Origin of the sequence: Streptomyces sp. NPDC050145 (assembly GCF_044460245.1) — a bacterium.
In the GTDB taxonomy this organism is placed as follows: Bacteria; Actinomycetota; Actinomycetes; order Streptomycetales; family Streptomycetaceae; genus Streptomyces.
Map to the genome: position 1 here is coordinate 110327 of NZ_JBITJS010000008.1, position 227581 is coordinate 337907.

The 227581-nt window shown below is 73.1% G+C and carries 201 protein-coding genes, 2 tRNA genes and 2 riboswitches (2 of these 205 cut by a window edge); of the genes, 71 read left to right on the forward strand and 132 right to left on the reverse strand.

Features of this window, described 5'->3' with window-relative positions; genetic code table 11:
* From ACIBTU_RS17620 to ACIBTU_RS17635, 4 genes are all read right to left on the reverse strand, one after another.
* Window positions 1-339: the start of a sensor histidine kinase gene (locus ACIBTU_RS17620; protein ID WP_399127133.1), read on the reverse strand. It extends 858 nt beyond the left edge of the window; only the first 339 of its 1197 coding nucleotides appear in the window; the start codon lies at window positions 337-339; its stop codon lies off the left edge, out of view.
* Entirely contained in the window at window positions 336-2042 is a 1707-nt protein-coding gene (locus ACIBTU_RS17625; protein ID WP_399127134.1) for a cation acetate symporter, read from the reverse strand. The genes ACIBTU_RS17620 and ACIBTU_RS17625 overlap by 4 nt, the downstream gene beginning before the upstream one ends.
* A complete protein-coding gene (locus ACIBTU_RS17630; RefSeq protein ID WP_399127373.1) occupies window positions 2039-2383 on the reverse strand; it encodes a hypothetical protein in 345 nt (114 codons plus the stop codon). Before ACIBTU_RS17630 ends, ACIBTU_RS17625 begins: the two co-directional genes overlap by 4 nt.
* A gap of 68 nt (window positions 2384-2451) precedes the next feature.
* Entirely contained in the window at window positions 2452-3201 is a 750-nt protein-coding gene (locus ACIBTU_RS17635) for a LytR/AlgR family response regulator transcription factor (RefSeq protein WP_399127135.1), read from the reverse strand.
* 62 nt (window positions 3202-3263) lie between these two features.
* Here ACIBTU_RS17635 and ACIBTU_RS17640 point away from each other — a divergent pair, with 62 nt between their 5' ends.
* Entirely contained in the window at window positions 3264-3935 is a 672-nt protein-coding gene (locus ACIBTU_RS17640; RefSeq protein ID WP_399127136.1) for a hypothetical protein, read from the forward strand.
* A 6-nt stretch (window positions 3936-3941) separates the two neighbouring features.
* Here ACIBTU_RS17640 and ACIBTU_RS17645 read toward each other — a convergent pair whose 3' ends face one another.
* From ACIBTU_RS17645 to ACIBTU_RS17655, 3 genes are all read right to left on the reverse strand, one after another.
* Window positions 3942-4805 (reverse strand): Fpg/Nei family DNA glycosylase, encoded by an 864-nt coding sequence (locus tag ACIBTU_RS17645; protein WP_399127137.1) that lies wholly within the window; start codon window positions 4803-4805, stop codon window positions 3942-3944.
* A 77-nt stretch (window positions 4806-4882) separates the two neighbouring features.
* On the reverse strand, window positions 4883-6985 hold the full coding sequence (locus tag ACIBTU_RS17650; protein WP_399127138.1) for a SpoIIE family protein phosphatase: 2103 nt from the start codon (window positions 6983-6985) through the stop codon (window positions 4883-4885).
* A 117-nt stretch (window positions 6986-7102) separates the two neighbouring features.
* Window positions 7103-8227: a DUF6777 domain-containing protein gene (locus tag ACIBTU_RS17655; protein ID WP_399127139.1), complete on the reverse strand. Its 1125-nt coding sequence runs from the start codon at window positions 8225-8227 to the stop codon at window positions 7103-7105.
* A gap of 113 nt (window positions 8228-8340) precedes the next feature.
* Here ACIBTU_RS17655 and ACIBTU_RS17660 point away from each other — a divergent pair, with 113 nt between their 5' ends.
* Window positions 8341-9747 carry a lipase maturation factor family protein gene (locus tag ACIBTU_RS17660; protein ID WP_399127140.1) on the forward strand — a complete coding sequence of 469 codons (1407 nt, stop codon included), beginning with the start codon at window positions 8341-8343 and terminating at the stop codon, window positions 9745-9747.
* Here ACIBTU_RS17660 and ACIBTU_RS17665 read toward each other — a convergent pair.
* The 8 genes from ACIBTU_RS17665 to ACIBTU_RS17700 form a co-directional block, all read right to left on the reverse strand.
* Window positions 9708-10583 carry an amidohydrolase family protein gene (locus ACIBTU_RS17665; protein ID WP_399127141.1) on the reverse strand — a complete coding sequence of 292 codons (876 nt, stop codon included), beginning with the start codon at window positions 10581-10583 and terminating at the stop codon, window positions 9708-9710. The two genes, ACIBTU_RS17660 and ACIBTU_RS17665, sit on opposite strands and share 40 nt — an antisense overlap.
* Window positions 10580-10894, reverse strand: coding sequence for an L-rhamnose mutarotase (locus tag ACIBTU_RS17670; protein WP_399127142.1), 315 nt, complete (start codon window positions 10892-10894; stop codon window positions 10580-10582). The genes ACIBTU_RS17665 and ACIBTU_RS17670 overlap by 4 nt, the downstream gene beginning before the upstream one ends.
* Window positions 10891-11898, reverse strand: coding sequence for an aldo/keto reductase (locus ACIBTU_RS17675; RefSeq protein ID WP_399127143.1), 1008 nt, complete (start codon window positions 11896-11898; stop codon window positions 10891-10893). Before ACIBTU_RS17675 ends, ACIBTU_RS17670 begins: the two co-directional genes overlap by 4 nt.
* An 11-nt stretch (window positions 11899-11909) precedes the next feature.
* On the reverse strand, window positions 11910-12680 hold the full coding sequence (locus tag ACIBTU_RS17680; RefSeq protein WP_399127144.1) for an SDR family NAD(P)-dependent oxidoreductase: 771 nt from the start codon (window positions 12678-12680) through the stop codon (window positions 11910-11912).
* Window positions 12677-14035, reverse strand: a complete 1359-nt coding sequence (locus tag ACIBTU_RS17685; protein WP_399127146.1) for an L-fuconate dehydratase — start codon at window positions 14033-14035, stop codon at window positions 12677-12679. The genes ACIBTU_RS17680 and ACIBTU_RS17685 overlap by 4 nt, the downstream gene beginning before the upstream one ends.
* 27 nt (window positions 14036-14062) lie before the next feature.
* Complete coding sequence (locus tag ACIBTU_RS17690) at window positions 14063-15109, reverse strand: ABC transporter permease (RefSeq protein ID WP_399127147.1); 1047 nt, start codon at window positions 15107-15109, stop codon at window positions 14063-14065.
* A 182-nt stretch (window positions 15110-15291) separates the two neighbouring features.
* Window positions 15292-16800, reverse strand: coding sequence for a sugar ABC transporter ATP-binding protein (locus tag ACIBTU_RS17695; protein ID WP_399127374.1), 1509 nt, complete (start codon window positions 16798-16800; stop codon window positions 15292-15294).
* Window positions 16801-16808: 8 nt separating this feature from the next.
* Complete coding sequence (locus tag ACIBTU_RS17700) at window positions 16809-17909, reverse strand: sugar ABC transporter substrate-binding protein (protein WP_399127149.1); 1101 nt, start codon at window positions 17907-17909, stop codon at window positions 16809-16811.
* Between the two features lie 231 nt (window positions 17910-18140).
* Between ACIBTU_RS17700 and ACIBTU_RS17705 the strand changes: the two genes are divergently transcribed.
* Window positions 18141-18845 carry a FadR/GntR family transcriptional regulator gene (locus ACIBTU_RS17705; RefSeq protein ID WP_399127375.1) on the forward strand — a complete coding sequence of 235 codons (705 nt, stop codon included), beginning with the start codon at window positions 18141-18143 and terminating at the stop codon, window positions 18843-18845.
* Window positions 18846-19057: 212 nt separating this feature from the next.
* Here the strand turns inward: ACIBTU_RS17705 and ACIBTU_RS17710 are convergent, their stop codons facing one another.
* Window positions 19058-19750 (reverse strand): TetR/AcrR family transcriptional regulator, encoded by a 693-nt coding sequence (locus ACIBTU_RS17710; RefSeq protein ID WP_399127150.1) that lies wholly within the window; start codon window positions 19748-19750, stop codon window positions 19058-19060.
* 138 nt (window positions 19751-19888) lie between these two features.
* Between ACIBTU_RS17710 and ACIBTU_RS17715 the strand changes: the two genes are divergently transcribed.
* Window positions 19889-21412 carry an APC family permease gene (locus tag ACIBTU_RS17715; protein ID WP_399127151.1) on the forward strand — a complete coding sequence of 508 codons (1524 nt, stop codon included), beginning with the start codon at window positions 19889-19891 and terminating at the stop codon, window positions 21410-21412.
* A 29-nt stretch (window positions 21413-21441) separates the two neighbouring features.
* The gene (locus ACIBTU_RS17720; RefSeq protein ID WP_399127152.1) at window positions 21442-23088 is read left to right on the forward strand and encodes an amidohydrolase; all 1647 of its coding nucleotides are present in this window, start codon (window positions 21442-21444) and stop codon (window positions 23086-23088) included.
* A gap of 40 nt (window positions 23089-23128) precedes the next feature.
* On the opposite strand, the gene ACIBTU_RS17725 is transcribed toward ACIBTU_RS17720, so the two are convergent.
* From ACIBTU_RS17725 to ACIBTU_RS17755, 7 genes are all read right to left on the reverse strand, one after another.
* Entirely contained in the window at window positions 23129-24694 is a 1566-nt protein-coding gene (locus tag ACIBTU_RS17725) for an alpha-L-fucosidase (protein ID WP_399127153.1), read from the reverse strand.
* 36 nt (window positions 24695-24730) lie between these two features.
* On the reverse strand, window positions 24731-26623 hold the full coding sequence (locus ACIBTU_RS17730) for a family 20 glycosylhydrolase (RefSeq protein ID WP_399127154.1): 1893 nt from the start codon (window positions 26621-26623) through the stop codon (window positions 24731-24733).
* A 208-nt stretch (window positions 26624-26831) separates the two neighbouring features.
* Window positions 26832-27005, reverse strand: a complete 174-nt coding sequence (locus tag ACIBTU_RS17735; protein ID WP_188335693.1) for a hypothetical protein — start codon at window positions 27003-27005, stop codon at window positions 26832-26834.
* Window positions 27006-27362: 357 nt separating this feature from the next.
* Complete coding sequence (locus ACIBTU_RS17740; RefSeq protein WP_399127156.1) at window positions 27363-28145, reverse strand: DUF4142 domain-containing protein; 783 nt, start codon at window positions 28143-28145, stop codon at window positions 27363-27365.
* Window positions 28146-28188: 43 nt separating this feature from the next.
* On the reverse strand, window positions 28189-29088 hold the full coding sequence (locus ACIBTU_RS17745; RefSeq protein ID WP_399127158.1) for a cytochrome c biogenesis CcdA family protein: 900 nt from the start codon (window positions 29086-29088) through the stop codon (window positions 28189-28191).
* Window positions 29085-29828, reverse strand: coding sequence for a DsbA family protein (locus tag ACIBTU_RS17750; RefSeq protein ID WP_399127160.1), 744 nt, complete (start codon window positions 29826-29828; stop codon window positions 29085-29087). Before ACIBTU_RS17750 ends, ACIBTU_RS17745 begins: the two co-directional genes overlap by 4 nt.
* Window positions 29829-29904: 76 nt before the next feature.
* Window positions 29905-30282: a hypothetical protein gene (locus ACIBTU_RS17755; RefSeq protein ID WP_399127161.1), complete on the reverse strand. Its 378-nt coding sequence runs from the start codon at window positions 30280-30282 to the stop codon at window positions 29905-29907.
* A gap of 115 nt (window positions 30283-30397) precedes the next feature.
* On the opposite strand from ACIBTU_RS17755, the gene ACIBTU_RS17760 reads away from it, so the two are divergent.
* Window positions 30398-30904, forward strand: a complete 507-nt coding sequence (locus ACIBTU_RS17760; protein ID WP_399127163.1) for a metal-dependent phosphohydrolase — start codon at window positions 30398-30400, stop codon at window positions 30902-30904.
* A gap of 106 nt (window positions 30905-31010) precedes the next feature.
* A complete protein-coding gene (locus ACIBTU_RS17765) occupies window positions 31011-31847 on the forward strand; it encodes an SDR family oxidoreductase (protein WP_399127165.1) in 837 nt (278 codons plus the stop codon).
* Here the strand turns inward: ACIBTU_RS17765 and ACIBTU_RS17770 are convergent.
* The 4 genes from ACIBTU_RS17770 to glgA form a co-directional block, all read right to left on the reverse strand.
* Window positions 31826-33331, reverse strand: coding sequence for an SDR family NAD(P)-dependent oxidoreductase (locus ACIBTU_RS17770; RefSeq protein WP_399127167.1), 1506 nt, complete (start codon window positions 33329-33331; stop codon window positions 31826-31828). The two genes, ACIBTU_RS17765 and ACIBTU_RS17770, sit on opposite strands and share 22 nt — an antisense overlap.
* Window positions 33332-33478: 147 nt before the next feature.
* The gene (locus ACIBTU_RS17775; RefSeq protein ID WP_399127168.1) at window positions 33479-34876 is read right to left on the reverse strand and encodes a wax ester/triacylglycerol synthase family O-acyltransferase; all 1398 of its coding nucleotides are present in this window, start codon (window positions 34874-34876) and stop codon (window positions 33479-33481) included.
* Between the two features lie 365 nt (window positions 34877-35241).
* Window positions 35242-36459, reverse strand: a complete 1218-nt coding sequence (gene glgC, locus ACIBTU_RS17780) for a glucose-1-phosphate adenylyltransferase (RefSeq protein WP_399127169.1) — start codon at window positions 36457-36459, stop codon at window positions 35242-35244.
* 16 nt (window positions 36460-36475) lie between these two features.
* Window positions 36476-37639, reverse strand: coding sequence for a glycogen synthase (gene glgA / locus ACIBTU_RS17785; protein ID WP_399127376.1), 1164 nt, complete (start codon window positions 37637-37639; stop codon window positions 36476-36478).
* Between the two features lie 280 nt (window positions 37640-37919).
* Between glgA and ACIBTU_RS17790 the strand changes: the two genes are divergently transcribed.
* Window positions 37920-38993 carry a DMT family transporter gene (locus ACIBTU_RS17790; RefSeq protein ID WP_399127170.1) on the forward strand — a complete coding sequence of 358 codons (1074 nt, stop codon included), beginning with the start codon at window positions 37920-37922 and terminating at the stop codon, window positions 38991-38993.
* Here ACIBTU_RS17790 and ACIBTU_RS17795 read toward each other — a convergent pair.
* On the reverse strand, window positions 38983-40275 hold the full coding sequence (locus tag ACIBTU_RS17795; RefSeq protein ID WP_399127171.1) for a transglycosylase family protein: 1293 nt from the start codon (window positions 40273-40275) through the stop codon (window positions 38983-38985). The two genes, ACIBTU_RS17790 and ACIBTU_RS17795, sit on opposite strands and share 11 nt — an antisense overlap.
* Window positions 40276-40544: 269 nt before the next feature.
* On the opposite strand from ACIBTU_RS17795, the gene gndA reads away from it, so the two are divergent.
* A complete protein-coding gene (gndA, locus tag ACIBTU_RS17800) occupies window positions 40545-41987 on the forward strand; it encodes an NADP-dependent phosphogluconate dehydrogenase (RefSeq protein ID WP_399127172.1) in 1443 nt (480 codons plus the stop codon).
* A gap of 361 nt (window positions 41988-42348) precedes the next feature.
* Here gndA and ACIBTU_RS17805 read toward each other — a convergent pair whose 3' ends face one another.
* From ACIBTU_RS17805 to ACIBTU_RS17820, 4 genes are all read right to left on the reverse strand, one after another.
* Window positions 42349-42996 (reverse strand): aspartate/glutamate racemase family protein, encoded by a 648-nt coding sequence (locus tag ACIBTU_RS17805; RefSeq protein ID WP_399127377.1) that lies wholly within the window; start codon window positions 42994-42996, stop codon window positions 42349-42351.
* Between the two features lie 5 nt (window positions 42997-43001).
* Window positions 43002-43373, reverse strand: a complete 372-nt coding sequence (locus ACIBTU_RS17810) for a GNAT family N-acetyltransferase (protein ID WP_399127173.1) — start codon at window positions 43371-43373, stop codon at window positions 43002-43004.
* A 43-nt stretch (window positions 43374-43416) separates the two neighbouring features.
* The gene (gene panD / locus ACIBTU_RS17815; protein ID WP_399127174.1) at window positions 43417-43839 is read right to left on the reverse strand and encodes an aspartate 1-decarboxylase; all 423 of its coding nucleotides are present in this window, start codon (window positions 43837-43839) and stop codon (window positions 43417-43419) included.
* Between the two features lie 142 nt (window positions 43840-43981).
* Window positions 43982-44947: an SDR family oxidoreductase gene (locus ACIBTU_RS17820; protein WP_399127175.1), complete on the reverse strand. Its 966-nt coding sequence runs from the start codon at window positions 44945-44947 to the stop codon at window positions 43982-43984.
* A 51-nt stretch (window positions 44948-44998) separates the two neighbouring features.
* Here ACIBTU_RS17820 and ACIBTU_RS17825 point away from each other — a divergent pair, with 51 nt between their 5' ends.
* Window positions 44999-45367, forward strand: coding sequence for a MerR family transcriptional regulator (locus ACIBTU_RS17825; RefSeq protein WP_399127176.1), 369 nt, complete (start codon window positions 44999-45001; stop codon window positions 45365-45367).
* Window positions 45368-45419: 52 nt separating this feature from the next.
* Here ACIBTU_RS17825 and ACIBTU_RS17830 read toward each other — a convergent pair whose 3' ends face one another.
* The 3 genes from ACIBTU_RS17830 to ACIBTU_RS17840 all read right to left on the reverse strand — a co-directional run bounded on the left by ACIBTU_RS17830 (window position 45420) and on the right by ACIBTU_RS17840 (window position 48699).
* Entirely contained in the window at window positions 45420-46223 is an 804-nt protein-coding gene (locus ACIBTU_RS17830) for a phosphatidate cytidylyltransferase (RefSeq protein ID WP_399127177.1), read from the reverse strand.
* Window positions 46220-47983, reverse strand: coding sequence for an aminotransferase class I/II-fold pyridoxal phosphate-dependent enzyme (locus ACIBTU_RS17835; protein ID WP_399127178.1), 1764 nt, complete (start codon window positions 47981-47983; stop codon window positions 46220-46222). The genes ACIBTU_RS17830 and ACIBTU_RS17835 overlap by 4 nt, the downstream gene beginning before the upstream one ends.
* A 116-nt stretch (window positions 47984-48099) precedes the next feature.
* On the reverse strand, window positions 48100-48699 hold the full coding sequence (locus ACIBTU_RS17840) for a TetR/AcrR family transcriptional regulator (protein WP_399127179.1): 600 nt from the start codon (window positions 48697-48699) through the stop codon (window positions 48100-48102).
* 118 nt (window positions 48700-48817) lie between these two features.
* On the opposite strand from ACIBTU_RS17840, the gene ACIBTU_RS17845 reads away from it, so the two are divergent.
* Window positions 48818-49969, forward strand: coding sequence for an alpha/beta hydrolase (locus tag ACIBTU_RS17845; RefSeq protein ID WP_399127180.1), 1152 nt, complete (start codon window positions 48818-48820; stop codon window positions 49967-49969).
* Window positions 49970-50058: 89 nt separating this feature from the next.
* On the forward strand, window positions 50059-50352 hold the full coding sequence (locus tag ACIBTU_RS17850; RefSeq protein ID WP_399127181.1) for a hypothetical protein: 294 nt from the start codon (window positions 50059-50061) through the stop codon (window positions 50350-50352).
* 78 nt (window positions 50353-50430) lie between these two features.
* Here ACIBTU_RS17850 and ACIBTU_RS17855 read toward each other — a convergent pair whose 3' ends face one another.
* The 5 genes from ACIBTU_RS17855 to ACIBTU_RS17875 all read right to left on the reverse strand — a co-directional run bounded on the left by ACIBTU_RS17855 (window position 50431) and on the right by ACIBTU_RS17875 (window position 54918).
* Complete coding sequence (locus ACIBTU_RS17855; RefSeq protein ID WP_399127182.1) at window positions 50431-50847, reverse strand: YeeE/YedE thiosulfate transporter family protein; 417 nt, start codon at window positions 50845-50847, stop codon at window positions 50431-50433.
* A complete protein-coding gene (locus tag ACIBTU_RS17860) occupies window positions 50847-51488 on the reverse strand; it encodes a YeeE/YedE family protein (RefSeq protein ID WP_399127183.1) in 642 nt (213 codons plus the stop codon). Before ACIBTU_RS17860 ends, ACIBTU_RS17855 begins: the two co-directional genes overlap by 1 nt.
* A gap of 1174 nt (window positions 51489-52662) precedes the next feature.
* Window positions 52663-53484, reverse strand: coding sequence for a hypothetical protein (locus tag ACIBTU_RS17865; RefSeq protein WP_399127184.1), 822 nt, complete (start codon window positions 53482-53484; stop codon window positions 52663-52665).
* Window positions 53481-54014, reverse strand: a complete 534-nt coding sequence (locus ACIBTU_RS17870; protein ID WP_399127185.1) for an RNA polymerase sigma factor — start codon at window positions 54012-54014, stop codon at window positions 53481-53483. The genes ACIBTU_RS17865 and ACIBTU_RS17870 overlap by 4 nt, the downstream gene beginning before the upstream one ends.
* Before the next feature lie 124 nt (window positions 54015-54138).
* Window positions 54139-54918: a hypothetical protein gene (locus ACIBTU_RS17875; protein WP_399127186.1), complete on the reverse strand. Its 780-nt coding sequence runs from the start codon at window positions 54916-54918 to the stop codon at window positions 54139-54141.
* Between the two features lie 386 nt (window positions 54919-55304).
* On the opposite strand from ACIBTU_RS17875, the gene ACIBTU_RS17880 reads away from it, so the two are divergent.
* A complete protein-coding gene (locus tag ACIBTU_RS17880) occupies window positions 55305-56534 on the forward strand; it encodes a protein kinase (protein ID WP_399127187.1) in 1230 nt (409 codons plus the stop codon).
* 57 nt (window positions 56535-56591) lie between these two features.
* Here ACIBTU_RS17880 and ACIBTU_RS17885 read toward each other — a convergent pair whose 3' ends face one another.
* The 3 genes from ACIBTU_RS17885 to ACIBTU_RS17895 form a co-directional block, all read right to left on the reverse strand.
* Window positions 56592-58274 carry a PQQ-binding-like beta-propeller repeat protein gene (locus ACIBTU_RS17885; protein ID WP_399127188.1) on the reverse strand — a complete coding sequence of 561 codons (1683 nt, stop codon included), beginning with the start codon at window positions 58272-58274 and terminating at the stop codon, window positions 56592-56594.
* Between the two features lie 27 nt (window positions 58275-58301).
* Window positions 58302-59090 (reverse strand): hypothetical protein, encoded by a 789-nt coding sequence (locus ACIBTU_RS17890; RefSeq protein WP_399127189.1) that lies wholly within the window; start codon window positions 59088-59090, stop codon window positions 58302-58304.
* 259 nt (window positions 59091-59349) lie between these two features.
* A complete protein-coding gene (locus tag ACIBTU_RS17895) occupies window positions 59350-59895 on the reverse strand; it encodes a hypothetical protein (protein WP_399127190.1) in 546 nt (181 codons plus the stop codon).
* Window positions 59896-59996: 101 nt separating this feature from the next.
* Here ACIBTU_RS17895 and ACIBTU_RS17900 point away from each other — a divergent pair, with 101 nt between their 5' ends.
* Window positions 59997-60848 carry a class I SAM-dependent methyltransferase gene (locus ACIBTU_RS17900; protein WP_399127378.1) on the forward strand — a complete coding sequence of 284 codons (852 nt, stop codon included), beginning with the start codon at window positions 59997-59999 and terminating at the stop codon, window positions 60846-60848.
* A gap of 65 nt (window positions 60849-60913) precedes the next feature.
* A complete protein-coding gene (locus tag ACIBTU_RS17905; RefSeq protein ID WP_399127191.1) occupies window positions 60914-61729 on the forward strand; it encodes a hypothetical protein in 816 nt (271 codons plus the stop codon).
* A 3-nt stretch (window positions 61730-61732) separates the two neighbouring features.
* Here the strand turns inward: ACIBTU_RS17905 and ACIBTU_RS17910 are convergent, their stop codons facing one another.
* The 4 genes from ACIBTU_RS17910 to ACIBTU_RS17925 all read right to left on the reverse strand — a co-directional run bounded on the left by ACIBTU_RS17910 (window position 61733) and on the right by ACIBTU_RS17925 (window position 66627).
* Window positions 61733-62323, reverse strand: coding sequence for a TetR/AcrR family transcriptional regulator (locus tag ACIBTU_RS17910; RefSeq protein ID WP_399127379.1), 591 nt, complete (start codon window positions 62321-62323; stop codon window positions 61733-61735).
* 222 nt (window positions 62324-62545) lie between these two features.
* On the reverse strand, window positions 62546-63736 hold the full coding sequence (locus tag ACIBTU_RS17915; RefSeq protein WP_399127192.1) for an amino acid deaminase/aldolase: 1191 nt from the start codon (window positions 63734-63736) through the stop codon (window positions 62546-62548).
* A gap of 81 nt (window positions 63737-63817) precedes the next feature.
* Window positions 63818-65134: a D-arabinono-1,4-lactone oxidase gene (locus ACIBTU_RS17920; protein WP_399127193.1), complete on the reverse strand. Its 1317-nt coding sequence runs from the start codon at window positions 65132-65134 to the stop codon at window positions 63818-63820.
* Window positions 65135-65439: 305 nt separating this feature from the next.
* Window positions 65440-66627 carry a YncE family protein gene (locus ACIBTU_RS17925; RefSeq protein WP_399127380.1) on the reverse strand — a complete coding sequence of 396 codons (1188 nt, stop codon included), beginning with the start codon at window positions 66625-66627 and terminating at the stop codon, window positions 65440-65442.
* A 489-nt stretch (window positions 66628-67116) separates the two neighbouring features.
* On the opposite strand from ACIBTU_RS17925, the gene ACIBTU_RS17930 reads away from it, so the two are divergent.
* A complete protein-coding gene (locus ACIBTU_RS17930) occupies window positions 67117-67686 on the forward strand; it encodes a TetR/AcrR family transcriptional regulator (RefSeq protein ID WP_399127194.1) in 570 nt (189 codons plus the stop codon).
* A 32-nt stretch (window positions 67687-67718) separates the two neighbouring features.
* The gene (locus ACIBTU_RS17935; protein WP_399127195.1) at window positions 67719-68813 is read left to right on the forward strand and encodes a haloacid dehalogenase-like hydrolase; all 1095 of its coding nucleotides are present in this window, start codon (window positions 67719-67721) and stop codon (window positions 68811-68813) included.
* A 36-nt stretch (window positions 68814-68849) separates the two neighbouring features.
* Here the strand turns inward: ACIBTU_RS17935 and ACIBTU_RS17940 are convergent, their stop codons facing one another.
* Together ACIBTU_RS17940 and ACIBTU_RS17945 are read right to left on the reverse strand one after the other, a co-directional pair.
* The gene (locus tag ACIBTU_RS17940) at window positions 68850-69197 is read right to left on the reverse strand and encodes a VOC family protein (protein WP_399127196.1); all 348 of its coding nucleotides are present in this window, start codon (window positions 69195-69197) and stop codon (window positions 68850-68852) included.
* An 87-nt stretch (window positions 69198-69284) separates the two neighbouring features.
* Window positions 69285-70202, reverse strand: a complete 918-nt coding sequence (locus ACIBTU_RS17945; protein WP_399127197.1) for a zinc-binding dehydrogenase — start codon at window positions 70200-70202, stop codon at window positions 69285-69287.
* Window positions 70203-70370: 168 nt separating this feature from the next.
* On the opposite strand from ACIBTU_RS17945, the gene ACIBTU_RS17950 reads away from it, so the two are divergent.
* Window positions 70371-70823 (forward strand): winged helix-turn-helix transcriptional regulator, encoded by a 453-nt coding sequence (locus tag ACIBTU_RS17950; protein ID WP_399127198.1) that lies wholly within the window; start codon window positions 70371-70373, stop codon window positions 70821-70823.
* Between the two features lie 31 nt (window positions 70824-70854).
* On the opposite strand, the gene ACIBTU_RS17955 is transcribed toward ACIBTU_RS17950, so the two are convergent.
* From ACIBTU_RS17955 to ACIBTU_RS17965, 3 genes are all read right to left on the reverse strand, one after another.
* Entirely contained in the window at window positions 70855-71736 is an 882-nt protein-coding gene (locus tag ACIBTU_RS17955) for an alpha/beta fold hydrolase (RefSeq protein ID WP_399127199.1), read from the reverse strand.
* Between the two features lie 108 nt (window positions 71737-71844).
* Window positions 71845-72417 (reverse strand): hypothetical protein, encoded by a 573-nt coding sequence (locus tag ACIBTU_RS17960; protein ID WP_399127200.1) that lies wholly within the window; start codon window positions 72415-72417, stop codon window positions 71845-71847.
* Between the two features lie 244 nt (window positions 72418-72661).
* On the reverse strand, window positions 72662-74059 hold the full coding sequence (locus ACIBTU_RS17965) for an MFS transporter (RefSeq protein ID WP_399127201.1): 1398 nt from the start codon (window positions 74057-74059) through the stop codon (window positions 72662-72664).
* A 107-nt stretch (window positions 74060-74166) separates the two neighbouring features.
* Here ACIBTU_RS17965 and ACIBTU_RS17970 point away from each other — a divergent pair, with 107 nt between their 5' ends.
* Window positions 74167-74526 (forward strand): ArsR/SmtB family transcription factor, encoded by a 360-nt coding sequence (locus ACIBTU_RS17970; protein WP_399127202.1) that lies wholly within the window; start codon window positions 74167-74169, stop codon window positions 74524-74526.
* 27 nt (window positions 74527-74553) lie between these two features.
* Here ACIBTU_RS17970 and ACIBTU_RS17975 read toward each other — a convergent pair whose 3' ends face one another.
* The gene (locus ACIBTU_RS17975; RefSeq protein WP_399127203.1) at window positions 74554-74976 is read right to left on the reverse strand and encodes a MerR family transcriptional regulator; all 423 of its coding nucleotides are present in this window, start codon (window positions 74974-74976) and stop codon (window positions 74554-74556) included.
* Between the two features lie 57 nt (window positions 74977-75033).
* Between ACIBTU_RS17975 and ACIBTU_RS17980 the strand changes: the two genes are divergently transcribed.
* Genes ACIBTU_RS17980 through ACIBTU_RS17990 form a run of 3 tightly spaced genes read left to right on the forward strand, consistent with a single transcriptional unit; the run spans window position 75034 to window position 77621 of the window.
* Window positions 75034-76005 carry an SDR family NAD(P)-dependent oxidoreductase gene (locus tag ACIBTU_RS17980; protein ID WP_399127204.1) on the forward strand — a complete coding sequence of 324 codons (972 nt, stop codon included), beginning with the start codon at window positions 75034-75036 and terminating at the stop codon, window positions 76003-76005.
* A 42-nt stretch (window positions 76006-76047) separates the two neighbouring features.
* On the forward strand, window positions 76048-76713 hold the full coding sequence (locus tag ACIBTU_RS17985) for a class I SAM-dependent methyltransferase (RefSeq protein ID WP_399127205.1): 666 nt from the start codon (window positions 76048-76050) through the stop codon (window positions 76711-76713).
* 53 nt (window positions 76714-76766) lie between these two features.
* Entirely contained in the window at window positions 76767-77621 is an 855-nt protein-coding gene (locus tag ACIBTU_RS17990) for a universal stress protein (protein WP_399127206.1), read from the forward strand.
* Window positions 77622-77749: 128 nt separating this feature from the next.
* On the opposite strand, the gene ACIBTU_RS17995 is transcribed toward ACIBTU_RS17990, so the two are convergent.
* Both ACIBTU_RS17995 and ACIBTU_RS18000 read right to left on the reverse strand, forming a co-directional pair.
* A complete protein-coding gene (locus ACIBTU_RS17995) occupies window positions 77750-78796 on the reverse strand; it encodes a S66 peptidase family protein (RefSeq protein ID WP_399127207.1) in 1047 nt (348 codons plus the stop codon).
* 74 nt (window positions 78797-78870) lie between these two features.
* Window positions 78871-79989, reverse strand: coding sequence for a PP2C family protein-serine/threonine phosphatase (locus tag ACIBTU_RS18000; protein ID WP_399127208.1), 1119 nt, complete (start codon window positions 79987-79989; stop codon window positions 78871-78873).
* Window positions 79990-80148: 159 nt separating this feature from the next.
* Between ACIBTU_RS18000 and ACIBTU_RS18005 the strand changes: the two genes are divergently transcribed.
* The gene (locus ACIBTU_RS18005; protein ID WP_399127209.1) at window positions 80149-80958 is read left to right on the forward strand and encodes a VOC family protein; all 810 of its coding nucleotides are present in this window, start codon (window positions 80149-80151) and stop codon (window positions 80956-80958) included.
* A gap of 33 nt (window positions 80959-80991) precedes the next feature.
* Here the strand turns inward: ACIBTU_RS18005 and ACIBTU_RS18010 are convergent, their stop codons facing one another.
* Window positions 80992-81375 carry a recombinase family protein gene (locus ACIBTU_RS18010; protein WP_399127210.1) on the reverse strand — a complete coding sequence of 128 codons (384 nt, stop codon included), beginning with the start codon at window positions 81373-81375 and terminating at the stop codon, window positions 80992-80994.
* 112 nt (window positions 81376-81487) lie between these two features.
* Window positions 81488-81946: an ATP-binding protein gene (locus ACIBTU_RS18015; RefSeq protein WP_399127211.1), complete on the reverse strand. Its 459-nt coding sequence runs from the start codon at window positions 81944-81946 to the stop codon at window positions 81488-81490.
* A 316-nt stretch (window positions 81947-82262) separates the two neighbouring features.
* On the opposite strand from ACIBTU_RS18015, the gene ACIBTU_RS18020 reads away from it, so the two are divergent.
* From ACIBTU_RS18020 to ACIBTU_RS18035, 4 genes are all read left to right on the forward strand, one after another.
* Window positions 82263-83129: a helix-turn-helix domain-containing protein gene (locus tag ACIBTU_RS18020; RefSeq protein ID WP_399127212.1), complete on the forward strand. Its 867-nt coding sequence runs from the start codon at window positions 82263-82265 to the stop codon at window positions 83127-83129.
* A complete protein-coding gene (locus ACIBTU_RS18025) occupies window positions 83126-83377 on the forward strand; it encodes a DUF397 domain-containing protein (protein ID WP_188335745.1) in 252 nt (83 codons plus the stop codon). The genes ACIBTU_RS18020 and ACIBTU_RS18025 overlap by 4 nt, the downstream gene beginning before the upstream one ends.
* A 103-nt stretch (window positions 83378-83480) precedes the next feature.
* Window positions 83481-84296 carry an SAM-dependent methyltransferase gene (locus ACIBTU_RS18030; protein WP_399127213.1) on the forward strand — a complete coding sequence of 272 codons (816 nt, stop codon included), beginning with the start codon at window positions 83481-83483 and terminating at the stop codon, window positions 84294-84296.
* A gap of 29 nt (window positions 84297-84325) precedes the next feature.
* Window positions 84326-84703 carry a S1 RNA-binding domain-containing protein gene (locus ACIBTU_RS18035; protein ID WP_399127214.1) on the forward strand — a complete coding sequence of 126 codons (378 nt, stop codon included), beginning with the start codon at window positions 84326-84328 and terminating at the stop codon, window positions 84701-84703.
* Here the strand turns inward: ACIBTU_RS18035 and ACIBTU_RS18040 are convergent.
* Together ACIBTU_RS18040 and ACIBTU_RS18045 are read right to left on the reverse strand one after the other, a co-directional pair.
* Window positions 84688-85551 (reverse strand): hypothetical protein, encoded by an 864-nt coding sequence (locus tag ACIBTU_RS18040; RefSeq protein ID WP_399127215.1) that lies wholly within the window; start codon window positions 85549-85551, stop codon window positions 84688-84690. The genes ACIBTU_RS18035 and ACIBTU_RS18040 overlap by 16 nt on opposite strands.
* A gap of 24 nt (window positions 85552-85575) precedes the next feature.
* Entirely contained in the window at window positions 85576-86454 is an 879-nt protein-coding gene (locus ACIBTU_RS18045) for a LysR substrate-binding domain-containing protein (protein ID WP_399127216.1), read from the reverse strand.
* Window positions 86455-86663: 209 nt separating this feature from the next.
* On the opposite strand from ACIBTU_RS18045, the gene ACIBTU_RS18050 reads away from it, so the two are divergent.
* The 5 genes from ACIBTU_RS18050 to ACIBTU_RS18070 all read left to right on the forward strand — a co-directional run bounded on the left by ACIBTU_RS18050 (window position 86664) and on the right by ACIBTU_RS18070 (window position 94643).
* Window positions 86664-87845: a mandelate racemase/muconate lactonizing enzyme family protein gene (locus ACIBTU_RS18050; protein WP_399127217.1), complete on the forward strand. Its 1182-nt coding sequence runs from the start codon at window positions 86664-86666 to the stop codon at window positions 87843-87845.
* A 344-nt stretch (window positions 87846-88189) separates the two neighbouring features.
* Entirely contained in the window at window positions 88190-89116 is a 927-nt protein-coding gene (kdgD, locus tag ACIBTU_RS18055; protein WP_399127218.1) for a 5-dehydro-4-deoxyglucarate dehydratase, read from the forward strand.
* A 51-nt stretch (window positions 89117-89167) separates the two neighbouring features.
* The gene (locus ACIBTU_RS18060; protein ID WP_399127219.1) at window positions 89168-90799 is read left to right on the forward strand and encodes an aldehyde dehydrogenase (NADP(+)); all 1632 of its coding nucleotides are present in this window, start codon (window positions 89168-89170) and stop codon (window positions 90797-90799) included.
* Between the two features lie 24 nt (window positions 90800-90823).
* Window positions 90824-92821: an APC family permease gene (locus ACIBTU_RS18065; RefSeq protein ID WP_399127220.1), complete on the forward strand. Its 1998-nt coding sequence runs from the start codon at window positions 90824-90826 to the stop codon at window positions 92819-92821.
* Between the two features lie 88 nt (window positions 92822-92909).
* Window positions 92910-94643, forward strand: a complete 1734-nt coding sequence (locus ACIBTU_RS18070) for a serine/threonine-protein kinase (protein WP_399127221.1) — start codon at window positions 92910-92912, stop codon at window positions 94641-94643.
* Window positions 94644-94673: 30 nt separating this feature from the next.
* Here the strand turns inward: ACIBTU_RS18070 and ACIBTU_RS18075 are convergent, their stop codons facing one another.
* The 4 genes from ACIBTU_RS18075 to lpdA form a co-directional block, all read right to left on the reverse strand.
* Entirely contained in the window at window positions 94674-95789 is a 1116-nt protein-coding gene (locus tag ACIBTU_RS18075; protein WP_399127222.1) for an LCP family protein, read from the reverse strand.
* Between the two features lie 74 nt (window positions 95790-95863).
* On the reverse strand, window positions 95864-96376 hold the full coding sequence (locus tag ACIBTU_RS18080) for a transglycosylase SLT domain-containing protein (protein ID WP_399127223.1): 513 nt from the start codon (window positions 96374-96376) through the stop codon (window positions 95864-95866).
* A 351-nt stretch (window positions 96377-96727) separates the two neighbouring features.
* A complete protein-coding gene (locus ACIBTU_RS18085) occupies window positions 96728-98125 on the reverse strand; it encodes a purine-cytosine permease family protein (RefSeq protein WP_399127224.1) in 1398 nt (465 codons plus the stop codon).
* A riboswitch (TPP riboswitch) is annotated at window positions 98117-98218 on the reverse strand. It overlaps the preceding gene by 9 nt.
* A 96-nt stretch (window positions 98219-98314) precedes the next feature.
* Window positions 98315-99727 carry a dihydrolipoyl dehydrogenase gene (gene lpdA, locus ACIBTU_RS18090; RefSeq protein ID WP_399127381.1) on the reverse strand — a complete coding sequence of 471 codons (1413 nt, stop codon included), beginning with the start codon at window positions 99725-99727 and terminating at the stop codon, window positions 98315-98317.
* Window positions 99728-99894: 167 nt separating this feature from the next.
* Here lpdA and ACIBTU_RS18095 point away from each other — a divergent pair, with 167 nt between their 5' ends.
* A complete protein-coding gene (locus ACIBTU_RS18095) occupies window positions 99895-100752 on the forward strand; it encodes an endonuclease/exonuclease/phosphatase family protein (RefSeq protein WP_399127225.1) in 858 nt (285 codons plus the stop codon).
* An 8-nt stretch (window positions 100753-100760) separates the two neighbouring features.
* Here the strand turns inward: ACIBTU_RS18095 and ACIBTU_RS18100 are convergent, their stop codons facing one another.
* The 13 genes from ACIBTU_RS18100 to ACIBTU_RS18160 all read right to left on the reverse strand — a co-directional run bounded on the left by ACIBTU_RS18100 (window position 100761) and on the right by ACIBTU_RS18160 (window position 115250).
* Window positions 100761-101594 carry a MaoC/PaaZ C-terminal domain-containing protein gene (locus ACIBTU_RS18100; RefSeq protein ID WP_399127226.1) on the reverse strand — a complete coding sequence of 278 codons (834 nt, stop codon included), beginning with the start codon at window positions 101592-101594 and terminating at the stop codon, window positions 100761-100763.
* Complete coding sequence (locus ACIBTU_RS18105) at window positions 101591-102775, reverse strand: lipid-transfer protein (protein WP_399127227.1); 1185 nt, start codon at window positions 102773-102775, stop codon at window positions 101591-101593. The genes ACIBTU_RS18100 and ACIBTU_RS18105 overlap by 4 nt, the downstream gene beginning before the upstream one ends.
* Window positions 102772-103203 (reverse strand): MaoC family dehydratase, encoded by a 432-nt coding sequence (locus ACIBTU_RS18110; RefSeq protein WP_399127228.1) that lies wholly within the window; start codon window positions 103201-103203, stop codon window positions 102772-102774. The genes ACIBTU_RS18105 and ACIBTU_RS18110 overlap by 4 nt, the downstream gene beginning before the upstream one ends.
* Window positions 103200-104300, reverse strand: a complete 1101-nt coding sequence (locus tag ACIBTU_RS18115) for an acyl-CoA dehydrogenase family protein (RefSeq protein ID WP_399127229.1) — start codon at window positions 104298-104300, stop codon at window positions 103200-103202. Before ACIBTU_RS18115 ends, ACIBTU_RS18110 begins: the two co-directional genes overlap by 4 nt.
* A complete protein-coding gene (locus ACIBTU_RS18120) occupies window positions 104300-105259 on the reverse strand; it encodes a bifunctional MaoC family dehydratase N-terminal/OB-fold nucleic acid binding domain-containing protein (protein WP_399127230.1) in 960 nt (319 codons plus the stop codon). The genes ACIBTU_RS18115 and ACIBTU_RS18120 overlap by 1 nt, the downstream gene beginning before the upstream one ends.
* On the reverse strand, window positions 105256-106422 hold the full coding sequence (locus tag ACIBTU_RS18125) for an acyl-CoA dehydrogenase family protein (RefSeq protein ID WP_399127231.1): 1167 nt from the start codon (window positions 106420-106422) through the stop codon (window positions 105256-105258). Before ACIBTU_RS18125 ends, ACIBTU_RS18120 begins: the two co-directional genes overlap by 4 nt.
* A gap of 30 nt (window positions 106423-106452) precedes the next feature.
* The gene (locus tag ACIBTU_RS18130; protein WP_399127232.1) at window positions 106453-108117 is read right to left on the reverse strand and encodes an AMP-binding protein; all 1665 of its coding nucleotides are present in this window, start codon (window positions 108115-108117) and stop codon (window positions 106453-106455) included.
* 13 nt (window positions 108118-108130) lie between these two features.
* Entirely contained in the window at window positions 108131-109315 is a 1185-nt protein-coding gene (locus ACIBTU_RS18135; protein ID WP_399127233.1) for an acyl-CoA dehydrogenase family protein, read from the reverse strand.
* Window positions 109316-109387: 72 nt separating this feature from the next.
* Window positions 109388-110254, reverse strand: coding sequence for an alpha/beta fold hydrolase (locus ACIBTU_RS18140; protein ID WP_399127234.1), 867 nt, complete (start codon window positions 110252-110254; stop codon window positions 109388-109390).
* A 79-nt stretch (window positions 110255-110333) separates the two neighbouring features.
* The gene (locus tag ACIBTU_RS18145; protein ID WP_399127235.1) at window positions 110334-111158 is read right to left on the reverse strand and encodes an IclR family transcriptional regulator; all 825 of its coding nucleotides are present in this window, start codon (window positions 111156-111158) and stop codon (window positions 110334-110336) included.
* A gap of 156 nt (window positions 111159-111314) precedes the next feature.
* The gene (locus ACIBTU_RS18150; RefSeq protein WP_399127236.1) at window positions 111315-112019 is read right to left on the reverse strand and encodes a TetR/AcrR family transcriptional regulator C-terminal domain-containing protein; all 705 of its coding nucleotides are present in this window, start codon (window positions 112017-112019) and stop codon (window positions 111315-111317) included.
* A gap of 41 nt (window positions 112020-112060) precedes the next feature.
* The gene (locus ACIBTU_RS18155; RefSeq protein WP_399127237.1) at window positions 112061-113269 is read right to left on the reverse strand and encodes a serine hydrolase domain-containing protein; all 1209 of its coding nucleotides are present in this window, start codon (window positions 113267-113269) and stop codon (window positions 112061-112063) included.
* Window positions 113270-113300: 31 nt separating this feature from the next.
* The gene (locus tag ACIBTU_RS18160; RefSeq protein WP_399127382.1) at window positions 113301-115250 is read right to left on the reverse strand and encodes an ABC transporter ATP-binding protein; all 1950 of its coding nucleotides are present in this window, start codon (window positions 115248-115250) and stop codon (window positions 113301-113303) included.
* A gap of 357 nt (window positions 115251-115607) precedes the next feature.
* On the opposite strand from ACIBTU_RS18160, the gene ACIBTU_RS18165 reads away from it, so the two are divergent.
* Complete coding sequence (locus ACIBTU_RS18165; protein WP_399127383.1) at window positions 115608-117728, forward strand: glycoside hydrolase family 3 N-terminal domain-containing protein; 2121 nt, start codon at window positions 115608-115610, stop codon at window positions 117726-117728.
* A 41-nt stretch (window positions 117729-117769) separates the two neighbouring features.
* A complete protein-coding gene (locus tag ACIBTU_RS18170; RefSeq protein WP_399127238.1) occupies window positions 117770-118570 on the forward strand; it encodes a crotonase/enoyl-CoA hydratase family protein in 801 nt (266 codons plus the stop codon).
* A 209-nt stretch (window positions 118571-118779) separates the two neighbouring features.
* Here the strand turns inward: ACIBTU_RS18170 and ACIBTU_RS18175 are convergent, their stop codons facing one another.
* Window positions 118780-119640, reverse strand: a complete 861-nt coding sequence (locus ACIBTU_RS18175; RefSeq protein WP_399127239.1) for a GNAT family N-acetyltransferase — start codon at window positions 119638-119640, stop codon at window positions 118780-118782.
* Window positions 119641-119800: 160 nt separating this feature from the next.
* Here ACIBTU_RS18175 and ACIBTU_RS18180 point away from each other — a divergent pair, with 160 nt between their 5' ends.
* Window positions 119801-120610, forward strand: a complete 810-nt coding sequence (locus ACIBTU_RS18180; protein WP_399127240.1) for an SAM-dependent methyltransferase — start codon at window positions 119801-119803, stop codon at window positions 120608-120610.
* Between the two features lie 116 nt (window positions 120611-120726).
* Entirely contained in the window at window positions 120727-120903 is a 177-nt protein-coding gene (locus tag ACIBTU_RS18185) for a hypothetical protein (RefSeq protein WP_399127241.1), read from the forward strand.
* A 61-nt stretch (window positions 120904-120964) separates the two neighbouring features.
* Here ACIBTU_RS18185 and ACIBTU_RS18190 read toward each other — a convergent pair whose 3' ends face one another.
* Complete coding sequence (locus ACIBTU_RS18190) at window positions 120965-121042, reverse strand: 50S ribosomal protein bL37 (protein ID WP_373287922.1); 78 nt, start codon at window positions 121040-121042, stop codon at window positions 120965-120967.
* A 254-nt stretch (window positions 121043-121296) separates the two neighbouring features.
* Here ACIBTU_RS18190 and ACIBTU_RS18195 point away from each other — a divergent pair, with 254 nt between their 5' ends.
* Window positions 121297-122511 (forward strand): hypothetical protein, encoded by a 1215-nt coding sequence (locus ACIBTU_RS18195; protein WP_399127242.1) that lies wholly within the window; start codon window positions 121297-121299, stop codon window positions 122509-122511.
* Window positions 122508-123656, forward strand: a complete 1149-nt coding sequence (locus ACIBTU_RS18200) for a hypothetical protein (protein ID WP_399127243.1) — start codon at window positions 122508-122510, stop codon at window positions 123654-123656. The genes ACIBTU_RS18195 and ACIBTU_RS18200 overlap by 4 nt, the downstream gene beginning before the upstream one ends.
* A gap of 1 nt (window position 123657) precedes the next feature.
* On the opposite strand, the gene ACIBTU_RS18205 is transcribed toward ACIBTU_RS18200, so the two are convergent.
* Both ACIBTU_RS18205 and ACIBTU_RS18210 read right to left on the reverse strand, forming a co-directional pair.
* Entirely contained in the window at window positions 123658-125118 is a 1461-nt protein-coding gene (locus ACIBTU_RS18205; RefSeq protein ID WP_399127244.1) for an NAD-dependent succinate-semialdehyde dehydrogenase, read from the reverse strand.
* A 238-nt stretch (window positions 125119-125356) separates the two neighbouring features.
* Window positions 125357-126610, reverse strand: a complete 1254-nt coding sequence (locus ACIBTU_RS18210) for an aspartate aminotransferase family protein (RefSeq protein ID WP_399127245.1) — start codon at window positions 126608-126610, stop codon at window positions 125357-125359.
* 270 nt (window positions 126611-126880) lie between these two features.
* Here ACIBTU_RS18210 and ACIBTU_RS18215 point away from each other — a divergent pair, with 270 nt between their 5' ends.
* The gene (locus ACIBTU_RS18215) at window positions 126881-127963 is read left to right on the forward strand and encodes a mechanosensitive ion channel family protein (protein ID WP_399127246.1); all 1083 of its coding nucleotides are present in this window, start codon (window positions 126881-126883) and stop codon (window positions 127961-127963) included.
* A 7-nt stretch (window positions 127964-127970) separates the two neighbouring features.
* On the opposite strand, the gene ACIBTU_RS18220 is transcribed toward ACIBTU_RS18215, so the two are convergent.
* Window positions 127971-128864 (reverse strand): aminoglycoside phosphotransferase family protein, encoded by an 894-nt coding sequence (locus ACIBTU_RS18220; RefSeq protein WP_399127247.1) that lies wholly within the window; start codon window positions 128862-128864, stop codon window positions 127971-127973.
* Between the two features lie 196 nt (window positions 128865-129060).
* Here ACIBTU_RS18220 and ACIBTU_RS18225 point away from each other — a divergent pair, with 196 nt between their 5' ends.
* On the forward strand, window positions 129061-130659 hold the full coding sequence (locus ACIBTU_RS18225; protein WP_399127248.1) for a transcriptional regulator: 1599 nt from the start codon (window positions 129061-129063) through the stop codon (window positions 130657-130659).
* Window positions 130656-132083: a DUF1116 domain-containing protein gene (locus tag ACIBTU_RS18230; RefSeq protein ID WP_399127249.1), complete on the forward strand. Its 1428-nt coding sequence runs from the start codon at window positions 130656-130658 to the stop codon at window positions 132081-132083. The genes ACIBTU_RS18225 and ACIBTU_RS18230 overlap by 4 nt, the downstream gene beginning before the upstream one ends.
* 123 nt (window positions 132084-132206) lie before the next feature.
* Here ACIBTU_RS18230 and ACIBTU_RS18235 read toward each other — a convergent pair whose 3' ends face one another.
* From ACIBTU_RS18235 to ACIBTU_RS18250, 4 genes are read right to left on the reverse strand one after another with little or no spacing between them, the layout of a single operon-like run.
* Window positions 132207-132824, reverse strand: a complete 618-nt coding sequence (locus ACIBTU_RS18235; RefSeq protein WP_399127250.1) for a DUF1097 domain-containing protein — start codon at window positions 132822-132824, stop codon at window positions 132207-132209.
* Window positions 132825-132846: 22 nt separating this feature from the next.
* On the reverse strand, window positions 132847-134160 hold the full coding sequence (locus ACIBTU_RS18240) for an amidohydrolase family protein (protein WP_399127251.1): 1314 nt from the start codon (window positions 134158-134160) through the stop codon (window positions 132847-132849).
* Window positions 134157-135308: an acetamidase/formamidase family protein gene (locus ACIBTU_RS18245; RefSeq protein WP_399127252.1), complete on the reverse strand. Its 1152-nt coding sequence runs from the start codon at window positions 135306-135308 to the stop codon at window positions 134157-134159. The genes ACIBTU_RS18240 and ACIBTU_RS18245 overlap by 4 nt, the downstream gene beginning before the upstream one ends.
* Complete coding sequence (locus ACIBTU_RS18250) at window positions 135305-136402, reverse strand: carbamate kinase (protein ID WP_399127253.1); 1098 nt, start codon at window positions 136400-136402, stop codon at window positions 135305-135307. Before ACIBTU_RS18250 ends, ACIBTU_RS18245 begins: the two co-directional genes overlap by 4 nt.
* A 181-nt stretch (window positions 136403-136583) precedes the next feature.
* On the opposite strand from ACIBTU_RS18250, the gene ACIBTU_RS18255 reads away from it, so the two are divergent.
* Entirely contained in the window at window positions 136584-138197 is a 1614-nt protein-coding gene (locus tag ACIBTU_RS18255) for a PucR family transcriptional regulator (RefSeq protein WP_399127254.1), read from the forward strand.
* Between the two features lie 148 nt (window positions 138198-138345).
* Here ACIBTU_RS18255 and ACIBTU_RS18260 read toward each other — a convergent pair whose 3' ends face one another.
* Window positions 138346-138630: a hypothetical protein gene (locus ACIBTU_RS18260; RefSeq protein ID WP_399127255.1), complete on the reverse strand. Its 285-nt coding sequence runs from the start codon at window positions 138628-138630 to the stop codon at window positions 138346-138348.
* 232 nt (window positions 138631-138862) lie between these two features.
* On the opposite strand from ACIBTU_RS18260, the gene ACIBTU_RS18265 reads away from it, so the two are divergent.
* Both ACIBTU_RS18265 and ACIBTU_RS18270 read left to right on the forward strand, forming a co-directional pair.
* Window positions 138863-140083 (forward strand): PP2C family protein-serine/threonine phosphatase, encoded by a 1221-nt coding sequence (locus ACIBTU_RS18265; protein ID WP_399127256.1) that lies wholly within the window; start codon window positions 138863-138865, stop codon window positions 140081-140083.
* Between the two features lie 77 nt (window positions 140084-140160).
* Window positions 140161-142860, forward strand: coding sequence for a LuxR C-terminal-related transcriptional regulator (locus ACIBTU_RS18270; protein ID WP_399127257.1), 2700 nt, complete (start codon window positions 140161-140163; stop codon window positions 142858-142860).
* 26 nt (window positions 142861-142886) lie between these two features.
* On the opposite strand, the gene ACIBTU_RS18275 is transcribed toward ACIBTU_RS18270, so the two are convergent.
* Entirely contained in the window at window positions 142887-143294 is a 408-nt protein-coding gene (locus ACIBTU_RS18275; RefSeq protein ID WP_399127258.1) for a hypothetical protein, read from the reverse strand.
* Window positions 143295-143442: 148 nt separating this feature from the next.
* Here ACIBTU_RS18275 and ACIBTU_RS18280 point away from each other — a divergent pair, with 148 nt between their 5' ends.
* The 3 genes from ACIBTU_RS18280 to ACIBTU_RS18290 all read left to right on the forward strand — a co-directional run bounded on the left by ACIBTU_RS18280 (window position 143443) and on the right by ACIBTU_RS18290 (window position 145599).
* Window positions 143443-144714: a cation:proton antiporter gene (locus ACIBTU_RS18280; RefSeq protein ID WP_399127259.1), complete on the forward strand. Its 1272-nt coding sequence runs from the start codon at window positions 143443-143445 to the stop codon at window positions 144712-144714.
* Between the two features lie 94 nt (window positions 144715-144808).
* Window positions 144809-145195, forward strand: a complete 387-nt coding sequence (locus ACIBTU_RS18285) for a carboxymuconolactone decarboxylase family protein (RefSeq protein ID WP_399127260.1) — start codon at window positions 144809-144811, stop codon at window positions 145193-145195.
* Window positions 145192-145599, forward strand: a complete 408-nt coding sequence (locus ACIBTU_RS18290; RefSeq protein WP_399127261.1) for an SHOCT domain-containing protein — start codon at window positions 145192-145194, stop codon at window positions 145597-145599. Before ACIBTU_RS18285 ends, ACIBTU_RS18290 begins: the two co-directional genes overlap by 4 nt.
* Window positions 145600-145945: 346 nt before the next feature.
* Here the strand turns inward: ACIBTU_RS18290 and ACIBTU_RS18295 are convergent.
* Window positions 145946-146019, reverse strand: a tRNA-Pro gene (locus ACIBTU_RS18295).
* Window positions 146020-146138: 119 nt separating this feature from the next.
* Between ACIBTU_RS18295 and ACIBTU_RS18300 the strand changes: the two genes are divergently transcribed.
* Entirely contained in the window at window positions 146139-146633 is a 495-nt protein-coding gene (locus ACIBTU_RS18300; RefSeq protein ID WP_399127262.1) for a DUF309 domain-containing protein, read from the forward strand.
* A gap of 77 nt (window positions 146634-146710) precedes the next feature.
* Complete coding sequence (locus ACIBTU_RS18305; protein WP_399127263.1) at window positions 146711-148792, forward strand: MDR family MFS transporter; 2082 nt, start codon at window positions 146711-146713, stop codon at window positions 148790-148792.
* Between the two features lie 12 nt (window positions 148793-148804).
* Here ACIBTU_RS18305 and ACIBTU_RS18310 read toward each other — a convergent pair whose 3' ends face one another.
* The 8 genes from ACIBTU_RS18310 to ACIBTU_RS18345 all read right to left on the reverse strand — a co-directional run bounded on the left by ACIBTU_RS18310 (window position 148805) and on the right by ACIBTU_RS18345 (window position 158487).
* Entirely contained in the window at window positions 148805-149569 is a 765-nt protein-coding gene (locus ACIBTU_RS18310; protein WP_399127264.1) for a sulfite exporter TauE/SafE family protein, read from the reverse strand.
* 48 nt (window positions 149570-149617) lie between these two features.
* Complete coding sequence (locus ACIBTU_RS18315) at window positions 149618-151138, reverse strand: long-chain fatty acid--CoA ligase (protein WP_399127265.1); 1521 nt, start codon at window positions 151136-151138, stop codon at window positions 149618-149620.
* 77 nt (window positions 151139-151215) lie between these two features.
* The gene (locus ACIBTU_RS18320; RefSeq protein ID WP_399127266.1) at window positions 151216-152403 is read right to left on the reverse strand and encodes a thiolase family protein; all 1188 of its coding nucleotides are present in this window, start codon (window positions 152401-152403) and stop codon (window positions 151216-151218) included.
* 278 nt (window positions 152404-152681) lie between these two features.
* A complete protein-coding gene (locus tag ACIBTU_RS18325; protein WP_399127267.1) occupies window positions 152682-153326 on the reverse strand; it encodes a LuxR C-terminal-related transcriptional regulator in 645 nt (214 codons plus the stop codon).
* Entirely contained in the window at window positions 153317-155071 is a 1755-nt protein-coding gene (locus tag ACIBTU_RS18330; protein ID WP_399127268.1) for a sensor histidine kinase, read from the reverse strand. The genes ACIBTU_RS18325 and ACIBTU_RS18330 overlap by 10 nt, the downstream gene beginning before the upstream one ends.
* An 88-nt stretch (window positions 155072-155159) precedes the next feature.
* Window positions 155160-156611, reverse strand: coding sequence for a glyceraldehyde-3-phosphate dehydrogenase (locus ACIBTU_RS18335; RefSeq protein WP_399127269.1), 1452 nt, complete (start codon window positions 156609-156611; stop codon window positions 155160-155162).
* A gap of 87 nt (window positions 156612-156698) precedes the next feature.
* Complete coding sequence (locus tag ACIBTU_RS18340; protein ID WP_399127270.1) at window positions 156699-157877, reverse strand: SGNH/GDSL hydrolase family protein; 1179 nt, start codon at window positions 157875-157877, stop codon at window positions 156699-156701.
* Window positions 157878-157908: 31 nt separating this feature from the next.
* Window positions 157909-158487: a TetR/AcrR family transcriptional regulator gene (locus ACIBTU_RS18345; RefSeq protein WP_399127271.1), complete on the reverse strand. Its 579-nt coding sequence runs from the start codon at window positions 158485-158487 to the stop codon at window positions 157909-157911.
* A gap of 82 nt (window positions 158488-158569) precedes the next feature.
* Between ACIBTU_RS18345 and ACIBTU_RS18350 the strand changes: the two genes are divergently transcribed.
* Window positions 158570-159061: an FBP domain-containing protein gene (locus tag ACIBTU_RS18350; protein WP_399127272.1), complete on the forward strand. Its 492-nt coding sequence runs from the start codon at window positions 158570-158572 to the stop codon at window positions 159059-159061.
* A 60-nt stretch (window positions 159062-159121) separates the two neighbouring features.
* Here the strand turns inward: ACIBTU_RS18350 and ACIBTU_RS18355 are convergent, their stop codons facing one another.
* The 3 genes from ACIBTU_RS18355 to ACIBTU_RS18365 form a co-directional block, all read right to left on the reverse strand.
* Window positions 159122-159478: a DUF4333 domain-containing protein gene (locus tag ACIBTU_RS18355; protein WP_399127273.1), complete on the reverse strand. Its 357-nt coding sequence runs from the start codon at window positions 159476-159478 to the stop codon at window positions 159122-159124.
* Window positions 159479-159573: 95 nt separating this feature from the next.
* On the reverse strand, window positions 159574-162690 hold the full coding sequence (locus ACIBTU_RS18360; RefSeq protein ID WP_399127274.1) for an alpha-N-acetylglucosaminidase TIM-barrel domain-containing protein: 3117 nt from the start codon (window positions 162688-162690) through the stop codon (window positions 159574-159576).
* Window positions 162691-162828: 138 nt separating this feature from the next.
* Complete coding sequence (locus ACIBTU_RS18365) at window positions 162829-163491, reverse strand: DUF6226 family protein (protein ID WP_399127275.1); 663 nt, start codon at window positions 163489-163491, stop codon at window positions 162829-162831.
* Between the two features lie 116 nt (window positions 163492-163607).
* Here ACIBTU_RS18365 and ACIBTU_RS18370 point away from each other — a divergent pair, with 116 nt between their 5' ends.
* A complete protein-coding gene (locus ACIBTU_RS18370; RefSeq protein WP_399127276.1) occupies window positions 163608-165674 on the forward strand; it encodes a DUF4139 domain-containing protein in 2067 nt (688 codons plus the stop codon).
* A 3-nt stretch (window positions 165675-165677) separates the two neighbouring features.
* A complete protein-coding gene (locus tag ACIBTU_RS18375; protein ID WP_399127277.1) occupies window positions 165678-167240 on the forward strand; it encodes a mucoidy inhibitor MuiA family protein in 1563 nt (520 codons plus the stop codon).
* Window positions 167241-167252: 12 nt separating this feature from the next.
* Here ACIBTU_RS18375 and ACIBTU_RS18380 read toward each other — a convergent pair whose 3' ends face one another.
* A complete protein-coding gene (locus ACIBTU_RS18380) occupies window positions 167253-167819 on the reverse strand; it encodes a DedA family protein (RefSeq protein ID WP_399127278.1) in 567 nt (188 codons plus the stop codon).
* A 290-nt stretch (window positions 167820-168109) separates the two neighbouring features.
* Between ACIBTU_RS18380 and ACIBTU_RS18385 the strand changes: the two genes are divergently transcribed.
* Complete coding sequence (locus ACIBTU_RS18385; protein ID WP_399127279.1) at window positions 168110-168325, forward strand: DUF6243 family protein; 216 nt, start codon at window positions 168110-168112, stop codon at window positions 168323-168325.
* Window positions 168326-168493: 168 nt separating this feature from the next.
* Here the strand turns inward: ACIBTU_RS18385 and ACIBTU_RS18390 are convergent.
* From ACIBTU_RS18390 to ACIBTU_RS18400, 3 genes are all read right to left on the reverse strand, one after another.
* Window positions 168494-168567 (reverse strand) — tRNA-Pro (locus ACIBTU_RS18390).
* 102 nt (window positions 168568-168669) lie between these two features.
* Window positions 168670-169215 (reverse strand): TetR/AcrR family transcriptional regulator, encoded by a 546-nt coding sequence (locus ACIBTU_RS18395; RefSeq protein WP_399127280.1) that lies wholly within the window; start codon window positions 169213-169215, stop codon window positions 168670-168672.
* A gap of 15 nt (window positions 169216-169230) precedes the next feature.
* Complete coding sequence (locus ACIBTU_RS18400; protein WP_399127281.1) at window positions 169231-169836, reverse strand: sugar O-acetyltransferase; 606 nt, start codon at window positions 169834-169836, stop codon at window positions 169231-169233.
* A 78-nt stretch (window positions 169837-169914) separates the two neighbouring features.
* Here ACIBTU_RS18400 and ACIBTU_RS18405 point away from each other — a divergent pair, with 78 nt between their 5' ends.
* Both ACIBTU_RS18405 and ACIBTU_RS18410 read left to right on the forward strand, forming a co-directional pair.
* Complete coding sequence (locus tag ACIBTU_RS18405; RefSeq protein WP_399127282.1) at window positions 169915-170196, forward strand: hypothetical protein; 282 nt, start codon at window positions 169915-169917, stop codon at window positions 170194-170196.
* 12 nt (window positions 170197-170208) lie between these two features.
* On the forward strand, window positions 170209-170532 hold the full coding sequence (locus ACIBTU_RS18410; protein WP_399127283.1) for a hypothetical protein: 324 nt from the start codon (window positions 170209-170211) through the stop codon (window positions 170530-170532).
* Here ACIBTU_RS18410 and ACIBTU_RS18415 read toward each other — a convergent pair.
* The 3 genes from ACIBTU_RS18415 to ACIBTU_RS18425 all read right to left on the reverse strand — a co-directional run bounded on the left by ACIBTU_RS18415 (window position 170515) and on the right by ACIBTU_RS18425 (window position 173413).
* The gene (locus ACIBTU_RS18415; RefSeq protein WP_399127284.1) at window positions 170515-171894 is read right to left on the reverse strand and encodes an MFS transporter; all 1380 of its coding nucleotides are present in this window, start codon (window positions 171892-171894) and stop codon (window positions 170515-170517) included. The genes ACIBTU_RS18410 and ACIBTU_RS18415 overlap by 18 nt on opposite strands.
* Before the next feature lie 104 nt (window positions 171895-171998).
* A complete protein-coding gene (locus ACIBTU_RS18420; protein ID WP_399127384.1) occupies window positions 171999-172358 on the reverse strand; it encodes an MmcQ/YjbR family DNA-binding protein in 360 nt (119 codons plus the stop codon).
* A gap of 89 nt (window positions 172359-172447) precedes the next feature.
* Complete coding sequence (locus ACIBTU_RS18425) at window positions 172448-173413, reverse strand: alpha/beta fold hydrolase (protein WP_399127285.1); 966 nt, start codon at window positions 173411-173413, stop codon at window positions 172448-172450.
* A gap of 170 nt (window positions 173414-173583) precedes the next feature.
* Here ACIBTU_RS18425 and ACIBTU_RS18430 point away from each other — a divergent pair, with 170 nt between their 5' ends.
* Window positions 173584-174651 (forward strand): SUKH-4 family immunity protein, encoded by a 1068-nt coding sequence (locus ACIBTU_RS18430; protein ID WP_399127286.1) that lies wholly within the window; start codon window positions 173584-173586, stop codon window positions 174649-174651.
* 11 nt (window positions 174652-174662) lie between these two features.
* Here the strand turns inward: ACIBTU_RS18430 and ACIBTU_RS18435 are convergent, their stop codons facing one another.
* The 9 genes from ACIBTU_RS18435 to ACIBTU_RS18475 form a co-directional block, all read right to left on the reverse strand.
* Window positions 174663-175565, reverse strand: coding sequence for a LysR family transcriptional regulator (locus tag ACIBTU_RS18435; protein ID WP_399127287.1), 903 nt, complete (start codon window positions 175563-175565; stop codon window positions 174663-174665).
* A gap of 22 nt (window positions 175566-175587) precedes the next feature.
* Window positions 175588-176784: a glycine C-acetyltransferase gene (locus tag ACIBTU_RS18440; protein ID WP_399127288.1), complete on the reverse strand. Its 1197-nt coding sequence runs from the start codon at window positions 176782-176784 to the stop codon at window positions 175588-175590.
* Between the two features lie 41 nt (window positions 176785-176825).
* Window positions 176826-177854: an L-threonine 3-dehydrogenase gene (gene tdh, locus ACIBTU_RS18445; protein WP_399127289.1), complete on the reverse strand. Its 1029-nt coding sequence runs from the start codon at window positions 177852-177854 to the stop codon at window positions 176826-176828.
* Window positions 177855-178058: 204 nt separating this feature from the next.
* Window positions 178059-179255, reverse strand: a complete 1197-nt coding sequence (locus ACIBTU_RS18450; RefSeq protein ID WP_399127290.1) for a Gfo/Idh/MocA family protein — start codon at window positions 179253-179255, stop codon at window positions 178059-178061.
* Between the two features lie 116 nt (window positions 179256-179371).
* Entirely contained in the window at window positions 179372-181579 is a 2208-nt protein-coding gene (locus tag ACIBTU_RS18455; protein WP_399127291.1) for a right-handed parallel beta-helix repeat-containing protein, read from the reverse strand.
* Window positions 181580-181629: 50 nt separating this feature from the next.
* Window positions 181630-183093 (reverse strand): M1 family metallopeptidase, encoded by a 1464-nt coding sequence (locus ACIBTU_RS18460; RefSeq protein ID WP_399127292.1) that lies wholly within the window; start codon window positions 183091-183093, stop codon window positions 181630-181632.
* The gene (locus ACIBTU_RS18465; RefSeq protein ID WP_399127293.1) at window positions 183090-184763 is read right to left on the reverse strand and encodes a hypothetical protein; all 1674 of its coding nucleotides are present in this window, start codon (window positions 184761-184763) and stop codon (window positions 183090-183092) included. Before ACIBTU_RS18465 ends, ACIBTU_RS18460 begins: the two co-directional genes overlap by 4 nt.
* Window positions 184764-184833: 70 nt before the next feature.
* Window positions 184834-185694, reverse strand: a complete 861-nt coding sequence (locus tag ACIBTU_RS18470; RefSeq protein WP_399127385.1) for a carbohydrate ABC transporter permease — start codon at window positions 185692-185694, stop codon at window positions 184834-184836.
* A 106-nt stretch (window positions 185695-185800) separates the two neighbouring features.
* Window positions 185801-186790, reverse strand: coding sequence for an ABC transporter permease (locus tag ACIBTU_RS18475; protein ID WP_399127294.1), 990 nt, complete (start codon window positions 186788-186790; stop codon window positions 185801-185803).
* Window positions 186791-187060: 270 nt separating this feature from the next.
* Between ACIBTU_RS18475 and ACIBTU_RS18480 the strand changes: the two genes are divergently transcribed.
* From ACIBTU_RS18480 to ACIBTU_RS18505, 6 genes are all read left to right on the forward strand, one after another.
* Window positions 187061-188131: a hydroxyacid dehydrogenase gene (locus tag ACIBTU_RS18480; RefSeq protein ID WP_399127295.1), complete on the forward strand. Its 1071-nt coding sequence runs from the start codon at window positions 187061-187063 to the stop codon at window positions 188129-188131.
* A gap of 110 nt (window positions 188132-188241) precedes the next feature.
* Window positions 188242-189342, forward strand: coding sequence for a LacI family DNA-binding transcriptional regulator (locus ACIBTU_RS18485; protein WP_399127386.1), 1101 nt, complete (start codon window positions 188242-188244; stop codon window positions 189340-189342).
* Window positions 189343-189654: 312 nt separating this feature from the next.
* On the forward strand, window positions 189655-191145 hold the full coding sequence (locus tag ACIBTU_RS18490; RefSeq protein ID WP_399127296.1) for a M60 family metallopeptidase: 1491 nt from the start codon (window positions 189655-189657) through the stop codon (window positions 191143-191145).
* 61 nt (window positions 191146-191206) lie between these two features.
* Window positions 191207-192535: a M60 family metallopeptidase gene (locus ACIBTU_RS18495; protein WP_399127297.1), complete on the forward strand. Its 1329-nt coding sequence runs from the start codon at window positions 191207-191209 to the stop codon at window positions 192533-192535.
* Between the two features lie 18 nt (window positions 192536-192553).
* Window positions 192554-194950: a polysaccharide lyase 8 family protein gene (locus ACIBTU_RS18500; protein WP_399127298.1), complete on the forward strand. Its 2397-nt coding sequence runs from the start codon at window positions 192554-192556 to the stop codon at window positions 194948-194950.
* A gap of 83 nt (window positions 194951-195033) precedes the next feature.
* A complete protein-coding gene (locus ACIBTU_RS18505; RefSeq protein ID WP_399127299.1) occupies window positions 195034-196938 on the forward strand; it encodes a DUF2264 domain-containing protein in 1905 nt (634 codons plus the stop codon).
* Between the two features lie 7 nt (window positions 196939-196945).
* On the opposite strand, the gene ACIBTU_RS18510 is transcribed toward ACIBTU_RS18505, so the two are convergent.
* The 5 genes from ACIBTU_RS18510 to ACIBTU_RS18530 all read right to left on the reverse strand — a co-directional run bounded on the left by ACIBTU_RS18510 (window position 196946) and on the right by ACIBTU_RS18530 (window position 203421).
* Window positions 196946-197542 (reverse strand): GTP-binding protein, encoded by a 597-nt coding sequence (locus ACIBTU_RS18510; RefSeq protein ID WP_399127300.1) that lies wholly within the window; start codon window positions 197540-197542, stop codon window positions 196946-196948.
* Window positions 197520-197891: a DUF742 domain-containing protein gene (locus ACIBTU_RS18515; protein ID WP_399127301.1), complete on the reverse strand. Its 372-nt coding sequence runs from the start codon at window positions 197889-197891 to the stop codon at window positions 197520-197522. The genes ACIBTU_RS18510 and ACIBTU_RS18515 overlap by 23 nt, the downstream gene beginning before the upstream one ends.
* A 2-nt stretch (window positions 197892-197893) precedes the next feature.
* Window positions 197894-198328 (reverse strand): roadblock/LC7 domain-containing protein, encoded by a 435-nt coding sequence (locus ACIBTU_RS18520; protein WP_161300185.1) that lies wholly within the window; start codon window positions 198326-198328, stop codon window positions 197894-197896.
* Window positions 198329-198441: 113 nt separating this feature from the next.
* Entirely contained in the window at window positions 198442-200517 is a 2076-nt protein-coding gene (locus ACIBTU_RS18525) for an ATP-binding protein (RefSeq protein WP_399127302.1), read from the reverse strand.
* A 342-nt stretch (window positions 200518-200859) separates the two neighbouring features.
* The gene (locus ACIBTU_RS18530) at window positions 200860-203421 is read right to left on the reverse strand and encodes an alpha/beta fold hydrolase (RefSeq protein WP_399127303.1); all 2562 of its coding nucleotides are present in this window, start codon (window positions 203419-203421) and stop codon (window positions 200860-200862) included.
* A 98-nt stretch (window positions 203422-203519) separates the two neighbouring features.
* Between ACIBTU_RS18530 and ACIBTU_RS18535 the strand changes: the two genes are divergently transcribed.
* Window positions 203520-204542: an AraC family transcriptional regulator gene (locus ACIBTU_RS18535; protein WP_399127304.1), complete on the forward strand. Its 1023-nt coding sequence runs from the start codon at window positions 203520-203522 to the stop codon at window positions 204540-204542.
* Between the two features lie 380 nt (window positions 204543-204922).
* Here the strand turns inward: ACIBTU_RS18535 and ACIBTU_RS18540 are convergent, their stop codons facing one another.
* On the reverse strand, window positions 204923-206104 hold the full coding sequence (locus tag ACIBTU_RS18540) for an MBL fold metallo-hydrolase (protein ID WP_399127305.1): 1182 nt from the start codon (window positions 206102-206104) through the stop codon (window positions 204923-204925).
* A gap of 237 nt (window positions 206105-206341) precedes the next feature.
* Between ACIBTU_RS18540 and ACIBTU_RS18545 the strand changes: the two genes are divergently transcribed.
* Genes ACIBTU_RS18545 through ACIBTU_RS18560 form a run of 4 tightly spaced genes read left to right on the forward strand, consistent with a single transcriptional unit; the run spans window position 206342 to window position 212395 of the window.
* Window positions 206342-207499, forward strand: coding sequence for an acyl-CoA dehydrogenase family protein (locus ACIBTU_RS18545; protein ID WP_399127306.1), 1158 nt, complete (start codon window positions 206342-206344; stop codon window positions 207497-207499).
* Entirely contained in the window at window positions 207496-209112 is a 1617-nt protein-coding gene (locus ACIBTU_RS18550; RefSeq protein ID WP_399127307.1) for a 5-guanidino-2-oxopentanoate decarboxylase, read from the forward strand. Before ACIBTU_RS18545 ends, ACIBTU_RS18550 begins: the two co-directional genes overlap by 4 nt.
* The gene (locus ACIBTU_RS18555; protein WP_399127308.1) at window positions 209109-210296 is read left to right on the forward strand and encodes a Glu/Leu/Phe/Val dehydrogenase dimerization domain-containing protein; all 1188 of its coding nucleotides are present in this window, start codon (window positions 209109-209111) and stop codon (window positions 210294-210296) included. Before ACIBTU_RS18550 ends, ACIBTU_RS18555 begins: the two co-directional genes overlap by 4 nt.
* On the forward strand, window positions 210293-212395 hold the full coding sequence (locus ACIBTU_RS18560) for an acetate--CoA ligase family protein (protein WP_399127309.1): 2103 nt from the start codon (window positions 210293-210295) through the stop codon (window positions 212393-212395). The genes ACIBTU_RS18555 and ACIBTU_RS18560 overlap by 4 nt, the downstream gene beginning before the upstream one ends.
* A gap of 512 nt (window positions 212396-212907) precedes the next feature.
* On the opposite strand, the gene ACIBTU_RS18565 is transcribed toward ACIBTU_RS18560, so the two are convergent.
* Window positions 212908-214503 carry an APC family permease gene (locus ACIBTU_RS18565; protein ID WP_399127310.1) on the reverse strand — a complete coding sequence of 532 codons (1596 nt, stop codon included), beginning with the start codon at window positions 214501-214503 and terminating at the stop codon, window positions 212908-212910.
* Window positions 214504-214792: 289 nt separating this feature from the next.
* Between ACIBTU_RS18565 and ACIBTU_RS18570 the strand changes: the two genes are divergently transcribed.
* Both ACIBTU_RS18570 and ACIBTU_RS18575 read left to right on the forward strand, forming a co-directional pair.
* Entirely contained in the window at window positions 214793-215416 is a 624-nt protein-coding gene (locus ACIBTU_RS18570) for a TetR/AcrR family transcriptional regulator (RefSeq protein ID WP_399127311.1), read from the forward strand.
* A 78-nt stretch (window positions 215417-215494) separates the two neighbouring features.
* The gene (locus tag ACIBTU_RS18575; RefSeq protein ID WP_399127312.1) at window positions 215495-215791 is read left to right on the forward strand and encodes a hypothetical protein; all 297 of its coding nucleotides are present in this window, start codon (window positions 215495-215497) and stop codon (window positions 215789-215791) included.
* A gap of 32 nt (window positions 215792-215823) precedes the next feature.
* On the opposite strand, the gene ACIBTU_RS18580 is transcribed toward ACIBTU_RS18575, so the two are convergent.
* Together ACIBTU_RS18580 and ACIBTU_RS18585 are read right to left on the reverse strand one after the other, a co-directional pair.
* Complete coding sequence (locus tag ACIBTU_RS18580; RefSeq protein WP_399127313.1) at window positions 215824-216642, reverse strand: SGNH/GDSL hydrolase family protein; 819 nt, start codon at window positions 216640-216642, stop codon at window positions 215824-215826.
* 124 nt (window positions 216643-216766) lie between these two features.
* The gene (locus ACIBTU_RS18585) at window positions 216767-217504 is read right to left on the reverse strand and encodes a LysM peptidoglycan-binding domain-containing M23 family metallopeptidase (RefSeq protein ID WP_399127314.1); all 738 of its coding nucleotides are present in this window, start codon (window positions 217502-217504) and stop codon (window positions 216767-216769) included.
* A 5-nt stretch (window positions 217505-217509) separates the two neighbouring features.
* Window positions 217510-217690: riboswitch (cyclic di-AMP (ydaO/yuaA leader) on the reverse strand.
* 379 nt (window positions 217691-218069) lie between these two features.
* Between ACIBTU_RS18585 and ACIBTU_RS18590 the strand changes: the two genes are divergently transcribed.
* The gene (locus ACIBTU_RS18590; RefSeq protein WP_399127315.1) at window positions 218070-218867 is read left to right on the forward strand and encodes a tyrosine-protein phosphatase; all 798 of its coding nucleotides are present in this window, start codon (window positions 218070-218072) and stop codon (window positions 218865-218867) included.
* Between the two features lie 15 nt (window positions 218868-218882).
* On the opposite strand, the gene ACIBTU_RS18595 is transcribed toward ACIBTU_RS18590, so the two are convergent.
* The 8 genes from ACIBTU_RS18595 to shc all read right to left on the reverse strand — a co-directional run.
* Complete coding sequence (locus ACIBTU_RS18595; RefSeq protein WP_399127316.1) at window positions 218883-219047, reverse strand: DUF6126 family protein; 165 nt, start codon at window positions 219045-219047, stop codon at window positions 218883-218885.
* Window positions 219048-219057: 10 nt separating this feature from the next.
* Window positions 219058-219684, reverse strand: a complete 627-nt coding sequence (locus tag ACIBTU_RS18600) for a helix-turn-helix domain-containing protein (protein ID WP_399127317.1) — start codon at window positions 219682-219684, stop codon at window positions 219058-219060.
* Between the two features lie 118 nt (window positions 219685-219802).
* Window positions 219803-221188, reverse strand: coding sequence for an aspartate aminotransferase family protein (locus tag ACIBTU_RS18605; protein WP_399127318.1), 1386 nt, complete (start codon window positions 221186-221188; stop codon window positions 219803-219805).
* On the reverse strand, window positions 221185-223074 hold the full coding sequence (dxs, locus tag ACIBTU_RS18610) for a 1-deoxy-D-xylulose-5-phosphate synthase (RefSeq protein ID WP_399127319.1): 1890 nt from the start codon (window positions 223072-223074) through the stop codon (window positions 221185-221187). The genes ACIBTU_RS18605 and dxs overlap by 4 nt, the downstream gene beginning before the upstream one ends.
* A 33-nt stretch (window positions 223075-223107) precedes the next feature.
* Window positions 223108-224274 (reverse strand): flavodoxin-dependent (E)-4-hydroxy-3-methylbut-2-enyl-diphosphate synthase, encoded by a 1167-nt coding sequence (gene ispG, locus ACIBTU_RS18615; RefSeq protein WP_399127320.1) that lies wholly within the window; start codon window positions 224272-224274, stop codon window positions 223108-223110.
* Between the two features lie 7 nt (window positions 224275-224281).
* Window positions 224282-225304, reverse strand: a complete 1023-nt coding sequence (hpnH, locus tag ACIBTU_RS18620; RefSeq protein ID WP_399127321.1) for an adenosyl-hopene transferase HpnH — start codon at window positions 225302-225304, stop codon at window positions 224282-224284.
* 5 nt (window positions 225305-225309) lie between these two features.
* Window positions 225310-225969 carry a 1-hydroxy-2-methyl-2-butenyl 4-diphosphate reductase gene (locus tag ACIBTU_RS18625; protein WP_399127322.1) on the reverse strand — a complete coding sequence of 220 codons (660 nt, stop codon included), beginning with the start codon at window positions 225967-225969 and terminating at the stop codon, window positions 225310-225312.
* On the reverse strand, window positions 225969-227581 hold the 3' portion of the coding sequence (gene shc, locus ACIBTU_RS18630; protein WP_399127323.1) for a squalene--hopene cyclase. It continues 394 nt past the right edge of the window; 1613 of the gene's 2007 nt are visible here — the last part of the coding sequence; the start codon falls outside the window, past its right edge; the stop codon is at window positions 225969-225971. Before shc ends, ACIBTU_RS18625 begins: the two co-directional genes overlap by 1 nt.

Genomic DNA, 227581 nt, shown 5'->3' on the forward strand with positions numbered 1-227581 from the left:
GGCCGGGGTCAGTTCGGGCATGACGTGGGCGGCGTGGGCCTGTTCGGAGACGCCGTCCCAGGCGAGGACGGTGGAGCGGTTGGTGAGGGCGAGGGCGTCCGTGCCGAGGAGGGTCCTGAGGCGGCGGGCCGATTTACGGGCCGTCTCCTCCGTGAGGCCCGCGCGGAGGGGCGGGGCGGCCAGGGAGGCGGTGTGGAGGGTGTCGAAGGTGGCGCGCTCCACGGGTGTGCCGATGTCGCTGTGGCGGGCCTTGTTCGTCGCTCGGCGACCCAGGGCGTAGCCCAGGGTGAGGAGGACGGGGGTCAGCGCCACGAGGGCGGCGACGGCTCCGCCGGTCACCGGGGATCCTCCTGCCGGGGGGTGGCTTCCTTCGCCGTGGGACCGGCGGTCGGTGGGTGCGTTTCCCTTGTGCGTGGTTGCTCGCGCAGTTCCCCGCGCCCCTGAAGGCGCACTTCGTGCGCCCCAGGGGTCGACCGGTCGCGCCCCGCGACGGAGTCGCCAGTAGACACAGCCCCGCGCCCCTTGCGGGGCGCCCCCACTCCCGCCCCTCTCAACTCCTCCGGGAGGTGGAGGCGGGTCATCGTCGCTGTCGTGTGCGGGGGGACGGAGTCGGGGGTGGCCAGGCTGACCAGGATCATCGTCAGGAAGCCGATCGGGACCGACCAGACCGCGGGCCAGGCCAGGAGCGTGTGGAGCCAGCCGGTCGTCGCGGCGCCCGACACCGTCAGGGTCACCGCGAGGAGCGCCGAGCCGCCGCCCGCGAACAGACCCGCCACCGCGCCGGGCGGCGTCAGGCGACGCCACCAGATGCCGAGCAGGAGCAGCGGGCAGAAGGAGGACGCGGAGACGGCGAAGGCCATGCCCACCGCGTCGGCCACGGGGACGCCGTCGACGAGGAGCGCACCACCGAGCGGGAACACGACGGCCAGGACGACCGCGAGGCGGAAGTGGCGGACGCCGCGCGTGGGCAGCACATCCTGGTTGATCACTCCGGCGACGGCCATCGTCAGCCCCGAGGCCGTCGACAGGAACGCGGCGAACGCCCCGCCCGCCACCAGCGCCCCGAGCAGGTCCCCCACGACGCCGCCGATCATCCGGCCGGGCAACAGCAGGACCGTGGCGTCGGCGTCCTGGGCGGCGGTCAGTTCGGGGGCGTACAGGCGGCCGAGCCAGCCGTAGAGCGGCGGGAGCAGGTAGAAGAGGCCGATGAGGGCGAGGACGACGACGGTGGTGCGCCGGGCGGCGCGGCCGTTCGGGCTGGTGTAGAAGCGGACGACGACGTGCGGCAGGCCCATCGTGCCGAGGAACGTGGCGATGATCAGCCCGTACGTGGCGTACAGGGGATGGTCGGCGCGACTGGTGGCGAGGGGGCGGCCGGCTCCGGCGCCGGTGGGCGGGAGGTCCGTCGCGGGGAGGTCCGGTGCGGGGGTCGCGCCGTGCCAGGCGAGGAGGAGGAAGAACGCGGGGACGAGGAGTGCCGTCAGTTTCAGCCAGTACTGGAAGGCCTGGACGAAGGTGATGGAGCGCATGCCGCCGGCGGCGACGGCGAGCACGACGACGGCAGTGACGAGCGAGCCGCCGACCCAGCGGGGCGCGCCCGTGAGGACCTGGAGGGTGAGTCCGGCCCCCTGGAGCTGCGGCACGAGGTACATCCAGCCGGCGCCGACGACGAACACGCTGACCACGCGCCGCACCCGGCGCGACTCGAGCCGCCCCTCCGCGAAGTCCGGCAGCGTGTAGGCGCCGGAGCGGCGCAGGGGCGCGGCGACGAAGACGAGCAGGACGAGATAGCCCGCGGTGTAGCCGACCGGGTACCAGAGCATGTCGGGGCCGTGCACGAGGACGAGTCCGGCGACGCCGAGGAACGAGGCCGCGGACAGGTACTCGCCGCTGATCGCCGCCGCGTTGAGCCGGGGCCCGACGGTGCGCGAGGCCACGTAGAAGTCGGACGTGGTGCGGGAGATGCGCAGGCCGAAGCCGCCGATGAGGACCGTGGCGAGGACGACGACGGCCACCGCGGGTATCGCGTACGCCTCGTTCACGGTGCTCCGGTGTCGCGGCCGCGGACCAGGTCGGCGAAGTCGCGTTCGTTGCGTTCGGCGCGGCGCACGTACCACCAGGCGATGAGGACGAGGAACGGGTAGCAGCCGGCGCCGAGGACGAACCATGCGACGGCCGGGTTGCCGAGCGCGCCGAAGAAGAGCGGGAGGACGGCGACGGGCACGGCGAGGGCCATGAACGCGACGGTGCCGGTGCGGAGTTGGCCGCGCATGAGGGAGCGGACGTAGGCGGCGCCGAGCGTCGTCTGTTCGTCGATCTCGCCCTGGGTGCGCAGGGCGGGCGGACCGGTCGCGCCGTGCGCGGTGCGCGGCTCGCCGGTCACCACTTCGCGGCGTGGTTCGGACACGGGCGGAGTGTAGGCAGGTGCGGGCGGGTGACGGAAGGGGCTGGTCAGCCACCTGCGCGGCGCATCAGCAGCTCCCGTACGCGGCCGGCGTGGCGGCGGCTGACGGCGATCTCGGCGCTGCCGACCCGTACGGTCATGCCGCCGCCGTCGAGCCGGAGTTCGTCGATGCGGTGCAGGGCGACGAGGTGGCTGCGGTGGACGCGGACGAAGCCGAGCGGCTGCCAGCGCTCTTCGAGGGTGGTGAGCGGTATGCGGACGAGGTGGCCGGCGCCGTCGGCGGTGTGCAGGCGGGCGTAGTCGCCCTGGGCCTCGGCATAGGTGATGTCGGCGACGGCGACGAGGCGGGTGATGCCGCCGAGTTCGACGGGGATGCGGTCGGGGACGGTGGCCGGGGGCGCGGCGACGGCGGCGCGTTCGGCGACGCGGCCGACGGCCTCGGCGAGGCGTTCGCGGCGGACCGGTTTGAGGACGTAGTCGACGGCCTTGAGGTCGAAGGCCTGGACGGCGAAGTCCTCGTGTGCGGTGACGAAGACGACGAGCGGCGGGCGGGCGAACCCGGCGAGCAGCCGGGCCACGTCGAGTCCGGTGAGTCCCGCCATGTGGATGTCGAGGAAGAGCACGTCGACGGCGTCGTCGCCGCCGGGGCCCGCCTCCAGCGCGTGGCCGATGCGCCGCAGCGCCTCGGTGGCGTCGGTGGCGCCCTCGGCGCTGCGGATGCGGGGGTCGGAGCGCAGGAGGTAGAGGAGTTCGGCGAGGGCGGGTTCCTCGTCGTCGACGGCGAGTGCGCGCAGCATGCGGCGGAGTGTAATCGGCCGGTGTGTTGAGCGGGCCGGGCGGTTCCCGCGTATCCGTGGGCGTGGCGGAGAACGACTGGACGGGATCGCGGGAGCGGCATCGTGACGCGGGTGCGTACGTGCTGGGGGTGCTCGGGGCCGCGGACCGGTTCCGCTACGAGGATCATCTCGGGCGGTGCGCGGTGTGTGCGGGGTATGTGGCGGAACTGGGTTCCACGACACGGCTGTTGGAGCTGTACGCGCGGGCGACGCCGCCGTGCGTGGAGCTGTTCCCCCGGCTCGGGCCGCCGGACTCCGTCATGGAGCGGCTGGGCGTCGTCCGGGCCGGTGCCCGGCGCCGGGTGCGGTGGGCGGGGGCGGTCGCGGGTCTGGTGCTGCTCGCGGGCGGGTTCGGGGTGGTGCTGACCGGTGGCGGCGGGGCCGGGGATCCGGGCGCGGTGACGCTGCGCGGGCGGGACGCGCGGACGGGGGTCGCGGCGACGGTCACGGCGGACGCGCGGGCGTGGGGCACGGCCGTGGACCTGGAGGTGCGGGACGGGGGCGGGCCGCGGGTGTGCGCGCTGATCGCGGTGGGGCGGGACGGCAGCGAGGAGACGGTGGCGAGCTGGACGGTGCGCGGGGAGCGGGTGCGGGTGAGCGGCGGGGCGGCGCTGTCCCCGGGGCGGATCGCGCGGTTCGAGGTGCGGGCGGCGGACGGGGCGCGGCTGCTCACCGTGCCGGCCGGGGACCGGTGAGCGGGGCTACTTGAGCAGGCGGGACATACGGCGGTCGGCGAGCGGCCTGCCGCCGGTCTGGCAGGTGGGGCAGTACTGGAGCGAGGAGTCGCTGAAGCTGACCTCGAGGATCGTGTCGCCGCAGACGGGGCAGGTCTCGCCGGTGCGGCCGTGGACGTGCAGGCCGCTCTTCTTCTCGGCCTTCAGCCGGCCCGCGGCGACGCCGCGCGAGCGCTCGACGGCGTCGGTCAGGGTGTCGCGCAGCGCGGTGTAGAGGGTGTGGACGTCGTCCGGGGTGAGGGTGGCGGCGAGCTTGAACGGGGACATCTTGGCGGCCCAGAGGATCTCGTCGCTGTACGCGTTGCCGATTCCGGCGATGAGGGACTGGTCGCGCAGGGCGCCCTTGATCTGGCGCCGCTCCCCCGCGAGGAGCCCCGCGAACGCGGCCTCGTCGAAGGTGTCCGCGAGCGGGTCGGGGCCCAGGCGGGCGACGCCCGGTACGTCGCCGGGGTCCTGGACGACGTACACGGCGAGCTTCTTGGTGGTGCCGGCCTCGGTGAGGTCGAACCCGGCGCCGGTCTCCAGGGCGACGCGCAGGGCGAGCGGGCCGCGGCCGGGCTTGGGCGGGCCGTCGGGGAGGCGGTCCTTCCACTGGAGCCAGCCGGCGCGGGCGAGATGGGTGACGAGGTGCGGGCCGCCGTCCGTGGCGAGGTCGAGGAACTTGCCGTGCCGGGTGACTTCGGTGACGGTGCGGCCTTCGAGGGCGGTGGGCGGCGGGTCGTACGTCTTGAGGACGCTCACCGCGACGGGCAGGACCCGCATGATGTCGTGCCCCACCAGGTGCTCGGTGAGGAAGTCCTTGAGCGCTTCGACCTCGGGCAGTTCCGGCATGGAACCAGAGTGCCACCGTTCGCCCTGCGGGGCCCGGGAGGCACCTCGGGCGTGGGCGAGGTCAGACGTGGGCGGGGTCAGACGTGCTCGGGGGTCAGGAACTCGCACCAGACGCACTTGCCGCCGCCGCGCGCCTCCACGCCCCACACGTCGGCGAGCCGGTCGACGAGGAGGAGGCCGCGGCCCGAGACACCGTCGTCGCCCGCCTCGCGGCGGCGCGGCAGGGCGCTGGAGGTGTCCTCCACGTCGACGCGGAGTCTTCGGTCGGGGCCGGTCAGGACGCGCAGGGTGACCACGGCCGGGCCGTCGGTGTGCATCAGGGCGTTGGTGATGAGTTCGTCGGCGACGAGCTCGATCTCGTCGGCGCGGTCGCGGCCGCCCCAGGCGCGGACGGCGGCGCGGATCATGTGCCGGGCGGCGCTGAGCGCGGCGGGGTCACCGGGCGGGACGTGTTCGGTGAGCCGGCCGCGGCTCTGCGGGGCGCCGGCGCCCCGGCGGCGCAGCAGCAGGAGGGCGACGTCGTCCTCGCCGCCGCGTTCGTCGACGGAGGTGCACAGCCGGTCGGCGAGCTGGTCGATGTCGGCGGGGCCGGAGCGGACGAGGTCGGTGAGGGTGCGCATGCCGTCGTCGAGGTCGATGCCGGGTTCCTCGACGAGGCCGTCGGTGCACAGCAGCAGGGTCTGGCCGGGGTCGAGGTCGACGGTGGTGACGGGGTACTCGAGCCGGCCGAACATGGCGGACAGGCCGAGCGGGAGGCCGCCGTCGACGGGCAGCCGGCGGCAGGTGCCGTCGGTGAGCCGCAGCAGCGGGTCGAGGTGTCCGGCGCGGACGAACTGGACGACGCCCGTGGACAGGTCGGCCTCCGCGTACAGGCAGGTCGCGAAGCGTTCGGTGTCGAGTTCGTGGAGGAAGACGGAGGCGCGGGCCATGACGGTCGCGGGGGTGTGTCCCTCGGCGGCGTAGGCGCGCAGCACGATGCGGAGCTGGCCCATGACGGCGGCGGCGTGCGTGTCGTGGCCCTGGACGTCGCCGATGACGGCGCCGACGCGGCCGCCGGGCAGCGGGATGACGTCGTACCAGTCGCCGCCGATGTCGCGGCCGAGGGAGGCGGAGCGGTAGCGGACGGCGAGGTCGGCGCCGGGCACGTTCGGGATGGAGCGCGGCAGCATGGCCTGCTGGAGGCCCTGCGCGAGGTCCTTCTCCTGCTCGTAGAGCATGGCGCGCTGGAGGCTCTGGGCGATGCTGCTGCCCAGCGCGATGAGGACGTTGCGCTCGGTCTCGTCGAAGCCCTTGCGGTCGTGGTAGAGCAGGCCGACGACGCCGATCGGGCGGGCCTGGGCGATGAGCGGCAGGTAGGCCGCGGACTGGATGCCGAGGTGGGAGACGTGCGGCCACAACTGCGGGTAGGAGCGCGCGAAGTCCTCAGGTGAGTCGACGAAGCGGGGCTTGAGGCTGCGCACGACCTCGCTCATCGGGTACGGGTCGTCCAGGCGGGTGACCTGGGTACCGGGCACGAAGCTGCCGGAGGGGCCCTCGGCGACGAGATGGATGCGGCCGGCGCGGACGAGGCCCATGAGGAAGTTGGAGGCGCCGAGCCGTTCGATTCCGTGGGACTCGCGGAGCACCTCGATGACGTCGCGGACGGTGCGGGCGTGCGCGAGGGCGGCGGTGGTGCTCTGCACGACGCTGGTCTCGCGGCGCCGGGCCGCGGAGTAGGCCTCGCGCTCGTGCTGCACGGTGGCGTCGTTGAGCTCCTCGGTGGCGTCGCGCACGATGCCGACGATGCGCTGCGGGCGGCCGTCGGCGTCACGGCGGATGTAGCCGCGGGTGTGGGTCCAGCGCAGCAGCCCGTCCCGGGTACGGATGCGGAAGTAGGCCCCGTAGTTCTCGGAACCGTTCTTGAGGGCCTGGGAGACGACGGCGTCGAGGCGCTGGGCGTCGTGCGGCGGGACGCGGGAGGCGAGGGTCTCGGGGTGGTCGTCGTACTCGTCGGGGTGCAGGTCGAACACGTCGCGGGCCTGGGCGTCCATCTGCATGAGCCCCGACTCGAGGTCCCACTCGAAACTGCCCATCCGCAGCCCGCGCCCGTACGCCTCCAGGAATCCGCGCGCGTGATCGTCCTGGCTGTCCCCGGCAGGGGCGACCCCAGGATCCCGGCCGACCCCGTCACCCGCGTCCATACCCGACACGCTAGGCGCAGGATCTGGCCCGCGCACGCGGGACGAGAGCGGTCCGGAGGCCGTTGAGCAGGGCCGGTGCGCCGGGCAGGACCGCTGCCCGGCGCACCGGCGCCAGGGTCAGCTGTCCGTCGCCTCGTCCAGGGACGAGGCGTCCGGGATCAGGCCGGCGCCGTCGGGCTGGTCCGGGGATTCGGGGACCGTGTCGGGGGCCGGGGAGTCGGAGGAGGTGTCGGGGGACGGGGAGTCCGAGGTGAGGGTCGGGGTGGGGCAGCCGGAGGGCCAGGGGGACGGGCTGACGGGGGTGCTGGTCGCCGTGGGGGTCGGGCAGGTGCTGCTCGACGCGCTGTCGCTCGGGGACGCGGAGTCGGAGTCCGAGTCGGAGGGGCTCGGCGAGGTCTCGGAGTCGCTGGGGCTGGGGGACGGTGAGGTCGGGGTGGGGCTGGGAGGCGGGACCGGCTTGTCGTGGTGGCCGTCGTCGCCGATCGGGCGCTGGATCCAGGTGTTGTTGACGATGTTGATGATCGTGATGTTCTGGATGATCTTCGGCGCCGCGACGATGACGATGACCTCGGTGGGGCGGTAGCCCTCCCAGGCCTTGCCCTTCTGGCGCGGGGTGCCCTTCAGGGCGACGGGCGCGGCGATCGGGTTGCCGCAGGCGCAGCGGACCCGGGGCAGACCGTGCTGGTCGACGAGGACGGCGGTGCCGGCCTGGAGGACGGACTGGAAGCGGGTGGCGCTGCCGTCGCGGTAGCCGTGGTTGGTGACGCGGGTGTCCACGCGCAGCACGACGGGCGTGAGGCCGCGCAGGAAGCTCGCGATGTCGGCCCGGTCGATGCCGCTCGCCTTGGCGAAGGCGCCCGCCTTGCCCTGGTCGGAGGTGAGGAAGCGGACCTGCTTCTCGACGTCGCAGCTGCCGACGGAGCGGGTGCCGCCGTAGAGGCCCGGGGTGGAGCCGGAGTAGGACGTCAGGCCTTCGGGGTTGCCGGTGGCGCTGCCGCTCGGGGCCGGCTGCGGCGTTCGGGTGACGGGTGGCGGTGTCTCGTCCGACGTGGCGGTGGAGTCGGTGAAGGGGTCCGGGCCGTCGTCCGCGATCGGCTGAAGGTGCAGCGTGCCCTTGGCGCCGGCGGCGACACCCACGGTCTGGTCACCGGCCCCCTCGCCGGACGAGCACCCGGCGAGCAGCAGCGCCGCGGATATTCCGAGCGCGGTGACGTACGTCTTGGTCCTGATCCGTGCGCGCACGTGTTCTCCCAGCTGTACAGCGGCGTCCTGTGATCTCTCCGCTCCAGTCGGGCGCAGGCCGCGCGGGCCCGCAAGTCGTGCCGGGGCGGCCGGGCGGGGCTCACACTGGAGGGGTGGACTGGTTCGGCGCCTCGGACTACTGGCTCGCCCGGCTGGTGTTCCAGCGGGGTCTGGCGGCGGTGTACCTCGTCGCGTTCGCCGGGGCCGCCCTGCAGTTCCGGGCGCTGATCGGGGAGCGCGGGATGACGCCCGTACCGAGGTATCTGGAGCGGGTGCCGTGGCGGGCGGCGCCGACACTGTTCCGGCTGCGCTACTCGGACCGGTTCTTCGCGGGGTGCGCCTGGGCCGGGGCCGCGCTGTCGGCGGCGCTGCTCGCCGGCGTGGACCAGCTCGTGCCGCTGTGGGCGACGCTGCCGCTGTGGCTGGCGCCCTGGGCGCTGTATCTGTCGATCGTGAACGTGGGGCAGACCTGGTACGGCTTCGGCTGGGAGACGCTGCTCCTGGAGACCGGGTTCCTCGCGGTGTTCCTGGGCAACGACGAGGTGGCGCCGCCGGTCCTCGTGCTGTTCCTGCTGCGCTGGCTGCTGTTCCGCCTCGAGTTCGGCGCGGGTCTGATCAAGCTGCGCGGGGACGCCTGCTGGCGGAAGCTGACCTGTCTGTACTTCCATCAAGAGACGCAGCCGATGCCGGGCCCGCTGAGCTGGTTCTTCCATCATCTGCCGCGCCCGCTGCACCGCGTGGAGGTCGCGGCGAACCATGTCACGCAGCTGGCCGTCCCGTTCCTCCTCTTCACTCCGCAGCCGGTCGCGACGGTGGCCGCCTCCGTGATGATCGTGACGCAGCTGTGGCTGGTGCTGTCCGGGAACTTCGCCTGGCTGAACTGGATGGCGATCGTGCTCGCCGCGTCCGCCCTCGACCTCTCCCCGCTGCACACCCCGCCCGCGCTGCCCGCCGCGCCGCTCTGGTACGAGATCCTCGTCCTCGCGCTCACCGCGCTGGTCGCCGTCCTGAGCGTGCGCCCGGTCCGCAATCTGCTGTCCCGGCACCAGAGCATGAACCGCTCCTACGACGTGCTGCACCTGGTGAACACGTACGGCGCGTTCGGCAGCGTGGGCCGGGTCCGGCAGGAGATCGTCCTCGAGGGGACGGCGGACGCCGGGCCGCGCCCGGACGCCGAGTGGCGGGCCTACGAGTTCCACGGCAAGCCCGGCGATCCGCGCCGGCTCCCCCGCCAGTTCGCCCCGTACCATCTGCGGCTCGACTGGCTGATGTGGTTCGCCGCGCTGTCCCCCGCGTACGCCCGGCCGTGGTTCGGGCCGCTGGTGGAGCGGCTCCTGGACAACGACCGGGACACGCTGCGGCTGCTGCGCCACAACCCGTTCCCCGAGAGCCCGCCCGCGTACGTCCGGGCCCGTGTGTTCCGCTACCGGTACACGACGTGGCGGGAGCTGCGGGAGACGGGCGCCTGGTGGGAGCGGACCTACGTGCGCGAGTTCCTGCCCCCGACCCGGCTGAGGTAGACCCGGCGCGCCGTCCCGGCGAACACGTCCGCGTCCGGTCCGCCCACCAACTCCTGTGCCACTTCGACCACTTGGGCGTACGACGCGGCGAGCGTGCACACGGGCCAGTCGGAGCCGAACATCACGCGCTCGGGGCCGAAGGCGTCCAGCACGGTGTCCGCGTACGGGCGCAGGCCGGAGACACTCCAGTGCTTCCAGTCGGCTTCGGTGACGAGGCCGGAGAGTTTGCAGACCGTGTTCGGCAGGGCCGCGAGCGCGCGCACGTCGGAGGCCCACGGCTCCAACTCGCCCGTGGAAACCGGCGGTTTGCCCGCGTGGTCGAGGACGAACGTGAGCTCGGGGTGCCGGGCGGCGGCCCGGACACAGGCGGGCAACTGGTGCGGGAGCACGACGAGGTCGTACACGAGGCCGGCCGCGGTGAGCGCCTTCAGACCCCCGGCCACATCGTCCCGGAGCAGCCATTCCGGATCCGGCTCGCCCTGGACCTGGTGGCGGACGCCGACGAGGTGGCGTCCGCCGGGCAGCTCGCGCAGACGGTCCAGGGTGTCGGCCACGTCCGGGCGGGTCAGGTCCGCCCAGCCGACGACGGCGGCGACGAGCGGATCGCGCTCGGCGAGCGCGAGGAACTCGGGGGTCTCCTCGGCGACGGTCACGGTCTGCACGAGGACCGTGGCCTCGACACCGGCCGCGCGCGCCTGCGGAGCCAGGTCGGCCGTCGTGAAGTCCCGGCGGATCGGGGCGAGTTCGGGTCCGGTGATCCAGTCCTGGTCGCGGACGCCGAGATCCCAGACGTGGTGGTGGGCGTCGATGATCCCGAGGCCCTCGCCCGCGCTCACGGCAGCTCCCAGACGACGGGGAGTCCGGCGTCGGCGCCGTCGGCGGAGTAGTCGTGGACGACGTCGAGGAGTTCGGCCATGCGGGCCTGCCAGGCGATGTTCACGGGGAGCCGGTCCAGTTCGGCGAGCAGCCGCGCGTAGTCCTCGCACTCCAGGACGTGGAAGAGGTCGGTGCCGCTGCGCCAGATCGTCCACCGGGTGGCGCCGGCCGCGCGGATGGCGGCGGTGAGTTCGGCGGGGACCTCGCGGTGGGCCTGCTCGTACTCCTCTACGCGGTCGGCGCGGACCTTGGTGTGCAGGGCGACTCTCACGCGTGCTGCTCCTGTTCTGGGCTCGCTGCGGGGACGGGGATGCCCGCGCCGATCAGTCTCGCCTCCCGGGCCTCCTGCCAGAAGGCATCCGGCACCGGAGTCGCGAACTGCCGTGCCGCGTCCGTGACTTCGGCCGCCGACCGCGTGCCGACGAGGACGCCGGCGACGGCCGGGTGACCGAACGGGAAGGCGAGGGCGGCGGCGCGCAGAGTGGTGCCGTGCCGCTCGGCGAGCTCCTTCAGGCGCAGGGCGCGGTCGAGGGTGTCGGGCGGGGCGGCCGCGTAGTCGAAGGTGGCGCCCGGCTTCGGGTCGGCGAGCAGGCCCGAGTTGAAGACGCCGCCGACGACGACGGACACGCCGCGTTCTGTGGCGGCGGGCAGGAGGGCGGTGAGGGCGCGCTGGTCGAGGAGGCTGTAGCGGCCGGCGCACAGGACGACGTCGAGGTCGGTGTCGCGGACGAACCGGGCGAGCATCTCCGCCTGGTTCATTCCGGCGCCGATGGCCCCGACGACCCCTTCGGCGCGCAGCCGCTCCAGCTCCGGGTACGCCTCGGTGAAGGCCTGTTCGGCGTGGTCGTCGGGGTCGTGCAGGTACACGACGTCGACGCGGTCGAGGCCGAGCCGTTCGAGGCTGTCCTCCAGGGAGCGGCGGACCCCGGCGGCGCTGAAGTCCCAGACGCGGCGGTGCGTGGCGGGGACGGCGAAGCCGTGGTCGAGGTCGTCGCCGCCGCCTTCGTACGGGGTGAGCAGTCGGCCGACCTTGGTGGACAGGGTGTACGAGGAGCGGGGCCGGGTCCGCAGGGCGGCGCCGAGGCGGCGTTCGGACAGGCCGATGCCGTAGTGCGGGGCCGTGTCGTAGGCGCGGACGCCCGCGTCCCAGGCGGCGTCGACGGCGGCGCGGGCGGCGTCGTCGCCGACCGGGGTGTAGAGGTTGCCGATGCCGGCGGCGCCGAAGCCGAGTGCGGTGACGGGGACGCGGGAGCGGCCGAGGGTGCGGGTGCGCATCGCGGTCGCCGTCACTGTCCGGCGGGGCGCAGCCGCAGGCCCTGCATGCCGCCGTCGACGGCGAGGGAGGTGCCGGTGGTGGCGCCGGAGAGCGGGCTGGCCAGGTAGGCGACGGCGCCGGCGACCTCGTCGGCGGAGACGAGCCGGCCGGTGGGCTGGCGGGCTTCGAGGGCGGCGCGTTCGGCGGCCGGGTCGTCGGCCCTGTCGAGGAGGCGGCCGATCCAGGGGGTGTCGGCGGTGCCGGGGTTGACGCAGTTGACGCGGATGCCCTCGCGGACGTGGTCGGCGGCCATGGCGAGGGTGAGGGACTGCACGGCACCCTTGGACGCGGAGTAGAGGGCGCGCTGCGGAAGTCCTGCGGTGGCGGCGATGGAGCAGGTGTTGACGATCGCGGCGTTCCGCGAGGCGCGCAGGGCGGGGAGGGCGGCGCGGGTGACACGGACCATGCCGACGACGTTGACGTCGAGAACGCGGTGCCATTCGGCGTCGTCGTTGTCGGCGACGGTGCCCTGGGCGCCGATGCCCGCGTTGTTGACGAGGACGTCGAGTCCGCCGAGGGCCTCGACGGCGGCGGTCACGGCGGCGCGGACGGAGGCGTCGTCGGTGACGTCGGCGGTGTGGGCGCGCAGCGGTTTGTCGACGGTGGAGGTGTCGAGGTCGAGTACGGCCACGTCGGCGCCGCGCGCGGCGAGGAGTTCGGCGGTGGCGCGGCCGAGGCCGGAGGCGCCGCCGGTGACGAGGGCCTTGAGTCCGGCGAAGTCCTGGACGCTGCTGTCGCTCATGCTGCGGCTCCGTTCGGCTGGTGGGTGGCGGGCTGCCCGGCACGGTCCTTCACCCAGAACTCCCCGTCGGGGTAGGTGAATTCGGCGATGGACGCGGGGCGCATGGTGGCGGAGAAGCCGGGGGCGGTGGGGGCGGCGTAGTGGCCCCGGCGCATGACGACCGGGTCGAGGAAGTGGTCGTGGAGGTGGTCGACGTACTCGATGACGCGGTCCTCGGTCGTTCCCGACAGGGCGACGTAGTCGAACATCGAGAGGTGCTGGACGAGTTCGCACAATCCCACGCCGCCGGCGTGCGGGCAGACGGGGACGCCGAACTTGGCGGCGAGCAGCAGGATCGCGAGGTTCTCGTTGACCCCGCCGACGCGGGCGGCGTCGATCTGGAGGATGTCGATCGCGCCGGCCTGGAGGAGCTGCTTGAAGACGATGCGGTTCTGCACGTGTTCGCCGGTGGCGACCTTGACGGGGCCGACGGCGCGGCGGATCGCGGCGTGCCCGAGGACGTCGTCGGGGCTGGTGGGCTCCTCGACCCAGTAGGGGTCGAACTCGGCGAGGGCGCGGGTCCATTCGATCGCCTCGTCGACGTTCCACCGCTGGTTGGCGTCGACGGCCATGCGGATGTCGGGGCCGATGACGGCGCGGGCGGTGCGGCAGCGGCGGATGTCGTCGTCGAGGTCGGCGCCGACCTTCAGTTTGATCTGGGTGAATCCGTCGGCGACGGCCTGCCGGGCGAGCCGGGTGAGCTTCTCGTCGGAGTAGCCGAGCCAGCCGGGCGAGGTGGTGTAGCCGGGGTATCCGCGTTCGAGGAGCGTCTCGGTGCGCTCGGCGGAGCCCTCCCGTCCGCCCCGCAGCAGGTCGAGGGCCTCCTGCGGGGTGAGGGCGTCTGCGATGTAGCGGAAGTCGACCTGGGAGACGAGCCATTCGGGTTCGGCGTCGGCGAGCAGCCGCCACAGGGGTTTGGCGGCGCGCTTGGCGGCGAGGTCCCAGACGGCGTTGACGACGGCGCCGACCGCCATGTGCATCACGCCCTTCTCGGGTCCCAGCCAGCGCAGTTGGCTGTCGCCGATCAGGTCGCGGTTGAGGATGCCGGGGTCGGCGCACAGCTCGTCGAGCGGGCGGCCGATCACATGGTGGCGCAGGGCGCGGATCGCGGCGACCTGGACGTCGTTGCCGCGGCCGATGGTGAAGGTGAAGCCGTGTCCCTCGTGACCGTCGGCGGCGTCGGTGCGGAGCACGACGTAGGAGGCGGAGTAGTCGGGGTCGGGGTTCATCGCGTCGGAGCCGTCCAGTTCCCGTGAGGTGGGGAACCGGATGTCGTACGTGTCGACCGCGGTGACGCGCGGGGTGGTCGGGGTCACGGGCTGCCTTTCGGGCGGGGGCGGTGATCAGTCCTGGGCGCGGCCGGTGGTGACCCGGGCGATCATGAGGGCGAGCAGGATGATTCCGCCGTAGATGGCCTGGATCCAGAAGGACGGGACCTGGGCGAGGGTGAGCAGGTTCTGTACGACGCCGAGCAGGAGTACGCCGGTGAGCGCGCCGAACATGGTGCCCTTGCCGCCGTCGAGGCTGATGCCTCCGATGACCGCCGCGGCGAACACCGTGAAGATCATGTTGTTGCCCTGGTTGGCGCTGATGGCGCCGACGTAGCCGGTCTGCATGATGCCGCCGACGGAGGCGAGGACGCCGGCCACGACGAACACGCCGAGCATGACGCGTTCGACGCGGATGCCGGCGGCGCGGGCGGCGTCGGCGTTGCCGCCGATGGCGTACAGGGCGCGGCCTACGCGGTGGTACTTGAGGATCAGGCCGGCCACGCCGAAGGCGATCGCGGCGAGCCACACGGACATGGGGATGCGCAGGAACGTGGTCGTGGCGAGGGAGAAGAACGCGTCGGGCATCCCGAACAGCGTCTTTCCCTTGGTGGCGCCGACCAGCAGGCCGCGCAGGATGATCAGCATCGCGAGCGTCACGATGAACGCGTTGAGCTTCAGCTTGACGACGAGGATGCCGTTGAAGGCGCCGATGACCGCACCGACGACGAGGATCGAGAGCAGGGCGAGCGCGGCGGGGAACTCCGTTCCGAAGCCGGACTGGGCCACGGGGAGGACGAGGAGGGCGCCCACGGCCGGCGCGATGCCGACGACCGATTCGAGGGAGAGGTCGAACTTGCCGGTGATGAGGACGAGGGACTCGGCGAGGACGACCATCGCGAGGGCGGCGGAGGCGCCCAGGATCGAGATCAGGTTGCGTTCGGTGAGGAAGGAGTCGTTGAGGATCGCGCCCAGGACGAGGAGGAGGAGCAGGGCGGGTACGAGGGCGAGTTCCCGGGCGCGGCGGAGCAGCACGCTTTTTGCCGGGCCTGATCGGGGGTGGGCCTGGGATTTGGTGGGGGTTTGTTGGGTCGAGGCCGACGGGGCCTGTGTGTCAGCCATGGTGGGCTCCTGGGCGCGGATTCGCCGTAGGGGTGTGGGTTTGGTTGGCGGGTGCGGGTGCGTCGGGGCTGGTCGCGCAGTTCCCCGCGCCCCTGAAAGGCGCACTTCGTGCGCCGTCAGGGGCGTTGGTCGCGGCCCGCGACGGAGTCGCTGATCGATACGGCCCCACGCCCCTCGCGGGGCTACTCATGGTCGACGCCCTCGATCGAGGCGATCAGGGTCTGGTCGGTCCAGCCGGCTCGGTGTTCTGCTGTGACCTTGCCGTGGAAGAGGACCAGGACTCGGTCGCAGCGGCGGAGGTCGTCGAGTTCGTCGGAGACGACCAGGACGGCGGTGCCGTCGTCGCGGGCGTGGTCGACGCGGCGCAGCAGTGACTCCTTGGACTTCACGTCGACGCCGGCCGTGGGGTTGATGAGGACGAGGAGGTGCGGGTCGGAGGCGAGGGCGCGGGCCATCACGACTTTCTGGGCGTTGCCGCCGGAGAGGTCGGAGACGGGCTGCTCGGGGCCCTCGGCGTGGATGTCGAGGCGTTCGATGAGGTCACGGGCGACGGAGCGCTTGCGGTCCGTGCCCACGAACCCGTACCGGCCGAGCCGCCCGAGGACGGACATCGTGGCGTTGTCGCCGATGGACATCCCGGTGACGAGGCCCTGGTCGTGGCGGTCGCGGGGCACGCAGCCGACGCCGGCGGCGAGGGCGGCCGACACGTCCCCGAAGGGCAGCGGCGCGCCGTCGATCCGGGCCGTGCCGGAGGCCGGGGTGTGCAGTCCGGCCAGCGACTCGGCGAGCGCGATCTTGCCGCTGCCGCTGGACCCGGCGAGTCCGACGACCTCGCCGCGCCGCACGGTGAGGTCTACGTCCCGGTACGTGTCCGAGGTCAGGCCGCGCACGTCGAGGACGACCGGCGCGTCCACGCCGTCCTGCTCGACGACGGCCTCCGCCGCGGCGGCCGCCTGCTCGGCGATCGCCTCCCCCGCCATCGCCTCGACCAGTGCGGGGCGCGGCAGTTCGGCGACCGGCGCGGTGGTGATCCAGCGGGCGTCGCGCAGCACGGTGACGGTCTGGCAGACCTCGTAGACCTCCTGGAGGTGGTGCGAGATGAAGAGGAAGGTGACGCCGGAGTCCTGCAGGGCCCGCATGCGGGCGAAGAGGCGCTCGATCTCGCGGTTGTCGAGCTGGGCGGTCGGCTCGTCGAGGACGATGAAGCGGGCGCCACCGCTGAGGGCGCGGGCGATCTCGACCATCTGACGGTCCTCGACCTTGAGGTCCGCGGTGCGGGCGCCCGGGTCGACGTGGATGTCCCAGGTGTCGAGCAGCCGGGCGGCCTCGGCTTGCAGCTTCTTCCAGCTGAAGAAGCCGCGGCGGGCCCCGGGCTGCCGGTTGATGAACAGGTTCTCGGCGACGGTGAGTTCGGGGACGACGGTGGGCTTCTGGTAGACGCAGGCCACCTTGGCGCGCCAGGCCTCACGGTCGCCGAGGGGCGGCGCGGGTTCCCCGTCGAACAACACGGTTCCCGCGTCCGGCTCCTGAAGGCCCGTCAGGACGGTGACGAGGGTGGACTTGCCCGCGCCGTTGCGGCCGACGAGCGCGTGGGACTCGCCCGCGCGCACGGTGAGGCGGCCGTCGGCGAGGGCGACCGTGGGCCCGTACCGCTTGGCGATCCCCCGCGCCTCGACCAGCGGGGTGCTCACGTCGGCGCTCACTTGACCGTGTTTCCCCACAGCTTCGGGTCGTCGACGTTGTCCTTCGTGACGAGCGGCGCGGGCAGCTGGTCCTCGAGGATGCCGCTGGGCAGCTTGACGATCTCCGAGTCGTGGTCGGTCGGGCCGGGCTTGAACGTCTTCCCCTGCATCGCCGCCTTGATGTAGTACATGCCGTACTTGGCGTAGGCGTCGGCGGGCTGGGAGACGGTGGCGTCGATCTGGCCCTTGCGGATCGCGTCGAACTCCTGCGGGATGCCGTCGTTCGAGACGATCGCGATGTGGCCCTTCTCGCCGGCCTTCTTCAGCATGCCCTTGGACTTGAGGGTCTGGAGGGTGGGGGCGAGGTAGACGCCGCCCGCCTGCATGTAGATGCCCTTGATGTCGGGGTTGGCGTTGAGGAGGGTGTCGAGCTTCGAGGCCGCCGCGTCCGACTCCCACTTGGCGGGGATCTCCAGGACCTTCAGCTTCGGGAACTTCTGCTTCACGCAGGTGCGGAACGCCTCGGAGCGCTCGCGGCCGTTGACCGAGGCCAGGTCACCCATGATCTGCACGACCTTGCCGGACTTGACCTGGCCGCCGAGGTACTCGCAGGCCTTCTCGCCGTACGCGACGTTGTTCGCGCGCACGACCATGGCGACCTTGCCCTTCTCGGGCGCGACGTCCACGGCGACGACGGGGACGCCCTTGCGTTCGGCCTGGTCGAGGCCCGCGGCGATGGCGGCGCTGTCGAGCGGGGCGACGACGAGGCCCTTGACGCCCTGGTTGAGCTGGTTGTTGATGTCGGTGATCTGCTGCGAGGGGTCGCTGTTGGAGTTGACGGTCTTGAGCGCGTCGACGCCTTCGGACTTCGCCATCTTCGGCACGTAGTCGTTGTACGACTGCCAGAACGGCGAGGTCAGCAGGGGCAGGATGACGCCGACCTTGCCCTTGCCGTCGCCCGCACCCCCGCCCCCCGCGCCGGCCGCGTCGTCCTTGGTGCTGCCGCAGGCGCTGAGGGCGAGTGCGGCGGCACCGAGGAGGGCCGCCGCGCGCAGGGTCCGTCGCCGTGCGGCCGCCCCGCCCTTCGAACCGTACGTGCGCTTCATGGTGCCAGTCATCGGACCGCTCCTCGGCTCCGGAAGTCATGGGGTGCGACCGAGTCCTGCCCGTTCCGACTGTGGCCGCGCCGGAATATTTATCAGACCACTTGGTCCGACCAACACCCCGTGGAGCCAAGTTTTCTCGGGTTTTACGCCTCCGAGACCTCAGATAGGTCCGACCATCCCCGTAGTGGTCGGACCACCTTGGTGGTTAGACTGCGCCGCATCCAGCAGCGGGAGGACGTCATCGTGGAGCAGACCGCGCCCCGGAAGGGCACCGTCACGGAGCGCGCGATCGAGCAGCTCAAGGCGATGATCGGCAGCGGCAGCCTGGAACCGGGGCAACGACTGCCCACGGAACGGGACCTGGCCGCGCAGCTCGGCATCTCCCGCTCCTCGATGCGGGAGGCGATCCGGGCGCTGACCGTGCTCGGCGTCCTGGAGGCCCGGCACGGATCCGGTATCTACGTCACGCAGTTGGAGGCCGGCGACCTGCTGGAGACCTTCGGGGTCGTCGCCGATCTGTCGCGCGGGCCGCAGCTCGTGGAGCTCCTCGAGGTGCGCCGCATCCTGGAGTCGACGGCGACGGCGCTCGCCGCCGCGCGGATCAGCCGGGCGCAGCTCGCCGAGGTGGAGGAGCACCTGGCGGCGATGGACGCCACGGACGACCCGGAGGAGATCCTCTCCCACGACCTCGCCTTCCACCGGGCGATCGTGGCCGCCGCCGGGAACGAGACGATGGCGGCGATCCTGGAGGGGCTGTCGTCGCGGACGTTCCGGGCGCGGGTGTGGCGGGGGTACCAGGAGGAGGGCGCGTTCGAACGCACCCGGCGCGAGCACGCCCGCATCCACGCGGCGCTGGCCGCGCATGACCCTGAGGCGGCGCGGGCCGCTGCGGCGGCGCATGTGGGCGAGGTCGAGGCGTGGCTGCGCGCGCAGCTGCCGCGGGACTGATCGCCGTAACTCCGCCCGTTTCGTCTCGGAGCGCGCCCCGGTGGGGCTCCTCGCGCAGTTCCCCGCGCCCCTGAGATGCGCACTTCGTGCGCGATCTCATCGGGCGCTTGCGCGTCGGGGAAATGCGACCCGAAGGGTCTGCATTTCAGGGGCGCGGGGAACTGCGCGAGAAGCCCCACCGGCCGGCACCCGGCGACGAGACCGAAGGCCCGCTACCGCGCGGCAGCGCCCAGCGCTCCGATCAGCAGATCCAGCGCCCCCTCGAACGAGCTCCCCGCCATCTGCGACAGATGCGGCCGCACCGCAGCGATGTGCGGATGCTCCCCCTCGGGCAGCCCCGCGTAGACAACCCCCCAGGCAAGATCGTCCGCCCCCCGCCGCTCGTCCGGCAGCGCCATGTACGCCGCGTCGAGCGCCGCATGGCCCAGCACCGTGTCGACGAACACGGAGTACCACCGCACGGCGTCCGCGGGCGCGAACCCCGCCCGCAGCAGCAGCCCGATCCCCGTGTCGACGGCCCGGAACTCATGGGCCCGCCGGGTCACACGGAACGCGGCGAGCGCCGCGACCCGCGGATGCGCCCGGTACCCGCGGTGGATCCGCATCCCCATCTCGTGCAGCCCCGCGCGCCAGTCCATCGCGTCCGGCTCGAAGCCCTCCATCGCTCCGCCGATGATCCGGTCGGCGACGGCGAGCAGCAGGTCGTCGGTGTTGTGGAAGTACCGGTACAGGGCGCTCGGGTCGCAGCCGAGGGCCGCGCCGAGCCGGCGCACGCTGAGCGCGTCGGCGCCGTGCTGCCCGACGAGGCGCAGCGCGCAGTCCACGATCACGTCCTCCGACAGCAGCACCCCCGTCTTCGTGGGCCTGCGCCGCTTCCGCTCCTGCGGAACCCGTCCCTCCGTCACCGTGCACACCCCTTCAGTCACCGCCCGGCCACCCCCGGGCCCCCTTATGTCAACACCATTGACGCAATGCTGACAAGGCTGTTTGATCGCAGCCTCCCCCACAGCTCACACCCCCCTGGCCTCTTCAGGAGTGCGTCCATGAGAAGTGAACCACCAGGTCTGCGCCGTTCCCTCGGTGTGGTCGACGGCATCGCCGTCGCCGCCTCCAGCACCGCCGCGACCACCAGTATCGGCATCGGCATGGGCTCGCTCGCGATGACCGTGGGGCTCCAGGCCCCGGCGATCCTGCTCGTCGCGTTCGTCCCGATCCTCGGCATCGCGATGGCGTACGCCCGGCTGAACCGGCACGAGCAGAACATGGGCAGCGGCTACGTCTGGGTCGGCCGCTCGCTCGGCCCCTGGCTGGGCTTCCTGACCGGCTGGGTGACCCTGCTCGGCACCCTGATCTTCATGGCGTACACGACCGCGGTGACCGGCTCGGTGTTCCTCCAGTTCGCGAACAAGGCCGGCCTGCACACGCTGCTCGGCCTCCGTCTCGACCCGAACTCGACCGCCCTGGCGACCGTCGTCGGCCTGTTGATCCTGGTCGCCGTCACGGTCACCGCGATCACCGGCGTCCGCAAGGCGACCCGCCTGCAGACCTGGCTGCTCGTCTTCGAGTACGCGGTCCTCATCGGGTTCTGCGGCTGGTCCCTGGTGACCGGCACGCACGACTTCTCCTGGACGTGGCTGAACCCCTTCGCGATCCACAGCGGCACCGCGTTCGCGCAGGGCCTGGTGCTCGCCGTGTTCTTCTTCTGGGGCTGGGACGCCGCGTTCAGCGTCACCGAGGAGACCAAGGACGTGCGCGACGCGGGCCGCGGCGGCTTCATCGCGCTGTTCACGATGCTCGCCCTGTTCCTCTACGGGTCCGTGGCCTTCCAGCGCGAGATGTCGCTGTCCGAGCTGGTCGAGCAGGGCCCGCAGGCGCTCACGTACCTCGGGGCGAAGCTGGCCGACGAGCCGCTGGCGAGCCTGCCGCTGCTGGCACTGCTGTTCTCCGCGGTGGCCTCGCTCCAGTCCAGCGTGATCCCGACGGCGCGCGGCATGCTCGCGATGGGCCGGGACCGCACGATGGGCCGGGCCTGGACGAAGATCAGCCCGAAGTACGGCTCCCCCGCCCTCGGCACCGTCCTCGTCACGTCGATCGCGGCGGCCATCGCCCTGCTCGCCCTCGCGATCCCCAAGCTCAACGAGATGATCCTCGCGGCCGTGAACTCGATCGGCCTGGTCGTCGCCCTCTACTACGGCCTCACCGCGCTGGCCTGCGCCGTCCGCTTCCGCGGCCTGCTGCGCACCGACCGGGGCGAGGCGCTGCGCGCCGTGGTCGCGCCCGGTCTGAGCGGTGTCGCGCTGCTGGTCATCGGGATCTACCTGGGCCGGGACTACGCGACGATGAGCGACCACTTCGAACTCTCGCCGGACAACGGCTGGTTCATGCTGTCGGTCCCCGGCGCGATCATCGTCTCGGGCCTCGTGATGGCGGCCTTCGCCAAGTACCGCCGCCGCTCGCCCTACTTCGTCACCGGCCGCGGCACCGACGCCGACGCGGTCGAACTGTCCACACCTGAGGACACGCCCGAGCCCGCGCCCGAGAACACCTCCGAGAACGTCGTCCGCTGAACACCCCACCCCGTACAAGGAGTTGCCCCATGACCGGCACCGCACCCGCCGATCTCGTCTTCACCGGCGGTCCCGTCCACACCGGTTCCCCCGCCCGCTCGCGGGCCCGCAGTGTGGCCGTGCGCGGCGAGCGGATCGTCGCCGTAGGACATGACGAGGTGCGGGAGCTGATCGGCCCGCGCACCGAGGTCGTCGACCTGGGCGGGAAGCTGCTGATCCCCGGGTTCCAGGACGCGCACATCCATCCCGTGGGCGGCGGCATCGAGATGGGCCAGTGCGATCTGAGCCACGCGGAGACCCTGCCGGAGTACCGGGACCTGATCGCGGCGTACGCCTCCGCGCACCCGGACGAGGAGTGGATCACCGGCGGCGGCTGGTCCATGGAGGCCTTCCCCGGCGGCCTGCCGACGGCCGCCGAGCTGGACGCCCTGGTGCCCGACCGGCCCGCGTACCTCGTCAACCGCGACCACCACGGCGCCTGGGTCAACTCGGCGGCGCTGCGCCTGGCCGGCATCGACCGGCACACGCCCGACCCGGCCGACGGGCGGATCGAGCGGGACGCGGACGGCGAGCCGACCGGCATGCTCCAGGAGGGCGCGGCGAACCTGGTGGGCAAGCTGCTGCCCGCGGTAACCCGCGAGGAGCGGATCGCCGGGCTGCTGCGCGCGCAGGAGCTGCTGCACTCGCTCGGCGTCACGGCCTGGCAGGACGCGCTGCTCGGCTCGCACGCCAATCTCAACGACCCGACGGACGCCTATCTGGCCTGCGCGGACGACGGCCGCCTCACCGCCCGCGTGGTCGGCGCCCTGTGGTGGGACCGGGCGCGGGGCACCGAGCAGATCGAGGAGCTGATCGCACGCCGCGAGGCGGGCACCCGGGGCCGGCTGCGCTCCACGAGCGTGAAGATCATGCAGGACGGGGTCGCGGAGAACGGCACGGCCGCACTGCTCGGCCCGTACCTGGACAACTGCGGCTGCCAGAGCGACAACAGCGGCATCAGCTTCGTGCCGCCGGAGGACCTCAAGAAGTACGTGACCGAGCTGGACGCGCACGGGTTCCAGGTGCACTTCCACGCGCTCGGCGACCGTGCGGTGCGCGAGGCGCTCGACGCCGTGGAGGCCGCCCGCAAGGCCAACGGCTGGACGGACCACCGGCCGCACCTGGCGCATCTGCAAGTGGTGCACCCGGACGACATCGGCCGCTTCCGCGCGCTCGGCGCGACCGCGAACATGCAGCCGCTGTGGGCGGCGCACGAGCCGCAGATGGACGAGCTGACGATCCCGTTCCTCGGCGCGGAGCGGGCCGGGTGGCAGTACCCGTTCGGCGACCTGCTGCGGGCGGGCGCGACGCTCGCCGCGGGCAGCGACTGGCCGGTGAGCAGCCCGGACCCGCTGGAGGGCATCCACGTGGCGGTGAACCGGATGGTGCCGGAGGCTCCCGAGGGCACCCCGGTGTTCCTGCCGGAGCAGCGCCTCTCGCTGCAGGACGCGCTCACCGCGTACACGGCGGGCAGCGCGTACGTGAACGGGCTCGACGCCGAGACCGGCACGATCGCGCCCGGGTACCTGGCCGATCTGGTGGTCCTGGACCGGGACCCGTTCGCGGGCCCGGCCGAGGAGATCGCCACGACGCGGGTGGAGCGGACGTACGTCGGGGGTCGGCGCGTGTTCGGCTAAGAACGCCGGGGCGCGGGCCGGCCCCCGTGCGGTCGTGCGGTCAGATCCGCGACTTGTGCAGTTCGAACCGTGCGAGGTGGACGTCGGCCCGCGCCTGGGTGATCCGCAGCCGGAAGCGGCGGGCCGTGACCGGTGCGGTGAGCGCGAGGATGCGGGCGGCGCCGACGGTGCCCGCGCCGGTGACGGCGGTCCAGCCGCCGTCACCCTCGGCCTCGACGACGAAGCTCTCGATCTGCTGGCCGTGCCGGATGTCCTCCGCGAGCCGGATCCGGTCCACGGCGGTCGGGCGGCCGAGGTCGACGGTGCGGGTGCCCGCGTCGTCGACGGTGACCTTCGCGTCCCGCGCGAGGTCGCCCGGCAGCTCGCGGTCGGTGCGCTCGCGGAACTCCCTGAGCCGGGTGACGTCGGCGGCCGGGAGCAGGCCGTTCGTGTCCGGCGGCACGTTGAGCAGCAGCACGGCGCCGCGGCCCACCGAGCGGAACCAGATGTCGGTGAGCTGCGCGACCGACTTGGGCTGCTGGTCGGCGTGGTAGAACCAGCCGGGCCGGATCGACACGTCGCACTCGGCGGGCCACCACTGGAGACAGGCGGCCTTGGTGCGGGCCTCCAGGAGCGCGTCGCGGCTTCCGTCGTCCGGCGCGTCGTAGCGCAGCGCGTAGTCGTACTTGCCGTTGCCGGTGTCCTTGACCGGGATGACGCTCCACTCGTTCTCGCGGGCCAGTCCGCCCTCGTTGCCGACCCAGCGGACGTCGGGCCCGGACACGGCGATCGAGGCGTCCGGGGCGAGTGCGCGGATCAGCGCGTACCAGCTGTCCCAGTCGTACTTCTCGACCTTGTCCGGCGGGATCCGGCCCTGCGATCCGTCGAACCAGACCTCGTCGACGGGCCCGTACTCGGTGAGCACCTCGTAGAGCTGGTTGAGCATGTGGGCGCCGTAGTCGGTGGCGTCGAGCTCGTAGGTGGGCAGGTCGCGTCCGGCGCGGTCGTCGCCGTCGACGAGCGCGGGGATCGTGCGGGTGGAGCGGGCGCTGCCGTTGGCGTAGACGCCGTCGAGGTACTGGTTCTCGTCGGCGGGCGAGACGTAGACGCCGACCTTGATGCCGTGGCGGCGCATGGACGCGGCGAAGTCGCGCAGGACGTCGCCCTCGCCGCCGCGCCAGCTGCTGGAGCGGACGCTGTGGCCCGTGTACCGGGACGGGTAGAGGACGAAGCCGTCGTGGTGCTTGACGGTGAGGATGGCGAGCTTGAAGCCGCCGTCGGCGAGGGCGCGGGCCCACTGGTCGGTGTCGAGTCCGGTGGGCTGGAAGATCTCCGGGTCCTCGTCGCCGATGCCCCATTCGAGGCCGGTGAAGGTGTTGACGCCGAAGTGCAGGAACGCGGTCTTCTCCAGGCCCTGCCAGGCGATCTGGCGGGCTGTGGGCCGCACCTGGGACGCCTTGGCGACGAGTTCGTCGAGGGTGTCGTCGGGGCTCACGGGGATCCGGTAGTGGGGTTCGGCGGCGCCGCGCGGGGTCGCCGCGGAGGCGACGGACGCGGGCAGGCCGGTCGTGGCGACGGCGGCGGTGGCCGTCGCGGCGAACAGGAGGTGCCGTCTGCTGAGTGCCATGCGGGGTGGGTCCCTTTCGTTGCGGCCTGGATCCGCTCAGCCCTGGGTGAGGGTCCAGGTCGTGGGGGTCTCCTGGTCCGGCGGGTACTGCACGAGGCGGCCGTCGGGGCCGGCGTCGAGCGTCATGCGGGTGATGGCGTTGGTGAGCGTGAGGCCGCCCGGTGCGCGGGTGAGCTGCCAGCGCTGGAGGGTGTTCCGCGGGTCGCAGGTCTCCCAGGTGGCGGCGGAGCCCGGCTGCAGCGGCACGTTGAGCGTGAGCTTGCCGCTGCGGGTCTCCAGACAGGCCCCGGACGTGGTGTCGGTGAGGGTGGCGTAGCCGTCGGCGGTGCGGGTGACGCGGACCGTGCGGGCGGCGGTGCGTCCGCTGCGGTCGGCGAGCGTGTACGTGCCGTCGGCGACGGGGACGCGGGTCAGGTCGCGCACGCCGGGCGCGGCGCCGACCGCGGCGGCGCGGGCGGTGAAGGCGTCGTAGTCGGTGTCGGGGTGGGCGGCGCCCCAGGTGACCTGGGCGATGTGGGCGAGGGCCGGGGCCGCGGCCTTGGCGACCTCGTTCTCGGTCTCGCCGCGGCCGTTGTCGGGCCAGAGGCTGATCTTGGCTCCGGTGATCCCCTTGGCGGAGGTCAGCTTCTCGCCCTCGAAGCTGCGCGGGTCCCACTGCTCGTCGTAGAGCTTGCGGGTGTTGGTGTGGAAGCCGCCGCGCACGAGGTAGAGCGAGTAGGCGGCGTTCATCACCGGATACCCCTGGGCGATGAGGGTGCTGGGCTTGACCTTGACGTTCAGCCAGTGCTCGACGGTGGTGCCGGGCGTGACGGGCACGGTGTTGGCGCCGGTCAGGCCGTCGTTCCAGATGCGCAGGGCCTTGCCCTTGCTCCGCGCGTAGGCCTCGACGCGGTTGACGAAGTCGATGAACGCGTCCTGGGGCGTGGCGCCCGGGCCGTACTTCTCGCGCGCGTACTCCAGGACGTGCGGGTACTTGGCGAAGTCGGAGCCGAGCATGTACTCGTCGGCGCCCATGTGCCACCAGCGGGCGGGGAAGACGTCCGCGTACTCGTCGACGAGGCTCTTGTAGTAGGCGAAGGCCTCGGGCTTGGTGATGTCGAGGCGGGAGGGCTGGGCCTTACCGTCGGTGTCGACGAGCTGGAGGTCGGGGCGGTTCTCGATCCACGGGTCCATGTGCCCGGGTGAGTTGATCTCGGGGACGATCGTGACGTGGTACTTCTCGCCGAGCGCGACGAGCCGGCGGATCTCGTCCTTGGTGTAGTAGCCCCAGGTGTTCGCCTCGGGGTGCTTCTCGCTCTTGACCTTGATCTCGAGGAGCAGCTGGTTGAGCTTGCGGTACGCCATGTCGCGGACGAGGTTCTCCAGCCAGTCGGTGGAGATGTGCACGTAGCAGGCGCAGACGCCGACGCCGCGCTCCTCGTAACGGGGCAGGTCGACGGTCCGCCCGGCCGGGATCCTGTCGCCCCGGGCGAGGAGCTGGAGGAGGGTGCGGGTGCCGTAGAACGCGCCGGTCTCGGCGGCGCCGGTGATCTCCAGGCGCTGCCCGGCCCGCAGCTCGTAGCCCTCGGCGCCGAGCCGTTCCTGGCCGGGGGCCACGTCGACGACGATGTCACCGGCCCTCGCGGGGCCGTCGGTGACGGGCACGGTGCCGTGGCCGGACGCGCGCAGGTCGCCGGCGAGAGTGCGGGCCACGCGCCGGGACGCGGTGTCGTCGGCGACGAGCCTGGTCCGGTCGCCGAAGGTGTAGGTGCCCTGCTCGGCGGTCCAGTCGGAGAGGGCCGGGAGGGTCTGCGGGGCGGCTTCCTCGGCACGCGGTGCGGCGTGGGCGGCGGTGACGGGGAGCGCCGCGACGAGGAGGGCCAGGGCGGCGCCGACGATGCGCGGTCCCCGACGCCCCGCGGGCGGTTTCGTACGCGACTCGGTCAACATGAGATCCGAGGATTCCCGCACCCCGGATCATCGGTCCATGGACATCCCCGGTGAATACTTGGACATCCTGGCACGGCCGCCGGGGACACATCGGATGTTCGGCGCGTCTCGGCGCGCGAGTCGCACGGCCCCGGACACACGTCGGCCCGCGCCTCCGGTCAGGGAGGCGCGGACGGCGATTCACTTCTCTCGAGCCGTGGCGTCGGACTCAGTCGACGCTGGGCAGGATGTGCGGCTCGGCGAGATCCTCCTCGTAGCCCGCGAGTCGGATCGGGGCCGACCGGGCCCAGACCTCGAGGCTGCCGAGGCGTTCCGGCCGTCGGCCGGCCCGGTCCGCTCGATCCTTCGGGCGTTGCTCTCGCGTCGTCTTCTCTGGTGTCACCGCGCACTCCTTGTGTGTCGGGGTAACCCTTACCGGCATGACCGGCCCAGCTTCACGCGGGGCACTGGACACCCGATCGGGCTTGAGTGGAAGGCCAGTTCGGGCGCGGTGGCGCCGGTGTCGCTGGTGAAATCGGCCTGTGGTGATCGGCCTCTTCCTGGACGGTCTCCTGGGTCGGGTGGGACCCACTTGCGGTGACCGTCCGGCTACAGCCTAACCATATGAGCGCGGGTCCGCTCACCGGGGCTGAAGATTTTACGTACCTGAGAGGTTTACGTGAATTCATTCAGCCATGACCGACCGTTCAGGCGCGACTGCTTTTTCCTGTTCTTTCCGCCACAGCCCGACATGGGCGTTTCAGGAGGTGGGCGCGGGGCGGTCGGTGTCGATGGTGCGGCCCGGCTCGTCCGTCGGCTGGGCCGAGGGCCGCGAGGTCGCCTCCGGGGAACCGGTGGGTCCGGCGGCCGGAGCCGGTCCTTCCGGGGCCCTGCCGTCCGGCGGGGGCGGGCCGGTCGGGCTGGCCGTCGCGGTGCCCGCCGCCTCGTTCGCGAGGGCGTCGAAGTCCACGTCACCGGTGTTCTCCAGCATGGTGATGTGGTCGAGCACGGTCTGGTTGGCGTCCGTGGCGAGCTCCCGCACGAGCGTGTTGCGGGTCGTGTGGCGGACCTGGGCGATCAGCGCGAACACCTTGCCGTGGGAGTCGCGCAGCAGATTGGCGAACTTCCGCTCATAGTCCTTGCCGCTCGCCGCGCTCAGCTGAGCCAGCCAGCCCTGCTGCTGCGCGTTGGGCTGGCTCGGCAGCTCCACGCCGAGGCGTGCCGCGACCGACCGCACCCGCTGGTCGAGATCGGTGTGGCCGACGACGAGGTGGTCCCCCGCCTCGCGCACGGCCCGCGTCGGCGCCCGCTCCATGGCCTGCTGTCCCGCGGGGATCTCCCAGAGGCCCGCGAGCCGGACCTTCACGATGAAGTCCCGGTCCGTCGCGGACAGCGGGCCCCACCGGGTGGCCACGGTGCCGGCGTCCAGATTCGCCTGCCCCGTCCCCGACCGGTCGGCGTACGACCAGATCGGGAACGCCAGGGCCCCTACGGTGGCGAGGAGTGCGGCGATGATCAGTGCGGTGCCGTTGACGCGACGCAAGCGGGCCTCCCGGTGACCGGCGTCGGCCCGCCGGTGCGGCGAGCTACATGGTGGTACGGGAAGATACGGCCGCCGGGTCCGCCGTGTTCACGTCCTCGCGGGGTTCGTCCCCCTCGCTCACGGTGGGTGTCCGGCCGCGCCAGGCCCGGACCACGAGCACCACGCCCACCACGGCGACGGCCGCGACGAGCAGCGCCGCGTCCGGGACGTGCCCGCCGACCGTCCGGGCCCACTGCTCGACGGCGAACGAGTCGTCCACGTCCAGCAGTCCGGGCAGCGCCGTCGCCCCGTCGAACACCAGGAACAGGGTGCCGAGCACGAGGAAGAAGAGGCCCGAGACGAGCGAGGTCGAGTGGGTCTCGAAGCGGCCGATGCGTACGGCCCGCCCGCGCAGGAACCGGCGCCGGCCGAGGTCGAACCGCTCCCACAGCAGCGCGAGCAGGAACAGCGGCACGGCCATGCCGAGGGCGTAGACCGCGAGCAGGATCCCGCCGTACACGGGGTGCCCGCCGAGCGCGGCGACCGTCAGGACGCTGCCGAGGATCGGGCCCGCGCAGAAACCGGCGAGCCCGTAGACGGCGCCGAGCGCGTAGACGGACAGGGCGGTCGTGGGGCAGATGCTGCCGGTGAGCTCGGTGAGCCGCCGGGAGGTGAAGCCGCGCCCCGCGACCTGGAGCACCCCGAGCGCGATGACGGTCCAGCCCCCGATCGTGACGAGCAGGTCCCGGTGGCCGTAGAAGAAGCGTCCGGCGTACGAGCCGGCGGCGCCGAGCGGGACCAGGGTCGTGGCGAGGCCGAGGTAGAAGACGCCGGTGCGGGCGACGAGCCGGGTGGGGCTGTCGATCGAGTACGCGAAGAACGCGGGGAGCAGCAGCGCGCTGCACGGGCTGAGCAGGGCGAGCAGGCCGCCGAGGAACGCCGCGAGATAGCCGATGTCGCTCACTTGGCATCCCGCGCCTTCTTGTCCGCCTGCGCCTTGGCTGTCTCGATAGCCTGCTCGAAGACCGTGTCGGGCTGGGCGCCCGCGATCGGCTGACCGTTGATCAGGAAGGAGGGCGTCGAGGTGGCGCCCAGGCTGTAGGCCTCGTCCTGGTCCTTCTTGACGGCGGCGTGGGCCTGTTCGCCGGCGAGGTCGCGGCGGAACCGGTCGAGGTCCTTCACCCCGGCCTCCCGGGCGAGCGTGTCGAGTCGGCCCGCGCCGAAGCCCTTCTCCTTGGCGCCCTCGGCGTAGGCGGCCGCATGGAACTGCCAGAAGCGGTCCTGCTGTCCGGCGGCCCAGGCGGCGCGCGCCGCGGTCTCGGACTCGGCGCCGAAGATGGGGAAGTTGCGCCACTCGATGCGCAGGGTGCCGTCCTCGACGTACTTCTTCACGAGGCCGGGCTCGGTGTCGCGGGCGAACTTGCCGCAGTAGCCGCACCGGAAGTCGGCGTACTCGACGATGACGACGGGCGCGTCGGCGCGGCCCTGCGCCAGCGGGTCCTTCGTCTCGCGGCGGGCGAGCTTCACGAGCGCCCGGGTGGTCTCGTCGTCGGGCCCCTGCTCGACGGTCGCGGCGCTGCCGGTGCTTCCGGCGTCGCGCGGCTCGGGCTTGGTGGCGGTGTAGGAGACGAGGCCGAGCAGGGCGGCGGCCACGGCGACGCCGGCGCCGATCGCGAGGGGACGGGCGGTCTTCTTCTCGGGCATGCCGAAAGGTCCTTGCGTGGTGAGGAGGTGACGGTGCGACAGGTTCCGGGCAGGCCGAAGCGGCCCGGGGCGTCGGCTACACGCGCAGGACGGACAGTTCGACGGGTGACGGCGCGTCGGCCGGGGGCGGGGCGCGGCCGTCCGGTGTACGGGGTACGAGCGCGTCGAGCGGCGCGGCGGAGCCCCGGCCGTGCTCGTGCGCGAGCGGCGCGAGGAGTTCGTGCGCGGCGGTGCCGCGCTGCGGCAGGCCCTGCCGGTCGTCGGGGGCGTGCTGCCGTGCCGGGTCGCAGCCCGGGACTGTCGGCGACACCTGCTGGCTCACGCGGACCTCGGCGGCCCCGGGCGCGGCCGAGGCGAAGGACCGGGCGCAGTGCTGAGCACCGAGTACGGACAGGAGCAGCCCGACGAGCACGACGCCCCACAGCACACGGGTGCGGGGGACGGTGCGGGGCATGCGCGCCATTGTGCCCCACGCGGAGGACGGACCGTTAACGTCCCGTTGACCGGTCCGTCAGGTGTCCATGGTCCGCTGGGGGACGACCACCGGAAGACCTTCGGGAGGAGTCACCATGCCGTCCCCGCACCGCTTCGAACCGCGCACCGTCGAGGAGCTGATGGCGGCGCTGCGCGCCTGCGGCCCCGAGCACGCGCTGCGGACGGCGGCGCTGCTGCGCCGCGCGCACCCCAGCGACAAGGAGCTACAGCTCGCCGGCCTCGTGCACGGCCTGGTCGGCGACCCGGGGCGGGCGGCCCCGGACACCGAGGCCGTGCGCGGGCTGCTCGGTGACCGGGTGGCCCGTCTGGTGCGGCTGCGCGAAGCGGCGCGCCGCTATCTGGCGGCGGTCGAGCCCGGCGCCGCCCCGGCGGGATCCGGGTCGTGGGGCGGGGCGATGAGTCCGGGCGAGGCGGCCGCGTTCGAGGCCGATCCGCTGGCGCGGGACGCGGTGGCGCTGTGCCGGGCGACGGACGACGCGGGCCGGGCGGCGGGTCCGGACGCGGGGGTCGTGGAGGACTGGCGCGAGCTGCTGGAGCGGGCCGCGCAGGGCCTCCTCCGGGCGCCGGCCCACAGCCGCTGACCCGCCCCGCTCCCCCGGCACCCGCACCACCGCGTCACCAACTTCCCACGCAGCCAACACGATTGACGCATCGTCAGGACGGGCACGGTCGTGAGACCGTACGCGCATGACTTCAGGTCCTGTCGAGTCGCCCGGCGCCCTGACCGGCCGGGCGGCGGTCGTGACCGGGGGCACGCGGGGCATCGGCCTCGCGGTCGCCCGGGAACTGGCCCGCTGCGGCGCCCGGTTGTGCGTGACGGCGCGGGACCCGGCCGGGGTCCGCGAGGCGGTCGCCGGCCTGCGCGCGGAGGGCGCCGAGGCGATCGGCGTGGCCGGTTCGGTCGCCGATCCGGCGCATCTGTGGGAGGTCACCGAGGCGGCCATGACCGCGTACGGGCGGCTCGACGTCGTGGTGAACAACGCGGCGACGAACCAGCCGTACGGTCCGCTGATGGACGCCGACCCGGACGCCTGGCGCACGGCGTTCACGGTGAACGTGGAGGCGCCGCTGCGGCTCGTGCAGTGCGCGTGGCGGGCCTGGATGAGCGAGCACGGCGGCACCGTCGTCAACGTGTGCACGGAGGGCGCCGCCCACGTCGGCCCGAACGTGGGCGCGTACGGGACGAGCAAGGCGGCGCTGCTGCATCTGACGGCTCAGCTGGCGGGCGAGCTGGGACCCGGGGTCCGGGTGAACTCGGTGTCGCCGGGGCTGGTGCGCACCGAGATGGCGCGGTTCGTGTGGGAGCGCGCGGAGGAGAGCGTCGCTGCCGGGCTGCCGAGCGGGCGGATCGGCGAGCCCGGCGACGTGGCGCGGGCGGTGCGCTGGCTGGTGTCCGACGAGGCGTCGTGGATCACCGGGGCGGATCTGCTGGTGGACGGCGGCACGCGGGTGCGTGCCGCCTCACCGGGTGGCGATACCGGGGCGGTGCAGCGGGAGCTGCGTCACCACTTGCCGGGCTCGTAGTCCTTCAGGAAGACGCCGTACAGGTCGTCGCCGGCCTCGCCGCGCACGACCGGGTCGTAGACCCGGGCCGCGCCGTCGACCAGGTCGAGCGGGGCGTGGAAGCCCTCCTCGGCGAGCCGCAGCTTGTCGTAGTGCGGGCGCTCGTCGGTGATCCAGCCGGTGTCGACGGACGTCATGAGGATGCCGTCGGACTGGAACATCTCCTGGGCGCTGGTGCGCGTCACCATGTTCATCGCGGCCTTGGCCGCGTTCGTGTTCGGGTGGCCCGCGCCCTTGTAGCCGCGGCCGAAGACGCCCTCCATCGCCGACACGTTGACGACGTACGCGCGTCCGCTGGCGGCCTTCTTCGCGGCCTCGGCCATGGCCGGGCGGAGCTTGCTGATGAGGATGAACGGCGCCGTGTAGTTGCACAGCTGGGTCTCGAGGAGCTCCACCGGGGAGATCTGCTCGATGGTCTGCACCCAGGTGTTGGAGTCGACGACGTCCGGCACGAGGCCGCCCGCGTCGATGGCGGTGCCGGCCAGGTGCCGTTCCACGCTCGCGTTGCCCGCGACGAGCGCGAGGTCGGCGACCTGCTGGGCGTCGATGCCGCTGGTGCCGAGCGGCAGCGCGGCGATGCCGTCGACGGCCCCGGAGTTGAACGCGCCGATGACGTGGTGCGGGGGCAGCACGCCCGCGGGCAGCGGGGCGCTCTCGCCGTCGACGAGGGCCGCGTAGGCGGAGGGCAGGCGGCGCACGGTCTGCGTCGCGTTGTTGATCAGGATGTCGAGCGGGCCCGCGTCGGCGACCTGGTCGGCGAGGGCCACGGCCTGCGCGGGGTCGCGCAGGTCGATGCCGACGACCTCCAGGCGGTCGATCCAGTCCGCGGAGTCCTCCATCGCCTTGAAGCGGCGGATGGCGTCCTTGGGGAAGCGGGTCGTGATGGTGGTGTGCGCGCCGTCGCGCAGCAGCCGCAGCGCGATGTACATGCCGATCTTGGCGCGGCCGCCGGTGAGCAGGGCGCGCTTGCCGGTCAGGTCGGCGCGGACGTCGCGCTTGGCGCGGTTCACGCGGGCGCAGTCCGGACAGAGCTGGTGGTAGAAGTAGTCGACCTCGACGTAGCGGCTCTTGCAGGTGTAGCAGGAGCGTGGGCGCTGCAGTATCCCCGCGATCCGGCCCTCCTCGGTCTGCGAGCTCGGCAGCAGGCCCTCGGTCTCGTCGTCGATGCGCTCGGCGGAGCCGGTCGCGGTCGCCTCGGTGACGGCCTTGTCGTGGGCGGTCTTGGCGGCGCGGCGCTCCTGGCGGCGGCGCTGCTTCACGGTGCGGTAGATGCCCGCGGTGGCGCGCCGGACGGCGATGGCGTCGGGGTGGTCGACGTCCAGCTCGTCGAGCTCGTCCAGCACGCTCAGGCAGACGGCGAGCCGCTCGGGGTCGATGCCCGGGCCGTACGCGGTGTCCGTGGCCTCGGCCGCCGTCGGGGCCTGGTTGTCCTCTGTCACGGTCATCGCCGCTGCTGTTCCTCGTGTCGCTCGTGCCGCTGCGATGCCCAGGGGCCGCGCGGCTGCCAAAAGGCGGCACCTTACAGGTCGCTCAGCTGATCCCGCCAGCTCCGGAGGATACTGGGGCGACCGGGGTGGGCCAAATGACGGACGTCACGTCCGGGCGGCGTCACCGGGGCTCGCGGCGCGCTCGCACTCCTCGGTCAGCACCCTCAGCTCGGTGCGCAGAGCCGCCGCGAGCACGTCGAGGTCGGGCACGGCGACGCCGTCGGCGACGAGTCCGTAGTGCACCCGCCCCCGGTACGTGGAGACGGCGACGGCGAGGGACTGGCCCTGGGCGAGCGGGGCCAGCGGGAACACCTCGGTGAGCGGGCAGCCGCCGAGCTTCAGGCCGAGGCTGGGCAGCGGGACGCTGGTGACGAGCAGGTCGAACAGGAGCCGCGCGTTCTGCCCGACGAAGGAGCCGCCGAGGCGGTGGCCGAGCGGCGGGACGTGGTCGGCGAGCAGGGCGACCGCGCCGGCGCCGCGGCTCGGGCCGTGGTCCTTGCGGCGGTCCATGGTGGTCCGTACGACGCGCAGCCGCTCCAGGGGGTCGCGCTCGCCGACGGGGAGCCGGACGAGGTAGCCCGACAGGCGGTTGCCCTGCGGGGTCGCGGTGCGGGGGCGGCGGCGGGAGACGGGGACGAGGGCGCGGGGCTCGACGCCCTCGCTGCCGTCGCCGCGCTCGTCGAGCCAGCGCCGTACGGCTCCGGCGACGAGGGCGATGAGCACGTCGTTGACGGTGCCGCCGACGGTCTTGCGGATGCGGTGCACGTCGTCGAGGTCGAGCACGACGCCGGCGGTGCGCCGGGTGCCGCTGCCGGGCGAGGTGAGCGCGGGCGAGGTGCGCACGCCCAGGGTGGCGCGGGCGACGGAGGCGCCGATGGACAGGGCCTGCGCGGTGCTGTCGACGACGGAGCGGACGTGGTCGGGGTAGCGGCGCGGGTCGAGGTCGGCGAGGGTCAGCTCGCGCATTCCGGAGAAGGGCAGGCGCAGGCCGCGGCCCCGCTGCGGCTCGGGTTTCGGGGCGCGGGAGAACGGCAGGTCCGTCGGGTCCATGACGGCGGCGGCGAGGGTGAGGGCGCGCAGGCCGTCGGCGAGCGCGTGGTGGAACTTGAACAGGACGGCGAAGCCGGAGCCGTCCGCCGCGGGCAGCACATGGGCCTCCCACGGGGGCCTGCGCCGGTCGAGCGGCCGCTCCATGAGGGCGCCGGCCGCGGCGTGGAAGTTCTCGACGGGGACGCCGAGGCGGACGTGCTCGCGCGGGTCGAAGTCGCGGACGGGCACCCGGGCGGCGCCGCCGACGGGGAACAGGACCCCGGCCAGGCGCATGCGCAGCCCGGGGACGGCGGCGGCGCGGGAGGCGAGCAGCTCGTACGCGTGCCGGGCGGCGCCCTTCCCGTCCCCGTCGAAGACGCCGAGCGCGCCCAGGTGCATGGGGTGCTCGGCGGTCTCGATGTTCCAGAACGCCAGGTCGAGGGGGGCGAGCAGGTCCGAACTCTGCACAGTCATGGAGTGCTCTCGCGTCGAGGACAAGGGAGTCGCAGTCAACCCCGATCGGTCGATTACGGTCAAGTACGATCCGCGCACACACAGTTAACAGTTGATTAAGACGCGTCCGAATGGTGCGCGGTGTGACTCGTGTGGCAGAAGTGCTCCGCCGACCCAGGCGGCGCGTGCCCCGACCAGGCCCGGGTGTCCCGCCGCCGGCAGGGTGAACGCCAGAAGCGGGAGCCGCAGGTAGCCCATGCGGGCGTCGGACCGGGCGCGGAGCACCGAGCCGGCGCAAGCGGTGAGGCGCGGGACGAAGCCGTGGACGCCGATCTGCGGGCCGGCGAGCCCGAAGCCGTGTGCCGGGCCGGGTCCGGGTCCCTGGCTCAGCGCACCGCCTGCCCCTTCCCGAGCGCGATCACGCCGGTCTTCGACACCGTGTACAGCTCGGCGTCGCGTCCCGGATTGACGCCGATCGTGGCACCGGCCGGGACCTCGACGTTCTTGTCCAGGACGGCGCCGCGCACCACCGCTCCCCTGCCGATCCGCACGTTGTCGTGCAGGACCGAGCCCTGGACGACGGCGCCGTCGCCGATCTCCACGCCCGGTGACAGCACGGAGCGGGTGACCTGGCCGCGGATGACGCAGCCGGGGCTGACGATCGAGCCGCTCGCGATGCCGCCCGCGCAGAACCGGGCGGGCGGCAGTTGCCCGGGGTGGGTGTAGATGGGCCAGCGCCGGTTGTCCAGGGCGAAGACGGGCTGGTCCGAGACGAGGTCCATGTGGGCCTCGTAGTAGGCGTCGAGGGTGCCGACGTCGCGCCAGTAGCCGTGGTCGCGCTCGGTCTCGCCGGGCACGTGGTTGCCGTCGAAGTCGTAGACCTGGGCGACGCCGCGCTCGGTGAGCAGGGGAAGGATGGAACCGCCCATGTCGTGCGCCGAGGTGCCGTCCTCGGCGTCCTGCTGGAGGGCGTCGACGAGGGTCTTGGTGGTGAACAGGTAGTTGCCCATCGAGGCGAACACCTGGCCCGGGCTGCCGGGCAGCGGCGGCGGGTCGGCCGGCTTCTCCAGGAAGGAGTCGACGCGGGTGCCGTCGCGCGCCGGGGTGATGACGCCGAACTGGGAGGCCTCGGTACGGGGCACGCGGATGCCGGCGACGGTGACGCCCGCGCCGTTCTCGATGTGCTGGGCGAGCATCTGGCGCGGGTCCATGCGGTACACGTGGTCGGCGCCGAACACGGCGATGTAGTCGGGCTGTTCGTCGTGGACGAGGTTGAGGGACTGCAGGATCGCGTCGGCGCTGCCGGAGAACCAGCGCGGCCCGAGCCGCTGCTGGGCGGGCACCGGGGTGACGTAGTTGCCGAGCAGGCTCGACATGCGCCAGGTCGTCGTCACGTGCCGGTCGAGCGAGTGGGACTTGTACTGGGTGAGCACGCAGATCCGCAGGATGTCGCCGTTCACCAGGTTCGACAGGACGAAGTCGACGAGCCGGTAGGTGCCGCCGAAGGTGACCGCGGGTTTGGCCCGGTCCGCGGTGAGCGGTAACAGCCGCTTGCCCTCTCCTCCCGCCAGTACGATCCCGAGCACCGAAGGTCCACCGCGCATGCCAACCTCCTGTCGTTCAGGCGCCGTCGAGGATCTCCTCGTACACCTCGGCCGTGCGCCGGGCGATCGCGTCCCAGCCGAACTCGGCCGCCGCCCGCTCCCGTCCGGCCTCACCCATGCGGCGGGCCGCGTCCGGGTCGCCGACCGTCTCGTCGATCGCCCGCGCGAGGCCCGCCTCGAAGGCGTCCGGGTCCTGCTCCGCGTACGGGACGAGCAGGCCGCTCTCCCCGTGCGCGACGACCTCCGGGATGCCGCCGACCCGGGAGGCGACGACGGGGGTGCCGCAGGCCATCGCCTCCAGATTGACGATGCCGAGCGGCTCGTAGACGGACGGGCACACGAACACCGAGGCATGCGTGAGGAGTTGGACGATCTCGGTGCGCGGCAGCATGGACGGGATCCAGCACACACCGTCCCTGGTCCGCTGCAGCTCCTCGACCAGCTCGCGGAACTCCCGGCCGATCTCCGGCGTGTCCGGCGCGCCCGCGCACAGCACGATCTGGACGCCCTTCGCGATCTGCCGGGCGGCGCGCAGCAGGTGCGGGACGCCCTTCTGCCGGGTGATGCGGCCGACGAACAGGACGTACGGGCGCTCCGGGTCGATGCCGAAGCGGCGCAGGACGTCGGTGCCGGGGTCGGCGCGGTACAGGGAGACGTCGATGCCGTTGTGCACGACCCGGACCTTCTTGGGCTCCAGGGCGGGATAGCAGGAGAGGATGTCGTCGCGCATGGCGCGGGAGACGGCGATGACCCCGTCCGCGGCCTCGATCGCGGTGCGCTCGGCCCAGGCGGACAGGGCGTAGCCGCCGCCGAGCTGTTCCGCCTTCCAGGGGCGCAGCGGCTCCAGGGAGTGCGCGGTCATGACGTGCGGGACGCCGAGGTGCAGGGCGGCGAGGTGGCCCGCGAGCGCCGTGTACCAGGTGTGCGAGTGGACGAGCTCGCGGCCTTCGAGCGCGGCGGCCATCGCGAGGTCGACGGAGAGGGTGCGCAGCGCGTCGTTGGCACCGTCGAGGGCGGGCCAGGCGCGGTGCCGGCGGACCCCGGCCGAGGAGCCCTCGCCCCAGGTGTGCACCTCGAGGTCGACGAGCGGGCGCAGCTCGCGCGCCAGGAACTCGACGTGGACCCCGGCGCCGCCGTAGACGTCCGGCGGGTACTCCCTCGTGAGCAGTCCCACTCGCACGCGCGCCCCCGTGTCGGTCGTCCACCACTCGCTCGGATCGTCGTGCCCGGATCGCTCCCTCATGGTCACCCATAGGGGGCGCGGGCGGAAGACCGCCGACAGGAGGAGGCCACCCCTACGCCGCGCGACACCCGTCCTGGGGATGACCCCGAGTCCGGCGTACTCCATCGGCAGTACGACCCGATGCCGTCTGTGGTCGGACGACAGATCGGCCCGGAGGAGAGATCGTGGAGGGTATGAGAACCGATCGCGCTCCGCGCCGCACCACCAGGGACGCCATATGAGTGCCCTGGCGCTGTCCGTGCTGCTGTCGCTCGTCTCCGCCGTCGCGTACGCGGGCGGGGCGATCGTGCAGGAGCGCGTCGCGGAGACCTCTCCGGAAGCGGTGTACGCGCCGCTGCGCAGGCCGGCCTGGTGGGGCGCGGGCTGTCTGAACGGGATGGGAGCGCTCCTGCACGTCATCGCGCTCGCGTACGGGCCGCTCAGCGTCGTGCAGCCGCTCGGGGCGCTCACGATCGTGCTCGCCCTGCCCATGTCGGCACTGCTGGTGCGGCGCCGCGCCGGGGCGACCGCCTGGCGCGGGGCGATCATGGCGACGGCGGGCCTCGCGGGGCTCCTCGCGCTGACGGGCACCCCGTCCGAGCAGTCCCTGGACGGTACGGAGCGTCTCGTGGTCGGTCTGATCACGGCCGGGGGCGTCCTGGTCCTGATGACGTCGGCGCGGGCCGCGCACCGGCACCCGGTGGTGCGGTCGGTGCTGCTCGCCATAGGGGCGGGCGGCGCGTTCGGCATGGCGTCGGTCTTCACGAAGTCCGTCGCCGAGAACTGGACGGGCAGCGTCCCGGAGCAGCTCACGACGCTGCTGGCGATCGCGGCCCTCGCGACGACGGGCATGCTGCTCTCCCAGGCGTCCTACCGGGGCGCGGGCCTGGCCGCCCCGCTGGCGACGGCGACGGTCGTGAACCCGGTGGTGGCGTCCGCCGTCGGCCTCACCCTGTTCGGCGAGTCCTTCCGGCACGGCACGGCGGGCACCGTCCTGGCGCTCGGCTGCGGTGTCGTGGCGGCGGGCGGCCTGATCCTGCTCACCACGGAGCGCATCGGCCGGGACCGGCGCGCGGCCGAGGCGCGGGACGGGGCGTCATCGGGCGCCGCGCCCGCTTCTCCGACGCCGGACAGCCCGGTGGTGCCGGGCAACCCGGTCGTGCCTGACAGCCCGGTGGTGCCGGACAGCCCGGTCGTGCCGGACAGTCCCGCCGCGCTGGACGACATCCCGAAGCATCCGCACCGCCCCGGCCGCCCGAGCCGCCCGCGGCGGCCCCGGGACGACCGGAGGATCCAGGACGTCAGATCCTGACGCCGCGGGCCCGCAGATAGCCGAGCGGGTCGATGTCGCTGCCGAAGCCGGGCCCGGTCCGCACCTCGAAGTGCAGATGCGGGCCCGTGCTGTTGCCCGTGGAGCCGGAGCGGGCGATGCGCTGCCCGGCGACGACCCGCTGCCCGCTCTTCACACTGAGCGCGGACAGGTGCCCGTACTGGCTGTAGCGGCCGTCGGCGTGCTTGATCACGACCTCGTAGCCGTACGAGCCGCCCCAGCCCGCGGACACGACCTGACCTGCGGCGACGGCCTTGACGGAGGTGCCGGTGGGCACCGCGAAGTCGACGCCGGTGTGGTAGCCCTTCGACCAGGAGGAGCCGGCCGCGTGGTACGGGGTGCCGATGGAGGCGCTGACCGGGGCGACGACGCCGCTCGTGCGGTGCGTCGCGGGCTTCTCGGCCTGGGGCTTCTTCTTCGGGGCGGTCCGGTGCGGCGCCGCCTTCTCGTGTTCGGCCTTCTTCGGCTCGGTCTGCTTCGGGGCGGCCTTCTTCGGGTCGGCCTTCTTGTGCTCGGGCGTCCGGTGCCCGGGCTGCTTCGGCTTCGCCTTGTGCGGCGGGGTCTGCGCCGGCACGGTCGGCCGCGCCGCGGGCTTCCGCGTGCGGTCCGGGCCGACGGGCGCCGCCTTCCCGCCGGGTACCGCGAGTCGCTGGCCGGGCAGGATGAGGTCCGGGTCGGCGCCGATGGTCGAGCGGTTCGCCTCGTAGAGCCGGGACCAGCCGCCGGGCACCTTGCGGGTCTGTGCGATGCCGGAGAGGGTGTCGCCGCCGAGCACCGTGTACATCTCGGTGCGGCCGGCCCGGGACTGCGGCGTGACCTCGGGTTTCACGTCCTTGACGGCGCGGACCGGGGGCCGCTCGGGAGCGCGGGGCGGGGCGGCTTCGGGAGTGCCGGCCAGGCCCGCCCGCTGCGAGCAGACCGGCCAGGCGCCGGGGCCCTGCCCGTCGAGGACCTTCTCGGCCACGGCGATCTGCTGGTCGCGGGTGGCGAGGTCGGCGCGCGGCGCGTAGGCCGTGCCGCCGTACGCGGCCCAGGTGGAGCCGGTGAACTGGAGGCCGCCGTAGTAGCCGTTCCCCGTGTTGATGCTCCAGTTGCCGGAGGACTCGCAGGCGGCGACCTTGTTCCAGGTCGCGGCGTCGGCGGCCTCGGCGGCGCCCGCGCCTATCAGGGGGATCGCGATGCCCGCGCCGCCCACCGTCACGGTGAGCGACGCCCGGTTGACCCGGCTCGGCTGATACCGGCGGTGCCGGCCGCGTAACGCCATGAAAGCCCCCTCTGGTACCGCTCTCGGGCACACGTAGGAGCGGCAAATTAGCCGCTCCCGCACAGTCGTGACAAGAGACTCCCAAGCCACTATGGCGACTTTTGGACCCTGAGTGACCCTGTGCACCGGGCGAGAGCCCCAGGAACCTCCGCCTCCGCACGGGATGCCCGCGCCGGTCCGCGTACGTACCGTCGAAGGGGTCGGCCGCGGCGTCCGGCGGGCCGGCCACCTTCCGATCCGGCCACCTTCCCGATCCAGGAGCGACAGGCATGAGCAGCAGCACAGCGCAGATCGGTGTCTCGGGGCTCGCCGTCATGGGCCGCAACCTCGCGCGGAACTTCGCCCGCAACGGCTACACCGTGGCCCTCCACAACCGCACGGCGGCGCGCACCCACGACCTCGTCGCGGAGTTCGGCGAGGAGGGCATCTTCGTGCCGACCGAGACGGCCGAGGAGTTCGTGGCCGCGCTGGAGCGTCCCCGGCGCCTCGTGATCATGGTGAAGGCGGGTGCGGCGACGGACGCGGTGATCGGCGAGTTCGCCCCGCTGCTCGAACCCGGCGACATGATCGTCGACGGCGGCAACGCGCACTTCGCGGACACCCGCCGGCGCGAGAAGGAGCTGCGCGAACAGGGCATCCACTTCGTCGGCACGGGCGTCTCCGGCGGCGAGGAGGGCGCCCTGCACGGGCCGAGCATCATGCCGGGCGGCAGCGTGGAGTCGTACGCCGCGCTCGGGCCGATGCTGGAGAGGATCTCCGCGAAGGCGAAGGACGGCGCCCCGTGCGTGACGCACGTCGGCCCCGACGGGGCGGGCCACTTCGTGAAGATGGTGCACAACGGCATCGAGTACGCGGACATGCAGCTCATCGGCGAGGCGTACCAGCTGCTGCGGGACGTGGGCGGCTACACCCCGGCGCAGATCGCGGACGTCTTCCGCACGTGGAACACGGGCCGGCTCGACTCGTACCTGATCGAGATCACGGCCGAGGTGCTGTCCCATGTGGACGCGGCGACCGGCCGGCCGTTCGTCGACATCGTGCAGGACCGGGCCGAGCAGAAGGGCACCGGCCGCTGGACCGTGCAGATCGCGCTGGATCTCGGGGTGCCGGTGTCAGGCATCGCGGAGGCGGTGTTCGCCCGCTCCCTGTCGGGCCACGCCGACCTGCGGGCCGCGTCCGGCGAACTGGCAGGTCCGCGCCCCGAGCCGATCGCGGACACGGAGCGCGCCGACTTCGCCGACCACGTGGAGCAGGCCCTGTACGCCTCGAAGATCGTGTCGTACACGCAGGGCTTCCACGAGATCGCGGCGGGCAGCGCGGAGTACGACTGGGGCATCGACCTGGGGGCGGTGGCCCGGATCTGGCGCGGCGGCTGCATCATCCGGGCGGCCTTCCTGGACCGCATCACCGCGGCCTACGAGGCCGATCCCGGTCTGGTGTCGCTGCTGTCCGACAAGGGTTTCGCCGAGGAGATCGCGGCGGCGCAGCACGACTGGCGGTCGGTCGTCGGCACCGCGGCCGCCCAGGGCGTGCCGACCCCGGGCTTCTCCGCGGCGCTCGCCTACTACGACGCGCTGCGCGCGGAGCGGCTGCCGGCCGCGCTGACGCAGGGCCAGCGCGACTTCTTCGGCGCGCACACCTACCGGCGCGTCGACCGCGAGGGCTCGTTCCACACCCTCTGGGGCGGCGACCGCACCGAGGTCGAGGCCTGACGCGGCCTAAGCCGGCGAAGGCTCGGGCTCCGGCGGTTTCGGGTCGGGGTCCGGGGACGGGGGCACCGGGGACGGCGACGGCCCGGGGACCGGACGCGGCACCGGTGTCGGGAACGGGTCCGGCAGCGGGCCAGGGTCCGGCCGGTCGGGGCCGGGACCGGGACCCGGAGTGGGTCCGGGCGGGACGGGGTCGGGGAACGGGTGGGTCATGGTCGTTCCTCCAGAGCTCTACAGGGGTCCTTCCACTGTCACCCCCGTCGCGTGCCCACGCCCGCCGGATCCACGCGTCGGGGTGACGCCCCGTGGCTGTCCGGAGGCCGTCCGTGCCGGTCGGACGCGGCAGCGGACGAACCTGCTCCGGTTACTCCGCGGGTGCCGCCGCGGATGCGGCGGCGGCGAGTCCGGGGCGCGGGCTGGACAGCACGGGCACGGTCGTACGGGCCTGGTCGGCGGCGTCGGCGATCGACGCCTGGGCGAGCACGACGACATCGGCGTCCGCGGGCCCGATCGCGTCGAGGGCCTCAGCGACAAGGCCGAGGTACCCCACCCGATCCCCCGCGAGGAACAGCTCCCACGCCCCGTCCACCAGCACCGTCCGCACGTCGACGGGCCGGCCGGCGCGGGCCGCCTCCTCCTCGACGAGCGCGACGGTGGGGCCCAGGGTGCTGTGGGTGGTGGCGAGGACGGTCACGCGTGGGCCGAGGGCGACGGCACGGGCGGCCATGGGCCGGTCGAGCCGCAGCACGGGCAGGCCCGCGTCCTCGGCGAGCGCTTCGGCGACGCCGCCGATCGAGGAGCAGGTGCACAGCACGGCACCGGCACCGTCGGCCGCGGCGGAGGCCAGGAGTTCCCCGAGGTCCTCGGTGACGGACGCGGGCCCGGCGACGCGGGCCCGCTCCAGGAGTTCCTCGCGCACGACGTGCCGCAGGGCGAGCCCCGGATGGTGCGCGTCGCGCAGCGCCTCGAAGACGGGCACGTGCACGGGCGAGGTGTGCAGCAGGACGAGCACGGTGGTCACCACTTTCCCGGGTCGGCGGCGAGCGCCTGCTCGGCGGCGCGGCGCAGCTGGTCGGACACGGTGGGCGCCTCACCGGGGTGCCGCGCGGCCCACCGCACGGCGAACGAGCACAGCGGGACGACGTGCACGGCCTCGCGGGCGGCGATCGCGTACAGCTCGCGGGTGAGCGAGCCGGCGATGCCCCGGCCCTCGTACTCCCGCTCCACGATCGTGTGCACCGCCACGAGGGCCCGCTCCGGCTCCTCCAGCACGAAGTACTGGATGTGCCCGACGACTTGCCCGTCGGGGCCGCCGGCCCGGGCGCTCAGCAGGCCCCGCTCCCGGTCGTCCCGGATGTCGATCTCGCCCGGCGTGCTCGTGGGACTCATGCGGCTCTCCTCGGGTTCAGGCTCTCCCGCGCCGAGCCGTCGCTCAGCCCGCGGGCACCGCCTGGGGGCTGCGCCGGTCGGCGCCGCCGGGGACGGGCTCGGAGGGGTCCGCACCCAGCGCGACGATCCTGTTCTCCCGGTCCACGTGCACGACCTGGGGCCGCAGCGCACGCGCCTCGGCGTCGTCGACCTGAGCGTAACTGATGATGATCACGAGGTCGCCCGGGTGCACGAGGTGGGCGGCCGCCCCGTTGATCCCGATGACGCCGGACCCCCGCTCCCCCTCGATGACGTACGTCTCGAGCCGGGCCCCGTTGTCGATGTCGACGATGTGCACGAGCTCGCCGGGCAGCAGATCGGCGGCGTCGAGCAGATCGGCATCGATGGTCACGGATCCGACGTAGTGCAGGTCGGCCTGGGTGACGGTGGCACGGTGGATCTTGGACTTGAACATGGTGCGCAGCATGGAGCTACTCCCGAAACTAGGCTCCCTGCCTGCGTTTTTGCAGGTCAAGGGCTGTTTCCATACTTTACATCGCGCCGCGGGACTGGGCGGCTCCTGTCAGGTTTTCCTCGACTGATGCTGACCACTTGCTGACGCCCGTAGCCTACTCAGCGCCCTCCGTTCGGTGACCGTGATGACCGTCACTCCCCCGGCCCGAGGCCGGCGCGTCCGGTAGGCGCTGGTGCGAGGACTCGAACTCGGCCGCGTGGTCCGCGGCCCAGTTCGCGAAGGTACGGGCCGGGTGGCCGGTGAGGCGCTCGATGTGGTCGGTGACGCGTCCTGACGGGGGTCGGCGTTCGGAGGCCGTGATCAGGGCCTCCACCAGTGGCTCGGGGCGGCCGTCGGCCAGCATCCGTGACCGCGCGAGGTCGGCGGGAAGGGACTGGAAGCGCAGATCGCGTCGGAGGGCGGCACCGAGGTGGGCGATCTGGTCGGCGCGGCTGAGCACCTCGGGTCCCGTCAGTACGTGCGGGCCGTGGTCCGGTCGATCGTGCGGCGCGAGCAGCACGGCTGCGGCCGCGTCGGCGACATCGCGTTCGTCGACGACGGCGGTACGGGCCGCGTCGGGGCCCGCGACGACGTCGCGCGTCCGCAACTGGCCCGCCCAGCCACGGGTGTTGGAGGCCAACGTGTCGCTGCGGAGCACGACGGGGCGGAGACCGGCTTCGTGGAGCAGGGTTTCCATGTCCGCGTGGACTTGGACGACGGGATCGCTCTGACGGGCGGCTTCGTCGTCCACGGCGCTGGAGGACAGGTAGACGACACGCGGTGCTGCCGCGGTGAGTTCGGAGATCAGGCCGTGGGCGGCGGACGTGTCGAGCCGGGGCCAGATGAGGAACACCGCGTCGACGCCCGCGAGTGCCTCGCGCACGGCGACGGGATCGGTGAGGTCGCCGACCACCCGGTCGACTCCGCGTCGCGGGGCGGCCTGCCCGCGCGCCAGGCCCCGTACGCGCGCGCCGTGGGCCGCGAGGCGGTCGACGATCTCTCGGCCGAGGTTTCCGGTCGCGCCGGTGACGAGGATCGACGGGGAGTTCGGGGAGCTCGTGGGGTTGCTGGTGTCAGGCATGATCGTGACGCTAGGGGTTCAGGTCGACATGAAGGCAAGGCGCTCGTGGGGATGACGATCGGCCAGGCGGCCGCGGAGCTCGGCGTCGAGGCTCACGTGCTGCGGCACTGGGAAGACGTCGGCGCACTCGTGGTGCAGCGGGACGGCAACGGCTACCGCGTCTACGACGACCGAGCGCTGGAGCGGGCACGGACGGTGCTCAGACTGCGCCGCGTCGGACTCTCGTTGTCCGAGGTCACCGCTGCCATGGCGCCGTCGAAGTCGGCGGCGCAGGACGTGGTGCGGGCGAAGATCGCGGCGCTCGAGGCCGAGGTCGTCCACCGGCAGCGGGCTATTACGTTCCTGCGGCACGCTGTCGAGTGCCGGCACCGGTACCTCGACGACTGCCCCGACTGTGTGACCTTCGTCCGCGGGACGTGAGCGGGGCCGCGTGCGGAGACCGCGCCGCGCTGGTCCCCCCAAACCACGCGGATCACCCCAGTACCAACAGCACCGCCAGCGCGACGAGGAGGGAGTCGATCCGGTCGAGGATGCCGCCGGAGCCGGGCAGCCACCGGCCGGCGTCCTTGGCGCGGGCGCCCCGCTTGACCATCGACTCCAGCAGGTCCCCGAGCGGGCCGCCGACCGCCACGGACACCGCCGTCTGCCATGTCAGGGAGGACAGGACGGCAAGTGTGAGGAGACCGGCCGCGGCCCCGGCCAGCGTGCCGCTCCACCGCTTGGCGGGTGACAGCGGGGAGAGGCGCGGGCCGCCGAGACGGCGACCCGTCGCGTACGCGACGATGTCGGCGATCGACACGGCCACGAACAGGACGAGGCCGAGGGCGCCGGACGACACGAGGCCAGCCAGGACGCCCAGCCACACGAGCCCGAGCAGGCCGGCCCCCAGGCGGCGCAGCCCGTGTTCCGCGTCGCCCGAGAGCAGCGGCACCCCGGCGATCGCCAGCGCCCCGGCCGCCGCCGCCCGGAGCACCTCCCCGGGGGCCAGCCAGGCGGTGACGACGAGTGCGACGACCGCCGCACCCAGCACCGCCCGGTCCGTCGGAGCGAGTCGGAGCAGCCCGCCGAACTCCGCCACCGCGACCACGCCGACCACGGACGCGAGCACCGCGATCCCCGGCGGGCCGAGCCAGAACGCGGCGGTGACCAGGGGCACTCCGAGCGCCCACACGCACCAGCGGACCATCAGTTCACGGCGCCGGGTCGCCGCGACCGCGACGCCTCCGGCCGCGAGTGCCCCGCCGAGGTACGGGACGAGACCGGCGACCGTCGTCACAGGGAGACCGGTTCCGGAGCGCCGGACATGACACGAGCCGGTGTGCGCAGCGCGTCCAGTGCGCTCCGGCACGCCGCCACGATCCGGGCGTTCTCCGCCGTATCGCGGACGGCGATCCGCACGGTCCGCCCCTCGTAGGCCGGGGACATGGGCGACAGGTCGCGCAGGAACACGTCGTGGCGGCGGCACTCGCGCACCAGGCGCGCCGCGCTCGGTCCGTCCGGCGGCAGGGTCACCGTGAGGTAGTTCGCCACCCCCTCGTCGACCGACGAGAATCCGTCCAACTCGCCGAGTGCGCGGGCCAGTTGGCGGCGCAGAACGTGGGTGCGGGCCCACTGTTCCGCGTAGTACTCGGGGTCGCGCAGCGCCGTCACGGCGGCCAGCTGGGCGGGGAGGCTCACGGGCCACGGCGGCGTCCAGCGCCGCAGTTCCCCTGCCGTCCGCGGATCGGCCACGAGGTAGGCGGCCCGCATGCCCGACAGCGCGTACATCTTCGACAGCGAGGTGCAGACCACGACCCGGGGGTCGACCGAGGCGAGCCCGGCGAGCGAGTCCGCCGGATCGACGTAGCCCAGGTACGCCTCGTCGATCCACCACCGGGTCTCGGCGGGCGAGGCCTCGATGACGGCGCGCAGCGCGTCGGCCGGGGTGTGGCGACCGGTCGGGTTGTTCGGGTTGACCACGACCACGAGGTCGTACCGTCCGTCGCCGGTCGCGGCGGCGAGCCGGGCCGGATCCACCGACCAGCCGTCCTCCCTGCGGAGTTGGAGCCGGTCGACCTGACAGCCGATCACCCGCTCGGTGACATGGGCGTACTCGCCGTAGCCCGGATCGAGCAGGAGTACCCGGCTCCCCGGCGTCAGCCACCGGCCGAACGCGCGGAAGATCAGGTCGGACGAGCCCGCCCCGACGGTCAGCGACTCCACCGGCAGCCCGCGGACCCGGGCGATCTCCGCGAGCAGTCCGTCGGCGCCCGTGGGCGGCGAGGTCCGGGCGGCCCACCCCGGATCCTCCGACAGGGCCGCGCGGACCGCGGGGGACGGCGGGAACCAGGCGTCCAGCACGTCCGCCGCGACCACCTCGTGGCGGCGGGTCAGGGTCCGGAAGTCGGTGCCGATCGCCGAGAAGAACGCCCCGCCGTGCTCACAGCCGTCCGCGCGCGGCGCGAAGGGCACGTCGAGCTGCCAGTCGAGGTCCGCCCGCAGCCGCTCCAGGACCCGGCCGTGGCGCTGTGCGACCGTTGCCGTCAGCTCGGCCACGGACCCGCTGAGGACCTCGAACGAGACCGCGCCCGAGTGGACGGTGCGTCCCATCGGCCGCAACCCGGCGGCGAGGTACATGTCGAGCAGCTCCGTACGCCCCATCGCCACCACCCGGCGGCCGCCCCGGGCCGCGACCCAGCGCAGCGCCGCGTACATGAGCAGGGGCGCCGCCGCGGTGGAGCGCCACTGCTGCTCGACGGTCAGGACGCGGATCTCGAACGGCGCCTCCTCGGACAGGACCGGGAGTTCCTCGCGGGTCAGGTACTTGTCGAGGGAGTAGCGGCCGGCCCACGGCGGGGTGAGGCTGACGAAGCCGATCCGTGTGTCGCCGCGCGCGGCCACGAGATACACGTTGTCGCCGTCGAGTCCGTCGCTCAGTCTTCCTGACGGATCCACCGGATGCTGGCCGAGCTCCTCCGCGTACACGCGGTGGCGCAGTTCGTGGATCCAGTCGCGATCCCGAGGCGTGGCCGCGCGCAACTGCAGGGCGTGCTCCATATGTATGTCCCCCCTGAGACGGTCTTGCTTTCGCGCCTCAGCATGGAGGAGTCCGGCGGACGGCACCTGAGTACGCGTACTCAGGTGCCCCGCACGGGAGTTGGAAGCGGTCCAGGTCAGGGCGACACTTCCTGGGCCCGGCCCGTCGGCACCGGCTCCCCGTAGACCGTGTCGAGGAGTCCGGCGACGAATGCGTCCAGGTCGTCGAGCCCTGCCGCCGCCCGCGCTGCCGGGGAGTCGGCGGCCAGGAGCGGGAGCGCGGCGTGCAGCGCCATGATGACGAGGGCGGCGCGCCGCGGGGTCACCGGCAGGCCCGCGCCGCGCTGGGCGCGCTCGAAGTAGGCGAAGTCGGCGGTGGCGAAGGCGTCGAGGGGCTGGGCCAGCCACGGGGTCCGCGTCGCTTCGCGCTGCAGTTCCAGAAGGGCGCGCACCCGCACCCGGCCCGGCCCCACGACATGCTCCAGGAGGGTACGCAGCAGTGCGGCGAGCCCCGCCCGGTCGTCCGGCGTGGGCCGCGGGATCGCCTCGTACAGCTCGATGATGCGGTCCGCGCTCGCCCGCAACAGCGCGTCCCGCGTGGGGAAGTAGTTCTTGGTGGTGCCCAGGGGCACCTGCGCGGCGGCGTCCACGGCCCGGTGTGTCAGGCCCCGGCTGCCGGACTCCGCCAGTACGCCGATGGCCGCGTCGCCGAGGCGACCCCGTCTTTCCTGATTCACGTATCCAAAAGTACCCCATCCGTGGTACCACATTCGAGGTACCACAATTGTGGTGGTCGGGATCGGAATCGCGGAGCCGAACGGCGAACTGCGAAAGCGACGAACGGGGATGGTGCGCGTGCCTGTCGGATACCTGGTGACCGTGGTCCTGGCCACGCTGATCGCGGTGTGCTGCCTGGTGCGCGTCCGCGGGCCGCGACCGCTCCTCTGGTTCAGCTACCGGCTCGGTCTGGTCTTCAACGAGCTCCCGTTTCTCGCCCTGTACGGCCTGACGGCGGCGACGGTGCTCGCCTTCGCGGAGGGTGACATCGACTCGGCCGCCGCCCGGGTGCTCGCCGGCCTGGCGCTCCTGCCGGCCGCGGGGTTCGTCGTCGTCGCCCGGCGGGGGATGCGGGCGGCGCCCGTGGTCGCGGCCGCGCTGGACGAGGCGCTCGGCCCCGGCTCGGCCACGCGCCGCAGGCCGCCGCTCGCACGCATCCTGCTCCGGCCCGTCCTGCGCCGCCGCGCCGACGTGCGGCGGGTGGGGGATCTCGCCTACGGGGACGCGGGCCGCCGCAATCTCCTCGACGTCTACCATCACCGCGCCCGCCCCGAGGGCGGCTCCGTGCTGATCCACTTCCACGGGGGCCACTACGACCAGGGCCGCAAGGACACCCAGTCCCTGCCCCTGCTGTACCGCCTCGCGAGCCAGGGCTGGGTCTGCGTCAGCGCCAACTACCGGCTGCGGCCCGCCTCCTCGCACCCCGACCACCTGATCGACGCCAAGAAGGTCATCGCGTGGGCCCGGGCCCACGCCCACGAGTACGGCGCGGCCCCGGAGGCGCCCGTGTTCGTGGCGGGCAGCTCCGCGGGCGCACACATGGCGGCGCTCGCCGCACTCACCCCGAACGACCCCGCCTACCAGCCCGGATTCGAGGAGGCGGACACCACCGTGACCGCCGCCATCGCCCTCAACGGCTGGCTCGGCCCGTACTTCGACGACGACCCGGCCACCTCCCCGGCGCATCTCGCCCGCCCGGACGCGCCACCGTTCCTCATCGCCCACGGGGACCTGGACGAACTGGTGGACACCACGAACCCCAGGGCCCTCGTCACCGCCCTGCGCTCCGCGTCCGCGGCCCCGGTCGTCTACGCCGAACTGCCCGGCGGCCACCACGCCTTCGACCTCTTCCACTCCTTCCGCTTCGAAGCGGTCATCGACGGCATCGAGGACTTCGCCGCGTGGGTGCAGGCGGAGGGACGGGCGGGGCGGGGACAGACGGGCCGGTGACAGGGGCACCCGCCCGTGGACGCCCGTTCGGAGCGGGTGGCATGATCGCGTCGCGCTCGGCACGGTCCGGGCAGGCGGGGAGGGGTTCCATGCATCTGTTCATCGCGGGCGTCGGCCTGCTCGTGGCCACGCTCATGGCGGCATCCGGCGTGGCCGCCGTCGCGCGCGGGTGGGTCCTGCCCATGAACCGGGGACGGGTGCTGCGCACACGCCTCTACGGTTGCGGCCAGCTGCTCATCGCTGTCGCCCTGTCCTGGCAGATGGGCGTCCTGACGGGCCTCGTCCCGCTGCCCGACAGCGCCCCGACTCTGGCGGGCAGCGTGCTGCTCATCGTCGGCCTGATCCTGCTCATGCTCAGTCAGCGCAGTCGAGCAAGGCGCTGACCGGGGATCCGGCAGAAAGGGCCTGACCCCCGAGGGGATCAGGCCCTTCGACCGGGTCCTACCGGGAGCCGAACCGGGTCACAGGCCGCAGGAGCCGCGGTCCAGGTGGAAGTAGCGGGCGTTGGCCCAGCGGCACAGGCGGATGCCGACGACGACGCCGACGATGGTCACCAGTGCGGGCACGTATCCGCCGGCGACCTGGATGATCGGGATCGCCGGACACCCGCCGGAGATGGCCCAGCCGGTGCCGAACAGTACGGCGCCGGGGACCACACCCGCGTGGATCCGCCCCGGCGTGCGGCGGATCCGGAGCAGGGCGAACGCGCACACGATGATGCCGACGGCGCCCGCGAAGGTGAAGAACATCCGCAGGTCCTGGAAGGTGAACATGCGGTTCAGCTCGGTGTAGTCGCCGAAGCCGATACGGGAGACGGTGTAGCCGAGAGCCAGCCCCGTGATGATGTTCGCGAGCAGAATCGCGCCGCGCGTACGCATCAGATCACCTTCCACAGGAGGAACGAGACCGCGACGGCGGTACCGAAGAACACTGCGGTCGCGACCAGGCTGACCGGGCGCAGGCGGCCGCAGCCGTTGAGCCCGTGACCCGAACTGCAGCCACCGGCAAGCCGGGTCCCGAAGCCGACCAGCACGCCGCCGACGAACAGCAGGACGGTCATGACGACCGGATTCGCGGTGACCACGTCCCGGAATCCGGGGCCCATGTCGAGACGCAGACGGAACTGCCCGGACGTGACCGCGGCGACCAGGCCGCCGATGAAGATCGACACCAGCAGGGCGGCCTGGGTGACCAGCGGGGCCGGGGTCGGGGCCGCCGCGTCCTCACTCACCGCCGGCTCGGCGTGCGCCCGGTCCGGCTGTGAAGTCCCGTACGGAGCCGACGCCGTGGCCGGGTCCGTCCCGAAGTGCTCCGCCGTCGCCGCCGCGAGCGCCTCGGCGAGTGCCCGCTCATCGGTGAACTCCTCGTCCATGCGCTCGAGCCGGCGCTCCCTGCGCCAGTGCAGCACGCGATCCCACGCCGACGAGACCCCGAACGAACGGTCCGTGGTCAGGGCGTAGTTGACGGTGATCAGAGCGAGCCCGGCAGCGCCGGCCCACCAGGGCCAGTATCCGCTCACGCGGGGCCTCCCATCCATGCGGCGAGCCGAGCCCACACACCGGGCTTCGGCGTGGAGCCCTGCCCGGCACGGTCGGTGGACGAGGACGACGGCCTGTGGGCCGACGCCGAGATCGTCGGGGACGCCGGCCCGAACCGAGGCGACGCCTCCGATTCCGCGGTCACGGGTTCCGCCGGACACACCGGCACCGGCCGGGACCAGGGCCGGGCCTCCGGCGGCCGGGGGCGGTGCTGTGGCGGACCCGCCTGCCGGGGCACCCGTACGGGACCGGCGGCGGCGCCCCCGTACACACTCCCGTCCACACCCCCGCCCGAGCCTTCGGCCATGTCCTCGAGGTGCCGCGCGCGGGCCCCGTTGGGCAGCAGGCTGATCGGCACGCGCTCACCGGTGAGTGACACCCGGTAGCGCGCACACCCCTGCCATTGATCCTCGCTGTCGCAGTAGTAGTCGCGCCATCCCTGCAGACTCGCCCTGAGTAAGGGGAAAAGTGGGCATCCTGCGGCGTGCGAGCAACTCACGCTGCTCCCTTCTGACCGGCGCACACCACCCGCTCGATGGGGGCGGTTGCCGTTCTCGGTCTCTTGCCCTGCCACGCCCAAGTCGACGTACCCGAAAGGGCGTTGGTGGCCTGTCACGGTGCGGAGCAGTGCGTTCCTGCCTCGGACCGGGCGTGATGCAACCACTGTTTCGGTATCGCAAGCAAATTAGGGACACGCCCGTAAATGCTTGACTTCACGGAGCGCGAGATGTCACGGAATATCGGGCGCGACGCCCCCATATCGTCGCCCTTTCCGCGCGCACAGGTAAGTGTGCGGTGGAGGTGATGTGCAGAGGGGCGGCAGTTGCGGGGGAACGGTGAATTGGTCTGTGACCAAACCGTTGATATTACTGGTCGTTAACGAGAGTGCGATGCGAGGAGAGACCCGTGTGCCGACGAACTGTCTGCCCGTCATGCCGGAAGGTGACCTACGAGGGCTGCGGAGGGCACGTGGAAGAGGTACTCGCCGATGTGCCGCAACCGGAGCGGTGCGTGTGTGAGCGGGGGATGCCGAGGACCGCTCCGGCGCGGAAACCGGGCGGGGCGCAGGAGGGCCGGTGGGCCCGGCTCGTGGCGTGGATGAAGAGCGCGGCCTAGGTCGTTTCCGCCCGGCAGACAGGACTTTGCGGACGCGGCCTAGGACCGGTCGGCCGGCCCCTTCGACGGCTCGGGCCGGGCGCTGGATCGGCCCTGGCTCCTGCCGTCCCGCTCCCCCGCGTTCTTCGCCTTGCCGCTCTTCTTGGCCTTCTTCGCCTCCTTCGCCCCCTTCACCTTCTCCGCTCCCCGGTCGGCGTCGTCCGTCGATCCGGTCAACCGGGCGCAGTACCCCGCGACCTGTTGTTCACCGCCCGCGGCACGGACGAGGCGCTGCCAGGCGGTGGACTTCAGCGCATGGCCGCGCCCTTCGCCCTTCTCGAAGGCCTTCTCGAAGGCGTGGCAGTGCGCCTCGATGCCCTTCGCACCGCCGTGGTGTGCAGGTGAAGGGGAGGCGCTCGGCGACGCCTCCGGCCCGGCGGGCACGGGAGGCCGCCCTCCGTGTGCGGGCGCCTCAGACCGAACTGGGCTGCTCGTGGTGCGGACTTCGGAAGCGTGGTGTCGGGTGCTGTCGACCACGCCGATGGACGCGACGGCGATGCCGCCGAACAGGGTGCCGGCCGCGACGGTCAGGGCGCCGGTCCGCGCCCAGCGGCGTCCGCGCGTCACCGGGCCCCACCTGTCCCGGCGCCGGGTGCGCAAGGCCGTGTTGTTCGCCGCGCGTGCGCTGCGGAATGCCGCGAGGGCGGCCTCTTCCGCGCGGTCGTCCAAGGGCTGCCGTCGGAGTGCCTCGCCGATCCGCTCGGCGATGTCGTCCAGGCCGGACGCCGCGCCCCGGTCGGGGGTGGCGTCGAGGTGCGGGGCAGCTTCGGGCCGGTGCGGCTCGCCGCTCAACTGGTCGCCTCCGTCTCGGTGCGTGCTCATCCCTGCTCCCCCAGCGTGCGCGTGGCACCCGTGTGTGTCGCGTCGCTCGCCTCAAGGAGGCGGGACAGGCTTCTCAGGCCACGCCGCTCCAGTGCCCGCACGACGAGAACGGGCCTGCCCAGGACTCGGGCGGCCGCCGGTTCGTCGAGCCGTACGGCATGGCGGAGGAGGATCGCCTCCGCCTGGGCGCGCGGCAGACGGGAGATCCAGGCCCCGCCTTCCGCCGGGCCGGGCGGTGCGCCACGTCGACGCCGGTGTCCGCGGGCGTGCCGCCGGGCGATGCTCGCCGTCCAGCCGCGGAATCCGTCTCCGTCGCCGCGGAACCGTGACAGATCGTGGGCTATCTCCCGCCAGACGGCGGCGGCCACGTCCTCGGCGTCCGCTCCCACGAGCCCGCGCAGATAGCCGTCGAGGCCGGGCTGCACCGACCGGTACAGGGCCGAGAACGCCGCCTCGTCACCGCCCTGGGCCCGTAAGACCGCACTGCCCAGCTCCAGATCATCGGCCGACCGCTGAACGCGCTTTCTCATGCCCACGATCGATCCGTCCCCCATCGGCCGAACTACGCCCCGGAGCGTACGACATGTCACATAGGCGCCCCACATAACGGTTGGTCTGTCGACTCCGGTGCCCTCGCCCGGCTCTCAGGTGGCGTCAGCCGACGCACAACCCGAGCAGGCAGATCCCCGCGGGCGAGGTCGACGTCCGCGAAGGGCTGGTGGGCTGGGAGGTGTCGGACCCGGCACCGTCGTCCGTCGCGGGCGCCGGCTGCTGACGCTCGGTCGTGCCGGAGCGCTCGGGAGCGGTGTCACCGTCGGCCGGCGGGGTGCTCTGTGACTGAGGGGTCGCCGTCGCCGCGGGAGAGCGGGCGGGCTCGGTGGCCTCGGTCGGGGCGGTCCGTGACGTCGTACGGGGATGCGCCGGAAGGGACTGCTCCCGGGGCCCGTCGGGTATCGGCGGGCGGGCAGAGGAAAGGGTGGAGGCCGGCTGGTGGGGACGTCCAGCGGTCGCCGGTGCGGACTCCGCGCCCTCCCCGTTCTCCGCGTTCTCCCCGTGCTCCGTGTGCTCCTGCTTCCGCTCGGCGCCCCCCTGCGGGTGCTCCGGAGCCGTGGCCGCCTGGACCCGGTCGGCGGAGTGCCCGTCCATCGCGGCGATGGTCAGCCCGCCCCCGACGAGTGCGACCGCGCTGGCGACCGCCGCCCGACGCTTGTTCTTCCGCCACTGGGCGAGTTGGCGACGGCGCGCCGCACGCCCCTGCCGCACGGGCGGCACGTACGCGACGTCATCGGTGGCGTGCGGGCCGGCGTCGACGGGGGCGTCGTACTCCGGCCCGCCGGCCGTCACGTCCTGCGTCACGGCCAGGTCCGAGCCGATGCGACTGCCGACGGCGGGCGGGGCGATGTCAGGGGCGTAGGCGCCACATCCGGGGCACACCAGGGCACCGTTGAGGTGCCGACGGCATGAGGAGCAGTAATCCATCTCTGCTTTTCGACCTTCCTGGTTCGATGAGTTGCCGGTCCGCCTGGTCGACGCGAATTCGAGAATCCGAGAATTCGAAGGAACAGGATCAGTGTCTTCACCACACCCGCTTCTCCCTCCTTCTGCGTTCGATCTCCGCTGCGGCGTTACACCGGAACCCGAAAAGCCGCGAATCGCGCCGCCCGGGCGGAGGAATTCGCATGGTTCGTGTCCAGGTCGTGGAGAAAGCGAGGGCACGCCTTCACGGAGTGGGGGCTCTGTCGCGCTGCGGTGTGACATTTCGGAGCTGAACAGCGCTGTACGAGTGGGCCGAGGGGCCGGGGGCGACAACTACGAGCAACGTGACGATCGGGGTGGGTGTGCAGGGCCTGTTGGCGGACCGCTATGAGCTGCAGGAGTTGCTGGGGCGGGGCACGATGGGCGAGGTGTGGCGGGCCCGCGACCACCTCCTCCAACGCCCCGTGGCGGTCAAGCTGTTGCAGGCCCAGGACGCGGAGGGGGTCGCACGGTTCCACCTGGAGGCACAGATCACGGCCCGCCTCAGCCACCCCAACGTCGTGGGCATGTACGACTTCGGTTCGCACCATGACCAGCCCCATCTCGTCATGGAGCTCGTCAGCGGCTGGAACCTGGCCCAGGAACGGTCCCTGCGCCGCGTCCTGCCACCGGCCGAGGCCGCGGCCATCACGGCTCAGGTGGCCGCGGGGCTCTCCGCCGCACACGAGCAGGGAGTGGTGCACCGGGACATCAAGCCCGCCAACGTGATGCTGACCGACGAACGCACGGTGAAGATCACCGACTTCGGCATCGCGCGCTTCGCCGAGGAGTCCGCCGGCAACCTGACCGCCACGGGAAAGATCATCGGCACGGCCGACTACCTGGCTCCGGAGCGGGCGTTGGGCCGCCCCGCGGTGCCCGCGTCCGACGTGTACTCCCTCGGCTGCGTCCTGTACCAACTGCTCACCGGGCGGGCGCCGTTCCGCGGCGCGACGTCGCTGGAGGTGGTCCAGCAGCACGTCAGCGCCACCCCGGCACCACCTGTGCTCCTGCGCCCGGACATCCCGCGGTCGCTCTCCGACGGGGTGCTGCACATGCTCGCGAAGGACCCGGCCGACCGGCCCACCGCCGAACAGGCGGCCACCTGGCTCGCGGCGCAGAGCGAAGCGCCGAGGCCGTCGGGGCCCGACAGCACCGCACCCCGGCACACCCCGGCGCCGTCCGCGCCTCCGGCTCCGCGCTCCGGCGCCCACTCCCGCCCCGGCATGCGCCGCAGACTGACCTCCAAGGCCGTGCTCGCGGGCGCCGGTCTCGCCCTCTTCGCCGGGGCGACGGCGGTCGGCGCCTCGATGAACTCCGGCACCGGCACGCCCCCTTCCCCGGCCTCTCCCCCACCCACCCACACCGCCACGACGCCCGACGACCCGGCGCCCAGCGCTACGCCGTCGCCTGCGTCCTCGGCCACCACGCCGTCACCCGCCCGGGACCACGGGGGCGCCAAGGACGGCGACCGGTCAGGGAAGCACCAGGACAAGAAGGGCGGGAAGGCGAAGCAGCGGCACCACGGCGGGTGAGCCCCCCTCAACTCCTTCCCGCGGGGCGCAGTCGGCACGGTCCCGATCCCCGCCGGTTCATCGCACAGCGGGCGCGGCCATCACCCGACCGCCGCCGTACAGGTCGGAGAGGTGCGTCGCCACGCGCCCCACCAGCCATCTGGCCCGCGCTCCATCGTTCCCCGCGCTGACCCCGAAGACGTGCCGGCCCGCGACCACGGTCGCGTGGGCGACAGGGCTCTGTTTCAGGCCCGTTCTGTACGTGTACAGGTGGACGCCGGGCCGCGGCGTCACGATCTGGGCCGTCACGCAGCCGCCCAGCGGGGGATCGCAGCCCCAGGGAATGCCGCTCGTCGCGTAGGTGCGGGCGGCCTCGTCGTCGGGCGCCACCCAGCGGACGGTGACGGAGAAGATGTCGTCGTCGGATCCGGACTCCGTGGCGAAGCGGCACACGCTCGGGTGCGGCAGTTCGACGCCCATGACCGTACGGCTCGATCTCACCGGCAGCTCGACGTAGTCCGTGCCGAGCTTCTGGAGCAGCCCGGCGCGGAGCAGCCGGCAGGCGTCGGGCCAGTCCGTGCGCTCGGTTCCGCCCAGCGCGGCGGGTCTGTCCGCCTCCACGGTGCGGTGGCGTGGTCTGAGGGCCGTGTAGCGGGTGCCGTACCTCTCTTCGCTGCGGACGATGAGCAGGTCACCGCTCCTGCCCACGAACGTCCCGGCCACGGGCCAGGGCACGGAGGGGCTCCGCCGGCCCTCGCGGTCCGTCAGCGCGCTCGCACCCGGCCCTTGAAGACGCGCGTCCCCGACGGACCAGCGGAGGTCCCCGACGTACGCGCCGGCGACGTTCGCGTCACCGACGGCGACACCGCCGCTCAGGTCCTCGGGCGACGGGGCGGGCTTGCGGCCCCGCTTTCCCCGCGCGTACTCCTTGCCCGCCTCGGTGAAGACCCGGAAGTCGTCGTCCCAGGACGTGACGATCGCGTTGCGGCTCGTGTCGATCCTGATGTACTCCCGCCACTTCGCCAGTCTCTTCTGCCAGACGACGCTTCCGTCCTGCGCGTCCCTCACCTGGAGTTGCGCGACGTGGCCCGGGCACTCGCCGAGCAGGACGACGTACCGCGCCGTCGCGCCGATCCGGTACGGAGGATAGGAAGGCAGGCCGGGCCCGGCGGGCGCGACCTCGCCGCACGAGGCGACCGCGGGAATCCGTTCGCTCCAGCGGACCTCACCGGTCCGCGGCTCGAGGCCCGCGAGCCGGCCGCCGACCGTCTCGACCACCGGCCCGGGGTCCGGGAGCAAGGGTGCTCCGCCCGTCCAGCCGTTGCCCGCCTTCTGCTGTCGGCTCCGGCTCGCGGTCTTGCGCCAGAGCCTTTTTCCCGTCGCGGGATCGTAGGCGTTCAGTGACCCCTCGGCGTCCGGCCGGGCCATGCCGAACAGCACCCCGCCCGAGAATCCCGCGGGTTCGAGTGCGCCGCCCGCGCCGCGCGGGGTGGAAAGACGGTGGCCATCGCGTGCGTCCACGATGCTCACGGTCTCGCCCAGGGGGATCGCCAGCATGCTGTCGTTCAGCGCTGCCGGCGTGTCCGCGGTGTCCAGCGCTCTTCCAGGGGTGCGGAAGGACCACGCCACCTCCAGCGCGTTGGGGCGCTCCAGCGGCTCCCGCGACCGGTCGCCGTCAGCGACCGCCAGCACCAGGAGGGTGAGGGTGAGCAGGGTTGCGTACGCCGCGTTCCTGACCCTGCGAGTCCGCGGGGAAGTCATCTGTCTCCTGCTCCTCCTCGGCACGGGTCAGCATTCCTGTGACGCGGGCAGCCACGAGCACGGTCGGGGGTTCTCGACGAGCCGGTAGGACCCGTTGGGAGAGCCCTCGTAGACAGCCCCGTACCGAGGGGCGTAGCCGGTCAGCGCGTACCGTCCCCCGCGCGGGGCAGGAACCGGCACGACGCCTTCCTTGCCGTTCCGCACGTAGTGGATGACGAGTTCGAACACGCGGGATCCGCGCTCGGCCCGGAACATCGCCGAGAGATTGACCTGTTCACCCGGGTCGAGCGTGATGACGTTGTCCCTGAAGTACCCGCGCGTGGAGTTCTTGCCGGAGAGGAAGACGGGCTCCGGGCTGTCCATGTCCGCGAACAGCTGGATCTTGGGCTCTCCCCCGGCGCCCGGCTCGCACACCAGCGTTCCGGCGAACGGTCTGCCCGCGCGGGGACTCTTCGTCTCGATGCCGATGGACGTGACGGTCAGCGGGCTCGTACCGCCCTCGAGCGTGAGACTCACGTTCATCTCGCCCGCCCGCGCACCCTGATTGCGCCGGACGACGGCGCCGACATCCCCGCCGGACACGAGTTCGGCACGGTCCCTCGGCGAGGACACCCGACGCGGCAGAGCCGTGCAGCCGGCCTCGTCCTCCTGCCGGGCGGTCACGACGAGCGGCGCCGCCGAAGGGCTCGCCGACGTCGCACCCGACCCGGCAGGCTCGGGGCTCGGCCCGGAGTCACCCCCCAGACCGGTCAGGTCGAGGGCCACAGCGGTCAGCACCGCACCGATCACGGGAAGGCCCGCGCCGAGCCAGAGCACTCTCGCGTGCCGTTTCCACCACGGCTCGGGCCGCTCCGTCGTCGGCCGCCCCGGCCGGGAAGGGCGGCGTCCGCGCAGCGTGGTCCGGTTCCTCAACTCTCCCCCAGCGTGTCCGGCGGCACTACGAGACGCCCGCACCCCAGAGGAAGGCCCTCTGCTTCCTCGCAACTCCCGTGCTCCGACGCCTCGTTGACGCATACCCTGCCGGACTCGACGGCACCCTGATTCCCGCCGACCGGATCCGCGCGGACGAGCCCCGCTACGCGATCGCCGCCGGCGCCGCCGCCGTTGCCGTTCCCGTCAGCGCGTCGAGCCGCTTGATCAGCCGCCGCACATGGAGCAGCGGCAGGATGCCGAAGACCCCGAAGGACATGTCGACGACCGACCACCAGAAGGGGATGCCCCGGACGGGCCCGCAGATCAGAGCGAGGGGGATGATGCCGACGCAGGCGATCATGCCGAACTCGACGACCCAGATGTTGCGGACGGGGTCGCGGTAGGCGCCGTAGAAGGCGACGGCGATGACGAGGTGCGCGAAGGCCAGCCAGTCGGTGCCGTAGAGCAGGTACGGGGCCTGCGCGTCGGCGGTCTCGAGCCCGCCCCGGACGCGGTCGATCCACTCGGCGAGACCGGGAAGGGCCTGCGCCAGGGGTGCCGCCCACCCGTCGAGCGAGGAGTCGAGCAGCCTGATTTCGGTGACGAGCGGGAAGGCGGTGAGCCCGCTGAGCACGAGACAGACGACGAAGACGATCAGCCGGACACGGATGCGTGCGAGGAGGGCTCTCGGCCCGTTCGAGTCGCTCATGGGGGCAGCGTACGCCCCTCTTGAACGTGTTCAAAAATGAGGGGCGGTCGCACTAGGCTTGTGCTGTGACGGATGAGCAGCAGCCGGTGCGGCCGGCGGGAGTGTGGGCCACGGCGATCGGGGTGGCCAGGGTGCGGGCGCTGGAGACCGGGCGGGAGGACGCCCTGTTCCGCGATCCGCTGGCCCGGGCCTTCGCCACGGCCGGGGGCCTGTGGCCCTCCTCGTCGCCGCTGCCCGATGACGAGGTCGCGCGACGGCGTCGGCAGGCCGTCTCGCTCTCGATCGTCATCAGGACGAAGTTCCTCGACGACCTGTTGCGGGAGGCGTCCGGGGCCGGTGTCCGGCAGGTGGTGCTGCTCGGCGCCGGCATGGACAGCCGAGCGTTCCGGATGAACTGGCCCGAGGGCACGCGGCTGTTCGAGGTCGACACCGCCGCCCCGCTGGAGTTCAAGGCTTCGGTGCTGCGCCAGGAGCGGGCCGTCGCCCGCTGCGAGCGGATCACCGTCGCGGCGGACCTGCGGGAGGACTGGCCGACCGCGCTGACCGCCGCCGGACACGACCCGTCCGCGCCGACCGTGTGGATCGCCGAAGGGCTGCTGATCTATCTGCCCGAGGACGCCGTGGAGTTGCTGCTGGCCCGGATCGGCGCGCGGTCGGCGGACGGCAGCCGGATGGGGCTGACGCTGGGCTCGCCCGGTGCGATCGAACGCTTCGGCGCGGGCGCCGCGCCGGGATCGGCGGCGTCGATGTGGGTCTCGGAGATGCCCGACGACCCGGTGAGCTGGCTGGCCGGCCACGGATGGGAGGCCGCGTGCCACACCCTGCGCGAACGCGCCGCCGCCTACGGCCGCCCGGTCCGCACCCCGCCGCGGTCCGCCGAGGGACCCGGCGGACTCGTCTCGGCGGTCCGCCTGCCCGGCGGTTCGAGGGGACTGCGGTACGACCGCCCCTGATCGGGCGTGCCCGCGTCGCTCTATAGTCACCCCGGGGATCACAAGGAGCGGGGGGCTCGGAACAGATGAGACGCGCAAGATCACTGGTCACGACGGTCGTGCTGAGTGCGGTCGGCATCCTGCTGCTCGGCGCCTGCGGGACCCTGCGGGCGGGTTCCGGCGGCACGGCGGCTCCGACGGATGGGCCGACGGAGTCGGCGAGCCTGCAGACGTTCGCTCCGTTCCGGGTGACCGCGGCCCGGCTCGCCGAGGACCGGCGCACACTCAGCGTCGACGCCGAGGTGCCCGGCCCCGACAAGACGTGCGCCCGCGACGTGAAGGCAGTCGTCACCGATACCTCGGACCGCACCGTGTGGGTGCAGGTGACGTTCTCCGCCCTGACCGGCGGCGCCCCGCACGACAACTGCCGCGCGACCGCGACGGCCACGGCGAAGGTGCGGCTGCCGTCACCGCTCGGGCACCGGGAACTGGCCATGGACACCCACACCGCGTTCACCGTGGACGGCGCCCACCTGCCCGACCTGCGCCTGTGCGGCGAGCGCGGCTGCCACCCGGCGCCCACCGGCTGCACCCCCGCCTCGTACGACCAGGCGGTGGCGGCGCTCGACGTGCCCAACCACACATCACGGGGCGACGAGCACTGCGACGGGACGTGGCTGGTGTTCGACGTGTCCTCGCGCATGGGCCCGGCCTGCGCCGAGGGCGAGGGGCCCGGCTGCGGGGCGAGCCTCGGTGACCGCTGGTTCTTCCGGGCCGAGAAGTCGGGCTGGAAGCCGATCGCCCGGGGCACGAACGGCGGCTGCGCCGACGTGCACCGCGTCGAGCCCTCCTTCCCGTCCACCCTGTGCGCCGAACTCCCGCCGCTCAAACGGTCGAACTAGGCGCTATACGCCCTCCGGGTCGAACTCCGCGAAGACCAGGACCAGCCGCTCGCGGATCCGTGACCACTCGCCCTCGAGTTCGCTCTCGCCGAGGCCGAGCGCGCGGGCGGTCAGGAGGAGGCCGCGCATGGCGCTGATCGTGGTGAGCATGGCGGCGTCGAAGCCGGGGCGGTCGGCGGTCTCGCCCACCAGGCGGTGCACGGCGTCGTCGAGGGCCGTGTTCAGGCTCCGGTCGAAGTCCCGCAGGGCGTCGCGGAGTTCGTCGTCGCCGCGGGCGCCCGCGATGAGTTCGAGGCACGCCGTGTACTCCCGGGTGCGCTTGAGGCTCCACAGGGTGTCGAGAGCGCGGGCGATACGGCCGTCGGCGGGGCCGTCGGTGATCAGGCCCAGGTGCAGCGGGATCCGTTCGCGGTAGCGCGTGACCAGGTGCTCGAGCGTGGCCCGCACCAGCGACACCTTGGTCGGGAAGTGGTGGACGAGCCGGCCGCGCGTCACCCCGGCCGCCTCCCCGACGGCGAGCGTGGAGAACTGGGCGTAGCCCTGCTCGGCGAGCACCCCCACCGTGGTGTCGAGAAGGAGCTCGCGGGTGTCGATCGCCCGTTGCTGGACGGCGCGGAGGGCCGGGGCCCGGCACGGTGAGGCAAGGCGCGGTGGTTGTCGAGCTGTCGGCGTTCGGCCTGTCGTGCCGGCCGGGCCGGGGTTTCGAAGGCGGGCCCACGCCTGTGATGCACCCGCTGCCCGTGGGCCGACGCGAAGAGCGGTACGCCGTCGTGGTGATCACCACGACGGCGCCCGGCGCGTTCGGCGGTCCGGCGGCTACAGCAGCGCCTGTCCCTCGCCCCGGTAGGTGGGCATGACGGCGGTGACGCGGTCGCCGTCCACGACGTGGAGTTCGTTGACGCGCTCGCACAGTTCGCCGGCCTTGGTGTGGCGGAACCAGACGCGGTCGCCGACGGCGATGTGCGCGGCGCCGGGGCCGGTCAGCGGGGTCTGGACCTCGCCCGCGCCCTCGAGCGGCGTGAGTCGGAGGCCGCGCGGCCAGACCGGGGTGGGCAGCCGGTCGCGGCCCGCGGCGCCGGAGGCGGGCCAGCCGCCGCCGAGGACGGTCACGCGGTCGGCGGACGGGCGGCGTACGACGGACTGCACGAAGAACGTCGCGGGCCGGGGCCGGAATCCGCGGTAGGTGTCGAAGAGGGTCGGCGCGTAGAGGCCCGATCCCGCGCCGAGTTCGGTGACGGCGGGCTCGGCGGCCGTGGACTCCAGGCTGCCGGTGCCGCCGCCGTTGACGAACTCCAGCGGCGCCACGCCCCGTACGGCCGCCACCACGGCCGCGCGGCGCAGCCTCAGTTCGCGCCGGGACGCCAGTTGCAGCGCCCGGATGCCCGCCCGGCGCAGCGGCGATCCGGGGGCGTCGTCGCCGACGCCGGCGATCTGTGCCTCGTACGCCATGACGCCGACCAGCCGGAGTCCGGGGCGTTCCCGCACGGCGCGCGCGAGGGCGCGGGCCTGGGCGGGGCTGTGCATCGGGGAGCGGTGGGCGCCGAAGTGGAGCCTGCCGCCGCGGGACTTGAGCGAGGCGTCGAGATCGAGGCAGACCCGCAGCGGGTGCCCGCCGGCCGCCGCTGCCTCGGCCATCCGGTCCAGATGCGCGGGGCAGTCGGCCATCAGCGTGACCCGGGACGCGGCGCGGCTGTCGGCGGCCAGCCGGTGCAGGGCGTCGTCGTCGGCGGTGGGGTAGCCGACGAGGATGTCGTCGAACTCCTCGGCGAGCCACAGGGCTTCGGGCAGCGTGAAGGCGAGGATGCCCTGGAAACCTGGCATTGCGAGGACCGAGCGGATGACGGACCGGCAGCGCACGGACTTGCTGGCGAGGCGGATGGGCTTGCCCCCGGCACGGCGCCGCATGGCCTGCGAGTTGTGCTCGAGGGCCCGCAGGTCCAGGACGGCGAACGGGGGCTGGAGTGCGCGGGTGGCCCGGTCGAGTGCGGCGAAGTCGGCTGCGTGCATGGGCGGTCAACCCCTCTGGTGCGGGGAACGGATGGGCGAACGGCGGCTGGTGCGCGGGCGGCGGGCGGGCGGCAGGCCGGCTCAGCCCCGGTCCGCGCCGACGGGGCCGAGCACGCGGCGGACGTAGTCGTTGGTGAACACGCCCTCGGGGTCGAGCCGGGCGCGGACGGCCTGGAAGTCCTGCCAGCCGGGGTAGCGCGGGGCCAGCGTGGCGGCGGTCTGGAAGTGGCGCTTGCCCCAGTGCGGGCGTCCCTCGTACTCGTCCATGATCGCCTCGACGGCGCGGAAGAACGTCTCGTACTCGGCTCGCGCGATCTGGTGCACGGCGACGTAGGCGGTGTCGCGGCCGTGGGCGGTGGACAGGAAGGCGTCGTCGGGCGCGGTGAACCGGAGCTCGACGGGGAACAGCACGGGGAGCCGCCGGTCGGAGATCAGGGCCCTGACCCGCTCCAGGGCCTCGACGGCGTGGGCGCGCGGGATCGCGTACTCCATCTCCGTGAAGCGCACCCGCCGCTCGTGTGCGAAGACCCGGTGGCTGTCGTCGAGCTGCTCGTAGCGGCCGATCAGGCCGCTCATGGTGCGGGCGATGCCGGGCACGGCACCGGGCAGGAGGCGCCCGAGGCCGCAGGCGGCGCCGAGGCCCACGTTGCTGACGGCGTCGTCGTTCCACCAGGCGGCGATCCGGCCGGGCGGCGTCGCGGGGCGGTCGGTGCGGCGCGAGGCGTAGGTCAGGACCTTGTCGGTGTGCGGCAGCGCCATGACCTCGAAGTGGTCGTGGGCAGCGACCAGCGCGTCCAGGTCGCCCAGCACCTCGGCCGCCGGGCGGATCTCGTCGATCCGGTGGATGCGGAACGCGGGCACGCAGCGCAGCGTGTACTGGGAGATGACCCCGAGCGCGCCGACGGAGACGCGGGCCGCGCGCCAGGCGTCGGGGTCGCGCGCCTCGTCGATCTCGACGACCTCGCCGGTGGCGGTCACGAGCCGGCAGCCGACGACGTTCGCCGACATGTTGCGGAAGCGTTCGCCGGTGCCGTGGGTGGCGGTGGCCAGCGCCCCCGCGAGGGACTGCTTGTCGATGTCGCCCTGGTTCTCCAGCGCGAGGCCGTGCCGGTGGAGCTCGGCGGCAAGCCGGTGCAGTTTGATGCCGGCCTCGACCTTCACCAGGCCGGTCGTCCGGTCGACCTCGAGGACGCGCTGCATGCCGCTCTGGTCGACGAGGACACCGTCGGTGAGGCAGGTGTCGGTGAAGGAGTGGCCACTGCCGACCGGACGGACGGGCAGGCCTTCGCGGACCGCGCGGGCGACGGCCTCGCTGAGCTGCTCCTCGTTCGCGGGGCGCTCGACGCGGGTGGGGGCGCAGGTCTGCTGGCGGGCCCAGTTGCTCCACTTCGCGGCCATGGTGGTCTCCTTACACAGGGTGGGGCGGGTCGATATCGGTGCGTGGGAGGGGCGGGGGGGGGGGGGGGGGGGGGGGCGGGGCCCCCCGCGGGGGGGGGGGGGGGGGGCCGCGGCGGGGGGGGGGGGGGGGGGGGGGGGGGGGGGGGGTGTGGGGGGGGGGGGGGGGGTGGGGGGTGGGGCCCAGTTGCACCATTACGCGGCATGGGTGGTAACGTACAAAGGGGTGGGGGGGGACTTTATGGGTGCTTGGTTGGGGGGGGGCGCGGGACGGCGTCGCGTCCCGCGCCCAGGGGGTCGGTTCCGGATCAGCCCGTGGGGCCGGTCCAGTCGGCGGGGATCCGGGCCGCGCGCACCCGCTGGGGGTGGTCCCCGACCGGCACGGAGGCGACCTTCCGGCCGGTGGCGAAGTCGATGGCGGTGACCTGGTCGGCGCCGCTCTCGGAGACCACGCAGTCGCGGCCGTCGCCGCTGACGGTCGCCCAGTAGGGCTTGGACACGGGGACGAGCGGGCCTTCCTGGAGGGTCTTCCGGTCGACGACGGTCGCGTAGTCGTCCATCGTTCCGGCGATGCACAGCTTGCTGCCGGAGGGATTCATGGACATGCCGTGGTGGCGCGAGTCGTTGACGAACTTGGTGCGGTCGTCGCTGGTGGCCGGGTTCTTGGGCAGGGTCCTGACCCGGGTGATCCTGTCGGTGGCGACGTCGTACTCCAGGAAGCCGTTGAAGTAGGAGACCTGGAAGTAGAGCTTGGAGAAGTCGGGGCTGAACACGGCCGGGCGGACGGCGTTGGACAGGTCCTTGCGGCCGAAGGCGTCCAGGCGTGCGCGCATGTCGATGGTCCGGACGACCTCGAACGTGTTCGCGTCGACGACGGTGATGTGACGGTCGCCCTTGGTCCAGTCCATGAGCGGGTCGTCGAGGGCGGTCTCGACGTTGCCTATGGACATGTTCCAGATGTACTTGCCGCCCTCGGTCCACACGTTCTCGTGCGGCTTGTCGCCGGCGGCGAACTTGCCCAGTTGCCGCCCGGTCTCGATGTCCAGGACGTACACGACCTTGCCGAGCGAGGCGGAGACCGCGACCTTGGTGCCGTCCGGGGAGACGGCCATGTGATCGGAGCGGTAACCCGCGACCGCGAACCGCCAGTTGACCTTGCCGGTGGTCACGTCGATGGAGACGACGTCGCCGAAGCTGGGCCGTGAGGCGACCAGGGAGCGGCCGTCGGGGGTGGAGTACAGGTCGTCGACGAGCTGCTCGTGCCCCTCTCCCGCGGTCGCCCGGATCCCCAGGTAGACGGCGAGGTTGATGGGGTTGAGGTAGATGGCGGCGAGCCGCTTGGCCTTGTCGGGGACGACGTCGATCCGGCCGATCCTGGCGTAGTCGCCGCCGGGCTCGATGACGTCGGCGGTGCCGTCCCAGTTGTTCCCGACGAACATCACGTCCCGCAGACCGGGGGCGGGCGTGGCCTCGGCGGTGCCGGCCGAGACGGGCATGACGACCCCGGCGGCCAGGACGGCGGCCAGGGTGACGCCCCGCAGACGGCGGCGCCTGTCGTGGCCCGTGGACCGGGCGGCGGTGCTCGCGGCGTTCATGCGTGCTTCTCCTCGAGGTGAGTACGTGCAGCGGGCAGAACATGGAGCGGTGCCGGTCCGGGACGACGCGCGGTCCCGTCCGCGCCCTCCGGCGGATCTCAGCGGAGCTGGAACGAGCTGTCGGTACCGGTGAACGACGCCGGACGGGTGCGCCCGGCCGGCGGAACCGATGCCGGGGCGGGGCCGCGACCGTGTGCCGACGCGGCGGATCTGCGGTGCACGTGCATGTGAAGCACCTCACTCGACGTGTTCGATGCCGGGGACCGTAGCACGCTTCTCGTTCGTTCGAACGAACGAGAAGCGGAATTTTTGCGCCACCGGATCGGTACGCTGTCGAGCGCGCGGCGGTTCGACCGCTTCTGCCGCTGTACGAGCACCCAGGAGCACCCATTGAGCGCCGACGTCCGCACCCGCATCCTCACCGCGACGCTGGAGCTCATCGGCGAGCGCGGGATCGGCAGCCTGACCAACCGGATCGTGGCGAAAGCGGCGAACGTGTCGCTCGGGACGCTGACCTATCACTTCGCCTCGCAGGAGCAGTTGCTCGGCGAGGCCCTCCAGGCTTTCGTGGACGAGGAGCTCGACCGGCTCTCGGTGATCGCCGCGCAGCTCGAGGGCGCCACGCTGAGCGTCGACGAGGCGCTGGCCCACGCGCGCGACGCCATCGAGACCCGTCCGTCACGGCACGCCCAGACCGCCCAGCTCGAGCTGTACCTCCACGCCACGCGCAACGAGGGCCTGCGTGAGGCGGCCGCCCGCTGCTACGCCGCGTACGACCGGGTGGCGGCCGCCGCGCTCAAGGCCATCGGTGTCCCCGACGCCGAGCGGGTGGCGCCGCTGCTCACCGGACTCGTCGACGGGCTCGAACTGCGGCGCCTCGCGACCGACGACCCCCGGATCGACTTCGCCGCGGCCCTCACCACCTTCGTGAAGGCCCTCGGCTCCTCCCCCACACCCTGAGTCGTCCCCATGCGCAACTATGGTTGCGCGGCGTGGACATACATCCGACGCACAAGAAGCTCGTCCCGCTCGGCGCCGCCCTGGCCCTGACCGGGGTGGTGATCGCGGCGGGCGCCCTGTGGCCGGACCCGGGAGCGACGACGGCCGGGTCCCGACAGCGGTCGGTGGCCGCGGAGTTGTCGCACTGGCCGGCGCCCGTGGCGGACAAGCTCGCCAAAGTCATCACCGCGCACGACCACGAGGGCGCCTACGCGGTCTTCGACGCGGACAACACCTCGTACCGCAACGACCTCGAGGAATCGCTGCTCCCGTTCCTGGAGATGAAGGGTGTCCTCACGCGCGACACCATGGACCCGACCCTGAAGATCGTCCCCTTCAAGGACACGGCCACGCACAAGGAGACCCTGACCGAGTACTACGCCCGGCTGTGCGACATCGACGACCAGGTGTCCTACCCGTGGGCCGCGCAGATCTTCTCCGGCTTCACGCTGAAGCAACTCAAGGGCTACGTCGACGAGTTGCTGGCCTACGAAGGGCCGCTGCCCGACGGTGTGAAGCCGCCGCAGCTCTCCACCGGCATGCGGGAGCTCTACCGCTCGCTGAGCAGACACGGCATCCGGGTGTACGTGGTCAGCGCCGCGAGCGAGGACCTCGTCCGCATGGTGCTCGCCGACCCCAAGTACGGCTACGGGGTGCGCCCCGAGAACGTGCTCGGGGTCTCCGCCCTTCTCAAGGACCGCAGGACGGGCGAAGTCACCAGCTCCCGCAAGGAGATCGCCGCCGGCACCTTCGACCCGGCGAAGCTCGCCGACCGCGAACTGACGTCGACGCTCTGGGCCCCCGCCACCTGGTACGAGGGCAAGCCCGCCGCGATCTCCACGTACGTCGACCCCTGGCAGAAGCCGATCCTGGCCGCCGGTGACACCCCGAAGAGCGACGGCCCGATGCTCTTCCGTTCGACGGACGTCGAGCACGGCGGCGTCCGCGTCTGGGTCAACCGCAAGGACAAGTACATGAAGGAGATCGACGCGATGAAGGCCGCGGGTGCGCAGCGGCAGAAGGAGCTGGGGCAGAAGGTGACGGCGGACAAGCGGTGGCTGACGGTGACGCCGGATCAGATCCGCTGACGCTCCGGGGGCCCGCTCCCGGTACGGACGGCGGGGTCACGTCACCGGGTTCTCCAGCAGCGTGACCCGGTTGCCGTCGGGGTCGTCCAGGGCGGCGAACCGGGTGCGCACCCCGCCGGTCCGTACGGGTCCCGCCGTCAGGCCCCGGTCGGCGAGTCCGGCCAGGGCCTTGTCCAGGTCGGGCACCTCGAGGTCGAGCAGGGTCGAGCCGGCGTGCCCGAGGTCCTGGAAGACCTGGAGCCATCCGTTCGGGGTGAGGTGCCAGTCGGCCAGGGACGGCATGGGCCGGGTGTCCGCCGGGCGCCCCAGCAGCCGCTCGTACCAGGCGACCGCGGCGTCGATGTCCCGTACCGGTGCGACCATCAGGACGCGCGCGATGTTCATGGGGTCCACCAGCTTCCCGTGAGCGGTCGTGCCGCGGCGGCGGGTACCCCGTGGCCGCGGCTCGAACCGCGAGGCGGCGTCGCGCCGTCAGGGGACGAGGACGATCCGGCCGCGGACGCCGCCCTCGGCCATCGCCCGGTACGCGGCAGCCGCTTCGTCGAGCGGGGTGACGGCGTGGACGCGCGCGGGCAGTTCTCCCGTCGCCACCCGGGCGAGCAGTCCGGCGAGCAGCGCGCCGTCGGGGCGGGCGAACACGACGTCGACGGTGATGCCGCGCATCTCGGGGAGCCGCGCGGCCGGCTGCACTCCGATGAAGCGGCCTCCGTCCCGCACCGCCTTCAGGGCGTCCTCCTGGAGGGCTCCGGCGTCGGCCACGGCGTCCCAGCCCTCCCCGGGCTCGGTGGTGAAGTCGGCGCCGAGGCCCCGGACGAACGGTTCGTCGGCAGCGCGGGCCATGCCGGTCACCTGCCAGCCGCGGTCCCGCGCGAGGACGGCGACGTACGCGCCCACCGCGCCGGCCGCGCCGGTGACCAGCAGGCGCCGCGCCGCGCCCGGCGCCTCACCGAGGAGGTCGACGAGCTGGGCCGCCGCGGTGGCGTTGAGCGGTACCGTCGCCGCCTCGACCAGGTCCGTGGGGTCCGGAACGACGGCGACGTTCGCGACCGGGACCACGAGGTGCTCGGCGTGGGATCCGTGGTCGCGGTCGAAGCCGTCGACGAACCCGGCGACCCGGGCGCCGACCTCCAGTCCGGCGTCGGCTCCGGCGGCGTCGACCGTGCCGGCGAAGTCCCAGCCGAGGCCGGTGTGGTCCGGCTGGTGGACCATGCCGAGCCGGTGGAAGACGCCGCCGGCCACCCCCAGGTCGACCGGGTTGACCGCCGCGGCGGCGATCTTGACGCGGATCTCCGCGGGACCCGGTTCGGCCACCGGGACCTCGACGGTCTCGATCGATGCGGGCCCGGCCGGAACGCGTACCACCGCGCGCCGCGACATTGTCTGATGCATCGTCAACTACTCCTTCGGAGAGGCCTCATGGGGTGGTCTGGCCCTTGGCGGTCGTGCCGTGGGCGGTCTTGCCGTCCCCCGCTTGCAGCACCACCATGGGGGCACCCGCTCTCCAGCGGGAAGTAGGCACCTCGAAGTGCCTAAGTCACCGAGCGGAGGAGACGAGCCATGCCGACCAGCACCGCGTCCCAGCGGCGGGCCGTGGCCAAGGCCGAGTACGACGCGTTCCTCGCGGCCTGTCCGAGCCGTCAGCTCCTGGAGCGTATCTCCGACAAGTGGGTCGCCCTCGTGCTCGCCGCGCTGGGCGGGGACGGCCCGCTGCCGGGCGCCGCCTCCGGCGACGCACCCCGGCCGATGCGGTTCTCCGAGCTGTCCCGCCGGATCTCGGGCGTGAGCCAGAAGATGCTGACGCAGACGCTGCGCTCGCTCGAGCGCGACGGGATGGTGACCCGGACCGTGACGCCCACGGTGCCCGTCACCGTCACCTATGAGCTGACCGGTCTCGGCCGGTCGCTCCAGGGAGTCATGCGGGGCATCAAGGCGTGGGCGGAGGGGAACATGGAGGAGGTCCTCCAGCACCGCGACGGCTACGACCGGGAGAAACGGGAATCCGCCGGCTGAGGGTACGGACCCGGGCCTCCCGGCAGCGCCTTCAGCCGGTGTGGGCCGCCAGGGCGTCGACGAGGCGGGGCCAGAGCTCCCGGGGGCGGTCGTGGCCCATGTCCGGGATCAGGAGGAGCTCGGCGCCGGGGACGAGCTCCGCGGTGCGTCGGCCGCCGCTGGGGTCGATCAGCGTGTCGTCCAGCCCGTGGATCACCAGAGTGGGTGTGCGCAGGTCACGCAGCGCGTCCGCGCGGGAACCGCTGAGGATCATGGCGCCGAGCTGGCGTCCGATCCCCTGGGGGTAGTGGGCGCGGTCGTAGCTCGCGGCGGCCAGTTCGCGCAGCGCGGCCGCGTCGCCGTAGCGCCGGGAGGCCCACACCAGTTCACGCTCGGCCGCCGCGACGTACGCCTCGCGCTCAGTGGGCTTCGGGGTGAACAGCACCGCCTGGGCCTCAGGGCTGGGCCGGCCGTACTCGCTCTCGCCGGTCGAGGACATCATCGACGTGAGGGTCAGCACCCGCTCGGGGGCGGCGAGGGCCATCGTCTGGGCGATCATTCCGCCCATCGAGGCGCCGACCACGTGGGCGCGCTCGACACCGAGCGCGGTGAGCAGGCCCAGGCCGTCGGCGGCCATGTCGGACAGCCGGTAGGGGATCATCGCGAGCGCGGCGGGAAGGTCTCCGGAGCTCACGGCGGCGATGAACGCGCCCATGTCGACCGGGTGGTCCGCGAATCTGGTGGACAGGCCGCAGTCACGGTTGTCGTACCGGATCACGTGGCGGCCGCGTGCGGCCAGCTCGCGGCAGAAGTCCTCGTGCCAGGCCAGCAGCTGCGCCCCGAAGCCCATCACGAGCAGGACCGGCGGGTCTCCGGGGTCCCCGAAGGACTCGTAGGCGAGGGACACCTCGGGGGACACGGCGACGATCGGCATGCGGGAACCCTTTCACGGCCACCCCTGCGGCGCACCACGATTTCGCGCGCGCCACGTTATCTGACCTGCGCCTACGTGCGTCTGCGTGCGCCTACGGGTCCCGTCCCGTCAGCCCGCCGTGCGGCGCCACCGCGCGTCGGCCTGGACCCATTCCTCGTCCCAGCCGGCCAGACGCCGGCGCTCCACGAGCAGGCGCACGCCCTTCGTGCCGGCGCCCACGACGACGACCGTGCCGCCCGCGGCCAGTATCCCGGCCATGGCTCCGCCGAACAGGGACTCGGCCGGGTTCACCGGCGGCGACAGGCGGTCGCCCTCCCGGTCCGTCCACACGGTGACGTGCGTGCCCGCGACGGTGCCGGCCGCGACCTTCGCGGTGCCGGTGTGCTCGATGCCGTCGGGGGCGGTCCAGCGCACGGTGGCGCCGCGGCCGGCGCCGCCGCCCGGCTGCATCACCTGCGCACGCGGGGCCTCCTTGACCACGACGGCGGAGAGCTGGAGGCGCTCCGCCCGCTGCCTGCTGAGCGAGGCCTCCGTCGCCGTGCCCGCCACCACCCCGGCCAGGAGGCCGCCCAGTACGGCGACGATCCAGGCCACGAGGACGACCCAGCCCTCGAACACATCGCAGTCACGCGTGAGGGGACCGCGCCCCCACCACCTCAGCCGTCGGCGTACGTCTCCCATGGGCCGACACCTCTTCACCCGGATCGAGGCCCTGTCCTCATTGTCGCGTGCGTCGCGCCACCGCTCCAGGCGTCACCCGGAACGGCCGACATGCGCACCTTCGTCACGGGGCGGCCCCGCGGCCGGTGCCGCGGTCGCCCGGTGTCGTCAGGAGAACCCGGCGGGCGCGGGCGCGCACCTCGGACGGCGCGACCGGGTCGCACGGCGGCCGCGGATCGCCGGTGCACTCGGGCGCAGACGTCGCTCAGGTGTGCGCGTGCAGGTCGTCGGCCAGGACGCGGTGACTGTGGCGCCAACCGGACCTCACCGCACGGGCGTCGAGCAGGTGGGGGTGGCCGGGCGCGAGGTCGTGGTGCTCGTGCTCGACGTCGACGACCGGGCGCTCGTCCCGCACCGCCGCCGGGTGCTCGTCGCGCCCGGCCGCCGAGGGCTGCCGCTCCGCCGACGCGGGCCACAGCCGTACCGCCGCCGCGCCCGCGCCCGCCGCGAGGGCGCCGAGCGCGGCGACGGCCCAGCCGAGTCCGGCCGCGGCCCCGAGCAGACCGGCCAGCGGGTAGGTGAGCAGCCAGCACGCGTGGGACAGCGAGAACTGGGCCGCGAACGCCGCCGTCCGTTCCGCCGGGGGTGCCGAGCGCCGGATCAGACGGCCGGTCGGGGTGAGCACCATCGAGCACGCCGCGCCGAACACCGCCCACGTCACGAGCAGGGCGGGCCACCGCCAACTCCCGTCCCGCCCGGCCGTGACGGCACCGACCCCCACGAAGGCGACCGTCAGCAGCAGGGCGCCGCCGAGCATCACCCGCCGGTCCGGCACCCGCTCCAGCACACGCGGCAGGACCAGCGCGACGGTCATCGACCCGGCTCCGTAGCAGCCCAGGGCGAGGGACAGGGATCCGGCGGACAGGCCGAAGACGCCTTTCACGTACACCACGGAGTTCACGGTCACCAGGGCGCTCGCGCAGGCCACGGCCAGGTTGAGCGCGAGCAGCGAGCGCAGGCACGGGAGGCGGAGGAAGAGGCGGGTGCCGGCGGCGGCCTTCGCTCGGGCGGGACCGTCGGACGGGCCTGCGGTCGGCTTCGGCAGGGCGACGGAGACGACCAGGGCGGCCGAGGCCAGGAAGCCCAGCACGGTGCCGGTGAACAGCCAGTTGTACGTCACCAGGGTCAGCAGCAGCCCCGCGAGGGCGGGGCTGAACAGGCTCTCCAGGTCGTAGGCGAGCCGGGACAGCGACAGGGCCCGGGTGTAGTCGCGCTCCGCGGGCAGCACGTCCGGGATCGCCGCCTGGAAGACCGGGGTGAACGCGGCCGAGGCGGACTGAAGCAGGAAGATCAGGACGTAGACCTGCCAGACCTGGTCGACGAGGGGCAGGCACAGGGCGACCGCCGCCCGTGTCAGGTCGGCGCCCACCAGCAGCGTCCGGCGCGGCAGCCGGCCGGCGAACGCGCCGACCGCCGGGGCGATGAACACGTAGGCCACCATCTTGATCGCGAGCGCGGTGCCGAGGACCCCGCCGGCGCCGCCGCCCGCGATGTCGTACGCGAGCAGGCTCAGCGCCACCGTCGCGAGGCCGGTGCCGGTGAGGGCGACGACCTGGGCGGCGAACAGGTGACGGTAGGTGCGATCACGCAGGACGGACAGCATGCGGCGGCTCCCCGGGCGTCGGCGGCCCCTCAGCATAACCATCATGTGCGCATCTGCGCACATGATGGTTATGGGCATATGAAGGCGCCGGGATCTAGGGTTGCGGCATGCCCGAACGCGAAGCAGTCCCAGCTGCGGCCGATACGCATCTGCGTGAGCCCGACGCCGCCCGGCTCACCGAGGCGACGCGTGTGTTCGCGCTGCTGTCGGACGCGACGCGGCTGCACCTGCTGTGGCTCCTCGCGCTGGACGAGGCGGACGTGAGCACGCTGACCGAGCGGTGCGCCGTGTCGCGCACGGCCGTGAGCCAGCACCTGGCCAAGCTGCGCCTGGCGGGCCTCGTCGAGACCCGCCGCGAGGGCCGGCACGTCCATTACCGGCTCACCGACGGGCACTTGAGGCGACTGGTGACGGAGGCGCTCAGCCACGCCGACCACCGTGTCAGCGGGCAGGCCCCGCACGACTGACGGACGGTCGGCGCACCGTGCGGCGTGTCAGACCGTCGGGTCCCACAGGCCGCCGGCCTCGCCGCGCTCGAGATGCTCGGCGTACACGCCGACCTTCCAGGCGATCACGGAGCGGCACTCCTCCAGGGCCCGGATCTGCGCGTCGACGCGCCGCCGGTGGGCGTCGAGCAGACTCAGCCGTTCCGCCTCGTTGCCCGGTCCCCGGCGCACCAGTTCGGCGAAGTGCTTGAGGTCGGCCAGCGGCATGCCGGACTCGCGGAGCTTGACGCAGACGAGCAGCCAGTCGACGTCCGTGGACGCGTAGCGCCGCCTGCCGCCGGACGTGCGCCCGACCGGGCCGACGAGCAGTCCCTCGCGCTCGTAGAAGCGCAGCGCGTGCACGCTCAGTCCGGTGCGCTCGGCGACCTCGCCGATGCTCAGGGACCGCTCGGCACTCTCCTGGGCCGTCATGCCGCGCACCCTCCCGGACTTGATCTAGACCTCGCTCCAGATCGTAGCGTCGCCCGCATGACCGTTGATCAACAGCAGCCGCTCCGCACGCCCTTCTCCGCCGCCACGACCGCCGAGGACATCCTGACCGGCCGTGATCTGTCCGGCCGGACCGCCGTGGTGACCGGGGGCTACTCCGGGCTCGGCCTGGCGACCACCCGGGCCCTGACCGCCGCGGGGGCCCGCGTCCTCGTTCCCGCCCGCCGCCCCGACGTCGCCCGCGCCGCACTGCGCGACGGCGGGGGCGCCGAGGTCCTCCCCATGGATCTGACCGACCTCGACAGCGTCCGCGCCGCCGCCGCGCACATCGGCGGCGCCGTCACCCGGCTCGACCTGCTCATGGCCGTCGCCGGGGTCATGGCCACCCCGGAACGGCGCGTCGGGCCCGGCTGGGAGAGCCAGTTCACCGCCAATCACCTCGGGCACTTCGCCCTCACTTGCGCGCTGTACCCGCTGCTCGCCGCCGCGGACGGGGCGCGGGTCGTCGTGAACAGTTCGGCCGGGCACACCCTGACCGGCATCCGCTGGCACGATCCGCACTTCCGCACCGGCTACGACAAGTGGCTGGCGTACGGGCAGGCCAAGACGGCCAACTCCCTGTTCGCCGTGCACCTCGACGCCCTCGGGCGGGGCGACGGCGTCCGGGCGTTCGCGCTCCACCCCGGCAAGATCATCACGGGGCTCCAGCGCGAGATGACGCTCCGGTCGCAGATCGAGCGCGGCTGGGTCGACGCGGACGGCAAGGTGATCGGAGCCGGCTTCAAGACCGCCTCCCAGGGCGCCGCGACCGGGCTGTGGGCCGCCACGTCCCCGCTCCTCGACGGCCGGGGCGGGCTCTACCTGGAGGACTGCGACATCGCCCCGGTCTCCGCCCCCGGCTCCCCGATGGACGACGGAGGCGTGCGCGCGTACGCCGTCGACCCCGACCAGGCCGCCCGCCTCTGGGACCTGTCCCTCGCCGCGACCGGAGCGCCGCCGATCGCCTGCTGAAACACCGGGACCGGCGTGGTCCCGGTGACCAGAGTCCCCGGCATGCCCGACCTCTCCCATCTCGCCGCCGTCCAGGAGTCGTACGACCGGGTCGCCTCCGCCTACGTCGAGCGGGTCAAGACCCCGGCGGAGCTCGATCCGCTGTCGCGCGGGATGCTCGACGTCTTCGCCGAGACGACGCGCACGGCGGGGCTCGGGCCCGTCGGGGACCTGGGGTGCGGGCCCGGCAGGGTCACGGCCCATCTCGCGGAGCGGAACGTGCCGGTGTTCGGCATCGACCTCTCCCCCGCCATGGCCGGGCTGGCCCGCGCCGCCCACCCGGACCTGTGGTTCGGCGTCGGCTCGATGACCTCGCTGCCGATCCGGGACGACGCGCTCGGCGGCATCCTCGCGTACTACTCGACGCACCACACGCCACCGGAGTCGCTGCCGCTCGTGTTCGGCGAGTTCCACCGGACGCTCGCGCCCGGCGGCTGTCTGATGCTCGCCGGGCACGTCGGGGACGGCCGGCGCCTGCGGCCCACCCAGGCGTACGGCGGTCATCCGGTCTCCTACGCGTCCTACCTGCTGCCCCCGGACCGGATCGCCGGACTCCTGACCGGGGCCGGCCTCGCCCTCACCGCGCGCCTGGTGGAGGAACCCGCCGAGGGCGCCGACCGGACCTACGCCACCTTCCTCGCCCGCAAGCCCGTGCTGCTGCGCGGCTGAGCCCGCTGTACGAACCTGGAAGGAGTGAAACGGCCGGCTTTGTGGAGGTAGTCATGACTGCCCAGGTCACGGTGGGGCTGGACGGCTCCCCCGAGAGTGTCGCCGCCGCCCGCTGGGCGGCCCGCGAGGCCGTGCTGCGCGAGGTGCCGCTGCGGCTCGCCCATGTGGTGGAGCGCAAGGACGAGGCACCGACCGAGGACGACCGGGAGCACGCCGAGCGGATCGACGCCCTCCTCCGGGACGAGGCGGAGCGCGCACGGCAGGAGCACCCGGACCTCGAGGTGCTCACCGAACGGCTGCACGGCCGGCCGGCGGCCGAGCTCACGACGGCGGCGGACGAGACGGACCTGCTGGTGCTCGGCTCGCGCGGGCTCGGGACCGTGCACGGTTTCGTCTCCGGCTCGGTCGCGCTCTCGGTCCTCGGCACCGCCCGGCATCCGGTCGTCCTGGTGCGGGCGCGGGAGGCCGACCGGGCCGCCGCCTCCGGCGGGATCGTCGTGGGCGTCGACATCGAGCACTCCTGCGACCCCCTGCTGGCCTTCGCCTTCACGGAGGCTGCCCGCCGCAACGCCCCGATCCGGTTCCTGTACAGCCGGCCGCTGCCCACCTTCTACGGATACGGCGGCGTCATGGATCCGAAGACGGGCGAGAAGGAGCGGATCGGAGCGCTCGGCAGCCTCGACGAGCGACTGGCGCCCTGGCTCGAACGGTTCCCGGACGTGGAGGCCACCGCCGGCGCCGTCGAGGGCCCCGCCGGCGACCGCCTGGAGGACTCGTCCCAGGACGCGGAGCTGGTGATCGTGGGCCACCGCCCCCGCAAACTCCCCGTCGGCCCACGCCTGGGCCACGTCATCCACACGGTCGTCCACCACAGCACCGCCCCGGTCGCGGTCGTCCCGATGCCCTGACCGGGGAGCGGATCAGTCCGTCGCCGGACGCCCAGCACGGCCCTCATGCCGCGCAGCGCAGCACCCAGCCTTCCGCCCGGCCTGCGCGACGCGGGGCTGAGCGTGCCCTTCTGAGCGGGGCGGCCGGATCAGTACGTCACGGTGATGCGTCGGGCCGGGCCGTCTACGCGGACCGAACCCCCGTAGGGGATGATCAGTTGGGGGTCCGTGTGGCCCAGGTCCACGTCGAAGACCGCCATCGTGTGCGGGGCGTACGTGGCCAGGGCGCGGAGGACCGCCTCGCGCTGCTGGTCGGCGTAGTGGCGTCGGGCCTGAAGGTCGTTCGGGTGCTCGAAGGACCAGGACTTGGCGCGGCCCATCAGGAGGGCGGGGAAGCGGGCCAGCAGGCCGCGCTCGCCCATGCTGCGCAGGATCCGGTGGACCTCCTCGGCGCGCGGCAGCTCCTCGGACGTCTCCAGGAACAGCACGTCGCCCTCGTAGGCGGACACGTCCCGTGCGATCTCGCGGTCGGCCATCAGGAGCCAGGAGAGGATCTCCAGGTTGCCGCCCCAGGCGCGGCCCTCGACCGTGCGCTCGGGGCGGTGCCAGATCCAGCCGCCGGCCGGCTCCGAGTCCGGCTCCGCCTCGAAGGTGGCGGGGTCCGCCCAGTCGCGGTCGGTGTCGCGGTAGCGCTCGGCGGGCCGGAGTTCGTAGGGGCCGTGCGTGAACAGGGCGGCGCGCAGGGAGTCGGCGGTCAGCGGGTGGAGGCTGTGCGGGCGGCCGAACTCGGTCATCACGCAGCCGCCGTGATAGCCGACGATGCCCAGGTTCCGCAGGAACAGCAGCAGGTTGGTGTTGTCGCTGAAGCCGAAGAACGGCTTCGGGTGGGCACGGATCAGCTCACGGTCGAGGTACGGGAGCACGGTGAGCTGGTCGTCGCCGCCGATGCTGGCCACCACCGCCTTGACGGTCGGGTCCGCGAACGCGGCATGGAGGTCCTCGGCGCGCTGCTGCGGCGTGGCGTCCAGCTTCCGGGTCGCCGGGTACTCGACGGGCTCCAGGCCGAACTCCGTACGCAGCCGTTCGAGACCGAGCTCGTACGGGAGCGGGAGGGCGCCCGGGAGACCGGAGGACGGGGAGACGACCGCGACGCGGTCGCCGGGCACGGGCTTGGGCGGATACTCGGGCGGCTTCATCCGCCGAGGATAGGAATCCGGCTCACGGCGCGCACCCGCGTTTCTTCGGGTTCCCCGGGCGGGGCCGGGCGGCCTCAGTTCGCCCCGGGCTCGACGGGCCGCCCGATCGCGATCATGGCGGCGTCGTCGTCGAGGTGCCCGCCCACATACCGCAGCAGATCGCCGCGCAGGCGGTGCAGGAACCGGTCGGGGTCCTTCTCGGCCCAGCCGGTGACGCGCTCGGTGAGCGGATAGAAGGGGCCGCCGGGCTCGCGGGCCTCCGTCACGCCGTCGGTGTAGAGCAGCAGGAGCTCGCCCGGCTCGAAGGGGAAGCTGTCGACGCGGTAGCGGGCCTGCGTCATCTCGCCCAGGCCCAGCGGGGGCGCGGGCCGGGAGGCGTCCATGCTCGTGGGCCGGCCGTCGCGCAGGACGATCGGCGGCGGGTGCCCGCAGGAGATCATCTGGACGGCGCCTCCGTCGTCGGGGATGTCGAGGAAGACGGCGGTGATGAAGGTTTCCCCGGGGCGGAGCGTCTCGCCGGGCTCCATCAGGTCCCAGCACACGCTCCGGTCCAGATAGGCCACCAACTCCCCGAGGCCCGCCTGGCGATGGGCCGCGCCGCGGAACGCCCCGAGCAGCAGCGCGGCGTCGCTCACCGCGGTGAGTCCCTTGCCCCGTACGTCACCGACCATCAGCCGCGTACCGGAGGTGGTCCGAGCCGCCGCGTACAGATCTCCGCCGATCTGCGCCTCGGCCTCCGCCGCGAGATAGCGCGAGGCGACGCGCAGGGGCCCGATGCGGCTGGGCAGCGGCGGCAGCACACCGCGCTGGGCGGCCTCGGACACGGACCGCACCCGCATCAGCTCCTCCGCCCTGCGGTCCCGCACGACGCAGAAGACCACGAGGCAGATCCCCACCAGGGCCAGGGCGATGATCTGCGCCTGGTGATTGGCCGAGAACAGTGTGTCGGGGTCACGCAGCACTCCGATGAGCGCCTGCGCGAGCACCGCCAGCGCGGCCACGGCTCCCACGGTCCGGGGGCCGCCGAACGACGGGGTGATCGCCGGTGCCGCGACCAGGAGCGGCCCGAGGTGTACGTCGGGCGGCGCGAGGACGTCGATCACGACGACCGCGACGATCCACGCGATCGGCACGACGACCAGCGAACGGCTCGCCCGCGCCGGCCCTCGGAGCCCCTCGGATCGCTGTGGCATGACTCCTGACTACACCGCGCCCGTCCGGCTCGCACCAGCTGGCATGCTCCCGACCACGGCTCACCTGCGCGGACGCCCGTCGGGGGCACGGCCGAGGGGCGGGTGTCGGTCGCCGGTGGCAGGCTGGGCCCCGTACGGCATCTGCGAAAGGAAAGGCCCATGATCACCACCGATTTCGCCCCCGGCACGCCCTGCTGGCTCGACCTCGGTGCGCCCGACGTGCCGGCCGCGGCGGCCTTCTACCGCGCCACGCTCGGCTGGGAGTACGAGCCCATGAGCGGCGGCGGGGAGGACATGGAAGGCGGGATGTTCCGCAAGGACGGGGAGATCGTCGCCGGTCTGGGCAAGCTCACCGAGCAGGGCGCCCGTCCCGCCTGGATGATCTACTACACCGTCACCGACGCGGACGCGACGACCGAGGCCGTGGAGCGTGCCGGAGGCACCGTGCGCGTCCCGCCGAGGGACCTCGGCGAGTGGGGTCGCATGGCCCAGTACAGCGATCCGCTGGGCGGGCAGTTCGCCGCCTGGCAGCCCGGCACGGACACGGGCGTCGGCCGGGTCGGCGCGCCCGGATCGCTGTCCTGGACGGAGCTCTACACGACCGACGCCAAGGGCGCCCAGGAGTTCTACGGCACCGTTTTCGGCTGGCAGTTCTCCGACATGGAGCTGCCGGGCGGCGGCGGCACGTACACCCTCATCACGCCCGCGGGCCTGCCCCCGGAGCGTATGCAGGGCGGCCTCATGGAGCTCCCCGCGGAGCACCTCGCGCTCGCGGACGGACGTCCGTACTGGCACCCGGTGTTCGACGTCGTCGACTGCGACGCCACGGTCGCGCAGGTGACCGGGCACGGCGGCAGTGTCCAGATGGGCCCGGACGACGCCCCGGGCGTGGGCCGGCTGGCCGTGTGTCTCGACCCGTCCCGTGCGGACTTCGTCGTGCTGACCCCGGAGGCGCCGGCCTCGAAGTGACGTGACACGGCGAGGGGACGGGCGGGGCCGGCGTCAGCAGGCCTCGCCGGTCCGCGCCGACAGGGGTCCCCACGTGTAGCGGAGACGGACTCCGTGGTCGCGGAGCCAGTCGGTCTCCCGGTGCCGGAGTTCGTGCGCGGACTCCGGCGCGATGGCGCTGGGCCAGCGGACCAGGACCGCGGTGACGTCGCCCGTCTGCACGAGCTGCTTCACCCGGCGCCAGCCGGTGCGCCGGGCCGGGTCGGGCTCGCCGTAGGTGTCGGTGACGACCTCGGCGATCGTCATACCGCGCTCCCGGGCGAACGCGTGGCCTTCGGTCCGCGCGCACTGCGTGGCCGGTCCCGGCAGGCCCGGGGTCCGGTCGGCACACACGTACAGCACGACGGGTCGGGAAGCGGTGTCGCTGTGGGGGGTCATGGGCGCCTTCTGCCGGTCGGTCGGGGGGAGGGGGCGCCCCACCGCGCGAAGGGGACGCGGCGGGGCCTTGCGGTGGTCAGGGTTGGGCGGGCTTTCAGGGGTGGGCGGGCTGTCAGAGGTGGGCCGTCAACTCCGCCCAGACGACCTTGCCTTCGGCCCGCGTCGAGCGCGCCGAGCCCCAGCGGTCCGCGAGCTGCTGGACGAGGAACAGTCCCCGCCCGTTCTCCTCGCCGGGCCCCGCGCGGTGCGCTGTCGGAGGGACCGGTACGGGGCCCTCGTCGTGCAGTTCGATGCGCAGGCGCCCCTCGTCGCCGGTCAGCGTGAGGCCGCACAGGACCCGGCCGCCGTCGGTGTGCAGCACCGCGTTCGTCGTCAGCTCGGAGACCAGGAGCACCGCGTCGCAGCACGTGTCGCCGGGCACCTCCCAGGCACGGAGCCGGTCGCGCACGGTGTCGCGGGCCGATCGCGCGCTGGTGCGCAGGGCGGGCAGGCCGAACCAGTACTCCCGGGGCCGGGGCTGCGTGCTCGTCGCTAAGGCGGGGGCCGGGGCCGAGGGCGTGGGCAGATGCACGGGGGTCGCCTTCCAGTGCCGTCCGAGGGGCGGGCGCGGTGTGGGGACGCGGGCCGCGGCTCGCGCGGTGAGCGGTGCGTGCCGGGCCGGACCCCCTGCGCCGGGGCGCGGACGACGGCATCGGCATCGGGCGGCCCCTCGGGGCCGGATGCCGCGTCGAAGCTGTGACTCGACCGCTCACATGGCCACTATGCGCGTGATCACGTTCAGGCTGCAACCGACTCCCTGATAATTTCAGCAGCGCGGGTATCACCCTGGCGTCGCCTTCAAGTCACTGCCAGAATGGCGATATTGATGATCCTTCAGGAGGTTGGGCGTGAGTGAAGCCCGGTCCGGCACCAGCGCGCCGACGGTTCTGCGCATGATCCTCGGCCGCAGGCTGCAGGACATGCGGCTGGCCGCCGGCGCCTCGCTGGACGACGCGGCCAGGGCTCTGCGCGTGAAGTCCCTGACGATCCGTCGGCTGGAGAAGGCCGAGGTCGCTCTCAAACCTCTCTACATGGAGAAGCTCCTCGAGACGTACGGCGCGGGCCGCCAGGAGATCGAGGAGTTCGTCGACCTGGCCGAGCAGGCCAACGAGCCGGGCTGGTGGCACTCCTACCGCGACGCCGTCCCCAGCTGGTTCACCGCCTACGTCAGTCTGGAGACCGGCGCCAAGACGCTGCGCACCTACGAACCCCAGTACGTCACCGGCCTGCTGCAGACCGCCGACTACGCGCGCGCGGTGCTGCGCGGCGGCCTGCCGAACGGCAGCGAGGAGGACCTCGACCGGCGCGTGGAGCTGCGGCTGCGCCGCCAGAGTCTGCTGGAGAAGCCCGACGCGCCCACGCTGTGGGTGGTCATGGAGGAAGCGGTCCTGCACCGGGTGGTGGGCGGACCGGATGTGATGCGCGAGCAGATCGACTGGCTCCTGGAGGCGTCCGAGCTCGCGCACATCAGCCTCGACATCGTGCCCTTCGCCGCGGGCGCCCATGTCGGGGCGTGTGCCCCGTTCACGTATTTCCGGTTCGAGGAACCCGAGCTGCCCGACATCGTCTACAGCGAGCTGCTGTCCGCGTCCGTGTACCTGGACCAGCGCGTCGACGTCGTCGCCCATCTCGAGGCGCACTCCCGCATGGCGCTGAAGACGTCGTCGGAGGACAGCAAGGCGCTCCTGAACCGCATGCGCAAGGAGTACTCATGACGATCACCGACGAGGGCGTCTACAACGGGATGCCGGCCCGCGACCTCGGGGAGCAGGGCTGGGAGCGCCCCTGGAGCGGGCCGAACGGCGGTCAGTGCGTCGAGACGAAGCTGCTCGCCGACGGCCGGGTGGCCGTACGGCAGTCGACCGACCCCGCCGGGCCCGCGCTGATCTACGCGCCGGAGGAGATCGCCGCGTTCGTGCGCGGGGTCAAGGAGGGTCTGGCCGATCACCTGACCGCCGGGTGAACCGGCGGGCACGCGGGGCGACGGCACCGGTCGCGCCCCCTGGCCCACGGGCCGACAGACAGCCGGCGGACATGCCGACGCAGACACACGTGAAGGGGAGCACATGAGCACCAGGCAGGCCGGCCGGGATCTCGACACCAGCAAGGCGCACTCGGCCCGGATGTACGACTACTTCCTCGGCGGCAAGGACCACTTCGAGATCGACAAGGAAGCGGCCCTCGTCGCCGCGCAGGCCCACCCGGGTCTGTACGTGACGGCGCGGGAGAACCGGGCGTTCATGCACCGGGCCACCAGGGTCCTGGCCCAGGAGCACGGCATCCGGCAGTGGCTGGACGTCGGCACCGGCATCCCCACCGAGCCCAATCTGCACCAGGTCGCCCAGTCCGTCGTGCCGGAGGCCCGGGTCGTGTACGCGGACAACGACCCGCTGGTCCTCAAGTACGCCGAGCGCCTCATGCGCAGCACGACGCAGGGCCGCACGGCGTACGTCGAGGCCGATGTCCGGGACCCGGACGCGCTGTTGAACGCGGTGCAGGACGCCGAGGTGCTGGACTTCGACCAGCCGATCGCCCTCTCGCTCAACGCGCTGATGCACTTCATCACCGACCCGCACGACCCGTACGCCATCGTGCGCCGGCTGCTCGACCCGCTCCCGGCGGGCAGCGCGCTCGCCATGAACCACTGCACGCCCGACTTCGACCCCGAGACGTGGAACAAGGTGGCGGAGGTCTACACGAAGTCCGGGTCGCCGGTGCAGTTCCGCAAGCACGACGACGTGCTGCGCTTCTTCGACGGGCTCGACCTCGTCGAGCCCGGCATCGTCTGCTGCCACCGCTGGCGCCCCACGGCGCCCGCCGACGGCACGGAGCCCTCGGACGCGCAGATCAGCCTGTGGGCGGGCGTGGGCATCAAGCGCTGAGGCCCGCACAGGTGCGTTAGCGTCGGGGCATGGACGCGTCCGATCCCTATGCCCGGCTGCGGGCCGAACTCGCCGACGGGCAGCGGCCCGTACCCGCGGCCCGGGCGGGCGAGAATCCGGCTCTGCGGGACTTTCTGCTCGGGCTGGAGCCCGGACAGAGGGTCACCGGGACCGTGGCGGCGGTGGCCGCCTTCGGGGCGTTCGTCCACATCGACGGTGAACCCGAAGGGGCGTGCACGGGCCTGATCCGGATCCCGAACCTGTCCTGGTCGCCGGTCTCCCATCCCTGCGAGGTCGTCGAGCCCGGACTGCGGGTCACGGCCGAGGTGATCGTCGCCGAGCCGGGGTCCGGGCAGGTCTCGCTGTCGTTGAAGGCCGTCACCGGGGACGGTCAGGACGGGCCGTAGCCCGGGTATCCGTCGACGAAGGCCGCGTACAGCAGGTAGACGGTGGCGAGTTCGACGACGAGGCCGAAGAGGATCAGGAACACGGTCACGGCCACGGATCCGGCCTTCTGTCCGCGCGACTCGGGGATCCGCACGATGTGCGGCTTGTCCGGGTGGTAGGCGACCTCGACGGTCGCGCCGCCGCCGCGATGGTGCACGGTCCGGCTCTCTCCGTGCAGGTCCGTGTAGACGTACGTCTGGAACGTGCCGCCCATGATGCGTGACTGTCCGACCCGCCGGGCCTGGACCGTGATGCCCCGGCGCGGCAGGTACCACTGGAGGTAGAGGTCCTCCGCGCCCATCCACGCGTAGGCGAGGCTCGCCGCGCCGACCGGCCCGACCAGCAGGGTGAGGAGCGCGACGATCGGCTGGCCGTGGATGCCGACGGCGAGTGCGAGGGCGAGGAAGACGGAACCGACCGTGGCGATGCCGATGCGCGTCCTGCGCTTGGCTCTGCGTCTTCGTTCCTCGTCCGGGCTCTCGGTCAGGGCCCGCACGACGACCAGCGCCGAGCCGTCGACGGGGTCCGCCCCGGCCGCGCGCTCGGGCAGGACCGCGGTGACCGCTTCGGCGAAGAGCGCCGCGGCGGCCTCGCTCACGTCGTCCAGGCGGTGCACGGCGGGCGCTGTTCCCGTGGGAGCGGTGAGTTCGACGGCGACGGCGCGCCCTTCGGCGTGGATCCGTGCGACGGCGGGGAGCGGGATCCGCACCTCCTCGTCGGAGCGGCGCAGGACGAGTGCCTCGTCCTCGTAACGGAGCGTGGAACCACCGGAGTTGTGGAGGACGGGTATGGGTGAGGTGATCGACATGTGCGCGATCGTAAGGCCGCGCGGTCAGAGGAGGCGCAGCAGGGCGGCGAGTGCCGGGTTGTCGTTGTCCTTGCGCCATACGAGGTCCAGCTCGACCGGGCGGGGATCGTCGGGCAGGTCCAGCGGCCGGTAGGCGACCCCGGCGTACCGCATGTTCGTGGCCGCCTCGGGGACGAGCGCCACGCCCCAGCCGGAGTTGACCAGGGCCAGCATGCTGTGGACCTGGCTGAGGTACTGGACGAAGACGGGGCGCACGCCCGCCGTGTGGAACGTGGTGAGCAGCAGCTCGTGGAAGTAGCGGGCCTCGACGGAGGAGTACATGAGGAACTCCTGGCCGTCGAAGGCGGCCAGTTCGAGCGGCCCGTCGCCCGCCGCCAGCGGGTGGTCGACGGGGAGCGCCGCGACGAGTCCTTCGCGGACGGCGGTGCGGGAGGTCAGGTCCGCGCCGATCGCGGACGGCCGGATGAGCCCGAGGTCGAGGGAGCCCTCGCCGAGGGCCTCCAACTGGTCGCGGGTGACCAGCTCGTGGAGGAGGATCTCGACCTCGGGCAGGGCGCCGCGCGAGGTGGCGAGGAGTTCTCCGAGGGCGGCGTAGGCGCCGGCGGCGGTGAATCCGACGGCGATGGAGCCGGTCTCGCCCGAGGAGACCTGCCGCACGGCGAGCGCGGCGTGCTCGGCCTGGCGGACGATGCGGCGGGCCTCGCCGAGGAAGGACCGGCCGGCCGGGGTGAGGCGCACGGTCCGGTTCGTCCGGTCCAGGAGCCGTACGCCGAGCTCGTGCTCCAGGAGCTGGATCTGCCGGCTCAGCGGCGGCTGGGTCATGCGCAGGCGCTCGGCGGCCCGGGTGAAGTGCAGTTCTTCCGCCACGGCCATGAAGCACGTCAGCTGGGTCAGGGTGAACAAGCGCGTGCTCCCTCGTCGGCCTGTCGGCGGGTCCGGCCACGACTCTGCCATGCGGAGGCACCAATTCCGTCATGCTGTTCTTGGATCGTGACATCCAAAACTTATGTTGGACGTAAATCAATCGCGGGCCTAGCTTCGAAGGCGTCGGGCCCGGCGGTGCCACCGTCCTGCCGGGCCGATCCCCCTCCCCGCCTACCCAGGGACACGATGTGGCGACCACGACGAACACGACACCCGGCAGCTTCCGGACCGCGGGCGAGGCCACGCTCGACCGCGTCGCCTGGCTGCGCCTGTCCTCGGTCACGTTGCCGCTGGCGACCCCGATCAGCGACGCGAAGGTGTTCACCGGCCGGCAGAAGCCGATGACCGAGGTGGCCTTCCTGTTCGTCGAGATCTTGACCGAACAGGGCCATGAGGGCGTCGGGTTCAGCTACTCCAAGCGGGCCGGGGGCCCCGGCCAGTTCGCCCACGCCAAGGAGATCGCCGACCAGCTCATCGGCGAGGACCCGAGCGACATCGGCCGGATCTGGACGAAGCTCGTCTGGGCGGGCGCCTCGGTCGGGCGCAGCGGTCTGGCCACGCAGGCGATCGCCGCGTTCGACGTCGCCCTGTGGGACCTGAAGGCCAAGCGGGCCGGGCTGCCGCTCGCCAAACTCCTGGGCGCCCACCGGGACTCGGTGCGCTGCTACAACACCTCCGGCGGCTTCCTGCACACCCCCACCGAGCAGGTCCTCGACAACGCCACCGCCTCCCTCGCCAGCGGCATCGGCGGCATCAAGATCAAGGTCGGTCACCCGGACGGAAAGTACGACCTCGCCCGTCTGACGGCGCTGCGCGAGCACGTCGGCGACGACGTGCCGCTCATGGTCGACGCCAACCAGCAGTGGGACCGCCCGACGGCGCAGCGGATGGGCCGCGCCCTGGAGGAGTTCGGCCTCGTGTGGATCGAGGAACCGCTCGACGCGTACGACGCGAAGGGGCACGCGGCGCTCGCCGCCTCCCTGGACACGCCCGTCGCCACCGGGGAGATGCTGGCGAGCGTCGCCGAGCACGTGGAGCTGATCCGGCACGACGCCGCCGACGTCATCCAGCCCGACGCGCCCCGTATCGGCGGCATCACCCAGTTCCTCAAGCTCGCCGCGCTCGCCGAGCACCACCAGTTGCAGCTCGCGCCGCACTTCGCGATGGAGATCCACCTCCACCTCGCGGCCGCCTACCCGATCGAGCCGTGGGTCGAGCACTTCGACTGGCTGAAGCCGCTGTTCGAGGAGCGGCTCGAGATCCGCGACGGCCGCATGCACGTCTCGTCCCGCCCCGGACTCGGCTTCACCCTCAGCGACCGGGCCCGCGCCTGGACGGTCGCCACGCACGAGACCGGGCACCGGCCCTGATCACCTGGGCCGTGTCTTCAAACTCCCGCCTGCTTCACGACGTCCGGCACGCTCCCCCACTGCCTCAAGGGCGTGGGAGGTGCCCCCACCCGCCGCACCGGGCGAAGAGCCAAGCAGCTCCGGCTACGAGGGGCTGCCCCCGCACCCTCCCCGGCCTCCGGCCGTGGAGGGCCCCAGAGCACGCACCAACGGTGACATCAGCCGCTCCGCGGCGGGCGCGAAGCCGCCCTCCCGGCGACGCCGGGAGTTCGAAGACACGGCCCAGGGCCCCCGCATCCCGCACTCCCCCGTCCGACTTCCGCGCCCCAGTCACTCCGCGCCCCAGCCACCAGGAGCAGCACCCCATGACGCGCTACACCCCGGCAGAACTCGGCCGCCGCATCGGCTCCGGACTGCTGTCGTTCCCCGTGACGCACTTCGCCGCCGACCTGTCCTTCGACGAGGACGCCTACCGCGAGAACATCGCCCGCCTGGGCAAGTACGACGCCGCGGGGCTCTTCGCCGCGGGCGGCACCGGCGAGTTCTTCTCGCTGACGCCGGCCGAGGTGGACCGGGTCGTCACGGCCGCCGTGCAGAGCGCACCGGAGGGCACTCCCATCCTCGCCCCGGCCGGTTACGGCACCGCCACCGCCGTCGAACTGGCCGTCGCCGCGGAGCGATCCGGCGCCGACGGCATCCTGCTCTTCCCGCCCTACCTCACCGAGGCGGGACAGGAGGGCCTGGCCCGGCACGTCGAGGCGGTCTGCCGCGCCACGTCCCTCGGCGTGATCATCTACAGCCGCGCCAACGCCGTGTACGCGGCCGAGACCGTCGCCCGCCTCGCCGACAGCTGCCCGAACCTCATCGGCTACAAGGACGGCGTCGGCGACATCGACACCGTCACCCGCATCCACGCCCGGCTCGGCGACCGCCTCACCTACATCGGCGGCCTGCCCACCGCCGAGACCTACGCGCTGCCCTACCTCCAGCTCGGCGTGACCACGTACTCGTCGGCGATCTTCAACTTCCTGCCGGAGTTCGCCCTCGACTTCTACACGGCCGTACGCGAACTGCGGCAGGCCGACGTCACCCGCATGCTGGCCGAGTTCGTGCTGCCCTACACCGAGATCCGCAACCGGCAGGCCGGCTACGCGGTCAGCATCGTCAAGGCCGGCATGACCGCCACGGGTCACCCGGCGGGCCCGGTCCGCGCCCCGCTCACCGATCTGACCCCGCGGGAGCTCGACGAGTTGACGGCCCTGATCGCCCGGGTCCGCCCCGCCGCGGCCTGACCCCGGCCCGACGCCCCGACCCCGCCCGCTCCCCACCGCCGAGGAAGCCCCATGAACCCCGCGTCCCCGTCCCCTCAGCCCGTTCCCCCGCCGGCCGCCGAGCTGACCGGCGCGATGTTCATCGGCGGCCGCCGTGTCACCGGTACGGGCGCCCCGGCCCGCTCGCACGACGCCCGGACCGGCACACCGCTCGAACCCGCCTACCCGGGCGGCACCCAGGAGGACGTCGCCGCGGCCTGCGCGGCCGCGGAGGACGCCTTCGACCCGTACCGGTCGCTCCACCCCGCGGACCGGGCCCGCTTCCTGGAGACGGTCGCCCACCATCTGACCGGGCTCAGTGACGCCCTCGTCGCCCGCGCCCACCAGGAGACCGGCCTCCCGGTGGCCCGGCTGACCGGTGAAGTGGCCCGCACGGCAGGCCAGTTGAGGATGTTCGCCCGGGTCCTCACCGAGGGGAGCTGGCTGGGCGCGCGCATCGACCCGGCGCAGCCCGGCCGCACCCCGCAGCCGCGCCCCGACATCCGTCAGCGACAGATCCCGCTGGGCCCCGTCGCGGTCTTCGGCGCGAGCAACTTCCCGCTCGCGTTCTCCGTACTCGGCGGGGACACCGCCTCCGCCCTCGCCGCCGGCTGCCCCGTCGTCGTCAAGGCCCACGACGCCCATCTCGGCACGAGTGAACTCGCCGCGCAGGCCGTCCACGCGGCCGTCGTCGCGCACGGGCTGCCGGACGGCGTCTTCTCCCTCCTCGTCGGCGACGGCCCCACCCTGGGCACCCAGTTGGTCACCGACCCACGCATCCAGGCCGTGGCGTTCACCGGCTCGCGCGCCGTCGGTCTCGCGCTGGCCCGCACCGCCGCGGCCCGCCCGCAACCCGTTCCGGTGTACGCCGAGATGAGCAGCGTCAACCCCGTCGTCCTCCTGCCGGGCGCGCTCGCCGAACGGGCCGCGCCGCTCGCCGAGGAGTTCGTGACCTCGCTGACGCTCGGCGCCGGACAGTTCTGCACCAACCCCGGGCTGCTGCTCGCCGTGGACGGCCCGGACCTCGACACGTTCCTCGACGTGGCGGGGCGCGCCGTCGCGGCCGACGCGGGCGCCACCATGCTCACCCCGCGCATCGCGCGGGCCTACCGGACCGAGACCGACACCGTGGCCTCGCGTCCCGGGGTCGAGGTCCTCGCCCGCGGGGCGCTGCCCGACTCCGCGAGCCCCGGGCAGGCCGTCCTGATGACCGTCGCGGCGAAGGACGTGATCGCCGATCCCGAGGCGCAGCGCGAGATGTTCGGCGCCGCCGCGCTCGTCGTACGGTGTACGGACCTGGCCGAACTCACCGAGACCGTGCGATCTCTCGAGGGCCAGCTCACCGCGACCCTGCACACGGCGACCTGCGACACCGAGGACGCCCGCGCCCTGCTCCCGCTGCTGGAGCGCAAGGCCGGCCGGGTCCTCGCCGGCGGCTGGCCGACCGGCGTCGAGGTCGGCCACGCCATGGTCCACGGCGGCCCGTACCCGGCCACGACCGACGCCCGCACGACGTCCGTCGGCTCCCGCGCCCTCGAACGCTTCCTGCGGCCCGTCGCCTACCAGGACGTGCCGCACGAGCTCCTGCCCGCCGCGCTGCGCGACGACAACCCGTACGGCATCCCGAGGCGCGTCGACGGGGACATCGAGCTCCCTGGTCCGTGAGCCCGTGCGGCCTATGCTCACTTCGTGCCAAAGGTGACCGATGTACTCAAACGGTTGGTGATCGGTCGGGCGCGGCGCAGCGAGGAGTTGACGGAGACTCTGCTGCCGAAGCGGATCGCGCTGCCGATCTTCGCCTCGGACCCGCTCTCCTCGGTGGCGTACGCCACGCAGGAGATCCTGCTGGTGCTGACGCTCGGCGGCCTCGCGTATCTGCACTTCACCCCGTGGATCGCGGCCGCCGTCGTCGCGCTGATGGCGGTCGTGGTCCTGTCGTACCGTCAGGTGGTCCAGGCGTATCCGAGCGGCGGCGGCTCCTACGAGGTCGTGTCGACGAACATCGGGCCGCGGGCCGGGCTCGTGGTGGCCGCGTCGCTGCTCGTCGACTACGTGATGACGGTGGCGGTGTCGGTGGCGTCCGGGGTCGACAACATCATCTCGGCGCTGCCGTCGCTCGCCGCGCACCGGGTGCTGATGGCCGTCGGCTTCGTCGTGCTGCTCACGGCGATGAACCTGCGGGGCGTGCGGGAGTCGGGCCGGCTGTTCGCGGCTCCCACGTACCTGTTCATCGGCGGCGTGCTGATCATGGTCGGCACGGGGCTGCTGCGGTATCTGCTCGGGGACGCGCCGGTCGCGGAGAGCGCGGCGTACGGCGTGACGCCCAAGGAAGGGAACACGCAACTGGCCGGTCTGGCGCTCACCATGCTCGTCCTGCGAGCCTTCTCCAGCGGGTGCACGGCCCTGACCGGTGTCGAGGCCGTCTCCAACGGCGTACCGGCCTTCCGCCGGCCCAAGGCGCGGAACGCGGCGACGACGCTGGCCGTGATGGGCGCCCTCGCGGTCGTCATGTTCGCCGGGGTGACCGTCCTCGCGCTCGTCGCCGACGTGCACGTGGCGCAGGACCCCTGCCGGCTGACCGGGCTCGCCGGCGACTGCCACGGACACAGCCAGCGCACCGTCATCGCCCAGCTCGCGGCCGCCGTCTTCGGCGGCCACGACAGCGTCGGCTTCTACTACATCCAGGCGGCGACGGCACTGGTCCTCGTCCTCGCCGCGAACACCGCGTTCAACGGCTTCCCGCTGCTGTGCTCGATCCTGGCCCAGAACAGCTATCTGCCGCGCCAGTTGCACAAACGCGGCGACCGGCTCGCGTTCTCCAACGGCATCCTGGCGCTCGCCCTGGTCACGTGTCTGCTCCTGTGGGGCTACGACGCGAACGTGACCAGCCTGATCCACCTCTACATCCTCGGCGTGTTCACCTCCTTCACGCTGTCCCAGACCGGCATGGTCCGGCACTGGAACCGCGAGCTGCGCGCCACGACCGAGCCCGCGCGACGGCGCCGCCACCATGTGTCGCGCGCGGTCAACGCGACCGGCGCCGTCGTCACCGGTCTGGTCCTTGTGATCGTGCTGGCCACGAAGTTCACCGAGGGCGCCTGGCTCGCCGTCCTCGTCGCGGCGCTGCTGTGGCAGTTGATGCGGTCGATCCGGCGGCACTACGACCGTTTCGCCGCCGAACTCGCGGTCGCGGACCCGGAGACCGAGCGCCGGCTGCCGTCCCGCGTCCTGGCGATCGTGCTCGTCTCCACGGTCCGCAAGCCGACCCTGCGGGCGCTGGCGTACGCGCGCTCGTTCCACCCCGCCGAGCTGGAGGCGCTGACCGTCGCGGTCGACGCGGCGAGCCTGGAACGGCTCGAACGGCAGTGGGAGGAGTTCGAGATCGACGTGCCGCTGAAGGTCCTGCAGTCCCCGTACCGCGAGATCACCCGGCCGGTCGTCGAGTACGTACGGTCCGTGCGGCGCGCGGGGCCCCGGGACGTGCTCGCGGTGTTCATCCCCGAGTACGTCGTCGGTCACTGGTGGGAGAACCTGCTGCACAACCAGACGGCGCTGTGGCTCAAGAGCCGGCTGCTGTTCACGCCGGGCGTGATGGTGGTGAGCGTCCCCTGGCAGCTCACCTCCTCCGCGCGCGCCGACCGCCCCGCCGCCCGCGCCCCCGGGGCCTCCCGCCGGGGCGAGCCGTGAGCACGGTCCGCTCACCGGGACGACGACGCGCTGTCACCGGCAGTCGCTAGGCTGCAACCCGGCACACCTTCGGAGACTGTGACGGGGTATGAGCGAGTACACGGGGGAGGCGGGCGACGGGCGGCTGGTCGCCGGCCGGTATCGCATCGTCGGGCGGCTCGGCCGCGGCGGCATGGGCACGGTGTGGCGCGCGGTCGACGAGACGCTGCGCCGCGAGGTCGCCGTCAAGGAACTCCGGTCGTTCAGCGACGCGGACGCGCGGGACCTGGCCGAGCAGCGGCTGCGGATGCAGCGGGAGGCGCGGGCCGCCGCCCGGGTGCGGCACCCCGGTGTGGTCTCCGTGTACGACGTGACCGAGCACGAGGGCCGGCCGGTCATCGTGATGGAGCTGGTCGACGGGCCCTCGCTCGACGGACTGCTGCGCGAGCGCGGCGCGTTGGAGCCGGCCGAGGCGGCCCGGATCGGCGCCCAAGTCACGGACGCGCTGGCGGCGGCGCACGCCGTCGGTGTCCTGCACCGGGACGTGAAGCCGGGCAACATCCTGCTGGAGCGCACCGGCCGGGTCGTCCTCACCGACTTCGGCATCGCGGCCATGGACGAGCCCGACGACGGCGCCGCGACGCGGCTCACCCGCAGCGGTGAGGTGATCGGCTCGCTCGACTATCTGTCGCCCGAGCGGGCGCGGGGCGGCGAGCCGGGCCCGGAAGCGGACGTGTGGGCGCTGGGCGCGACGCTGTACGCGGCCGTCGAAGGGGTGTCCCCGTTCCGGCGGACCTCGACCTGGTCGACGATAACGGCGATCGTGTCGGACCCCCTGCCGCCGCCGCGGCGGGCCGGTGCGCTCCTGACGCCCGCGCTCGCCGAGCTGCTGGAGAAGGATCCCGCGCTGCGCGCCGACGCGGTCCGCGCGGCCCAGTTGCTGCACGCGGTGGCCGCGGGGCAGCCGCTGCCGCCGGGGTCACCGGACACGGTACGGCTGGGCCGCGCGGCGCCGGTCGCGCCCGCGCCCGCGCCCGTAGGACAGTTCGGGCCGCCGCAGGGGCCGGAGACCGCGCCGTCGACGCCCGTCCACAGCCCTGCCCCGCCGCCCGGCTCCGAGGCCGACACCGAGCGGCGGAAGGTCGGGGGGCGGCGCAGGGCCGCCGTCGCCGGGGCCGTCGCGGCGGTGCTGCTCGCCGGGGCCGGTGCGACGTACCTCGTCACCAGCCGGGGCGGCGGTGACGGCGGCGGGCGCGGCACGGGGGCGGCGGACTCGGCGCACCCGGGCGCGCGGCACACCCCGGGCGGCGACGAGTCCGGCTCCTCCCAGTTCCCGGAGGACAGCAAGGGGGACGGCAAGAAGGACGGCAAGAAAGACGACCGGCGGGACGGCGACAGCAAGGGCGGCGCGAGCGAGACACCCTCCGCCGACGCCTCCCGCCCGGCCGCCTCCCGGAGCGGATCGCCCACGGCGTCCGCACCGGCCGGCGGGGAGGAATCGGGCGGCGCCCCCTCCGACGGCAGCGGCTCCGGCGGCGGTTCCGACGGCGGTGCGCCCGGCCCGTCCTGCGGAGGTGGCGGAGGCGGCAAGGTGAACTGCGAGGTGTGGCGCTCCGCCACGTCCTACGACTCCGGTCACCGGGCGGTCGGCACCCTGAACTCGGGCACCAACTACTTCTACTGCCAGGCGAAGCTGCCCTACCGGGAGACGTACGGGAAGTGGACGAACGTCTGGTGGGCGAAGACCGACGACGACTCGGGCAACGCGAACGTGTACGTGAGCGCCGTGTACCTCAAGGGCGGCGAGAACGACCAGCCGGTGCCGGGCCTGCGGGTCTGCTGAACTCCTGCCGCGTCCCCTGCCCGCCGGCGGCTACGCCTCGGAGGACAGCGGGGTGTCGCCACGGTCGCCGACCGAGTCGCGGGTCACGGACTCGGGGACGGAGCGGTCGTGGCGCAGCGCGTTCCACACCCGCTCGTCGGCCTTGCGCAGCGGCAGCACGCGGCCCGCGTCCTGCGCGTCGTAGGTGACGGGCAGCGTGAGCATGTGGGTGCGGGCGGGGCTGATGCCCTTCAGTTCCTGGGCGAGGCCGAGCAGCTTCTTCGCGGAGGCCAGTTCGGAGTCGGCGCTCAGGGACTTGGTCGCCGTGTCCATCAGGGCGTACGACTTGGCGGGGTGGCTGAGCGGGTCGAGGGTGTCGGCGCGCTGGATGAGCGCCTTCACGAAGGCCTGCTGGAGCTGGATGCGGCCGAGGTCGCTGCCGTCGCCGACGCCGTGCCGGGTGCGGACGAGTTCGAGGGCCTGCTCGCCCTTGAGGCGGTGCTTGCCCGCGTTCAGGGTGAGGCCGCTGTAGGGGTCGTCGATGGCCTTGCGGGTGTTGACGTCCACGCCGCCGAGTTCGTCGATGAGCTTCTGGAAGCCCTTGAAGTCGACCTCGAGGTAGTGGTCCATGCGGACGCCCGACATGTGCTCGACCGTCTTGACGGTGCAGGCCGGGCCGCCGACCTGGTACGACGAGTTGAACATGGTGGCGTGGGCGGCCGGGGCGCTGCCGCCGTCGGTGGTCCGGCACTCGGGCCGGTCGACGAGGGTGTCGCGCGGGATGCTGACGACGGAGGCCTTCTTGTGGCTCTTGTCGACGTGCAGGACCATCGCCGTGTCGGCGCGGGCTCCGGCGATGCCGGTGCCGTAGTGGCCGTGGGTGCCGGCCCGGGAGTCGGAGCCGAGCAGCAGGATGTTCATGGCGCCGTCGTTCGGCGCGTCCGGGCGATCCGTGCCCAGGGCGGCGTTCACGTCGGTGCCCTTGATGTTGCCGTCGAGGTGCTGCCAGGCGTAGGCGACGCCGGTGCCGCCGGCCACGACCAGGGCCGCGGCGCCCCACGCGATCCAGCGCAGGGGCCGCCTGCGCCGCCGGTGCCGGGAGCCCCCGGTGCTCGGGGGCCCGTACTCGGGGGCCGGGTGGGGATGGTCTGCGCTGCTGCCGTGCATGTGGTGCTCCTCGCCGCCCTGTCGGGCGGCCCGCGTCGTCGTCCCGGGTCGTGCCTCGCCCCCGTGCCGTCGGCTCAGTACGCGCCGAAGACGTTGTCGATCGAGCCGTAGCGGTCGGCGGCGTAGTTCGCGGCGGCGGTGATGTTGGCGACCGGGTCGGTGAGGGAGTAGGCGGTGCCCTCGACGTGGTAGGCGTCGAAGGTCGGCTGGATCACCTGGAGCAGGCCGATGGACGGGGTGCCGTTGATCGCGTTGATGTCCCAGTTGTTCTGGGCCAGCGGGTTGCCGGAGGACTCGCGCATGATGTTGCGGTAGAGGCCGTCGTACGAACCGGGGATGCCCTTGGCGGCCATGATGTCGAGGGACTCGCGGATCCAGCCGTCGAGGTTGTTCGTGTAGCCCTTGGCGGCGACCAGGGACGCCGTCGTCACCGAGGCGGGGGCCGCGGCGGGCTCGGCGGCCTGCGCGGTGGTGGGGACCAGGGTGAGCGCGGCGGCCACGGCGCCCGCACCGGCGATGCCGGCGACGGAGAAGCGGGGGAGGCGAGAGGTGCGGGCGGCGCCGGTCCGGGTGCGCTTGAGGTTCATGCGGGGGAACTCCCTGGTGCGTCGTGAGGCTCCGGCGGAGGTTCCGCCGTTCTGCCGTCCCGGCTGCTGCCTGGAACGACGCACAGCTTTAGGGGCGGTCCACACAGGACGCAAAGGTGTGACGTACTACCCGACTACGCAGTAAACGGACGTCTCCGCGAGGTGGAGCAGGACGCGGCCACGGCGTCCGGCTACTACCCGGGCCCGTAGATGACGCAGGTCACATGGCGCGGCTCACACAGGCGTGTCCGATCCGCCCTTTTCCTCCCCGCGCCACGCGGCACCAGTCCCCTGACCTGCGCAATTTCAGGATTTGTCCCGCTTTCAGCAGGCATGGTCGGACGGGGTGGATCAGGCCTGGGCACGCCCGCGGAGCCGGATCGGGACATAGAGGACAAGAGCGACTACGAAGGCCACGTAGTAGCCGAGGTCGGCGCCGTGCAGCGCCTCGGCGACCGGTCCCACATAGAGGGCGGTGTCCATGAACGGCACGGTGGCGGCGAAGGACCCGAGGAAGGCGATCAGAGCGGGGAGCACCGGCTGCGGCCGCGCCTCCTCCGCCGCGAGGTCCACGGGCGCCCCGTCGCGGGCGCGGTGCCGGGCCAGCCAGTCGACGAGGACGACGGCGACGAAGCCGGGGATCCAGTAGCCGACGAACAGCAGCACGTTCTGGAAGCGTGCCGCGGTGTCGGCGGCGTGCATCCACAGCACGAGCGGGAAGCCGAGGAGCGCGGCGAGCGCGGCGCCGAGCGGGCGCGGCAGCCGGACACCGACGACCTGGAGGGCGAGCGAGCCGCTGTAGTCGTTCATGGCGTTGCTGCACAGCGCGGCCAGCGCTACGGCCAGCAGTCCGAGCGAGCCGACGACGCCTCCGCCGAGGAGGGTGTCGACGCCCTGGGCGGTCTGGTCGGTGAAGACGGAGGCGCCCCACAGGCCGAGCGCCTCGACCGCGGTGAAGGAGACGACGATGCCCGCGAGCGTGCACCAGAACATGCGGGACGGGGACGTGGTGCGCGGCAGGTAGCGGCTGAAGTCGCTCGCGTACGGGGCCCAGGAGACGGACAGGCTGAGCGCGATCGTCGTCGTGAGCACGAACGCGCCCATCCGGTCGGCGCCCTGCGCGGCGCCGTGGGACTCGGGAGTGACGCCCGCGTCCGCGAGGCGCAGCGCCAGGGCGCAGAAGGCGACCGCGAGGACGGCCGTCATCCACTTCTGCAGGCGGTGGATCGCCTCGTAGCCGAACGCGCCGAGCAGGCCCTGCGCGCCCATCATGACCAGGGCGCCGAGCCAGAACGGCCAGCCGCACAGCCGGGCGAGCGCGTCGCCGCCGAACAGGCCGATGAGCGCGTCCCAGGCGATGGACGACAGCCACTGGAGCGCGCCGGGGACCACGACGCCGCGCCCGAACGCGAGGCGGGCGAGTGGCAGTTGTCCCGCGCCGGTGCGGCTGCCCCAGGTGCCGAGGTAGGCGGTGGGGACCGCGCCGAGGACCGTGCCGAGGACGACGGCGGCCAGCGCGGTCGCGAAGTCGAGGCCGAGGGCGATGCCGACGGTGCCGGTGAAGACGCCGCTCATCGTCAGGTTCGGCGCGAACCAGACGGTGAAGAGGCGGCCGGCGCCGCCGTAGCGGTGCTCCTCGGGGACGGGCGCGATCCCGCGCGCCTCGGGGCGCCAGTCCCCCGGCGCGGTGGGCATCCGCCCGTCGAAGGCGGTGCTCCGGGGCTCGCTCGAGACATGCGGTATCGACATCGCTGACATCCCTCCGCCAGTGCTAACTGGTTCAGGTTCTACGGGTGTGATCTCAGCTCCGTCGCATGTGCGGGAGCACCCCGTGTCGGGCAGTACGGGAGCGAACACTAGCCGCTCGCCGAGTGCGGGACGAAGCCGCCCCCGGCTCCGTCCCACACTCCGGTCAGCAGTGCCGACGTCCCGGGCGCGTCACATGTTGATCATGTGGCCCGCGAGGCCGTGCACGGCCTCCTTCACGGCCTCGCCCAGGGTCGGGTGCGCGTGGACGTTGCGCGCGACCTCGTGGACGGTGAGGTCCCACTGCTGGGCCAGCGTCAGTTCCGGCAGCAGCTCGGTGACGTCGGGGCCGATGAGGTGCCCGCCGATGAGTTCGCCGTGCGTGGCGTCGCTGATGAGCTTGACGAAGCCGTTGGTGTCGCCGAGGCCGTGCGCCTTGCCGTTCGCCATGAAGGGGAACTTGGCGACCTTCACGTCGTAGCCGAGGTCGCGGGCCTGCGCCTCCGTGTAGCCGAAGCTGGCGATCTGCGGCTGGCAGTAGGTGGCCCGCGGGATCATCGCGTAGTCGAGCTCCATCGTCTCGGCCCCGGCGAGCGTCTCGGCGGCGATGACGCCCATCGCCTCGGCGGTGTGCGCGAGCATCAGCTTGGCGGTGACGTCGCCGATGGCGTAGATGTGCGGCACCGAGGTGCGGCAGAAGCCGTCGACCTCGATCGCCCCGCGCTCGGTGAGCGCGACGCCCGTGCCCTCCAGGCCGTAGCCCGTGACGTTGGGCGCGAAGCCGATCGCCTGGAGGACCTTGTCGGCGGTGAGGACCTGCTGGGCGCCGTCCTTGCCGGTGACGGTGACCTGGACGTCGGGGCCGGACTCGTCGATGGCGTCCACCCGGGTGGAGGTCAGCACGTCGATGCCCAACTTGCGGTACTGGCGGGCCAGTTCGGCCGACACCTCGGCGTCCTCGAGGGGCGCCATCCGGTCGAGGTACTCGACGATCGTGACCTTCACGCCGTACTGGTGCAGCACGTACGCGAACTCGATGCCGATCGCGCCCGCGCCGGCGATGACGATCGAGCGGGGCAGCTCGTCGGCGAGGATCTGCTCCTCGAAGGTGACGACGCGGGAGCTGCGCTCGGTGCCGGGCAGCAGCCGGGGCGTGGCGCCGGTGGCGATGATGCAGTGCTCGAAACCGATGGTGCGGGTCGTGCCGTCGGACCCGGCGACCTGGAGGGTGTGCGCGTCGAGGAAGGTACCGCGGCCGTCGAACTCCGCGATCTTGTTCTTCTTCATCAGGTAGTGGACGCCCTTGACGCGGCCGTCGGCGACCTTGCGGCTGCGGGTGTAGGCCTCGCCGTAGTCGAAGGTGACCTGGCCGTCGACCTTGATGCCGAAGGTCTTCGCCTCGTGGTTGAAGATGTGGGCCAGTTCCGCGTTGCGCAGCAGGGCCTTGGTGGGGATGCAGCCCACGTTCAGGCAGACGCCGCCCCAGTACTTCTCCTCGACGACCGCGACCCGCTTGCCGAGCTGGGCCGCCCGGACCGCGGCCACGTATCCGCCGGGTCCCGCTCCCAGTACGACCACGTCGAACCGCTCGTCCTGCTCCACCATGACCTTGTCCTCTTTCATAGCTTCGTCCGTCGCGGGGATCGCCCGCCGAGTCGGATTCTGCCGCTCCGGCCGGTCGGCCACCACCGCGATCAGGCGCATACCCTCGAGAGCGTCAGACATCACAGGCGGTCAGACATCACAGCCGTCAGGCATCACCAGGGGAGGCGATGGTGTCCCGGTCCGTCGGACGCGGGCGGACGCTCGCGATCGTGCTGTGCGTGCTCGCCCTGCTGCTGCTCGGCCCGAGCGCGCCCGGCGGGACGCTCGTCGCCCGGCCCGCGCTGCCGCCCGGCGCGCCCACGGAGGTCGTCGACGGCCGGGTCATGACGTGGAACCTGTGCAATCCCTGCGGCGGGCCCGAACTCGCCGTGGGCCGGGCCGCGCACATCGCCGCGTACGCGCCGCAGGTCATCGGCTTCCAGGAGGCGTGCGCGCGGGACGTCGAGCGGATCCGCGATCACCTGGAGCGCCTGTACGGGCTGCGCTACCAGGTGGCGTACGGGCCGGTGCTGCGCAACTGGGGGCGGTGCGGCGGGCTGCCGTGGCGGCCGGGCGGCTTCGGGCAGGCGATCCTGTCCGCGTCGCCGATGACGCAGCGCAGGACCGCGGAGTACCCGGACGGCGGCTCCGAGGACCGCGGCTACCTGGCCGTCACGACCGTGGTGGGCGGCCGGCCCGTCCGCGTCTTCGACACGCATCTCGCCCAGCGCAGCCAGGAGTCGGTCCGCGCGGGCCAGGTCCGTTTCCTCGCGGCGGCCGTCTCGCGGTACGCGCACACGATCGTGCTCGGCGACTTCAACGCCGTGCCCGGGTCGCCCGAGCTGCGCCCCCTGTGGAAGGTGGCACGGAACGCGGCCCCCGAGTGCGGTCCCTCCCCCACGGCGGGCTGTGCCACCACGACGGACTGGCACAGCACCTTCGACTACGTGTTCCTGCGCGGGATCGCGGCGCGCGGGCACGGCGTCCATCCGAGCCGGTACTCGGACCACGACGCCGTCCACGCCGACATCGGGCCTGATGTGTAGAGAGCCCTTCAGGTCCCGGTACGGAAGGCGGCCCGGCCTCCTGACAGGACCGCGCTCCCCCGCTCGGCGTCGGACGCGGTGAACGTCAGGGCGCGCGGGCCGTCGGCCCGGCACTCCGCGAGCAGCCGGTCGCCGGGGAACACCGGGGCCGAGAAGCGTGCCTCCAGCGTCTCCAGGTCGGCGGGGTGCGCGCCCAGCGTGCGGGCGAGCGGCAGCGTCGCCGCGGCGAGCGTGCACAGACCGTGCAGGAACGGCCGGGGCATACCGGCGGCGCGGGCGGCCTCGGGGTCGATGTGCATGGCGTGCCGGTCGCCCAGCAGGCGGTAGAGCGCGGCCTGTTCGGCGTGCGTGGGCACGGTGACGCGGTGGTCGGGGGCGGTGTCGGACGGGCGCGGGGCCGAGGGGCCGCGCTCGCCGCCGAAGCCACCACGCCCCGGGGCGAACAGGGACCAGGTCGCGACGAAGAAATCGCTCCCCACCTCGACCTCGTAGACGGCGGCGGCGCCCTTGTCCCACACCTCCGACACCCGTGCGGTCATGGCGAGTTCGCCGCTGCGCGGCAGGGGTCGGCGCACGGTGAGGCGCTGCGCCCCGTGGACGGCGGTCGTCACGTCGAACGCGCCCGCCGAGCCGAGCGCGTCGGGTGCCCACTGGGCGAGGGTGAGCGCGAAGGTGGGCAGGACCCGCAGGCGGTCCTCGTGCACGAGGTCGAGCTCGTCGGCACGGGCGCCGACGGCGAGCGCGTAGAGGATCGCGTCGCGTTCGGTGTAGGCGACGGTGCGGCGGCCGAGGTCGTGGCCGCGCCAGGCGGCGCCGGTCGGTGCGGACACGGGTGCGTTCATCGGTCGACTCCCAGGACGAGGCCGCTGGTGGGGACGCCGGTGCCGGCCGTGACGAGCACGTGGCCGACGCCGTCGGGTTGGTTGACGGAGGTGCCGCGGACGAGGCGGACGCCCTCGGCAATGCCGTTCATGCCGTGCAGATAGGCCTCGCCGAGCTGGCCGCCGTGCGTGTTGGTGGGCAGCCGCCCGCCCAGTTCGAGATGGCCGTCGGCGATGAAGTCCTTGGCCTCGCCGGTGCCGCAGAAGCCGAGCTCCTCCAGCTGCGGCAGGACCAGCGGCGTGAAGTGGTCGTAGAGGATCGCGGCGTCGACATCGTCGGGCCGCAGCCCGCTCTGCGCGTACAACTGCCGCCCCACCAGGCCCATTTCGGGGATGCCGCTGATCCTGGGCCGGTAGTAGCTGGTCATCATGTGCTGGTCGTCGCCGAGGCCCTGCGCGGCGGCGCGGATCACGGCCGGGGGGTGCGGCAGGTCGCGGGCGCGTTCGGCGGAGACGACGACGAGGGCCTGGCCGCCGTCGGTCTCCTGGCAGCAGTCGAGCAGCCGCAGCGGTTCGGCGATCCAGCGGGAGGCCTGGTGGTCGGCGAGCGTGATGGGCCGCCCGTGGTACCAGGCGGCGGGGTTGGTCGCGGCGTGCTTGCGGTCGACGACGGCGACGCGGCCGAAGTCCTCACTGGTCGCCCCGTACTCGTGCTGGTAGCGGCGGGCGAACAGGGCGACCCACTGGGCGGGCGTGTTGAGTCCGAAGGGGGTCATCCACGCGTACGCGGCCCGGTCGGCGCTGCTGTCCATGGCCTTGTCCGCCTGGCCGAGCCCGTACCGTTCGCCGGAACGTTCGTTGAACGCCCGGTAGCAGACGACGACTTCGGCGGCGCCGGTGGCCACGGCCATGGCGGCCTGCTGCACGGTGCCGCAGCCGGCGCCGCCGCCGTAGCCGACGCGGGAGAAGAAGGTGACCTCGCCCATGCCGGTGTTGCGGGCCACGTGGATCTCGGAGTTGGTCTCGGCGGTGAAGGTGACGAGGCCGTCGACGTCGGCGGGGGTGAGCCCGGCGTCGGCGAGCGCGGCGAGCACCGCCTCGCAGGCGAGTTGGAGTTCGCTGCGTCCGGAGTCCTTGGAGAACTCGGTGGCGCCGATACCGGCGACCGCGGCGCGGCCCGACAGCGGGCCCGTGGCGGTCACTGTCCGGCTCCGGCGGGGAGGGACACGGCGACGGTGCCGGTGACGTGGGCGCCGAGGCTGTTGGTGCCGCGCACCGCGATCTCCACGCGCCGGTCCGCGTCCGACGTGGTGACGACGGTTCCGGTCAACACCATGGTGTCGTCCGGGTAGTTGGGGACACCTAGGCGGATGCGGATGGCACGGACCACGGCGCCCGGCCCGGCCCAGCCGGTGACGTACCGGTCGACGAGTCCGTTCGTGGTGAGGATATTCATGAAGATGTCCTTCGAACCGCGCGCGCGGGCGAGTTCGGGGTCGTGGTGCACGTCCTGGTAGTCGCGGCTCGCCAGGGCCGTCGCGACGATCAGGCTCCGGGTGACCGGGATCTCCAGCGGCGGCAGAGACTCTCCGACGGTGACGTCGTCGTACGTCCTGGTGGGGGCGGTCACGCCGGCACCTGCTGACCGGCGAGGAGGTCGCCGAGCCGGGCGAGGCCCGCGCCGGGGCCGCCGAGGGTAGTGGAGAGCTGCCGGCCCCACAGGAAGTGCCGGTGGACGGGGTAGTCGGTGTCGACGCCGAGGCCGCCGTGCACGTGCTGGACCCGGTGCACGACGTTCGCGCCGCCGTCCCCCGCCCACCACTTGGCGACGAGCACGGCCTGTTCGGCGCCTTCCCCGTCCGCGAGCGCGGTGACCGCCTGCCACAGGGTCACGCGCATCGCCTCGATGTCGATGAGGCAGTCGGCGAGCTGGTGCCGGACGGCCTGGAAGGTGGCCAGGGGGCGGCCGAACTGCTCGCGGGCCGTGAGGTGCGTGGCGGCATGCTCCAACGCGCCCTGCGTAACGCCGAGTTGGAGCGCGGCGAGGGCGACGGACGCCTGGTCCACGAGCCGCTCCACGGCGCCTTCGCCGGGGGCTCCGACGGGCTGTGCGCGGGCGCCGTCGAGGTCGAGGTGGGCGCTGCGGTCGTGGGTCGTGGTCTCGGCGGGGGTCCAGGTCACGCCGGGCGCGTCGGCGGCGAGCAGGAACAGTCCCGGTCCGGCGTCGGTGGCGGCGCTCACCAGGACGTGCCCGGCGCCGGCCGGTGCGGGCACGACGGCCTTGGTGCCGTGGAGCCGCCAGCCGTCCTCGTCGGGGCGGGCCGTCGTCGCACGGGGCTCGCGCGGGTCGGCGGGCCCGAACTCCTCCAGGGCCAGGGTGACCCGGGCGCTGCCGTCCGTGAGCGAGGACAGCGGCAGACAGCCGCCGTGGGCGGCGAGGGTCAGGGCGCCGAGGACGGCGGGCCACAGGGGGACGGGCGCGACGCGGCGGCCCTGTTCCTCCAGGAGCACGCAGAGCGCGGGCAGGTCCAGGCCCGCGCCGCCGACCGCCTCGGGCAGCGGGGCGGCGAGCAGGCCGGACGCCGCGAGGGTGTGCCAGAGGTCGTCGTCGGTGCGGGTGTCCGAGGTCTCGACGGCGCGCAGCCGGTCCGGGGTCGCCCGGTCGGTGAAGATCTCACGGGCGAGGTCCCGCAGGGCTTCGAGTTCTTCTCCCAGGGAGAAATCCATCAGCGGGCCTCCGTCGTGGCGGGCCGGAACACCGGCAGGGACAGGTCGGGGTCGGCGTCGAGCCAGTCGAGGACGACGGGCAGGTCGATCTCGACGTCCTCGGGGGCGATGCCGGTGAGGTTGGTGATCAGCCGGGTGCCCTCGTCGAGTTCGACGACGGCGACGACCAGCGGGTACTGGAACGCGGGGTGCCGCGGGTGGTGGTTCACGGTGAAGGTGTGGACGCGGCCGCGGCCCGAGGCCTGGGCGGTGTCCCACTCCAGGGAGCCGCAGTGCGGGCAGCAGGGGCCGGGCGGATGCCGCAGCACCTTGCAGTCGGCGCAGCGCTGGATCAGCAGCCGGTGGTCCTTGGCGGCCTCGAACCAGAAGGCGTTGTCGCGGTTGACCGCCGGGCGCGGGCGCAGGGCGCGGGCCGGGCGGGCCGTGTGGGGGGCCGCGGGGCGGAAGCGAAGGGTGCGCCAGCGCTGGGTGGCGACGACCTCACCGTGCTGGTCGCGGTACGTCTTGAGGGTGGTGACGAAGCGCCCGGCGCCGAGGCCGGTCTGCTTCTCCTCGGAGATCGACTCGACGACCTCGGCGACGGACACCTCGTCGCCGGGCACGAGTTCGCGGACGGACTCCAGCTCGGAGTCGGTGGCGACGACGGATGTGTAGCCGCCCTCGTCGAGCAGCTCGACCAGCTCCTCGTAGCCGCCGCGGCCGGGGCGCGGCGCGACGGTCGCGGTGTAGCCGCGCATCGTCCAGGCCTGCACCATCGAGGCGGGGGCGACGACGCCGTCCCGGCCGGTGGCGCGGGCGGCGGCCGCGTCGGTGTAGACGGGGTTGGTGTCGCCCATGGCCTCGGCCCAGTGCCGGATCATCGGCTGGTTCACGGGGTCCTGGCCGGGCGTCGGCTCGCTCAGGACGCGTCCGGTGAAGGCCTGGAGACGTCGCTCGTAGAGGTCGTCCTCGGTGCTCATGCGGTGCGCCTCTCGCGGGGCAGGCCGAGGCTCTGGGTGGCGGCCATGTCGCGCAGCACCTCGTTGACGCCGCCGCCGAAGGTGTTGACGATGCTCTGCCGGGACAGCTGCTCGACCTGTCCGGCGAGGACCGCGCCGGGTGACTCGGGGCGGATCCGGCCGGCCGCGCCGAGGATCTGGCTCAGGGACCGCTGTACGTCGATGTGGGTCTCGGTGCCGTAGACCTTGACCGCGCCCGCGTCGGCCCCGGTGAGCGCGCCCCGGGCGACGGCGTCGGTCATCTTCCAGTTCATCAGGCGCATGGCTTCGAGGCGGGCGTAGGTGCGGGCGAACTCCTGGCGGACCCAGGGAAGTTCGGCCGTGCCGTCGGCCTTCGCCCGGTCGAGGACCTGCTCCCAGAGCTGGAGCGTGCGGCCGCCGAGGGCCGCGAGGCCGATGCGCTCGTGGTTGAGCTGGGCGGTCATCAGGCGCCAGCCGCCGTGCACCTCGCCGACGACGGAGTCGGCCGGGACGCGGACGCCGCTGTAGTAGGTGGCGGTGACGGTCATGCCGCCGACGGTCCTGATCGGGCTCCAGGAGAACCCTTCGGCGTCGGTCGGCACGATGAGCACGGAGATGCCCCGGTGCCTGGGCGCGTCGGGGTCGGTGCGGGCGGCGAGCCAGACGTGGTCGGCGGTGTTGGCGCCGCTGGTGAAGATCTTGGCGCCGTCCACGACGAAGTCCTCGCCGTCGCGGACGGCCCGGGTGGTGAGGGAGGCGAGGTCGGTGCCCGCGCCGGGCTCCGTGTAGCCGATGGCGAAGACGGTCTCGCCGGCGAGGATGCCGGGCAGGAACCGCTTCTTCTGCTCCTCGGTGCCGTACTCCATGAGGGTCGGTCCGACGGTGTTCACGGTGACGAACGGGAAGGGCAGCCCGGCCCGCTGGACCTCGTCGAAGAACACGTACTGGTCCTCGGCGGGGCGCCCCTGGCCGCCGTACTCGACGGGCCAGCCGATGCCGAGCCAGCCGTCGGCGCCGAGCCGGGCCACGACCTCGCGGAACCGGCCGCCGCCCACACCTTCCTCGCCGGCCCTGCGCCGCTCGTCCTCGGGCAGCAGGGCCGCGAAGTACGCCCGCAGTTCCCGGCGCAGTGCGCGCTGTGCGGCGCTCTCGCGCAGGTCCATCTCGTTCTCCACTCGCGTGTCGGTTCTCGTTCAGGGCAGGAAGCGGGCGCGGCCGTTGGCCAGGAACTCCTCGCGCAGTGCCGCCTTGTCCGCGTCCGTCATGAGCGCGTACGCGGGTGTGCCGCGGCCCGTCCAGCGGTGGACGGGGTCGGCGGTGCGCCAGCCCTCGGACTGCATCTCCTTCTTGCGGAGCTTGTTGGACCCGGTGGCGGGCAGGGCGTGCGAGACGCGGACGTAGCGCGGGACGCCCTTGGTGCCGAGGTCCTCCTGTCCGGCAAGGAACTCGGGGAGCCTCAGGTCCTCGAAGCGGCGGCCCTCGGGAATCTCGATCGCGGCCATGACCTGGTCGCCGCTGCGCGGGTCGGGGACGCCGAAGACGCCCGCGGCGAGCACGTCGGGGTGGCGGCGCAGGACGCGCTCGGTGAGGAGGGCCGAGGTGTTCTCGCCGTCGACGCGGATCCAGTCGCCGGAGCGTCCGGCGAAGTAGAACCAGCCTGCCTCGTCGACGTAGCCGAGGTCGCCGGTCCAGTACCAGCCGTGGTGGACGCGTTCCGCGTTGGCGGCGGGGTTCTTGTAGTAGCCCTCGAAGCGGGCGGCGCCCTCGGTGTCGACGATCTCGCCGATGGCCTCCTGCGGGTTGAGCACCCGGCCGTGCGTGTCGAGGACGGCGGGCGGGCACACGGCGCGGGTCTCCGGGTCGACGATCCGCACGCCGTCGCGCGCGGGCACGCCGAGCGCGCTCGCCGGTCCTTCTGGCGCCTGTCTCAGCATGCCCGCGCCCTCGCTGGAGCCGTAGCCCTCGACGAGCCGGCAGCCGAAGCGGCTCAGGAAGGCGGTCTTGTCCTCGGGGGACGCCTCGGTGCCGAAGGCGTGGGTGAGGGGGTTGTCGGCGTCGTCGTCGCGGGCGGGCTGACCGAGGACGTAGGCGATCGCCTTGCCTACGTACGTGAAGAAGGTGGCGCCGAAGTGCCGTACGTCGGGCAGGAATCCGGACGCCGAGAACTTCGGGGTGAGGGCGACGGCGGCGCCCGCGGCGAGGGCCGGGGCCCACAGGGCCATCAGCGCGTTGCCGTGGAAGAGCGGCATCGGGCAGTAGCAGATGTCGTCGCGGGTCACGTCGTACTTGGCGGCGTTGGCGTGGCCGAGACCGGCGAGGCGGCCCTGCGAGCAGATCGCCGCCTTGGACGCGCCCGTGGTGCCGGACGTGAACAGGAGCAGCATCCGGGTCGCCGCGTCGACGGCCTGGTCGCGGGCGGGCTCGTCCGCGAGAGCCGCGTGGGCCGCGACCCGCTCCGCGTACGCCGGGTCGTCGACGAGGACGAAGCGCTCGGGCGGCACGCCGACGTCGAGCCCGTCGAGCAACTCGCGTCCGGCGCGGTCCGTCACGATCACCTGGCAGTCGGTGTGCCGGACCTCCTGTTCCAGGAAGCTGCCGCGCCGGGTCGGGTTGATGCCGACCACGGCGGCGCCCGCGAGGGCGGCGCCGCCGAGCCAGAACAGGTATTCCGGCACGTTGTCGAGCAGGACGCCGATGTGGAAGGGGCCGTCGGTGCGCAGGGTCCGGGCGAGCGCGGCGCGGGCCGCGCTCGCCCGGACGACCTCGTCCCAGGTCCAGGTCCGCTCACGGGTGAGCAGTCCGGGCCGGGTGTCGCCGGTGCGGGCGAGCAGCAGATCGGCGATGGTGTCGTGGGTCAACTCGACGTCCCCGTCAGATCATCGAGCGCATCGGGCCCTGCGGGGGCTCGACGCCGATGTCGGTGAGCGCGGCGGCGTGATAGACGGAGCCGGGCACGTGGATGGCGTGCGTCAGGCCGACGTGGGCGTCGCGCCAGAACCGCTGGAGCGGGTTGTCGTTGCGCATCGCGTTGCCGCCGGAGCGGGCGACGATCTCGTCGACGGCGCGCACGGCCCGCCAGGCGGCGCTGGTCTGGATGCGGCGTCCGGCGGCGCGCCGGGCGAAGTCGACGGTCTCGCCCGCTTCGACCATGTCGTGGACGCGGCAGACGTTGTCGAGCAGCGCGGAGCGGGAGGCGGCGATCTCGGCGGCGGCCTCGCTGACCGCGTAGAGGACGTACGGGTCGTCGCGGACGGCGGTGCCGGTGATCTGCACGCGGTCGCGCTGGTAGGCGAGGTGGTGGGCGAGGGCGCCCTCGCAGATGCCGATGACGGAGGCGGTGATGCCGAGCGGGAACGCGGCCGAGAACGGCAGGTGGTACATGGGATTGGTCAGGCCGCGCTCCTTGGCGAGCCGGCCGTCGATGACGTCCTGGAAGTCGATGACGCGGTACTCGGGCACGAAGGCGTCGCGGACGACGATGTCCTTGCTGCCGGTGCCGCGCAGGCCGACGACGTCCCAGGAGTCGGCGACGATCTCGTAGTCGGCGCGGGGCAGGATGGCGTGCATGGCCCGCGGCGGGTTCAGCATGGCGCCGTCCTCGCCGGCCAGGAAGGCGCCGAGGAAGATCCAGTCGCAGTGGTCGGTGCCGGACGAGAACTGCCAGTGCCCGTTGAAGACGTAGCCGCCGTCGACCGGGCGCAGCAGGCCCATCGGCGCGTACGGGGAGGCGATCCAGGTGTCGGGGTCGGTGCCCCACACCTCGTCCTGCACCTTGGGGTCGGCCATGGCCATCTCCCAGGGGTGCACGCCGACGACGCCGGAGACCCAGCCGGTCGCGCCGTCGCAGGAGGCGATCTTCATGATCGTCTCGGCGAACTCGCGGGGGTGCAGTTCGAGTCCGCCGTGCGTCTTCGGCTGGAGCATGCGGATGGCGCCGGTCTCGCGCAGGGCCTTGGCGGCCTGGTCGTCGAGGCGGCCGAGCGTCTCGTTGGCGGGACCGAGCGCGCTGATCTCCTCGGCGCGCTCGACGACGGCGTCCAGAACCGGATTGGACATGGCGGATCACTACTTCCTTGCGAAGGGGGTGAGATGAGAGGTGAGGGTCGCGTCAGGACGCGCCGGGCCGGGTCAGGCCGGGTCCTTGCGGGTCAGGAAGGCGAGGACCGCGCTCTCCCAGGCGGCCTTCTGCTCGATCATCACCCAGTGCCCGCAGTCGGGGAACACGTGCAGTTCGGCGTCCGGGATGGTGCGCATCGGCACGATCGACATGTCGACCGGGCTGACCCGGTCGTCGCGTCCCCAGGTGATCAGGGTCTTGGCCTTCAGTCGGTGCAGGACGGCCCAGTACGGGGGTTCGTCGGAGGCCGCGGCGGCGGCCGCCATCGCGGCGAACGCGGCGCTGCCGTACATGGAGCGCGCGGTGGCGAGCGCGTCCGGCTCGACGGCCAACTGCCAGCGTTCCTCGACGAGTTCCTCGGTGACGAGGCTCTGGTCGAACACCATCGAGCGCAGCCAGCGGATCAGGCCCTCGCGGGTGGGGTCGTCGGTGAACTCGCTGAGCAGCCGGATGCCTTCGCCGGGGCCCGGGCTGTACAGGTTGCGGCCGATGCCGCCGATGGTGACGAGCCGGCGGACCCGGTCGGGGTGCTTCAGGGCGAACTGGGTGCCGACGATGCCGCCCATGGAGTTCCCGATGACGTCGACCTGCTGGAGGCCCAGCGCGTCGAGGAACCGCTCCAGGGCCGCGGACGCGGTCGCCATGGGGTGGCCCTCGACGGGGTCGCTGATCCCGAAGCCGGGCAGCTCCAGGACCAGGCAGCGGAAGTGCTCGGCGAACGCGGCGAGGTTGCCGCGGTAGTTGCGCCAGCCCGTGACGCCGGGGCCGGAGCCGTGCAGGAGGACGAGCGGCGGCCCGTCCCCGGCCTCGTGGTAGCGCAACACTCCTTGCTCGGTGACGAGTTCACGCAAGGTGGACTCGTGGGTCAGCTCCGTCATCTGCCTCGCCTCCGCCGTTCCGGGGTCAACAGCGCGAACGGTGCCAGGGGTGGGGGCCCGGCGGTCGGGGCCGTCCCGATCAGCGGGACGGAGCGTCCGGCCGGCCGGGACCCGCGGCCTGTTCGGGGCGTGGGTACAGGTCGCAGGAGACCTGCCGGGCGGCGTCGAGGACGAGGGGGGCGACCCGGTCGAGCGGGGCGCGGACCTCGCCCGCGAGGGAGATCGCCGCCACCGGCCCCGTGGGGCCCTGCACGGGCGCCGCGACGCAGGCGATGCCGGGGAAGTAGGCGCCGTACTCGAAGGCGAGGCCCTGGCGGCGCCGGATCCGGTTCAGCTCCTGGTGCAGCTTCGGCGGGACGGCGACGGAGCGGGCGGGCGGGTGTTCTCGGACGGAGTCGAGGCGGGCCTCGGCCTCCTCGGGTTCGAGGCCGGCGAGCATGGCCTTGCCGAGCGCGGTCGCGTGGGCGGGCACCCGGCCGCCGACCCAGGAGGGCACGTTCGCGGCGAACGGGCCGCCGGCCTTGTCGAGGTAGTGCACCTCCGCCTCGTCGAGCACGGCGAGGTGGACGACGAGACCCGTGCGGATCTGCAGTTCGTGCAGGCGGCCGGCGGCCGCCGAGCGGATGTCGGCGTGGGCTCCGTCGCCGCCGAGCCCGAGGGCGCGGCGGCCGAGACCGTATCCGGAGCGGGTGTGATCGAGCCAGCGGAGCCTGACGAGCTGTTCGAGGATCCGGTGGGCGGTGGAGCGGGGCAGGCTCGTGCGGCGTGCCACGTCCTCCAGGGTCAGCCGGGTCGTCCGGTCGGTGAACGCGTCCATGATCAGCGTCATGCGCTCGACCATCGACGGCGGCAGCTCCGAGCGGGCGGGCGCCTGCGCCACGGGCTCGGCGTCGACAACCGTCATGAGGCCCTCCATGCGGAAGATGCGGGGTGCGGGATGCCGGAGCGCCGGCCTGAAACGGCGTCCGTTTTCCGAGTTCTAGCAGCAGGCCAGGACCGCAGGAAGGTGCCCGCAACGCGCTTTCCCACTCAGCGGGACAGGGGCGCGGAGGGCGTCGGGTCAGGTGCGGGAGGCCCGGAGTTCGACCGCGTCGAGGAGCAGGGACAGGGTCGTCTCGAACTGGTCGTCCTCGTCCGCCTCGGCCAAGTAGGGGGCGGCCGCGGCGAGATGGGGGTAGGTCGCGGGCGGTACGGCGAGGTACTCGCGGCGCCAGGCGAGCCGGTCGCCCTCGCGGGCCCGGCTGTCGAGCGCGGCGAAGGCGGCCTCGTAGGAGGAGACGGCCAGCGCCGTCTGGACCAGGGAGCGGTAGTAGCGGGCGGCGTCGCGGTCGTCGAAGCCCGCCTGGCGCAGGGCGCCGATGACGACGTCGGCGCCGCGGAACTCTGCGGTGCGGCGGGAGACGCGGGAGGCGACGAGGACGGCGACCTGGGGGTGCGCGCGGCAGGCGACGCGCACCCGGCGGGCCAGCGACTCCAGCGTGGCGCGCCAGCCGGCGGCGGGCGCGAAGCCTTCGAGGGCCTCCTCGATGAGCCGCTCGGCGAGGCCGCGCAGGATCTCGTCCTTGCCGGAGAAGTGGCGCAGCACGGCGGTGTGGTTGGCGCCGAGGTCCGCGCCGAGCCGGCGCAGGGTGAGCGCGTCGGGGCCCTCGCGCTCGACGAGGGCGAGGGCGGCGTCCAGGACGACCTGCTGGTTGAGCGACGTGGTCGGGGGGCGGCCGCGCCGTGTGCGGGGCCCGGTCCCCTCGGGCGTCCCCGGTTGCGTCATGCCGGTCATCCTATCGACCGGGCGCCCCGCGTCCCCCGGGGTCAGTCGCGGGCGTCGAGCCAGGTCACGAGCGAGGTCAGGGCGGCGACGGTCTCGGCGTCGAGCGCGTCGTCGTCGGCGACGGGCCAGGCTCCGGTCTTCACGATCGCGACGTCGGCGGCGGGGTCGATCCACAGGTACTGGCCGTAGATGCCGCGCCCGGTGAACGCGCGGTGCGGGCCGCCGAGGGTCCACCACTGGTTCGTGTAGCCGTAGTGGCCGGGCAGGTCGGGGCCGAGGGCGCCGACCTGGAGGTGGGGGCGCCCGGCGGTGCGGCCGCGCTCGATCCAGTCGACGGGCACGATCTGGCGTCCGCCGCGCTTGCCGCCGGCGGCGAGCAGGGCGCCGAGCCGCAGGAGGTCGCGCACGGAGGCGTTGAGGGAGCCGCCGCCGAGCGCGGTGCGGGGGCGGGCCCGGGTGAGGAAGTAGTACGCGTCGTGCTCGGCGCCCATCGGCTGCCACAGGCGCTCGGTCGCGTAGCGGGCCAGCGGGGTGCCGGTCGCCGCTTCGAGGGCCCAGCCGAGGACCTGGGTGTCGAGCGTGGAGTAGTTGAAGACCGTGCCCGGTTCGGCGGTACGGGGCAGGGAGCGGATGACGTCGAGGACCGAGCCGCCGCCGGTGACGGCCCGCTCGAAGCGGCTGATCGGGGCGTGCGGGTCCGCGTAGTCCTCGACGCCGCCGGCGCCGCTGCACATGTCGAGCAGGTCGCCGACGGTCGGCCCGTCGTACGCGGACCCGGCGAGCTCGGGCACGAGCGAGACGGCTGTGCGGTCCAGGCCGTCGAGCGCGCCCTCCTCCAGAGCGATGCCGGTGAGCAGCGAGGTCACGGACTTGGTGACGGAGAAGAGCTGGAAGCGCGCGTCGGGCCCGGCGAAGCGGCCCGGGTACGACTCGTGCACCAGCTCGCCGCGGTGCAGCACGGCGAACCCGGTGGTGTAGGTGCGCCGGTGCAGCTCGCCGAGGGTGCGGGTGCGGCCGCCGTAGGAGTACGTGCAGTCGAGCGGGAGCGGGCGGGGCGGGAGCGGGTGCGGGGTCGCGGCGCGGGTCACGGTGTCGGTCGGCATGAGCGCCGCCATGTGCGTGAACGTCCACTCGTTGACCGGCCGGGACATCGCGAGCGTCCCCTGGTTGCGCCACAGCCAGGCGGCGCCCGCCGCCAGGCCCACGGCGGCGGCTCCCGCGACCGCCCGGTTCCTCTTCGTGCCGCGCATCGCGCCCCGCCCCTCCGTCGACCGCCCCGAATTATGAACCAATGGTGACACCAGTGGTTCGCTCCGGCAAGGGATCCGGCGAGGGCTGCGCCGAGGAGTGCGCCGAGGAGTGCTGCTCCTCCCCCGCGAACTGGGTGCGGTACAGGTCCGCGTAGCGCCCCTCGACGGCGAGGAGCTCGGTGTGGGTGCCGCGTTCGACGATGCGTCCGTCCTCGACGACGAGGATCTGGTCGGCCGAGCGGATCGTGGACAGCCGGTGGGCGATGACGAGGGCGGTGCGGTCCGCGAGCGCCTCGGCGAGCGCCTCCTGGACGGCGGCCTCGGACGTGTTGTCGAGGTGGGCGGTGGCCTCGTCGAGGATGACGACGCGCTGCCGGGCGAGCAGGAGGCGGGCGATCGTCATGCGCTGGCGCTCGCCGCCGGAGAGCCGGTATCCGCGTTCGCCGACCACGGTGTCGAGTCCGTCGGGCAGGGAGGCGACGAGGGCGTCGAGCCGGGCCCGGCGCAGCACGTCGCGCAGTTCCTCCTCGGTGGCCTCGGGGCGGGCGAGCAGCAGGTTGGCCCGGACGGTGTCGTGGAAGAGGTGGCCGTCCTGGGTGACCATGCCGAGGGTGGCCCGCAGCGAGGTCGCGGTCAGGTCCCGTACGTCGACACCGCCGATGCGCACGGCGCCGGAGTCGGTGTCGTAGAGGCGGGGCAGGAGCTGGGCGACGGTGGACTTGCCTGCGCCGGAGGAGCCGACGAGGGCGACGGTCTGGCCGGGTTCGGCGCGGAAGGAGACGCCGTGCAGGACCTCGGCGCCGCCGCGGGTGTCGAGCGAGGCGACCTCCTCCAGGGAGGCGAGGGACACCTTGTCGGCGGACGGGTAGCCGAAGCGCACCTCGTCGAACTCGACGGCCACCGGCCCCTCGGGCACCGCGCGGGCGTCCGGCTTCTCGTCGATGAGCGGCTTGAGGTCGAGGACCTCGAAGACCCGCTCGAAGCTGACCAGCGCGCTCATGACCTCGACGCGGGCGCCGGCCAGGGAGGTCAGCGGGGCGTAGAGCCGGGTGAGCAGCAGGGCGAGGGAGACGACCGCGCCGGCCTCCAGGGTGCCGTCGAGCGCGAAGTAGCCGCCGAGACCGTAGACGAGCGCGAGGGCGAGGGCCGAGACGAGGGTCAGGGCGGTGATGAACGCGGACTGCGCCATGGCGGTCCGTACGCCGATGTCGCGCACCCGGGCGGCCCGCTCGGCGAACTCGGCGGACTCGTCCTCGGGGCGGCCGAACAGCTTGATGAGCGTGGCGCCGGGGGCGGAGAACCGCTCGGTCATACGGGTGCCCATCGCGGCGTTGTGGGCGGCGGCCTCGCGCTGGAGGCGGGCCATGCGGGAGCCCATGCGGCGGGCGGGGAGCACGAAGACGGGCAGCAGGAGCAGCGCGAGAAGGGTGATCTGCCAGGAGAGGGTGAGCATGACGGCGAGGGTCAGGATCAGGGTGACCACGTTGCCGACGACGCCGGACAGGGTGTTGCTGAAGGCGCGCTGGGCGCCGATGACGTCGTTGTTGAGGCGGCTGACGAGCGCGCCGGTGCGGGTGCGGGTGAAGAAGGCGACGGGCATGCGCTGCACGTGGTCGAAGACGGCGGTGCGCAGGTCGAGGATGAGGCCCTCGCCGAGGTTCGCGGAGAGCCAGCGGGCGAGGAGTCCGATGCCCGCCTCGGCGAGCGCGATGACGGCGATCAGCAGGGCGAGCCGCGCGACGTGCCCCTGGTCGTGGCCCTTCACGATGTTGTTGACGACGTCCCCGGCGAGCACCGGGGTGGCCACGGCCAGCAGCGCGGTGACGATGCTCAGCAGGACGAACTGGGCGATGCGTCTGCGGTGCGGCCGGGCGAAGGCGGCGATCCGGCGCAGGGTCGCGCGGTCGAAGGGGCGGCGGTCGGGTCCGCCGTTCTGGGCGTTCATGACGCTGTGCAACTGCGTCCAGGCTGTGGTCTCCATGCTCATGCCGATGACGCTACGACCTCAACCAATGTTGAGGTCAAGAAAACGGCGGGCGCCCCCTCGAACGAGCCGCGCGGCGCCCGGCGAGGCTCCCTTGACCGCGCCGCGGCCGGACCATAACTTCGCACCGAATTCACCCCTTTTCGAGGGGTGGGTGATCACCGGAACCGACCGACGGGAAGCCCTCGGATGCCCCAGCTCGGCAGGCGCACGCTGTTGTCCGCGCTCGGCGTCACGGCGGCGGCCGGTGCCGCCGTCGCCGCCCCGGCCGCCCGCGCGTCCGTCGCGGCACGCTCGGCCCGCAGGGCACGGCGCCGCCCGTACGACGACGAGGTGCGGGCGCTGCTGCGCCGGATGACGTTCGAGGAGAAGCTCGGCCAGTTGCAGCAGCTGCCGTGGTCGTGGGAGCTCAATCCGGGTTCGGGCGAGACGAAGGAGGTCGAGGACGCGGCGCGCGCGGGCCGGCTCGGCTCGGTGCTCAGCGTCCTGGGGGCCGCCCGGACGAACGCGCTGCAGCGCATCGCCGTCGAGGAGTCGCGGCTCGGCATCCCGCTCCTGTTCGGCCTCGACGTGATCCACGGCTGCTGGACCACGTTCCCGATCCCGCTGGCACAGGCGGCGAGCTTCGACCCCGAAGTGGCCCGCACGGACGCCGAGGTGTCGGCGCGGGAGGCCCGCTCGTGCGGGGTGCACTGGGTGTTCTCGCCGATGATGGACGTCACCCACGAGCCACGCTGGGGCCGGATCGCCGAGAGCGACGGCGAGGACCCGTACCTGACCTCGCGGTTCGCGGCCGCCAAGGTCGCGGGCTACCAGGGTGACGGCTACCGCGACGGGCGGACCGTCGCGGCCTGCGCCAAGCATTTCGTCGCGTACGGGGGCGCCGAGGGCGGGCGCGACTACAACACGGTGGACGTGTCGGAGTCGCGGCTGCGCAATCTCTGTCTGCCGCCGTTCAAGGCGGCGGTGGACGCGGGCGTGGAGACCGTGATGGCGTCGTTCAACACCATCAGCGGGGTCCCCGCGCACGGCAACACGCACACGCTCACCGACATCCTCCGCCAGGAGTGGGGCTTCGACGGGATGGTCGTCAGCGACTGGGCGGGTGTCCAGGAGCTGATCGCGCACGGCTTCGCCGAGGACGGGGCGGACGCGGCGCGGCGCGCGCTGAACGCGGGCGTGGACATGGAGATGACCAGTACGCATCTGCTCACGCAGGGCCGGGCGCTGCTGGACGCCGGTCGCGTCACGCGGCGCCGGATCGACGACGCCGTGTCGCGCGTGCTCCGGCTGAAGTTCACTCTCGGCCTGTTCGAGGAGCCGTACGTGAAGGAGTCCGCGGAGATCACCGCTCCCTCGGCGTCCGCGCGCCGGGCGGCGCGCACCGCGGCCGCGCGCTCGATGGTGCTGCTCAAGAACGACGGCGACGTGCTGCCGCTGCGGCGCTCGGTCGCCTCGATCGCCGTGGTGGGGCCGTTCGCCAACTCCACGGACCTGCTGGGAACTTGGGCCGTGCCCGCCGCGGCGAAGCGCTTCCCCGCGGCGAAGGTCCTGGACGCGGTGCGCGCGGCCGCGCCGGGGGCGCGGGTGACGTACGCGCGGGGCGTGGCCGCCGACGGCGGCGACCGGTCCGGGATCGCGGAGGCGGTCGCGGCGGCGCGGGCGGCGGAGGTGACCGTGGTGGTCGTGGGCGAACCGGCCGCGCTGAGCGGTGAGGCGGCGGCACGCAGCGACCTCGGACTGCCGGGCGTGCAGGAGGAGTTGATCGCGGCGGTCGCGCGGACCGGCAGGCCGTTCGTGGTGGTCCTGGTGAACGGGCGGCCGCTGACCGTCGGCGGCTGGCTGGACGCGGCCCCCGCCGTCCTGGAGGCCTGGCATCCCGGCGTGGAGGCGGGCCCGGCGATCGCCGACGTGCTGTTCGGCGCGGTGAACCCGGGCGGCAGACTGCCGGTGTCGTTCCCGCGCACGGTGGGCCAGCTCCCGGTGCACTACAACCACGAGTCGACGGGCCGCCCCGCCGACCCCGACAACAAGTACACGTCGAAGTACCTGGACCTGCCGTCCTCCCCGCAGTTCCCCTTCGGACACGGTCTGAGCTACACGACGTTCGAGCTGGGCACGCCCGAGCTGAGCCGCGCCGCCGTGCCGGCCGACCAGCTGCGCGACGGCGCCGAGGTGGAGGTCGCGGTGAGCGTGCGCAACACGGGCGGGCGCGCGGGCGACGAGGTGGTGCAGCTGTACGTGCACGACCGGGCGGCGAGCATCGCGCAGCCGGTGCGCCGCCTCATCGGGTTCGAACGGATCACGCTGGAGCCCGGCGCGTCCCGCACGGTCCGCTTCCGGTTCGGGGCGGCCGAGCTGGGCTTCTGGACGAACGACCCGGCCGGTGAATTCCTGCTGGAGGAGGGCGCGTTCGACCTGTACACCGGGACGAGCTCGACGGCGCGGGCCAGACTGACCCTCACGGTCGACTAGCCCCGGCCGCGGCCCTGTCCGTCCCGTGAGAGGAAATCCCCGTGCCGTCCCAGACTCCCCCGCCGTCCGTGCGCGTCGAACGCGCCGGGCCCGTCACGACCGTCGTGCTGTCCCGGCCCGCCGCCCGCAACGCCGTGGACGGCCCGACGGCCGCCCTGCTGGCCGACGCCTTCCGGGCGTTCGAGGCCGACGACGCCGCGCGGGTCGCGGTGCTGTGGGGCGAGGGCGGGACGTTCTGCGCGGGCGCGGACCTCAAGGCGGTCGGCACGGAGCGGGGCAACCGGGTCGCGGAGGACGGGGACGGTCCGATGGGCCCGACGCGGCTGCGCCTGACCAAGCCGGTGATCGCCGCCGTCGCCGGGCACGCCGTCGCGGGCGGGCTCGAACTGGCGCTGTGGTGCGATCTGCGGGTCGCCGAGGAGGACGCCGTGTTCGGGGTGTTCTGCCGGCGCTGGGGCGTGCCGCTGATCGACGGCGGCACGGTCAGGCTGCCCCGGATCGTCGGGGAGGGCCGGGCGCTCGACCTCATCCTGACCGGACGGCCCGTGCCCGCACCCGAGGCCCTCGCCATGGGCCTGGCGAACCGGCTGGTGCCGCCCGGCCGGGCCCGCGCCGAGGCCGAGGAGCTCGCGCGGCAGCTCGCCGCGTTCCCGCAGGCCTGTCTGCGCAGCGACCTGGCGTCCGTACGGGCCACCGCCGGGATGCCGGAGGAGGAGGCGCTGCGCACCGAAGTCCGGTACGGGACGGGCGTGTTGCGGGAGGGCGTCGAGGGTGCGGGGCGTTTCGTGGCGGGCGAGGGGCGGCACGGCGCGTTCGGGGCGCCGTCCACCCCGGACGCCTAGGGTCTTTCGTTTGGATCGGGCTGGATCAGGGAGCGGGGCGTGGTGCGTGCAGCTGCAAGGCGGAGGAGGGAGTCGACGCGGTGGGGGCACCTCCCGGCCGAAGGCTGGGGGACGTCGGCGAGGGACGACAACGCCGCGGATGTGCGTGCCACGCCCCGCGAGCCCAGCCTGATCCAAACGAGAGGCCCTAGGTCACCCCGACGCCTTGGTCAGCCGAGTTCGAGTGAGGTGACGCCGAAGACGCGTTCGGCGTGGTGGGGGCGGACCGGCCCGGTGTACATGCGGGCGGTCTCGAACCCGGCTTCGAGGCCGCGCTCCTCGGCGAGGGTGACGGCCGCCCCGTTCACCTCGGGCACGTCGAGCGCGACGGGCCCCTCGGCGGGCGCGAGCGCGTCGAAGAGGGCGGCCGCGTCCGCCGCCGTGTCGGCGAACAGCGGCCCGATCCGCGGCATGTCACGGCCCGCCCTGACGACTCCGTAGCCCGTGACGCGGCCGCCGGTGACGCGCACCAGCGTGGTGTGCCCGGCGGTGGCCAGCCAGGAGTCCAGGAACCGGGGCCGGTCCGCGGGCTGGCAGGCGCTGTCGTACGCGTGCAGTTCCGGGAGCCGGTCGCCGACGGGCTCGATGCCGTCCGGACGCGGGCCCGCCGACCGGTTCGCCGGCCGGTGCGGGACTCCGGTGTAGCGGACGGTGCGGTGGGCCAAGGCGAATCCGGAGCGGCGATAGTTGTCCTGCTGGTCGACCACTCCGTCCAGGCCGACCGTCCGCGTACCGGCGTGGGCGAGCCCGGCGCGCCAGGTGGCGATGCCGTAGCCCCGGCCGCGCAGGTCGGGCCGGACGAGGTAGAAGCCCAGGAAGGCGTAGGCGTCGCCGTAGTTGACGACGGAGACGGCGGAGGCGGGCTCGCCGTCGACGCGCCCCAGGAAGAAGCCCCGCGGGTCCTGCGCGAAGAAACTCGGCGTGTCCGCGAGTCCCGGGTTCCAGCCCTCGGCGGCGGCCCAGCCGTGGACCACCGCCCAGTCGGCGGGCGTGGCCGGGGCGATGTCGAGCCGCCGGGAGTCGTCCTGCATACGTGCTGCTCCTGTTCGTCACGGTGTGGCCGGCGTGCCGTCACGCCGACACGGACCGGGTGTAGGGTCCGACCTTCCCGATCACGCCCCGGTCGTCACATGCCTGCGGCAAGATGACCGGACGCAGTCGCGAACCACCAGTATTCACAAGGGAGTTGACATGACCGAACCGTCCCCCGCCGACGTCCGGATCGACACCAGCAGGCCGCATCCCGCCCGGGTGTACGACTGGTATCTCGGCGGCAAGGACAACTACCCCGTGGACGAGGCCCTCGGACGGCAGATCACCGAGATGGAGCCCACGGCGCCGTACGGGGCGCGGCACAACCGCTGGTTCATGCAGCGGGCGACGCGCATGCTCGCCGGGCGGCTCGGGATCCGTCAGTTCCTGGACATCGGCACGGGCATACCCACCGAGCCGAACCTGCACCGCATCGCGCAGTCCGCGAATCCGGACGCGACCGTCGTGTACGTCGACAACGACCCGATCGTGCTCGCCCACGCGGAGGCGCTGCTGCGCGGCACCCCCGAGGGCGTCACCCGCTACCTCCAGGCGGACGCGCGCGATCCCGCGCGGATCGTGGCGCTGGCCCGGGAGATCCTCGACCTCGACCGGCCGGTCGCGCTCTCGCTCATCGCGCTGCTGCATTTCGTCCCGGACGAGGAGGGCGCGTACGACGTCGTGCGCACGCTGGTCGACGCGCTGCCGTCGGGCAGTCATCTCGTGCTGTCGCAGCTCGCCTCGGACTTCGACCCGGAGCGCACGCGGGAGGCCGTCGCCATGTACAAGGCGGGCGGGGTCTCGCTCGTGCCGCGCACCCGCACCGAGATGGCGAGGTTCTTCGAGGGAACGGACCTGCTGTCGCCGGGGATCGTGTGGCTGCCGGACTGGCATCCGGAGCTGGGCGTCGACGAGGTGCGCGACGGGACGCCGGTTCCGCTGTACGCGGGGGTCGGCCGCAAGCCCTGAGCGACCCTCGGAGACGGGGCGCGGCGCGCCACGCCGACATGGCGAAGATCACACATGGCGATGCCCACGTGACGGACCGGAGCGAAAAGCCGCACCGATCGCCTACCCTCTTTCACATGTCCTCCACTCCTGCCCCGCACTCCGAACGGACCGCCGACGAGGTCAACGAGCAGATCCGTGACCTGTGGGCGCGTACCGGCGGGCAGTTGACCGCCGAGGACCGCGCGGAGTACGAGGTGCTGGTGACGGAGTGGGCGATGGCGATCGGTGAAGGAGCCGTGCAGAGGGCCTGATCCGGCCTCCGCCCCCGGCCCCGACTCCGCCCCACCGCTCAGTTCCGGTCCGCGTCCCCGTTCAGGACTGGGGACGCTTGCCGTGGTTCGCCGCGTGCTTGCGGCGGGACTTCTTCTTGCGGCGTCGCTTCGATGACATCGGGACCTCCCGGGGCGTAGCGGACACATGCGTGGCTCAGCCTTCCACAGGCCGTACGGGTGCGCGATTCCGCGATGTCACGACTTGTCCGGCATTTGCCCCCTGTTCGTCCCCCGCGCGCTCACGCCGGCGGGGCGGTGCCGAGTGTTCACGGCTTCTCCGCAAAAGCGTTGACGGGGCCAGAGGGGTCTGGGAGGGTCGCCAGGCCCGTCGCTCCGTCTCCCCCGGTGAGGGACCGAGGAGTTCCCACTCCGATGACGCACAGCCCCGCTCCCGCCTCCGAAGCCGCAGGCTCCGGCTGGCGGCGTTTCGCCCGGACCCACTGGGCCGGGGATCCGGTGGTGGTGGCGGACGCACCCGGGATCGGCGTCGCAGCGGCCGAGGCGCACGCCCTGCTGGTGGCCGCCGCGGCACGCCCCGGACAGGCCTGTCTGACGACCTCGGACGCGCTGCTGCCCGCCCCGGGGCGGCTCCTGCCGGGCCCGGGCGATCCCGACACCGCCGCCTACGTCCGCCGCATGGCCGGCGAGCCCGAGCTGGCCGGGGACGGCTGGCTGCTCACGGCCACCGACCCCCTGGCCCACGATTTCGGCCTGTGGGCGCGGGTGCGGGACGTCCTGGACGGCCTGTGGCGGCACGTCGGCCGGCCCGCGCTCCCGGTCACGGCGGAGCTCGCCGTCGGGGACCGGCACCACACGCCGGACCGGACCGGGGGCCGCGCGGACACGGCAGGCCTGACCTGGGTGCTCGACGGCTCCCTCACCGTGCGCGTACGGCCCGAGCACACCGGCACCGAGTTCGTCCTGCACGCCCGTGCGGGTGATCTCGTGCACTGGCCGGCCGGCAGTCACCACCTCGACCAGCGCACCGGCCCCTGCACGACCCTGCGCCTCTCCGTGCCCGCACGGCGCTCCGCCGCCCTCCCGTACGTCTCCGAGGTCCTCGGCGCGCTGCTGCGCGACGACGCGGGGCCCTCGCCGCGCCGACGGCCGCTCCCCCGTCCTGAGCCCGCCGCGCCCGACGGGCGGCTCGCCGTGCCGGCGCCGCTGCGGGACTGCGCCGACCTGCTGCGCCGGACGCTCGCCGGGCGCGCCCCCGAGCGGGCGCTGCTGCTGCGCTGGGCCGCGCTGCGCTCCGCCGCCGGGCTCGATCCGGCCCCGCCGCCCCGGCCGGGCATCGCCCTCGCACCGGCGCACCGATTACGGCGCGTGACGGAGATCGTGCGGGTCGCCGACGGCGCGGACGGGCCCGTGTGGGCGGCCAACGGGCACGCCTGGCCGGTGCCGTCCGCCGCCTCCGAACGGCTCCTCGCACCGCTGCGCGCGGCGCGCAGCGGCATCACCGTGGCCGAGCTGGCCCGCGCCGCCCGGCTGCGGCCCGCGTCCCCCGAGCTGACCGGCCCGCTCGACGCGCTGTACCGGGCCCGCGCGGTGGACGTGGACCCGGATCCGGGCGCGGGGCGTCCGTGACCGCCCCCGGACCGCCGCACACGGACGTCCTCGACCCGCTCGACTGGCGGGTCTTCGCGCGCGAGCACTGGGACCGGCGGCCCGTCGTGCTGCGCCCGGCCGGGCCGGGCACCGCGCCGTTCGACCGGAACGAGGTGTTCGAGAGCGCCGTCGTCGCCGCGCAGTTCGCGGAGACCGCCGCGCGGGCCGAACTGACCGTCGGATCGCGGCTGCTCACCGATCCCGGGGACCTGCTGCCGCTCCAGGAGGACGGCTCGTTCGCCCGCTACGACCTGCGTCTCGCGGGGCAGACCGGGGGGCAGCCGTTCGCGCTCGCCGTGCACGCCCTGCACGCGGGGCACCATCCGCTGTGGGCGCGGGAGCGGTCCTTCCTCGCCGGGCTGTGGGACGCGGTCGGCCGCCCGCACGCCGGGGTGAGCACGGTCCTGTCCCACGGCACGCGCGAACCCGTCTTCCCGGCGGACGCGGCGCGAGATGCCCGGTTCGTGTGCCTGCTGACCGGGCGGCGGCACCTGCGCGTGACGGACGGCGACGGGAACACGAGCGTCACCGCGCCGGTCCCCGGTGACCTGCTCTATCTGCCACCGCGCCACCACTGGGCCGCGGACCCCGCGCCCCGGCCCGTGACCACCGTCCGCATCGGTGTGCCCCGCGCCCCGCACCCGCACTGCCCGCCCCCGGATCCGCAGGAGCCGGCCCGGGCCGGCCGTCCGGGCGGCGACGACATCCTCGTACGGGACGACGGGGAGGCGGCCGGGGGGCTGCCCGCGGTGCTGGCCGAGGCGCTCGACGCGTTCCGGCTCGCGGCGCGGCCCGCCGCGACGGAGCGGCGGCTCGCGAGGGAGGCGCTGCGGCACGCCACGGACGGCGGGCTCCGTCCGGTGCCGCCCGCGGCGCGGCCCGGCTGGTTCACGGACGACGACGCGGTGCGCGCCGTCGAGCGGATCCTGTGGGCGCCCGGCGCCGGGCGGCGGCTGGTCGCGGCGTGCGGGCACGTCACCGAGTCGGACCTCTCGGAGGCCGAACTCACTGCCGTGCTAGGCCTGTTGAACGCGGGACGCCCCGTGGCGATGGTCGAACTGACGCCGCCCGCGCGGAACCTGCTGTCGGTCCTCGCCGGTTTCCGCGCGATAGAACGCCTCTGACCTACGAACTGTAGGGAATCGCCAGGTACTTGTACTCCAGGAACTCGTCGATGCCGACGCGGCCTCCCTCGCGCCCGAGGCCCGACTGCTTGACGCCGCCGAACGGCGCGGCCGGGTTCGAGACGAGTCCGGTGTTCAGCCCGACCATGCCGGTCTCGAGCCGTTCGCCGACCCGCAGCGCCCGGTCGAGATCGCGGGTGAACACGTACGAGACGAGGCCCCACTCGGTGTCGTTCGCGATCCGGACGACGTCGTCCTCGTCCTCGAACGTGAACAGGGCGGCCACCGGGCCGAAGATCTCGGTGCCGGTCAGCTCGGCGTCGCGCGGCACCTGGGCGAGGACGGTCGGCGGGTAGAAGGTGCCGGGGCCTTCCGGGAGTTCGCCGCCGGTGAGGACCTTGGCGCCGCGCCCCACGGCGTCGCGGACCAGCCGCTCCACCTTGTCCCGGCCCGCCGCGTCGATGAGCGGGCCGACGTCGGTCCCGGGCGCGGTGCCGTCGCCGACGGTCAGCGCGGCCATCCGCGCGGTGAGCCGGGCGGCGAAGTCCTCGGCGACTCCGGCATGCACGTAGACGCGGTTCGCGGCGGTGCAGGCCTCCCCCATGTTGCGCATCTTGGCGACCATCAGGCCGTCGACGGCCGCGTCGAGGTCGGCGTCGTCGAAGACGATGAACGGCGCGTTCCCGCCGAGTTCGAGCGAGGTGCGGACGACGGTGTCGGCGCACTGGGTGAGCAGGATCCGGCCCACTTGGGTGGAGCCGGTGAAGGAGAGCTTGCGGATGCCGCCGCCACGCAGCAGGGGTTCCACGACGGCGGCGGCGTCGGACGTGGTGAGGGTGTTGAGGACGCCGTGCGGGAGGCCCGCCTCCGCGAGGATCGCGGTCAGGGCGAGGGTGGACAGCGGGGTCTGCGGGGCCGGTTTGAGGATCATCGTGCAGCCGGCGGCGACGGCCGGGCCGATCTTGCGGGTGCCCATGGCGAGCGGGAAGTTCCACGGGGTGATCAGAAGGCAGGGGCCGACGGGCTGACGGAGCACCAGGTGGCGGTTGCGTCCGTCGGGGCTGGTGGCGAAGCCGCCGTCGATGCGGACGGCCTCCTCGGAGAACCAGCGGAAGAACTCGGCGGCGTAGGCGACCTCGCCGCGGGCCTCGGCGAGCGGCTTGCCCATCTCCAGGGTCATGAGCAGCGCGAGCTCCTCGGCGCGTTCGAGGACGATCTCGTGGGCGCGGCGCAGGATCTCGCCCCGGGCCCGCGGTGCGGTGCGCGCCCAGCCTGGCTGTGCTTCACGGGCGGCGGCGAGGGCCCGGGCGGCGTCCTCGGGCCCGGCGTCGGCGACCTCGCACAGGACGGTGCCGGTGGCCGGGTTGTCGACGGCCAGCGTCCGCCCTGACACGGCGGCCGCCCATCCTTCACCGATCCGCAACTGCTTCGGCACGGAGTCGATCACGGGGTGCGTGGACATTCTGGGGGCTCCTGGTGGGTCGGGGGGTGGGTGGTCCGGCGCCGGGTGCGTATTGGTCGGGCTTTGGCCGTAGGGGTTGAGGATCGTCGCCGGGTGCCGCGCCGTCGTGGTTGCTCGCGCAGTTCCCCGCGCCCCTGACGGCACACTCCGTGCGCCCCAGGGGCCTTGGTCGCGCCCGCGCGCGGCGGAGCCGCATATCGACACGGCCCCGCGCCCCTGGCCGGGTACGACAAGTGGCTCACCCCGTAGCCGTGCTCACCGCCGCGCTCCACAGGCGGAGCGCCTCGTCGATCTGGGGTTCGGTGACCACCAGGGCCGGGATCATGCGGACCACGTTGCCCCAGGGGCCGCAGGTCAGGAGGAGGAGGCCCTCTTCCGCCGCGGCCTGCTGGGCGCGCAGGGCCGTCGTCGGGTCGGGGGTGCCGTCGGGGGCCGTGAACTCGCTGGCGAGCATCAGGCCGAGGCCTCGTACGTCGCCGATCGCGGAGTGTTTCGCGGCGACGTCCTCCAGGCCGGCGCGCAGGCGGGCGCCCATGGTCGCCGCGTTGGCGACCAGGCCCTCGTCCTCGATGACGTCGAGCGTGGCGCAGGCGGCCGCGCAGGCCACCGCGTTGCCCCCGTAGGTGCCGCCCTGGGAGCCGGGCCTGACCCGGTGCATGAGGGCTTCGGGCGCGGCGATGCCGGACAGGGGGAAGCCGCTGGCCAGGCCTTTCGCCGTGATGAGGACGTCGGGTCGGACGGCGAAGTGCTCGTGGCCCCAGAAGCGGCCGGTGCGGCCGACGCCGGTCTGGATCTCGTCGAGGATCAGCAGGATGCCGTGCCGGTCGGCGCGCTCGCGCAACCCTTGCAGGAAGGCCGTGTTGGCGGGAACGTAGCCGCCCTCACCGAGGACGGGCTCGATGATGATCGCGGCGGTGTCGTCGGGGTCGGACACCGTCTGCAGGAGGTGGTCGAACTCGCGCAGGGCGAACCGCGTGGCCGTCTCCTCGTCCCAGCCGTAGTGGTACGCGTTCGGGAACGGGGTGATCGCGACCCCGGCCATGAGCGGCCCGAAGCCGGTACGGATCTTCGTGCCGGACGTGGTGAGGGAGGCGGCCGCGACGGTGCGGCCGTGGAAGCCGCCGTGCGCGACGACGATGTTCGGCCGCCCGGTGGCCTGGCGGGCGAGCCGCATCGCCGCCTCGACCGCCTCGCTGCCCGAGTTGACGAAGAAGAGGCTGTCCAGGCCCTCGGGCAGGACGTCGCCGAGCCGCTCGACGAGCCGTTGCAGCGGCTGGTGCAGGACGGTCGTGTACTGGCCGTGGATGAGGGTGGCGACCTGTTCCTGGGCGGCGGCCACGACCCGGGGGTGGCAGTGCCCGGTGCTGGTGACGCCGATCCCGGCGGTGAAGTCCAGATAGCGGCGGTCGTCGATGCCGTAGAGGTGGACGCCCTCCCCTCGCTGCGCGACGACGGGGGTGGCCTGACGCAGATGCTCGGACAGTCGGGTCATGCCCTCCACCCTCGGGGCCGGGGCGAACCGTCGTCAATGGGTCATGTACGACGATTCCCCGCCATCCCCGAATTCACCCCTCTGACCTGGGATTTCATGGATCCGGAACGACTCCCCCCGCGTGTCGCGCACCGCGGGGGCGTGCGGCAGGATGGCCGCGCGCGGGCGGTCAGGACGCCCGCGCGCGCCCCATCCCCGATCCGGCAGGTACCAGGTGACGAAACATCACATATCGTTTTCTCCCGCAGTGTTGAGCGCGGGAGGTGTCCGGTGACCCGCGCTGTCGAACTGCACGACCTGCTGTTCTCCGGCGTCGCGCTGCTCGCCGGACTGATCGGCGGCCTGCTGCTGCGGGCCCTGATGCGCTGGCTGGGGGCACGGGCGAGCGAGACCAAGTGGGGCGGCGACGACGTGATCGTCGACGCGCTGCGCACGCTCGTGCCGTGGGCGACGGTCGCGGCGGGCGCGGCGGTGGCGGCCGAACTGCTGCCGCTGACGGCGCGCACCGGCCGCACCGTGAACACGGTGCTGACCGCGTTCGTCATGGTCGCCGCGACGCTCACGGCGGCGCGCGTCGTGACGGGCCTGGTGCGCACGGTCGCGCAGTCCCGCTCCGCGGTGGCGGGATCGGCGACGATCTTCGTGAACATCACCCGGGTGGTCGTCCTCGCGATCGGCTTCCTCGTGGTGCTGCAGCAGCTCGGCGTGTCCATCGCCCCGCTGCTCACCGCCCTCGGCGTCGGCGGCCTCGCGGTGGCGCTCGCGCTCCAGGACACGCTCGCCAACCTCTTCGCGGGCGTGCACATCCTCGCCTCCAAGACGGTCCAGCCCGGTGACTACATCCGGCTGAGCAGCGGCGAGGAGGGCTACGTCGTCGACATCAACTGGCGCAACACGGTGGTGCGGCAGCTCTCCAACAACCTCGTGATCATCCCGAACAACAAGCTGGCCGGGACGAACATGACCAACTTCAGCCGCCCGGAGCAGGAGATGACCCTGCTCGTGCAGGTGGGCGTCTCCTTCGACAGCGACCTCGACCTGGTCGAGAAGGTCACGATGGACGTGGTCGCCGAGGTGATGAGCGGGGTCGAGGGCGCGTTGCCCGAGCACGAGCCCGCGGTGCGCTTCCACACGTTCGGCGACTCGCGGATCAGCTTCACGGTGATCCTGGGCGTCGGCGAGTTCAGCGACCAGTACCGGATCAAGCACGAGTTCATCAAGCGGCTGCACCGCCGCTACCGCGACGAGGGCATCCGCATCCCGTCCCCGGTGCGCACGGTGGCGCTCGCCCAGGGCAGCGCCCCTGTGGTCATCCCGCAGCAGCGGGACGGCGCGCAGCACCCCGTCGGCTGACCGGACGTCAGCCGAGCAACAGCCGGTCGAGGACCCTGGCGGCGGTGTCGGCCATGAACGCGTTCCGCCCGCGGTAGTACGCGAGTTCGTGGACGGCGATGGTCAGGGCCCAGCCCCGGCCCCGCCGCCAGGCCGCCTCGTCGCGGCCCACGGCCGTACGGAAGACGGCGGCGCCCGCGTCGTCGAGGACGTACCAGGCGGCGATGAGGTCGACGGCCGGGTCGCCGAGGCCCGCGCAGCCGAAGTCGATCACGGCGGTGAGGCGGCCGGTCCCGGGGTCGACGAGCACGTTGCCCGGTTCGAGGTCGGCGTGCAGCCAGACCTCGGGGCCGGTCCATGGGGGCGCGTCGAGGGCGTCCTGCCACAGGGCGGCCGCCGCCCCGGTGTCGACGATCCCGTCGAGCCGGGCGATCGTCGCGCGGGTGTCGGTGTCGCGCGGCGCGAGCGGCCCGCTGCGGTACGCGGCGGGCGCCCCGGCCGGGTCGGCCTCCTGGAGCGCCCGCACGAACTCCGCGACGTCGACCGCCAGTCGGGCGGGGTCCGTGAGCCGGTCGCCGGTGGGGATCGCGCCCGGCAGCCATCGGTACACGGCCCACGGCCAGGGGTACCCGCGCCCGGGCCCGCCGGTGCCGAGCGGTTCGGGCACGGCGACGGGCAGTTGGGGCGCGAGGCGCCGCACGGTGGCCTGCTCCCCCGGCACGTCGGCGGCGGCCCCGGACGTGCGCGGCATGCGGACGACGAGGTCGTCGCCGAGCCGGAACAGCAGGTTCTGGGTGCCGTCGGAGGCGACGGGGCGCAGCGGCAGGGCGGCCCAGTGCGGGAACTGGTCGGCGATCAGCCCCCGGACCAGGGTCTCGTCCATGGCGGGCTCGTCGTCGTGCAGCGTGCGCGGTGCGGTCATCGTGGCCCTTCGCCGATCCACCGGTTCACCGGTCCGTGCGGCCGGCCGACCGAGCCTAGGGCCCGTACCCGCCGCGGGCATCCGGATTTCTCCAGGTCCCGCGCCGTCATTGTCAGCCGGTACCGAGCCTTCCGGCCCCGATGTGGCACGCCGCGACCAAGACAGCCCCCGGGGGTCCCGGCCTACGGTCGGCAGCATGGTCGAACCCGCACAGATGACACCTCCCGAAGCCCCGGCGCCCGCGCCGGAGGTCCACCGTCTCGTCCACAATCTCGTCCGCGCCGACACCTACGTCGGCTCCGTCGCGCTGATGCGCATCGCGAGCGCGCTGACCGCGCTGCCCGGGATCGCGGCGGCCGGTCTGGTGATGGCCACGCCCGCCAACCGGCAGCAGGTGGAGGCGGCCGGTCTGCTGGCCGCCGAGGGCGCCGCGGCGCGCCCCAACGACCTGCTGATCGCGCTGCGCTGCCCGCCCGACGCGGTGCCCCGGGCCGTGGAGGAGGCCGACCGACTGCTGGCTCAGGGCCGCCCCGACGACGCGAACGGCACGGGCGGCGCGGGTGCCTTTGACGACGAGGACGAGCCGCCCCGCTCGCTCGCCACGGTGCCGGACGCCCCGCGCCTGGCGGTGATATCGACGCCCGGCGCGTACGCGGCGGCCGAGGCGCTCAAGGCGCTGCGCCTGGGCATGCACGCCTTCGTGTTCAGCGACAACGTGCCCGTCGCCGACGAGGTCGCCCTCAAGCGCGAGGCCCACGCGCGAGGGCTGCTGATGATGGGACCCGACTGCGGCACCGCCGTGCTCGACGGGATCCCGCTCGGCTTCGCGAACGCGGTGCGGCGCGGCCCGGTCGGTCTGATCGGCGCGTCCGGCACGGGACTTCAGCAGGTGTCGACGCTGCTCCAGGCGTACGGCACCGGCGTCAGCCAGATCATCGGCGTCGGCGGGCGGGACCTGTCGGAGGAGGTCGGCGGGGCGTGCATGCGCGACGCGCTCGACGTGCTCGCCGCCGATCCGGCGACGGAGACGATCGTCCTGGTCTCCAAGCCGCCCGCGCCCGGCGTGGCCCGCGAGGTCCTCGCGCACGCCGCCGCCATCGGTAAGCCCGTCGTCGCCGCGTTCCTGGGCGGGGCGCCCGACGCGCCGGCGGGCGTCCGCGTGGCGGGCACCCTGCGCGACGCGGCCCGGGCCGCCGCCGGACTCGAGGGACCGGCGCCCGCAGCGGCCCCGCTCGCCGCCCCTGCCGGGGAACGGCGCCTGTTGCGGGCTCTGTACGCGGGCGGCACGTTCGCGTACGAGGCGCGGCTGCGCCTGGAGGCCGCCGGGGTCAAGGCGGACACGGACGCACAGCCGCCCGCGCCGGGCGAGACGCCCCGGCTGCCCGGCTCCCACGTCGTCCTCGACCTCGGCGACGACCTGTTCACGGCCGGGCGCCCGCACCCGATGATCGACCCCGCGGTGCGCGCCCCGTGGCTGGCCGCCGCGCTGCGCGACCCGGCGACGGCCGTGGTGGTCGTGGACGTCGTCCTCGGGTACGGAGCCGACGCGGATCCGGCGGGCGCCGTGGCCGGCATCGTCGCTCAGGAACGTGCGGTCCCCGGTGCGCGGTTGCCGCACGTCGTGGCCTTCGTCGTCGGCACGCCGGACGATCCTCAGGGCCTCGACGGGCAGGTGCGGGCCCTGCGGGACGCGGGCGTCACCGTCCTCGACAGCAGTACGACGGTGGCCGACGCCGTCGCCGCCGCGTTCGCCCCCGTGCCGTGCGGCACGCCGTCCGACAGGAGTACCCGATGACCGCGTCACTGCTCGGAGCGGACCCGCACGTCGTGACCGTGGGGCTCGACTCCTTCGGTGCGGCGCCCCGCGCGGCGGGCGCCCGCGTCACACCGGTCGACTGGCGCCCGCCCGCCGGGGCGGACCCCGCGCTGGGCGCGAAGCTCGCCCGGCTGACCGCGCACCCCCTGGTCGACGCCGCCAACGAGGAGGCCCTGCGCCGCGTCCTGGACGTACGGCCGCTGTGGACGGACGTGGTGACGGCGCGTGAGGCGCTGCCCGTGTTCGCCGGCGCGGAGCGGGTGCTGCTGCACGCGGGGCCGCCGATCGCGTGGGAGCGGATGTGCGGTCCGATGCGCGCCGCGGTGGTGGGCGCGGCCCTCCTGGAGGGCTGGGCGGACACGCCGGAGGCGGCGGAGCGGCTCGCCGCGTCCGGGGACATCGCGTTCGCGCCCTGCCACGACCACGACGCGGTCGGGCCGATGGCGGGGATCATCTCGCCGTCGATGCCGCTGCTCGTCGTGGAGGACGCGGGCACGGGGCGGCGCGCGTACAGCAATCTGAACGAGGGAGCGGGGCGCTGTCTGCGTTACGGGGCGCTCGGCGACGACGTGCTGGCGCGGCTGCGCTGGATGGGCGAGCGGCTCGCGCCGAGCCTGAAGGCGGCGCTGCGGTCGCTGCCCGAGCCGGTGGACCTGCGCTCCCTGACCGCGCAGGCGCTGCAGATGGGCGACGAGTGCCACAGCCGGAACACGGCGGCCAGCGCGCTGCTGCTGCGGGCCATGGCCCCGGCACTGGCCCGGCAGGCGGACCTCGGCGGCGTGGAGGCGCTCGACTTCCTCCAGGACAACACGTACTGGTTCCTCAACTTCTCGATGGCGGCGGCCAAGACGGCGACGCTCGCCGGTCACGGGGTGCCGCACTCGACGCTGGTGACCGCGTTCGCGCGCAACGGTGTGGAGGTCGGGATCCGGGTGAGCGGCGGCGGCTCCGCCTGGCACACGGCGCCGGCGGCGGTCGTCGAGGGCCTCTACTTCGCGGGCTACGGGCCCTCGGACGCCAACCCGGACATCGGGGACAGCGCGGTGACGGAGGTGTACGGGCTCGGCGGGTTCGCGCTCGCGGCGGCGCCGGCCATCGTCGGCTTCGTCGGCGGGACGCCGCGCGGGGCCCGGGCGACGAGTGTGCGGATGGGCCGGATCACGGTGGGCCGCCATCGTGAACTGCGGCTGCCGGGGCTCGACTTCGAGGGCAGCCCGCTCGGGATCGACGTACGGGCTGTCGTGGACACCGGCATCGAACCGGTGATCACCACCGGGATCGCGCACCGGGAGCCGGGCATCGGCCAGATCGGCGCGGGCCTCACACACGCCCCGATGGAGTGCTTCACGGGAGCGCTGCGGGCGTTCCCGGAACCGGAGCACGAGCCGGGGCCGGGGGTGTGAACCGGCGGTGAGGACGTCACCGGGGCGGCGGCGCGTGCGGGGCCGTCCGCCGCGGTGGACGGCCGGAGTGTCCTGGGCGCCGCCCCGCGCCCAGGGCCTCCTGGCCATCGCACCGGGAGCGGATCAGGGAGCCTCGGGCCGGACGGCGGCCTGCCGGGCGTCCGTGGCGGCCTTCTCTGCTTTCTCTGTCTCGCCCGGGCCCTCGGTGCGGCCGGCGGCCGCGGGCAGGTCCGGCATCTGCGCCACCGGGAAGGTCAGCTTCATCGACAGGTAGGCGTAGACGGGGCCCAGCGCGTTCATGGCGACGACGCACACCCAGGCCGCCCACGGGTTGCCCGGGTCGTAGCCGAAGCCGCCGAAGAACGTGGCGAAGTAGCAGGCGAAGCCGAAGAACATGCCGGGGATGAGCGTGAAGAGCTTCGTCCGGCCCGTGTACATGAGGGCCGAGTTCACGACGAGGATCACCAGCGCCTGCATCAGGTTGCGGGCGAACTGGCCCTCCCCGAGAGCCGTCCCGGCGCGCTGTTCGACGAGCACGATGACGAGGGCGAAGCTCGATCCGGCCACCATCGCGGGCCAGATCTTCTTCGCCCCCTCCATGCTGGGGCCGCCCATCAGGAACATCGCCGCCCAGGGGACGAAGATCGCCCAGGGCGGCAGGTGCAGTGCGGTGCCGCCGACGAAGGCGGTGGTGGCGGCCAGGATCGACGCGACGATCTCGTGCGGTATGCGTTCACGCATGACGGGCTCCACTTCGCTGGGTTCAGGGCCCCGGAGGGCCGGGCGGTGCGGTGGGCGGGTCGATCAGCGTGCGGGTTCGGGTGGTGCGCGCCACGACGCGGCCAGCCTTGATCACGTAGGCCCGGTCGGGACGGTCGAGGACGATGTCGTCGTAGCGGGTGGTGTCGAGCACGACGAGATCGGCGGCGGCGCCTGCGCGCACGCCGTAGGTGTCGGCGATCCCGACGACGCGGGCGGCGTCGTGGGTCACCATGCGCAGGACCCGGCGCAGGTCGGCGGGTCCGTGCAGATGCCCGGTCTGGGCGAGCAGCAGCGCGATGTCGAGCAGGTCGCCGGTGCCGTACGGGGTGAACGCGTTGCGGAGGTTGTTGGAGGCGGTGGCGGTGACGACCCCGGCGTCCCACAGTTCGCGTACGGGGGCGATGCCGCGGCGCACGGGATGGCGGTCGGTGCGGCCGCCAAGGTGGAGGTCGGTGGCCGGCAGCGGGACGACGGCGACTCCGGCGTCGGCGAGCGCGCCCAGGACCTTGGCCCGCTCGGCTTCGGGGCGCGCGGCGAGCGAGGTCATGTGGCCGAGGGCGACGCGGCCGCCGAGGTCGCGGGCGCGGGTGGCCTCGGCGACGTACTCGGCCATGGCGTAGCGGGTGTCGCTCGCGTCGTCGGCGAAGTCGGCGTGCAGGTCGGCGGGGACGCCGTGTTCGGCCGCGAGGTCGAGCACGAGGTCGACGTGGCGGCGGCAGAGCTCGACGGAGTCCTCCTGGTAGGCGCAGCCTCCGATCACGTCCGCGCCGGCGGCGAGGGCCCGGCGCAGGAGCTGTTCGGTGCCGGGCGAGCGCCAGATGCCCTCCTGGGGGAAGGCCACGATCTGGATGTCGATGAACTCCCGGTACTCGTCGCGCAGTTGGAGCAGCACCTCGACGCCGAGGAGGCCCTGCACGTGGTCGACGTCGGGGTGAGCGCGCAGGGTGGTGGTGCCGGACTGGATCGCGGCCTCGACGGCGCGCCGGGAGCGGGCCGTGACGTCCTCGTGGGTGAACTCCCGCTTGAGTTCGAGGGTGACGGCGATGGCGTCGGCGAGGGCGGGTCCGCGCGGGGCGCGCCGACCGTCGAGGTAGGCCTTGTCGGGGTGGATGTGCGCCTCGACGAGTCCGGGCAGGACGACGCGTCCGGCGCAGTCGACGACGTGCGTGCCCTCCGGTACGGATTCCTGGACGGGTTCCGGGAGTTCGGCCGGTCCCGACGGCTCCACGGAGTCGATGCGTCCGTCGGTGACGAGAATGTCGGAGAGGCCGGCCGCGTCCTCGACGCGGGCCCGGCGCAGCAGCAGACGGTTCACGCGCGCACCTCCAGAGCCTCGGCGGGCTCGTCGACGACGCTCGGGAGGTCCCCGAAGTCGGACTTGCGGATCAGGCAGTGGACGCCCTGCACCTGGTCGACGACCTGCGAGATCTCCAGGTCGGCGGCCGCGCTCAGGTACGCGTAGGCGCTCGCGGGGTCCATGCCGACGCGGGTGGTGAGGAAGCGCAGGGCGACCTGGACGCTGTCCCGCATCGCCTGGTTCAGGTCCTCGTTCAGGCCGATGGCGACCCAGTGGGTGTCGGTCTCGCCGAACGGGCTGTCGATCAGGCCGACGGCCCGGCGGGCGGCGGACCCGCTGAGGACGCTGAGCCGGAACGTGGCGCGCAGCGGCGCCTCGAACGCGGTGAGCGCGACCTCGCCGTTGCCCTGCGCGAAGTGCGGGTCGCCGGTGGTGAATCCGGCGCCGTCCACCTGGACGGGCAGGTAGAGGGCGCTGCCGGTGTCGAGCACCTTCACGTCGAGGTTGCCGCCGTGTCGGCCCGGGGGCACGGTGCTCAGCGGCGTGTCGTGCGCCGGGGTGACGCCCATGATCCCCATGAACGGCCGCAGCGGGAACCGCGCGCGCCGCCCCTGGTCGCCGTAGGGCAGCAGCCCGAACTCCCGTCCGTCGCCGTCGACTTCGACGGTCGTGTACGTGGACACGGTGCCGCAGGGCATGCGGCGGGTGACGCCGGTGCACGGGTGGGCGGGGTCCGGGTGGGCGGCGGGCAGGGCGCCGCGGCCGTGGCGGCTGGAGACGATGCCGTAGTCGGTGCGCCGGTGCAGGGAGAGGACCTCGACCTTGAGGAGGTCGCCGGGGGCGGCGCCGGTGACGGCGATGGGCCCGGTGACGACGTGCGGGCCGTGCTCCTCCGCGTCGCGGGGCATGCCGGAGGCGGCGATGTCCCGGGCGTCGGCGGGCACGGCGTGCTCGGGCACCCCGTAGGCCCCGAAGAAGCCGACCGGGTCGCGCCCCTGGTCCTCCAGGATCCCCTCGTGGGACACGGAGTCGACGGTGACGGTGTCCCCGTCCCGGACGGTCAGGACGGCCCGGTCGCCGGGCGTGGGCAGCGTCCCCCAGCGGGCGTTCTCGGGCGTGGTGCGCAGGTGGTGCCGGCCTTCGGGTGCGGCGAGCTGACGGGTCATCGAGGATCTCCCTGAGCGACGGTCGGTACGGGGTCGGTGACGCGTACGGGCACGGTGTCGGGGGACGGTGGCGGTGCGGCGGGGCCGCCCGTGGCCGGAGCGGCGGGACCGGGACGGATCCAGGTGCCGCCGGCTCCGGCCAGCGCCGCCGGCAGCGCCACCGGTGACGTGATCAGGACGCGGGCCGCGGGGCCGGACGCCCGCAGAAAGCCGAGGGCCGCCTCGATCTTGGGGCCCATGCTGCCGGGCGGGAACTGGCCCTGCTCCAGGTGGAGTCGGGCCTCGGCCGTGGTCAGGCGGTCGACGGGGCGTTCGGTGGGCAGGCCGTGGTCGAGGGCGACGCGGTCGACGCCGGTGGTGATGACGAGGAGTTCGGCGCCGAGGCGGGCCGCGAGCAGGGCCGAGGTGGCGTCCTTGTCGATGACGGCCTCGAGGCCGCGGTAGCCGCCGTCCGGCTCCTCGACGACGGGGATGCCTCCGCCGCCGCCCGCGATCACGACCTGGTCGCGGTCGAGCAGCGCGGCGAGCGCGGCCTCCTCGACGACACGGCGGGGCGCGGGCGAGGGCACGACGCGGCGCCAGCCGCGCCCCGCGTCCTCGGCGACGCTCCAGCCGTGCCGGGCGGCGAGTTCCCGCGCCTCCTGTTCGGTGTGGAAGGAGCCGATGGGTTTGGTGGGGTGCGCGAAGGCGGGGTCGGCGGGGTCGACGACGGTGTGGGTGAGCAGCGCGGCGACGCGGTCGCCGAGGCCGCGGGCGCGGAGCCGGCCGCCGAGCGTGGTGGCGAGGATGTAGCCGAGGGAGCCCTGGGAGTCGGCGACGCACATGTCCAGGTCGAGGCGCGGGAGTTCGGGCGCGAGGGCGGCGGCCAGGTCGGAGCGGCGCTGGATGAAGCCGACCTGCGGGCCGTTGCCGTGCGTGACGACCAGGCGCCGCCCGTCGGCGGCCAGTTCGGCGAGCGGCCCGGCCAGGGTCCTGGCCGCGTCGAACTGCTCGGCGATGGTCGCGCGGGGCCCGCCGCGCAGCAGGGCGTTGCCGCCGATCGCCACGACGGTCACGGCTCCGGGGACGCCGCGTGGCGGGAGGGAGTCAGGCATGGCGGTCACCATAGGAACGGCCCGTGGAGCGGGTCATGGGCAACGGACACCAGCGGCCGGGGCCCCTTGTTGACGCCCGGTGACAGGGCCTTCGCCACCCATCCGTTTCCGGCGTGTAAGCATCCGATTTCCCTCGTGATCCGCATTTACAGCATCTCGGGGGGTGCTCATAGTGGAGGGCGTGCCAGCCTTCCGAGTGCACGTCCAAGCCCAGGTGAGCGCGGCGACAGCACCCCCGCTCACACCCGCCCCCGCGCCGCAGGAGCGTCCTCCGGCGTCCGGCATCACGGTCGCGGAGGCACTCGGACTGCCCTGCCTGGCCGGGGCCCGGCTCGTGGCGGGCGGCCGGGGAGCGGACCGCGTGATCCGGGTGGCGAACATCATGGAGGTGCCGGACATCGTGCGCTGGATGCGCGGCGGTGAACTGCTCCTGACGACGGCGTACGCGCTGCGCGACGACGAGGATGCCCTCACGGCGCTCGTGCCGTCACTGGCCGGGCGCGGACTGGCGGGGCTCGGCGTGAAGATCGGCCCGTACCTGCCCCGGCTGCCGGACTCGATGCTGCGGGCGGCGGACGAACTCGGCTTCCCGGTCCTGGAGTTGCCGGGCGACGTGATGTTCAACGACGTGCTCGCCGAGGTGATCGGCACGGTCCTGAACCGGCGGGCGCTGACCCTGGAGCGCACCCAGGAGGTGCACGAGCGGCTGGCGACGGCGGCGCTGCGCGACGGCTCGTACCTGGAACTGACGCGGGCGCTGGCCGAGTTGGCGGACTGTCCGGCGGCGGTCCTCGGCCCGGACGGGACACTCCTTGCGGGTGCGGGCGAGCCGCCGCAGGACAGCGCGCCGGCGGCCGAGCGGGCGATCGGGGCGCGGAGCGCCGGTGTTCCGGCGGGGCGGGTCGCGCTGTGGTGCGCGCAGCCGCCCACGGAGAGCCAGTTGGCGGCGCTGGAGCACGCGGCGACGCTGGCCGCGATGGTCGCGGCGCAGGAGCGGGCGGTGGCCGACCGGGAGCGCCGCTACCGGGCGCTGCTGCTCACTGAGCTGGTCTCGGGGCGTCCGCAGGACCCCACGGAGACGGCCCGCCGGGCCACCGCGATGGGCTGGGAGCTGGATGTGCCGCGGGCCGCGGTGCTGGTGGAGCTGAGCGCGTCGGCGTCCGCGCCGCCGCCCGAGCGGCTGGCCGAGGAGCGGTTGCTGCCGTTCGTGCGGGCCGTGGTCGGGCCGCGCGCCATCGGCTGGGGCGTGCCGTCGGGCCTGGCGCTGCTGGTCGAGCCGGGCGGGGCGCTGCGGGACGTGTGCCGGGCGGTGTTCGACGCGGTGTCGACGGCGCTGCCTGCGGCCCGGGTGCGGGTCGGCGCGGGCGGCGTGCAGGCGGACTTCGCGGATCTGCATATGAGTTACCGCGAGGCGCTGGCCGCGCTCACCCTGGGCCGCGAGCTGTACGGCGGCACGTTCGTGTGCGAGCACCGGGACCTCGGCGCGTACCGGCTGCTGGACCAGTTGCCGGCGCGTGAGCTGGGCCGTCTGGTCGAGGAGGCTCTGGGACCGCTGATCGCGTACGACGCGGCGCACGAGGGGAGTCTGGTGCACAGTCTGGGCGTGTATCTGGCCCGGGACCGCAACGGGGTGGAGGCGGCGGAGCGGCTCCACATCCACTACAACACCCTGCGCTACCGCCTGAAGCAGATCGAGCGCCTCACAGGTGGTTTCGACCGGGACCCGATGACCCGGCTCCAGACCGAACTGGCGGTGCACGCCCACCGCTTGCTGGCCGCGCGGGCCCGCGCCTGAGTCGTCCGCCGGCGGCGACCGGCTCCCTCCCCGGCTCCCCGGCGACCGCGCGCCCTCCTCTTCCGGCACGCGCGCCGCGCCGCTCATGAGGGCCGCTTCGCCGTCGGGTGAGGCCCGGTGGACTCCGTGGACGCCGGGGAGTGCGGGTTCAGCCGCCCCTCTTGGCCAGGCCGGCCTGGAGGTCCTCCTGGGACATGACGGGAATGATGTTCACCTTCGCGCCCATCTCCTGGAAGAACGGCTCACAGATGACGGGGATGTCGGACAGCTCCTTCAGGTCGAACACGAAGAAGCCGGTCCGCATGCCGTCCTTGGCCCCGAAGTACGCGGACTCGGGGGCGAGCCGCTCCAGCGCCGACTTCATGACCTGCGGGAGCGTGTTGTCCGCGATCGCCTTGTTCGCCCGTTCGGTGTCCATCTGAACGGTCAGCATTACCCTCACGATATTTCCCTTCCCTCACCTTTTCGGCACCTATGTGCCCTCCTTTCGATGGTGGCGCGATTCCCCGGAACGCGCGCCTCAGGAGCGAGCCGTACGGGCAGATCGATGGCCGCCGAAACGAACGGACGGGCCTCCCCGCCGGACGTCTGGGCAGGTGCCTCGGCGCGACCCCTCCTATCGTGGAACCACAACGCATGGACGGCCCGTGCCGAGGTGGCAGCACATGAGGAACCCGCAGATCGACTACGCGGCGGTCTTTCACGCCCTGCCCGGCATGGTGGCGCTGCTCACCCCGGAGCTGCTGTACGCCGATGCCAACGACGACTTCCTCCGGCTGGTCGGCCGGACCCGCGAGCAGCTGTTGGGCCGCTACATCTTCGACGTCTTCCCCGAGAACCCGAACGATCCGGCCGCGGCCGGCATGGGCGAGACCAAGGCGTCGATGCTGCGCGTCGCGGAGACCGGTGAGCGCGAGACCATGGCCCTGCTGCGGTACGACATCGAGGACTCCGAACGGCCCGGGCGCTGGGTGGAGCACTACTGGAGTCCGGTCAACGCCGCCGTGCTGGACCGGAACGGGGACGTGACGCTGATCGTGCACCGGGTCGAGGAGATCACCGACCTCGTCCGCGCCCGCGGCGGCGACCGACGGGACCGGGTGCTGGAGGCCGAGCTCTACACCCGCTCGCGGGAACTGCAGGAGGTCAACGAACGTCTGCGCCGGGCCCACGCACGCGAACGCGAGGTCGCCCTGGCCCTCCAGGCGGCGATGCTGCCGGCGCCGACACCGGTCGGGCACCACAGGGCGGCCGTCCGCTACCGGCCCGCCGTCGGCGCACTGAACGTGTGCGGCGACTGGTACGACCTCGTCGACCTCGACGGGGACCGCATCGCGGTCGCCGTCGGCGACGTCGTCGGTCACGGCCTGGAAGCGGCCTGCGCCATGGGGCAGCTGCGCAGTGCGCTGAGCGCGGCCGCCCGGGTCGCCGACGGTCCGGCCCAGGCCCTGGAAGCCCTCGGGCTGTACGCCCGTCATGTCCCCGGCGCGGAGTCGACGACGGTGGTGAAGGTCTACGTCGACTGGGAGTCCCACACCCTCACGTACAGCAGCGCGGGACACCCCCCACCGGCGCTGCTGCACCCCGACGGCTCGGTGACCTTCCTCGACCGGGCGACCGATCCGCCCCTCGGCGCGCGCCCGGAACACATGGCGCGGCCGCAGGCTCGTACCGCCTTCACGGAGGGCGCCACCCTGGTCCTCTACTCGGACGGCCTGATCGAACGCCGTGACGAGGACATCGACGCCGGGCTGGCCCGCCTCGCGCGCTCCCTCGTGCGGCACCGCCGGACCGGTCCGGAAGCGATGGCCGACGCCCTCCTGGCCGACCTCCTCCCGCCCACCGGCAGCACCGACGACACGGCCCTGGTCATCCTGCGCCTGTGAACCGCGCGAGGGCGGCTCCGCACCGAGAGGACTGCCCGACTTGACTCCACCGGCAGTTCTGCCAACGTGGAAGTGTCATGTCCCACGCATACCGCGGCTGCGCCGTCGACGGCGCGGCCGGGGCCCTGATGCCGAGTGGCGAGGCTGTGCTCGTCTCCCGGTTCGCCACCCCCCGCCTGCCCGGGACGTTCGTCCGCAGGACCCGCCTGACCGAGCGCCTCACCCGCGCCCAGGCCGGTCCGGGCCGGTTGACCCTGGTCAACGGGCCGGCCGGGGCGGGCAAGACCCTGCTGGTCGCCGACTGGGCGCGGACCTCCGCCCTGCCGGGTCCGGTGGTGTGGCTGACCGTCGAGTCGGGGGACAACGCCCCGGGAAACTTCTGGACCTACGTCCTCGCGGCCCTGAGCCACCACGGGCTCACGCCTCCCGGCTCTCTCGCCGGACCCGCCCGCCCCGGCGAGGTCGAGGACGCCGTCCTGTCCCGGCTCGCGGCCTACCTGGACCGCCGGACCGAGCCGGTGATCCTCGTCCTGGACGAGTTCGAGCGGGTCACCTCACCGGAGGTAGCCGCCGGACTGGAATCCGTACTGCGGCACGCGGGCGAGGGCCTGCGCCTCGTCCTCCTCAGCCGGACCGAACCGACGCTGCCCCTGCACCGGTACCGCGCCTCCGGCGAGATGACGGACCTCCGCGCCGCCGACCTGGCGTTCCTGCCCGAGGAGACCGCCGAACTCGCGCGCCGGCACGGCATGCCCCTGTCGGACGACGGCGCGCGCACCCTGACCGGACGCACCGAGGGCTGGGCCGCGGGGCTCCGCCTCGGCATCCTCGACGCGCAACGGGCCGAGGACCCGGTCAGCGCGCTGGACGCGCCCGAGACGTGGCAGGGGACCGTCGCGGACTTCCTGCTGACCGAGGTGCTGGGCGCCCAGTCCCCCGCCGGCCAGGACCTCCTGTTGCGGACCTGCGTCTGCGAGCGGGTCCGTCCCGGCCTGGCGAACGCCCTCACCGGACGGGACGACGCCGCTGCCCTGCTCGCGGAACTGCGGCGCGCGAACGCGTTCGTCGAGCCGATCGGCCAGTCCTGGTACCGGCTGCACCCCCTGTTCGCCGAGGTGCTGCGCGCGCACCTGCCCCTCAGGCACCCCGGATCCGAGCGCGCGCTGCACCGCACGGCCGCGCGCTGGCTGAGCGACGCCGGTCTGCTCACGGAGGCGCTGCCGCACGCGGCCGCGGCCGGGGACTGGGCGTTCGCGGCGGACCGGGTGGTCGACGACCTGGCGATCGGCCGGCTGCTCACGGGCCCCGACGCGGACCGGCTCGGCTCGTTGTTCGCCGCGATGCCGGCGGACACTCCGGGCCCGGCCGCCGACCTGGTACGCGCCGCCCGCGCGCTGTCCCGGCGTGATGTCCATCGGGCTCTCGCCGACCTGGAGCGTGCCGAGGGGCGGCTGCCCCCGGTCGCCGCGGAGGGCGCGTCGGCCGCCCATCTGAACGGTGCGACGCTGCGGGTCCTGGCCTGCGCCCTGCGCGGCTCCCCGGACGCGGCCGAGACCGCCGAGCGGCGTGCGGAGGAACTCGCCGGGCGGGAGGTCCTCGCGGAGCGCCTGGAGGCGCATCCCGAGCTGCGGGTGCTGAGGCTGACCGCGCTGGGCTCGGTTCAGCTGTGGGCCGGCCGCTTCGCCTCGGCCCGGTCGGCGCTGACGACCGCGGTGCGGGCGTCCGACGGACCCTCGACGGCCCTCCTGCGGCACGACTGTCTGGACCGGCTCGCCCTGATCGACTTCCTGGACGGATGGCCGGGCCGCGCCGAGGCGCACGCGCGGCGGGCCCTCGCCGAGGAGGAGGGGTCCGGCCTGCCGCCACCGGCTCGCACCGCCCTGGGCCCCCTGGTCCTGGCGGCCGTCGACATCGAACGCGACGAGCTCGACTCCGCCCGCGCCCTGGTGCGCCGGGCGGCCCCGCGCACCTCCTCCGCCCACGACGCGATCGCCGCCTCCTGGCTGGCCGTGACGCGCTCACGCCTGCTGTTCGCCGGCGGCGACCCGGCCGAAGCCCTGCACGCCCTCGTCGACGCCGAGGAGACACCGTCCGACGTGCCGCACTCGGCCTGGGTGGGCACCCAGGTGGCCCTGGCCGCGGCCGCCGCTCACCTGGCCCGGGGGCGGCCGCGGGAGGCGGTCGACGCGCTGGCCCGATGCCGGGAGACAGGTCCGGAGCACACGATCGCCGTGGCCCGCGCCCGGCTGGCGGCGGGCGACGACGAAGCGGCGTGCTCCCTCGTCGACACGCTGCCCGGCCACAACGGTCACGGGCCCGCCCTCACGGTACGGACCCTGCTGGTGCGGGCCGAGGTGGCCCGGGCCCGGGGGGACGGGGTCACGGCCGGGCATCTGGTCGCCCGCGCCCTGGCGGTCGCACGGCCCGAGCGCCTGAGACGCCCCTTCCTGGAGGCGGGGCCCTGGCTGCGGGCCCTGCTCGACCAGCTGCCCGCACTGGCGCGCACGCACGCCTGGCTCCCGGCGGGCCTGATCCCGCGGGCGCAGACGCCGGGGGCCGGGGAGCCCGGCCCCGCCCCGGTCGTCGAGCCCCTCAGCGACCGCGAACGTGAGGTCCTGGAACGGCTCGCGCAGATGATGTCGACGGAGGAGATCGCCACCGAGCTCTTCCTGTCCGTCAACACGGTCAAGACCCACCTGCGCAACATCTACCGCAAGCTCGCGGCGGCCCGGCGCGGTGAGGCCGTGCGCCGGGCCAGGGAACTGCGTCTGCTGTGACACGTCTGCTGCGACGCGACGCCGCTCTAGGGTTCCCGCTGCACCACGCACAGGGCCCAGATGACGAAGGCGTACAGCGCGATCAGGGTCAGCGACCAGAACGGGTAGTACGGGATCGACAGGAAGTTGGCGATGATCAGCAGCCCCGCGATCGCCACACCCAGGATCCGGGCCCACGTGGCACGCGCGAAGAGCCCCAGACTCACGAGGACGGCGACCACGCCGAGGGCCAGCTGGATCCAGCCCCAGCCGGTCAGGTCGAACTGGAAGATGTAGTTGGGGGTCGAGACGTAGACGTCGTCCTCGGCGATCGCCATGATCCCCCGGAGCAGGTCGAGGACACCGGCGATGAACAGCAGAACGGCGGCGAACGTGGTCAGTCCGCCCGCCGCCGTCCGGGCCGTGTCCGGTTGGTTGTGGGTCGTCGTAGCCATGGTTCTTCCTCACTTTGCCGTGCGCTGAAGCGGCCGGCTCGGTCTCTTCGAGCCTGAGCCCCGGGCGGCCGGGAGCGCTCACCCGTGGCGGGTGAGGTTCACCGGCGGGCGCGCTGCTGTCCTGGGAGCCCGAGGGCTGGAGGCCGGGGTGAGCGGTGACGCGTGGATCGGTGTGGCGGCGGCCGGCGTCACGGCCGCGTACGTGCTGGTCTCGCGCAGGCTGGCCCCGACGCCCGTGTCGTCGGCGATGGTGTTCACCGGGTGCGGGGTGCTCCTGGGACCGGCCGTGCTCGACGTCATCGACCTGGAGCACGACGCCGGGGCGATCCTCACCCTTCTCGAGGCCGCGCTCGCGCTGATCCTGTTCACCGACGCCATGACCGTGCGCCCGCGGGATCTGCGGTCCGGAGGATTCCTGCCGGGCCGGCTGCTCGGCATCGGGCTGCCGCTGACCATCGGCGCGGGCTGGCTGCTGGCCTGGCCCCTGCTGCCCGGACTGTCCGTCTGGGAACTCGCGCTGGTCGGAGCCGTCCTCGCGCCGACGGACGCGGCCCTCGGCAAGACCGCCATGACGAGCCCCCGGGTCCCGGCGCGGGTCCGTCAGGGGCTCAACGTGGAGAGCGGCCTCAACGACGGCATGGTGCTGCCCTTCTTCGTCCTGTTCCTGGCCGGCATCCCCGGCACGTCCGCGGCCGACGCGGGAGCGGCGGGTGTCTTCTGGCGGGCGCTCGTCCTGAGCACGGTGCTGGGCGCGGTGGCCGGCGCGGCAGGTGGACTGCTGCTGGGGGCGGCCCGGGCACGGGGGTGGGTGTCGCGGGAGTGGGAGCCGCTCTTCGTCCCGGCCGTCGCGGCGGCCTCGTACGGGCTGGGGGTCGTGGTGGACGGCAGCGGATTCATCTCCGCCTGGATCGCCGGTTTCGCCTTCGGTCTCACCCTGCGGCGCTCCCGGCCCGCCGGAGCGGACGCCACCGGGCCGCGCGAGGAGCTCGGCGACACCGCGCCCTTCGCCGAGCAGCTCGGTGGACTCCTGGCCTCGCTGAGCCTGCTCGTCTTCGGCGCGGTGCTCCTCGGGCCGGTGCTCGACGACCTGAGCTGGCGGGTCGTCGGCTATGCCGTGCTCAGCCTGACCGTGGTCCGCATGCTGCCGGTGGCCCTCGCGCTGGCAGGCAGCGGGCTCCGGCTGCCCACGGTGGCGTACATCGGATGGTTCGGGCCGCGCGGTCTGGCGTCCGTGGTGCTCGGGCTGCTGGTCCTGGAGGAGCGGGTCCCGGGGGTGGGTCTCCTTGCCCGGGTGGTCGCCGTCACCGTCGCGCTGAGCGTCCTGCTCCACGGCGTCTCGGCCGTCGTCCTCGCCGACCGGTACGGGAACTGGATCGAGCGGGCCGCGGCCCGCGGCCGCCCGGTCACCCGTGAGGGGTGAGGCGCGCCGGATCGCCCGCGGCGATGGTGAAGGGGCGACCGGTCGGACAGCTGGCGGATACCGGTCCGACATCGGAGCTACGAGGAGAACCGACGTGGCCGAGCACCTCGCGGCGGAGGCCGCCCCGGACACCGGTGACGCGCGGCCCGACGCGCCCGGCGGGCCCGTGTTCGACACCCTGATGCGGATGACCGCGGGCGCGTTCGAACAGTCCGGTCTCGATCCCGAGACCTACCTGCTGACCCGCATCGCGGCGCTGGTGGCCCTGGGCGCCTCCCCCGCCTCGTACCTGCTCAACATCGGCGCCGCCGAGGACATCGGTGTGCCGCCGGAGCGGATCCGGGGCACCCTCGTGGCCGTCGCGCCCGTGGTGGGCAGCGCCCGCGTGGTGACCGCGGCGCGCGGCATCGGGGACGCCTTCGGACTGCAACTGCTGCCCCTGCCGGCCGGCGGGGACGAGGACGAAGGAGCTACGACATGATTCTGGCCTACGACTATCCGGTCCTCGGAGCGTTCTGGACGGTCATGTGGATCTTCCTGTGGATCCTGTGGATCGTCCTGCTCTTCCGGGTCATCGGCGACATCTTCCGGGACGACGAGCTCAGCGGGATCGCCAAGACCGCGTGGCTCGTCTTCGTGGTCGTGGTCCCCTTCCTCGGCGTGTTCGTCTACACGCTCGCCCGGGGCCGGGGCATGGGCAAGCGCGAGGCGGAGCACGCCCGGGCGCGGCAGGAGGCGGTCGACGACTACATCCGGGCGGCCGCGAGCACCGGGGCGGGCCCCGACAGCACGGTGGACCAGCTCGCCAAGCTCTCGGACATCCGCGCCAAGGGCGACATCGACGACGCCGAGTTCGAGCGGGCCAAGGAGAAGATCCTCCACTGAGCACGCCACACGTCAACAACTCGCCTGCACAGCGCTCTTGAGCCAGCCCTCTCGAGTCACCGCGGGATCAACGGCCAGTGGGTGGACTCCGACCAGCACACGGAGTCACTGAATCCCGCCATGGGCAAGACGCTGAGCACGTTCGCGGACGCGGGCGCGAAGGAGGCGCAGGCCGCCGCGGCCTGGAGGAGTTCCAGGAGACCAAGCACTACGTCCGGTCGGCCCCCCGGTCCTGAGTCCTGGTCCTGAGGTCCTTGTTCTGAGGTCCTGATCCTGAGGTCCCGGAAACGATCGAGGGCCGTTTCAGATTTCTCTGAAACGGCCCTCGATCTGCGACTCTTTCGAGTCGGGACGACAGGATTTGAACCTGCGACCCCTTGACCCCCAGTCAAGTGCGCTACCAAGCTGCGCCACGTCCCGATGTCCACTGCCTTCCGGGTGACCCCTTCCGGCGGCGACAGACAGAACAATACCCCAAGCTCACGGGTGGTTTGAAACCGGTTCGGCGTCTTCGGGGCCGGGTCGGCGAGAATCGGCGTATGAGCACTTCGCGTGGCGCCGGCCGGGACCGGGACGAGACGGGCAGGGCGCGCAACGCCCGGCCGCGGGACGGTCTGGGCCGCCCGCTTCCGTACGGCAGCACGGGTGTGGCCCGGCAGCCGGAGGGCGTCGTGCGCACCCCTGAGGAGACGGTCGCCGAGGCACAGTCGCTGCTCGACGCGGGGCGCCCGTTCCACGCGCACGAGGTGTTCGAGGACGCGTGGAAGTCCGGCCCGCCGGAGCAGGAGGCGCTGTGGCGGGCCCTGGCCCAGCTGGCGGTGGGCCTGACCCACGCGGCGCGGGGCAACGCGAAGGGAGGCGCCCGTCTGCTCCGCCGGGGCGCGGCCTCCCTGAAGTCCTGGCCCGGCACACCCCCGGCCCGTCTGAACCCCCCGGCCCTCGTCGAGTGGGCTCACGCCCTGGCAGCCCGGGTGGAGGCCGGCGCCCCGGTGAACCCGGCCGAGGAATCCCCGAGACTGACAAGCGCCTCATAAGGGGCGCGGGCCACAACGGCGCTGAGGCGGCCCCGTTCCCGCGTGCGCGTCACCCGCATACGGGTGACGATGCGAACGTGACCACAGACACCGCCGCACCCCCCGCCGAAGCGGCGCAGCCCCCCGTCCTGGACAGGCGCCGCCGCAACGTCGTCTTCGTCACGATCATGCTCGGCATGCTGCTGGCGGCCCTGGACCAGACGATCGTCGGCACGGCGCTCCCGACGATCGTCTCGGACCTCGGCGGCGCCGCGCACATGTCGTGGGTCGTGACCTCCTACCTGTTGGCCGAGACCGTGGCGACGGTCCTGGTCGGCAAGTTCGGCGACCTGTTCGGCCGCAAAATCGTCTTCCAGGTCTCGGCGATCGTCTTCATCACGGGCTCGTTCCTGTGCGGCCTCGCCACGAACATGCCGCTGCTGATCTCCTGGCGGGCCATGCAGGGCATCGGCGCGGGCGGCCTCATGGTCACCTCGATGGCGCTGATCGCGGATGTGATCCCGCTGCGCGAACGGGGCAAGTACCAGGGCGCGATCGGCGCCGTGTTCGGCGTCTCCACGGTCATCGGCCCGCTCCTGGGCGGCCTGTTCACCGACCATCTGACGTGGCGCTGGGCGTTCTACGTGAACGTGCCGATCGCGATCGTCGTCGTCATCGCCGCGGCCCGCACGATCCCGGTGGTGAAGTCGGCGACCCGGCCCGTCATCGACTACCTGGGCATCGCCCTGGTCGCGGTGGGCGCGAGCGCGCTGATCCTGGCGACGAGCTGGGGCGGCAACGAGTACGCGTGGGGTTCCAGCGTCATCATCGGCCTGTTCGTCGGCGGCATCGTGGCGCTCGGCCTGTTCTGCGTGGTGGAGACGCGGGCGGCGGAACCGATGCTGCCCATGCGGCTGTTCCGCAACCCGGTGTTCACGGTGTGCTCGGTGCTGAGCTTCATCGTGGGCTTCGCGATGCTGGGCGCGATGACGTTCCTGCCGACGTATCTCCAGTACGTGGACGGGGACTCGGCCACGATCTCGGGTGTGCGGACGCTGCCGATGGTGGTCGGTCTGCTGGCCGCGTCCATCTTCTCCGGCAACGTGGTCAGCAAGACGGGCCAGTACCGCCTGTTCCCGATCGTCGGCTCGCTGGTGATGGCGCTCGGCCTGTATCTGCTGTCCCTGATGGATCCGTCGACCAGCACGTGGCTGTCGTCGCTGTACATGCTGGTGCTCGGGCTCGGGATCGGCCTGTGCATGCAGGTCCTGACGATCGCCGTGCAGAACACCGTGGACTACGCGGACCTCGGCACGGCGACGTCGGGCGTCACCTTCTTCCGTACGCTCGGCAGCTCGTTCGGCACCGCCGTGTTCGGGACCATCTACGCGAACTCGCTCAAGCCGAATCTCGCCGACGGGGTCACGGAGGCGGCCCGCGCGGGGACCGGGGTCGATCCGGCGACGCTCGTCCGGGCGGCGCAGAGCCCGGAGGGGCTGCATCAGTTGCCGGCGGCCGCACAGGCGCCGATCGTCGACGCGTACGCGGACTCGCTGCACACCGTGTTCCTGTGGACGGTGCCGGTCGCGCTGCTGGGCTTCGTGGTGGCGCTGTTCCTGAAGCAGGTGGCGCTGCGCGACAGTGCGCGGATGGGGTCCTCGGACATGGGCGAGGGCTTCGCGCAGCCGACGACGAGCGATTCCGAGCGCGTTCTGGAACGGGCGGTCAGCTCCATCGTGAGGTCGGCTGACCTGGACACCGCGCGCCGGATCCTCGATTCCTCGGACTCACGGCTCGACATGGCGGGGGCCTGGGCGGTGATGCAGGTGGAGTTCTTCACCCGGATGGTCGGTCACGCGAGTCTCGGCATGATCGCGGCCCGGCGCCGGCTGCCGCCCGAGGTCCTCGTGCCGGTGTTCCAGCGGATGGTCGACGAGGGCTATCTGACCCGGACCGGCTCGTACTTCGCGCACACGGCGGCGGGGCGGCGCGAGGCCGAGGTGTTCAACGGGGCGTGGGCCGACTGGCTCAGCGCGCGGGTCGAGGAGGACCTCGGCCGGCCGCCCGGTGAGGACCTGCGGACGGCGGTGGACACCATCGCGAAGCGGCTGCTCGTCGAGGACCTGGCGCAGGGGCTGCCGCAGCGGCCGGGCTCGGCCCGCATCCTCAGTCCCTCGTAGGGCCCGACACGTTCAGCGCAGCAGGAGTTGCAGGCCGCCGAGGACGGTCGCCGCGAGGACCAGCTGTTCGAAGAGGCGCTGGTTGATGCGGTGCACCGCCCACTTGCCGATGAGGGCGCCGGGCACGACGAACGCGGCGAGGGCGGCGTCGAGCAGCAGCGACTTCCCGTCGATCAGACCGAGGCCGACGCTGAACGGCACCTTCGCGGAGTTCACGATGAGGAAGAACCACGCGGAGGTGCCCAGGAAGCCCAGCTTCCGGAAGCCGGCCGAGAGCAGGTACAGGGACAGCACGGGGCCGCCCGCGTTGGCCACCATCGTGGTGAACCCGCCGAGGACCCCGTACGAGCCGGCCTTGACCCGTGCGGCGCGGGTCGCCGTCTCCTCCGGTGCGGGCCGCTCGGCGGCGCGCCGGCGCCACACCGAGACGGCGGCCATCAGGAGCAGGATCGCGCCGATGCTGGTGCGCACGGCCCCGTCCCCGGCGAAGCCGAGGAAGACGGTGCCGACGACCACGCCGACGGCGACGGCGGGGAACAGCCGCCACAGGGTGGGCCAGTGGGCGTGCCGCCGGTAGGTGAGCACGGCGAGGACGTCGCCGCAGATGAGGATGGGCAGCAGCACGCCCGTGGACTCACGGGCGGGCAGGACGGCGGCGAAGATGGCGAGGCTGACCGTGTTGGCACCGCTGACGGCGGTCTTGGAGAAGCCGACGAGGACGGCCGCGACGGCCAGCGCGGCGAAGCCCCAGGGCGTGATTCCGAATATCTCGTGCATGCGGAGACCGATGCTAATCGCATCGATCGTCCGCACCGGGCGCGGGCGTCACACGGAGCGGTACGCGTCACGCAGTTCGCGCTTGAGGACCTTCATGCTGGGGCCGAGCGGCAGTTCGCCGGTGATCTCGACGCGGCGCGGGTACTTGTGCTTGGCCAGGTGTTCCCTGGACCAGGCGATGACGGCGTCCGGGTCGGCGCTCTCGCCCTCCTTCGGCACGACGACGGCGCAGACCTCCTCGCCGTGCACGGGGTCGGGCAGGCCGATGACGGCGACGTGGGCGACGGCCGGGTGCCGCATCAGGACCTCCTCGACCTCGCGCGGGTACACGTTGAAGCCGCCGCGGATGATGACGTCCTTCTTGCGGTCGACGATCGAGATGTAGCCGTCGGCGTCCTTGGTGCCGAGGTCGCCGGTGCGGAACCAGCCGTCGACGAGGGCCTGCGCGGTCGCCTCGGGGCGGCCCAGGTACTCGGTGAACACGTTGTGGCCGCGCACGACGATCTCACCGAGCTCGCCGGTGGGCAGCAGCTCGACGCGCTCGTCGATCTCGGCGCGGGCGATCTCGACGTCGACGCCCCAGATCGGGTGGCCGACGGTGCCCGCCCTGATGCCGTACCAGGGCTGGTTGACGGCGGCGACGGGCGAGGTCTCGCTGAGTCCGTAGCCCTCGTGGATACGGGCGCCGAACGTGGACTCGAAGGCTTCCAGGACCGCGAGCGGCAGGGAGGCGCCGCCGGAGACGGCGACCCGGAGCCGGGGCAGCTCGGCCGCGTCGCGGGCGGCGGCGAGCAGGTGCACGTACATCGTGGGCACGCCGTGGAAGACGGTGACGCCCTCACGGACCATCAGGTCGACGGCGCGGGCGGCGTCGAAGCGGGGCAGCAGGACGAGCGTCTTGCCCGCGCGCCACACGGCGTTGAGGGAGGCGGTCTGGCCGAAGGCGTGGAAGAAGGGCAGGGCGCCGAGGACGATGTCGTCGGGGCAGTACTCGTGGGCGTCGAAGGCGTCCACGGTGGCGTTCATGACGAGGTTGAGGTGGCTGAGGACGGCGCCCTTGGGGACGCCGGTGGTGCCGCTCGTGTAGAAGATGACGGCCGCGTCCTCGGGGCCGCGGGCCGCGTACACGTCGAGCGGGGTGGCCTCGGCGGCGGCCGCGTCGAGTTCGCCGTCCTCGCCGAGGGTGGCGACGCGGGCTCCCGCGGCCTCGGCGGCGGCGCGGCCGACGGCGGCCTGTCCGGGGTGGCACAGGAGCAGGTCGACACCGCTGTCGCGGAGCACGTGCGCGGCCTCTTCGGCGGACAGCAGCAGGTGGACGGGGACGACGACCCCGCCGGCCGCGAGGATCGCGTAGTAGGCGCGCGGGAAGTCCACGGTGTTCGGAGCCATCAGGGCCACCCGGTCGCCGGGCCGGACGCCGTACGTGCCGGCGAGCGCTCCGGCGCGGGCCCGTACCTGGTCCCACAACTCGCCGAAGGTGAACCGCTGGTCGCCCTGGACGAGGGCGGTCTTGTCGGGCCTGCGGCGGGCGTTGTCGGCGAGGATCGCGGCGAGCGAGAGAGTGGCCATGAGGGGGTGGTGCTCCGTTCCTTGCTGGTGGTGCGGTTCCTTGCTGGTGGTGCGAGTCCTTGCTGGTGACCGGGAGTTCAGGCGCGCTCGACGAGCACGGCGCTGCCCTGGCCGACGCCGACGCACATGGTGGCGAGGCCGCGCCCGGCGCCGGTGCGGCGCAGGCGGTGCAGCAGGGTGGTGAGGATGCGGGCGCCGGAGCAGCCGAGCGGGTGGCCCAGCGCGATGGCGCCGCCGGTCGGGTTGACGAGCTCGGGGTCGATGCCGAGGCCGTCGACGCAGGCGAGGGCCTGGGCGGCGAACGCCTCGTTGAACTCGGCCTCCTGGATGTCGCCGATCCCCCAGCCGACGCGGGCGAGCGCCTTCTGCGTGGCGGGGACGGGGCCGATGCCCATCACGTCGGGGTGGACGCCCGCGGAGGCGCCCGCGACGTAGCGGCCGAGGGACTCGAGGCCCAGGTCGTTCAGGGCTTCCTCGCTGACGAGGAGGAGTCCGGCGGCGCCGTCGTTCATCGGGGAGGCGTTGCCCGCGGTGACCGAACCGCCCTTGCGGAACACGGGCTTGAGGCCGCCGAGCTTCTCCAGGGAGGTGTCGGGCCTGATGCACTCGTCGGCGTCGACGACGACTCCGTCGGCCCGGGTGACGGGCAGGATCTCGGCGTCGAAGAGTCCGTCCTTGCGGGCGGCGGCGGCCCGCTGGTGGCTGCGCAGGGCGAAGGCGTCCTGGGCCTCGCGGGTGACGCCGTACCGTGCGGCGACCTCCTCGGCGGTCTCCCCCATGGCGAGGACGCCGTGCAGGTCCTTCATCTTCGGGTTGACCAGGCGCCAGCCGAGGCGGGTGTCGTAGGTCTGCATGCTGTGGGGCAGCGCGTCGTCGGGGCGGGGCAGGACGAACGGGGCGCGGCTCATGGACTCGGAGCCGCCCGCGAGCACGATGTCGGCCTCGCCGGCGGCGATGGTGCGGGCGGCGGTGGTGACGGCCTCCAGGCCGGAGGCGCACAGCCGGTTCACGGTGGCGCCGGGCACGGTCTCGGGCAGGCCCGCGAGCAGGGCGGCCATGCGGGCGATGTTGCGGTTGTCCTCGCCGGCCTGGTTCGCGGCGCCCCAGTAGACGTCGTCGATCCGGGCGGGGTCGAGGGCGGGCGCGTCGTCGATCAGGCCCCGGATCACGGTCGCGGCGAGGTCGTCGGGCCGGACGGTGGAGAGGGACCCGCGCAGCTTCCCGATCGGGGTGCGGCGCGCGGCGGCGAAGTGGACAGGACGCACGGTGAGCTCCTGAGGTGACGCGGACGGTACCAAAAATTAGCACTGCTAGTTTTGGACTATAGCCCCGGCCCGCGGCCCCTGGGAAGAGCCGCCCGGGCGGGAAAGAGGTACCCGGCGCTCCACATCTCAGGGCTGGCCCTGATGTCCCGCCCCGCCCCGCTCTCCTAGTCTGGAGCTCCGGCACCGCTCCGCGGACGACGTACGGGGGACCACGGGGGAGCACGGGGGACGGACGTCGTCTCCGGAGCGGACAGCCGGAACCTCTTGGGCGCGTGGCCTCAGCCGCGCAGGTAGGTGAGCACCGCCATCACCCGGCGGTGCTCCATGAGGTCGGGTTCCAGGCGCAGCTTGGTGAAGATGTTCCGGACATGCGTCTCGACCGTCTTGCCGCCGATGACCAGTTTCTGCGCGATGGCCTCGTTGGACCGCCCCTCCGCCATCAGGGTGAGGACGTCCCGCTCCCGCCCGGTGAGCGTGCCGAGCGGTCCGGCGTGACCCGGCCCCTCCATGAGCCGGGCGACGACCAGGGGGTCGAGGACGGTCTCTCCCGCCGCGACCCGTTCGAGGGCGCCGCGCAGTTCGTCGATGTCGGCGACGCGTTCCTTGAGCAGGTAGCCGAAGCCCTCGGGCCGGTCGGCGAGCGCCTGCACGGTGGCGGAGGTCTCGACGTACTGGGAGAGCAGCAGGACGCCGATGCCGGGGTGCGCCTCGCGCAGGGCGGCCGCGGCGAGCAGGCCCTCGTCGGTGTGGGTGGGCGGCATGCGGATGTCGAGCAGCACCGCGTCCGGCGCGTGCTCGGCGGCGAGCGCGAGCAGCGGGCCGGGGTCGCCGAGTTCGGCGGCCACCTCGATGCCCTCGTCGGTCAGCAGCCGGACGATGCCCTGCCGCAGCAGTGCCGAGTCCTCGGCCACGATCACACGCACGGCAGCTCCGCCCTGATCCGTGTCCCGCCGCCCGCGGGACTGTGTATGTGCAGTACGCCGTCGACGGCGGCGAGCCGGTCGGCGAGGCCGCGCAGCCCGGTGCCGCGGGCCGTGTCGGCGCCGCCGACCCCGTCGTCGACGGCCTCGACGACGAGCCGGCCGTCGTGGTGCCGCGCCGAGACGCTGACCGCGCGGGCGCCGGCGTGCTTGGCCGCGTTCGACAGGGCCTCGCAGACGGTGAAGTACGCGGTCGACTCGACGACGGGGTCGTAGCGCCGGGGCTCGGCCGCGACGACGACGGGCAGGGCGGCCTCCCTGGCCAGCGCGTTGAGCGCGGGGGCGAGGCCTTCGCGGGTGAGGACGGCGGGGTGGATGCCCTGCGCGATACCGCGCAGTTCCTGGATGGCGAGGCGCAGGCTCGACTCGGCCTCGTCGGCGGCCTCGCGCAGCTTGTCGTCGGGATGCTCCGCGAGCCCCTTCTGCACCCGGCGCACGGACATCAGGGCGAACACGAGCCGGGCCTGGGCGCCGTCGTGCAGGTCGCGCTCGAGGCGGCCGCGCTCCTCGTCGGCGGCGCGGACGATGCGGGTGGCGACGTCCTTGGCGCGGGTGCGCAGCCACACGTTCTCCAGCGCGAGGCGCAGCGCGGCGGCGACGGACGCGAGCAGTTCGGGGTCCTCGGCGAGCGCGCGGTCGTGGTGGAGCAGGGCGAGCGGGCGGCCGTCGGCGGCGCGGACCGGGGTGCGTCCGGGCCCCTCGGGGTTCACCTCGCGGCCCGACCCGTCCACGTATCCGCCGCGCTCCTCGCGCCACAGGCCGAGCCGGAGGGTCGGGTCGCCGAGCACGCGGACCAGCGCCTCGCGCACGCGCGCGGGGTCGGGGTCGGTGCCGACGTCGATGACGAGGCCGCTGACCTCGGCCCGCTGCAGGTGCAGGCGCAGCAGTCCGCCGAGGAAGGCGAAGGGGACGGCGACCTGGGCCAGGTCGGAGAGCAGATAGACGGCCTGCTCCCCCAGCGAGCCGACCTCACCGAACCAGGGGACGACGTAGAAGAGCATGTCCCACATGAGGAAGGCGACGGCGACGCCGATGCCGATCCAGGCGGGCAGCAGGGCGCGGCGGCGGGCGGCGGAGGCGTGCCGCCAGCGCTGGACGACCGCGACGGCGGCGACGACCGAGACCAGCCAGCCCGCCGCGTGGTAGGCGGCGTCGAAGGGGGCGAAGAAGCCGTCCCAGGCCGGTACGTGCAGCAGGTTCGGGCCGCAGTTGCGGCAGTCGAGGTAGGTGGCGCCGGTCTCCCGCGCGGGGTCGAACAGCAGGGTGCGGACCAGACCGCCGATCGCGACGAGCCCGTAGGTGAACAGGACCAGGCGGCGGGTCAGGACGGTGGTGAGGCGGCCCTCGGGGAAGGAGAGCATGAGGTGCAGGAGGATCGCCATGTTCAGCGCCTCCCACCAGGCGCCGAAGGCGAACAGGGCGGGGACGGAGGTGCCCTGGAGGTTGCCGAAGAACCAGGTGATGCCCTCGGCGACCATGAGCCGGCCGGTGTGGTTGGCGGGCCTGCGCCGCCAGGCGACGAGACCGGCGACGACGTACGCCCAGCCGACGGCCAGGTCGCGCACGAGGTCACTCGCGGACGCGCCGGCCCGTGCGTAGGCCCAGGATCCGACGCCGCCGGACAGCACGGCGAGGGCCGCGGCCCCCGTCAGCTGGAACCGAACCGTCCGCTTCCCCTGACTGTCCACGGTCACACGTTAAGCCATTCCTGAGAAGGGCACGGAAGCCGCCCCCGCGCGGGAGCGGGAGCGGCTTCTGTGGCGGGCGCGGGGACCGTCAGACGGTCGCGAGCGGCACCGGGAACGTCGGGTACTCGACGCCGGAGACGTGCTGGACGACCCGGATGACCTGGCACGAGTAGCCGAACTCGTTGTCGTACCAGAGGTAGAGGATCGCGTTGTCGCCGTCGACCTTGGTGGCGCCGGCGTCGACGATCGAGGAGTGACGCGAGCCGATGAAGTCGCTGGAGACCGCGTCGGGCGAGTCGGTGAAGTCGATCTGGCGCTTGAGCGGCGAGGTCAGCGAGATCTGGCGCAGGTGGTCGAGGACCTCCTCGCGCGAGGTCTCACGGCCCAGGCGCAGGCTCAGGATGGCGATCGAGACGTCCGGGACGGGGACGCGGATCGAGCTGCCCGTGATCGGCGCCTTCAGGTCCGGGAGGGCCTTGGCGACAGCGGAGGCGGCACCGGTCTCGGTGATCACCATGTTGAGCGGCGCGGAACGGCCGCGACGGTCGGCCTTGTGGTAGTTGTCCAGCAGGTTCTGGTCGTTCGTGAACGAGTGGACGGTCTCCACGTGACCGCGCAGCACGCCGAACTCGTCGTCCATCGCCTTGAGCGGCGGCACGATCGCGTTCGTGGTGCAGGACGCGCAGGAGATGACCTGCTCGTCGGGCTTGATCATGTCGTGGTTGACGCCGTGCACGATGTTCGGCACGTCACCCTTGCCGGGCGCGGTCAGGACGACCTTGTCGATGCCCGGGCGCAGGTGCTTGGACAGGCCCTCGCGGTCCCGCCACTTGCCCGTGTTGTCGATCAGGATCGCGTCCTTGATGCCGTACGCGGTGTAGTCGACCTCGGAGGGGTCGTTCGCGTAGATCACCTTGATCGCGTTGCCGTTGGCGACGATGGTGCTGTTCGCCTCGTCCACGGTGATCGAGCCCTGGAACTGGCCGTGGATCGAGTCGCGGCGCAGCAGCGAGGCGCGCTTGACGAGGTCCTGCTCGCCGCCGCCGCGCACGACGATGGCGCGCAGGCGCAGGCCCTTGCCGGAGCCGGCCTTCTCGATGAGCAGGCGGGCGACGAGGCGGCCGATGCGGCCGAAGCCGTAGAGGACGACGTCACGGCCGGAGCTGCGCTCGGCCTTGTTGGCGCCGGTGGCACCGGCGACGGCCTCGGCGGTGAACTCGGCGATGCTCAGACCGCGCTCGTCGGTCTTGTACGTCGCGGCGAGCATGCCGATGTCGATCTGCGAGGGCCCGAGGTCGAGCGAGGTCAGGGCCTGCAGGAACGGCATGGTCTCGATGACCGAGAGCTCCTCGCCGGCGATCTGCCGGGCGAAGCGGTGGGTCTTGAGGATGCTGACCACCGACTTGTTCACCAGGGAGCGGCTGTGCAGCAGGACGTTCACGTCCCGCTCGCGGTGCAGCTTCCCGATGATCGGGATCATGGATTCCGCGGTTTCCTCGCGGGTGTTCCAATTGGTGAACGAGTCGTCGTTGACAGTCACTGGCACATCTTTCGAGCTAGGCGGCGCTCATATGCTAACCCGACCGTCCGCCGGTCCGTCGTCGGCCCCCTGTCGGGGGCGCCTCGCTCACCGGTCGGCGAAGGCTCCGCCGGGCCCGAAGACCCGCTCGGCGAACCGCTCCCCGATGCGCCGGTGGGCGGCCGCGTCCGGGTGCAGTTCGTCGGGCAGGGGCAGCTCGTCGTAGTCCGCGGGGCCGTACAGCGCGAGCCCGTCGAGCAGGTGCAGGCGGCCGTCGCCGGCGGTGCGGCGCTGCTCGACGATCCGGGCCAGCTCCTCGCGGATGACCTCCAGCGTGAGCTTGCCGTACGCGCGCTCCGCGGGATCACCCAGCGCCGCGAACTTCAGCTGCCCGTCGGCGAGCGAGGCGAAGTCGGGGGCGCCCGGGCCGGGGGTCCGCTCGTGGATCGGGCAGAGCAGCGGGGAGACCACGAGCAGCGGGGTCTCGGGGTGCCCCTCCCTGATGGTGTCGAGGAACCCGTGGACGGCGGGGCCGAAGGCGCGCAGCCGCATCAGGTCGAGGTTCACCAGGTTGATGCCGATCTTGACGCTGACCAGGTCGGCCGGGGTGTCGCGCAGGGTGCGGGCGGTGAACGGGTCGAGGAGGGCGCCGCCGCCGAAGCCCAGGTTCAGCAGCTCGACCCCGGCGGTGGACGCGGCGAGCGCGGGCCAGATCGAGGTGGGGCTCGCGGCGTCGGAGCCGTGGCTGATGGAGCTGCCGTGGTGCAGCCAGACCGGGCGGCCGTCGGCGGGCAGCGGCTCGACCGGGGCGTCGGCGCGCAGGGCGACGAGCTCGGTCGTCTCGTTGTGCGGCAGCCAGATCTCGACGTCCTTGAGCGTGCCGGCGAGGCCGTCGAAGCGGAGGGTGCCGGGCGCGCCGGGCGTGTGCGCGAACGTGCCCCTGCTCATGTCGACGGTGATGACGTGACCGCCGGGCACGGCTCCCTGCGCGAGGAGCCGGCCGTCGACGACGAGGTCGTAGACGCCGTCCGGGCGGGGCGGCACACCGACGTAGGCGCGCTTGGTCGGCAGTGTGTCCAGTTCCACGACGGTGGCACGGGTGCGGAAGGCGACGCGGACGCCGGAGGGCTGGGACTCCGCCATGGCGAGCTGCCCGTCCGTGTTCTGGGCGCGGGCCCACGCGGGCAGCCGGTGCGGCATCAGGCCGCCGCGCTCCGTGCGCTCGGCTTCGAGGGCGCCGCGCAGGAGTGCGGGGGTCAGGTCGACGGGGATGAGGGGCGGGGTCATGGCGGGCCTCTCCGTGAGGGGGGTCGGCGCCCTAGGGGGCGTTCGGGGTGGGCCAGTTGCGCAGGAGGGCGTCGAGGGCGTCGAGGGTGCGGGCCCACGACTCGTCCGAGTCGGGCGCGCTGTGGCTGAAGCCACCGGCCGACTCGAGGCTCACGTAGCCGTGGAAGACGCTGCCGAGCAGCCGCACGGCGTGGGTCTGTTCGGGTTCGTCGAGGTCGTAGCCGCGCAGCACCGCCCGCGTCATCCGGGAGTGCTGCGGGCCCGCGCTCGCGGCGGCGGTCTCGGGGTCGAGCCGGAACTGTCCCGCCGTGTACCGGCCGGGGTGCTCGCGGGCGTAGTCGCGGTAGACGTTCGCGAGCGCGACGAGGGCGTCCTTTCCGGCCCGTCCGGCGAGGGCGTCGACGGCGCGGTCGGCGAGCTCCTGGAGCACGAGCAGCGCGATCCGCACCTTGAGGTCGTGGGAGCTCTTCACGTGCGAGTAGAGGCTCGCGACCTTGACGTCGAAGCGGCGGGCGAGCGCCGAGACGGTCACCTGCTCGAAGCCGACCTCGTCGGCGAGCTCGGCGCCCGCCTCCGCGAGCCGTTCCGCGTTCAGCCCCGCACGCGCCATGACGCCCCTTCCGCGATCCTCCGAAGTTCCGAAAACGATTATGCGTTTGCCTAAAGCTTTTAGGCAACTTAGCCTCGGTCTTATGAAGCCGCTGACCGAGCAAGAGATCCGCGCCTCGTTCGTGAACTGCACCAAGGGTGAGGCGAAGCGCCTGTCCGTGCCGCACGATCTGGCCGACCGCCCCTGGGACGACCTGGACTTCTTCGGCTGGCGCGACCCGCAGGCCCCGGACCGCGGCTATCTCGTCGCGCCGCTCGCCGACGGTCTGCGCGGCGCCGCGCTGCGCAGCACGCACGCGCCCTCGGGGCAGAACCGGCGCAGCCTGTGCCGGCTGTGTCTGACCGCGCACACCGGCGGCGTCTCCCTGATGGTCGCCCCGAAGGCGGGCAAGGCCGGCAAGCAGGGCGACTCGGTCGGCGCGTACATCTGCGACGACCTCGCGTGTTCGCTGTACGTACGCGGGAAGAAGGACGCGGGGATGGGGTCGCGGCTTCCCGAGACCCTGACCCTGGAGGAGAAGATCGAGCGCACCGTGGGGAACCTGACCGCGTTCTTCGCGAAGATCACCGCATGAGGTACGCGTCGAGGCCGCACCCCGCGCGGAAGCGGAGCCGGCCTCGACGGGTGTGACGCGTCAGTTGCCCGGCGCCGGGGAGGCCGTCTCGTCGGCCTGGATGTCGAACTTCATCTGCTTCCCCTCCACCGAGGTCACCTTGACGGAGACGCCGATGCTGCTGCCGTCGCTCGCGGTGAGCGTGCACCGGCCGGTGGCCCCGACCTTGCCCTCCAGGTCCTCGGGGCAGGTCACGTCCGGCTTCGGCTGACCGGTCTGCGCCGCGAGCGTGGTCGCGATCTTGTCGGCGACCTTCTCCTTGGACATCTTGGGCGTCGAGGAGCCCACGTGGGCCTCGACGGAACAGCCGGCGAGCAGCGCACAGGCGGCCACCGCGACGAGGGCCGGGACGCCTGCGGACAGTCGGGGCTTGATCATGAAGGGGTTCTCCGTCGAACGGTCGCGGGAGCGAATCTGCGGCTGGGACCACGGCAGCCTAGTGGCTGCCGCGGCGCCGCCGCGGGCCGACCGCGTCAGATCCTCAGCCGGTCGAAGGTCACGAGCCCGCGCGCCCCGCTGCCCCCGCCCGCCGCCGTCATGAACGCGCCCACGTCCTGCGCCGCCCCGGCCCGCGCGAGGGTCGCCGTCCCGACGGTGGTCCAGGTGGCCCCGCCATCGGTGCTGAACTCCCCCTTGTACGCGGTCCCTTCCCGCGTCAGCCGCAGCTCGACCGGAGCCGTCACCGAGCCGCCGCCCGCGGACAGGAACGTCTCCAGGCGGCCGTTGCCGTCCGCGTCCCAGCTGAAGACGACACCGTTGGCCGGGGTGAGGGCCAGGTTCACGAACCCGGCCGCGCCGTTCGTGGCGAGGTCGTCACGGACGACGATCCCGGCGCGCGCCCAGTTGCCGGTCCGGTCCTGCGAGAGGACTCGTACGGACGCGGAGCCGCCCGCGGCGAGGGCACCCGCCCGGTACACGGCCCCGAACTCGTTCGTCCCGCCCCACAGATCGGCCCCGCCGCCCTCGATCGCGAACGTGTCGTCCGCCTGCCCGAACACCGCGCCGTTGAACGACACGGTCCTGTACGGGTCCTGGACGGCACCCCCTGCCATGACACGCACCCCGGCGACGGCCGCACCCCGCGCCCGGCCGGACCGGTACGCGGCGTCGACGCGGATCCGGGCCACGATCTCGGCCGGCGCCCCGGTGAGCGTGAGCGTGAAGCGGCCGGTGAAGGTCGCGCCGGGCGCCACGGAGTCGGCGGTCACCGGCCCGTCGGGCACGGCGGTCAGCCCTTCGGGCACGTCGAGCGCGAGCGTCACGTCTCGGGCCGCCGTGAAGCCGTTGTGGTTGGTGAAAACGACCTCCACGGCGGCGGGGTGGTCCGCGGAAACCGTGCCCTGAAGGGCCTTGGCCCGCACCGACGCCTGGTCCGCGCCGTCGGCGAGGGTGTCGTGGATCCGGCGGGCGAGCGCGAGGATCGACCCGGTGGTGCGCGTGGGGTGCGTCTCGTGGCCGTGCGCCCAGCGGTCCTCCAGGGCGAACCAGTCGATCGCGGCGGGCTGCTCGCCCGATACGAGCGCGGCGGACAGCGCGTCGAAGTACGTCTTCCAGCGCTCGCGGTAGAGGCCGCCGACGAGCCCGGCCCACTCGCGGTTGGCGTAGTCGTGCAGGCCGCCGTCCTCGCTGCCCGAGCGGCCGCCCCAGGTGGTGACGATGGACCGGGCGTCGTACTCCAGGCGGTCGCGTTCGGCGGCGTCGGCGCCCCAGGCGCGCGCGTCGGCGATCCAGCGGCCGAGGAGGTGCTGCTCGGAGGTGGCGAGCGCCTGGTCGAGGAGGTCCGTCCAGGTGAGCCAGGTGCCGGTCAGCCGCTGGAACAGGGCGCGGTCCCCGGCCTCGTAGGCGGACTTGATCTGCGGGAGCAGGATACGGCTGCGGTTGGAGAGCACCTGCCGGGTCACGTCGAGCAGGTCGTAACGGTAGGCGGTGGAGCCTCGCAACTCAGGTGCTACGGCCAGCAGTTCGGTCAGGGCCCGGTCGAAGGCGGCCAGGTCGTAGCGTGCCGCGGCCGGGCTCCACGACGCCGCGTTGGTCGCGGTCAGGGAGGGGCGCGCGCCGAACAGGCCGTCGGGTGCCTCGCTCCAGGAGTCGGTGCGCCGGGTCCCGTACGCGGTGCGGCGCAGCACCTGCCAGGCGGCGGCCGCGTGCCGGTCGTCGCCCCCGTACCGGGCGGCGGCCCACCGGTCGAACCACCGGTCCAGGTCGACCGTGCCGGGCGTCCAGGCGAGGTCGGAGAGCAGAGCGAGGGCGGCCGGGTTGTTGTCGGCACCCTCGGGCATCGCGGCGATGCCGGACAGCTTGCTGCCGTCCTTGTCGCGCCACTTCGGGTAAGTCTCCACCCAGTCGGGGGTGTTGGCGCCGAGGGTGGTGTGCCCGCCGAAGTTCCAGATGCTGCCGTACGCGTACGGGGCGCCGGCCCAGTCGTGCTCGCGGTCGGTGACGCTCGGGAAGCGGTCGGAAAGGCCGTCGACGACGAGCATCCGGGAGGTGTCGACGGCCTCGACGATCTCGCGGCGCGGGTTGTTCTGCCAGCCGAGCAGCGCCCACACGGCTCCCGGCCTGGCCTTCTGCAGGCAGGCCTCGACGGCGCGCGCGGCGTCGCCGACGGGCACGTCACCGGCCCGCCCGCCCTCGTGCAGCAGGTCCATCTTGTACATGCCGCTGGGGCCGAGGCGCTCGCCGAGCCGGGCGTAGAACTCGGCGCCGACCTCGGCGAAAGCGGGAGTGCGCGGGTCGAGCCAGTCGGGCCGCTCGAAGCCGACCCAGGTGCCCTGCGGGACGACCTTCGCGCCGGGATTGCGGTCCGGGAAGCCGCCGGGGACGGTGCCGAAGTATCCGGGGAAAACGGGGGTCATGCCGAGCTCGCGGACCCGGTCGGCGACCTTGCGGCCCAGCTCGGCGCGCCGCTCCAGGAGGCCCCTGCTGACCGGTCCGCCGAAGCCCGACATGTTCTGCAGCAGCCACCAGGGCTGGTGCGCGGGCGCGGGGATCCAGGCGAGCAACTCGGCCTCGGAGTAGCCGAAGCGGCGGAAGGTGTCGTGGTAGACGGCGTCGGCGCCGAGCGTGACGAGCACTTCGTTGAAGCCGTGCAGGGCGAGCACGTCGAGCTCGCGCTGCCAGGCGTCCCAGTCCCGGTAGGGCCCGGTGTAACCCTCGTTGGTGTCGTTGAAGGCGAAGCGGTGGGCGACGTTCGCGCTCGCGGCGATCTCGCCGTCCGGGGCGGGGAGCCGCTGCGGCAGGTCGAGCTGCTCGCCGTTCCAGGTGACGGAGGCGTGCGCGGTCTCGCGGAGGTAGGCGTGCACTCCGGCGAGCAGGACGGCGGGGCTCGTCCCCTCGACGACGACGCGGCCGCTCGTCCCGGTGACCCGGTAGCGGTCGGCCGCGCCGGCGACGGGCCGCAGGGCGAACTGCCCGTGGTGGCCGGGGAGCAGGCGGCGCAGCGCCGCCTCGGCGGGCCCGGTGTCGAACCGCCCGTCGGACGCGGCCTGCGCGGCGCCGGCGCCGGGCGCGGGCAGGACGAGGAGGGCTCCGCCGAGCGCGGCGGTGCCGGTGAGCAGACGTCTGCGGGTGACACCTCTGTGGTCGTTCACATGCGTCCTTCCGGGGCGGCCCGCCGGTGCGCGGCGGCAGACGGCAGGAGAGGATGCAAGAACTTGATCGATCCACCCATTTTTCAAACAGGAACAGTCAGGTGTCAACGGGTCGGTCAATGGGTGGTCGAGACCTGTTCACACCGCTTCCCAGGCCCGCCCGACGACCACGTCGTACGGGGAGGTCCCGGCCCGCGCCTTCGTCAGCGCCCCCTCGACGCCGGGCAGCGGCCGCTCCCAGTCCGAGGCCGACCACCCGTCGAGCAGGGCCGTGACCGTGCGGCCGCGCCCGGCGTCGACGTGCACGAACTCCCCTGTGACGACGGCCAGTACGGCCTCGTCGAGCACCTCCAGGATGCCCGCGGAGCCGTCGTCGCAGGCGTCGCAGCCGCAGTCCGGGACCTGCGCGGCCGACACGGCGGGCTCCCCCGCGCCGACCGTCAGCACGGTCCGGGGCACGTCGTCGATCGCCCCGAATCCGAACAGGAGCGGCACCGCGCCCGCGCCGCCCAGCGGCCACAGCCGCACCACCTCGTCCACGGAGGCGCCGGGCTCCCCGCGCCACAACGCGCGGGCGGCCACCGGGATCCGTTCCTCCCGCGCGAGCCCGAGCCCGCACAGCACGCGCGTCCACGCCTCGGCGCGGGCGGCGAGGACGCGGTACTTCGCGGGGTCGAGGCAGCGCGAGTACTCCTCGTCGCGCACCTCGCGGTCGGCATGCGGATCGGGCCAGTGCGGAGTGTCCGCACCGGTCTCGGCGAACGCCTCGTCAACGGCCCTGAGCAGTACGGATCGGTCCATGCGGGGCACCTTACGCGGGCGCCGCGAGGGCTCCGCTTCGGTCGGGCGCGACGTAGGGTTCGAGACGGTCGGCCGCGGGCCGGCGGCGTACGGGGAGACACGGGGAAGGAGCGGCGATGACGGACACGGCGACAGGGTCGTGGAGTTCGGAACTCACGTCGGTGGTGGTGTACGCGCGGGGCGCGGTGTGCCTGCGGCTGAGCCGGGGCACCGTCCCGGCGGACGGCCGGGTCCGGGTGGCCGGGCTGCCGCGCACCCTCGACCACGGATCGCTGCGGGCCCGGGTGCTCGACGCGTCCGGCGTCCGCGTGACCGAGGCCCGGGTCGTCGTCGAGGCCGAACCGCCCGTGCCCCGGGCCCCGGAGGACCTGCGGCGCGAGGTGGAGCGCCTGCACGAGGAGCAGCGCGCGGCACAGATCCGCCGGGACCGCCAGAGCCGCCGGATCGACGAGGTCGCGGCGCTGCGGCCGGTGGCGCCGCCGCGCAGGCGGGAGGACCCCGCGTACCGGCGCACCCCGGTCGACGCGTGGCTGGAGCTCGCGGAGTTCGTCGACGCGCGCCTCACGACGCTGCACGCCGCACTGGCCGAACTGGACGAGCGGCTGGAGGTCCTGGAGCACGAGATCGAGCTCGCCACGGACCGGCTCGAACGCGCCTCGACCGACGCGCCGTCCTCTCCCGTCCCGACCACGGTCGCGGCCGACCTCGTGCTCTCGGGGCCCTCGGCGCCCTCGGGTGAGGTCTCCGTCGAGCTGGAGTACCGGGTGCCGGGCGCGATCTGGGTCCCCTCCTACCGGCTGACGCATCTTCAGGGCGAGGGCGGCGGGCGCCTGGTGCTGCGCGCCTCGGTCGCCCAGCGCACCGGCGAGGACTGGACCGGCGTGCGCCTCGGTCTGTCCACGGCCGATCTGCACCGGCCCACCGGGGTGCCGGTCCTGCGCTCGGTCCGTATCGGCCGCAGCCAGCCCGTGCCGGCCCCGTCCGGCTGGCGGGAGCCGCCTGCGGGGCTCGGCGAGCTGTTCACCGGGTACGACGCGGCGGGACCGCGGCCGGCGGCACCCGGGGCTGTCATGGCGGGCGGGGCCGCCGAGGACTTCGAGCTGGAGCCCGCGTCCACGTCCGCGGCCGCGCCGCAGCGTGCGCGTCGGGCGCGGGCCGGGGGCGCCCGGCCGAGGGCGGCCGGGTTCAGTGCGCCGCCGCCCGCCGCGCCGGCCGCGCCCGGCGGGATGCCTCCGGCGTACGGCGGCGCCCCGGTGCCTCCGCCGGCTCCGGGCGGTCCTGCCCCGGCCCCGCAGCCCCTGGCCGGAAGCCCTCTGCCTCCTCCCCCGCCCCCGCCGGTGCCCGGCCCCCCGCGGCCGAGCGACGCCGAACTCGACTACGCGGACCTGGTCCTGGCCGGCCCCGAGACCCCGGCCGCAGGACGCGGTCTGCTCGCGCCCGGCACCCCGGCCGACCCCGTGGCCGTCCAGTACCGGCGCCGCGCCCAGTCCGTGTCCGCGCTGGCCCTGCCCGCCCACGCGGTGCGCCCGCGCGAGTCGGCCGGTTCCTTCGACCACCGCTACGACGCCCAGGGCCCCGCCGACATCCCCTCCGACGGGACCTGGCACACCGTCACCGTCACGGAGCTGCCGGTCGGTCTGCGCACCGAGTACCTGTGCGTGCCGTCCGTCGAGGAGACCGTGTACGCGACGCTGGTGGTCTCCAACGCCACCGACCAGGCGCTCCTGGCGGGCCCGGTCGACGTCACGGTCGACGGGGATCCGCTGCCGACCACGGCGCTGCCCACGCTCGCGCCGGGCGGCACCGGCCGGATCGGGCTCGGGCCCGCCGAGGCGATCCGGGTCGCGCGCCGCACCGAACAGCACGAGTCGACCGCCGGTCTGCGGAACACGACCACCGTGCTCACCCACCGCGTCCACGTGGAGCTGGCCAACCGGCTGCGGCGCCCGGTCACCGTGGAGGTCCGCGAACGGGTCCCCGTCACCTCCGAGTCCGACATCCGGATCGAGGAGCACGCCGACTGGACCCGCCCGGCCGACGGCGAGGGGCCCGACCGGCACGTCCCGGGCACCCGCCTGTGGCGCGTCGAGGTGCCCGCGGGCGACACCGCCGTGCTCGACGGCGGCTACGAGATCCGGATCCCGGCCGCCAAGGCCCTCACCGGCGGAAACCGGAGGAGCTGACCCATGACGCAGAACATCCCGTTCGACGCCCCGCTGCCCGTCACCGCGGTGACGTGCCTGGAGGACCGCGCCCAGATCGAGCGCACCACCACGCTCGACCTGCCGGCCGGTGTCCAGCGCCTGCGTCTCGGCCCGGTCAGCGCGCTGGCCGTCGACCGCAGCCTGCACGCCGAACTGACCGGCGCCGACGCCACCGTCCTGGACGTCCGGATCGTGCGGGCCTGGACCCCGCGCGGGCCTCAGCCGCCCACCGAGGACGACTCCCCGCTGCGCCACCGGCTCCACGCCCTCACCGAGGAGCAGCACGGTCTGGAGCAGCGCCGCGACCGGCTGACCGCCCGCCTGGACGTGCTCGCGAAGCTGGCCACGGACCTCCTGCGCGACATCGCCGAGGGCGCGGGCACGGGCGAGAGCGAGCCGGAGCGCTGGAGCGCGGAGCTCGACCGGGTGGACGCCGAACGCGCCACGCACGAGGACGAACTCACCACGGTCACCGGCCGCCTGAGCGAGGTGACGACCGAACTCGACGAGACACACCGGGTGTTGTACGCGACCGAGTCGGAGCCCCCCTCCCTGACCGCCCACGTCGAACTCACCGTGGAGGCGACGGCACCCGCCCGCGCCGCCCTCCGCCTGACCCACCTCAGCCCGTGCGCCCTGTGGCGTCCCGCCTACCGCGCGACCCTCGACGGCGCCGAACTGACCCTGCAGACCGACGCGATGATCTGGCAGCGCACGGGCGAGGACTGGTCGGACGTCACTCTGACCCTGTCGACGGCCCGCTCCACCCGCGCCACGACACCGCCCCAACTCGTCGAGGACCGCCTCACCCTGCGGGACCGCTCGACGGAGGAGCGCCGCACGGTCGCCGTCGCCGTGCGCGAGGAGGACATCAGCGACCTCGGCCCGCTCGAGGTGTCCGGCCTCCCGGGTGTGGACGACGGCGGCGAGACCCGCGTCCTGCACGCCCCGGCCCCGGCGTCCGTCCCCTCCGACGGCCGCGCCCACCGCGTCCCGCTCACCACCGCGACGGCACAGGCCCGCACGGAACAGGTCTGCGCCCCCGAGCTGTCCCCTCTCGTCGCCCAGGTCGCCCGCTTCACGAACCCCACGGGCCACGCCCTGCTCGCGGGCCCCGTCGACCTGATCCGCGACAGCGGCTTCACGGGCCGCGGCACGCTCCCCTTCACGGCCCCCGGCGCACCCCAGGAACTGTCCTTCGGCACCGCCGACACCTACCGGGTCACGCGCCGGACAGAGGAGTCCCGCGACACGACGACCCTCACCCAGCGCACCGTGATCACCCGCACGGTCCGCCTCCACGTCTCCCGCTTCTCGCCCCCCGGCGAGACCTCCCCCGAGACCATCACCCTGCGCGAGCGCATCCCGGTCTCGGAGGTGGCGAACGTCGACATCCGCCTCCGCAAGGAGTCCTGCACCCCACCCCCGGACACCCTCGACCCGGAGGGCATCGCCCGCTGGGACCTCACCCTGCCGCCGGGCGGCCGGGCGACGGTGACGCTGGTGTACGAGGTGGTGGCGGGGGCGAAGGTGACGGGGTTGTAGGCGGGCCCGGCGTCAGCGCCGCCCCGACTCCTCACCCGCGACCGACTCGTCGCCCGCGACCGATTCCTCACCCGCGACCGACTCGTCGCCCGCGACCGATTCCTCACCTGCGACCGGTTCGGCAACCGGACCGGTCGCACGGCGGCGGCGCACCAGGACGAGTCCGCACACGACGAGAGCCGGCACCACGACCCCGGCCACGCCCCAGGCCGTGTGCCGGGTGAACAGCCACCGTAGGAAAGCGAGCGCCCCCGTCCCCACCAGCCCGTACAGCGTGGCCCAGGCCGCGCCGCCGACGAAGAGGGCGGGGAGGTAGCGGCGCAGGGGCATGCGGAGGGTGCCGGCGACGAAGTTGACGGCGGTCTGGAAGCCGACGGTCAGGAAGGAGACGGCGACCACCGGCATCCCCCAGCGCCGGATCGCCCGCTCGGCGCGCTCCAGCCGGGCCGCCGGGATCCGCTCGGAGAAGCGGCTGCGCCGTACGCCGGACCCGACGAACCAGCCGGCCGCGAACGTCGCCCCGGCGCGCAGCAGGATGACGGCATACAGCCCGGCGACGGTGAGTACGGCCCCGTCCACGACGCTCCTCATTCCCCCGTGCGCTCGGTCAGTGGGCACGGCACGCCGACAGCGCATCGAACAGCGATTCTACGGACGCCGCCCTGCCGGACCCGCGCCCGGGTCCGGCAGGGCGGCGAAGAGCTTGGCACACGGGGCCTGCGGAACCAGGTAACGTCTCCGGCATGTTCTTCCAGACGCCGATTTACAAGTGAGAGCGTGACGGGCCGCCGCTGAGGTCCTTCGGTACCGCCGCGCCCTCCTCCACCGATGAATCCGTAGATCACTTCACTTCACCACCGGGAGAACCCGTGACCGACAGCAAGAACATCAACAACCCCGTGGGCCAGGGCGGCGGCCCGCGCAAGCGGCTGTCCCGCGCCGAGCGGCAGAACAACGGCCCGCACCGCAACCGCGACCGCGAGAGTGCCGCCGAGAAGAAGGCGGAGCTGCTGCGCAAGATGCGCGAGAAGGCCGGCGGGGCCGAGGGCACCGCTCAGGCGGGCGACGACGCCGCACAGAGCTGACGCACCGGCCGCCGCGAGGCGGCACCGCATAACAGCAGGGCCCGGACCGCGCGTCGCGGTCCGGGCCCTGCTGTCATGTCGAGGAGCTCCCACGTCATGCCTCCGGAAACACCGATGGCCGCCCTCTCACGGATGAGAGAACGGCCTCCGACCTGCGTTTCCGCACAGTCGGGACGACAGGATTTGAACCTGCGACCCCTTGACCCCCAGTCAAGTGCGCTACCAAGCTGCGCCACGTCCCGATGCCCGCTGACCTGGGCTTTCACCCGGCCGCACGTGCACGGAAACCATACCGCACTCCGGGCCGTGGTCGCGCATCCCTTTCCGTCCCGGCAGGCCGCGGGCTACGGACCTGCGGTGATCAGCGCGACCGCCGTGCGGGTCAGCTCGCGGTCGGGCGGGGTGTCGTCGAGGGCGCCGTGCAGGGTCAGGCCCTCGATCAGGGCGTCGAGGCGACGGGCGGCGGGCGGGGTGAAGTGCTGCTCCAGGAGGTGGCGGCTGCTGCGCATCCAGGCCGCGGTCAGGGTCCGGTACTCGGGGCGCCGGGCGGCGAGGGTGTAGAGCTCCTGGGTCAGGATCAGGTCCCGGCGCGGGCCCTCGGCGATCGTGTGGATCAGCGACGTCACGGCCTCGCGGGCCTCCTCGGGGGTGCGGGCCGGGGCCAGGTGGCGCTCGAAGACCGCGACGATGTGCTCGGCGAAGCCGGTGAAGGCCTCTCTGAGCAGGTCGTCGATGCCGTTGAAGTGGTACGTCATGGAACCGAGCGGGACGCCGGCGCGGGCCGCGATCTTGCGGTGGGAGACGCCGGCGACGCCTTCGTCGGCGATCAGGTCGAGGGTGGCGGCGAGGATCGTCTGGCGGCGCCGTGGGTCCGTCTGTCCGGTGGCCATCGGGGGTCTCCGGGGTCAGACGGTGCGGACGGGGCGGGCCGGGTTGCCGACGGCGACGACGTTGGCCGGGATGTCGCGGGTGACGACCGCGCCGGCCCCGATCACGCTGTTGTCGCCGATCGTGACGCCGGGGCACACGATGGCCCCGCCGCCGAGCCAGACGTTGTCCCCGATGGTGATGGGCCGGGCGGCCTCGAGCTTGTCGCGGCGCGGCCCGGGCTCGACCGGGTGGGTCGGGGTGAGGAGCTGGACGTTCGGGCCGATCTGGCAGTCCTCGCCGATGGTGATCGCGGCGACGTCGAGGGCCGTGAGGTGGTAGTTCACGAAGGTCCGTGCGCCGATGGTGATGTTGCTGCCGTAGTCGACGTAGAGGGGCGGCCGCAGCTCCACGTCCTCGCCGACGGAGCCGAGCAGCTCGTCGAGGAGGGGGCGGGCTCCGGCCGGGTCCTCCAGGTGGGCCGCCTGGTAGCGGGCGGCCAGGCGCATCGCCCGCTGCTGGCGCCGGGCGATCTCGGGGTCGTCGGCGATGTAGAGATCACCGGCCTCCATGCGCTCCAGTTGGGAGCGCGGGTCACCGGTGAAGGGGTCGGGCGTGGGGCGGGGCGTCGTGGGCTCAGACATGCGTACGATCGTACGCCTTCGAGTGTACGAACGTACGCTCCAGGCGGGCGTAGTTCGCGGGCGCCTAGCCTGTGGCCCATGGGGTGGGAGTGGGACGAGGCGGAGTATCTCGACTGTCTGCGGTCGGAGCGGCGCGCGTACGCGTGGGTGATGCGGCACCACGGCGGGCTGTCCCCGGCGCGGGCCGAGGAGGCCGCCGCGGTGTGCTACCCGTACGAACCTGCCGATGCCCCGTTCCGCGGGCTCGTCTTTCATGACGAGGCGTGGCACTGGGCGATGACGGCGATCCACGGCGGCCAGTACGTGACGGAGCGGCCCGAGCTGGTCGACCCCCCGGCCGCCTACCGCGCCCTTGAGTAGGCTCCCGTCTTCGTGAGCCTCTTGATGTCTCGGGCCCGGGCCCGACTGACCCCCGGCACGGTCGCGGCGCTGGTCGCGGTCGGTGATCTGCTGGTGTGCGGCGTGCTGCTCCTGGTGGGGCTCGGCTCGATCGGTGCCGCGCCGACCACCGGGGCCGAGGAGAGCGCCGCCTGGGAGTCGGCCGGGTGGCTGTACGCCGGCTGGCTGGTCGGTGGGCTGGTGCTGTTCGCCGCGCTGTGGAGGACGCTGGGGGCGCTCGTGCATGTCGCGGCGATGCTGGTGTCGCCGTTCGTGGTCGTCTTCGTGCCGATCGGGCTGTCAGCTCTTCTCCGGTGACCGCTGGGCGGAGGCCTTCAGCGGTGAGGGCCGGGGCGTTCCCGCGCCGACCGGTGTCGCGTCCGCGCGGACCAGGCCTCTGATCGCCGGGACGGCCAGCAGCATCGCCGCGACCAGGACCGTCACCGCGCCGCCGGCGAGGAGCACGTGATGCGTGCCGAACAGACCGGCCGCCGGGCCCGCCAGCGCCTGGCCGACCGGGGCCATCGCGAGGGAGCCCGCGACGTCGTAGGCGTGGATGCGGTTGAGGACCTCGCGCGGGACCTGGGTCTGGACGCTGGTCGCCCACATGACGCCCCAGAACGACTGGCCCGCGCCGGCCACCGCACAGCCGGCCATCATCCACGGCACGGACAGGCCCGCACCGACCGTCGCGGGGAAGAGCGCGAAGCCGAACAGGGCGAGGGAGCCGGCACGGAGCATGCGGCGGGGGCGCAGGCGCAGGGCGATTAGGCCGCCGACGACGGTGCCCGCGCCGAGGGCCGAGTTGATCAGGCCGTAGACCCGGGGGCCGTGTTCCTGCGTGACCTGGGTCGCGACGAGCGGTACGGCGGGGCCCGAGGCGCCCACCATCAGGACACACCAGATCGCGATGACGCCCCAGAGCCAGGTCCGGGAGCTGAACTCCCGCCATCCGACGACCAGTTGCCGCTTGAATCCCTCGCGCGGGGCCTGGTCGTCGACCGGGACGGGCGGCAGGCGCAGCAGGAGGAGGCAGAGGGCGCTCAGGGCGTACGTGGCGGCGTGCGCGGCGAAGACGAGGCCCGGGGAGGCGAAGGCGACGAGCATGCCCGCGACGGCCGGGCCGGCGAGCTGGGCGCCGGACTCCGCGACGCGGATCGCGCCGTTCGCCGCCTGGACGTCGGCGGCGAGGCGGGGCACGGTGCTGGCGACGCCGGGCTGGAAGAGGGCGGAGGCCGCGCCGTTCACCGCGCCTATGACACAGATCTCCCAGAGCACGACGTGCCCGGTGAAGAACATGACCGCGGCGAGGGACTGCGAGATCAGGCGGGTGACGTCGGCGCCGATCATCAGCAGCCGCGTGCTGAAGCGGTCCGCGAAGACGCCGCCGAAGATCACCAGTCCGGCGAAGCAGCCGACGGACGCGGCCATCGCGAGGCCGACCGCGCCGGCCCCGTATCCGTACTGGAGCAGTCCCGCCGCGAGGGCGACGGGCAGCATCGTGTCGCCGAGCTTGGCGACGGCCCGCGCCGTGAAGAACAGGTTGAAGTCGCGGGACCAGATCCCGCGCCGACTCCCCTTCCGCTTCCTCTTCCTCGCCCTCTCAGCCGGCTCGGGGTCCCCTCCCGGCTCTCCTGGTTCCCGCGTACCGTCCCGCCCCCGTGACGACCCGCTGCTCATACCCTCCGGCTCCTCCCCGGTGCCGTGCCGCGCACGGCCGCACCGCCCGATCCCACCCCGCGGGCCGGATCATGCCACGCGGGGCGGAAAGGTCGCCGGGGATTTCAGTCCGTGGCCGGGCGGCCCAAGTGCGGGTGGGAATCGAGGAGTCGGGTGGGGGCGGCCTGGCGCCAGGAGTCGGCGAGGATGTCGCGCAGCTCGTCCGTGTCCTCCAGTGCGGCGAGGCGGACGCGGACCCAGGCGAAGGCCGCCTCGTGGTCCGCGATCCAGAACTTCTCCGGCTCGGCGAGCACCAGCTCGTCCCGCTCCTCCTTCGGGCAGCGCACCGCGATGGAGGTCTCCTCCTCCGGCAGCGTGGCGAACATCTTCCCCGCCACCCGGAACGTGGGCATGCTCCAGGCGGTCTTCTCGGTCGTGTCCGGGAAGGAGAGGGCGATGGTGCGAACGTCTTCTGCGTCGGGCATGGCGTCGGGCATGGAAGAAACCGTAACCAAGAGCACTGACAACGGCCCGCGTTGACGGCTCGGCCGGTCCCGGCCGTTCCCGGCCCGGTTCAGGGCAGGCGTTTGTCCAGCCAGGCCGTCAGGTCCGCCTGCACCTCGTCGCGGTTGGTCTCGTTGAGGATCTCGTGGCGGGCGCCCTCGTAGCCCTTCCAGGTGAGGTCGGTGACGCCGACGTAGCGGAGGTCCTCGAGGAGTTCGTGGACGAGGGTCATGCGCTGGTTGCAGGGGTCCTCGGTGCCGACGGCGATGTGGACGGGCAGGTCGGTGGGGATGCAGGCCACGTTCGCGGGTTCGTTGATGCGGCGCACCGCGCGGACCCAGTCCAGGGACAGGCCGGCGGAGAACGGGAAGCCGCAGCGGTCGTCGGCCACGTAGCGGTCCACCTCGTCCGGGTCGCGCGACAGCCATTCGAAGCCCGTCGCGTCCGGCTCTCCTTCGTACGGCGCGTTGAAGGAGGCGAAGAGGTCCGGGACGTACGAGGAGATCGCGGCGCGGCCGTGGCGGGCGATGTCGGCCTCCAGGGCGGCGATCGAGCCCTCGTTGTCGGCCCCGGGCAGCGAGCGGAAGGTGCCGGAGAGGACGAGTCCGGCGAGGTCGTCGGCGTAGCGCTGGGCGTAGTCGCGGGCGAGCATCGAGCCGAGGCTGTGGCCGAGCAGGACGAACGGCACGTCGGGGTGGAGCGCGCGGGCCTGGTCGCCGATGGCCTTGAGGTCCTCGATGATCGACAGCCAGGCGTCGACGGTGCCGGGTTCGGCGTCGTCGGTGACGCCGTGGCCTCCTGTGGTGGCGGCGGTCGCGCCGTGGCCGCGGTGGTCGGAGGCGATGACGCCGTAGCCGTGGGCGGTGAGGTGCCGGGCGAAGCGGTCGTAGCGCAGGGCGTGTTCCGCGGCGCCGTGGGCGATCTGGACGAAGGCGCGGGGGCGGGTGCCGTCGGGGAGCCAGGTGTAGACGGCCACGGCGGCTCCGTCGCCGGTGGTCAGCTGGCTCGTCACGTAGGCCGGGTCGGTGGCTGTCATGGGCGGCTCCGCGATCGGGGGGGGCGGGACAGGGTGCATCTCCCCCGTCGCCGCCGTGCCCATACCTGTCGTCCGGTCGGCGGGCGGGAATGTCAGAGGCGGCGTCTAGCGTGGGGGCGTTGGTGATCAACAATGCGGGGAGGGTGGCGAGGGTGCGGGAATCGGCGCTGATGAGCTTGCGGGAGGTGTCCTCGCGTATCGCCGGGATGGACGTGCTGGGGGATCTGCTGAGCGAGGGGCAGACCGCGCACCACATCGTGCGGGACCCGGAGACGGGGCGCGTGTACTCGACGGACTCGTACGATCCGCCCGACGAGATGTACCCCCTGGCCCCCTCCGCGGAGGCGCTGCGCCGGATGCGCGACGCCGTGTCGGACTTCGGGGCGCTGAGAGGGCCGTTCGCCGGGCTGCGGGGGCGGTTCGGGCTCGGGGCGGTCAAGGAGGCCGCAAGATTGCTGAGCTCGGCCTTCGTCGAGGAGGACTGGGGCACGGACGGCTGGGATCTCGCGGAGGAGGGCCCGGAGGATTGGGCTCAGGGGCTGCCGGCGGTGTGGCGCATCCAGGCCTGTGTGAAGCCGCTGGCGTTGATCGCGGGGCCCGGGCAGGGGCTGCGGATGGATCTGGCGGCGGACGTGCTCACGAACATCTTCGGGGCGGAGGGGGTCCAGCGGTTCACACCTGAGGAACTGCCGGAGGCGCTGACGCACGAGCCGACGCGGCGGTTCCTGACGGAGGTGGGGCTGCCGATGGTCGATCCGCTGGTGTGGCCCTGCGGCAGCGAGGGCGACCCGCTGCTCAGCGCGGTCGACAGCCGGAGAGCGGCGGAGCAGGACCCACGGCTGCGGCACCTCTACGAGGACGGCGAGCGCACCCCGCTCGTGGCCGACGCCGACCGGTACGTGGTCCTCGCGCGCACCGCCCAGGATCTGGACGTGCTGGTCGACGGCCGGACCGGGGAGATCCATCACGCGCCGTATCCGCTCGACGAGCTGACGCCGATGAACGCCGACGTCTCCACCCTGGTGTTCGCCCTGTGGATGTACGGCACGGTCGAGGCGCTGGAGAAGCCCTACGCCCTCAAGGGGGACGACACCGACTCCCACTACCACTTCCTGGCCGACGCCATGGTCGAGGTACTGGAGTCCGTCGACCCCGTGGCATGCCTGCCGGAGACCGGTCCCGAGGACTACCGGTACTGGCCGGAGGTCTGGCACGACGCGGCCGGCGGAGTGCTGTAGGCGGGACGGCGTCAGCCCCGCGCCGCCTCGCCCAGTGCCTCCAGGACCGGCCGGATCAGCGGATGCGCCTCCGCCCCGTGGCGGACCGCCGCGAAGACCTTGCGGGTGGGGGCCGAGCCGTCGATGGGGCGGACGACCGTCTGGGCGAGGTCGACGCCGATGAGAGCGGAGCGCGGGACGAGGGCGACGCCCGCGCCCGCCGCCGCGAGGGCGATGACGGCGCGGAAGTCGTCGGAGGAGTGCTCGAACTGGGGGGAGAAGCCGGCGTGCTCGCAGGCGAGGACCACCACGTCGTGGCACGGGTTGCCGGGGTACGGCCCGATCCAGGTGTCCTTGGCCAGCTCGGCGAGCGGCACGCGCTCCGTGTCCGCGAGCCGGTGTGCGGCGGGCAGCACCGCGTCGAAGGGCTCCGCGTAGAGCGCGACGCGGGTGATCCGGTCGTCGTCCGCGCCGGGGGCGCCCCGGTACTCGACGGCGACGGCCACGTCGATCTGCCGTTCGAGGAGCAGCGGCAGGCTGGCGTCGCCCTCGGCGTCCCGCACCCGGACGCGGATGCCGGGGGCGGACTCAGCGAGGCGGGCGAGGGCCGGGCCGACGACGAGGCCGATGCCGGTCGCGAAGGAGGCCAGGGTGACGGTCCCCGCCTCGCCCGTGCTGTAGGCGGCGAGCTCGGCCTCGGCCTTCTCCAGCTGGGCGAGCACCGCGTTGGTGTGCGTCAGCAGGATCTCGCCGGCCGGGGTGAGCCGGACGCCGCGGGCGCCGCGCTCGACGAGCTTGTGCCCGGTCTCCTGCTCCAGGGCCGTCAGCTGCTGCGAGACGGCCGAGGGGGTGAGATAGAGCGCGGCGGCAGCCGCGGTCACGGTCCGGTGGTCGGCCACCGCCCGGAGGATGTGCAGCCGCCGCGCTTCGATCATGTACCCGATTGTCGCAAACCGGTCAGCCGAGCTGGGCGCGGGCCTCGACGAAGGCGTCGACGGCGCGGTTCACGTCCTCCGTGGAGTGCGCGGCCGACAGCTGGACGCGGATACGGGCCTGGCCCTGCGGCACGACCGGGTAGGAGAAGCCGATCACGTAGACGCCGCGCTCGAGGAGCAGCTCGGCCATGCGGCCCGCGACGGCCGCGTCGCCGATCATGACGGGGGCAATGGCGTGGTCGCCGGGGAGGATGTCGAAGCCCTCCTCCGTCATCCGGGTGCGGAACAGCTTGGTGTTCGCGGCGAGCTGTTCGCGCAGGTCACCGGCGGACTCCAGGAGGTCGATGACCTTCAGGGAGGCGGCGGTGATGACCGGGGCGAGGCTGTTGGAGAACAGGTAGGGGCGCGAGCGCTGGCGCAGCAGGGCGACGATCTCGGCGCGGGCGGCGACGTAGCCGCCGGAGGCGCCGCCGAGGGCCTTGCCGAGGGTGCCGGTGATGATGTCGACGCGGTCCATGACGCCGTGCAGTTCGGGGGTGCCGCGGCCGCCGGGGCCGACGAAGCCGACGGCGTGCGAGTCGTCGACCATGACCATGGCCTCGTAGCGCTCGGCGAGGTCGCAGATGTCGACGAGGGGGGCGACGTAGCCGTCCATGGAGAAGACGCCGTCGGTGACGATGAGCTTGCGGCGCGCGCCGGCCTCGTCGGCGGCCTTGAGCTGGGCCTCGAGGTCGGCCATGTCGCGGTTGGCGTAGCGGAAGCGCTTGGCCTTGCTGAGGCGGATGCCGTCGATGATCGAGGCGTGGTTGAGGGCGTCGGAGATGACCGCGTCCTCGGCGCCGAGGATCGTCTCGAAGACGCCGCCGTTGGCGTCGAAGCAGGAGGAGTAGAGGATCGTGTCCTCCTGGCCGAGGAAGGAGGACAGGCGCGCCTCCAGCTCCTTGTGGACCTCCTGGGTGCCGCAGATGAAGCGGACGGACGCCATGCCGTAGCCCCAGCGGTCGAGGGCGGCGTGGCCGGCGGCGATGACCTCGGGGTGGTCGGCGAGGCCGAGGTAGTTGTTGGCGCAGAAGTTGAGGACCTCGCCGGGGCGGCCGCCCGCGGTCACGCCGACGGTGGCGGACTGGGGGGTGCCGATGACGCGCTCGGGCTTGTGCAGCCCGGCGGCGACGATCTCGTCGAGGGTGGTCTGGAGGTCGGCGCGTACGTTGTCGAACATGGTCGGAAGTCCTTGTCAGCGAGAGGAGTTCGGGCGGAGGGTCAGACGGACCAGTCGAGGATGACCTTGCCGCCCTTGCCGCTGGCCGCGTCCTCGAACGCCGCGTCGAAGTCGGTGTACGCGTAGCGGCCGGTGATGACGGGGGCGAGGTCGAGGCCGGCCTCGAGGAGGACCGACATCGCGTACCAGGTCTCGAACATCTCGCGGCCGTAGATGCCCTTGATGGTGATCATCGAGGTGACGATCCGGGCCCAGTCGACGGCGAACTCCTGCGAGGGCAGGCCCAGCATGGCGATCTTGCCGCCGTGGGTCATGTTGGCGAGCATGTCGCGCATCGCGTGGGGGTTGCCGGACATCTCCAGGCCGATGTCGAAGCCCTCGCGCAGGCCGAGCTCGCGCTGGCCGTCGGCGATGGAGGACTGCGCCACGTTCAGGGCCAGGCTGACGCCGACCTTGCGGGCGAGCTCGAGGCGCTCCTCGCTGACGTCGGTGACGACGACGTTGCGGGCGCCGGCGTGCTTGGCGACGGCGGCGGCCATGAGGCCGATCGGGCCCGCGCCGGTGATCAGGACGTCCTCGCCGACGAGCGGGAAGGACAGGGCGGTGTGCACGGCGTTGCCGAACGGGTCGAAGATCGCGGCGACGTCGAGGTCGACGGGGACGCGGTGCACCCACACGTTGGAGGCGGGCAGCGCGACGTACTCGGCGAAGGCGCCGTCGCGGCCGACACCGAGGCCGACGGTGGCGCGGCACAGGTGGCGGCGGCCGGCGAGACAGTTGCGGCACTTGCCGCAGACGAGGTGGCCCTCGCCGCTGACGCGGTCGCCGATGTTGATGTCGCTGACGTCGCGGCCGGTCTCGACGACCTCGCCGACGAACTCGTGGCCGAGGACGAGCGGGGCCTGGATGGTCGACTGCGCCCAGCCGTCCCAGCTGCGGATGTGCAGGTCGGTGCCGCAGATGCCGGTGCGCAGCACCTTGATCAGCACGTCGCCGGGGCCGATGGAGGGGTCGGGCACGTCGGTCAGCCAGAGTCCCGGTTCGGCCTTCTCCTTGACCAGCGCCTTCATCGGTTCGGCTCCTGTCGTCGCGCACGCGGGCAGCACGCAGCGGCCCGCACACGGGGAAGAGTGAGTGGAGGTGGCGGCCGTCGGGCCGCCGCCCCGGACTCTTCCGTACCACGGCGGCTCAGGTCCATCGAGGATTTCTTAAGCGGCGCCGAAGCTTTCCTACAGGCCCGGGCCGTCACGCCCGGGCCGTCCGCTCGTTCGGCCCTATCGGGTCTGGCCGCCCTCGAAGTAGGCGACGAGCTCGGGGTCGAGCGGCGGGACCTCTCGGGGGGTGCCGCCGGCGCGGAGGGACTCGGTGGCGCGGACGCCCGCGGCGACGGCCATGCGGGCGGCGACGGGCGAGGTGTCGGTGGTGCCGCCGTCCCGGACGAAGCGGAGGAACTCGTCGATGAGGAGCGGGTCGGCGCCCCCGTGTCCGGCGTTGTCCTCGGCGGCCGGGACCGGGTACGCGGCGTCGGGCTCGTCGCGGTAGGTGGAGCGGCGGGTGTTCCAGACCTTGACCACTCCCCCGGGCCCGTCGCCGAAGTTCTCCAGGCGGCCCGCGTCGCCGATGACGGTGTAGTTGCGCCAGTAGTCGGGGGTGAAGTGGCACTGCTGGTAGGCGGCGAGGACGCCGTTGTCGAGACGCATGTTGACGAGGGAGACGTCCTCGACGTCGATGACGGGGTTGAGGCCGCGCTGGGTGGCGGGCGGCCAGTGGCCGTCCTTCGTGTACCAGTCCTCGTGCTTGGGCTCGCCGGGCTCGCGGCGGTGCGGGTTGTCTCCGTAGACCATGAGGTCGCCGAGGGCCTGGACCTGGCGGGTGTAGCCGCCGGCGAGCCAGTGCAGGACGTCGATGTCGTGGGCGGCCTTCTGGAGCAGCAGGCCGGTGGTGTACTGCCGTTCGGCGTGCCAGTCCTTGAAGTACCAGTCGCCGCCGTAGCCGACGAAGTGGCGTACCCAGACGGTCTTGACCTCGCCGATCTCGCCGCGGGCGATGATGTCGCGCATGAGGCGGACGACGGGCATGTGGCGCATGTTGTGGCCGACGTAGAGGCGGGAGCCGGTCGCGTGGGCGGTGCGCAGGAGTTCGTCGCAGCGTTCGACGCTGATGTCGAGGGGCTTCTCCACGAAGACGGGCTTGCCGGCCTCCAGGGCCTCGCGGGCGACGTCGGCGTGGGTGTGGTCGGGGGTGAGGACGAGGATGGCGTCGACGTCGGGGTCCTCGACGACCTTCTTGTGGTCACTGGAGACGAGTGCGCCGGGGAAGGCTAGCGCCGCCTCCGTCCGCGCGGCGGCGTCGTGATCGGCGAGCGCGGTGACCCGGGAGCCGGCGCCGGGCCGGTGCGCGGTGCGCGCGATCGAGCCGCGCAGTCCGTAGCCGAGGACGCCGAGGCGCAGGTCGGAGGGGGCGTCGGTCATGGAGTAACCGCCTTTCCTGTACGGGGTGTTGGTGCGGTCGGCGTAGGGAGCATGGAAACACGGGGCGTCGCGGACCCGCCGAACCGGTCCGCGACGCCCCTTGCGCTGCTGTCGTGTCAGGGGTGGACGAGGACGTGGGAGAGGGCGACGCGGCCGGTGCCGGTGACCCGGATGCGGACGTAGCGGGCCTCGGTGTCCGTGTCGAGGACGGTGGGGCGCAGGGGCTTGCCGGTGACGTGGACGGTGGTCGCGTCGGAGAAGTCGGCCGACGTGGCGAGCTGGACCTCGAAGTCGGTGGTGGTCATGGAGCTGTTGTTCCAGACCTCGACCTGTCCGACGTGCTGTGCGGAGCCGAGGTCGACCTGCCACCAGGCGCCGGCCTCGGAGAGGGTGCGGGTGTCGGAGTTGGTGTCGCCGTCGGTGGCCTTGTCGGCGGTGGCGGTGCCGTCGGTGGAGGACTGGGTGGCGGTGCCCGTGCGGGCCAGGTCGGGCCGGAGCTGCCGGACCTTCTCGCGGCCGTCGGCGCCGGCGGCCTCGGCGACCTTGACGGCTTCGGCGGGCAGGTGGTCGAGGCGGGTGAAGTTGTCGGTCATGGTGGAGCCGCGTCCGGAGAGGGCCGGGGCCTCGGTGTCGGTCCAGTTGCCGGTGGCGTGGTTGTCGATGCCGTAACCGGCCCAGTTGGAGACCCACTTGTAGCCGACGCGGGTGATGACGTTGCCGGTGACGGCGATGTGGCTGGACTGTTCGTCGAGGTAGACGCCGTTGCCGTCGCGCTCGGTGTTGCCGTGGGCGCTGCGGTCGATGTAGTTGCCGGAGATCACGGTGCCGGGCTGGGCGCCCTGGGTGTAGATGGCCGCGCCGTCGTGCTGGTCGTGGCGGACGAGCATGACGTCGGTGATCCGGTTGTTGGTGATGCGGTTGTCGCGCAGGACGGAGGTCTGGGCCTCGGGCTGGTTCCAGCCCCAGCCGACGGAGATACCGGAGTAGGGCAGCTCTTCGAGGGTGTTGTGGTCGATGACGGTCTCGGCCTCGTAGCCGGCCCAGATGCCGACGGAGTCGGTGTACTCGACGCCGGTGCGGCGGATGGTGTTGCGCTCGATCGTGTTGCGGGCGCCGGTGAGTTCGGCGGTCGGCATGGGTTCGGTGTCGCCGATGTAGGCGGCGCCGGAGGACAGGTCGGTGAAGCGGTTGCGGGCGAGGGCGGAGTCCTGGGTGCCCTGCTCGAAGACGACGCCGGCGCCGCCGAGCCTGCTGAACTTGTTGCCTTCCACGGTGACGTCGCGGCCGCCGCGGACGGTGAGGGCGGCGGCGGGCTTGGTGTAGAAGCGGCCCGCGTGGTCGACGGGGCCGGTGGCGCCGGTCAGGGTGAGTCCGGCCTGCATGCCGGCGTAGCCCTCGTCGGTGTTCGGCTGCTGGTAGGCGGAGTAGGCGAAGCCGAGGCCGGAGAGGTGGACGTCGTGGGCGCCGTCGAGGACGAGCAGGCCCTCGGTGACCGGGGTGACGGTCCGGGAGCGGCGCGGGTCCTCGCCCTGGCGGGGCAGGTAGGTGACGGTGCGGTCGGCGGAGTTCCACACGAACTCGCCTGGCTGGTCGAGGAGTTCGGGGGCATTCTCGAAGAAGGCGACCTTGCTGTAGCGCGAGGAGTCGACGGTGGTGGAGTCCCAGGCGGGCCCGGTGCGGTTGGTCCCGGACGCCGAGTTGGTCCAGCAGGGCTGGGCGAAGGTCATGACGTCGCCGGTGACGGCGGTGATGCGGCAGTGGTAGTTGCGCCAGCGGACGCTGATGACGGCCTCGGCGTCGGTGGGCCTGGACCACTTCGCGATGCCGGTCTTCTCGGCGCCGGTCATGCCGGTCTTGGTGGCGTCGCACACGGAGGCGGCGCAGGACTCGCCGCGGGCCCGGACGGCCCGCTCGCCGTCGACGAACAGCTGGCGCGGGGTGATGCCCTCGGGCACCTTCGTGGTCCAGGTGCCGTCGTCGTTCACGGTCCAGCCGGTGAGGGCGCGGCCGCCGGAGAGCACGGGGTCGGCGCCCTGTGCGGCGGCCCAGGTGACGCCGGAGTCCTCCTTGCCGAGCTTGAGCGGCCTGCTCAACTCGTAAGTTCCGTCGGCGAGTTCGACGCGTACGGACCGGTCCGCGATCGTACGGGCGAGGTCGCGGGCGCCCTCCACCGAGCAGGGGTGTCCTACGGTGCAGTCGGTGCCGGAGCCCTGCGGTGCGGCGTGCAGGGTCAGGGGCGCCGGGTCGGCGTGCGCGGCGGGCAGCGGTGTCAGGGCGAGTGCGGCGCCGGCCAGGAACGCGGCCGCGGCGGTGCGGGCTCTCATGCGGTGACCTTTCCTCACGGTCTTTCTCGGGGAGGGGTGCGCGTTCCGCCTCACGCGGCGGCCGTCCAGTCGGGGTGTCCGGGCATCGGCGGGTTCTTCGCGCCGAACAGCCAGTCCCGCAGGAACGCGTCGAGGGAGCGGTCCCCGGACATGTCGACGGCGTGCTTGATGAAGTCCTCGCTGGTGACGGTGCGATCCTTGAAGCGGCGCGGCCACTGCCCCATGATCAGGTCGAACTTCCGCTGCCCGACCTGCTGTTGGAGCGCGTAGAGGACGAGGGCGCCGCCGTCGTAGATGTTCGTGCCGCCGAGGGCCTTGGGGAGTCCGGGCGGGCCGTCCTTGGCCCGGACGGCGTCGAGCTTGGCGTAGGTGGCCTTCATCTTGTCGGCCATGACGGACCAGCCGCGCTCCTCGCTGTGCAGGGCGGCGTAGTACACGGCGGGCCCCTCGTTGAGCCAGGCCTGCTGCCAGTCGTCCGGGGTGACGCTGTCGCCGAACCACTGGTGGGTCAGCTCGTGCACCATCGTGTTCTCGTACGTGGGGTTGCCGTCGGCGTTGAGCTTGAACCAGTTGGTGCCCATGAGGGTGAGCGTCGAGTTCTCGAGGGCGTCGGTGTAGCCGTCGTAGATGTGGAGGCCGTACACGGAGAAGGGGTAGCGGCCGAACTTGGCCTCCAGCCAGGCGAGATGGTCCGGGGTGCGGGCCACGATCGGGCCGTACTTGTCCTCCTGGCCCTGCGGGACGATGTGGCGCAGGGGCAGGCCGGTGTGCGAAGTGCCGTACAGGTAAGTGCCCTTGACGACGGCGATGCCGAGCAGTTCGGTGGGCATGCGCTCGCGCAGGGCGAAGTGCCAGACGGTGGAGCCGTCGGCGCGCTTGTCCTTGCCGGTCAGTTCACCGTTCGCGGCGGCCACGAAGCCGTCGGGCGCCGAGAGGTGGAAGGTCCAGGTGGCCTTGTCGGACGGGGTGTCGTTGCAGGGCAGGAAGGTGTCGGCGCGGGAGGACTGCACGGCGGACGCGAAGCCGCCGTCGCTGCCGAACCGCCAGCCGGTCAGGCCGGCGCGGGGCGCCTTGCCGTTGCCGCGGTAGGCGACGGTGACGGTGAACGGGGTGTCCTTGTGCAGCGGGGCGGCCGGGGTGACGGTCAGCTCCTGCCCGGACTTGCCGAGGGAGAGGGCGTGTGCGGCGGTGCGGCCGTTCACGGTGACGGACTCGATGGTGTGGCCGTCGGTGTCGAGGTTGAACGCGGAGAGGTCCTGGGTGGCGCGCGCGTTCATCTTCACGACGCCGGTGAAGTCGTAGGTGACCGGCGTGAAGTCGAAGGTGAGGTCGTAGTGGACGACCTCGTAGCCGCCGTTGCCGAGGGTCGGGAACAGGGGGTCGCCGACGCCGTCGGAGCCGGGCTTCGGGTCGAAGCCGGTCGTGCCGGTCGCCCAGGCGGGCGCGGCGAACAGGGGGACGGCGAGCGCGGCGACGCCGGCGCCCTTGAGGAGGGTGCGTCGGGTGGTGGTCACTTCTTGCCCTTCTGCGAGGCCTGCTCGAACTCGGCGCGGCAGGTGTCGCCGCCGGCGTTGCGCCACTTCTTGACCATGGCGTCGTAGGAGGACATGGGCTTGCGGCCGGTGACGATGTCCTTGACGCCGTCGCTGTGGATGGTGTTGAGGCTGCCGAGGCCCTTGGAGTCCCAGGTGGGCGACGTGTACGCGAGCGTGGGCTCGTCGATCAGCAGCGGGATGAGCTTGGTGTAGGCCTCGTGCACGTGACGGGTCGCGTCGGAGCTCGTCGCGCTGAAGAAGGCGGGCGTCGCGGAGCCCAGGAAGCCCCAGGGGACCGTGGTGTCCTGGGTGCCCTGCTTGGTGAGGACGGGTGTGCCGTCCTTGTCTCGCTGGTGGTCGACGCCCTCGACTCCGTACTTGATGAGGGTGTACTCGACGGTGCCGAAGGGCGAGGCCGCGAAATCGGCCAGCCGGAGGATCTCCTTGACCCTCTTGTCGTCCGCCTTCGTGACGAAGCAGTAGGACAGGGCGGTGTTGTTGGTCCAGACGACCGCGTCCCCACCGACCGGGACCATGGGACGCACGTCGAAGGACTTGTCGATGGCGGCCATCGTGTCCACGTATCCGGTACCGGGGGTCAGATAGGCCGGCATCCCGTCGGATACGTAGGCGCCCTTGCCGTTCTTGAACAGGTCCGTGTACTGCGCCTTCTGGGCGCCGGACATCTGGACGGTGCCCGGGTAGTAGCAGCCCTCCTTGTAGAGCTTCGCCGCGATCTCGACGGAGTGGCGGTACTTGTCGTCCTCCAGTTGATAGGTCCACTTGCCGGTCTTCGTGTCGTGCTTCCAGGACGACTGCGCGCCCAGCGACTGCGCGAGGAGCGTGCCGGCGCCGCTGATGAAGAAGTACCGGTCCTTCTTCTCGTCCGTGATGTCCTTGGCGAGTTCGACGAGCCGCTCGACGCTGTCGATCTCGTCGAGGCTGGACACGCCCGCCTCCTTGAAGAGGTCGGCCCGGTAGAAGCCGGCTCCGGCCGTGCCGTTGCGGGTCAGCGGAATCCCGTACAGCTTCCCGCCGAAGATCGCCCCCTGCCAGGCGTACTCCGGGATCGCCGCCAGGTTCGGGTAGTCCTTGACCTTGTCGCCGGACAGGTGCGGGCCGAGGTCGACGCACTTGGCCTGGAGGAACCCGGCCTTGTTGTCGACGCCGCCGGTCTCCGGGTACATGAAGATGTCGGGGAGCTGGTCGCCGGCGACCATCGTGGAGAACTTCGCCGGGTAGTCGTCCGCGGGGACGGCCGTGAAGTCGATCTTGGCGCCGAGCAGCTTCTCGATCTCGCGCCAGGCGGCGTTCTTGCCGCGCTCCGGGGGCAGCGGGGCGAAGGTCTCGGTGACGGCGGTGATCGTCCCGGCGCCCTTGAGGGGGGTGCCCTTCGTGGCGCGGATCGGGTTCGCCGGGTACTTCAGGTAGGCGCTCGGGACGCCGGCTGCGGTGCCGGGCAGGTCGGGGCGGGCGCCGACGTTGCGCACGGCGGTGGTCGGCAGCAGCTTGGCGCTCTTGGCCTCGGCCTTGGCGGCGGTGCCGCCGTCGCCGCACGCGGCGATCAGCGGCGCCGCGGCGACGGCGAGACCGGCGCCCGCACCCCAGCGGAGCACGGTGCGGCGATTGACAGGTGTGGTGCCGGACATCGGGAGACTCCTCAACACGAGGGGACACGGGGACGTTGGGGGGGTGCGGAGCCGTGGTGGCGGGTGCGGGTCAGCCCTTGACGGCGCCGGTGAGGACGCCCTTGGTGAAGAACCGCTGGAGGAACGGGTAGACGAGAAGGATCGGCACGACGGCGATGACGAGGACGGCCATCTGCACGGCCTGCTGCGGGGCGACGGCCTCGCCGGCGGCCGCGGTGTCGAGGTTCTGGCCCTGGAGGATGAAGGTGCGCAGCACCATGGGCAGCGGCCATTTGTCGTTGTCGCCGAGGTAGAGCAGGGCGTTGAAGTACGCGTTCCAGTACGCGACGGCGTAGAAGAGTCCGACGACGGCGATGACCGCCTTGGACAGGGGCAGGACGACCTGGACCAGGGTGCGGAAGTCGCCCGCGCCGTCGACCTTCGCGGCGTCGTAGAGCTCTTCGGGCAGGTTCATGAAGAAGGCCCGCATCACGACGAGGTTGAACGCGCTGACCATGGTGGGGAGCACGAGCGCCGCGAAGGTGTTGTAGAGGCCGAGCTCCTTGACCAGCAGGAAGTTGGGGATGACGCCCGCGTTGAACAGCATGGTGAACAGGGCGGTCATGAGGATGAAGCGGCCGCCGACGATGCCGCGCCGCGAGAGGCCGTACGCCATGCCGATGGTGGCGAGGAGGCTGCACACGGTGCCGACGAGGGTGACGCCGATGCTCACGAACAGGGCGCGGGTCACGCGCCCGCCGGTGAACGCGGTGCGGTAGGCGTCGAGGCTCGGGTGGTCGGGCCACAGGACGAGCCCGTTCGAGCGGATGATGTCGCTCTGCGAGGCGAAACTCGTGCCGATCACGCCGAGCAGCGGGTACGCCACGAGGGTGACGACGAGGACGAGGGCGAGGCCCTTGAGGACGAGGCCGAGCCGGGTGGGCCGCTCCATCCACGGCGGCCGGACCCCGGAGGGGCGCAGTTCCCCGCTGTCGGCCCGGGTGCGTGCCGGGCGCGAGCGGCGCCGCGACTTCGCTGCGGACAGGTCGCCGGACGTGTCAACGGTCAGCACCGCGGTACACCCCTTCATGGCCGAGCCGGTGGGCGAACTTGTTGGCGCCGATGACGAGGATCGTGCCGATCACCGCCTTGACGAGGCCGACGGCGGCCGAGGTGCCCCACTGGTTGTCCCGGATGCCGTGGAAGTAGACGTAGGTGTCGAGGACTTCACCGGCGGCGGGTCCCACGGCGTCGCGCTGGAGCAGGATCTGCTCGAAGCCGACGGTGAGGATGTTGCCGAGGTTGAGGATGAGCAGCAGGACCAGGACCGGGGACAGGCCCGGCAGGGTGACGTGCCAGAAGCGGCTCCACCGCCCGGCGCCGTCCATGGCCGCCGCCTCGTACAGGCCGCGGTCGATGGAGAGGAGGGCGGCGAGGATGATGATGGTGCCCCAGCCGGCGTCCTTCCACATGACCTGGAGGGCGAGCAGCCAGGGGAAGGCGTTCGGGTCGGTCGTCATGTCGTAGCGCGGCAGGCCGAGCGATTCCAGCAGGTCGGGGACGACGCCCGCGCCGCCCAGGATCTGCTGGAAGATCGAGACGATGATGACCCAGCCGATGAAGTGCGGCAGGTAGACGACGCTCTGCACGAAGCGGCGCAGCTTGTCGCTGACGATGCTGTTGAGCAGCAGGGCGAGGCCGATCGGCACGGGGAAGAACAGGACCAGCTGGACGAGCGCGATCTTCAGCGTGTTGCCCGTGGCCGACCAGAAGTCCGGGTCGGCGAAGGCCGTCGTGAAGTTGGTGAAGCCGGTCCAGGCGCTGTGCAGGTAGCCCAGGTAGGGCTGGTAGTCCTGGAACGCCACCATGTAGCCGAGCAGCGGCACGTAGTGGAAGACCACGAAGTACAGGAACCCCGGCAGGCACAGCAGCAGCATCACCTTGTCGCGCTTGAGGCGCTGCCACAGGGACGTGCGGGGTGCCGGGGCCGGTGTACGGGGTGCACGAGGTGTGCGGGGTGCGGCCACGGGTGGCGCTGGAGCAGTCATGAGGCGGTCCTGTTCGGCCGGGTGGCGCAGGAACTGCGTTTCTGCGGCGGCAAGTTAGTAAGCGGTTAACCCCCTCGTCAATAGATCGGAGCAATCCGCTCGTCGGTCCGCCCTGCCCCAGGGCCACCCGCGAGGCCCTCAAAGCCCGCCATTTACGGCATGAATCGGACAGCTTGCCGTCACTCGCGGCCTCGGTGACCTTGACGGTCGTGCCGCGACCTCCTTAGCGTTCCGTCCCGTCATAGAACACGTTTACTGTCCGGAGGCAGGGTGCGTACCACTGACGAGGTGCCGGTCACGGCCGGTGCCGCCGACGCCACACCGCCCCCGCGGCGGCCCCGTACGGTTCTCGCGATGGACGCGTCCGTCGTCGACGACGTCTTCCCGCCCGCGGTGCGGGCCCGGCTCGAGGAGGCCGCGGACATCCGGCCGCCGGGCGCGGTCCGCGACTTCGCCGGCGCCGAGGCGCGGGCCGCGCTGGCCGAGTGCGAGGTGCTGCTCACCGGGTGGGGCTGCCCGCCCATCGACACCGAGGTGCTCGACCAGGCGCCCCTGCTGCGCGCGGTGATCCACGCGGCCGGCACCGTGAAGACGTTCCTGAGCCGCGACGCCTACGTCCGCGGCATCGCCGTGTCCTCGGCCGCCGCGGCGAACGCGATACCCGTCGCCGAGTTCACGCTCGCCGCGATCATCCTCGGCGCCAAACGCGCCTTCCCTCTCGCCCAGCTCTTCCGCACCCGGCGCACCCACCGCACCGACGCGGACCTGCACCGGCACACCTGGCTGGGCACGCACGGCATCACCGTCGGTGTGGTCGGCGCCTCGCACACCGGCCGCCGCGTCGTGCAGCTGCTGCGCTCCCTCGACGCCGAGGTGCTCCTGTACGACCCGTACGTCGGTGACACGGAGGCCGAACTGCTCGGCGCGACCCGCACCGACCTGGACACCCTGGTCGCGACCAGCGACGTGGTGACCCTGCACGCGCCCGCCACCGCCGAGACCCGGCATCTGCTGGACGCCCGGCGCCTCGCTCTGATGCGCCCGGGAGCCCTGCTCGTGAACACCGCGCGCGGCCCGCTCGTCGACACCGAGGCACTCGTCCCGCACCTGGTCGACGGCCGGATCGACGCCGTCCTCGACGTCACCGACCCCGAACCGCTGCCGCCCGCGCACCCGCTCTGGGACCTGCCGAACGTCTTCATCACCCCGCACATGGCGGGCGCCCAGGGCAACGAGGTGGCCCGGCTCGGCGCCCTCGCCGTCGACGAACTGGGCCGCTACGCGCGCGGTGTGCCGCTGAACCATCCGGTGCTTCTGGAGGACCTGGAGCACATCGCGTGAACGGGACGGGGCCGCACGTCATAGGCTCGGGACCGGCCGGGCGGGCACAGGGCGACCGGCCGGAGCGGGTGAACCACGCGGACGGGCACGAGCGGCAGGGGGTGGGGCGGATGTCCCGGCAGGGATCCACATCGGGCGGAACCGGCGCGGGCGCGCAGCGCCGCGCCACCGTCGTGGACGTGGCCAGGCTCGCGGGCGTCTCCACGGCGACCGTCTCCCGCGTCATGAACCGCAACTACCCGGTGGCGGCCGCGACCCGCGAGCGCGTCGAGTCCGCCATGCGCGAGCTCGGCTACGTGGTCAACGCCCACGCCCGCGCCCTGGCCGGCGCCTCCAACCGCACCGTCGGCATCATCGTCAGCGAACTCGTCGACCCGTTCTACGCGTACATCGCGCGCGGCGTCGAGCGGGAGGCCAGCGAGGGCGGCCGGCTCTGCCTGATCTGCTGCCACCAGGGTGATCCGCAGCGCGAGCTCGCCTTCATCGAGCTGATGCACGAGCGGCGCGCGGACGCGGTGGTCCTGGTCGGCGGCAGTGTCGACGACCGGACGTACAAGGCCGAACTGGCCCGGCGGGCCCGCGAGCTGGACGCCGGCGGCTCCAAGCTGGTGCTGTGCGGGCGGCCCTCGCTCGGCGACGACGTGCCGACCGTCGGCGTCGAGTACGACAACGAGGGCGGCGCCTTCGCGCTCACCGACCACCTGATCACCCAGGGGCACGAGCGTATCCTCTACCTCGGCGGACCGCCCGGCCTGTCCACCGCCCACGACCGGCTCGTCGGGCACCGGCGCGCTCTGGAGCTGCGCGGCCTGTCCCGGGACCCGGAGCTCGAACACCCCGGCCCGTTCAGCCGCACCTTCGGCTATCGCAGGATGGCCGAACTGCTGCGGGACGGCCCCTCGTTCACCGCCGTGTTCGGCGCCAACGACAACGTCGCCGCGGGCGCCGCTCAGGCCCTCGAGGAGGCCGGGGTGCGCATCCCGCAGGACATGTCGCTGGTCGGCTACGACGACGTGCCCGTCGCCCAGGAGCTGCGGCCGCGCCTCACGACCGTCCGGATCCCGCTGGAGGAGATGGGCCGGCAGGCGGTGCGGGTCGCCATAGGCGGTGACGACGAGGACGACTGGCGGGCCCCGACGACCGGCACGCTGCGCCTCGGCACGCACATCGTGGTGCGGGACTCGGTCGCACGGGCACCGCGCCGGGGCTGAGCGGCACTCCGAGACCCGGCCGACGTGCTTGGCCCTGTCGGCGTGCTCGATCCTGCCGGCGTACTTGATCCGGCCCGCGTGCTTGATCCTGCCGCCGTGCTCGATCCGGCCCGCGTGCTTGATCCTGCTCGAATCCAGGCCGGTCCACGTAGTAACGAACAGAAACTCGGCGGACCCTCTTGCGGCTGGATAGCAAACGCTTACATGCTGACGCGCAGCCCCACCGCACGTCCCGCTCCTCGCACCGACTTCGTCCCTTCTCACGGGAGTCCCTGGATGCGCCCTGCCCACAAGCCTGTTGCGGTCCCCCACGTGCCCGCCTCCTTCTCCCCGGCCTCCCCCGCCCCCGTCGCCTCCGTCTCCCCGCGCGGCCTCGGTCGTCGTTCGATGCTCGCTGCGCTGGCCGGAGGCGGTGCGGCCCTCGCGCTCGGTGCCGGGAGCGCCGCGGCCGCCCCGTCGGCCGCCCCGTCGGCCGGCCCGGGGGGCACGCTCGGCTCGCTCGGCCCGGTCGGCTCCTCGATCGGCGGGACCGGCACGGAGCGCTGGAACCGGAGCGGTGACACCCTGCTCCTCAAGGCGTTCCCCGACGCCGAGACGGAGCGGATGCGGCTCGCCCGGTCGCTGCGCGCCAGCGAGTTCGTCCCCACCGGTCGCCACGCCGCGCCCGGCGCGACCGTCACCGTCCGGGTGCGGTCGGCCGAGGGCGCGCTGCCCGTGCTGCACGTCGGCACCTTCGACTACTTCAACCCGGTCACCGCCCTCCAGGACCCGCGGGCGTATCCCCTGCGGGAGGGCGTGAACCGGATCACGGACCCCCACGGCGGGCCCGTGTACCTGAGCTTCGCCGGTCACGGACAGCGCGCCGCCGTCACCTTCGTCTCCGGCACCGAGCACATGGCCGTCTTCGAGCTGGGCCGCACCGGCGAGACCGACTTCCAGCGGCAGCTCGACACCATCACCGTGCCCTGGGTCGAACTCGTCACCGACCGCGCCATCCTGACGCTCACCCGCGAGGGCGCGCTGCAGTACCGCGACCAGGACCACGCCGCGCTCATGTCGCTGTTCGACACCATCATCGACTCGCACGACCGGATCAGCGGCCTGGACGGCGGCCGTCCCCTGGACCGCCCGAAGGCCGGCCGCTATCACTTCGTCGAGGTCAGTCAGGTCCCCAAGGGCGTCACCGCCTACGCCTGGCACCACTACAACGGCTTCCCACGCGCCTACATGGACCGGCTGTGCAGCGTCACCAACCTCACCACGCGCGGCTGGGGTCTGTACCACGAGCTCGGCCACCTCAACCAGCAGGCCGCCTATCAGGCCGACTCGCTCACCGAGGTCACGGTCAACATCTACTCGCTCGCCGCGCAGCGCACCCTGGGCCGCCCCTCCAACCTCCTCACCGTCGACCCGAAGACCGGACTCGACTGGTTCCAGTCCGCCCGCGCCAAGCTCGGCACGTCCGGCCTCTCCTACGTCGACGACCTGGGGCCCTACGAAAAGCTCGTCCCGCTGCGGCAGTTGGAGCTCGCCTTCGGCGACGACTTCTGGCCCCGGCTGCACCGGCTGGTCCGCACCGAGCACCAGCACGACGCGCCGGTCGACGACTACAACCACGACCCTCAGGTCGAGGCCGGCCTGTACCGCGCACTCGCCACCTACGCCTCCCGCACCGCGGGCCGCGACCTCACCGACTTCCTCGCCGGCACCTGGGCGATGCCGATCGACGCTCAGGGGCGCGCCGAGATCGCCGCCCTGCGCCTCCCCCGGCCCGACACGGACCCCAGCACGCTGACCGACTGACGTCACCGCGCACCGCATCCTCCCCAGCACCGTACGGATCACCTCAAGGAGACGACACCTCATGCGCACCCCCGCATCCCCGTCCCGCCGTACCGTCCTCGCCTCCGTCGCCGCCGCAGGCGCCGCACTCGCCGTCGGCGGCCCGGCCGCGGGCATCGCCCGGGCCGCCGACGGACCCACCGTGGAACTCGTCGCCCGCCCGTCCGCCGAGACCGAACGGCTCCGGCTCGGACAGGCGCTGCGCGGCTCCGAATTCCAGACCACCGGGCGCTATCTGCCCGCCGCCACCGCGCTCCGCCTCGACGTGCTGCCCTACGACGAGCTCGTGCCCACCCTCTGGGTCGGGCAGTGGGACTACTACGGCGCCGTCACCGAGCCGCGCCGCTATCCGCTCAAGCCGGGCTCGAACACCGTGACCGACCCGCACGGCGGCCCTGTCTACTTCACGCTCGAAGGGCGGGGCGAGCGGGCCGCCGTCAAGCTCAAGGCCGGCTCCTTGCCCATGCCCGTCTTCACCCTGGGCGGCACCGAAGAGGCTGACTACCAGCGACAGTTGGACACCTACACCGACGTCCCGGTCGTCGAGCTGCACGGGCCGCGCTCCATCGTGACGCTCACCCGGGACGGCGCCCTGCTGTACCGCGGCGAGGACCACGCGGCGCTGCTGCGGCTCCTGGAGCAGATCATCGACGCCGAGGCGGCCGTCAGCGGTCTCGACAGCTCGAAGCCGGTGCACCGGCCCAAGGCCGGCGCCTACCACTTCACCGAGGTGTCCAAGGTGCCGACCGGCGTCGGCGCCTACGCGACGCACGGCTACAACGGCTTCCCGCGCGTCTACCTCGACCGGGCCACGACCGTGCAGGGCCTCCTCACCCGCGGCTGGGGGCTGTACCACGAACTCGGGCACCTCCACCAGCAGATGGCGTACAAACCGACCGGCCTCACCGAGGTCACCGTCAACATCTACTCGCTGGCCGTGCAGCGGGCCCTCGGCCAGCGCTCGAACCTGCTGACCGTCGACCCGAAGACGGGGCTCACCTACTTCCAGTCGGCCCAGGCCAAGTTCGGCACGGACGGGCTCACGTACGAGAAGTCCTTCGGCGCCTACGAGAAGCTCGTGCCGCTGCGGCAGCTGGAGCTCGCGTTCGGTGACGACTTCTGGCCTCGGCTCCACAAGCTGGTCCGCGAGGAGAACCCGCAGTCGGACTACACGGAGACCGCCAAGCGGTACCGGGCGCTCGCCACCTACGCGAGCCGGGTCGCCGAGCGCGACCTGACCGACTTCTTCCTCACCACCTGGGCCTTCCCCATCGACGCGCAGGGACGTGCCGAACTGGCCGCCCTGAACCTGCCGAAGCCGTCGGTCGACCCGTCGACCCTGACCGACTGACCCGGAGGACGACCGACCATGGAACTGAGCAGACGCCAGACCCTCGCGCTCGCCGGAGCGGGCGCGGCCACCGCCCTCGTCCCGTTCACGGCCGGCTCCGCCTCCGCCGCGACGTCCGCCGACGATCCCTACGAGCCGCTGCTCGCCCGCGCCGCGCGGCAGTTGACGGGCGGCGCCTTCGACCCGGCCGACCCGGACTTCGCCGCCGCCCTGACCGCCCTGGACACCCAGGCCGCCGTCTGGTGGGGCAAGATCGACACCTCGGCCGGGCGCAAGGCGCTGTGGGCCGACCTGTCCCCCGCCTCCGACCCGGGCATGTTCGGCCAGAGCTACACGCGACTGCGCACCATCGCGACGGCCTGGGCCACCCCGGGCACCTCGCTCACCGGGGACGCGGCGGTGTGCGACGGACTCCTCGACGCGCTGCGCTACCTCAACACCGTCGGGTACAACCCGACGCGCGGCGAGTCCGGCAACTGGTGGTTCTGGGAGATCGGCGCGCCCCGCGCGCTCATGGACACGTGTGTACTGCTGCGCGCCCACCTCCCGGCCGCGGACCTCGACGCGTACCTGAGGACCGTCGCCAAATTCGTCCCCGACGCGGACCGGCGCACCAACTACCCGAGTCTCGCCGAGACGGGCGCCAACCGTGCGGACAAGGCCGTCATCGTCGCCCTGCGCGGCCTGCTCGCCCGCGACCCGGCCGTGCTCGTCAAGGCCCGCGACGGCCTGTCCGACGTCCGGGACAACGGGAAGAACAGCCTCTTCAAGTACGTCACCTCGGGCGACGGCTTCTACCGTGACGGCTCCTTCGTGCAGCACACCTACGTGGCGTACACCGGCACGTACGGCAGCGTGCTGCTCGGCGGTGCGGGCCAGTTGATCGCGCTGCTCGCCGGCTCCGACTGGGCGGTGACCGACCCCTCGGTCGAGGTGCTCTACGCGGCGGTGGAGCGGAGCTTCGGCCCGGTGATCCTCGACGGGCTGATGATGGACGCGGTGCGCGGGCGCGCCATTTCGCGCGACCGGGCCCGGGACCACACGGACGGCGCGGTCACCGTCTCGTACATCCTCCAGCTCGCCGAGGGCGCGCCCGCGGCCTACGCGAGCCGCTGGCGGGCGGCGGCCAAGGGCTGGATCCTGCGCAACAAGGAGACGCCGTACACCCGGCTGGTCGGCATCCCCGCGCTGGCCCGCGCCAAGGCCGTCCTCGACGACCCGGAGGTGTCGCCGGCCGACCGGCTGACGGGGCACTTCGTGCTGGCCGACATGGACCGCGTCGTGCACCGGCGCCCGTCCTGGGCCTGCGCCCTGTCGCTGTCGTCGAAGCGCATCGCCGCGTACGAGGCGGGCAACGGGGAGAACCTGCACGGCTGGTACATCGGCGACGGCATGACGTACGTCTACGACGGCGACGACCTGGACGCCTTCGGCGACTCCTTCTGGCCGACCGTCGACCCGTACCGCCTGCCCGGCACGACGGTCGACACCCGGCCGCGCACCGACCTCGGGACCACGCCCGGCACCGACACCTTCCGCCCGAAGAACGCGGTGGCGGGCGGCGCCGTGCTCGACGCCCGGTACGGCGCGGCCGCGATGGAGCTGATCGCGGACGGGTCGACGCTGCGGGCGAAGAAGGCCTGGTTCCTCCTGGACAACGCCGTCGTCGCGCTCGGTGCTGGCATCACCGCGAGCGACGGCCGCACGATCGAGACGATCGTCGAGAACCGGAACCTGCACGCCGACGGCGCCCCCGCGCTCACCGTCGACGAGGTCGGGCAGCCCACGGAGCAGGGCTGGTCGGCGGAGCTCGACGACGCGGGGTGGGCGCACCTGGAGGGCGTCGGCGGCTACGTCTTCCCCTCCGGCGGCCCGCTGCGCGCGCTGCGCGAGGAGCGCACCGGCAGCTGGCGCTCCATCAACACCGGTGCGGACACGACCGGCGGCACCGACTCGGTCACCCGTCGCTACGCCACCCTCTGGTTCGATCATGGTTCCTCCCCCGACTCCGCTTCCTACTCCTACGTCCTGCTCCCCGGCGCGACCGCGGCGGCCACGCTCGCCTGGTCCCGCTCCCGCCCCGTGCAGGTGCTCGCCAACACCGCCGGAGTCCAGGCCGTCGCCTCCCCGCGGCTCGGCCTGATCGCGGCGCACTTCTGGGCGGCGGGCTCCGTCGAAGGACTCACCTGCGACGGACCGGGCACGGTCCTGGTGTCGCGACGCGACGACGGCATCACCGTCGCGGTCGCCGACCCGGGCCGCACCGCGACGACGCTGACCGTCCGGCTCCCCTTCCCCGTCGACGAGGTGGTCGCCACCGACGACACCGTGACCGTCACCCCCGGCCGCCGGCCGGTGCTCACCGTCCGCGTGGGCGGGTCACACGGCCACACCCACACCGCCCGGCTGCGCTGACCCCGCGTCCGCGCTTCCGTCCGATCTCCACCGTCCGCACGACCCGCACCGTCCGCGTCCGCCTAAGGAGCCAGCGAACCGCCATGCCCGCCCCGTACTTCTCCCTGCCGCCCACCGACCGTGTCCGCTCCCCGCTGACCGGCTGGACCCGGGCCCACTGGGAGGCCCTGGCCGACCGTCAACTGGACGCCCTGCTCCCGTACGCGACTCCGGGCTTCGCCCAGTACCGGCTGCCGGGGCGGGCCAGCTGGTCAGGCGTCGTCTCGGACGGGCTCGAAGGGTTCGCTCGGACATTTCTGCTGGCCTCCTTCCGGATCGCGGGCGCGGGCGGCCAGGACGAGCCGGGCTCGTCCGTCGTCTCCCACCTGATCGAAAGGTACACGGAGGGTCTGACAACGGGCACGGAGCGTGACGGCGGCGAGGCCTGGCCCGAACTCACCGACTGCTCCCAGCAGATGGTGGAGGCCGCGTCGATCGCGATCGGGCTCCACGAGACCCGCCCCTGGATCTGGGACCGGCTCGATCCCCGGGTCCAGGAGCGGGTCGTCGACTGGTTCTCCGGCTTCGTCGGCGGACGCACCTGGGACAACAACTGGCGCCTGTTCCAGGTCGTCTCCGAGCAGTTCCTCGCCTCCGTCGGCGCCCCGTACAGCCAGAGCGACATCGACGGCGGGCTCGACCGGATCGAGGACTGGTACGTCGGCGACGGCTGGTACACCGACGGCGACGGCCGCAACTTCGACTACTACATCGGCTGGGCCCTGCACCTGTACCCCCTCCTGTGGGCGCGGATGGCCGGCCCCGAGGCCGACGGCGGGCGCGCCAAGGTCTACAAAGAGCGCCTGTCCGCGTTCCTCGGCACGTACACGCAGTTCTTCGGCGCCGACGGCGCGCCCGTACATCAAGGACGCTCGCTCACCTACCGCTTCGCGGCGACCGCACCCGTCTGGATGGGGGCGCTCACCGACTGCTCACCGCTGGCCCCCGGCCTGACCCGGCGCCTCGCGTCGGGGACCGCCCGGCACTTCGTCGAGCGCGGCGTCCCCGACGAGCGCGGTCTGCTGCCGCTCGGCTGGTACGACACCTTCCTGCCCTCCACTCAGCCGTACTCCGGACCCGCCTCCCCGTACTGGGCCAGCAAGGGCTTCCTGGGGCTGCTGCTGCCGGCCGACCATCCGGTGTGGACGGAGCGCGAAGTCCCGCTGCCCGTGGAGGAATCCACTCAGTACACGGCACTGCCCGCGCCGGGCTGGCTGCTGCACGGCACCCCGCACGACGGCATCGTCCGGCTGATCAACCACGGCAGCGATCACAACCCGCCCACCGGGCCCGCCACCGACGACCCCCACTACGCCAAGCTCGCCTACTCCACCGCCACCGCCCCCGAATCCGCCCCGCACGCCTGGGCACGCACCGTCGACAACCATCTGGCGCTGCTCGCGCCCGACGGCACTCCGTCGCGCCGGCGCCGCATCCACCCGCTCGTCTGCGAGGGCCGGCGCGCCTCGTCCCGTCACGAGGCTCAACTCCCCGGGCACGAGGAAGAGTTCCCGGTCGAGTCGACCAGTGTGCTGCACGGCCCGTGGGAGCTGCGGGTGCACCGGGTGCAGGCGCCCGCCGGGATCGCGGTGCGCGAGGGCGGTCACGCCGTCGCCGGCACCGACCGCCCGCACGAGGAACGGGGCCCCGGCTGGGCGCTCACGCGCACCGCGGACGGCCTGACGAGCGCCGTCGTCGCCCTCTACGGGTGGGACGAGGAGGCGGGTGTCGCCCACGAGGTCGAGGCCAACGCCTTCGGACCCCGCTCGGCGACCCCGTACCTGCGCGCGCAGGACCGTCCGGGCGGGGCGAGCGTCCATGTGAGCCTCGTGGCGCTGACCCGTGACGTCGTACACCCCCAGGCGCTGCGCGCCTCGATCACCACCACGGTCGACGAGGACGGCCAGGTGCGCGTCACCTTCCCCGACGGGGAGGCCGTGACCGTGTAGGCGCGGCTCACATGTGGGCTCCGTACCCGGTGGGCGCGGGCGCGTGCGCCAGGAGATGGCGCACCAGCACGAGCAGGGTCTGGATGCCCGAACTGGAGATGCGCGCGTCGCAGCGCACGACCGGCACCCCGGGGTCGAGGTCGATCGCGGCGCGCACCTCTTCGGGTTCGTAGCGGTACGCGCCGTCGAACTCGTTGACGGCGACGATGAATCCCATGCCGCGCTCCTCGAAGAAGTCGACCGCGGCGAAGCACTCCTCCAGGCGGCGGGTGTCGGCGAGGATGACGGCCCCGAGTGCGCCTTCGGAGAGCTCGTCCCACATGAACCAGAAGCGCTCCTGCCCCGGGGTGCCGAACAGGTACAGCACGTGCTCCGGGTCCAGGGTGATGCGCCCGAAGTCCATCGCGACCGTGGTCTCGACCTTGTTCTCGATGCCGTCCAGGTTGTCGGTGGCGGCGCTGACGGTGGTGAGCAGCTCTTCGGTACTGAGCGGTGCGATCTCGCTCACCGCGCCGACGAAGGTGGTCTTGCCGACGCCGAACCCGCCCGCGACCAGGATCTTGAGCGCGGTGGGGAACAGGTCAGAGCTGTCGTCGTAGTCCATCGAGCACTGCCTCCAGTAGGGACCGGTCAGTGGGGTTTTCGTGGAACATGGGGGGCTTGGTGGTGATCGCCCCGCAGTCGACGAGGTCGGAGAGCAGGACCTTGGTGACGGCTGCGGGAAGTCGGAGGTGGCCGGCGACCTCGGCCACCGAGGTGGGCTCCAGGCACAGGTCGAGCGCCTCGCTGTGCTCGGGACCCAGATAGCCCACCGGGGTCGTGCCGGTGGCCATGACGAGGGAGAGCAGGTCCATCGCCGTGGTCGGCCGGGTGCGTCCGTTGCTCACCGTGTACGGGCGCACGAGCCGGCCAGCCGCACCGTCGAGCCACGGCCCGTCCTGCGCGGCCGCCACCCTCAATTCCTCATCGCCGTGGGTTCGGCCGAGGGCTGCCGGGGCGCGGTCACCAGGTAGGGGCGCACGCTCTTGACGAGCATGGCCATCTCGTAGCCGAGGACGGCCGCGTCGGCCTCGCGTCCGGCGAGGACGGCGAGACAGGTGCCAGATCCCGCGGTCGACACGAACAGCAGGGTGGAGTCGAGCTCCACCACGACCTGCCGCACGTCGCCCCCGTCGCCGAACCTGATCCCGGCGCTGCGGCCGAGGGAGTACAGGCCGGAGGCGAGGGCCGCCATGTGGTCGGCGCTGTCGGCGTCGAGTCCGTGGACGGACTTGACGAGGCCGTCGGAGGAGAGGAGCACCGCGCTCGTGGTGTGGGGAACGCGCTGGACGAGGCCGCTCATCAGCCAGTCGAGATCGGACACATGACCCGTCGGCACATCGCTCGCCATGGGGGATCGACTCCTTGGTGGACTGCTCGGTGTGGTGCTGGTCGGGGGAAGGGCGTGGGCGGGGCGGTGCCCGCCGGGTATCGCCCGGGCAGGCGGGTCGGTACGCGCGTGTCTCACTCGCCGTGACCGCCCTCGGGGCCGGGGGACGGCGGGCGCGGCTCGCGCGACAGGTCGCGCGGTTCGGCGCCCTCGGCGAGGGTGATGCCGCGCTGGAAGGCCGCCATCAGGCCGGGGTCGTGGCCGACGGGCTCGTCGTCCTGGCGCGGGGCGGGGGCGCCGCGCAGCTGCGGGGCCAGGTGCTCCTGGGCTCTGCGGCGGGGCAGTTGGGGACGGCCCATGGTGCCGCGCACCTCGCCGCCGAGCGGGACGGGCGGGACCCGCGGGCCGCCCGTGTGCTCGCCGGTGGCCTGCCGGTCCTCGGGGCGGATGCCGGGCAGGGCGTCGGCCGGGGTGGCGCGACGGTCGCCCGAGGTGCGCTGCGGGAGGGGCACGTGCCCCGGGCCCTGGGACGGTGACGCGGTGCGGGGCTGACGGGGGACGGCGGCGATGGCACCGTGGGGGGCCACGGGGGTGGCCGGAGTCCCGGGTGCGGGCGGGGTGTTCGGGTCGTGCGGGGGATGCGCGGTGACGGGGGTGTGCGGCGTCCCGGGGTGGTGCGGGCCGCCGCCCGTGATGGCCGGTGTACCGGAGTGGTCCGGCGTGCCAGGGGCCGCGGCCGGCGTACCGGGGTGGTCCGGGGTGCTCGTGGGGCGCGGTGCGGCGGGAAGGTTCGCCGTGCCGGGACGGGCCGAAGCGACCGGTGCGGCCGGTGAGTTCGGTGGGGTCGGTGCGGCCGGGGCGGGGAGTGCTCCGGGGCCGAGGCCGGGGTGGGCGACGGCGCTCTGCCCGTGCGCGGCCGCGGCCTGCGGGCCGAGGACACTGTCGGCGGTGGCGGCGGCCGCGGCCCGCCGCACGTGCGGGCTGCGCTGCCGTCCGTCGTCGCCGTCGGTGCCGAGCAGCGCCTGGGGCAGGACGAGGACGGCCTGCACTCCCCCGTAGATGTTGGTCTGGAGCCGTACGGTGATGCCGTGCCGCCGGGCGAGCTGCGACACCACGAAGAGGCCGATGCGGCCGTCCTGGAGCATGGTCGCCACGTTGACCTGGTCGGGGTCGGCGAGCAGGCCGTTCATCTTGTGCTGCTCGGCGGCCGGCATGCCGAGGCCCCGGTCCTCGACCTCGACGGCGAGGCCGGAGGCGACCATGTTGGCGCGGAGCAGGACCTGGGTGTGCGGGGCGGAGAACACCGTGGCGTTCTCGACGAGTTCGGCGAGCAGGTGGATACAGTCGGCCACGGCGTGGCCGCGCAGGGTGCCGTCGACCGGCGGGACGAGTTTGACCCGGGAGTACTGCTCGACCTCGGCGATGGCGGAGCGCATGACCTCGGTCATGGAGACGGGGTGGCTCCACTGGCGGCGGGAGACGGCGCCGCCGAGCACCGCGAGGTTCTCGGCGTGGCGGCGGATCCGGGTGGCGAGGTGGTCCACCTGGAAGAGGCCGCCCAGCAATTCCGGGTCCTCGACGTCGTTCTCCAGCTCGTCGAGGATGGTGATCTCGCGGTGCACGAGGGACTGCAGGCGCCGGGCGAGGTTCACGAAGACCTCGACCTTCTGCCGGCTGCCGGCCTGGCTGGACAGCTGGGTGGCCTGCACGACCGTGGCGACGGCGGTGTCGTGGGCGCGCGCGAGGTCGGCGGCGAGGTGGTCGAAGTCGTCGGCGTCGGACGCGGCGGCGGCCGGGGCGCGGCGGGCCGGCGGGGTCTCGCCCTTGCGCAACTGCTCGACGAGGCCGCGCAGTTCCGCCTGGTCGCGGGCGGTGGTGCGGCGCAGGGCGACGAGGCGGTCGCGGACGGCGGCGGCCGCGCGGCGCGCGGCGACGGCCGCGATGACGATGCCGGCGACGGTGACCACCAAGGCGCCGGTGAGCACGGCCCACAGGGCGGGGCCGGGCCGGGTGCCGGTGGAGCGGATCGCGAAGAGCACGGTGGCCGTGCAGGCGAGGGCGACCGCGAGGGGCGGCAGGACGGCGATGCGGACCAGTTGGGGCCGTATGTGGGTCTCGGCCGGGTGCGACGTGGCCCGGCCGGTCGGCCTGCCGTGCCGACCGCCTTCGCGACGGTCCGCGCGGGCGGCCGGCTGGCGCAGCTGAGACATACGGCGTCCTCGTCCTCGGTGCTCGTGGGGTGGGTGGGGCGGCGCGGCCACGACGAGCGGGGCGACCGGGCGTCGCGCAGCGGACACTCACGGTAGTTGTGAACGCATCATGTGCGGTGGGCAGTTGCCGAACTCCGGCGGTGGACGTCCCGCTCTGGTATGAGGCGTCGCACGGCAGTCCGAATACGACCTCGGACAGGCGTTCGCCCAGGCCCCGGGGCCCGTCGATTGTCAGTGGGCGCGCCTACGGTCGGGAGACGGGCAACGCGAAGCGCCCCGCCGTGCGGTGCACGGAGCGGGGCGCGGGCGGCGCGGGCGGGTTGGGGTCGCGGTGGGGTCGGTTCAGTCGGGGGTGGGGACTTGATGGTGCAGGCGCAGCCAGGTGTCGAGGTGCTCGTACGCGCTCCGGCGCACGCCGGGCAGGGAGAGGAAGACGTCGTGCCGGGCGTCGGTGACGGGGACGTCCGCGGCGTCGCCGCCGAGGCCGGCCGCCGTCCAGCGGGCGATCTGCCGGACGTCGAGGACGGTGTCCGCCCGGTCGCTGCGCTCGCTGTAGCGCAGCGAGTAGTGGGTCTTGTCGGAGCGCAGGACGAGGGACGGGACGCCGACGTCGATCCCCTGGTGCAGGGCGGCGTGCCCGCGGCGCACGGCGTTGAGCCAGCCGATGGTGACGGGGAACCCGTCCAGCGGCTTGAGGTCGACGTCGTACTCCCACTCGCCGGTGCCGCTGGTGTGCAAGGTGCGGCCGTAGACCCCGCCCGGGAGGTTCAGCGCCTGGAAGGGGCGCACGCGCGCGAGGGCGCGCAGGGCCCAGGTGAGGGGCCCGCGCATGACCGGCTTGCCCTGGAGGTCGAACCAGGGGCTGTTGAGCACCAGACCGCTCACCGTGGTCGGGCGTCCGGCGCGGCGGCGCCGGTCCAGGTAGAGCGGCGCCACCAGGCCGCCGGTGGAGTGGGCGGCGAGCACGACGGGCAGATCCGGGTGCTCTTCGGCGATCAGCTCGAGCGCCTGGTCCAGTTCGGCGTCGTACAGGGCGAGGTCGGACACGTAGTGGGCGGTCTGGCCCGGGCGCCGGGCGCGGCCGCACTTGCGCAGGTCCACTCCGTAGAAGGCGAGTCCGCGTTCGGCGAAGAAGTCGGCGAGTTCGGTCTGGAAGAAGTAGTCGGAGAAGCCGTGCACGTACAGGACGGCGCCGGTGGTCCGCTCCTCGGGGCGGACGGTGCGGCGGACGAGGACGGCGCGGGCGTCGCCCTCGCCGTCGGGGTCGGGGCCCAGCTCGATGACGCGCTGCGCGTAGCCCTCGCCGAGCAGGTCGGGCCGCCAGTCGGCGGCGCCTTCCTCGGCCGGCTCCGGTGCCGTCACGGGCTTGAGGCTGCGGCCGAGGTCGGTGCGCAGGGTGGTGAGGGCGTCGAGCACGTAGTTCTGCCGCATCCGCCAGGGGCCGCTGTCGCCCTGGTGCGGGAAGGATCCGGCGGCGCGCTGGATGTAGCCGGAGGCCAGGTCGAGGAGCGGGCGCGGGGTGAGCGCACGGTCGGGGCGGGGTGCGACGGCGGTGTGGCCCTCGCGGTCCATCCAGGTCAGCACCTTGCAGACGAGGCGGTGGGTGAGGTCGGCGCGCAGGGTCCAGGAGGCGTTCGTGTAGCCGACGCAGACGGCGAAGTTGGGGATGCCGCTGATCATGGCGCCCTGCCAGATGAAGCGCTCGGAGAGGTCGGCCTCCTTCCCGTCGACGCGCGGCCGGATGCCGCCGAAGGGCAGCAGCCTGAGTCCCGTGGCGGTGACCACGATGTCGGCGGGGAGCACCTCGCCGGAGCGCAGCCGGACGCCCTCCGGCACGAAGCGGTCGATGTGGTCGGTGACCACGCGCGCGGTGCCGGCGCGTACGGCCTTGAAGAGGTCGCCGTCCGGGACGGCGCACAGCCGCTGGTCCCAGGGGTCGTAGGCGGGCGTGAAGTGCTCGGCGACGAGTGCCGCGTCGCCGACGCCCTTGGTGGCGAGCCGGCCGAGGATCTTGCGGGCGGACTCGGGGCGGCGCCGGCAGTACTGGTAGAAGGCCGTGGTGAAGGCGATGTTCTTGGCCCGCACGGCACGGTGGGCGAGGCCTTCGGGCAGCACGGAGCGGGCGCGGTCGGCGAGCTTGTCGCGCTGCGGCACGGAGCCGATCCAGGTGGGGCTGCGCTGGAGCATGGTGACGTGGGCGGCGGCCTTGCCGCCGTGCCCGTCCCGTCGCCCGGTGGTGTCCTCGAGCAGGGAGGGCACGAGGGTGACGGCGGTGGCGCCGGAGCCCACGACGACGACCCGCTTGCCGCCGTGGTCGAGGTCCTCGGGCCAGAACTGGGGGTGCACGATCTGCCCCTGGAAGTCTTCGGCGCCCTCGAACACGGGCGCGTGCGGGTGCTCGTAGTCGTAGTAGCCGCCGCAGGAGTAGAGGAAGTCGCAGCTCAGGGTCGTGCGGGTGCCGTCGCGGGGGTCCTCGACGGTGAGTGTCCAGCGGCTGGTCGCGGTGCTGAAGTCGGCGCCGACGACCTTGCTGGAGTAGCGGATGCGCCGGTCGATGCCGAACGCTTCGGCGGTCTCCCGGATGTACTGAAGGATCGAGGCGCCGTCCGCGAGCGACTTCCCGTCGCGCCAGGGCCGGAAGGGGTAGCCGAGGGTGTACATGTCGGAGTCGGAGCGGACTCCGGGGTAGCGGAACAGGTCCCAGGTGCCGCCGAGGTCCTCACGCGCCTCGAGCACGGTGTACGTGGCGCCGGGGCGGGCCGTCTGGATCCGGTGGGCCGCGCCCACGCCGGACAGACCCGCGCCCACGATCACGACGTTCACGTGCTCGGTCGGGGTGGCGGCGGAGGTGCCCTGCGGCGCGGCATCCGCGCCCTGGGCCGGGGAGAGCGGTGTGAGGGACATGGCACTCAGTGTCCGATGCGGGCGCCTCCTTTTCTTGCCCGAGGGCGACATAGATTTATCCGAGGGCGACACGGCCCGCCGGGGAAAGGGGGCTCGGGGTGTACATCAGGTCGGCCGCGCTGCGCGGTTTCCGGTCGACGGTGGGTGAGCTGGGTGGTGACGGGGCCCGGTTCGCGCGGGCTGCCGGGCTCGAGGAGTCGGCCCTGGACAGCGACGACGAGCTGATCCCGGAGCAGGCGGTGGCGACCGCGCTGGAGGTCGCCGCGCACGAGCTGCGCTGCCCGGATCTGGGGCTGCGGATGGCGACGCGGCAGGACCTCTCGATGCTGGGTTCACTCGCGGTGGCCTTGCAGCACTCGCCGACCCTGGGCGACGCGCTGGAGTGCACGTCCCGCTATCTGTTCGTGCACAGCCGGTCCCTGACGCTGACGCTCGGGGAGGACCCGGCCGGCGAGCCCGGCACGGGCGCGCTGCTGTACGGGCCCGCGACGTCGGCGGGGCCGGTGCAGGGCACGGACTGCGGGCTCGGCTTCGTGCACCGCACGATCGGCTTCCTGTGCGGCGGGCCGTACGGGCTGCGCGGCGTGGAGCTGCCGTACCGCCCGGCCGCGCCGCTCTCCGCGCACGAGGCGTTCTTCGGGGCGCCGGTGCACATCGGGCGGGTCCAGGCGTACGCCGCGCTGCGCCTGCCGCGCACGCTGCTGACCCGCCCGATCGGCCGGGTCAACGAGAACCTGCGCCGGCTCGCGCTCGCCTACCTCGACGAGCAGGCGCAGGGCGTGACGGACACGGTGACGGCACGGGTGCGGGCGGCGATCCAGGAGTCCCTGGCCACGGGCTCGGCCTCGACCCGTACGGTGGCCTCGCTCCTCGCCCTGCACCCGCGCACGCTCCAACGGCACCTGGAGGCGGAGGGCACCACGTTCGGCGCGCTGCTGGACGACGTCCGCCGCCACACGGCCCGCCGCCTGCTCCTGACCACGGACCTCCCGATCGGCCAGATAGCCGCCCTCCTCGGCTTCGCCGAACAGTCGGCCCTGTCCCGGGCGTCGCGGCGCTGGTGGGACGCGTCGCCCCGGCGGGTGCGGGCGGAAGGAGCGAGTACGGGAACGGGACCGTGACGCCGACGAGCAGCTCGGCAATACATTCCGGCCCCGGCACCCCAGGACACCGCCGGGCGGACCTGTGACAGAGGCGGGCTCCCCGGCCCCTCCGCAAGCTCCCACGCACCGGACATCAGCCACCCGCTCAGGACGGCCACTCCGCCCTACGGGCACCCGGAACCCGTACACAGACCCCGGCACCAGACCATTGTCCCCGGGCCACAAGCCACAAGCCGCAAGCCACAAGCCACAAGCCACAAGCCACAACGGGTAACGCACCACCGGCCGCCGGAGACCGGACACACCGAGCCGACATCCGCCCCGGTCCCATCCCGCTCATCCCGCCCATCCCGCCCATCCCGTCGGGCCGGTGAACAGCCCGGCCCGGGGCCACCCGCTCAGTACCCGGCCACCGCCACCTCAGGGTCGTCCGTCCCCGCCTTCGGAGCCGCCAGCGGGACCGGCCAGCCGCCTCGCGGGATCGACGCGACCGGGCGCCACCACTGCTCCGTGGGCAGGGTCTCCGCCGCGGGCTCGAAGGGCTCGCCGGGGCGCGGGAGCGCGATGCGGGCCGCGGCGCGGCGGGCCGCGGTGACCGTGCCCTCGCCGGGCTCGGTCCAGGCGTGCGGGGCCAGGTTGAACGTCGCCCAGTGGATCGGCAGCATCGGCCCGGACACCGGCCCGCCCTGGAGGTCGAGGTGGGCCCGTAGGCCCTCCTCGGGGGTCATATGGATGTCCGGCCACCACTCGGAATACGCACCGATCTGGATCATCGTCACGTCGAAGGGGCCGTGCTCGGCGCCGATGTCCTGGAAGCCGCGGAAGTACCCGGTGTCGCCGCTGTGGTAGACGCGGTGGTCGGGGCCCGCGGCGACCCAGGAGGCCCACAGGGTGTGCTGCGCGTTGCGCAGGCCGCGGCCGCAGAAGTGGCGGGCGGGCGTCGCGGTGAGGGTCACGCCCGCGACCTCGGTCGACTCGTGCCAGTCCAGCTCGCGCAGCCGGTCCGCGGGTACGCCCCAGTGCTCCAGGTGCGCGCCGACGCCGAGCGGCACGGCGAACACGGTGTCGGTGTCGGCCAGCGCCTTGATGGTGGGCATGTCCAGGTGGTCGTAGTGGTCGTGCGAGATCACCACCACGTCGACCGGGCCGAGCGCGGCGAGCGGCAGCGGCACGGGGTGCAGCCGCTTGGGCCCGGCGAAGGGGAACGGGGAGCAGCGCTCGCCCCAGACGGGGTCGAAGAGCACCCGCACCCCGTCGATCTCGGCGAGCACGCTCGAGTGCCCCATCCAGGTGATCCGCAGCCCGGTGGCGGGCGCCTTGGACAGGTCGGCGAGGGTCGTGGCGTGCACCGGGACGGTGCCGGAGGGGGCGCGGCGCAGGCGCTCCTCCTTGCGGAAGTAGACCTTCGCGAACTCGACCATGGAGCCTTCGGGGCGGGTGCGGGCGCCCTCAGGGTTACGGAACGAGCCGTCCGAGAAGTTCGGCGACCTGCGGATGCGGTCCAGGCGCGCCCCGGCGGGCTCGGCGCCGAAGGATGCAGGCTGCAGCGAGCGCAGTCCGGAACTCAGCGAACGTGACACGGCGCCTCCCGACGATCGATCAGGCTCCCATTATGTGCGGCCCCACCGACAGCGCGCCGGGGCCCTGGTGCCCGCAGCCCCCGGACCCGCTCCGACCCCACCCGAACCTTCCCTGCGACCCCGCCCGCACGAACTGATCCATCATTCAGTATCCGGTCCATTGACAGCGCTCTCCGAGGCTCCAGATACTGACTCACGATTCAGTAGAGCCGCTTGGCAGTCCCCCTTGGAGGCATCGTGTCGGAGCTCCCCACCGAACTGGTCCCACTCAGCCCCGAACAACTCGCCGTGGTCGATCTCGCCCGGACCTTCGCGACCGAGGAGATCCGTCCCCGCGCGCGTGCCGTGGACGAGGCGGACGTGGAGACGCCCTGGGACCTGTGGCACAAGGCCGCCAAGGTCGGCATCACCGGGTTCATGCTTCCCGAGGAGTACGGGGGCGGCGGCTTCACCGACGTCTTCACGCAGTGCCTCGTCCAGGAGGAGCTGTGCGTCGGCGACCTGGGCATCGGCAATCTGCTCTGCTCCAACGGCTTCTTCGCCGACCCGGTCCTGGAGCTGGGCACCGAGGAGCAGAAGCAGGCCTGGCTGACGCCGCTGGCCGGCCCCGACACCCCCATGACCTCCCTGGCGACGACCGAGCCGGGCTCTGGCTCGGACGCCGCGTCCATCACGACGGCGGCCGCCCGCACCGAGGGCGGCTACGTGCTGAACGGCCAGAAGGCGTGGATCTCGAACGCCGGCGAGGCCGACTTCTACGTGGTGTTCGCGAAGACCGATCCTGCGCTCCGCTCGCGCGGGGTGAGCGCCTTCCTGCTGCGCAAGGACACCCCCGGGATCAGCTTCGGCGAACCGATGCGCAAGATGGGCCAGCGCGCGATCGTGTGCCGTGAGGTCTTCCTGACGGACGTCTTCGTCCCGGAGGAGCAGCGGCTCGGCGCGGAGGGCGAGGGGTTCGTCGGCCTGATGCGCACGTTCGACATCTCGCGCACCGTGCTGGGCGCGGCGGCCACCGGAGTGGCCCGCGCCGCGTACGAGTACGCACGCGACTACGCGCGCACGCGCGTGCAGTTCGGCAAGCCGATCGTCGAGCACCAGGCGGTCGCGTTCCGCCTCGCCGACATGCGCACCCGCATCGAGCAGTCCCGCCTGATGACCTGGCGCGCGGCCCGCAGGATCGACGCCGGCCTGGACGCCACGGCGGAGGCCGCCATGGCGAAGCTCACCGCGTCGGAGACGGCCGCGTACTGCACCTGGGCGGCCGTGCAGACGCTGGGCGGCTGGGGCTACTCGCGCGAGTACCCCGTCGAGCAGTGGATGCGCGACGCCAAGCTGGAGGAGATCGAGGAAGGCACCTCGGACATCATGCGCCTGGTCATCTCGAGGTCGCTGTGACGGCCGGGCCCGAGCACCTCACAGGCGGCGAGGCGGTCGTCCGCGCCCTCGCCGCGCACGGGGTCACGCACGCCTTCGGCATCCCGGGCACCCACAACCTGGAGATCTACCGGCACCTGACCGCCCACGGGATCGCCCATGTCGCCCCGCGCCACGAGCAGGGCGCGGGCTACGCGGCGGACGCCTACGCGCGCGTGACGGGCACCCCGGGTGTCGCGATCACCACGACGGGGCCCGCGCTGCTCAACATCGCGGCGGCCGTCGGCCAGGCCTACTCGGACAGCGTGCCGCTGCTGGTCGTGTCGCCGGGGATGCCGCTGCGTCATCCGAGCCGCGCCACCGGTCTGCTGCACGAGATGCGCAGCCAGACCGAAGCGCTGCGCGGGGTCGCCGCGTTCAGCCACCGGGTGACGTCGGTGGCCGAGATCGGGGCGGCGGTGGCGCGGGCGTTCACGCTGTTCCGCACGGGCCGCCCGCGTCCCGTACACATCGAGGTGCCCCTGGACCTGCTGGGCGCGCTGGAGCCCGCGGGGCCGCGGCACCTGGCTCCCCCGGCGGCGCCGCCCGCCCCGGACGCGTCCGCGCTGGCGGCGGCCGCCTCGCTGCTGGCCTCGGCCGAGCGTCCGGCGCTGGTGCTCGGCGGCGGCGCGCGAGGCGCCGCCGATCTGTGCCTGGCCCTCGCGGAGCGGCTCGGCGCGCCGGTGGCGACGACGGCGAACGGCAAGGCGATCGTCGACGAACGGCATCCGCTGTCGCTCGGCGTCTCGCTGCACAGCCCGGCCGTCCAGAAGTGGCTGGCGTCCCGCGACGTGGTCCTGGCCGTCGGCACGGAGCTGGCCGAGGCCGACCTGTGGACCGAACTGCCGCCACTGCAAGGCGCGTTGGTCAGGGTCGACGTCGATCCGGCACAGATGTACGGCGACCATCCGGCGGACGTCCCCCTGGTGGGCGACGCGGAAGTGACCCTGAGCGGCCTGCTGGACGCGCTCGAAGGCTCCGCACGGCGCGACCCGGTCGGGGAGCGGTCGGCTGACACCCCGACCGCCCTGCGCACGGCCCGCGACGACGAGACCCGCGCGCGCGACGCGCTGTGGCGCCCCTACCTGGACGCGATCGGCACGGTCCTCGCCCCGGACGCGATCGTGACCTCCGACAGTGCCCAGTGCTGCTACTACGGGGCGCTGCCGCATCTGCGCCTCGGCCCGCGGGCCCGCTATCTCCACCCGACCGGGTTCGGCACCCTCGGCTACGCCCTGCCGGCCGCGATCGGCGCCAAGACGGCACGGCCGGAACGCCAGGTCGTGGCCCTCAGCGGCGACGGCGGCCTGCAGTTCAGCGTCCAGGAGCTGGCCACGGCGGCCCAGTCGGGGCTGCCGCTTCCCGTCGTCGTGTTCGACAACGCGGGCTACGGCGAGATCCGCGACGAGATGAACGCCCGCGGCGACACCGCGCTCGCCGTCGACCACGCGCGCGTGGACCTGCCCGCGCTCGCCCGCGCCTACGGAGGCCACGGCGCCACGGCCCGCTCCCCCGAAGAGCTGGCCCGCCTCCTGGAACACGCCCTGACCGTGCCGGGTCCCACCCTCATCACCGTCCCCGAGGAGACCGCATGACCACGCCCACGCCCCCGCTGGTCCAGCTGACCTGGACCGACCACGTCACCGGCCGCACCGGCCACCTGGTCGTGGACCGTCTCGTCCGCGGCGTCTCCAGCGGCGGCCTGCGCATGCGCGCGGGCTGCACCCTGGAGGAGGTCGCGGGCCTCGCGCGCGGCATGACGATGAAGGAGGCGCTGCACTACAACCCGCAGGCCCGCTACATCCCGCTCGGCGGCGCCAAGGGCGGCATCGACTGCGACCCGCGCGACCCCGAGGCGTACGGCGTCCTCGTGCGCTACCTGCGGGCGATGCGCCCGTACGTCGAGTCGTTCTGGACGACCGGCGAGGACCTCGGCCTGACGCAGGAACTGGTGGACCGGGCGGCGGAGGAGGCGGGGCTCGTCTCGTCGATCCAGGCCGTGTATCCGCTGCTCGACGACGAGGCGAGCGCCCGCGCGCGGCTCGCGGACGCGTTCGCCGTCGAGGTCGACGGGATCGGCCTGGACGAGCTGGTGGGCGGCTGCGGTGTCGCCGAGTCCGTGCTCGTCGCCCTCGACCGGGCCGAGGTGCCGTACGCGGGCACCCGGGTCTCGCTCCAGGGCTTCGGCACGATGGGCGGCGCCACGGCCCGCTTCCTGGCCCGCGCGGGGCTGCTGATCGTCGCCGTCGCGGACCTCAAGGGCACGATCGCCAACGAGGCGGGGCTCGACGTCGAGGCACTGCTCGCCGCACGGGACGCGTACGGCACCGTGGACCGTGCGGCGCTGCGCCCCGAGGACCGTGAACTGCCCGGCGACGCCTGGCTGTCGGCCGACGCGGACGTGCTGGTGCCGGCCGCCGTGTCGTACGCGGTCGACGCCGGGAACCAGGAGCGGGTGACCGCGCGTTGGATCGTCGAGGCCGCCAACATGCCGGTGCTCGCCGACGCCGAGGAGCTGCTCGCGCGGCGCGGCATCACCGTGCTGCCGGACGTGGTGGTCAACTCGGGGACGAACGCCTGGTGGTGGTGGACGCTGTTCGGTGACATCGGCGCGGACGCCGACGAGGCCTTCGCGTACGTCCGGCGCTCCATGCGGGCGCTCATCGACCAGATGCTGGCCCGCGCGGAGGCCGACGGCACGACGCCGCGCGCCGCCGCGCACGCCATCGTCGCCGACCGGCTGCCCGTCATCGCGGAGCGGTTCGGGTGGTACAGGTGACCGGCCCGGCGCCGGCGAACCTGGACGCGCTGTACGACCCGGCCTCGGTCGCGGTCGTCGGCGCGTCCGACAACCCGGAGAAGTGGGGCTACTGGCTGGCCTCGGGGGCGCTGAGCGGCCGTGACCGGCGCGCCGTCCATCTGGTCAACCGCAGGGGCGGCCAGTTGGACGGCGCCCGGTTCCTGCCCGATCTGGCGGCGCTGCCGTCGTCGCCGGAGCACGTGGTCGTGGCGGTGCCGCCGCCGCACGTGCGGTCGGTCGTCTCCGAGGGGCTCGCCGCCGGGGCCCGGTGCTTCACCGTCATCACGTCGGGCGGTGCGGGCGCCGCCGAGGAGCGGGCGCTCGCGGACCTGATCACCTCGAACGGCGCCCGGCTGCTCGGCCCCAACTGCATGGGGGTCGTCGACACGACCAGCCGGCTGCGGCTGAGCTGGGGCGACTTCCCTTCGGGCGGGCTCGGTCTGGTGTCGCAGAGCGGGAACCTCGCCCTGGAGATCGGCCGGCATCTCGCGCGCGCGGGGCAGGGGTTCTCCCGCTTCGTGTCGCTGGGCAACCAGCGGGACATCGATGCCGCCGACGCCCTGGAGTCCCTGATCGGGCACGCGCCCACGCGCGCGATCGCCGCGTACGTGGAGGACTTCCGGGACGGCCGGCGGCTCGCGCGCGTGCTCGCCGCCGCGCACGAGGCCGGAAAGCCGGTGCTGCTCCTGACCGTGGGGCGCAGTGCGGCCTCCGGGCGTGCGGCGGCTTCGCACACCGGAGCCCTCGTCAGCCCGTACGCGACCGTCGCCTCCGTCTGCCGGGACGCGGGCGCCCTGTTGCTGTCGTCGGCGGGTGAACTCGTCGACACGGCGGTGTATCTGATGGCCCGTGACATTCGTACGGGCGGCCGGGCTGCGGGGCGGCCGGCTGCGCCCCGCCGGGTCGCGGTCGTCGGTGACAGCGGCGGCCAAGGCGCCCTGGCCGCCGACGCGTTCGCCGCCGGAGGGCTGGAAGTGCCGGCCCTGTCCGAAGAGACGGTCGAGGCCCTGGGCGACGCGCTGCCGCCCGGAGCGGGCCGCGACAATCCGGTCGACCTGGCGGGGGCGGGCGAGGCCGATCTGGGCAACTACGCGCGCGTGGCGGATGCTCTGCTGCGCGGCGGGGACGCCGACGCGGTCGTCCTGACCGGCTACTTCGGCGACTACGCGTCGGCCAACCCGGCGCAGGCCGCCCGCGAGTGCGAGGTCGCCCACGCCCTGGCCGACGCGGCGGCCGCGGCGGGCCGGGACCTGATCGTCCACACGATGGCCCGGGACACGGCGGCGCTCGCCGTGCTGCGCGAGCGCGGCGTGCCCGTCTACGAGCGCGTCGAGCAGGCCGTGACGGCTCTGTCCGGCGCGGCCCTGCTGGCCACGCGCAGCCCCGGCGCTCCCCAGGACGCGCCCGCGACCCCGTCCTCGTACGCCCTGGACGATGGCGGCTACGAGCAGGTGCGGGAGCTGCTCGCCTCCTACGGGGTGCCGTTCCCGGTCGCCTCCTTCGTGGAGGACGCCGACGCGGCCGTGCGCGCCGCGGAGGGCACGGGGTATCCCCTGGTGCTCAAGGCGATGGGGCTCGCACACAAGACGGAGGCGGGCGGTGTGGCCCTGGGGCTCGCCGACGAGGCCGCGCTGCGCGCCGCGTTCGCGCGGATGCGGGAGGCGACGGGGGCCGCGCGGTACGTGGTCGAGGCGATGGCCGCGCCGCCGTACGCGCACGAGGTGATCGTCGGGGTGCGGCGGGACGCGGCGTTCGGCCCCGTCGTCGTGGTCGGCGCCGGCGGTGTCACCGCCGAACTGGACGCCGACACCGCCTCGGCCCTCGCCCCGCTCACCCCCGCACGCGCGCGTGAACTGCTGCTCGGGCTGCGGCGGGCGCCGCTGCTGACCGGGTGGCGCGGCGCGCCCGGCGTCCACCTGGAGGCGGCATCGGCGGCGGTGTGCGCCGTGGCGCGGGCGGCCGCCGAGCATCCCGAGCTGGCCGAGCTGGAGGTCAACCCACTGCTCGTCCACCCGGGCGGCGCACTGGCCCTGGACGCGCACGCCGTCCTGGACGTGGGGGTCACTCCGGTGCGGTGAGATGGACCGCACCGCATGAAGGTCCCGCCCGGCCATGGCCCGGCGGGGCCTTTCCCATGTGCCTCGGCCCGGCCGGCGACCCGCCGTAGACGCCGTAGACGCCGTAGACGCCGAGCGTCCTCCCCGGGTGGTCCGCCGTGCGGGCTGGTCGCGCCCGCGTGGCGGAGCGTCACATCAGCACAGCCCCGCGCCTCTTATGGAGGTGCACTCCCTGGCCCGGCCGCGTCCGGCGGCGGATGGCGCACCACAGGAGGCGAACAGGCCGAGCAGCAGACGATGCTCAGCTTTCATCGGGGGAATGCGACCCGAAGGGTCCGCATTCCAGGGGCGCGGGGAACTGCGCGGTCGGCCACGACGAGAGCCGCGGCCGGCCGCCGGACCGGCAGCATCCCCACGCGGCAAGCCGCCCGCCGACACAGCCCCCACCCGGCGAGACGCCCCGTGACGCACAAGGGATCCCGCCCGGCTCGGGCCGGGCGGGATCTCTCGTGCGGGCCGGGCTCCGTGTCACCTCACTCGCCGGGAACGACCTCCTCGCGCCCCGACACCCCACTGGCCCGCTGCGCCGCCCGCGCCTTGCGGCCGGAGGCGTAGAAGAGCAGGCCGATGCCGACGAAGAGGAGCAGCGGGAGGACCTGGCTCAGGGTGTACTCCGCGCGCTGGCCCGCGAAGGACGCGGGCAGCGAGTCGGCCGCGCTGCCGTCCGTGCCGAACCAGCCGACGCCGAAGCCGGGCCAGATCAGCACGACCACCGTGAAGGCGACGAGGCCGGTGGCCAGCGCGCTGACGATCCAGGTGCCGAGCCGGCCACCGGGCACGGCGTAGGGCCGGGGCTGGTTCGGGTACTTGCGGCGCAGGACGACGAGGCTGGGGAAGATGACGACGTACGAGATGAAGGTCGTGCAGATCGTCAGGCCCAGGCCGGCCGCGAAGTACTTCTCGCCGTTCCCGTCGGTCAGGTTCAGGGCGACGACGAACAGGATCGAGGCGAGCACGGCGGACAGGAGATTGACCCGTACCGGCGTGCCGTGCTTCTCGGAGATGTGGCCGAGCCAGGCCGGTCCCGCGCCGTCCGCGCAGGCCACGGCCTGGGCGCGGTGGGCGCCCATGGCCCAGGTGACGCCGGAGGTGAGCAGGCCGATGATGAGGCCGGCCGCGGCGACCGCGCCGAACACGGAGCCGAGTCCGGTCAGGGTGACCGTGCCGTCGGCCGCGATGGAGCCGCCGTAGACCGTGAAGACGGCCTTGCAGGCGTCGATGAAGCCGCCGAGGCTGCCGATCTCCTTGCCGGGCAGGACGAACAGGATGCCGAGGATCGGGCCGCCGTAGAGGAGCACGGCGGCGAGGCCGGAGCGCAGGATCGACAGCGGGATGTCGCGGCGCGGGTTCTTCATCTCCTCGGCGGCGGAGCTGGGCAGTTCGAAGCCGACGTAGTTGAAGATGAGGACGGGGACGAGCGCGACGAACCCGGCGTACGTGGGGACGAACTCGCCCGCGGGCAGCGTGTGCACGCCGCGCTCCAGGGCGAAGACCACCACGGAGACGAGGAAGAAGCCGAGGAGGACGATGCGGGCGACGGCACCCGCGATGGGCACCCACTTGCCGATCCGCACGGACTGCACGACGGCGAGGGCGCCGCCCCAGATGAAGATCAGGCCCGCCGCGTACTTCCAGAAGCCGGGCAGCGGGGTGAAGAACTCCTCCCAGGTGGTGAGGGCGATGATGCACAGGCTGCCGCCCACCCAGACCGGGTTGGAGATCCAGTAGAGGAGCTGGTTGACGCCGGCGACGAGTCGGCCGAAGGCCAGCCGGGTCCAGACGTAGGGGCCGCCCTGCACGGGGAACGCCGAGCCGAGTTCGGCGACGAGCAGGCCGTAGGGCAGGAAGAACGCGAGGGCGAGGATCGCCATCCAGGTGATGCCCTGCGGGCCCTGGGCGGCGACGGAGCCGATCGTGTCGAGTCCGACGAGGGTGCAGATGAGGAAGAACAGCACGTCCAGGCGGCGCAGATCCTTGCGCAGCCGGGAACGCTGCTCGCCCCAGCCCTCGGAGAGGTCGGGGGTGTCCGGGGCGGGCGGGGGCGTGGGGACGGGCGGCGCTTGGGTCACTGAGGGCTCCTGGCGACGACAGGACTGCTCGGTCGGGGACGGCGGTGCGGGCGGCCGGGGAGACCGCGGGTGCTTCTCGAGGACCGGCTATTGACTGAATGGCCAGTCAGTAGAGAGCGGGTAGGTGGACTGTGGCGCGCACCCCGAGAGGGTGTCAAGAGTCGTGCACGAAGCGGTTGGGGACGCGACCGCGCACTTGGCGCCGAACCCCGGCCCGGAGCCGGTTCCCGTCGCCACCCTGACGCGATCCCGGATGCCGCCGCGCCGCGACGGCAACTAGGGTGACCGCGTGACCAGAGTCCGGTTGAGCGTGGCCGAGCGGCGCGAAGAGCTGCTGCGGGCCGCCATCGAGCAGATCGAGGCGCGCGGGGTCGCCGCCGTGCGCATCGCCGACGTGGCATCGGCGCTCGGCGTGAGCAACGCGCTGGTGCTGTACCACTTCTCGACGAAGGAGAAGCTCGTCGCGGCAGCGTTCACCTATGCCGCCGAAGGCGACCTGGCGCATCTGCGCAAGCTGCTGGGCCGCCGCACGAGCGCGCTCAAGCGGCTGCGGGCGGCGGTGCGCTGGTACGGGCCGACCGGGCAGGCCAAGGGCTGGCGACTGTGGATCGAGGGCTGGGCGGCGGCGCTGCGCGAGGACGCGCTGCGGGAGGTCACCCGGGATCTGGACCGCCGCTGGAAGGCCGCGCTGGCCGAGGTGATCTCGGAGGGCGTCGCGGCGGGCGAGTTCACCTGCGCCGACCCGATGGGGTCGGCCCTGCGCCTGACGGCGCTGCTCGACGGTCTGGCGGTCCAGATGACGGCGTACGACGGGACGGTGTCCCGGGCCCGGACGCAGGAGTGGGCGGACGAGGCGCTGGCACGGGAACTGGGGCTTGACCGGGCGGAGTTGACCCGGGCGTCCCAGACCTGAGGGGTGTCGACCGGACACCCGGCCGGCACCGTTCACGAAGCGGCGCCCCGACGCGGGTCCAGGTGGCCGTCACGGCTCATGACAGGGGGAGCATTGAACTGGGGCTGGGCGGCCTGGGCGGTCAGCGGCACGGGCGCCGCCTTCCTGATCGCGGGCGCGGTCGGACTGGGCACCAGACCCGACGGTCCGCCCGACGCCCGCGTCAGGCACGGCATCTACCGCGTATTCCTGCCGTTCCTGATGGGCTGGGCCGTCCTCCTGATGTCGCTCCCCCGCGCCCTCGACGCACCGTGGTTCGTCTCGGACCTCTGCCGGCTGGTCGCCTGGGCACCCACCCTGGCGCTCCTCGTCGCGGCGCGACGCCGGGCGCGCTGACCCGGCCGGCAGAGTTCCGGGACTTCAGGGGCTCAGGACGCCGACTCCAGGTGTGCCTTGATGGCGTGCGGGTCGAGGATGCCCTTGGCCTCGACGCGGTCGCCGGAGGACTCGCCGCGCAGGCGGCGGCCGATCCAGGGCACGAGGAACTCGCGGGCCCAGTGGATGTCGTCGCGCCGCACCTCCAAGGTGCCGCGCGGCGGCAGCGGGGGCCAGGCCTGCTCGGGGTCGGCGGGCACGTCCACGCCGAGCACCTGTCCGGCGCGCAGGGCGACCCGGGTGTGCCCCTCGGGCGAGAGGTGGAGCCGGTCGTCGTCCCAGGCCCGGCGGTCCTGGACGGAGCGCAGGGACCACAGGTCGAGCACCGGGCAGCCGTACCGGTCGGCGATGGCGCGCACGTGCATGTTGTACGTGGCGATCTTGCCGCGCAGATGCTTGAGGACGGTGACGTCGCGGGTGTCGAAGCCCGTGGCGACGAGGACCGTCCCGGCGGCCTCCGAGAGCCGGGCCACGGCCTTCTCGAAGCGCTCGGCCACGTCGTCCGGGTCGGTGCCGGGGCGGATGATGTCGTTGCCGCCGGCGACCAGGCTCACCAGGTCGGGGGCGAGCTCCAGGGCCTTCGGCAGTTGGTGCTCGACGATCTGGTCGATGAGCTTGCCGCGCACGGCCAGGTTCGCGTACCGGAACGTGTCCTCGGGGACCCGGTCGTCGAGGAGGACGGCGAGCCGGTCGGCCCAGCCCACGAAGCTGCCGTCGGGTCCGGGGTCCCCGACGCCTTCGGTGAAGCTGTCCCCCACCGCCGCATAGGACCGAATCGTGCCGCCGCTGAGTGATCTCGATTCGTTTGCCACGACCACACATCCTTCACCCTGACCTGTGACCTACGCGACCGTAGCCAGGGGTTGACGAGTGGTGAGATACAGCACTCGGCGCCCGGGGAATATCCGGGCGCCGAGTGTGGATCATGCGCGTGGGTCAGATGGAGACGCCGTGCGCGCGCAGGTACGCGACCGGGTCGACGTCCGAGCCGTAGTCCGGCGTGGTGCGGATCTCGAAGTGCAGGTGCGGGCCGGTCACGTTGCCGGTCGCGCCGGAGAGGCCGATCTGCGTGCCGGCGGAGACGGCCTGGCCGGCCGAGACACCGAGCTGGGACAGGTGGGCGTACTGCGAGTAGTGGCCGTCGGCGTGCTGGATGACGACCTGGTTGCCGTACGCGCCGCCGTCACCGGCGGAGACGACGGTGCCCGCGGCGACGGCCTTGATCGGGGTGCCGGTGGGCACGACGAAGTCGGTGCCGGTGTGGTAGCCGCTGGACCACATGCTGCCGTTCTGGTGGTACGGCGTGCCCTCGGGGGCGTCGACCGGCTTCACGTAGGCGGCGGTGGAGGTGCTCGCCTGCGTGGCCGTGGTCCTGGCCTTGGCGGCGGAGCCGAGGGTGAGCTTCTCGCCCGGCTTGATCAGGCCGGCGTCGGAGCCGATCACGGACTTGTTGTCCGCGTAGAGCTTCTTCCAGCCGCCCTCGACGTTCTCCGCCTTGGCGATCTTGGAGAGCGTGTCGCCGGCCTTGACCGTGTAGGTCTGGGCGGTGGCGGCCTGCGCACCGCCGGCGCCGATCAGCGGCAGCGCGAGCGCGGCACCGCCGACGGTGACGACGGCGGCGGCGCGGCCGAGGCGGTGGGACTTCGGACGGCGGTGCTTACCCTGTGCGGGCATGACGAGATTCCTCTCCGTCGCCTGCGAGGTGAGCTGTCGGGTTCGGACGGGAGATGTCCGGCCGCGCCCTCGCCATTCCTGACAGGGACACGACTTCACCCCGAGCCGCTGTGGGGAATTCCCGGGCGGCGTTCTTGCCTGTGGGTCCCCCGCTCCTGCCGTCACGGGTCGTAGTGAGGAATCCGGGCGGCGGCAGGACTAGGCGTTCCGACCGGAATGAGCGTGACCGTAGGGCAGCAAGAAACGAAGCGACAAGTTCCGAATTCCCTCTGACCTGCCTTTTCTTGATCGTTCATGCCTTTCCTGCGTCACCCTGCGTCTATCCCGCCCGCTTTACCGGCGCCTTACCGTAAGGAATTCCCGGGAAATCGGTCCGGAAGATCCACCACGGACCGTCACGGATATGACGCTGCTCACGCGCCGGGCGACAACGTCCGTAAATCTGCGGACAGTTAATGATGAATAGGCCAAAACGGACACATGGTTGCCCTCTGAATCCATGTCGTATCGTCGGGAGCGCGCCCGCCGGCGAGCAGCGCCGGTGACCCGACCGGGAGGAGCACCCGTGACGCAGCACGCCCCGTCCACCGAGCCCGAGCTGACCGGAGTGCGCAACTTCCGCGACGTGGGCGGCCTCCCCACCGTGGACGGCCGGCGCGTGCGCCCCGGCGTGCTCTTCCGCTCCGGGCACCTCGCCCACGCCACGGCCGAGGACGCGGCGTTCCTCTCCGGGCTCGGCCTGCACACGATCTTCGACTTCCGCAACGCGGCGGACCAGAAGCTGGAGGGCGCGGACGTCGCGCTGCCCGGTGTGCGCAATGTGAACCTGCCGCTGTCGGACCCGGCGGACGGCTCCGAGTTCTGGAAGATGGTCCGCGAGGGCGACATGGCCCAGCTGCGTTCGGTGCTCTCCGGGGGCCGCGCCGCGGACCGCATGATCAATTCGTACCGGTCGATCATCACCGACCGCACCGCCGAGCACAGCCGCGTACTGCGCTCCATCGCCGAGGACAGCGTGCCCGCGCTGATGCACTGCGCGGCGGGCAAGGACCGGGCCGGTCTGTCGATCGCCGTGACGCTGCTCGCGGTCGGCGTCGAGCGCGAGGCCATCGAGGCGGACTACCTGGAGTCGAACGCGAAGCACCGCCGCTACAAGGTGCACCGCAGCTCCACGTCCCCGGACGCCTACTCCGCCGAGGTCATGGAGCTGCTCAGCCCGCTGTTCGACGCGCGCGCCGAGTACCTGCGCGCGGCCTTCGAGACCATCGAGCAGACCTGGGGCGGCACGGAGCGCTACTTCGCGGAGGGGCTCGGGCTCACCGCGGCCGACCGCGACCGGCTGCGGGAGCGGCTGCTCGTCTGACCTCCGCGTGGACGGCTACCGGTTCGCGCCCAGGGTGAACAGCAGGTAGATGAACCCGGCGAAGGCGTGTCCCGCGAAGACGTAGAGGAGGACCCGCACCAGGATGCCGCGCGGCATCTTGTCCTCGATGTCGCGGGCCACGGGCTTCGGGGTGCCGGTGGGCTCGGTCGCGTCACTCATGTCGGACCTCTCAGACCTCTCGGATGGGCGCCGGCGCCGGGCCGAGGCACAGGGCGGCGGTCGGACTCTGCAGCAGGGTGTGGACGAAGAGCAGCTCGGCCCCGGACCGGTCCGCCGCGGCGATCCGGTGCGGGGTGAGCGAGTCGAAGTGGGCGCTGTCGCCCGGCTCCAGTCGGTACGAGGTGTCGCCCAGGCGCAGCTTGAGCCGCCCCTCCAGGACGTACAGCCACTCCTCCCCCGGGTGCACCCGCACGATGTCGCCCTGGCTCCCGTACGGGACGTGGACGCGCAGCGACTGCATGGCGCGGCCGGGGGAACCGGCCTGGAAGTAGGTCCAGCCGCCGGCCTCGGTGGGCTCCATGGCGGCAGAGCGTACGACGGCGTCGCGGTCGGCCGGGGTCTCACCGAGCAGCTCGGAGACCGTGGTGCCGTAGATCCGGGCGAGCCCGAGCAGCATCGGCAGCGAGGGCTGGCGCTGCCCGGTCTCCAGGCGGGAGAGATGGGCCGGGGACAGGCCGGCGGAGCGGGCGGCGGCCTCCAGGGTGAGGGAGGCGCGGCGGCGCAGGGCACGCAACTGGGGTGCGACGGCGGGCAGCTCCGGCGGTTCCGGAGTACCCTCCGGGGAGGCAGGGCTCATGCTGACGATTCAGCCAGAAGCCTGCCTCCCCGGCAAATTGCTTGCCTCAGAGGCAAAAAATCCCGGGGATTCCGGTCACCGGTCTTTCGGTCACCCGCTTCCGGTCACCGGCCTCCCGTCACCGGTTCGCGACCGCCTGCTTGATGAGCGTCTTGCTGAAGTCCCACATCAGCCCGCCCCCGCTGTGCGCGTCGTCCATGACGGCGGTGAACGCCTCGACAAAGCGCTCGACGTCCGCCTCGTCGATCACCAGCGGCGGGATCAGCTTGATGACCTCCAGATGGTCCCCGGAGACCTGGGTGAGAATCCGGTGCTTCTGGAGCAGCGGCACCACGACCATCTGCGCGAACAGGCCCTTGCGGGCCGCCTGCAGCATCGTCCAACGGCTGCGCAGCTTCAGGGACTTGGGCCGGCCGAACTCGATGCCGATCATCAGGCCGCGCCCGCGCACGTCGCTGAGCAGCTCGTAGCGGTCGATCAGCGCGGTGAGCCGCGAGGACAGCAGGTCGCCCATGGCGCGGGCGTTCGCGACGATCTGGTCGTCCTCCATGACGGACAGGACGGCGAGCCCGGCGGCCATGGCCTGCGCGTTGGAGCCGAAGCTCGCCGAGTGGACGAGCACCCGGTCCATGGACGAGTAGACCTTCTTGAAGATCCAGTCCTTGCCGAGCGTCGCGCCGACCGGCACATAGCCGCCAGACAGCGCCTTCGCGACACACACGAGGTCCGGCTCGACCCCGTCCTCGTGCTGGTACGCGTAGAAGTCGCCGGTGCGGCCGAGGCCGGTCTGCACCTCGTCGGCGACGAGCAGCGCCTTGTGCCGGTGCAGGAGGTCCTGGGCGGCGCGCAGATAGCCGGGCGGCGCCGCGTGCACACCCTTGCCCTGGATCGGCTCGACGATCAGGGCCGCGACGTCCCCCTTCTTCAACTCCCGGGCCAGGGCGTCGAGATCGCCGAGCGGGACCGCCGTGTCGGGCAGCAGCGGGGCGAACCCGTCGCGGAAGCCGTCCTCGCCGTTGACCGAGAGGGAGCCCGTCGTCAGGCCGTGGAAGGCGTGCGCGCAGTACAGGATCCGCGGCCTGCCGGTGGCGTACCGGGCGAACTTGAGGGCGGTCTCCACGGCCTCGGTGCCGCTGTTGCCGAAGAACACCCGGTCCAGGTGCGGGCTGTGCGCGATCAGCTTCTCGGCGAGCAGACCCGGCAGCGGCTGGCAGTCGAACCGGGTGAGGTCGGCGAGCGAGGCGTCGAGCACGTCGTGCAGCGCCTTGCGGACCACCGGGTGGTGGCGGCCGAGGCCCATGACGCCGAACCCCGCGAGCATGTCCAGGTAGTCGTGGCCCTCGGCGTCCCAGAAGTGCGCGCCCTCGGCCCGCTCGTAGACCTTGTCGAAGCCGATGGTGTGGAGCATCCTCGGCAGCTGGTGGTTGAGGTACCTGGCGTGCAGCTCGTACCGTTCGGCGCCGCGCTCGGCGAGCAGCGTACCGAGGTCGAACTCCTTGCTCATACGTCGTTCTCCTTGCCGGCCGTGAGGCCGAGACTCGTACCGATCCGGCCCGCGATCTCGACGGGCGTCAGACCGATGTCGGCCAGTACCTCGGCGCGTTTGGCGTGGGCGAGGAACTGCTCGGGGATGCCGAAGCGCCGCACCGGCACGTCGACCTCCGCGTCGGCGAGCGCGAGCGTGACGGCCGCGCCGACGCCGGCCGTGCGGCTGTTGTCCTCGACGACGGCGACCAGGTCGTGCTCCGCGGCCAGCGGGGCGAGATCGGGGTCGACGGGCTTGACCCAGCGCGGGTCCACGACGGTGCAGCCGACGCCGCGCGCCCGCAGCAGATCGGCCGTCTGGAGGCAGACCGGTGCCATGACACCCACAGAGACGAGCAGCACGCGCGCGTGCGTGTCCCGGCTCAGGACGTCGAGGCCGCCGATCCGGTCGACGGCGGGCACCGACGGACCGACGGACTCCTTCGGGAAGCGCAGCACGGTCGGCGCGTCGTCCACGGCGACCGCCTCGCGCAGCTGGGCCCGCAACTGGTCGGCGTCGCGCGGCGCGGCGATCCTGAGTCCGGGCACGACCTGCAGCATGGACATGTCCCACATGCCGTTGTGCGAGGGTCCGTCCACTCCGGTGACGCCGGCCCGGTCGAGCACGAAGGTCACCCCGCACTTGTGCAGGGCCACGTCCATGAGGACCTGGTCGAAGGCCCGGTTGAGGAAGGTCGCGTAGACGGCGACGACGGGGTGCAGTCCGCCGGTGGCGAGCCCGGCGGCCGAGACGGCGGCGTGCTGCTCGGCGATGCCCACGTCCCACACCCGGTCGGGGAACTGCTCGGCGAACTTCGTCAGGCCGACGGGGTGCAGCATCGCCGCCGTGATCGCGACGACGTCCTCGCGCTCCTTGCCGATCCGGGCGATCTCGTCGCCGAACACCGAGGTCCAGGACGGGCCGCCGGACGGGGTGAGGGGTTCGCAGGTCAGCGGGTCCATGACGCCGACGGTGTGGAAGCGGTCGGCCTCGTCGGCGAGCGCCGGCTCGTAGCCGCGGCCCTTCTCGGTGAGGCAGTGCACGAGGACGGGGCCGTGGAAGCGCTTCGCGCGGCGCAGCGCGGACTCGACGGCGCCCACGTCGTGCCCGTCGATCGGCCCCACGTACTTCAGACCCAGGTCCTCGAACATGCCCTGCGGCGCGAACGCGTCCTTGAAGCCCTTCTTCGCGCCGTGCAGCGACTCGTACACGGTGTGCCCGACGACGGGCGTGCGAAGGAGCACGTCCTTGCCCCAGGCCAGGACCTTCTCGTACGAGTCGGTGGTCCGCAGGGTCGCCAGGTGGTTCGCGAGACCGCCGATGGTGGGCGCGTAGGAGCGCTCGTTGTCGTTGACGACGATGATCAGCGGGCGGTCCTTGGCGGCGGCGATGTTGTTCAGCGCCTCCCAGGCCATGCCGCCGGTCAGCGCGCCGTCCCCGATGACGGCGACGACGTGCCCGTGCTCGCCCTGCACCTGCCGGGCCTTGGCGAGGCCGTCGGCCCAGCCGAGCGCGGTCGAGGCGTGCGAGTTCTCGACGATGTCGTGCTCGGACTCCTCACGGGACGGGTAGCCGGACAGGCCGCCCTTGCCGCGCAGCTTCGAGAAGTCCTTGCGGCCCGTAAGGATCTTGTGGACGTAGCTCTGGTGCCCGGTGTCCCACACGATCTTGTCGACCGGCGACTCGAAGACCCGGTGCAGGGCGACGGTCAGCTCCACCACGCCCAGATTGGGTCCCAGATGGCCGCCGGTTCTCGCCACCGCGTGGATCAGGAACTCCCTGATCTCCGCGGCCAGTTCGTCGAGTTCCTCCTCGCTCAGCGCCTTCAGGTCACGCGGTCCCCTGATGTTCTCCAGAATCGCCACGCTCGAGCCCCCTTCCCGTCCGTACTCACGACCTCAGCTCACGGTGACGTCGGGCGGGCCCGACGCGACGCCGTCCTTCTCCATCTGTTCGGCGATCTTCATCGCCTCGTCGATGAGCGTCTCGACGATCTGCGACTCGGGGACCGTCCGGACGACCTCGCCCTTGACGAAGATCTGGCCCTTGCCGTTGCCGGACGCGACACCCAGGTCCGCCTCGCGCGCCTCGCCCGGCCCGTTCACGACGCAGCCCATGACGGCCACCCGCAGGGGTACCTCCATGCCGTCGAGCCCGGCGGTCACCTCGTCGGCGAGCTTGTACACGTCGACCTGGGCGCGGCCGCAGGAGGGGCAGGAGACGATCTCCAGGCGGCGCGGACGCAGCCCGAGCGACTCCAGGATCTGGCTGCCGACCTTGATCTCCTCTACCGGCGGCGCGCTCAGCGAGACCCGGACGGTGTCGCCGATGCCCTCGCTCAGCAGCGCGCCGAACGCGACGGCCGACTTGATCGTGCCCTGGAACGCCGGTCCGGCCTCGGTGACGCCGAGGTGGAGCGGGTAGTCGCACTTCTCGGCGAGCAGCCGGTAGGCGTTGACCATGACGACCGGGTCGTTGTGCTTGACCGAGATCTTGAGGTCGCGGAAGCCGTGCTCCTCGAAGAGGGACGCCTCCCACAGCGCCGACTCGACGAGCGCCTCCGGGGTCGCCCTGCCGTACTTCTGGAGCAGGCGCGGGTCCAGGGAGCCCGCGTTCACCCCGATCCGGATCGGCGTGCCGGCCTCCGAGGCGGCGCGGGCGATCTGCTTGACCTGGTCGTCGAACTTCTTGATGTTGCCGGGGTTGACGCGGACCGCCGCGCATCCGGCGTCGATCGCGGCGAACACGTACTTCGGCTGGAAGTGGATGTCCGCGATCACGGGGATCTGCGACTTGCGCGCGATGGTCGCGAGCGCGTCCGCGTCGTCCTGCGTGGGGCACGCCACGCGCACGATCTGACAGCCGGCCGCGGTCAGTTCGGCGATCTGCTGCAGCGTGGCCCCCACGTCCGAGGTCCGCGTCGTCGTCATCGACTGCACGGACACGGGCGCGCCGCCTCCCACGGCCACCGGCCCGACCTGGATCCGGCGGCTGAGGCGCCGCTCGGCGACCGGGCGGGCCGGTACCTCGGGAAGGCCCAGTGAGACAGGCTCTCCGGTGCTCACGGCGCCGTCACCCACGGTTCCCGGCGACGGTCTCGGTCATCGCGCGCAGGGACTCCTTCAGGGAGCCCATGGTCGCGAGGACCGCGGTCGGCTCGTAGCCGCAGTGCGCCATGCAGTTGGCGCAGCGCGGGTCCTTGCCGCGCCCGTACGCGTCCCAGTCGGTCTCCTCGATGAGCTCGCGGTACGTGGGGACGTAGCCGTCGCTCATCAGGTAGCAGGGCCTCTGCCAGCCGAACAGGGAGTAGTTCGGGATCGCCCACGCGGTGCACGGGAAGTCGACCTTGCCCTCGAGGAAGTCGAGGAACAGGGGCGAGTGGTTGAGCCGCCAGCGGCGCCGGTTGCCGCCCGCGAAGGCCTTCTTGAACAGCTCGCGGGTCTGTGCGACGCCGAGGAAGTGCTCCTGGTCGGGAGCCTTCTCGTAGGCGTAGGCGGGCGAGATCATCATCTCGTCGACCTTGAGGTCGTCGTTGAGGAAGTTGAGCACCTCGATGATGGTCTGCGGGGTGTCCGTGTTGAAGAAGGTCGAGTTCGTCGTGACCCGGAAGCCGCGCCGCTTGGCCTCCTTGATCGCCGCGACGGCCTCGTCGAAGACGCCCTCCTTGGCGACGGACTCGTCGTGGCGCTCCCGGAGCCCGTCGATGTGCACTGCGAACGCGAAGTAGGGCGACGGCGTGAACTTGTCCATCTTCTTGCGCAGCAGCATCGCGTTGGTGCACAGGAACACGTACTTCTTCTTGGCCACCAACTGACGCACGATCTCATCGATCTGAGGGTGCATCAGCGGTTCGCCGCCGGCGATCGAGACCATCGGCGCACCGGACTCCAGGACCGCGCCGACGGCCTGCGCGACCGGCATGCGCTGCTTGAGCACACCGGCCGGGTGCTGGATCTTGCCGCAGCCCTCGCACTTGAGGTTGCACGCGAAGAGGGGTTCCAGCTCGACGATGAGCGGGAACTTGTCCCGCTTGCGGATCTTCTGTTCAGCGAGATACGTCGCAACCTTGATGGACTGACGGATCGGCATGGCCATCTGGCTCACCTCCGGGGGAGCAGCAAAGAACGGTGCCATTCGAAAAAAGCGGGAAGGACGGCACGAAGGACACGGAAAGCCGATAGTCCACCGCGAAGCGTGCCGATCCGGACGAGTTCATGTTCTGGAGAGTCCACGACCACCCGGACGGCCGCAACCGGGCGGCCCTGCGCGGGCCCGGTCGCGGCCGCCGTGCGCAGCGTGGCCGCGGACTCCATGTCGACGGCGATCGCGCCGGTGGCCAGCAGATCGCCGCGCTCGGGACCGCGCACCACATGGTCGGAGCCGATCAGCGGCCCTGTGTGCACGGTCCGCCCGGGCACGGCCCTGACCAGCTCTTTCACCAGCAGCTCCGTGCCCACACAGGGCGTGCTGCCGTACGTGTCCCGGGTCTCCTCGGCGACGACGAGATCGCCGGGGTGCATCCCGGGGGCGAGGCCCGCGCAGAAGCCGGTGGCGAGCACGACGGCCTCGTGCAGGACCGGGTCGGCGAGCGCCCGGCCGGTGGCGCGCTCGGCCGCCCGGGGGCCCATGCCGGTGCGCAGGACCGTGGCCGGGATCCGGGCGCCGCCGGTGCGCAGGGCGAGGTGCTCGATGCCCAGCGCGCAGGCGATGAGCAGCGGCGCGGTGTCCGGCGGGCGGGCGGCCGCCGGGTGCTCGGTCATCAGCTCCCCTCGGCCGGGGCCGCGACGCGGTCCGTGAACGGTTCGCCGTTGACGTACCGGCCCAGCGCGGTCAGCGGGAAGACCTGCCGGTACAGGTGGTAGTTGATGGAGAAGTCCCAGGGGAAGCCGGTGCCGGTGAAGTACGGCTCGTCCCAGGTGCCGTCCTCGGTCTGGGTGTCGGCGAGGAAGGCGACGCCGCGCTCGACGGCCTTGGAGTCCCGCTCGCCGGCCGCGAGGAGCGCGAGGAGCGCCCAGCCGGTCTGCGAGGCGGTGGAGACGCCGCGCCCCTTCCAGTCCTCGTAGCGGTAGGAGCGCAGGTCCTCGCCCCAGCCGCCGTCGTCGTTCTGCACGGATTCCAGCCAGGCGACCGCGCGGCGGATCGCGGGGTGCGCGGTGGGCAGACCCGCGGCGACGAGGGCGGGCACGACGGACCCGGTGCCGTAGACGTAGTTGACGCCCCAGCGGCCGAACCAGGCGCCGTTCGCCTCCTGTTCGGCGAGAAGCCACTGGATGCCGCGGCGGGTGCGCGGGTCCTGCGTGTGGCCCTCGACGGCGAGCATCTCGACGACGTGCGCGGTGACGTCGGCGGACGGCGGGTCGATGACCTCGCCGAAGTCGCAGAACGGCAGCCGGTTGGGGAACGGGCTGGTGTTGTCGACGTCGAAGGCGCCCCAGGCGCCGTTCTTCGACTGCATGCCCAGGTTCCAGCGCACGCCGCGCCCGATCGCCTTCTCCATGCGCGGCCGGTCGGGGTGGTTCACCCGGCGCAGGGCGAGGACGACCTCGGCGGTGTCGTCGATGTCAGGGTAGTTGTCGTTGTGGAACTCGAACGCCCAGCCGCCCGGCTCCAGTTGAGGCCTGCGCACCGACCAGTCGCCGGGCCGGTCGATCTGCTCGTCGAGCATCCAGTCGGCGGCCTTGACGAGCGCCGGGTGGTCGGCGGGCAGTCCGGCGTCGGCGAGCGCGATGGTCGCGAGACAGGTGTCCCACACGGGCGACTGGCAGGCCTCGATCATCCGGGCCCCGTCCTCGCGCCACACCGCGAACCGGTCCAGGGACTCGAGGCCGGCCTTGAGCACCGGGTGGTCGAGGTCGTAGCCGAGCAGGTGCAGGGCGATGACCGAGTAGACGGCCGGGGGCTGGATGCCGCCCCAGCAGCCGTCGTTCTCCTGGCGCTCGATGATCCAGCGGGCCGCCGTGTTCATCGCGGCCTTGCGCAGCGGCTTGAGGGCCACCTTCCGGTAGCCGTGCATGAGCTGGTCGAGCCGCTGGAAGGCGCCGTCCCAACTCGCCACGGGGGCCAGGGGCTTGGCCGGGTTCGGACGGCGGGGGTCGGTGTGCAGCTCGTCGAGCGGGAAGGGCGCCGGCCGCACCGGACGCTTGGCCGACACGACGGTGAGCGGCACGATGGTCTGGCGGGCCCAGCAGCCGAAGTCGTAGATGTTGAGCGGCATCCACTTCGGGAAGTAGATGAGCTCGGGCGGCAGTTCGGGCAGGTCGTCCCACTTCCACCAGCCGAACAGGGCCAGCCAGATGCGGGTGAAGACGCGGGCGGCCGCGATGCCGCCGCGCTCGCGGACCCATGCGGAGGCCCGCGCCATGTGCGGGGCGT

Coding starts and splice junctions, on each gene's coding strand:
- ACIBTU_RS17635 (WP_399127135.1), bottom strand. CDS start 3,201: ATGCTGCGCGCACTCGCCGTCGACGACGAGGAACCCGCCCTCGCCGAA.
- ACIBTU_RS17645 (WP_399127137.1), bottom strand. CDS start 4,805: ATGCCGGAACTGCCCGAGGTCGAAGCGCTCAAGGACTTCCTCACCGAG.
- ACIBTU_RS17650 (WP_399127138.1), bottom strand. CDS start 6,985: ATGGACGCGGGTGACGGGGTCGGCCGGGATCCTGGGGTCGCCCCTGCC.
- ACIBTU_RS17675 (WP_399127143.1), bottom strand. CDS start 11,898: ATGCGCACCCGCACCCTCGGCCGCTCCCGCGTCCCCGTCACCGCACTC.
- ACIBTU_RS17680 (WP_399127144.1), bottom strand. CDS start 12,680: ATGAGCGACAGCAGCGTCCAGGACTTCGCCGGACTCAAGGCCCTCGTC.
- ACIBTU_RS17690 (WP_399127147.1), bottom strand. CDS start 15,109: ATGGCTGACACACAGGCCCCGTCGGCCTCGACCCAACAAACCCCCACC.
- ACIBTU_RS17700 (WP_399127149.1), bottom strand. CDS start 17,909: ATGACTGGCACCATGAAGCGCACGTACGGTTCGAAGGGCGGGGCGGCC.
- ACIBTU_RS17715 (WP_399127151.1), top strand. CDS start 19,889: ATGAGAAGTGAACCACCAGGTCTGCGCCGTTCCCTCGGTGTGGTCGAC.
- ACIBTU_RS17720 (WP_399127152.1), top strand. CDS start 21,442: ATGACCGGCACCGCACCCGCCGATCTCGTCTTCACCGGCGGTCCCGTC.
- ACIBTU_RS17725 (WP_399127153.1), bottom strand. CDS start 24,694: ATGGCACTCAGCAGACGGCACCTCCTGTTCGCCGCGACGGCCACCGCC.
- ACIBTU_RS17730 (WP_399127154.1), bottom strand. CDS start 26,623: ATGTTGACCGAGTCGCGTACGAAACCGCCCGCGGGGCGTCGGGGACCG.
- ACIBTU_RS17750 (WP_399127160.1), bottom strand. CDS start 29,828: ATGCCCGAGAAGAAGACCGCCCGTCCCCTCGCGATCGGCGCCGGCGTC.
- ACIBTU_RS17755 (WP_399127161.1), bottom strand. CDS start 30,282: ATGCCCCGCACCGTCCCCCGCACCCGTGTGCTGTGGGGCGTCGTGCTC.
- ACIBTU_RS17760 (WP_399127163.1), top strand. CDS start 30,398: ATGCCGTCCCCGCACCGCTTCGAACCGCGCACCGTCGAGGAGCTGATG.
- ACIBTU_RS17765 (WP_399127165.1), top strand. CDS start 31,011: ATGACTTCAGGTCCTGTCGAGTCGCCCGGCGCCCTGACCGGCCGGGCG.
- ACIBTU_RS17770 (WP_399127167.1), bottom strand. CDS start 33,331: ATGACCGTGACAGAGGACAACCAGGCCCCGACGGCGGCCGAGGCCACG.
- ACIBTU_RS17775 (WP_399127168.1), bottom strand. CDS start 34,876: ATGACTGTGCAGAGTTCGGACCTGCTCGCCCCCCTCGACCTGGCGTTC.
- glgC (WP_399127169.1), bottom strand. CDS start 36,459: ATGCGCGGTGGACCTTCGGTGCTCGGGATCGTACTGGCGGGAGGAGAG.
- ACIBTU_RS17790 (WP_399127170.1), top strand. CDS start 37,920: ATGAGTGCCCTGGCGCTGTCCGTGCTGCTGTCGCTCGTCTCCGCCGTC.
- ACIBTU_RS17795 (WP_399127171.1), bottom strand. CDS start 40,275: ATGGCGTTACGCGGCCGGCACCGCCGGTATCAGCCGAGCCGGGTCAAC.
- gndA (WP_399127172.1), top strand. CDS start 40,545: ATGAGCAGCAGCACAGCGCAGATCGGTGTCTCGGGGCTCGCCGTCATG.
- ACIBTU_RS17810 (WP_399127173.1), bottom strand. CDS start 43,373: ATGAGTCCCACGAGCACGCCGGGCGAGATCGACATCCGGGACGACCGG.
- panD (WP_399127174.1), bottom strand. CDS start 43,839: ATGCTGCGCACCATGTTCAAGTCCAAGATCCACCGTGCCACCGTCACC.
- ACIBTU_RS17820 (WP_399127175.1), bottom strand. CDS start 44,947: ATGCCTGACACCAGCAACCCCACGAGCTCCCCGAACTCCCCGTCGATC.
- ACIBTU_RS17825 (WP_399127176.1), top strand. CDS start 44,999: ATGACGATCGGCCAGGCGGCCGCGGAGCTCGGCGTCGAGGCTCACGTG.
- ACIBTU_RS17835 (WP_399127178.1), bottom strand. CDS start 47,983: ATGGAGCACGCCCTGCAGTTGCGCGCGGCCACGCCTCGGGATCGCGAC.
- ACIBTU_RS17850 (WP_399127181.1), top strand. CDS start 50,059: ATGCATCTGTTCATCGCGGGCGTCGGCCTGCTCGTGGCCACGCTCATG.
- ACIBTU_RS17855 (WP_399127182.1), bottom strand. CDS start 50,847: ATGCGTACGCGCGGCGCGATTCTGCTCGCGAACATCATCACGGGGCTG.
- ACIBTU_RS17865 (WP_399127184.1), bottom strand. CDS start 53,484: ATGAGCACGCACCGAGACGGAGGCGACCAGTTGAGCGGCGAGCCGCAC.
- ACIBTU_RS17870 (WP_399127185.1), bottom strand. CDS start 54,014: ATGAGAAAGCGCGTTCAGCGGTCGGCCGATGATCTGGAGCTGGGCAGT.
- ACIBTU_RS17885 (WP_399127188.1), bottom strand. CDS start 58,274: ATGACTTCCCCGCGGACTCGCAGGGTCAGGAACGCGGCGTACGCAACC.
- ACIBTU_RS17895 (WP_399127190.1), bottom strand. CDS start 59,895: ATGAGCGACTCGAACGGGCCGAGAGCCCTCCTCGCACGCATCCGTGTC.
- ACIBTU_RS17905 (WP_399127191.1), top strand. CDS start 60,914: ATGAGACGCGCAAGATCACTGGTCACGACGGTCGTGCTGAGTGCGGTC.
- ACIBTU_RS17915 (WP_399127192.1), bottom strand. CDS start 63,736: ATGCACGCAGCCGACTTCGCCGCACTCGACCGGGCCACCCGCGCACTC.
- ACIBTU_RS17920 (WP_399127193.1), bottom strand. CDS start 65,134: ATGGCCGCGAAGTGGAGCAACTGGGCCCGCCAGCAGACCTGCGCCCCC.
- ACIBTU_RS17925 (WP_399127380.1), bottom strand. CDS start 66,627: ATGCCCGTCTCGGCCGGCACCGCCGAGGCCACGCCCGCCCCCGGTCTG.
- ACIBTU_RS17940 (WP_399127196.1), bottom strand. CDS start 69,197: ATGAACATCGCGCGCGTCCTGATGGTCGCACCGGTACGGGACATCGAC.
- ACIBTU_RS17945 (WP_399127197.1), bottom strand. CDS start 70,202: ATGCATCAGACAATGTCGCGGCGCGCGGTGGTACGCGTTCCGGCCGGG.
- ACIBTU_RS17950 (WP_399127198.1), top strand. CDS start 70,371: ATGCCGACCAGCACCGCGTCCCAGCGGCGGGCCGTGGCCAAGGCCGAG.
- ACIBTU_RS17955 (WP_399127199.1), bottom strand. CDS start 71,736: ATGCCGATCGTCGCCGTGTCCCCCGAGGTGTCCCTCGCCTACGAGTCC.
- ACIBTU_RS17960 (WP_399127200.1), bottom strand. CDS start 72,417: ATGGGAGACGTACGCCGACGGCTGAGGTGGTGGGGGCGCGGTCCCCTC.
- ACIBTU_RS17965 (WP_399127201.1), bottom strand. CDS start 74,059: ATGCTGTCCGTCCTGCGTGATCGCACCTACCGTCACCTGTTCGCCGCC.
- ACIBTU_RS17970 (WP_399127202.1), top strand. CDS start 74,167: ATGCCCGAACGCGAAGCAGTCCCAGCTGCGGCCGATACGCATCTGCGT.
- ACIBTU_RS17975 (WP_399127203.1), bottom strand. CDS start 74,976: ATGACGGCCCAGGAGAGTGCCGAGCGGTCCCTGAGCATCGGCGAGGTC.
- ACIBTU_RS17980 (WP_399127204.1), top strand. CDS start 75,034: ATGACCGTTGATCAACAGCAGCCGCTCCGCACGCCCTTCTCCGCCGCC.
- ACIBTU_RS17985 (WP_399127205.1), top strand. CDS start 76,048: ATGCCCGACCTCTCCCATCTCGCCGCCGTCCAGGAGTCGTACGACCGG.
- ACIBTU_RS17990 (WP_399127206.1), top strand. CDS start 76,767: ATGACTGCCCAGGTCACGGTGGGGCTGGACGGCTCCCCCGAGAGTGTC.
- ACIBTU_RS17995 (WP_399127207.1), bottom strand. CDS start 78,796: ATGAAGCCGCCCGAGTATCCGCCCAAGCCCGTGCCCGGCGACCGCGTC.
- ACIBTU_RS18000 (WP_399127208.1), bottom strand. CDS start 79,989: ATGCCACAGCGATCCGAGGGGCTCCGAGGGCCGGCGCGGGCGAGCCGT.
- ACIBTU_RS18005 (WP_399127209.1), top strand. CDS start 80,149: ATGATCACCACCGATTTCGCCCCCGGCACGCCCTGCTGGCTCGACCTC.
- ACIBTU_RS18010 (WP_399127210.1), bottom strand. CDS start 81,375: ATGACCCCCCACAGCGACACCGCTTCCCGACCCGTCGTGCTGTACGTG.
- ACIBTU_RS18025 (WP_188335745.1), top strand. CDS start 83,126: ATGACGATCACCGACGAGGGCGTCTACAACGGGATGCCGGCCCGCGAC.
- ACIBTU_RS18030 (WP_399127213.1), top strand. CDS start 83,481: ATGAGCACCAGGCAGGCCGGCCGGGATCTCGACACCAGCAAGGCGCAC.
- ACIBTU_RS18035 (WP_399127214.1), top strand. CDS start 84,326: ATGGACGCGTCCGATCCCTATGCCCGGCTGCGGGCCGAACTCGCCGAC.
- ACIBTU_RS18040 (WP_399127215.1), bottom strand. CDS start 85,551: ATGTCGATCACCTCACCCATACCCGTCCTCCACAACTCCGGTGGTTCC.
- kdgD (WP_399127218.1), top strand. CDS start 88,190: ATGACGCGCTACACCCCGGCAGAACTCGGCCGCCGCATCGGCTCCGGA.
- ACIBTU_RS18060 (WP_399127219.1), top strand. CDS start 89,168: ATGAACCCCGCGTCCCCGTCCCCTCAGCCCGTTCCCCCGCCGGCCGCC.
- ACIBTU_RS18070 (WP_399127221.1), top strand. CDS start 92,910: ATGAGCGAGTACACGGGGGAGGCGGGCGACGGGCGGCTGGTCGCCGGC.
- ACIBTU_RS18075 (WP_399127222.1), bottom strand. CDS start 95,789: ATGCACGGCAGCAGCGCAGACCATCCCCACCCGGCCCCCGAGTACGGG.
- ACIBTU_RS18080 (WP_399127223.1), bottom strand. CDS start 96,376: ATGAACCTCAAGCGCACCCGGACCGGCGCCGCCCGCACCTCTCGCCTC.
- ACIBTU_RS18085 (WP_399127224.1), bottom strand. CDS start 98,125: ATGTCGATACCGCATGTCTCGAGCGAGCCCCGGAGCACCGCCTTCGAC.
- lpdA (WP_399127381.1), bottom strand. CDS start 99,727: ATGGTGGAGCAGGACGAGCGGTTCGACGTGGTCGTACTGGGAGCGGGA.
- ACIBTU_RS18095 (WP_399127225.1), top strand. CDS start 99,895: ATGGTGTCCCGGTCCGTCGGACGCGGGCGGACGCTCGCGATCGTGCTG.
- ACIBTU_RS18100 (WP_399127226.1), bottom strand. CDS start 101,594: ATGAACGCACCCGTGTCCGCACCGACCGGCGCCGCCTGGCGCGGCCAC.
- ACIBTU_RS18115 (WP_399127229.1), bottom strand. CDS start 104,300: ATGGATTTCTCCCTGGGAGAAGAACTCGAAGCCCTGCGGGACCTCGCC.
- ACIBTU_RS18120 (WP_399127230.1), bottom strand. CDS start 105,259: ATGAGCACCGAGGACGACCTCTACGAGCGACGTCTCCAGGCCTTCACC.
- ACIBTU_RS18125 (WP_399127231.1), bottom strand. CDS start 106,422: ATGGACCTGCGCGAGAGCGCCGCACAGCGCGCACTGCGCCGGGAACTG.
- ACIBTU_RS18135 (WP_399127233.1), bottom strand. CDS start 109,315: ATGTCCAATCCGGTTCTGGACGCCGTCGTCGAGCGCGCCGAGGAGATC.
- ACIBTU_RS18140 (WP_399127234.1), bottom strand. CDS start 110,254: ATGACGGAGCTGACCCACGAGTCCACCTTGCGTGAACTCGTCACCGAG.
- ACIBTU_RS18145 (WP_399127235.1), bottom strand. CDS start 111,158: ATGACGGTTGTCGACGCCGAGCCCGTGGCGCAGGCGCCCGCCCGCTCG.
- ACIBTU_RS18150 (WP_399127236.1), bottom strand. CDS start 112,019: ATGACGCAACCGGGGACGCCCGAGGGGACCGGGCCCCGCACACGGCGC.
- ACIBTU_RS18155 (WP_399127237.1), bottom strand. CDS start 113,269: ATGCGCGGCACGAAGAGGAACCGGGCGGTCGCGGGAGCCGCCGCCGTG.
- ACIBTU_RS18160 (WP_399127382.1), bottom strand. CDS start 115,250: ATGGAGACCACAGCCTGGACGCAGTTGCACAGCGTCATGAACGCCCAG.
- ACIBTU_RS18165 (WP_399127383.1), top strand. CDS start 115,608: ATGACGTTCGAGGAGAAGCTCGGCCAGTTGCAGCAGCTGCCGTGGTCG.
- ACIBTU_RS18175 (WP_399127239.1), bottom strand. CDS start 119,640: ATGCAGGACGACTCCCGGCGGCTCGACATCGCCCCGGCCACGCCCGCC.
- ACIBTU_RS18180 (WP_399127240.1), top strand. CDS start 119,801: ATGACCGAACCGTCCCCCGCCGACGTCCGGATCGACACCAGCAGGCCG.
- ACIBTU_RS18185 (WP_399127241.1), top strand. CDS start 120,727: ATGTCCTCCACTCCTGCCCCGCACTCCGAACGGACCGCCGACGAGGTC.
- ACIBTU_RS18190 (WP_373287922.1), bottom strand. CDS start 121,042: ATGTCATCGAAGCGACGCCGCAAGAAGAAGTCCCGCCGCAAGCACGCG.
- ACIBTU_RS18195 (WP_399127242.1), top strand. CDS start 121,297: ATGACGCACAGCCCCGCTCCCGCCTCCGAAGCCGCAGGCTCCGGCTGG.
- ACIBTU_RS18205 (WP_399127244.1), bottom strand. CDS start 125,118: ATGTCCACGCACCCCGTGATCGACTCCGTGCCGAAGCAGTTGCGGATC.
- ACIBTU_RS18210 (WP_399127245.1), bottom strand. CDS start 126,610: ATGACCCGACTGTCCGAGCATCTGCGTCAGGCCACCCCCGTCGTCGCG.
- ACIBTU_RS18220 (WP_399127247.1), bottom strand. CDS start 128,864: ATGACCGCACCGCGCACGCTGCACGACGACGAGCCCGCCATGGACGAG.
- ACIBTU_RS18225 (WP_399127248.1), top strand. CDS start 129,061: ATGGTCGAACCCGCACAGATGACACCTCCCGAAGCCCCGGCGCCCGCG.
- ACIBTU_RS18230 (WP_399127249.1), top strand. CDS start 130,656: ATGACCGCGTCACTGCTCGGAGCGGACCCGCACGTCGTGACCGTGGGG.
- ACIBTU_RS18235 (WP_399127250.1), bottom strand. CDS start 132,824: ATGCGTGAACGCATACCGCACGAGATCGTCGCGTCGATCCTGGCCGCC.
- ACIBTU_RS18245 (WP_399127252.1), bottom strand. CDS start 135,308: ATGACCCGTCAGCTCGCCGCACCCGAAGGCCGGCACCACCTGCGCACC.
- ACIBTU_RS18250 (WP_399127253.1), bottom strand. CDS start 136,402: ATGCCTGACTCCCTCCCGCCACGCGGCGTCCCCGGAGCCGTGACCGTC.
- ACIBTU_RS18260 (WP_399127255.1), bottom strand. CDS start 138,630: ATGCTGACCGTTCAGATGGACACCGAACGGGCGAACAAGGCGATCGCG.
- ACIBTU_RS18265 (WP_399127256.1), top strand. CDS start 138,863: ATGAGGAACCCGCAGATCGACTACGCGGCGGTCTTTCACGCCCTGCCC.
- ACIBTU_RS18270 (WP_399127257.1), top strand. CDS start 140,161: ATGTCCCACGCATACCGCGGCTGCGCCGTCGACGGCGCGGCCGGGGCC.
- ACIBTU_RS18275 (WP_399127258.1), bottom strand. CDS start 143,294: ATGGCTACGACGACCCACAACCAACCGGACACGGCCCGGACGGCGGCG.
- ACIBTU_RS18290 (WP_399127261.1), top strand. CDS start 145,192: ATGATTCTGGCCTACGACTATCCGGTCCTCGGAGCGTTCTGGACGGTC.
- ACIBTU_RS18300 (WP_399127262.1), top strand. CDS start 146,139: ATGAGCACTTCGCGTGGCGCCGGCCGGGACCGGGACGAGACGGGCAGG.
- ACIBTU_RS18310 (WP_399127264.1), bottom strand. CDS start 149,569: ATGCACGAGATATTCGGAATCACGCCCTGGGGCTTCGCCGCGCTGGCC.
- ACIBTU_RS18315 (WP_399127265.1), bottom strand. CDS start 151,138: ATGGCCACTCTCTCGCTCGCCGCGATCCTCGCCGACAACGCCCGCCGC.
- ACIBTU_RS18340 (WP_399127270.1), bottom strand. CDS start 157,877: ATGACCCCGCCCCTCATCCCCGTCGACCTGACCCCCGCACTCCTGCGC.
- ACIBTU_RS18345 (WP_399127271.1), bottom strand. CDS start 158,487: ATGGCGCGTGCGGGGCTGAACGCGGAACGGCTCGCGGAGGCGGGCGCC.
- ACIBTU_RS18350 (WP_399127272.1), top strand. CDS start 158,570: ATGAAGCCGCTGACCGAGCAAGAGATCCGCGCCTCGTTCGTGAACTGC.
- ACIBTU_RS18355 (WP_399127273.1), bottom strand. CDS start 159,478: ATGATCAAGCCCCGACTGTCCGCAGGCGTCCCGGCCCTCGTCGCGGTG.
- ACIBTU_RS18365 (WP_399127275.1), bottom strand. CDS start 163,491: ATGGACCGATCCGTACTGCTCAGGGCCGTTGACGAGGCGTTCGCCGAG.
- ACIBTU_RS18370 (WP_399127276.1), top strand. CDS start 163,608: ATGACGGACACGGCGACAGGGTCGTGGAGTTCGGAACTCACGTCGGTG.
- ACIBTU_RS18375 (WP_399127277.1), top strand. CDS start 165,678: ATGACGCAGAACATCCCGTTCGACGCCCCGCTGCCCGTCACCGCGGTG.
- ACIBTU_RS18395 (WP_399127280.1), bottom strand. CDS start 169,215: ATGGCCACCGGACAGACGGACCCACGGCGCCGCCAGACGATCCTCGCC.
- ACIBTU_RS18400 (WP_399127281.1), bottom strand. CDS start 169,836: ATGTCTGAGCCCACGACGCCCCGCCCCACGCCCGACCCCTTCACCGGT.
- ACIBTU_RS18405 (WP_399127282.1), top strand. CDS start 169,915: ATGGGGTGGGAGTGGGACGAGGCGGAGTATCTCGACTGTCTGCGGTCG.
- ACIBTU_RS18415 (WP_399127284.1), bottom strand. CDS start 171,894: ATGAGCAGCGGGTCGTCACGGGGGCGGGACGGTACGCGGGAACCAGGA.
- ACIBTU_RS18420 (WP_399127384.1), bottom strand. CDS start 172,358: ATGCCCGACGCAGAAGACGTTCGCACCATCGCCCTCTCCTTCCCGGAC.
- ACIBTU_RS18425 (WP_399127285.1), bottom strand. CDS start 173,413: ATGACAGCCACCGACCCGGCCTACGTGACGAGCCAGCTGACCACCGGC.
- ACIBTU_RS18430 (WP_399127286.1), top strand. CDS start 173,584: ATGAGCTTGCGGGAGGTGTCCTCGCGTATCGCCGGGATGGACGTGCTG.
- ACIBTU_RS18435 (WP_399127287.1), bottom strand. CDS start 175,565: ATGATCGAAGCGCGGCGGCTGCACATCCTCCGGGCGGTGGCCGACCAC.
- ACIBTU_RS18440 (WP_399127288.1), bottom strand. CDS start 176,784: ATGTTCGACAACGTACGCGCCGACCTCCAGACCACCCTCGACGAGATC.
- tdh (WP_399127289.1), bottom strand. CDS start 177,854: ATGAAGGCGCTGGTCAAGGAGAAGGCCGAACCGGGACTCTGGCTGACC.
- ACIBTU_RS18450 (WP_399127290.1), bottom strand. CDS start 179,255: ATGACCGACGCCCCCTCCGACCTGCGCCTCGGCGTCCTCGGCTACGGA.
- ACIBTU_RS18455 (WP_399127291.1), bottom strand. CDS start 181,579: ATGAGAGCCCGCACCGCCGCGGCCGCGTTCCTGGCCGGCGCCGCACTC.
- ACIBTU_RS18465 (WP_399127293.1), bottom strand. CDS start 184,763: ATGTCCGGCACCACACCTGTCAATCGCCGCACCGTGCTCCGCTGGGGT.
- ACIBTU_RS18470 (WP_399127385.1), bottom strand. CDS start 185,694: ATGGAGCGGCCCACCCGGCTCGGCCTCGTCCTCAAGGGCCTCGCCCTC.
- ACIBTU_RS18475 (WP_399127294.1), bottom strand. CDS start 186,790: ATGACTGCTCCAGCGCCACCCGTGGCCGCACCCCGCACACCTCGTGCA.
- ACIBTU_RS18485 (WP_399127386.1), top strand. CDS start 188,242: ATGTCCCGGCAGGGATCCACATCGGGCGGAACCGGCGCGGGCGCGCAG.
- ACIBTU_RS18495 (WP_399127297.1), top strand. CDS start 191,207: ATGCGCACCCCCGCATCCCCGTCCCGCCGTACCGTCCTCGCCTCCGTC.
- ACIBTU_RS18500 (WP_399127298.1), top strand. CDS start 192,554: ATGGAACTGAGCAGACGCCAGACCCTCGCGCTCGCCGGAGCGGGCGCG.
- ACIBTU_RS18505 (WP_399127299.1), top strand. CDS start 195,034: ATGCCCGCCCCGTACTTCTCCCTGCCGCCCACCGACCGTGTCCGCTCC.
- ACIBTU_RS18510 (WP_399127300.1), bottom strand. CDS start 197,542: ATGGACTACGACGACAGCTCTGACCTGTTCCCCACCGCGCTCAAGATC.
- ACIBTU_RS18520 (WP_161300185.1), bottom strand. CDS start 198,328: ATGGCGAGCGATGTGCCGACGGGTCATGTGTCCGATCTCGACTGGCTG.
- ACIBTU_RS18525 (WP_399127302.1), bottom strand. CDS start 200,517: ATGTCTCAGCTGCGCCAGCCGGCCGCCCGCGCGGACCGTCGCGAAGGC.
- ACIBTU_RS18530 (WP_399127303.1), bottom strand. CDS start 203,421: ATGTCCCTCACACCGCTCTCCCCGGCCCAGGGCGCGGATGCCGCGCCG.
- ACIBTU_RS18555 (WP_399127308.1), top strand. CDS start 209,109: ATGACCACGCCCACGCCCCCGCTGGTCCAGCTGACCTGGACCGACCAC.
- ACIBTU_RS18575 (WP_399127312.1), top strand. CDS start 215,495: ATGACAGGGGGAGCATTGAACTGGGGCTGGGCGGCCTGGGCGGTCAGC.
- ACIBTU_RS18585 (WP_399127314.1), bottom strand. CDS start 217,504: ATGCCCGCACAGGGTAAGCACCGCCGTCCGAAGTCCCACCGCCTCGGC.
- ACIBTU_RS18595 (WP_399127316.1), bottom strand. CDS start 219,047: ATGAGTGACGCGACCGAGCCCACCGGCACCCCGAAGCCCGTGGCCCGC.
- ACIBTU_RS18600 (WP_399127317.1), bottom strand. CDS start 219,684: ATGAGCCCTGCCTCCCCGGAGGGTACTCCGGAACCGCCGGAGCTGCCC.
- ACIBTU_RS18605 (WP_399127318.1), bottom strand. CDS start 221,188: ATGAGCAAGGAGTTCGACCTCGGTACGCTGCTCGCCGAGCGCGGCGCC.
- hpnH (WP_399127321.1), bottom strand. CDS start 225,304: ATGGCCATGCCGATCCGTCAGTCCATCAAGGTTGCGACGTATCTCGCT.
- ACIBTU_RS18625 (WP_399127322.1), bottom strand. CDS start 225,969: ATGACCGAGCACCCGGCGGCCGCCCGCCCGCCGGACACCGCGCCGCTG.